Annotated in this window: 206 protein-coding genes, 1 tRNA gene, 9 pseudogenes and 1 riboswitch (1 of these 217 running past the window's edge); of the genes and pseudogenes, 74 read left to right on the top strand and 142 right to left on the bottom strand. The window is 62.4% G+C overall.

Going from position 1 to position 226088, the window contains the following annotated elements:
• From queE to ACYJP6_RS18250, 3 genes are all read left to right on the top strand, one after another.
• Positions 1-567, top strand: the 3' portion of a protein-coding gene (queE, locus tag ACYJP6_RS18260) for a 7-carboxy-7-deazaguanine synthase QueE (RefSeq protein ID WP_459476530.1). The gene continues 84 nt to the left of window position 1, outside the view; only the last 567 of its 651 coding nucleotides appear in the window; its start codon lies beyond the left edge, outside the window; it ends in the stop codon at positions 565-567.
• Between the two features lie 2 nt (positions 568-569).
• Positions 570-1244: a 7-cyano-7-deazaguanine synthase QueC gene (gene queC, locus ACYJP6_RS18255; RefSeq protein WP_459476528.1), complete on the top strand. Its 675-nt coding sequence runs from the start codon at positions 570-572 to the stop codon at positions 1242-1244.
• A gap of 59 nt (positions 1245-1303) precedes the next feature.
• Positions 1304-1379: transfer RNA gene (locus ACYJP6_RS18250), tRNA-Lys, on the top strand.
• 175 nt (positions 1380-1554) lie between these two features.
• On the opposite strand, the gene ACYJP6_RS18245 is transcribed toward ACYJP6_RS18250, so the two are convergent.
• Both ACYJP6_RS18245 and mobH read right to left on the bottom strand, forming a co-directional pair.
• Positions 1555-2433, bottom strand: a complete 879-nt coding sequence (locus ACYJP6_RS18245) for a site-specific integrase (protein ID WP_459476877.1) — start codon at positions 2431-2433, stop codon at positions 1555-1557.
• A gap of 251 nt (positions 2434-2684) precedes the next feature.
• Positions 2685-4550, bottom strand: a complete 1866-nt coding sequence (mobH, locus tag ACYJP6_RS18240) for a MobH family relaxase (RefSeq protein WP_459476526.1) — start codon at positions 4548-4550, stop codon at positions 2685-2687.
• A gap of 488 nt (positions 4551-5038) precedes the next feature.
• Here mobH and ACYJP6_RS18235 point away from each other — a divergent pair, with 488 nt between their 5' ends.
• The gene (locus tag ACYJP6_RS18235; RefSeq protein WP_459476525.1) at positions 5039-6277 is read left to right on the top strand and encodes a cation:proton antiporter; all 1239 of its coding nucleotides are present in this window, start codon (positions 5039-5041) and stop codon (positions 6275-6277) included.
• Positions 6278-6310: 33 nt separating this feature from the next.
• Here the strand turns inward: ACYJP6_RS18235 and ACYJP6_RS18230 are convergent, their stop codons facing one another.
• A complete protein-coding gene (locus tag ACYJP6_RS18230; RefSeq protein WP_459476523.1) occupies positions 6311-7567 on the bottom strand; it encodes a DUF2254 domain-containing protein in 1257 nt (418 codons plus the stop codon).
• A gap of 351 nt (positions 7568-7918) precedes the next feature.
• Between ACYJP6_RS18230 and ACYJP6_RS18225 the strand changes: the two genes are divergently transcribed.
• The 7 genes from ACYJP6_RS18225 (at position 7919) to ACYJP6_RS18195 (ending at position 15893) form a co-directional block, all read left to right on the top strand.
• Positions 7919-8176, top strand: a complete 258-nt coding sequence (locus tag ACYJP6_RS18225; protein ID WP_459476521.1) for a hypothetical protein — start codon at positions 7919-7921, stop codon at positions 8174-8176.
• A gap of 941 nt (positions 8177-9117) precedes the next feature.
• Positions 9118-9366 carry a hypothetical protein gene (locus tag ACYJP6_RS18220; protein WP_459476518.1) on the top strand — a complete coding sequence of 83 codons (249 nt, stop codon included), beginning with the start codon at positions 9118-9120 and terminating at the stop codon, positions 9364-9366.
• Between the two features lie 45 nt (positions 9367-9411).
• Positions 9412-12006 (top strand): ATP-binding protein, encoded by a 2595-nt coding sequence (locus ACYJP6_RS18215; RefSeq protein ID WP_459476516.1) that lies wholly within the window; start codon positions 9412-9414, stop codon positions 12004-12006.
• A 181-nt stretch (positions 12007-12187) separates the two neighbouring features.
• Positions 12188-14287 (top strand): PAS domain S-box protein, encoded by a 2100-nt coding sequence (locus tag ACYJP6_RS18210; protein ID WP_459476514.1) that lies wholly within the window; start codon positions 12188-12190, stop codon positions 14285-14287.
• A 93-nt stretch (positions 14288-14380) separates the two neighbouring features.
• A complete protein-coding gene (locus ACYJP6_RS18205) occupies positions 14381-14749 on the top strand; it encodes a response regulator (RefSeq protein WP_459476512.1) in 369 nt (122 codons plus the stop codon).
• A gap of 61 nt (positions 14750-14810) precedes the next feature.
• Positions 14811-15206 (top strand): response regulator, encoded by a 396-nt coding sequence (locus ACYJP6_RS18200; RefSeq protein WP_459476510.1) that lies wholly within the window; start codon positions 14811-14813, stop codon positions 15204-15206.
• A gap of 303 nt (positions 15207-15509) precedes the next feature.
• On the top strand, positions 15510-15893 hold the full coding sequence (locus tag ACYJP6_RS18195) for a DUF3742 family protein (protein ID WP_273807570.1): 384 nt from the start codon (positions 15510-15512) through the stop codon (positions 15891-15893).
• Between the two features lie 29 nt (positions 15894-15922).
• Here ACYJP6_RS18195 and ACYJP6_RS18190 read toward each other — a convergent pair whose 3' ends face one another.
• From ACYJP6_RS18190 to ACYJP6_RS18170, 5 genes are read right to left on the bottom strand one after another with little or no spacing between them, the layout of a single operon-like run.
• Positions 15923-17491, bottom strand: a complete 1569-nt coding sequence (locus ACYJP6_RS18190; RefSeq protein ID WP_459476508.1) for a conjugal transfer protein TraG N-terminal domain-containing protein — start codon at positions 17489-17491, stop codon at positions 15923-15925.
• 9 nt (positions 17492-17500) lie between these two features.
• On the bottom strand, positions 17501-17863 hold the full coding sequence (locus ACYJP6_RS18185; protein WP_459476505.1) for a hypothetical protein: 363 nt from the start codon (positions 17861-17863) through the stop codon (positions 17501-17503).
• Between the two features lie 2 nt (positions 17864-17865).
• Entirely contained in the window at positions 17866-19239 is a 1374-nt protein-coding gene (locus tag ACYJP6_RS18180; protein WP_459476503.1) for an integrating conjugative element protein, read from the bottom strand.
• A 17-nt stretch (positions 19240-19256) separates the two neighbouring features.
• Positions 19257-20204: a TIGR03756 family integrating conjugative element protein gene (locus tag ACYJP6_RS18175; protein ID WP_459476501.1), complete on the bottom strand. Its 948-nt coding sequence runs from the start codon at positions 20202-20204 to the stop codon at positions 19257-19259.
• Positions 20201-20638: a TIGR03757 family integrating conjugative element protein gene (locus ACYJP6_RS18170; protein WP_459476499.1), complete on the bottom strand. Its 438-nt coding sequence runs from the start codon at positions 20636-20638 to the stop codon at positions 20201-20203. Before ACYJP6_RS18170 ends, ACYJP6_RS18175 begins: the two co-directional genes overlap by 4 nt.
• 280 nt (positions 20639-20918) lie before the next feature.
• Between ACYJP6_RS18170 and ACYJP6_RS18165 the strand changes: the two are divergent.
• Positions 20919-21011 (top strand): annotated as a pseudogene (locus tag ACYJP6_RS18165) (DEAD/DEAH box helicase); the annotation flags it as partial.
• Between the two features lie 40 nt (positions 21012-21051).
• Here ACYJP6_RS18165 and ACYJP6_RS18160 read toward each other — a convergent pair.
• A complete protein-coding gene (locus tag ACYJP6_RS18160; RefSeq protein ID WP_027602314.1) occupies positions 21052-21333 on the bottom strand; it encodes a hypothetical protein in 282 nt (93 codons plus the stop codon).
• A 1406-nt stretch (positions 21334-22739) separates the two neighbouring features.
• Complete coding sequence (locus ACYJP6_RS18155; protein ID WP_144949569.1) at positions 22740-22973, bottom strand: hypothetical protein; 234 nt, start codon at positions 22971-22973, stop codon at positions 22740-22742.
• 233 nt (positions 22974-23206) lie between these two features.
• On the opposite strand from ACYJP6_RS18155, the gene ACYJP6_RS18150 reads away from it, so the two are divergent.
• Complete coding sequence (locus ACYJP6_RS18150) at positions 23207-23383, top strand: hypothetical protein (RefSeq protein WP_155951382.1); 177 nt, start codon at positions 23207-23209, stop codon at positions 23381-23383.
• A gap of 357 nt (positions 23384-23740) precedes the next feature.
• Positions 23741-24592, top strand: a pseudogene (locus ACYJP6_RS18145) (IS5 family transposase).
• A 264-nt stretch (positions 24593-24856) separates the two neighbouring features.
• On the opposite strand, the gene ACYJP6_RS18140 reads toward ACYJP6_RS18145, so the two are convergent.
• Positions 24857-25687, bottom strand: a complete 831-nt coding sequence (locus ACYJP6_RS18140; protein ID WP_459476496.1) for an ion transporter — start codon at positions 25685-25687, stop codon at positions 24857-24859.
• Positions 25688-26019: 332 nt separating this feature from the next.
• Between ACYJP6_RS18140 and ACYJP6_RS18135 the strand changes: the two genes are divergently transcribed.
• Positions 26020-26760, top strand: a complete 741-nt coding sequence (locus tag ACYJP6_RS18135) for a MauE/DoxX family redox-associated membrane protein (protein ID WP_459476494.1) — start codon at positions 26020-26022, stop codon at positions 26758-26760.
• 207 nt (positions 26761-26967) lie between these two features.
• Here ACYJP6_RS18135 and ACYJP6_RS18130 read toward each other — a convergent pair whose 3' ends face one another.
• Both ACYJP6_RS18130 and ACYJP6_RS18125 read right to left on the bottom strand, forming a co-directional pair.
• Positions 26968-27690, bottom strand: a complete 723-nt coding sequence (locus tag ACYJP6_RS18130) for an anti-sigma factor family protein (RefSeq protein WP_108576350.1) — start codon at positions 27688-27690, stop codon at positions 26968-26970.
• 29 nt (positions 27691-27719) lie between these two features.
• The gene (locus ACYJP6_RS18125) at positions 27720-28232 is read right to left on the bottom strand and encodes an RNA polymerase sigma factor (protein ID WP_027597937.1); all 513 of its coding nucleotides are present in this window, start codon (positions 28230-28232) and stop codon (positions 27720-27722) included.
• 130 nt (positions 28233-28362) lie between these two features.
• Here ACYJP6_RS18125 and ACYJP6_RS18120 point away from each other — a divergent pair, with 130 nt between their 5' ends.
• From ACYJP6_RS18120 to ACYJP6_RS18105, 4 genes are all read left to right on the top strand, one after another.
• Positions 28363-28716, top strand: a complete 354-nt coding sequence (locus ACYJP6_RS18120) for a DUF305 domain-containing protein (protein ID WP_051398701.1) — start codon at positions 28363-28365, stop codon at positions 28714-28716.
• A gap of 5 nt (positions 28717-28721) precedes the next feature.
• Positions 28722-30182 (top strand): YncE family protein, encoded by a 1461-nt coding sequence (locus ACYJP6_RS18115; protein WP_037007585.1) that lies wholly within the window; start codon positions 28722-28724, stop codon positions 30180-30182.
• 25 nt (positions 30183-30207) lie between these two features.
• A complete protein-coding gene (locus ACYJP6_RS18110) occupies positions 30208-30582 on the top strand; it encodes a COG4315 family predicted lipoprotein (protein ID WP_027597935.1) in 375 nt (124 codons plus the stop codon).
• A gap of 129 nt (positions 30583-30711) precedes the next feature.
• Positions 30712-31875: a TDT family transporter gene (locus tag ACYJP6_RS18105; RefSeq protein WP_027597934.1), complete on the top strand. Its 1164-nt coding sequence runs from the start codon at positions 30712-30714 to the stop codon at positions 31873-31875.
• A 165-nt stretch (positions 31876-32040) separates the two neighbouring features.
• On the opposite strand, the gene ACYJP6_RS18100 is transcribed toward ACYJP6_RS18105, so the two are convergent.
• The 5 genes from ACYJP6_RS18100 to ACYJP6_RS18080 form a co-directional block, all read right to left on the bottom strand.
• Entirely contained in the window at positions 32041-32391 is a 351-nt protein-coding gene (locus ACYJP6_RS18100) for a DUF190 domain-containing protein (protein ID WP_027597933.1), read from the bottom strand.
• 10 nt (positions 32392-32401) lie between these two features.
• Positions 32402-32785, bottom strand: coding sequence for a fluoride efflux transporter CrcB (crcB, locus tag ACYJP6_RS18095; protein ID WP_027597932.1), 384 nt, complete (start codon positions 32783-32785; stop codon positions 32402-32404).
• Positions 32786-32892: 107 nt separating this feature from the next.
• Positions 32893-32953, bottom strand: a riboswitch (Fluoride riboswitch).
• 151 nt (positions 32954-33104) lie between these two features.
• Positions 33105-34475 (bottom strand): IS3 family transposase, encoded by a 1371-nt coding sequence (locus tag ACYJP6_RS18090; RefSeq protein WP_459476489.1) that lies wholly within the window; start codon positions 34473-34475, stop codon positions 33105-33107.
• A 183-nt stretch (positions 34476-34658) separates the two neighbouring features.
• Entirely contained in the window at positions 34659-38429 is a 3771-nt protein-coding gene (locus ACYJP6_RS18085; protein WP_459476487.1) for an ATP-binding protein, read from the bottom strand.
• A gap of 233 nt (positions 38430-38662) precedes the next feature.
• On the bottom strand, positions 38663-39037 hold the full coding sequence (locus ACYJP6_RS18080; RefSeq protein WP_459476485.1) for a response regulator: 375 nt from the start codon (positions 39035-39037) through the stop codon (positions 38663-38665).
• A 426-nt stretch (positions 39038-39463) separates the two neighbouring features.
• Here ACYJP6_RS18080 and ACYJP6_RS18075 point away from each other — a divergent pair, with 426 nt between their 5' ends.
• The 3 genes and pseudogenes from ACYJP6_RS18075 to ACYJP6_RS18065 all read left to right on the top strand — a co-directional run bounded on the left by ACYJP6_RS18075 (position 39464) and on the right by ACYJP6_RS18065 (position 41837).
• Positions 39464-39799: a response regulator gene (locus ACYJP6_RS18075; protein WP_459476483.1), complete on the top strand. Its 336-nt coding sequence runs from the start codon at positions 39464-39466 to the stop codon at positions 39797-39799.
• A gap of 397 nt (positions 39800-40196) precedes the next feature.
• Positions 40197-40979, top strand: a pseudogene (locus ACYJP6_RS18070) (MCP four helix bundle domain-containing protein); the annotation flags it as partial.
• The gene (locus ACYJP6_RS18065) at positions 40974-41837 is read left to right on the top strand and encodes a methyl-accepting chemotaxis protein (protein WP_459476874.1); all 864 of its coding nucleotides are present in this window, start codon (positions 40974-40976) and stop codon (positions 41835-41837) included. The pseudogene ACYJP6_RS18070 and the gene ACYJP6_RS18065, both read left to right, overlap by 6 nt.
• A 100-nt stretch (positions 41838-41937) precedes the next feature.
• Here ACYJP6_RS18065 and ACYJP6_RS18060 read toward each other — a convergent pair whose 3' ends face one another.
• From ACYJP6_RS18060 to ACYJP6_RS18040, 5 genes and pseudogenes are all read right to left on the bottom strand, one after another.
• Positions 41938-42333: a hypothetical protein gene (locus ACYJP6_RS18060; RefSeq protein ID WP_459476872.1), complete on the bottom strand. Its 396-nt coding sequence runs from the start codon at positions 42331-42333 to the stop codon at positions 41938-41940.
• Between the two features lie 4 nt (positions 42334-42337).
• Positions 42338-42472 (bottom strand): annotated as a pseudogene (locus ACYJP6_RS18055) (biotin-dependent carboxyltransferase family protein); the annotation flags it as partial.
• Positions 42469-42657 (bottom strand): carboxyltransferase domain-containing protein, encoded by a 189-nt coding sequence (locus ACYJP6_RS18050; protein WP_459476870.1) that lies wholly within the window; start codon positions 42655-42657, stop codon positions 42469-42471. The gene ACYJP6_RS18050 and the pseudogene ACYJP6_RS18055, both read right to left, overlap by 4 nt.
• Positions 42600-42926 (bottom strand): carboxyltransferase domain-containing protein, encoded by a 327-nt coding sequence (locus tag ACYJP6_RS18045; protein WP_459476481.1) that lies wholly within the window; start codon positions 42924-42926, stop codon positions 42600-42602. Before ACYJP6_RS18045 ends, ACYJP6_RS18050 begins: the two co-directional genes overlap by 58 nt.
• Positions 42927-43152: 226 nt before the next feature.
• Positions 43153-44607 carry an efflux transporter outer membrane subunit gene (locus tag ACYJP6_RS18040; RefSeq protein WP_459476479.1) on the bottom strand — a complete coding sequence of 485 codons (1455 nt, stop codon included), beginning with the start codon at positions 44605-44607 and terminating at the stop codon, positions 43153-43155.
• Positions 44608-44703: 96 nt separating this feature from the next.
• Between ACYJP6_RS18040 and ACYJP6_RS18035 the strand changes: the two genes are divergently transcribed.
• The 5 genes from ACYJP6_RS18035 to ACYJP6_RS18015 all read left to right on the top strand — a co-directional run bounded on the left by ACYJP6_RS18035 (position 44704) and on the right by ACYJP6_RS18015 (position 51912).
• Positions 44704-45321, top strand: a complete 618-nt coding sequence (locus tag ACYJP6_RS18035) for a TetR/AcrR family transcriptional regulator (protein WP_459476477.1) — start codon at positions 44704-44706, stop codon at positions 45319-45321.
• Positions 45322-45397: 76 nt separating this feature from the next.
• A complete protein-coding gene (locus tag ACYJP6_RS18030) occupies positions 45398-46513 on the top strand; it encodes an efflux RND transporter periplasmic adaptor subunit (protein ID WP_044340888.1) in 1116 nt (371 codons plus the stop codon).
• Complete coding sequence (locus tag ACYJP6_RS18025) at positions 46510-49608, top strand: efflux RND transporter permease subunit (RefSeq protein WP_459476474.1); 3099 nt, start codon at positions 46510-46512, stop codon at positions 49606-49608. The genes ACYJP6_RS18030 and ACYJP6_RS18025 overlap by 4 nt, the downstream gene beginning before the upstream one ends.
• A 65-nt stretch (positions 49609-49673) precedes the next feature.
• On the top strand, positions 49674-50960 hold the full coding sequence (gene fabF / locus ACYJP6_RS18020; RefSeq protein WP_459476472.1) for a beta-ketoacyl-ACP synthase II: 1287 nt from the start codon (positions 49674-49676) through the stop codon (positions 50958-50960).
• 337 nt (positions 50961-51297) lie between these two features.
• On the top strand, positions 51298-51912 hold the full coding sequence (locus tag ACYJP6_RS18015; RefSeq protein WP_044340885.1) for a TetR family transcriptional regulator: 615 nt from the start codon (positions 51298-51300) through the stop codon (positions 51910-51912).
• Between the two features lie 185 nt (positions 51913-52097).
• Here ACYJP6_RS18015 and ACYJP6_RS18010 read toward each other — a convergent pair whose 3' ends face one another.
• From ACYJP6_RS18010 to ACYJP6_RS18000, 3 genes are read right to left on the bottom strand one after another with little or no spacing between them, the layout of a single operon-like run.
• Entirely contained in the window at positions 52098-53024 is a 927-nt protein-coding gene (locus ACYJP6_RS18010; RefSeq protein ID WP_044340884.1) for a sugar ABC transporter substrate-binding protein, read from the bottom strand.
• Between the two features lie 46 nt (positions 53025-53070).
• Positions 53071-53859, bottom strand: a complete 789-nt coding sequence (locus tag ACYJP6_RS18005; protein ID WP_044340883.1) for a TIM barrel protein — start codon at positions 53857-53859, stop codon at positions 53071-53073.
• A gap of 4 nt (positions 53860-53863) precedes the next feature.
• Positions 53864-54880, bottom strand: a complete 1017-nt coding sequence (locus tag ACYJP6_RS18000; RefSeq protein WP_459476469.1) for a Gfo/Idh/MocA family oxidoreductase — start codon at positions 54878-54880, stop codon at positions 53864-53866.
• A gap of 182 nt (positions 54881-55062) precedes the next feature.
• Here ACYJP6_RS18000 and ACYJP6_RS17995 point away from each other — a divergent pair, with 182 nt between their 5' ends.
• On the top strand, positions 55063-57060 hold the full coding sequence (locus ACYJP6_RS17995) for a sigma-54-dependent Fis family transcriptional regulator (protein ID WP_044340881.1): 1998 nt from the start codon (positions 55063-55065) through the stop codon (positions 57058-57060).
• 144 nt (positions 57061-57204) lie between these two features.
• Here the strand turns inward: ACYJP6_RS17995 and ACYJP6_RS17990 are convergent, their stop codons facing one another.
• The 6 genes and pseudogenes from ACYJP6_RS17990 to ACYJP6_RS17965 all read right to left on the bottom strand — a co-directional run bounded on the left by ACYJP6_RS17990 (position 57205) and on the right by ACYJP6_RS17965 (position 63107).
• Complete coding sequence (locus tag ACYJP6_RS17990; RefSeq protein ID WP_052504082.1) at positions 57205-58047, bottom strand: SDR family NAD(P)-dependent oxidoreductase; 843 nt, start codon at positions 58045-58047, stop codon at positions 57205-57207.
• Positions 58048-58231: 184 nt separating this feature from the next.
• Complete coding sequence (locus ACYJP6_RS17985) at positions 58232-59233, bottom strand: NADP-dependent oxidoreductase (RefSeq protein ID WP_044340880.1); 1002 nt, start codon at positions 59231-59233, stop codon at positions 58232-58234.
• A 51-nt stretch (positions 59234-59284) separates the two neighbouring features.
• Positions 59285-60178 carry an alpha/beta fold hydrolase gene (locus ACYJP6_RS17980; RefSeq protein ID WP_459476466.1) on the bottom strand — a complete coding sequence of 298 codons (894 nt, stop codon included), beginning with the start codon at positions 60176-60178 and terminating at the stop codon, positions 59285-59287.
• Positions 60179-60277: 99 nt separating this feature from the next.
• A pseudogene (locus ACYJP6_RS17975) lies at positions 60278-61070 on the bottom strand (SDR family NAD(P)-dependent oxidoreductase).
• A 59-nt stretch (positions 61071-61129) separates the two neighbouring features.
• Positions 61130-62221 (bottom strand): alkene reductase, encoded by a 1092-nt coding sequence (locus ACYJP6_RS17970; protein WP_044340878.1) that lies wholly within the window; start codon positions 62219-62221, stop codon positions 61130-61132.
• Between the two features lie 40 nt (positions 62222-62261).
• Complete coding sequence (locus ACYJP6_RS17965) at positions 62262-63107, bottom strand: alpha/beta fold hydrolase (RefSeq protein ID WP_044340877.1); 846 nt, start codon at positions 63105-63107, stop codon at positions 62262-62264.
• A 128-nt stretch (positions 63108-63235) separates the two neighbouring features.
• Here ACYJP6_RS17965 and ACYJP6_RS17960 point away from each other — a divergent pair, with 128 nt between their 5' ends.
• The gene (locus tag ACYJP6_RS17960; RefSeq protein WP_044340876.1) at positions 63236-63817 is read left to right on the top strand and encodes a TetR/AcrR family transcriptional regulator; all 582 of its coding nucleotides are present in this window, start codon (positions 63236-63238) and stop codon (positions 63815-63817) included.
• A 76-nt stretch (positions 63818-63893) separates the two neighbouring features.
• Here ACYJP6_RS17960 and ACYJP6_RS17955 read toward each other — a convergent pair.
• From ACYJP6_RS17955 to ACYJP6_RS17890, 14 genes and pseudogenes are all read right to left on the bottom strand, one after another.
• Positions 63894-64973, bottom strand: a pseudogene (locus ACYJP6_RS17955) (HAL/PAL/TAL family ammonia-lyase); the annotation flags it as partial.
• Positions 64974-65081: 108 nt separating this feature from the next.
• Positions 65082-65477, bottom strand: coding sequence for a hypothetical protein (locus ACYJP6_RS17950; protein WP_312381042.1), 396 nt, complete (start codon positions 65475-65477; stop codon positions 65082-65084).
• A 143-nt stretch (positions 65478-65620) separates the two neighbouring features.
• Positions 65621-66274, bottom strand: a complete 654-nt coding sequence (locus tag ACYJP6_RS17945) for a DsbA family protein (RefSeq protein WP_459476463.1) — start codon at positions 66272-66274, stop codon at positions 65621-65623.
• 32 nt (positions 66275-66306) lie between these two features.
• Entirely contained in the window at positions 66307-66618 is a 312-nt protein-coding gene (locus ACYJP6_RS17940) for a hypothetical protein (protein WP_459476461.1), read from the bottom strand.
• Positions 66615-69533 carry a conjugative transfer ATPase gene (locus tag ACYJP6_RS17935; protein ID WP_459476459.1) on the bottom strand — a complete coding sequence of 973 codons (2919 nt, stop codon included), beginning with the start codon at positions 69531-69533 and terminating at the stop codon, positions 66615-66617. Before ACYJP6_RS17935 ends, ACYJP6_RS17940 begins: the two co-directional genes overlap by 4 nt.
• 131 nt (positions 69534-69664) lie before the next feature.
• Positions 69665-70111: a TIGR03751 family conjugal transfer lipoprotein gene (locus tag ACYJP6_RS17930; RefSeq protein ID WP_459476457.1), complete on the bottom strand. Its 447-nt coding sequence runs from the start codon at positions 70109-70111 to the stop codon at positions 69665-69667.
• Positions 70089-71603, bottom strand: coding sequence for a TIGR03752 family integrating conjugative element protein (locus ACYJP6_RS17925; RefSeq protein WP_459476455.1), 1515 nt, complete (start codon positions 71601-71603; stop codon positions 70089-70091). Before ACYJP6_RS17925 ends, ACYJP6_RS17930 begins: the two co-directional genes overlap by 23 nt.
• Positions 71587-72486, bottom strand: a complete 900-nt coding sequence (locus tag ACYJP6_RS17920) for a TIGR03749 family integrating conjugative element protein (RefSeq protein ID WP_459476453.1) — start codon at positions 72484-72486, stop codon at positions 71587-71589. The genes ACYJP6_RS17925 and ACYJP6_RS17920 overlap by 17 nt, the downstream gene beginning before the upstream one ends.
• The gene (locus ACYJP6_RS17915) at positions 72483-73139 is read right to left on the bottom strand and encodes a PFL_4703 family integrating conjugative element protein (RefSeq protein WP_459476451.1); all 657 of its coding nucleotides are present in this window, start codon (positions 73137-73139) and stop codon (positions 72483-72485) included. The genes ACYJP6_RS17920 and ACYJP6_RS17915 overlap by 4 nt, the downstream gene beginning before the upstream one ends.
• The gene (locus ACYJP6_RS17910) at positions 73136-73516 is read right to left on the bottom strand and encodes a TIGR03750 family conjugal transfer protein (protein WP_027597907.1); all 381 of its coding nucleotides are present in this window, start codon (positions 73514-73516) and stop codon (positions 73136-73138) included. Before ACYJP6_RS17910 ends, ACYJP6_RS17915 begins: the two co-directional genes overlap by 4 nt.
• Before the next feature lie 15 nt (positions 73517-73531).
• Complete coding sequence (locus ACYJP6_RS17905; protein WP_263258780.1) at positions 73532-73897, bottom strand: TIGR03745 family integrating conjugative element membrane protein; 366 nt, start codon at positions 73895-73897, stop codon at positions 73532-73534.
• Positions 73898-73915: 18 nt separating this feature from the next.
• Positions 73916-74155, bottom strand: a complete 240-nt coding sequence (locus ACYJP6_RS17900) for a TIGR03758 family integrating conjugative element protein (protein WP_027597905.1) — start codon at positions 74153-74155, stop codon at positions 73916-73918.
• Positions 74152-74436: an integrative conjugative element protein, RAQPRD family gene (locus tag ACYJP6_RS17895; RefSeq protein ID WP_459476868.1), complete on the bottom strand. Its 285-nt coding sequence runs from the start codon at positions 74434-74436 to the stop codon at positions 74152-74154. Before ACYJP6_RS17895 ends, ACYJP6_RS17900 begins: the two co-directional genes overlap by 4 nt.
• A gap of 175 nt (positions 74437-74611) precedes the next feature.
• The gene (locus ACYJP6_RS17890; protein ID WP_459476448.1) at positions 74612-74941 is read right to left on the bottom strand and encodes a DUF4177 domain-containing protein; all 330 of its coding nucleotides are present in this window, start codon (positions 74939-74941) and stop codon (positions 74612-74614) included.
• A gap of 329 nt (positions 74942-75270) precedes the next feature.
• On the opposite strand from ACYJP6_RS17890, the gene ACYJP6_RS17885 reads away from it, so the two are divergent.
• A complete protein-coding gene (locus ACYJP6_RS17885; protein WP_459476446.1) occupies positions 75271-75510 on the top strand; it encodes a hypothetical protein in 240 nt (79 codons plus the stop codon).
• A 63-nt stretch (positions 75511-75573) separates the two neighbouring features.
• Here ACYJP6_RS17885 and ACYJP6_RS17880 read toward each other — a convergent pair whose 3' ends face one another.
• From ACYJP6_RS17880 to ACYJP6_RS17835, 10 genes are all read right to left on the bottom strand, one after another.
• A complete protein-coding gene (locus ACYJP6_RS17880; RefSeq protein ID WP_459476444.1) occupies positions 75574-75792 on the bottom strand; it encodes a hypothetical protein in 219 nt (72 codons plus the stop codon).
• A 29-nt stretch (positions 75793-75821) separates the two neighbouring features.
• Positions 75822-76085 (bottom strand): hypothetical protein, encoded by a 264-nt coding sequence (locus ACYJP6_RS17875; RefSeq protein ID WP_459476442.1) that lies wholly within the window; start codon positions 76083-76085, stop codon positions 75822-75824.
• Positions 76086-76240: 155 nt separating this feature from the next.
• Complete coding sequence (locus ACYJP6_RS17870) at positions 76241-77704, bottom strand: UvrD-helicase domain-containing protein (protein ID WP_459476440.1); 1464 nt, start codon at positions 77702-77704, stop codon at positions 76241-76243.
• A 108-nt stretch (positions 77705-77812) separates the two neighbouring features.
• On the bottom strand, positions 77813-78559 hold the full coding sequence (locus tag ACYJP6_RS17865) for a TIGR03747 family integrating conjugative element membrane protein (protein WP_459476438.1): 747 nt from the start codon (positions 78557-78559) through the stop codon (positions 77813-77815).
• Positions 78560-78614: 55 nt separating this feature from the next.
• Positions 78615-80771, bottom strand: coding sequence for a type IV conjugative transfer system coupling protein TraD (traD, locus tag ACYJP6_RS17860; RefSeq protein ID WP_459476436.1), 2157 nt, complete (start codon positions 80769-80771; stop codon positions 78615-78617).
• Between the two features lie 2 nt (positions 80772-80773).
• Positions 80774-81082 carry a hypothetical protein gene (locus ACYJP6_RS17855; RefSeq protein ID WP_459476434.1) on the bottom strand — a complete coding sequence of 103 codons (309 nt, stop codon included), beginning with the start codon at positions 81080-81082 and terminating at the stop codon, positions 80774-80776.
• 72 nt (positions 81083-81154) lie between these two features.
• Positions 81155-81655 carry an integrating conjugative element protein gene (locus tag ACYJP6_RS17850; RefSeq protein ID WP_459476432.1) on the bottom strand — a complete coding sequence of 167 codons (501 nt, stop codon included), beginning with the start codon at positions 81653-81655 and terminating at the stop codon, positions 81155-81157.
• The gene (locus tag ACYJP6_RS17845; RefSeq protein WP_459476430.1) at positions 81652-82230 is read right to left on the bottom strand and encodes a transglycosylase SLT domain-containing protein; all 579 of its coding nucleotides are present in this window, start codon (positions 82228-82230) and stop codon (positions 81652-81654) included. The genes ACYJP6_RS17850 and ACYJP6_RS17845 overlap by 4 nt, the downstream gene beginning before the upstream one ends.
• Positions 82215-82967, bottom strand: coding sequence for a TIGR03759 family integrating conjugative element protein (locus ACYJP6_RS17840; RefSeq protein WP_459476428.1), 753 nt, complete (start codon positions 82965-82967; stop codon positions 82215-82217). Before ACYJP6_RS17840 ends, ACYJP6_RS17845 begins: the two co-directional genes overlap by 16 nt.
• Before the next feature lie 12 nt (positions 82968-82979).
• The gene (locus tag ACYJP6_RS17835) at positions 82980-83633 is read right to left on the bottom strand and encodes a methyl-accepting chemotaxis protein (RefSeq protein WP_459476426.1); all 654 of its coding nucleotides are present in this window, start codon (positions 83631-83633) and stop codon (positions 82980-82982) included.
• A 553-nt stretch (positions 83634-84186) separates the two neighbouring features.
• On the opposite strand from ACYJP6_RS17835, the gene ACYJP6_RS17830 reads away from it, so the two are divergent.
• Complete coding sequence (locus tag ACYJP6_RS17830; protein WP_459476424.1) at positions 84187-84576, top strand: hypothetical protein; 390 nt, start codon at positions 84187-84189, stop codon at positions 84574-84576.
• 59 nt (positions 84577-84635) lie between these two features.
• On the opposite strand, the gene ACYJP6_RS17825 is transcribed toward ACYJP6_RS17830, so the two are convergent.
• Entirely contained in the window at positions 84636-84848 is a 213-nt protein-coding gene (locus tag ACYJP6_RS17825) for a DUF7740 domain-containing protein (protein WP_115946590.1), read from the bottom strand.
• Between the two features lie 107 nt (positions 84849-84955).
• Here ACYJP6_RS17825 and ACYJP6_RS17820 point away from each other — a divergent pair, with 107 nt between their 5' ends.
• The 3 genes from ACYJP6_RS17820 to ACYJP6_RS17810 all read left to right on the top strand — a co-directional run bounded on the left by ACYJP6_RS17820 (position 84956) and on the right by ACYJP6_RS17810 (position 87434).
• Positions 84956-85390 (top strand): LexA family protein, encoded by a 435-nt coding sequence (locus ACYJP6_RS17820; protein ID WP_459476422.1) that lies wholly within the window; start codon positions 84956-84958, stop codon positions 85388-85390.
• Positions 85383-86651, top strand: a complete 1269-nt coding sequence (locus ACYJP6_RS17815; RefSeq protein ID WP_459476420.1) for a Y-family DNA polymerase — start codon at positions 85383-85385, stop codon at positions 86649-86651. The genes ACYJP6_RS17820 and ACYJP6_RS17815 overlap by 8 nt, the downstream gene beginning before the upstream one ends.
• 147 nt (positions 86652-86798) lie before the next feature.
• Complete coding sequence (locus tag ACYJP6_RS17810; RefSeq protein WP_459476418.1) at positions 86799-87434, top strand: recombinase family protein; 636 nt, start codon at positions 86799-86801, stop codon at positions 87432-87434.
• A gap of 155 nt (positions 87435-87589) precedes the next feature.
• Here the strand turns inward: ACYJP6_RS17810 and ACYJP6_RS17805 are convergent, their stop codons facing one another.
• The 17 genes from ACYJP6_RS17805 to ACYJP6_RS17725 all read right to left on the bottom strand — a co-directional run bounded on the left by ACYJP6_RS17805 (position 87590) and on the right by ACYJP6_RS17725 (position 103507).
• Positions 87590-88459, bottom strand: coding sequence for an HNH endonuclease (locus ACYJP6_RS17805; protein WP_459476416.1), 870 nt, complete (start codon positions 88457-88459; stop codon positions 87590-87592).
• Positions 88456-90009, bottom strand: a complete 1554-nt coding sequence (locus ACYJP6_RS17800) for an AAA family ATPase (protein ID WP_459476414.1) — start codon at positions 90007-90009, stop codon at positions 88456-88458. The genes ACYJP6_RS17805 and ACYJP6_RS17800 overlap by 4 nt, the downstream gene beginning before the upstream one ends.
• Before the next feature lie 156 nt (positions 90010-90165).
• Positions 90166-92406, bottom strand: coding sequence for an SNF2-related protein (locus ACYJP6_RS17795; RefSeq protein ID WP_459476412.1), 2241 nt, complete (start codon positions 92404-92406; stop codon positions 90166-90168).
• A gap of 104 nt (positions 92407-92510) precedes the next feature.
• Positions 92511-93959 (bottom strand): DUF6094 domain-containing protein, encoded by a 1449-nt coding sequence (locus tag ACYJP6_RS17790; protein WP_459476410.1) that lies wholly within the window; start codon positions 93957-93959, stop codon positions 92511-92513.
• Between the two features lie 72 nt (positions 93960-94031).
• Positions 94032-94610 (bottom strand): hypothetical protein, encoded by a 579-nt coding sequence (locus ACYJP6_RS17785; RefSeq protein WP_459476408.1) that lies wholly within the window; start codon positions 94608-94610, stop codon positions 94032-94034.
• Positions 94611-94676: 66 nt separating this feature from the next.
• A complete protein-coding gene (locus tag ACYJP6_RS17780) occupies positions 94677-95042 on the bottom strand; it encodes a hypothetical protein (RefSeq protein WP_044340839.1) in 366 nt (121 codons plus the stop codon).
• A 76-nt stretch (positions 95043-95118) separates the two neighbouring features.
• On the bottom strand, positions 95119-95751 hold the full coding sequence (locus ACYJP6_RS17775; protein WP_459476406.1) for a DUF3275 family protein: 633 nt from the start codon (positions 95749-95751) through the stop codon (positions 95119-95121).
• A gap of 282 nt (positions 95752-96033) precedes the next feature.
• Positions 96034-96738, bottom strand: coding sequence for a DUF5983 family protein (locus tag ACYJP6_RS17770; RefSeq protein WP_459476404.1), 705 nt, complete (start codon positions 96736-96738; stop codon positions 96034-96036).
• Positions 96739-96818: 80 nt separating this feature from the next.
• Positions 96819-97373, bottom strand: a complete 555-nt coding sequence (locus ACYJP6_RS17765) for a hypothetical protein (protein WP_459476402.1) — start codon at positions 97371-97373, stop codon at positions 96819-96821.
• Positions 97374-97437: 64 nt separating this feature from the next.
• Entirely contained in the window at positions 97438-97869 is a 432-nt protein-coding gene (locus ACYJP6_RS17760; protein ID WP_459476400.1) for a hypothetical protein, read from the bottom strand.
• Between the two features lie 116 nt (positions 97870-97985).
• Positions 97986-98210 carry a hypothetical protein gene (locus ACYJP6_RS17755; RefSeq protein ID WP_044340834.1) on the bottom strand — a complete coding sequence of 75 codons (225 nt, stop codon included), beginning with the start codon at positions 98208-98210 and terminating at the stop codon, positions 97986-97988.
• A 51-nt stretch (positions 98211-98261) separates the two neighbouring features.
• Positions 98262-98429 (bottom strand): hypothetical protein, encoded by a 168-nt coding sequence (locus tag ACYJP6_RS17750; RefSeq protein WP_208693041.1) that lies wholly within the window; start codon positions 98427-98429, stop codon positions 98262-98264.
• Positions 98430-98571: 142 nt separating this feature from the next.
• Entirely contained in the window at positions 98572-99042 is a 471-nt protein-coding gene (locus ACYJP6_RS17745) for an STY4534 family ICE replication protein (RefSeq protein ID WP_058788560.1), read from the bottom strand.
• A 103-nt stretch (positions 99043-99145) separates the two neighbouring features.
• Positions 99146-99385 carry a hypothetical protein gene (locus tag ACYJP6_RS17740; protein WP_044340832.1) on the bottom strand — a complete coding sequence of 80 codons (240 nt, stop codon included), beginning with the start codon at positions 99383-99385 and terminating at the stop codon, positions 99146-99148.
• Between the two features lie 303 nt (positions 99386-99688).
• Positions 99689-99814 (bottom strand): hypothetical protein, encoded by a 126-nt coding sequence (locus ACYJP6_RS17735; protein ID WP_007160880.1) that lies wholly within the window; start codon positions 99812-99814, stop codon positions 99689-99691.
• Between the two features lie 256 nt (positions 99815-100070).
• Positions 100071-100490 (bottom strand): hypothetical protein, encoded by a 420-nt coding sequence (locus ACYJP6_RS17730; protein WP_459476396.1) that lies wholly within the window; start codon positions 100488-100490, stop codon positions 100071-100073.
• Positions 100491-101482: 992 nt separating this feature from the next.
• Positions 101483-103507 (bottom strand): DNA topoisomerase III, encoded by a 2025-nt coding sequence (locus tag ACYJP6_RS17725; protein ID WP_459476394.1) that lies wholly within the window; start codon positions 103505-103507, stop codon positions 101483-101485.
• A gap of 287 nt (positions 103508-103794) precedes the next feature.
• Between ACYJP6_RS17725 and ACYJP6_RS17720 the strand changes: the two genes are divergently transcribed.
• Entirely contained in the window at positions 103795-104613 is an 819-nt protein-coding gene (locus tag ACYJP6_RS17720; protein WP_459476392.1) for a 6-hydroxymethylpterin diphosphokinase MptE-like protein, read from the top strand.
• 207 nt (positions 104614-104820) lie between these two features.
• On the opposite strand, the gene ACYJP6_RS17715 is transcribed toward ACYJP6_RS17720, so the two are convergent.
• From ACYJP6_RS17715 to ACYJP6_RS17700, 4 genes are all read right to left on the bottom strand, one after another.
• Positions 104821-107475, bottom strand: coding sequence for a TrlF family AAA-like ATPase (locus ACYJP6_RS17715; RefSeq protein WP_459476390.1), 2655 nt, complete (start codon positions 107473-107475; stop codon positions 104821-104823).
• 69 nt (positions 107476-107544) lie between these two features.
• A complete protein-coding gene (locus tag ACYJP6_RS17710) occupies positions 107545-107703 on the bottom strand; it encodes a hypothetical protein (protein WP_459476387.1) in 159 nt (52 codons plus the stop codon).
• 193 nt (positions 107704-107896) lie between these two features.
• Positions 107897-108772: a glycosyltransferase gene (locus tag ACYJP6_RS17705; RefSeq protein WP_459476385.1), complete on the bottom strand. Its 876-nt coding sequence runs from the start codon at positions 108770-108772 to the stop codon at positions 107897-107899.
• A gap of 4 nt (positions 108773-108776) precedes the next feature.
• On the bottom strand, positions 108777-109694 hold the full coding sequence (locus tag ACYJP6_RS17700) for a glycosyltransferase family 2 protein (RefSeq protein ID WP_459476383.1): 918 nt from the start codon (positions 109692-109694) through the stop codon (positions 108777-108779).
• A 236-nt stretch (positions 109695-109930) separates the two neighbouring features.
• On the opposite strand from ACYJP6_RS17700, the gene ACYJP6_RS17695 reads away from it, so the two are divergent.
• Positions 109931-110059, top strand: a complete 129-nt coding sequence (locus ACYJP6_RS17695) for a hypothetical protein (protein WP_256681076.1) — start codon at positions 109931-109933, stop codon at positions 110057-110059.
• On the opposite strand, the gene pilM is transcribed toward ACYJP6_RS17695, so the two are convergent.
• From pilM to ACYJP6_RS17600, 19 genes are all read right to left on the bottom strand, one after another.
• A complete protein-coding gene (gene pilM, locus ACYJP6_RS17690; protein ID WP_459476382.1) occupies positions 110056-110493 on the bottom strand; it encodes a type IV pilus biogenesis protein PilM in 438 nt (145 codons plus the stop codon). The two genes, ACYJP6_RS17695 and pilM, sit on opposite strands and share 4 nt — an antisense overlap.
• Before the next feature lie 3 nt (positions 110494-110496).
• Positions 110497-110715 (bottom strand): hypothetical protein, encoded by a 219-nt coding sequence (locus ACYJP6_RS17685; RefSeq protein ID WP_459476380.1) that lies wholly within the window; start codon positions 110713-110715, stop codon positions 110497-110499.
• A 9-nt stretch (positions 110716-110724) separates the two neighbouring features.
• The gene (gene pilV, locus ACYJP6_RS17680; RefSeq protein ID WP_459476378.1) at positions 110725-112155 is read right to left on the bottom strand and encodes a shufflon system plasmid conjugative transfer pilus tip adhesin PilV; all 1431 of its coding nucleotides are present in this window, start codon (positions 112153-112155) and stop codon (positions 110725-110727) included.
• Positions 112152-113087, bottom strand: coding sequence for an ATPase, T2SS/T4P/T4SS family (locus ACYJP6_RS17675; protein WP_459476376.1), 936 nt, complete (start codon positions 113085-113087; stop codon positions 112152-112154). Before ACYJP6_RS17675 ends, pilV begins: the two co-directional genes overlap by 4 nt.
• 6 nt (positions 113088-113093) lie before the next feature.
• A complete protein-coding gene (locus ACYJP6_RS17670) occupies positions 113094-113618 on the bottom strand; it encodes a type 4 pilus major pilin (protein ID WP_459476374.1) in 525 nt (174 codons plus the stop codon).
• 35 nt (positions 113619-113653) lie between these two features.
• Positions 113654-114745, bottom strand: coding sequence for a type II secretion system F family protein (locus ACYJP6_RS17665; RefSeq protein WP_459476372.1), 1092 nt, complete (start codon positions 114743-114745; stop codon positions 113654-113656).
• A complete protein-coding gene (locus ACYJP6_RS17660; RefSeq protein WP_459476370.1) occupies positions 114735-116345 on the bottom strand; it encodes a GspE/PulE family protein in 1611 nt (536 codons plus the stop codon). The genes ACYJP6_RS17665 and ACYJP6_RS17660 overlap by 11 nt, the downstream gene beginning before the upstream one ends.
• 15 nt (positions 116346-116360) lie before the next feature.
• Positions 116361-117002 carry a type IV pilus biogenesis protein PilP gene (pilP, locus tag ACYJP6_RS17655; RefSeq protein ID WP_459476369.1) on the bottom strand — a complete coding sequence of 214 codons (642 nt, stop codon included), beginning with the start codon at positions 117000-117002 and terminating at the stop codon, positions 116361-116363.
• A complete protein-coding gene (gene pilO2, locus ACYJP6_RS17650; RefSeq protein ID WP_459476367.1) occupies positions 116992-118326 on the bottom strand; it encodes a type 4b pilus protein PilO2 in 1335 nt (444 codons plus the stop codon). The genes pilP and pilO2 overlap by 11 nt, the downstream gene beginning before the upstream one ends.
• A gap of 4 nt (positions 118327-118330) precedes the next feature.
• Positions 118331-120067 carry a PilN family type IVB pilus formation outer membrane protein gene (gene pilN, locus ACYJP6_RS17645; protein ID WP_459476365.1) on the bottom strand — a complete coding sequence of 579 codons (1737 nt, stop codon included), beginning with the start codon at positions 120065-120067 and terminating at the stop codon, positions 118331-118333.
• On the bottom strand, positions 120064-121275 hold the full coding sequence (gene pilL2 / locus ACYJP6_RS17640) for a PFGI-1 class ICE element type IV pilus protein PilL2 (RefSeq protein ID WP_459476364.1): 1212 nt from the start codon (positions 121273-121275) through the stop codon (positions 120064-120066). The genes pilN and pilL2 overlap by 4 nt, the downstream gene beginning before the upstream one ends.
• Before the next feature lie 102 nt (positions 121276-121377).
• Positions 121378-121644, bottom strand: coding sequence for a DUF3606 domain-containing protein (locus tag ACYJP6_RS17635; RefSeq protein WP_459476363.1), 267 nt, complete (start codon positions 121642-121644; stop codon positions 121378-121380).
• A gap of 432 nt (positions 121645-122076) precedes the next feature.
• Positions 122077-124044, bottom strand: a complete 1968-nt coding sequence (locus tag ACYJP6_RS17630) for a DEAD/DEAH box helicase (protein ID WP_459476361.1) — start codon at positions 124042-124044, stop codon at positions 122077-122079.
• Positions 124045-124130: 86 nt separating this feature from the next.
• On the bottom strand, positions 124131-125111 hold the full coding sequence (locus tag ACYJP6_RS17625) for a hypothetical protein (protein ID WP_459476359.1): 981 nt from the start codon (positions 125109-125111) through the stop codon (positions 124131-124133).
• Positions 125112-125206: 95 nt separating this feature from the next.
• The gene (locus ACYJP6_RS17620) at positions 125207-125407 is read right to left on the bottom strand and encodes a CrpP family ICE-associated protein (protein WP_184286770.1); all 201 of its coding nucleotides are present in this window, start codon (positions 125405-125407) and stop codon (positions 125207-125209) included.
• Between the two features lie 57 nt (positions 125408-125464).
• On the bottom strand, positions 125465-125914 hold the full coding sequence (locus ACYJP6_RS17615; RefSeq protein ID WP_459476357.1) for a hypothetical protein: 450 nt from the start codon (positions 125912-125914) through the stop codon (positions 125465-125467).
• Between the two features lie 242 nt (positions 125915-126156).
• On the bottom strand, positions 126157-126621 hold the full coding sequence (locus tag ACYJP6_RS17610; RefSeq protein WP_459476355.1) for a single-stranded DNA-binding protein: 465 nt from the start codon (positions 126619-126621) through the stop codon (positions 126157-126159).
• Between the two features lies 1 nt (position 126622).
• A complete protein-coding gene (locus ACYJP6_RS17605; protein WP_459476353.1) occupies positions 126623-127198 on the bottom strand; it encodes a DUF3158 family protein in 576 nt (191 codons plus the stop codon).
• A 5-nt stretch (positions 127199-127203) separates the two neighbouring features.
• A complete protein-coding gene (locus ACYJP6_RS17600) occupies positions 127204-128001 on the bottom strand; it encodes a PFL_4669 family integrating conjugative element protein (RefSeq protein ID WP_312380056.1) in 798 nt (265 codons plus the stop codon).
• 108 nt (positions 128002-128109) lie between these two features.
• Between ACYJP6_RS17600 and ACYJP6_RS17595 the strand changes: the two genes are divergently transcribed.
• Positions 128110-128427 (top strand): hypothetical protein, encoded by a 318-nt coding sequence (locus ACYJP6_RS17595; RefSeq protein ID WP_459476351.1) that lies wholly within the window; start codon positions 128110-128112, stop codon positions 128425-128427.
• A gap of 65 nt (positions 128428-128492) precedes the next feature.
• Here ACYJP6_RS17595 and ACYJP6_RS17590 read toward each other — a convergent pair whose 3' ends face one another.
• The 10 genes from ACYJP6_RS17590 to ACYJP6_RS17545 are packed head-to-tail and all read right to left on the bottom strand — an operon-like array spanning position 128493 to position 136669.
• Entirely contained in the window at positions 128493-129788 is a 1296-nt protein-coding gene (locus tag ACYJP6_RS17590; protein ID WP_459476349.1) for an STY4528 family pathogenicity island replication protein, read from the bottom strand.
• Entirely contained in the window at positions 129785-130561 is a 777-nt protein-coding gene (locus ACYJP6_RS17585) for an STY4526/YPO1902 family pathogenicity island replication protein (protein ID WP_044340811.1), read from the bottom strand. Before ACYJP6_RS17585 ends, ACYJP6_RS17590 begins: the two co-directional genes overlap by 4 nt.
• A 37-nt stretch (positions 130562-130598) precedes the next feature.
• The gene (locus ACYJP6_RS17580; protein WP_459476347.1) at positions 130599-132347 is read right to left on the bottom strand and encodes a ParB family protein; all 1749 of its coding nucleotides are present in this window, start codon (positions 132345-132347) and stop codon (positions 130599-130601) included.
• A complete protein-coding gene (locus tag ACYJP6_RS17575) occupies positions 132344-132622 on the bottom strand; it encodes an Arc family DNA-binding protein (protein WP_082066225.1) in 279 nt (92 codons plus the stop codon). Before ACYJP6_RS17575 ends, ACYJP6_RS17580 begins: the two co-directional genes overlap by 4 nt.
• On the bottom strand, positions 132619-132858 hold the full coding sequence (locus ACYJP6_RS17570; protein ID WP_459476345.1) for a hypothetical protein: 240 nt from the start codon (positions 132856-132858) through the stop codon (positions 132619-132621). Before ACYJP6_RS17570 ends, ACYJP6_RS17575 begins: the two co-directional genes overlap by 4 nt.
• Positions 132855-133244: a hypothetical protein gene (locus ACYJP6_RS17565; protein WP_459476343.1), complete on the bottom strand. Its 390-nt coding sequence runs from the start codon at positions 133242-133244 to the stop codon at positions 132855-132857. Before ACYJP6_RS17565 ends, ACYJP6_RS17570 begins: the two co-directional genes overlap by 4 nt.
• Position 133245: 1 nt before the next feature.
• The gene (locus ACYJP6_RS17560; protein WP_312380045.1) at positions 133246-133677 is read right to left on the bottom strand and encodes an FYVE zinc finger domain-containing protein; all 432 of its coding nucleotides are present in this window, start codon (positions 133675-133677) and stop codon (positions 133246-133248) included.
• The gene (gene dnaB, locus ACYJP6_RS17555; protein ID WP_459476341.1) at positions 133674-135086 is read right to left on the bottom strand and encodes a replicative DNA helicase; all 1413 of its coding nucleotides are present in this window, start codon (positions 135084-135086) and stop codon (positions 133674-133676) included. Before dnaB ends, ACYJP6_RS17560 begins: the two co-directional genes overlap by 4 nt.
• Positions 135083-135784, bottom strand: a complete 702-nt coding sequence (locus ACYJP6_RS17550) for a DUF2786 domain-containing protein (protein ID WP_093252687.1) — start codon at positions 135782-135784, stop codon at positions 135083-135085. Before ACYJP6_RS17550 ends, dnaB begins: the two co-directional genes overlap by 4 nt.
• Positions 135785-136669, bottom strand: a complete 885-nt coding sequence (locus ACYJP6_RS17545; protein ID WP_371913859.1) for a ParA family protein — start codon at positions 136667-136669, stop codon at positions 135785-135787.
• A gap of 754 nt (positions 136670-137423) precedes the next feature.
• Here ACYJP6_RS17545 and ACYJP6_RS17540 point away from each other — a divergent pair.
• Positions 137424-137933: a chemotaxis protein CheD gene (locus tag ACYJP6_RS17540; RefSeq protein ID WP_459476338.1), complete on the top strand. Its 510-nt coding sequence runs from the start codon at positions 137424-137426 to the stop codon at positions 137931-137933.
• Here the strand turns inward: ACYJP6_RS17540 and ACYJP6_RS17535 are convergent.
• Positions 137928-138239: a hypothetical protein gene (locus ACYJP6_RS17535; RefSeq protein ID WP_459476336.1), complete on the bottom strand. Its 312-nt coding sequence runs from the start codon at positions 138237-138239 to the stop codon at positions 137928-137930. The genes ACYJP6_RS17540 and ACYJP6_RS17535 overlap by 6 nt on opposite strands.
• 977 nt (positions 138240-139216) lie before the next feature.
• On the opposite strand from ACYJP6_RS17535, the gene ACYJP6_RS17530 reads away from it, so the two are divergent.
• Positions 139217-142123: a PAS domain-containing protein gene (locus ACYJP6_RS17530; protein ID WP_459476334.1), complete on the top strand. Its 2907-nt coding sequence runs from the start codon at positions 139217-139219 to the stop codon at positions 142121-142123.
• 22 nt (positions 142124-142145) lie between these two features.
• Here ACYJP6_RS17530 and ACYJP6_RS17525 read toward each other — a convergent pair whose 3' ends face one another.
• The 4 genes from ACYJP6_RS17525 to ACYJP6_RS17510 form a co-directional block, all read right to left on the bottom strand.
• Positions 142146-142544: a response regulator gene (locus tag ACYJP6_RS17525; protein WP_459476332.1), complete on the bottom strand. Its 399-nt coding sequence runs from the start codon at positions 142542-142544 to the stop codon at positions 142146-142148.
• Between the two features lie 148 nt (positions 142545-142692).
• Positions 142693-143070 carry a response regulator gene (locus ACYJP6_RS17520; RefSeq protein WP_459476331.1) on the bottom strand — a complete coding sequence of 126 codons (378 nt, stop codon included), beginning with the start codon at positions 143068-143070 and terminating at the stop codon, positions 142693-142695.
• Between the two features lie 84 nt (positions 143071-143154).
• Positions 143155-145290, bottom strand: a complete 2136-nt coding sequence (locus tag ACYJP6_RS17515; RefSeq protein ID WP_459476329.1) for a hybrid sensor histidine kinase/response regulator — start codon at positions 145288-145290, stop codon at positions 143155-143157.
• Positions 145291-147312: 2022 nt separating this feature from the next.
• Positions 147313-147561, bottom strand: a complete 249-nt coding sequence (locus tag ACYJP6_RS17510) for a hypothetical protein (protein ID WP_459476327.1) — start codon at positions 147559-147561, stop codon at positions 147313-147315.
• Positions 147562-147712: 151 nt separating this feature from the next.
• Here ACYJP6_RS17510 and ACYJP6_RS17505 point away from each other — a divergent pair, with 151 nt between their 5' ends.
• On the top strand, positions 147713-147967 hold the full coding sequence (locus ACYJP6_RS17505; protein WP_459476325.1) for a hypothetical protein: 255 nt from the start codon (positions 147713-147715) through the stop codon (positions 147965-147967).
• Between the two features lie 96 nt (positions 147968-148063).
• On the opposite strand, the gene ACYJP6_RS17500 is transcribed toward ACYJP6_RS17505, so the two are convergent.
• The 4 genes from ACYJP6_RS17500 to ACYJP6_RS17485 all read right to left on the bottom strand — a co-directional run bounded on the left by ACYJP6_RS17500 (position 148064) and on the right by ACYJP6_RS17485 (position 151849).
• Positions 148064-148378 carry a hypothetical protein gene (locus ACYJP6_RS17500; protein ID WP_459476323.1) on the bottom strand — a complete coding sequence of 105 codons (315 nt, stop codon included), beginning with the start codon at positions 148376-148378 and terminating at the stop codon, positions 148064-148066.
• Between the two features lie 679 nt (positions 148379-149057).
• Entirely contained in the window at positions 149058-150242 is a 1185-nt protein-coding gene (locus ACYJP6_RS17495) for an MFS transporter (protein WP_459476321.1), read from the bottom strand.
• 55 nt (positions 150243-150297) lie between these two features.
• Positions 150298-150711 carry a hypothetical protein gene (locus ACYJP6_RS17490; protein ID WP_459476319.1) on the bottom strand — a complete coding sequence of 138 codons (414 nt, stop codon included), beginning with the start codon at positions 150709-150711 and terminating at the stop codon, positions 150298-150300.
• A 214-nt stretch (positions 150712-150925) separates the two neighbouring features.
• Positions 150926-151849: a LysR family transcriptional regulator gene (locus ACYJP6_RS17485; protein WP_459476318.1), complete on the bottom strand. Its 924-nt coding sequence runs from the start codon at positions 151847-151849 to the stop codon at positions 150926-150928.
• Positions 151850-152061: 212 nt separating this feature from the next.
• Between ACYJP6_RS17485 and ACYJP6_RS17480 the strand changes: the two genes are divergently transcribed.
• Genes ACYJP6_RS17480 through ACYJP6_RS17465 form a run of 4 tightly spaced genes read left to right on the top strand, consistent with a single transcriptional unit; the run spans position 152062 to position 156600 of the window.
• Entirely contained in the window at positions 152062-152877 is an 816-nt protein-coding gene (locus tag ACYJP6_RS17480; protein ID WP_459476316.1) for an amidohydrolase family protein, read from the top strand.
• A 47-nt stretch (positions 152878-152924) separates the two neighbouring features.
• On the top strand, positions 152925-154247 hold the full coding sequence (locus ACYJP6_RS17475; RefSeq protein ID WP_459476314.1) for an MFS transporter: 1323 nt from the start codon (positions 152925-152927) through the stop codon (positions 154245-154247).
• Positions 154241-155212, top strand: coding sequence for an amidohydrolase family protein (locus ACYJP6_RS17470; RefSeq protein ID WP_459476312.1), 972 nt, complete (start codon positions 154241-154243; stop codon positions 155210-155212). Before ACYJP6_RS17475 ends, ACYJP6_RS17470 begins: the two co-directional genes overlap by 7 nt.
• Positions 155213-155232: 20 nt before the next feature.
• Complete coding sequence (locus tag ACYJP6_RS17465) at positions 155233-156600, top strand: MmgE/PrpD family protein (protein WP_459476310.1); 1368 nt, start codon at positions 155233-155235, stop codon at positions 156598-156600.
• Between the two features lie 186 nt (positions 156601-156786).
• Here ACYJP6_RS17465 and ACYJP6_RS17460 read toward each other — a convergent pair whose 3' ends face one another.
• On the bottom strand, positions 156787-157179 hold the full coding sequence (locus ACYJP6_RS17460; protein ID WP_459476309.1) for a RidA family protein: 393 nt from the start codon (positions 157177-157179) through the stop codon (positions 156787-156789).
• 320 nt (positions 157180-157499) lie between these two features.
• A complete protein-coding gene (locus ACYJP6_RS17455; RefSeq protein ID WP_459476307.1) occupies positions 157500-158057 on the bottom strand; it encodes a hypothetical protein in 558 nt (185 codons plus the stop codon).
• Positions 158058-158856: 799 nt separating this feature from the next.
• On the opposite strand from ACYJP6_RS17455, the gene ACYJP6_RS17450 reads away from it, so the two are divergent.
• The gene (locus ACYJP6_RS17450) at positions 158857-159255 is read left to right on the top strand and encodes a hypothetical protein (RefSeq protein WP_459476305.1); all 399 of its coding nucleotides are present in this window, start codon (positions 158857-158859) and stop codon (positions 159253-159255) included.
• 92 nt (positions 159256-159347) lie between these two features.
• On the opposite strand, the gene ACYJP6_RS17445 is transcribed toward ACYJP6_RS17450, so the two are convergent.
• The 5 genes from ACYJP6_RS17445 to ACYJP6_RS17425 are packed head-to-tail and all read right to left on the bottom strand — an operon-like array spanning position 159348 to position 165510.
• Positions 159348-161078, bottom strand: coding sequence for an acetyl/propionyl/methylcrotonyl-CoA carboxylase subunit alpha (locus ACYJP6_RS17445; RefSeq protein ID WP_459476303.1), 1731 nt, complete (start codon positions 161076-161078; stop codon positions 159348-159350).
• Positions 161075-162679 carry a 5-oxoprolinase subunit B/C family protein gene (locus tag ACYJP6_RS17440; protein WP_459476301.1) on the bottom strand — a complete coding sequence of 535 codons (1605 nt, stop codon included), beginning with the start codon at positions 162677-162679 and terminating at the stop codon, positions 161075-161077. Before ACYJP6_RS17440 ends, ACYJP6_RS17445 begins: the two co-directional genes overlap by 4 nt.
• A gap of 9 nt (positions 162680-162688) precedes the next feature.
• A complete protein-coding gene (locus ACYJP6_RS17435) occupies positions 162689-163495 on the bottom strand; it encodes a putative hydro-lyase (RefSeq protein WP_058779384.1) in 807 nt (268 codons plus the stop codon).
• Positions 163492-164262: a LamB/YcsF family protein gene (locus ACYJP6_RS17430; RefSeq protein WP_459476299.1), complete on the bottom strand. Its 771-nt coding sequence runs from the start codon at positions 164260-164262 to the stop codon at positions 163492-163494. Before ACYJP6_RS17430 ends, ACYJP6_RS17435 begins: the two co-directional genes overlap by 4 nt.
• Positions 164263-164277: 15 nt before the next feature.
• Entirely contained in the window at positions 164278-165510 is a 1233-nt protein-coding gene (locus tag ACYJP6_RS17425; protein WP_145012858.1) for an NRAMP family divalent metal transporter, read from the bottom strand.
• Positions 165511-165766: 256 nt separating this feature from the next.
• Here ACYJP6_RS17425 and ACYJP6_RS17420 point away from each other — a divergent pair, with 256 nt between their 5' ends.
• The 3 genes from ACYJP6_RS17420 to ACYJP6_RS17410 all read left to right on the top strand — a co-directional run bounded on the left by ACYJP6_RS17420 (position 165767) and on the right by ACYJP6_RS17410 (position 169895).
• Positions 165767-166435: a GntR family transcriptional regulator gene (locus tag ACYJP6_RS17420; protein WP_459476296.1), complete on the top strand. Its 669-nt coding sequence runs from the start codon at positions 165767-165769 to the stop codon at positions 166433-166435.
• 281 nt (positions 166436-166716) lie between these two features.
• Positions 166717-167931 (top strand): HD-GYP domain-containing protein, encoded by a 1215-nt coding sequence (locus ACYJP6_RS17415; protein WP_459476293.1) that lies wholly within the window; start codon positions 166717-166719, stop codon positions 167929-167931.
• A 344-nt stretch (positions 167932-168275) separates the two neighbouring features.
• The gene (locus ACYJP6_RS17410) at positions 168276-169895 is read left to right on the top strand and encodes a methyl-accepting chemotaxis protein (protein ID WP_459476291.1); all 1620 of its coding nucleotides are present in this window, start codon (positions 168276-168278) and stop codon (positions 169893-169895) included.
• Positions 169896-170021: 126 nt separating this feature from the next.
• On the opposite strand, the gene ACYJP6_RS17405 is transcribed toward ACYJP6_RS17410, so the two are convergent.
• Together ACYJP6_RS17405 and hutC are read right to left on the bottom strand one after the other, a co-directional pair.
• Complete coding sequence (locus ACYJP6_RS17405; RefSeq protein WP_459476289.1) at positions 170022-170561, bottom strand: HutD/Ves family protein; 540 nt, start codon at positions 170559-170561, stop codon at positions 170022-170024.
• Between the two features lie 38 nt (positions 170562-170599).
• Positions 170600-171340: a histidine utilization repressor gene (gene hutC, locus ACYJP6_RS17400; protein ID WP_459476287.1), complete on the bottom strand. Its 741-nt coding sequence runs from the start codon at positions 171338-171340 to the stop codon at positions 170600-170602.
• Between the two features lie 94 nt (positions 171341-171434).
• On the opposite strand from hutC, the gene ACYJP6_RS17395 reads away from it, so the two are divergent.
• Positions 171435-172793 carry a formimidoylglutamate deiminase gene (locus ACYJP6_RS17395; protein WP_459476285.1) on the top strand — a complete coding sequence of 453 codons (1359 nt, stop codon included), beginning with the start codon at positions 171435-171437 and terminating at the stop codon, positions 172791-172793.
• 39 nt (positions 172794-172832) lie between these two features.
• Here the strand turns inward: ACYJP6_RS17395 and hutG are convergent, their stop codons facing one another.
• From hutG to ACYJP6_RS17345, 10 genes and pseudogenes are all read right to left on the bottom strand, one after another.
• Positions 172833-173636 (bottom strand): N-formylglutamate deformylase, encoded by an 804-nt coding sequence (gene hutG, locus ACYJP6_RS17390; RefSeq protein ID WP_459476283.1) that lies wholly within the window; start codon positions 173634-173636, stop codon positions 172833-172835.
• Positions 173629-174834 (bottom strand): imidazolonepropionase, encoded by a 1206-nt coding sequence (gene hutI, locus ACYJP6_RS17385; RefSeq protein ID WP_459476281.1) that lies wholly within the window; start codon positions 174832-174834, stop codon positions 173629-173631. Before hutI ends, hutG begins: the two co-directional genes overlap by 8 nt.
• Positions 174831-176237, bottom strand: a complete 1407-nt coding sequence (locus ACYJP6_RS17380; protein ID WP_459476279.1) for a purine-cytosine permease family protein — start codon at positions 176235-176237, stop codon at positions 174831-174833. Before ACYJP6_RS17380 ends, hutI begins: the two co-directional genes overlap by 4 nt.
• 111 nt (positions 176238-176348) lie before the next feature.
• Positions 176349-178031 (bottom strand): urocanate hydratase, encoded by a 1683-nt coding sequence (gene hutU / locus ACYJP6_RS17375; RefSeq protein WP_459476277.1) that lies wholly within the window; start codon positions 178029-178031, stop codon positions 176349-176351.
• A 423-nt stretch (positions 178032-178454) separates the two neighbouring features.
• On the bottom strand, positions 178455-179318 hold the full coding sequence (locus ACYJP6_RS17370) for a GGDEF domain-containing protein (protein ID WP_459476275.1): 864 nt from the start codon (positions 179316-179318) through the stop codon (positions 178455-178457).
• 1128 nt (positions 179319-180446) lie between these two features.
• Complete coding sequence (locus tag ACYJP6_RS17365) at positions 180447-180929, bottom strand: GNAT family N-acetyltransferase (protein ID WP_459476272.1); 483 nt, start codon at positions 180927-180929, stop codon at positions 180447-180449.
• Positions 180930-181396: 467 nt separating this feature from the next.
• Positions 181397-181681: pseudogene (locus ACYJP6_RS17360) on the bottom strand (methyl-accepting chemotaxis protein); the annotation flags it as partial.
• Positions 181667-182401, bottom strand: a pseudogene (locus ACYJP6_RS17355) (PAS domain-containing protein); the annotation flags it as partial. The pseudogenes ACYJP6_RS17360 and ACYJP6_RS17355, both read right to left, overlap by 15 nt.
• Before the next feature lie 517 nt (positions 182402-182918).
• A complete protein-coding gene (locus tag ACYJP6_RS17350) occupies positions 182919-184907 on the bottom strand; it encodes a putative bifunctional diguanylate cyclase/phosphodiesterase (protein ID WP_459476270.1) in 1989 nt (662 codons plus the stop codon).
• Positions 184908-185101: 194 nt separating this feature from the next.
• A complete protein-coding gene (locus tag ACYJP6_RS17345) occupies positions 185102-187018 on the bottom strand; it encodes a HAMP domain-containing methyl-accepting chemotaxis protein (RefSeq protein ID WP_459476268.1) in 1917 nt (638 codons plus the stop codon).
• A gap of 515 nt (positions 187019-187533) precedes the next feature.
• On the opposite strand from ACYJP6_RS17345, the gene ACYJP6_RS17340 reads away from it, so the two are divergent.
• Together ACYJP6_RS17340 and ACYJP6_RS17335 are read left to right on the top strand one after the other, a co-directional pair.
• On the top strand, positions 187534-187752 hold the full coding sequence (locus ACYJP6_RS17340; protein ID WP_459476266.1) for a DUF1654 domain-containing protein: 219 nt from the start codon (positions 187534-187536) through the stop codon (positions 187750-187752).
• 391 nt (positions 187753-188143) lie between these two features.
• Complete coding sequence (locus ACYJP6_RS17335; RefSeq protein WP_459476866.1) at positions 188144-191188, top strand: autotransporter domain-containing protein; 3045 nt, start codon at positions 188144-188146, stop codon at positions 191186-191188.
• A 47-nt stretch (positions 191189-191235) separates the two neighbouring features.
• On the opposite strand, the gene ACYJP6_RS17330 is transcribed toward ACYJP6_RS17335, so the two are convergent.
• Positions 191236-192132 (bottom strand): LysR family transcriptional regulator, encoded by an 897-nt coding sequence (locus ACYJP6_RS17330; RefSeq protein WP_459476264.1) that lies wholly within the window; start codon positions 192130-192132, stop codon positions 191236-191238.
• Between the two features lie 104 nt (positions 192133-192236).
• Here ACYJP6_RS17330 and ACYJP6_RS17325 point away from each other — a divergent pair, with 104 nt between their 5' ends.
• From ACYJP6_RS17325 to ACYJP6_RS17290, 8 genes are all read left to right on the top strand, one after another.
• The gene (locus ACYJP6_RS17325; protein ID WP_459476262.1) at positions 192237-193763 is read left to right on the top strand and encodes an NADH-quinone oxidoreductase subunit L; all 1527 of its coding nucleotides are present in this window, start codon (positions 192237-192239) and stop codon (positions 193761-193763) included.
• Positions 193760-196207, top strand: coding sequence for a YbcC family protein (locus ACYJP6_RS17320; RefSeq protein WP_459476260.1), 2448 nt, complete (start codon positions 193760-193762; stop codon positions 196205-196207). Before ACYJP6_RS17325 ends, ACYJP6_RS17320 begins: the two co-directional genes overlap by 4 nt.
• Positions 196208-196437: 230 nt before the next feature.
• Positions 196438-196719, top strand: a complete 282-nt coding sequence (locus tag ACYJP6_RS17315; RefSeq protein WP_459476258.1) for a hypothetical protein — start codon at positions 196438-196440, stop codon at positions 196717-196719.
• Positions 196720-197017: 298 nt separating this feature from the next.
• Positions 197018-197281, top strand: coding sequence for a hypothetical protein (locus ACYJP6_RS17310; protein WP_459476256.1), 264 nt, complete (start codon positions 197018-197020; stop codon positions 197279-197281).
• Positions 197282-197585: 304 nt separating this feature from the next.
• Positions 197586-199781 carry a TonB-dependent siderophore receptor gene (locus tag ACYJP6_RS17305; protein WP_459476254.1) on the top strand — a complete coding sequence of 732 codons (2196 nt, stop codon included), beginning with the start codon at positions 197586-197588 and terminating at the stop codon, positions 199779-199781.
• A gap of 111 nt (positions 199782-199892) precedes the next feature.
• Positions 199893-201140 carry an enterochelin esterase gene (gene fes, locus ACYJP6_RS17300; protein ID WP_459476251.1) on the top strand — a complete coding sequence of 416 codons (1248 nt, stop codon included), beginning with the start codon at positions 199893-199895 and terminating at the stop codon, positions 201138-201140.
• Positions 201141-201161: 21 nt separating this feature from the next.
• Complete coding sequence (locus ACYJP6_RS17295) at positions 201162-201368, top strand: MbtH family protein (RefSeq protein WP_459476249.1); 207 nt, start codon at positions 201162-201164, stop codon at positions 201366-201368.
• An 11-nt stretch (positions 201369-201379) separates the two neighbouring features.
• On the top strand, positions 201380-205318 hold the full coding sequence (locus tag ACYJP6_RS17290) for an amino acid adenylation domain-containing protein (RefSeq protein ID WP_459476247.1): 3939 nt from the start codon (positions 201380-201382) through the stop codon (positions 205316-205318).
• Here ACYJP6_RS17290 and ACYJP6_RS17285 read toward each other — a convergent pair.
• From ACYJP6_RS17285 to fepD, 3 genes and pseudogenes are all read right to left on the bottom strand, one after another.
• Positions 205315-206040, bottom strand: a pseudogene (locus ACYJP6_RS17285) (ATP-binding cassette domain-containing protein); the annotation flags it as partial. The gene ACYJP6_RS17290 and the pseudogene ACYJP6_RS17285 sit on opposite strands and share 4 nt — an antisense overlap.
• A gap of 77 nt (positions 206041-206117) precedes the next feature.
• Positions 206118-207116: an iron-enterobactin ABC transporter permease gene (gene fepG / locus ACYJP6_RS17280; RefSeq protein ID WP_459476246.1), complete on the bottom strand. Its 999-nt coding sequence runs from the start codon at positions 207114-207116 to the stop codon at positions 206118-206120.
• On the bottom strand, positions 207113-208108 hold the full coding sequence (gene fepD, locus ACYJP6_RS17275; RefSeq protein WP_459476245.1) for a Fe(3+)-siderophore ABC transporter permease: 996 nt from the start codon (positions 208106-208108) through the stop codon (positions 207113-207115). Before fepD ends, fepG begins: the two co-directional genes overlap by 4 nt.
• 126 nt (positions 208109-208234) lie before the next feature.
• Here fepD and entS point away from each other — a divergent pair, with 126 nt between their 5' ends.
• Positions 208235-209464 carry an enterobactin transporter EntS gene (entS, locus tag ACYJP6_RS17270; protein ID WP_459476244.1) on the top strand — a complete coding sequence of 410 codons (1230 nt, stop codon included), beginning with the start codon at positions 208235-208237 and terminating at the stop codon, positions 209462-209464.
• A 165-nt stretch (positions 209465-209629) separates the two neighbouring features.
• Here entS and fepB read toward each other — a convergent pair whose 3' ends face one another.
• Positions 209630-210598, bottom strand: coding sequence for a Fe2+-enterobactin ABC transporter substrate-binding protein (fepB, locus tag ACYJP6_RS17265; protein ID WP_459476243.1), 969 nt, complete (start codon positions 210596-210598; stop codon positions 209630-209632).
• A 284-nt stretch (positions 210599-210882) separates the two neighbouring features.
• Between fepB and ACYJP6_RS17260 the strand changes: the two genes are divergently transcribed.
• Genes ACYJP6_RS17260 through dhbA form a run of 4 tightly spaced genes read left to right on the top strand, consistent with a single transcriptional unit; the run spans position 210883 to position 215327 of the window.
• A complete protein-coding gene (locus ACYJP6_RS17260; protein ID WP_459476242.1) occupies positions 210883-212070 on the top strand; it encodes an isochorismate synthase in 1188 nt (395 codons plus the stop codon).
• Positions 212067-213692 carry a (2,3-dihydroxybenzoyl)adenylate synthase gene (locus ACYJP6_RS17255; RefSeq protein WP_459476240.1) on the top strand — a complete coding sequence of 542 codons (1626 nt, stop codon included), beginning with the start codon at positions 212067-212069 and terminating at the stop codon, positions 213690-213692. The genes ACYJP6_RS17260 and ACYJP6_RS17255 overlap by 4 nt, the downstream gene beginning before the upstream one ends.
• An 8-nt stretch (positions 213693-213700) precedes the next feature.
• Positions 213701-214561, top strand: a complete 861-nt coding sequence (locus ACYJP6_RS17250) for an isochorismatase (protein WP_459476239.1) — start codon at positions 213701-213703, stop codon at positions 214559-214561.
• 10 nt (positions 214562-214571) lie between these two features.
• A complete protein-coding gene (gene dhbA / locus ACYJP6_RS17245) occupies positions 214572-215327 on the top strand; it encodes a 2,3-dihydro-2,3-dihydroxybenzoate dehydrogenase (protein WP_459476238.1) in 756 nt (251 codons plus the stop codon).
• A 533-nt stretch (positions 215328-215860) separates the two neighbouring features.
• Here the strand turns inward: dhbA and rapA are convergent.
• The gene (gene rapA / locus ACYJP6_RS17240) at positions 215861-218695 is read right to left on the bottom strand and encodes an RNA polymerase-associated protein RapA (RefSeq protein ID WP_459476237.1); all 2835 of its coding nucleotides are present in this window, start codon (positions 218693-218695) and stop codon (positions 215861-215863) included.
• A gap of 106 nt (positions 218696-218801) precedes the next feature.
• Here rapA and ACYJP6_RS17235 point away from each other — a divergent pair, with 106 nt between their 5' ends.
• The 4 genes from ACYJP6_RS17235 to ACYJP6_RS17220 all read left to right on the top strand — a co-directional run bounded on the left by ACYJP6_RS17235 (position 218802) and on the right by ACYJP6_RS17220 (position 220390).
• Entirely contained in the window at positions 218802-219068 is a 267-nt protein-coding gene (locus tag ACYJP6_RS17235) for a hypothetical protein (RefSeq protein ID WP_459476236.1), read from the top strand.
• A 3-nt stretch (positions 219069-219071) separates the two neighbouring features.
• Positions 219072-219656 carry an alpha-ketoglutarate-dependent dioxygenase AlkB family protein gene (locus ACYJP6_RS17230; RefSeq protein ID WP_459476235.1) on the top strand — a complete coding sequence of 195 codons (585 nt, stop codon included), beginning with the start codon at positions 219072-219074 and terminating at the stop codon, positions 219654-219656.
• Positions 219653-219814: a hypothetical protein gene (locus tag ACYJP6_RS17225; RefSeq protein ID WP_459476234.1), complete on the top strand. Its 162-nt coding sequence runs from the start codon at positions 219653-219655 to the stop codon at positions 219812-219814. Before ACYJP6_RS17230 ends, ACYJP6_RS17225 begins: the two co-directional genes overlap by 4 nt.
• Positions 219815-219943: 129 nt before the next feature.
• Positions 219944-220390: an Hsp20 family protein gene (locus ACYJP6_RS17220; protein WP_459476233.1), complete on the top strand. Its 447-nt coding sequence runs from the start codon at positions 219944-219946 to the stop codon at positions 220388-220390.
• Positions 220391-220469: 79 nt separating this feature from the next.
• Here ACYJP6_RS17220 and ACYJP6_RS17215 read toward each other — a convergent pair whose 3' ends face one another.
• Complete coding sequence (locus ACYJP6_RS17215) at positions 220470-221378, bottom strand: LysR family transcriptional regulator (RefSeq protein WP_459476232.1); 909 nt, start codon at positions 221376-221378, stop codon at positions 220470-220472.
• Positions 221379-221472: 94 nt separating this feature from the next.
• Between ACYJP6_RS17215 and ACYJP6_RS17210 the strand changes: the two genes are divergently transcribed.
• From ACYJP6_RS17210 to aroQ, 6 genes are read left to right on the top strand one after another with little or no spacing between them, the layout of a single operon-like run.
• Entirely contained in the window at positions 221473-222423 is a 951-nt protein-coding gene (locus ACYJP6_RS17210; RefSeq protein WP_459476231.1) for a ketopantoate reductase family protein, read from the top strand.
• A complete protein-coding gene (locus ACYJP6_RS17205) occupies positions 222420-222815 on the top strand; it encodes a VOC family protein (RefSeq protein ID WP_459476230.1) in 396 nt (131 codons plus the stop codon). Before ACYJP6_RS17210 ends, ACYJP6_RS17205 begins: the two co-directional genes overlap by 4 nt.
• An 8-nt stretch (positions 222816-222823) precedes the next feature.
• Complete coding sequence (locus tag ACYJP6_RS17200) at positions 222824-223282, top strand: MaoC family dehydratase (RefSeq protein WP_058773742.1); 459 nt, start codon at positions 222824-222826, stop codon at positions 223280-223282.
• Entirely contained in the window at positions 223279-224511 is a 1233-nt protein-coding gene (locus ACYJP6_RS17195) for a CaiB/BaiF CoA transferase family protein (protein WP_459476229.1), read from the top strand. Before ACYJP6_RS17200 ends, ACYJP6_RS17195 begins: the two co-directional genes overlap by 4 nt.
• The gene (gene aroE / locus ACYJP6_RS17190; protein ID WP_459476228.1) at positions 224508-225326 is read left to right on the top strand and encodes a shikimate dehydrogenase; all 819 of its coding nucleotides are present in this window, start codon (positions 224508-224510) and stop codon (positions 225324-225326) included. The genes ACYJP6_RS17195 and aroE overlap by 4 nt, the downstream gene beginning before the upstream one ends.
• Before the next feature lie 8 nt (positions 225327-225334).
• Positions 225335-225778, top strand: coding sequence for a type II 3-dehydroquinate dehydratase (gene aroQ, locus ACYJP6_RS17185; protein ID WP_310120130.1), 444 nt, complete (start codon positions 225335-225337; stop codon positions 225776-225778).
• Positions 225779-226088: the final 310 nt, after the last annotated feature.

Below are 226088 nucleotides of genomic sequence, written 5' to 3'. Positions count from 1 at the left end.
GTTCGCCTCACCGGCTGCCCCTTGCGCTGCCAGTACTGCGACACGGCCTATGCCTTCACCGGCGGCGAGATACACCACCTCGATGCCATCCTGGAGCAGGTCGCGAGCTATCGGCCGCGCCACATCTGCGTGACCGGCGGCGAGCCGCTGGCCCAGCCCAACTGCCTCGTGCTGCTGGAGCGCCTGTGCGACGCCGGCTACGAGGTGTCGCTGGAAACCAGCGGCGCCCTGGACGTCAGCGGCGTCGACCCGCGCGTCAGCAAGGTGGTCGATCTCAAGACCCCGGGCTCGGGCGAGGTGGGGCGTAACCTCTATGCCAACATGGCGCACCTCACGCCCAACGACCAGGTCAAGTTCGTCATCTGCTCCCGCGAGGACTACGATTGGGCGGTTTCCAAGCTGATCGAGTATCGTCTGGAGCAGCGCGCGGGCGAGGTGCTGTTCTCGCCCAGCCATGGCCAGGTCGTGCCACGCGAGCTGGCGGAGTGGATCGTCGCCGACAACCTGCCGGTACGCTTCCAACTGCAGTTGCACAAGATTCTCTGGAACGACGAGCCTGGACATTGAGCATGAGTCAGCCTAAAGCGGTCATCCTTCTTTCCGGTGGGCTGGATTCCGCCACCATCGTCGCCATGGCCAAGGCCCAGGGCTTCGCCTGCTATACGATGAGCTTCGACTATGGCCAGCGCCACAGGGCCGAGCTGCAGGCCGCCGAGCGTGTGGCGCGCCAGCTGGGTGTCGTCGAGCACAAGGTGATCGGCCTGGATCTCAACGGCATCGGCGGCTCGGCGCTCACCGATCCGGACATCGCCGTCCCGGAAACGCCAGGGGAGGGTATTCCCGTCACCTATGTGCCGGCGCGCAATACCGTGTTCCTGTCACTGGCGCTCGGCTGGGGCGAGGTGCTGGGCGCCCGGCACCTCTTCATCGGGGTCAATGCGGTGGACTACTCCGGTTATCCGGATTGCCGTCCAGAGTTCGTCGAAGCCTTCGAGCGCCTCGCCAATCTCGCCACCAAGGCCGGTGTGGAAGGGGATACCTTCAAGATCGAGGCACCGCTGCAGTTCCTCTCCAAGGCGCAGATCGTCCATGCCGGTACCCAGCTCGGCGTGGACTATGGTCTTACCGTGTCCTGCTACCAAGCCAATGCCGAAGGCGAAGCCTGCGGTCGCTGCGACAGCTGCCGCCTCCGCGCCGATGGCTTCCAGGCGGCCGGAATTCCAGACCCTACGCGCTACCAGTAAAAATTTTCATCTAGGGTGTTGATTATCCTGGGGAAATCGCTAGAATGGCGGCCACTAACGGGTCGTTAGCTCAGTCGGTAGAGCAGTTGGCTTTTAACCAATTGGTCGTAGGTTCGAATCCCACACGACCCACCATCTCCACCAGAAACCCTCCGCAAGGAGGGTTTTTGCGTTCTCGCAGCTAAACAAGCAGCCGTCTGTGGCGGAATCTAGCCTCGCGGTTTGATGATGTCAAACTGAATCAGCTGGCGCCCTGAGCCTTGCGCTGCATGGCCTCGGCGCAATTTCGTACGTCAGCTGCGCTGTGTAGCTATCCACGCCTTACTATCGCTGTAAGCGGTCTCGTCCCATTGCTGATCCATTCTGCGAGCTGATCGAACGCTTCTGGCGTGGAGGGTCCGGAGATGCTCCCTGGTTGCTGAAAGGGTAGGGGAGGGCGTGGCCTGGGTTGATCCAGTCGCTGTTCCTGGCATTGCCGCGCGCTGCAATCCACTCGAGCGATCAGGTTCCTCGGTACCTTATCGGCACGTTCTTCGAGGACATGACGCATCTGGTGTGGATCCGTCTCTATGTATTCCATCGTGGTAGCGATGCTCGAGTGGTTCAGCAGGGCCTTGGCCACGTGAATGTTGCGATCCGCTTGTCGCATTAGGTCGGACGCCAGGGTGTGCCTGAACCGATGGGGAGTCATCCGAGTCCCTACTATCGCCGTCAGCTTTCTATACATTGCCTCAATCTGATTAATATCCATAGTTTCTCGTCTGTAATGCGAGGAGAACCTATTAACGTTAAATAGCTGGTCCGTGGCTTTGAAATGCAGAGAGTCTGCCCACGCTACAATGCGGTCTATGTACTCATAAAGAGGTCCAGGAATGGGTAGGAGAAACTCTTTGTGAGTCTTGTCTCCTTCGCTTCGAACATTAATAGTTCTACGTCTTAGGCAGACGTCTCGTCTCTGTATACTTAATAAAGAATTCAGGCGAATTCCGGTATAGTGAAAGGTTTCGTAGACAGATAGCCAGAACCAAGCTGGGGTTATGCTGCTACGTTCGCCTGATACCCGTTCGATCTCTTGTAGCCTGATAAGCTGGTTGCGGCCCTGAGTAATGGCCTCATGAGGTACAGTTTTTTTCCGCTTTCTGGGTGGAACTACAGAGGTGTCAGTGAAGGGGTTTTTACGGAGCGTCAATAGGTCTTGAGAAATGGCGTATCCGAAAAGCGTTTTGAGATGACTGGCGTACGTGTTCCAGCTGCGCTTGGCTAAGCCTGAATCCAAGGCCTCCTTGCGCCAGATCAAAACATCTCGATGATGTAGCTTTTCGAGTTCGACGTCATCGCCAAATCTTCTGCTTAATGCCCGGGCTGCTGCTAGGTAGATAACTCTAGTTGCTGGCCTGAGATCGTGAGTATCATTGTATGCGCTAGCGATATCGAGGATATTCAATTTTCGCTAGCTCCCATATCCTGCAATCGCAGGCTAATGTTATCGAATGGTGGATGCGTGAAGATTGCACCAGGGTCCTTCAAAAGATAGCCTTTGAGCAGTTTGGATTTCCGCGGACCGATGACCTCGCATGTCCATATATTGAGATTGTCCGGTGTCTTGCGGTTAGTTTTGAGTTTTTCAAATCCGCGTTGAACTAGCTGCCAGGTTTCAATCCCTCTCGCCTCGGCTTCCCTCTGTAGGTGAGGATGCTCCAAGGCATAGCGCTTGAATAATCCGGGGCTGACGAGAAACGCAGTGCCATCCACTGTGTGGATCATTGCTTTGGCATCGTTGATCACCAGCGTGTGTGAAAGCACGCCCTGCCGCGCCCAAGCTATGAAAGCTTGGCCGAGATCAGCTGCGTCCTTGGCCAGAATTGCCTCTTCAGATAGGTGCTCGGCGATGCAATCAGTGAAGTTGTTTCCGGTGATGTCAGGGAGCAACTGAGAAACTGGAATTTCTGAAAATGAAGCTGCTTCACCGAAGAGCTCATCTGCTAGTGCAAGGGTCTCGTCCATGGGGTTCAAACCGGTCTGGAATGCGGGCGGCGGCAGTGTTTCGGATGAGGACACCTCTTGTGAAGATGTGACATGCGTCACGGTTTGTGGTATCGGATATGATGGCTTAGCGATATCGCTCGCAGGTGCAGGCCGCTGCTGATCTAGCTCGGTGTCTTCCGGCTGCTCAAGTGTGAAAATGCCGGTAAATGGAGCTGGTCGATCTGTAGGATCTGGCCAGATAAGCGCGGGGGATACCTTGAGTAAGGTGAAGGTGTTCTTCCAGCCGTGGCCGGTGTCGATCGTTGCCCTCCAGATAGCCTTGTCCTGAGCGTTAACCTGAATGATGGCCTGGTCCTGGATCAGGTTGAAGAATGGGGCGTTCGACGTTGGAATACCTTCTACGCCTTGGGAGAGCATCAGTGCCCGCAACTGGTCTGAGGCAGGCTTGCTGACGAGCCATAGCGCATCCTGGGTCAGCCACCCATCCGATGGCCCATCTGGCTGGTTCAGCTTGAACTTCTCTATGACCAGGGTGCGTAGCCCGTCGGCCAGCTGACGCTGGATCGTATTCTTGGGTGCCTCCATCGCGCGCTGTGGGTTCGCGCCGAGCTCCTGAGCCACACTCGCCTGGTCAGCCTGGACGATCATTTCCCCCAATACACCTGCGTGCTGGTATTGCCCGGCCAAGACGAAGATCAACGATGACCAGAGCTCGCGGTAGCCGCTGAGCCAGTCCAGCACGTGTGGCGGCAAAACCTGGAAATAGACGAGTGCTGAGGCAGCGCCATGGAGCTGATAGTCGCGGCCTTTGACGTACCGGAAGCGGTAGGGGCTTTCGATGCGGCCGTGCCAGGGATGCCAGAGCTTGCCGTCCTGAAAGACGACCTCGATGTCGACAGCAATCTTGCCCAGGTCGTGGAGCAGGGCGCCGTAGGCGACGGCAGCTGACCAGGCCTCTGCCTGTGCTGCTTGCGACTCAGGCGGTGCACCAATGGGGAGGAGGTAGTTCTGCCGGATCTTCAGGGCATAGGCGACGATCTCTAGGCCGTGATCGAGCAGGCCCCCGGGATAGGCGTGGTGGTGATTTTCAGAGGCTGGGAGCTGCTGGACCAGGTTCGCGTAGCGTTCGAGGGGGTCGCAGTAGAGCGAGGCGAATTGCACGCGCGACAGCGAAGTCCGCTGCCAGATATTCTCGATGAGCTTCTGCCGGCGGGGAAGTGCCAGTAGATCTTTACCCGCATACGGCGGTGTGAAGACCTGTTTGCCGGGGACCGGAAACGTGGAGGGTGGGGCTTTCTTCCTGAAAAAGAGATCGAACATGGCATGCTCTTGGTAGTTCTTGGGCCTGCGTTGTCGATCAGCGGCGGCGAACGGCCAATGGTAAACCGCTATCACTGCTCAGGAGGTTAGGCTGGCCGAAGGCCAGTTTCTTGCTGCCGTGGGCAACCTTATACGGTGAGTTTGGGGTTTGCCGTAGATTGTGCGGGACGTGGCGGGCAGCATTGCGGGGCAATATCAACCGAGACTTTGGTCAGGGCGCGGGCACCCACAAAATATGGTGCCTTGCTTGGATCAGAAAATATTCAGGCCAAGAGATATTTTGTCATTTCTGATGGCCCTACCGCTGCCACGAAATCCATACTTAATGCTGAGATCCCGATGCCAGTCAGATAAGGATGAACGGCCCGCGCAAGTTCTCGATAGTTTATGTTACTGTCCTCAGCTGTGACTAACGCTTCAGCACAAATGATGGATTTGGTCCAATCGCAGAGCGCTTATTTTGTTCATGACTTGGGGTTTTTAGACTAATGCTGGACACGGTTGCAGTATTTTTCAGCATCACCGCAGTGCTTGCGTTTCTCAACAGGCGTTATGTGGGGCTTCCGCCCGCCATTGGTGTCATGAGCATTGCGCTATCGCTTTCCATACTGAACATGGCGCTCGATGCCCTAGGTTTTGAAGCGCTACATAAGTTCGAGACATCATTATTGGAGTCCATCGACTTTTCTGAGCTATTAATGCAAGGCATGTTATCGCTCCTGCTGTTCGCCGGCGCACTACATGTGGACTTGTCGCAGTTGCGTACCTATCAATGGCAAGTAGCGTCGTTAGCTATCATCGGGACAGCTATTTCAACCCTGCTTGTTGGTTTTTTGCTTTGGGCGCTACTATCCCTCACCGAGTTGACCCTACCCCTTTCTTACTGTTTAGTGTTTGGCGCGCTTATCTCGCCAACAGACCCCATCGCAGTTATGGGTATTTTAAAATCTGCTGGCGCACCCGCCAGCATTGAACTAGTAATTTCAGGTGAGTCCCTATTTAATGACGGCGTGAGTGTCGTGTTGTTTTCGCTTATCCTCTCGATGATCGTCAGTGGTGACGCGCCCTCTGTACTTGGAGCTTCACAATTGCTGGTTGAGGAAGCCGGCGGCGGTGCATTGGTCGGCTTGATTTTGGGATACCTCACTTACCGAATACTAAAAAGTATAGATAGCTATCAAGAAGAAGTGCTCATCACCCTCGCAGCTGTACTCGGTAGCTACGCCCTGGCGATCCATCTGCACGTTTCGGGACCACTGGCGATGGTAGTAATGGGGCTCATTGTGGGCAATCAGGGTCGCTCATACGCAATGTCGGACCAAACTGAAAGAAATCTCGATATGTTCTGGGAGCTTATTGACGAGATCCTTAATGCAGTTCTTTTTGTACTCATTGGGTTGGAGGTGGTGTTGATTCACTTCTCGGATTCGCTTGCTGTAACAGCACTGGCCGTCATTGTGATCACCTTGCTTGCAAGGCTGCTGACTGTCGGTGTTCCCATAGCGATACTGGGTAAGCGATTTCGCTTGCCTACCGGTGCCTGGAGCGTGATGACCTGGGGCGGTCTAAGGGGAGGGATATCAGTGGCGTTAGCATTGTCTCTGCCGGCGGGTCATGCTCGGGATATTGTGGTATCGCTAACCTATAGCGTCGTAGTGTTCTCCATTCTTGTTCAGGGCATGAGTATTGGCGCGCTGGTGAAGCGCGTAATTCCCTGCAAGCGATAAGCAGCTTTTCGTAAATTAGGCCGTCACGTCTAATCATGTGTAGGCGGTTATGCACGCTCTCAGACGCGTCTTATCAGCCATAAGAGTCAAGGCAGCCTCCCCCCGCTCTTGAACGATATTCATGTGCCTGGCACACACGTCTGCGTACAACGCCGGACTGGAGTTTGCTAGGCTACCAAGCGCTTTGATGAGACGGATATTCACCTCTATCAGTGCGGCGCCGTCACGCGCAATAGGCGAGAAAAAATCGTCAAACATGTCTTCTATGGACAGTCCGTGGAGGTACACGCAACTGCGGTGCGCTTGTGTTTCATCGGGCGCGCTGTATGTGGCATATGCGTTGAATGCGCGTATCCCTCTGCCAATGACATCGATCGCCGTGCCTGGGTCGTTGACGGCGGGTGACAGCGCTCTTGACGCGACTTCAGAAAGCACAGAAAGACCGAAGCGGGGATCATGTTCAAAGGTCCTGCTTACACCAATGGTGACGACCGAAAGGATTTGCTTAATTTGAGACTCTTCCATTGGCTCTGTATCTGTCCGAACCACATGAGCCAGCACTTCGCCCTCGTTTACAAAGCTACCTGGAAGAATCTCAAGATAAATTATAAAATTCTGCTTAGTCGCAAAAGACTCCAGCGCCGGCACATCAATATGCTTCACGTAACCCACTTCACGACTGAGGATTTTTAAGCCCGGATTTAGTCGATGAGGATATGCACAACCTCCTAGATAAGGCAGTTGACCCCGTTCCTTTAAGGCTTTGATTGCAGCGGTTTCAAGCCGATCAATTGTTTCACCGACTCGACCGAGTCTAGATAAGTGATCGATCCATCGGAGCAGGGTATAAACGATCAAAATGACCACGATGATGGTTACGGCGAACAAGATAACTCTACCTTGGGCGCCGTAGGCTCCAGTACTTAGGGCGATAATGCCTACGAGGCTGAAAAGGAAAGAACCAATGAAGGTCGACAGGGCATTCTGAGTGGTTCTGTCCTCCATGACCAACGTCGTAGCCCGAGGGGTTGTGCCAGTACTTGCTGCCCCATAAGCCGTCACCATGGTGCTTAGGGAAAAGGTGGTGACAGCTAACATGCTGGAAGCAATTATGCCTAAAATTTTGTCGACCGCGTCAGCCCCTATCTTGCCCGGCAGATCTATCGGAATGTGATCTCGGAAAACAACCGCAATCAGCGCCGTTACTACGCCCAATAATGAGAAAAGCCCTGCCCTAAACCACAGACGCTTTGTTATTTTAATAAACAGCCATTGCCACCGAGCGATCATTGCGGGACTCCTTTGCTACGTGTATCTGATAGGGTTGATTAGGTTGGACAATATTGATAGCAACTAATTACCGTGCTGGAATTTTCGGCGCTCGCAAATCGCTGCCAACATGCCAGCCAAGCTCTTCAGTAGCCAAAGATTAAATGAAATAATTCCCAAAAACTTGAGGCCGGGATTAAGCATAGGATTACTCAAGGTTTTCCTAATAAGAGCATCATCGCCGACAGCGCATGATTGTCATGGAAAACAGTGCCGTCGCATCCATCCCTAGCTGCTTTTTGCGGTAGCTCGTTGCGCCCTATCCGTTCTCGACTAGCCTGAGGTAGCGTGATGTCGACTGAGGGCTAGAAGATGGATAGCTTACGTGAGCGCTTGGAAGCGCTGGATCCACCGGTGAAATCATTTTTGGATTGGCGTGCTGACGGCTGGCTGGTCTGCTTGGTGGATCCCTCGGTGCCTGCGATGGTATCCCGCGTCATCGAGTGGTCAGTCATGAAAGATATTGGCCAGACCAATATGATTATCCTGCATGCGGTCAATGAGTTGCGGCGCAAAGGGTCTCATCTCCCGCTTGAGGCCGATACGGCTCTCTTGGCAAGCCGGATGTGAGCGTTCTAGGCCCAAAAGAAAAGGCCAGAACTCCCGTGCTGGCCTTAGCTCAATGCCTTGGGGGCTGACCGAGCCCAAAGGCTGAGTATAGATCGATCAGAAAACCGCGCTACGCAGATAGCGACGTGCTGACCGGCGGAAACGTTGTTGGCATCAGGCCTATTTAGCTGTCTCTGACTTTTTAGGGTTTAGCTGCCATGGGCGAGCCTGAACCTGTTTCGCCGCCTCTAGAACTAGGCCTGCACTTCATGCCGTGATCAGTCGGGCTCCCAGCCCCATTACCAGCCTGGTGTCAGGCTGCAATCTAGGCAGGGTGACTACCGGCGCTCAGCCTCGGTAGCTACCAAAAGTCATACAAAGATGAGAGCAGTGCAATCCCAATGACTAGGTTTCCGAGCACCAGGACGGCGGTGGCTACACGGCTGTCGGGATCCCTCACCAGGCCGAGCCCTGCGTGGCTTGGGTCGAGGGGCTCCTTTCCGTGAGAGTCCCATCCTCGTCCGGCCGCTCAGCCAGGTAACGCTTTCCAAGCCCACCGATAGCTTGCTCCCTGGAGCCAGCATCAGCGCATATTTGGTCCTTGAGCGTGATGCTCAGATTAGGGTGAAGCATGTTGCCAACGCGGGGTTTTCTGTCGCCGATAGTCATAGTCGTCTCGAGATAGCATGGATTCTCAGGCGGTAAAGGCTTTGAGTAGACACAGCTTGGGCATCGGGAGTGCAGCCTTATGATTCAAAAGTGCTCAGCTTGTGAACACGATTGGCTTGGTTTCGAGACAGCTGCGGGAAGTGATCACCTTCGTCACCTAGACGTGACCTGACCGAGGGCCGTGAGTGGACGGCCGAGTTCTGATTCGACCCACAAGACTTGTAGCGCTATAATTTACGGAGGTGATGATCGCGATAACCATGATGGCCGCGCGCCACCAAACCGGTTGATAGATGCCACCGATCCTGCCTCCCTTACCTAATGATCGTGCAGTCTTTGCCGTGGCGAGCTTTGTCGTTTACAGGGATCGGGCGCTGGATTTGAAGCTACTAGAACTGCACTTTCGGCTAGCGCCCGCCTATCTGTCCGCCTTGAACGATGTGCGAGCTATTGCCGCAGAAAATCTTCGAGCGTTAACCCTGCTGCTCGATAGGCTCTACCTTGAACACCTTCGTCGCCTAGGGGCGCTCGATTTGCTGTGAAGCCGCTTTTTTCTTGATCATCCATCTCGCCCGAGAGCTATTGCCGTGCTCGATCACACGCTTCCGTATCTGCCTGACAGTGAGATGGTCACCGCCTTGCGCGAGCATGACTGGTCCGCCACTCCACTGGGGAGGCTCGAGGATTGGCCTGCGTCTTTGCAGTCCAGTGCTGCCCTAATGATCAGCACGGCCAGCCCGATGTTCATTGTGTGGGGGGATAGCCTTACCTATCTCTACAACGACGCCTGTGCGCCTATTCTCGGTTTGCGCCATCCGGCTGCCTTTGGCCATAGCTTCCGAGACGCTTGGCCTGAAGCGTGGTCCGAGTTTGCCCCCATGGTCGATCATGTCTACGCAGGCCATGCTTCTACGCGAAAAGATCTGCTTTTGCGTGTGGAGCGCATGGGCTACGCGGAGGACACTTTCTTCACCTTCTTCTGGACGCCGATCCGAGGGGGCGCCGGGGCGGTAGGTGGATTTTTATGTGGGCTCATTGAGACAACCGGACCGGTCAAGCAGCAGCAGGCTTTGGAGAACGCGAACCAGCAGCTCTGCCTGCAGATCCAGGCCGGCCAGGAGGAGCGAGATCGGCTCAAGTCACGTGATTTTCTGAACGTATTCAAGGACCGTATCCGGGATCTGGATGACCCGCTCGACATGGCGGCCATGGCCGCTCAGGTGATGGGAGCGCGGCTTGATCTTCAAGCCGCGGCCTATGCCGTCATGGATGAGGATGGCGTTTATGTCCACGTCGAGCGCGACTGGACGGCAGGCAGCGGCACGCGCTTAGCCGGCCGCTACCTCTTCGAGGAGTACGGCTCTTATGTCGAGGATCTACGCCGGGGTCACACCGTCGTTATCCACGATGTGGCATTGGATCCGCGCACTCGCGATCAGGTCACTCAGTTCTCGGCCATCAACGTCCAGAGCTTGATTAACTTTCCGATCATGGAGCGCGGCCGCTTTGTCGCCGCGTTTTTTGTCGTGTGCGCGCAGCCCCGGCAGTGGCGAGAGGAGGAGATTGCCTTCGTCAAGGATATCGCTGAATTGACGCGCTACGCCGTCGAGCGCCGGCGGGCCGAGCAGCGCCTGCAGGCGTTGAATGCGACGCTGGAACAACAGGTGGTGCACCGCACCCGCGAGCGTAACCGGGTCTGGGAAACCACCAACGACCTCATGGGCAGTGCGACCCTGGCAGGCTACCTCAAGGTCGTAAACCCGGCCTGGCAGCAGCTGCTGGGGTGGAGTGAGAGCGAGCTACTGAGTCGTCCCTTGATCGATTTTGTAGATCCCGAGGATCACCCTGGCGCGCTACAGGTATTAGAGCGTTTGGCTCAGGGCGAGACCATCACGGGCTTCGTAGACCGCGTCATCACCCGTGAGGGTGAACGGCGCACCATCATGTGGACCGCCGCGCCAGACCCTGGTACCGAGCTATTTCACTTTGTCGGCCGCGACCTGACTGACCAGCGTGAGATCGAAGAAGCCCTGCGTCAAGCGCAAAAGATGGAGGCAGTCGGCCAACTGACGGGTGGATTGGCTCACGACTTCAACAACCTGTTGGCCGGCATCTCAGGATCACTGGAACTGATGGCCGCGCGGATCAGCCAAGGCCGAGTCAATGAGCTGGATCGGTACCTCGCAACCGCCCAGGGCGCCACGAAGCGCGCCGCGGCGCTGACTCATCGCCTGCTCGCCTTTTCGCGTCGGCAGACGCTCGCCCCCAAACCGACCGATATCAATCAGCTGGTCAGCGGTATGCTTGACCTCATTCAGCGTACGGTCGGGCCCGCCATCGAGGTGCAAAGCGTCGGCACCGTCGGGCTGTGGCCGGCGCTGGTTGATGCGTCGCAGCTAGAAAATGCCCTGCTCAACCTCTGTATCAATGCGCGGGATGCCATGCCCAGCGGTGGCAAGATCACCATCGAAACGGGCAATCGCTGGATTGATCAACGCAGTGGCCAAATGCACGACATTCCGGCCGGTCAGTACCTGTCGCTGTGTGTTTCGGACAATGGCTCGGGCATGTCCAAGGCTACGATGGCCAAAGCCTTCGAACCCTTCTTTACCACCAAGCCATTGGGCATGGGGACGGGCCTGGGCCTATCGATGATCTATGGATTCGCCAAACAATCTGGAGGCCAGGTTCGCCTCTACTCTGAGGAAGGCGATGGCACCATGGTCTGCATCTACCTGCCTAGGTATGTCGGCACAGCTGATGTTGACGTCATAGCAGGTCGTCTCGGCGAGCGTGAGACCGCGCGTACGGGTGAAACCGTGTTGGTGGTAGACGATGAGCCCACGGTGCGCATGCTGGTTACAGAGGTACTGGAGGAGTTGGGCTACGTCGTGATTGAAGCCGCCGACAGTATCTCCGGACTCAAGGTGCTGGAGTCGGATGTGCGCATTGATTTGCTGGTGTCCGACGTCGGCCTACCGGGTGGCATGAATGGCCGGCAAATGGCCGATGCTGCACGGACCAGTCGACCTGATCTCAAGGTCCTGTTCATCACCGGCTTTGCCGAGAATGCGCTATTCAACAACGGCCAATTGGAACCGGGCATGTCGGTGCTGACCAAGCCCTTCGCTATGGACGTCTTGGCCGCGCGCATGCGGGAGCTCATCGGGACGCCGCCATGATGCAGATGCCGTCGAGTAAAGACAGTGGCATTGGCAACCCCTAATAATCATCTTAATCTGACCGCGTTCAGGCGATATTGCGCTTGAGCTGCCCCGTCAAGCATGCCGGTATCAGGCTTCGCAGCGCTGCCGGTTGGTGCACCTTCAACTTTAGCCGTCACTCGCTGACAAGGCGCTTTCTTTGGCTTCGGATCGAAAGGCTCTCTCTCTCGACGAATTGCGTCGGGAAAATGCTGACTTGCGCAAACGGCTTGATCGCGCCGAGCGCTCCAGTCGTCTTGTACTCGACAGCGCGCTGGACTACGCCATCGTCGTGGGTGATATGACCGGCAGGGTCACGGATTGGAGCGCCGGCGCTCACCAGATTCTGGGGTGGTCACGGGACGAGATGCTGGGAAAATCCATGCACCGTTTTTTCACCGCAGAAGACCGCGATATGGGGGTGCCAGAGCGCGAAATTGGCCTGGCGGTCAGTCAGGGAAGAGCCATTGATGATCGCTGGCACCTGCGCGCCGATGGCGAGCGCTTCTGGGCCAGTGGCTTGATGATGCCCATGTGGGACGAAGGGCATCTCGTGGGTGTAGTGAAAGTTATTCGTGACCTGACGGATCGGGTCGAAGCGGAGCAGCGCCGGCAACTGCACACGGAACAGCTGGCTCAGCAATTCCAGCAGCTCGCAGAGAGCATCCCTCAACTGGTGTGGATCTCAGACGTCCAGGGCCGCGACCTCTATTTCAACCCTCAATGGGAGACATTCTCCGGCCTTTCGACCGAGCAATTGGTCAACAATGGCTGGCACTCACTTATCGCTGAGGAAGCGCGAGAGCACATCGTTGCTGAGCGCGCACAGGCGATGGCTGACGAGCGCGACTGGGAGGCCACCTTCCAGATGCAGACCGTAGGTGAGGGGCCGCACTGGTGCCTGTGCCGTGCCTTGCCCATCCGCAACCTAGAGGGAGAAGTCATCCGCTGGTTCTCGAGCTGTACAGACGTCGATGCGATACAGAGCCGCTCCACTCGTTTCGAGCAGGACGCCGTAGCGCTACGGTCCGTCAACGTCAGCCAAGAAGTCGCACTGGATCGAACACGCCAAGATTTAAGCGATGAACGACATACCCGCGAGTCCGCCGAGGATCAGGTGCGCCAGCTTCAAAAGATGGAGGCGGTCGGCCAACTCACCGGTGGTATCGCCCACGACTTCAACAACATGCTGACCGTCATTATGGGCAGCTTGAACATGCTGCAAGCCCGGTTGCGGCGAGGTGACACCCAGGTGGATCGCTATGCGGATCTGGCTTTGGAGGGCACGACTCGCGCTGCGGAACTCACGCATCGGCTGCTGGCCTTTTCTCGTCAGCAAGTCTTGTCGCCGGAGCCGGTCGATCTCAATCGATTGGTCACCGGCCTCTCGGGCATGCTGCAGCGAACACTCGGTAGTGCCTATCAAGTGGAATTCGTCCGGCACGCCGGGCTATGGCTGACCCAGGCCGATATCGGTAGCCTGGAGCAAGCCGTCCTCAACCTGTGCGTAAATGCCCGGGACGCTATGGAAAACGGGGGGCGTATCACCGTTGAAACAGGCAACGCCTACATCGACGACGACTACGCAAGCCAGCACCACATTGAGCCGGGCGAGTATGTCCTGGTCGCTGTAACGGATACCGGGACAGGCATCGATGACGCGACGCTTGAACGAGTGTTTGAGCCCTATTTCACAACCAAAGAGGTAGGGCGAGGCACAGGCCTCGGGCTGTCGCAGGTTTATGGGTTCGTCAAACAATCCCTGGGCCACATCAAGCTCTACAGTGAGCTGGCCCATGGCACGGCGGTCAAGATCTACCTCCCGCGCTATCGTGGCGACGCCAAGCCCGTTGAGCGCTTTGACGCATCGACCGATGTCATTCCGATCGCCAAGGAAGGCGAGCTGATCCTTGTGGTGGAGGATGATCCGCGTGTGCGGGTCATTTCGGTCGAATCCTTACTTGAGCTGGGTTATCAGGTGCTTGATGCCGACAGCGGCGCGATGGCCCTCAACCTGCTCACCCAGCATCCTGAGATCTCTTTGGTGTTCACTGACGTCGTCATGCCGGAGATGACCGGGCGTCAACTGGCCGATCAGATCGGCCTGTCCCAGCCCTCCATGCGGGTGCTCTACACGACAGGCTACACCCGTAACGCGATTGTCCATCATGGGACGCTGGATCCGGGGGTCGCCCTATTACCCAAGCCTTTCACACTCAGGGACCTGGCCATCAAGGTCAGACAGGTGCTCGATAATTAACCACCTGTCAACTCGTAGCAACGCTACCGGTATCGGAGGGTCTACTGATTCCTGCCATCCAATATGTCGGCTGTTGCCTTCAAGTGATTAATTTTGCTTCCACTTCAGATTCTGGTCGTCGACGACGAGCCGCTTTTGCTATTGCTGCTGTCGGAAATCGTTGCCGACATGGGTGCCACGGCAGTGACGGCTGACCGGGCCGATAATGGCTTGTCCTACCTAGAAAAACATGCCGACGAAATCGCTCTCCTGGTCACTGACGTGCTAATGCCCGGGCGGCTCAACGGCTTCGACCTGGCGAAGATCGTAGCTGCTCGTTGGCCAGCACTGCCAGTGGTGGTCACGTCCGGCTACAGCGGTACCCAGCATCACGCCCTAGCCCCTAACGCGACCTTCATCGCCAAGCCCTGGACCTATCAGCAGATCGAAGAAGTCATTCGTGAGCGATTGCCGGCGGCGTAGTGGCTGCTGACATCGCCGACACGAGCGATAGAGTAAGCCTTCACAGCTCCTGCTAACATGGATGATTGACCTCACCCTAGAGCAGCTGATGCTGAACCTTGCGTCTTTACATGTTGTGGTGGTGGAAGACAATCTGATGCTGGGTCAGATTCTGGATGACTTTCTTGCGGACAGCAGAGCGACACTGCATCACTTCACCACCGGCGATGATGCGTTGGTTGCTGTCCTTGGCGGTTTGCGTCCTGACTTGCTGATCACCGACCACCTGATGCCCGGACAGCTCAAAGGAGCGGAGCTGGTCGAGATGCTTTTAAGCCGTTGGCCGGAAATGCCGACGATTATTACGACGGGCTATGAGTATGCGGTCAGTGCAGAGCTTCCGGCGCATGTCGTTTTTCTGCAGAAGCCTTGGCTATTCAAAGATCTCGAAGCAGCGATTCGTCAAGCGCTCAACTAGCTATCGCCATCACGGATCGCTGCTGTTGCCATACGGTATTCGACAGGACTGCGCCCTCCGCAGCCAGCTTTCGGGGGTCACTTCACCAACGGCGGAGCCCTTTCTGGTAGGGCTTTTACCCTTAAAGCCCCCTTCCATTCCCTCCTTTGCTCCAGCCCATTTACGCTCCTAACCCCTTGATTCATGTGACAGATTGCTCAAATTACCGCAGGGCTTAGCACGATAAAGCTGTTGCAGGCTAGTGAGCTGGGGCGTATAAGTGATGTCATAACGCAATCTGTTATTTTTTGAGAGAGTTGCCCCATGGCCAGTGCAGTTTTTGCCAAATTCGTAGGCAAAATTCTGGGACAATCCGCTTCGCTCTACCTGCGTGGCGAATCGCGAGTGTGCCTACTGATCGCCTCAGTTGGATTCAGCTCGGGTGCCATGACGATTGTGAAGTGGGGACTTCGTTTAGCACTAGCTGTAGTTGCACTAATAGTTGCTGCCAAAACTTTGTTCTTTGTTTTGATCGGTGTGATGGCAGTTGTTGCGGCCGCCGCTTTGATTGCCGGTCCCCATCAGGGCGAGGCAGAAGATGCGCTGAGTGCGTACGGTACTGGCAAATTCGGTGAGTGGCGTGATGGTGATGCTGGCTATGGTCACTATGATTCTTTTGGCCACAGAGACGACAACTACGGAAAATGACAGGCAGCTTGCTGCCTGTCTCACTCTCGCTACTCCCTCCCTGCCTTAGCCGCCGCAACAGCGCTATTCGCAGCTTGTTTACCCACCGTTCCGCTTTCTGCTTTGGCCGATTTACTACCCTCTGCCAGCCCGGTAATCATCCCTCCTAAGTTGGCGCCTGCCCATGAAAGGGCAGTTATCCAAAAGGCAGGGAGGATCAAGAACATAGCTCCCATCACGTAGTTCAACAGCATGTCACCCTGCATGTTGCTCAGGCCGATGATCGGGTCGAAGTTGGCGTGCGGCGCGGTGTTGTTGACCTTGTAGATCCCGGTGCCATACAGCGCGTCCATAATGGTGCTGTCGACCCACCTCGCCAATTGCAGCCAGAAGTCCACGAAGATCAGTGCGAACTGGGCAAACGTGAGTGTCATGGCCACCTTGAGGTCATAGGTTCCCAGTACCAGCACGATGGGGATGCAGATGATGAAGGCCATCTTGAGGAAGGCCATCACCATCGGTGCGGCCTGCCGGACGCTGTCCATGGCCGGGAAATAGGCGAGCGAGCCCACTGCCTGTCCCAGACCTGCCGTGACCCTCGCAGCGTCGTTGTACAGCGAGCTGCCGATCTGACCACCGTAGTCCCCGTAGACCTGCCCCTGCGTCAGCGTCTGCTTTTTTGGGGACACCAGGTCCCGAATCACTGAGTCATTCACCTCGTCCTGAGACATGAAGCTTGCCCAGTTGGCCAGCTTGGTGAGGATGTCCGGCTCCACCTGTGCCAGCAGTCGTGCTCTGAGGCCCTTGGAGCCATCCGACCACCACTGGGTGCAGGTGGGATAGCCACCGCCGCCCGTGGTCTGTGCCAGGCCCGCGTCCCGGGTAGCATCGTAGGGCCATGCCGTACGCGGGGTATGGGAGCGGAAGCCCGAGCTGCCATCGCTGTAGTAGCCGCTGGTGTTGAGGAAGTACATCGAGCCGATCCAGCTGACGTCCAGGTACTGCTTGTCGGTCAGGGTGGGCTGGGTCATGAACAGCTTGGCGCGAGCCCGGGCGTAGCAGTCGTTGGTGAAGTCGGCGACCTCCTGGGCGAGGAGGGGATTGTCGATCCGCTCAGCGTTGACCTCCATGCGCAGCTGCTGCAGATCCTGACCGCAGGGAATGCTGGCCACGGCACCGGCCGCCATGCCTTTCGACAGGGCGTGGACCACCATCCACCAGACCGGCACCTGGGCGCTCTTGCCGTTGAGGGTGCTGAACGAGGCTCCCCAGCCCGTTCCGTCCGGCTTGGGCACATCGACCTGGCATTGCTTTGACCGAGTCTGGTCGTACTGGATAGTCGAGAAGCTGACATTCGCATTCGGAAGTGGCATCAGGCCGAGCATGATGACGACCAAGGCCACGAAGAACCGATTCTCGATGCGCGCCAGGCTCAAGGCCCCCTTGTTGCCCTCGTCCTGGCCTTCGCCGCGGGCGCGGAGCCACTCCTGGATGATGATGGCAGCGAACGGCGCGGCAAACAGGCCAGTGCCGCCGATCATCTCCCAGATGCCGCTGTTGATGATCCAGCCCACCAGGGTCAGGTAGTACTCGAGGTAGTCGTTGGTATAGAGCTGCATGGCGATCTCCTACAGCACACCAGCGTTGCGCAGTTCAAATAGGCCGATGACCGCCAGGGCCAACGCCTCGCAGCGATAGATACGGCCACGCTCATCAGTCGCCGCCATCAGTCGGCGTCTCACCGGCCACCAGCAGCAGATCAGTCCGGCGTACAAGCACAGCCGCCATACCAGGAAGTGGCCACGATGCTCGGCCTGCCACTGGCGGTAGCTCTGCAGGTCGCCGAAGCCCCAGGCCGTCACAAGCACGAAGCCCAGGGCGATAGCTACCGCCAGCAGGAAGGGCCACAGCAGTGACCAGGTCAGGCCTAAACCGCGCCGACCTAAGCTGAGTACCGCTTGGGCGCGGCGAGACCAAGAGGAAGTTGTCATGGTCATTCGCCTTTCTTCGCCGGATTCTCAGTGCGATCCAGGCGATTCGGCAGGGGATCGCCTTGGAAGATACCCTTGGAGGCGTCCTTGCGGATCGAGGCGCGCTGCAGGATGGTGGTGGGCGAGTTGCCGGCCAGCTCTCGGCGCATGTCCAGCTCGGTCTTGAGGTTCTGGATCTCGGCCTGCAGATTGGCGGCGTTCTGGTCGACCTGCGTCTGGGCGACCTGGTTGGCGGCGACGTTGGGCTCCTGGCGGCCGGCGGCCAGGGTGCGGACCAGCGACAGCGCCTTCTCGATGACATCGGCCAGAGACACCTCGGACACGAGCCGCTTGGCCAGCACGTCCTGGTCCTGCTCGGTACGCAGCGACTCGATGATGCCGCGGGTGATCGGGATGGAGTTGCTGCCGGCAGCGGCCAGGTTCTCAGTCGTCATCGGCTGGGTGCCGGCGATCAGGGCATTCACCGCCTTGAGCTTGGTGTCGTAGGTCTCCTGAATCAGCGGGGTGAGACCCACCCCGGCCTGGGTCACGGTCTTCTGGCAGTTGTCGCAGGTCTGCTGCTGTTGCTCGCCCAGTACCCGAGTGGCGAAGGTTGCGGCCTCCTGTGGCGACGACCAGGTGCTGCAGACGAGGCCGCCGTTGCAGCTGCTGGTCGGAATCGAGCCGGTGGCGGTGGGCGAGCGGCCGCTCAGCAGGTTGTAACCGGCCTTGGTGACGTCGCTGACCACCTTGATGGGCTGCTGGCCACTGCCCCCAGCCTTGCTTCCGCCGACCCAGGTTACGCCCTCATTCCCACTCTTCTGCTCGACCTGGTTTATCGCGGCGACCGCATCGGTGGTGCCGGCAGCAACCGACTTCATTGCCTCCCCCTCGGCGAGCTTGTTCCAGCCGACCTGGCCGCCGGCGACATCGAGCATTTTGTCAGCGATCGCGCGACAGGTGCCCTTCGAGCGATCGAAGTCCAGGCGCGCCTGGCCAATGCCGTTGGTGATGAGGTTGTACAGCCCCGGGTTGGCGCGCTGCAGGATCAGGCCGGGTAGGGAGGCCACGGCGCCGGTGGCGTTCTGCAGCACCGAGCTCATGATGGTCTGGAAGCCCTGAGTGGCTCCGTTGAGCTGGTTCTGCAGGGTGTTGGTGAGGCTCATGTTTCCGCAGATCAGGTTGGTGTTCCAGCCACCACCAATCTGGATGCTGTCCATGTTGCCAACGCTGCCCATCGACACGGCATTGCCGCCGCCGATGCTGTAGAGCACGTCGTCGCCGATGACTCTGCCCTGGGACTGCACACGGTAGGGCTCGGCCGCCTGGATAGCGCTGCCGAGAAGAAGACCGGCCAGGCAGGTGCTGGCCAGCAGGGTGAGGCGAGTGGTGCTCATGATCGACGGCTCCCTGATCATTGAAAGTCGGTGCTGCCCAGGAAGACCTGGCCTTCACGCTTGCAGCAGCTGTAGGGGCGCCAAAGCGCCCAGGCATAGGCGCCCACGGTGTCTTGGACGTGAGGGCCCGGGTTGGGAAAGGCAGCGCAGCTCTGGCTCAGCGTGGGCGTGAGCTCCTGCCACTTGCCGGTGGTGGCATCGCCCTCGAGCAGCTCGCCAGCGGGCCAGTAGCCGTCTTCTGGCTGGGCAAGCAGCGACTGGTAGACGTGGATCTGGCCAGAGCGCGTGACCACATCCCCGGCGCGCTGGGCCATGACCGCCGCGGCCTTGTAGTCGTCGGGCTGATGCAGGAAGCCACTGCGCGGATAGACGTTGCCCCACAGGTCTCCCGATAAGGTGCCGCCCACTTCGCGCTTGCCCGGGATGAGGGCCTCCGGGTAGACGGCTTCGGGGATGCCGTACCGCCAGGCCAGGTAGTCGTAGTTGCTCAGCAAGTAGGGCATATACGCTGTACCGGCGCCCTTGCAGACGTAGCCCGAGCCGCTGGCAAACTGGCTGAAGGCGTAGCCGCCCGGGTGGCCGATGACATCGGTGTTCTTGAAGCGAGCGCTGATGGAGGTGTTGGCCTGGGTCGCGCTGTCGCCCGGGTCGTTGCCGCCGGCGGCAACGCTGCTGACCGGGCTGAAGGACGCCATCTCCGTCCACGGGTTCTCGCCGGTATTGGCGTAGCTGGACACCACGGCATCGGGTACGAAGTGCCGGACCTTGGCCGAGGTCTTAACCTTGCAGCCGTAGGGGGTGCAGAACAGCCAGTAGCAGATGCCGACCACCTTGTATTCGAGGCAGTCGGGCGAGAGCGAGGACGACACAATGGTCGCGGTGGTGACCGCTGCGGTGGCCTGCAGGCTGGTGGCCAGCGGGATCGCCAGGGCAAGGCGCCGTAGACGCTGCACAGGCTGACTCATCGTCCACTGCTCCGGTAGCGCTCAATGCTGGCCACGGCGGCCGCCACGTCGGGCTGGCCATAGATCACATACTGACGATCCACCACGACGGCCGGCAGCTTGGCCACGCCCAGGCTCCACGCATCAGCCACGTCTTGGTGCGCCTTGGCGAGGTCACGTCCCAGCTGCTGCGCGGAGGCCGAACGCATCCGCTGCTGCATGATGGCTACGGCCTGGCGCGGATCCGCCGGCAGGCCTTCGGAGAGCTTTTGCTCAAGGTGGTCCGGGGCATCCAAGAGCACAACCCGGGCGCCGGCGCTGTTGATGAGCGGATGAGCGGCGTCGGAGATGGCCAGCACGTCTGCTGTGGCGAAGGGGACGCAGGCGGTGGTCAGGGCAAAGCCCAGCAGGCAGGCTTTCGGGCCTGCTGGGACGGTAAGAGAGAAGAGGGTCATGCGCGGTACCAGGCAGAGGAGTGGCTGGTACAGGAAACGCGATCAGAAGGGCTGGGTCAGCGGGAAACCATATCTACGTCGCTGGAGGTTGAGATACCCACATCCGAACGGAAGGAGCCTGCTGCGGGTTTCCGAAGTAATTGCGACTGTCTGCGGGATTTCGCATGGACTGTTGTGGGATGGCTTTAATGGACTCGGCAAAGCTCGGGGGCTGCTATCGACCCAAAGCTGCCGTTGGCGGTCGACCCGTAGCTGACCTTCGGCGAGGGCGGTAAACGACCAGAAGCAGGTTATACGGGTGCTGTTCTTCGGCTACGCCGGCAGTTGGCAGATCACCTGCCTGCAGGTGAGGGCCGAAAAAATCGCGGTGGCCTAGATGACGAGTGGCTGACGCCTGCCTACGATCATATCCCTTACGACCATTTCCTTAGCTTGCTGATCTCCACACGGCGCGTCGCGGCGTGACCGCAGAGCTCGTTGCAGAGGTCGGCCGCGATCGCGCCCATCGAACAGATGTCCAGAATTGCGAGCAACGGACCTTCATAGCTCGTGGTCCTGTCAGTTATTACGTCGCAGACGGTGAGGATCCTATCGTCAGGATTGGTCTCGCTTCGTTCGAGCATCACCTCGAAGTTTGATGGGAAGAACGCCTCCACGTAGGAGGTAAGACTGAATTTATTTACTTGATGACTCATTTTTACCTCCACGTGCGACTTACCTAGCTTGGCAAAGGAGGGTACGTTTCGGTCAAGCGTAAGCGGATCGGATTTTCACCGAACTTTTGCCTTTGTCTTCAGACAACCGGTAATGGTGGCCACTGAACTGTGCACCGATTACCCCTTCCCATGCAGAGCATATATCGTAAACATGGGAGACAACGATGTCAGATATTCGAAGACCAAGAATTGATGCAGGAGCAGCCCCGGAAGACCTTCCGCCTACGCTTGAAGAGACTCAGGCACGGAACGCTCAGATCCGCTTAACCAAAATTGCAAAGCTCCGTCAACAAGCGCTTTCCGACCGCTCGAAGGCGGCCGATAGGAACGAGAAAGTGAATCCCTAACAATAGGGACCGTCGGTAATAGTGGCCACTGAACGAGCGTGTGTTTTCCACTTCCAAGCTTATGAGGCCATTTTCGGCCTCAATGTGAGGTGGTAAATGATCACTACGTCCAGAGTCTTCCAACGCTTCAGTTCGCCGATTGCGCCGGCCATGATAGTGAGATCGCTATTCGGGATTGACGCGGCTATCGCGGGTTCTCGTTTCGCGCAGGCTACTGAGCCTGATGCGGTTGAACCCTTGGACCCTGACCAGGCCGACCCAGCAAATCAGCCTGATTCCGATTTGGACGCTCCGGAAGATCCGGTGACGGGCGATATCGACGACCAAGAGCCAGCGCCTCGCTAGCTTAATTGCAAACCAAACAAAGCCCAGCCATTGCGCCGGGCTTTTTCTTTTCTAAAGTAAAAAATGGATCCATCTGACTGGGGCGGTGAAAATCTGGTTAGATGGGGCACGGCCGGCGGCATTGGTTTGGCCTGGGATCTTAACCAACTCTGCAAGTTCTTCTCCCGCGTCAATGCCGGTGTAACTAACGACCACGCCGAGAATGACATCCTTGATCGCTGCAGTGTTTCGGGGCTACCTCTGCTTGAACCAAGATTTCGCTAGAGAACCGGCTATTCAAACCTCAGTGAATGACCTTAAGCCTATTCAAGTCAAGCTCAAGTATGCGGACTTTTTCGAGATTCTCCGCGTAACGCTGGAACAGGATTTCTAAAACGACCCTATCAGCTGATAATTTCAGTTATTCGATGCTGATTTTTTGCCGGGTGAGATGTTCGACTTCTCTGGTGCCAACGTACAATTTTCTTGCTTCGCTCATTTTTCAACTCCATTCGTAGTTGCCGGCATACCAGCACCATAAGGAGGTTTTTACGTGCCAGTAGCAAGATGCTTTACTTTGAATATCATGCCTTAGCTCGCAAAGTCTGCCGAGTTAGCTCCTCGCCGTGTTAAATTTGCGCAAGCGAAACGATAATGAGAAAATCCCAAAATTAAGCGATGCACTTCGCATTTTAGGTCGCGACTACCGTCTCGCTAGGTCTCTTGAGGTCTTGCGTCAGATTCCAATAGAAAGCGAAACGCCTTTAAAACCGTCTCTTGTCGTTCTTGAATTTCGACAATGCATAGACCCAGCATATTGCGAAGAGCTTCGGTATCAGCTGTTCCATGACATTCATAAATTTGACGTAGTAGCTGATTAATGGCGTCTTGTTCCGCTGAGTACCGCTCGAGCAGCTCTATTCCGTGCTTTCTATCCAGCTCTTTCATGCCACGCTCCTATAGTGAAAATCGCTACGATAACCATTCATGAGAGATAGTATCTATGGCAATATCACGTTTTCGCTCATCTGATGAGCGGTGGATAACAGTCTATCTTACCAGGTGTCTTCTCATTATAGCCTTTGGTTAGATGAGCGGAAATCGAAATGGACGACCTCCGACAGGCGCTGTCTGCGTTAGACCCACCTATAAAGCATTTTATTGAGTATAGGAATAGTGGCATGCTTTTGACGCTGTTGGATATTGAAATTTACGCCAGTGTCTTCAGATTCATCACCCCTCGAACCATGCGAAGCGCAGAGGCCCTGAACCTGACAATACTTTACGCCATCAATGAATTGCGGGTTAAAGGCTCACATCTTCCACTAGATGCAGATACAGTAATTATCAAAGCCTGAGCTATACTAGCGGTCATCTAACATTGAAGCGCTAACGGCGAGCTGGAGATTACCCGCATATGCCTGGATGGCGGCATATTCTGGCAAGTCTATGGCGCAGATATATTTTCCGACACACTCCACTTATTGCCAGGCTGTATTGGGTTCGTTGACTTAAATAAGTCTGTCTATGGGCTGTGGGTTTTATTACACGATAGGCGAACTTCTTCACTGTTAGCTTTTTTCCTACCTGTCCGCTTTCGACCGATTTTAATCCAGTGATGAAGGACTGCTATTGGCCGTTAGCGTAGGGCAGCTAGGTTTTGTGTGAAAAGTCGGTGCGGTTAAAATCTCCGGTATGATTGGCTGGGGATCCGCATGGCAAAGCGCTACAAACTCTCCGACGCATGTGGGAATTGATCAAGGATCTGGTTTCTCCAGAGCAGAAAATGGGTCGCCCACGCAGCGATGATCGTCTGGTGCTGCATGGAACTCTGGGGATCCGGTGCTCGGGCGCTGCCTGGCGAGACCTGCCGGAACGATTCGGGCCGTGATCGTCGGTGTATCAGCGTTTTCGTGACTGGCGCGATGACGGTACGTTCGACCGGATATTGGAGCGCTTGCACATTCGACTCAACCAGGAAGGATTGATCGATCTGGACACCTGGAGGATCGACTGCACGGCGAAGCGCGCAACCCGAGTCTCTTCAGGTGGCGGGAAAAGGGGGATCTGGAGAACCGCTAGACCATGCTCTGGGACGCAGCCGGGGTGGCCTGACATTCAAGATTCAGATGGTTTGCGATTCCAATGGTGTGTCATTGCGCTTCACGCTTTCTTCGGGAAAAGCCAGTGATATCGCCCATGCCCAGCCGTTGCTGGATCGGGTACAAGTTCCCGGTAAGCCGGGGCAGTCGCGTAAACGCAGTCGCTGCTTACTGGCCGATAAGGGCTATGACGCAGAACAGCTGCGTCACTACCGCGACCGCTACCGAATGCAGCAGGTGATCCCGTTGCGCCCGATGCCACGCAAACCCCGGCCTGGCGTGCCTCGACTCTTTAATCGTCCAAAGTATCGCCAGCGCAATATCATCGAGCGCATGTTTGGCTGGCTAAAGGAGAATCGCCGAACCTGCACTCGCTACGACAAGCTGGCGAGAAGCTTCTCGGCCAGGGTCATGCTGGCCTGCAGCCTGCGCTGTATGCGGCAATACTTTTCATACAAAACCTAGCTCCTGCATTCCAGAGAGGCCGAGTCCTTATCTCGGAGATCTCTCATAGGCGGCTAGATCCTCTTTCGATCATGCCCACTCAACTGGTCTACCACCTGCAGCGTAGGCAATATTCCTTTCAACCTGTCGTGATCAGTTGGCGAGCAGGTTTATGCAAGGCATTTGCATTGGCGTTTGGCACATCGCAAGGCGTGGGCGCGTAACGGCACAATTGGAGTGCGGTTTGGTCAGGGCCTGTCTCACCGCCGTTAAGCACCGCTGATGTCAGGTCTCTGGAAACAGGTGGTTTCCGCAACGGTTGCAATAGGTAGAATTGGGTTCGTGAGTGGGTTTCCGACAGCGTGGGCAGTCATGAGCGATGACGCTGCCGCGCATCGCGTTGGCGAGTTCGGCGGTAAAGATGCCGGTGGGGACGGCGATGATGGAGTAGCCGGTGATCATGATCATGCCGGCCAAGGTCTGCCCTAGCGCGGTCTTGGGCACCATGTCGCCGAAGCCGACCGTCGTCAGGGTCACCACGGCCCAATAAATGCTGCGGGGAATACTGGTAAAGCCGTTGGCCGGTCCTTCTATGACATACATGAAGGTGCCAAACATGGTGACCAGCGTACAGATGGCGAGCAGAAAGACCGTGATCTTCTGGCGGCTGCTGCTTAACGCGACCATGAGAAAGTCGGCCTCGCTCAGGTAGGGCGCAAGCTTAAGTACGCGAAACACTCGGAGCATCCGCAGCACCCGAATGATCAGGAAGTATTGAGCATCCGGAAACAGCAGGGCTATGAATGCCGGCAGCACGGCCAGTAGATCGATCAGGCCATAGAAGCTGGTTACGTACTCTCTTGGCCTTGGCGACGTGACGACGCGCATCACGTATTCGATGGCAAACAGGGCGGTGAACGTCCATTCCAGGCCATACAACCAGGTGCCGTAACGCTGATGCATGGCTTGGACGCTGTCCAGCATCACGACGCTTAGGCTGGCCATGATGAGCAGCAGCAGCGCCGTGTCGAACAGCTTTCCCGCCGGGGTGTAGGTGTGAAAGATGATGATGTAGAGGCGCTCTCGCCAGGTGCCTGGGCGAGGATGTGGGGCCATAGCCATTCCTGTCTCCTTTGCAGTCATAATGGATAGTGACAAGACATGCGTTCGAATTGCGTCCTCTTCGATCCGCTTTGGTAAGGCACCTAGTCGCGTCAGGGTGGCACGATGAGGGTGTGGGTCGGTTCGTTGGCGATGTCGCGGGTACGCTTGGCGCAGAAGCCAAGCAGGCCAGCCGGCGCCAGCGCGGACGGTGCGAGGGCCCGCCTTGAGCAAGTTGGTGGATGACCGAGCCGGGTCGGTCATCCGTCGCCGGGATCCGGTTGGCTGCTTGAATTTCTCGAGATGTTGGAAGTCGTCATAGAGACTAGCCCGCACGAGAACCGACGATGAACGATCCCCGCAAACATGCCGTGCTATACCGCATGGTGATGCCTAAGCATCTATGCCCGTTTGGCCTAAAATCTTGCGATCTGCTCAAACGCGAGGGTTACAGCATCGATGACCATTGGTTGCGTACGCGCGAGCAAGTCGATGAGTTCAAACGCAAGGAAGGTGTTGATACCACGCCCCAAACCTATATCGACGGCCAGCGCATCGGCGGTTATGACGACGTTCGGCGCTTCTTCGGCAAAACGGTCGTCGATCCCAAATCAACCCGTTACCGCCCGGTATTGGCCGTATTCGCCGTGGCCTTGCTGCTGGCATTCGCCATCGCCTATGCCGCCTATGGCACGATCATCAGTGGGCGTGTCGTCGAATGGTTCCTGGCCCTCAGTATGACCTTGCTCGGTATGCTCAAACTGAGGGACGTGGAAGGCTTTTCCAACATGTTCCTGGGCTACGATCTGCTGGCGCAGCGCGTGGTGCCCTACGCTTACGTGTACCCCTATGGTGAGACCCTGGCCGGGCTGCTGATGGTGGCAGGCGCCTTGACGTGGCTGGCCGCGCCGGTGGCGCTGGTGCTTGGAACAGTGGGCGCGATCTCGGTGTTCAAGGCGGTTTACCTCGATAAGCGCGAACTCAAATGCGCATGCGTGGGAGGCGATAGCAACGTGCCGTTGGGCTTCGTTTCACTGACCGAGAATCTGGTCATGATAGGCATGGGCATCTGGATGCTGGTGCGCTAGCGAGCGGACCCGGCATTGGCCAGGCCCGCCCATGGCGGGGCGGGTGGGAAACCGTTCATCTCTTTAAGCTTTGTACGAAAAGGACCTGCGCTCGGCGACTTTTCGTACAGAGCCTAGTGGCCATAAAGGGCCTCCACTCTCGGTGAAATGACCCCCAAATGTTGGACAGGGTTGGTTTCAAGCAACGAGCACTGGTCTGAACGGGAACTAGAGAGGTGGCCTCTGCGAGATCGCCTCACGCAAGGTATCAAACGATGCTTCGCTAGGACTCACCAACGCAAAGTTGTAGCCCTGTCCTGACCAATAGTCAGCCGTAACATCGCTTTCCCTACGAGATCCGTGGCCAACGTCGCGCTGGCTGTTGGGATGCCGCACATAGAAGATCACTTGGCGCCCTTTCGTATCCCGGTAGAGCACCATCGCGGCGGCGCCGGTGTCCGTGGCCATGAGACGACCACCCACTGGGATCAAGCCGAAGCGCTCCAGGTTAGGGAGGGCGGGCGCCTGCACAAATGTCCTTTCAAGCCAATGCTGAATCGCACCGTCCTGGCCGGTTACATCGACTGGCGGCCGCCCCTCGGCGCTCGCAAATAGTCGATAAGCCTCCACGGCATCCGCCATTGGAACGTGCGCCCGCCGCAGCATCGATTCCCGTGCCTGCCACCCTAAGCCGCTACCCAGGCCTAACGTCAGCACTAGCGAAGCGAGATAAGTCATACGTCTTTTACGTCTGGCGACTATCCGGTGTCGCACGACTGCTGGCATAAGGTGTGTCGGTAAAGGCTCAAGCACGGGAGAAAAAATCAGCCGTAGCCGACGATTCTGCTCGCGGATATCAGCTACCCGTGCGGCATCTTCCGGATGGGTTGCAAGATAGCGCATCACCTCCTCGTGCCGCAGCGCATCCAACTGATTGTCGGCATAAGCCATCAACTCTTCAGGAGTAGGAGGTCGATACATCATTTCAATACTCGCAAAGCGGCGGTAGCCAAAGGACTTTCGTGGATCTGTCTCAAGGCCGCGCGTGCCCGCGCCAAACGAGACATGACGGTTCCCAGTGGAATGCCAAGCGCCTGTGATACATCGCGATAGCTCATGCCTTCCACCGCGACCAACAGCAGCAGGGCACGCTGTTCGTCATTGAGTCTCTCAAGATTCGTCAACGCTTCTTGATCCAGATAGATCGTCTCAGCCGAAGGCTCAACCGGGACCTCTTGGAATCCCAGCCACTCCAACAGACGACCATAGCGGCGCTCACGACGTCGGCCATCAACGAATTGGCGGTACAGGATGGTGAACAGCCAGGCTCGCACATCACCGGCGGGACAGCGCGTGTTCCCATGCGTAAGCGCCCGTTCTAGACAACTCTGGACCAAGTCATCGGCGCTGGCTTCGTGACGAGTAAGCGATCTTGCGAAGCGACGCAGAGACGGTAGTAGCTGAGAAAGCATGGCGTCATCAAGCATGGACATTCCCCTGGTATCGCTGACAGACGCTTGAGCTGACCTTTTATTCCCCACAATTTTTATTTTTGTAGGTATGGAATAACCCAGACCGTACAAACGTCTGCATTGGAAACTCACCAGTCTGCTGGAGCGCCACGTGTTTTCAGTCAAACACCCGTTGTTGGCAGTCACCCTTCTGGTGCTCGTGCTTCCCATTGCCTGGGCCGAACCTGATAGCAGCGCCGCCACGGCGCAGGCCGACAACCGTCAGGCCATGGATCAGATGATGGCCGCGATGCACAAGCCCAGCAGTGGCAACGTAGACCGCGACTTTGTGACCCAGATGACGGCACATCACCAGGGTGCGATCGAAATGGCACGGATCCAATTGCGGTATGGCCATAACGAACGCCTACGCCGTCTGGCCCAAGAGATCATTGTCACCCAACAACAGGAAATCGCCGTCATGCAGCAGGCGCTTTCTGAATTGCCCGCCTCTCCAACTCGGTAATCCTCATGCCTCGATTGTCGCTCACCCCGCTCGCCGCTGTGTTGTTAGTAATCTCCTGCACCGCTTCAGCCGGTCAAGTTCCGCGTGCTGCTGCACAACCGGACATCACGATTAGTTCCCAAGACCGTGTGTATACGGCGGAGCAGTTCTCCAACACGGTATCGGTGATTGATCCCAGCACGGAAAAATTGCTCGGCGTCATCACCCTAGGCGACAGCCAACCCAAGAACTTGAGTCCTTTGTACAAGGGCGAGCTACTGGTGCATGGCTTGGGATTTTCGCCAGATGGGCGAACCTTGGCCGTCGTAGCGATAGGCTCGAACTCCGTGTCCTTCATCGACACCGCCAACAACCAGGTGAAGGGTAAAACCTATCTGGGTCGCGCGCCTCATGAAGCCTTTTTCACCCCTGACGGCAAAGAGCTCTGGGTCACGGTACGGGGCGAGGACTATATCGCCGTGATCGACCCGGTGACTTTCAAAGAGAAGACGCGAATTGGCGTACCGCCAGGCCCTGGCATGCAGATCTTCTCCCCTGATGGCCGCTATGGCTACGTCTGCTCCTCGTTCACTCCGGAAACCGTAGTGGTTTCGGTTGCCGAGCATCGAATTGTTGGCCGCGTCGCTCAGGCGAGTCCCTTCTGCCCCAACATCGCTGCGTCTGCAGATGGCCAACAGGTCTGGCTCACCCTAAAAGATGTCGGTAAGACCCAGGTGTTCGCAGCCAAACCGCCGTTCAGCTTGATTAAGACGCTTGATACTGGCGCGATCACTAATCACGTCAACTTGGTTCGCAATGCCCGCGGAAGCTTCGCCTATGTAACGGTAGGCGGAGAAAATCGAGTCAAGGTCTTCCGAACCGATGATTTCAGCCAAGTCGCCAGCATTCCTGTTGGCGCTTTGCCCCACGGTCTCTGGCCGTCAGGAGATGGCACGCGGTTGTACGTGGGACTAGAGAATGCTGACAGTGTGGCCGTCATCAATACGCTGACCAATAGCGTTGAAACCACTGTACCCGTGGGGCAGGCGCCCCAGGCTTTGGTCTACGTTCCCCGCGCCGCTACCCAGGGCGCTGGGCTGGCAAATCTTAAGCCGTTAGGGAGCGCCGCCAAGAGTATTCAGATCGCCCTGGCTCCGCCGGGTCAACACGAACGTCATACCACTCAGGTGACACTTTTCGACCAGGGCTTGACTCAGGTCCTGCAGGCCTCGGTTACGGGCCTGGTGGCCAAGCAGCCCTATGTACTAGCGTTGGCTCGTCATGCAGACGGTAGCGGCGCTCTTGAGTCTCTCGCCGCTTTTCAAACCAATCCCGCCGGCGCAGCTATCGTGAATGCGGTAGGACCGATACGCCAACTGGTTCAGCAATCCCAGGCGGATGAACAGCGCTACCTCGTCATCGCACCTGGTGCAGCCGATGCGCCAGGTGCTCCCGTGCAAGTGCAAGTGCTCCAATCGAAATACTAATAACCAATAACCATCGAGGTCCAGCATGCTCAGACAAGTGTTGATTGCCACTGCCATTTTCTCCATGACAGGGCTGGCCGTGGCGGCCACGCCCGCCAAGGTTGGCGACACCACCTTGGGTAAGGTGCTTGTGGATGAAAAGGGTATGACGCTTTACACCTTCACCAAGGACAGCGAGGGTAAGTCCGCCTGCAACGGCCCGTGCGCCAAGAACTGGCCGCCGCTGATGGCACCGGCAGGGGCCAAGAGCGGTGACGGCTATACCGTAGTACAGCGTGAGGATGGTAGCCAGCAATGGGCCTATAAGGGGCAGCCACTCTATACCTGGGTAAAGGACAGCAAGCCCGGTGAAACGACCGGTGAAGGTGTCAATCAAGTCTGGCACGTCGCGAAGCCTTGATCGTGGAGCAGTCCCTGCGGACAGCGGGGACTGCTTATCCATTTAGTAGATTACTTTTTATATCATATTCAATTTTTCAGATAATCGAGCCGGGCTAGACTGTTTGCATTCCTCAGCGGAGCTCACCTCATGACATTAAAGGATGCTATAGCCCTGCGCACCGGCGGCAAGCCGCTCAGCCAGCTCAAGCAGCCGCTCGAAGTCGTTCGCCAGTTCACCCCCAACTGGTTTGCGGCAACGATGGGCACCGGTATTTTGGCAATCGCCTTAGCGAGTTTTCCCGCGTCGGTACCCGGCTTGCGTCTGATCGCCGAAGGACTGTGGCTGTTCAACATTTTGCTTTTCGTTCTATTCAGCGGCTTGTATGCCGCTCGCTGGATCTTGTTCTACAACGAAGCCAAGCAAATTTTTGCCCACTCCACCGTATCGATGTTCTTCGGCACCATTCCGATGGGGTTGGCAACAATCATCAACGGGATGCTGATCTTTGGGCTGCCACGATGGGGTGAGGTGGCTGTCACGATTGCCACCGGACTTTGGTGGGTCGATGCGGCCATGGCACTGGTTTGCGGAGTAGCGATTCCGTACCTGATGTTTACTCGTCAGCAGCACAGCATCGATCAAATGACGGCGGTATGGTTGCTACCTGTGGTAGCCGCCGAAGTGGCCGCTGCCAGTGGCGGGCTGTTGGCACCGCACCTAGCCGATGGCGGGCACCAATTCACCGTGCTGGTGACCAGCTATGTGCTTTGGGCCTATTCGGTACCTGTCGCCCTAAGTGTCCTCGTGATCCTGCTATTGCGGATGGCACTGCACAAGCTGCCTCACGAGAACATGGCTGCATCGAGCTGGTTATCGCTTGGCCCCATTGGTACAGGTGCGTTGGGTCTGCTCGTGATGGGCAGCGACGCGCCGGTCATCTTCGCTGCTCACGGTATGGCCGGAATTGGCGCCGTCGCGCAGGGGCTAGGCGTAATTGGCGGGATCCTACTATGGGGACTCGGCTTGTGGTGGATGAGCCTTGCCATACTGATCACGCTGAAGTACGCGCGCCACGGCATCCCTTTCAACCTGGGATGGTGGGGTTTTACTTTTCCACTGGGCGTCTATGCCGTCACGACGCTACGTTTGGGAAGCACGCTTGGGTCAGGTTTCCTTACCGTCTTCGGTGCCTTTTTGGTCGTCGCCTTGACTGCTCTGTGGGCGGTGGTCGCGGGACGCACCCTAGCCGGTGCCTACCGCGGGACGCTGTTCGTCTCGCCTTGCATTGCTCATCTGCAACCACGCAAATGAGGTCGATTAGGTGGCGCCTCGCTGAGCAACGCTACCAAGCTAGGACCATCAGCCCACTCTCTACGACGAGTGAGCTGATGAGTCCGCAAATGGGGCTCAGTGAAAGCCATCCCTTGATGCCGTTGGTTACCGCGGCCGCCTTAACCGATTCAAAGGTGCGTCAGCTCAGGACGAGGATGACTCTGTCTCTTGGGAAGGGCGGTGGCGTCCTACCGTGCCAATCTCGGCAGGCGTCTTGATGTAGAACAGTGCCAAGTCTTCCGATTCGAGGCGTTGAAACAGCATGTCGTGTTGAATTTGAGTCAGCGCCATCGTTACCTGGATGGGCTGATCGGCAAGCTCAAAAAAATGAGCGGAGTGGCGTTTTCCATCTTGGCCAAAGCCTTCAGCCGCCACTGACAACGTTGCGCCACTTAGGTGAAGCTCTTTAGCAAGATCCAGAAGCCAATCTCCAATCTGCTGATGTTCATGGCGACGATTTTGTTCGGTATAGAACGTAACGAGATAGTCGTTCATGCTATTGCCTTTAGCGTGGGTGCAGCAGGTTGATGGTCAAGATACCCAGGGCTGTCATGCACAGGGACCCCACGACATGAACGCTGATTGCAGTCAGCGCCATGAGCAGCCTTCCTTGCTGGATTAGCATCAGTGTCTCAGCAGAAAACGTCGAGAAGGTGGTTAAGCCGCCGCAAAATCCGGTGATCAGAAACAGCCGCCATTCAGGCGCAATCCCGGGCCAAGCAGCGAAGATGGCTACGGCCATTCCGATGATGTAGCCACCTACAAGATTCGCAACGACCGTCCCAGGCGGGAGCGACGGGAACCAGGCATTTAGCTTCAAGCCCAGTATCCAACGGAGCCAGGCACCCAAGGTCGCACCGAGTGCGATGGCTATGAGCGGCTTCAGCATGGAACGTCTCCCAAGGGGAATGGAAGACTAGGGGCCGGGGAGGGATATGGTCGGTGCATAGCGCTGTCCTCGAAAAAGACAGGGCGCACCTACGCACCCTGCCAAGGGGTTACGTAGGCATCATCAGCACGAGGCGGTTTGAGGAGGAATGCCATCTCCTTAGCGGATCATAGCAGCGCAGCAGATGACTTTGAAGATGGCTCGTTCTTGAAGCCGACATGCCTGCCACTGCTTATTGAGACCCGGAGCATGCCTGCACTCCTCAAACGCCGAGGGTCTAGAAACCGATCAACTCTGCGGTAGCTATGAGGCAAACGTCCTATTCGTCACAGGTATTCACAGCTTTCGCTATTGCCAGACGATATTCAGCTGGACTGCGCCCACCCAGTGCCAATTTGATTCGCTCCTTATTGTAGTAGTCGATATAGGCCCGAATTGCTACTGCCAGCTCCTCTACGCTTGAGAACCTGTTGCAGTGGAAAAGCTCAGATTTTAGTACTGCAAAAAAGCTTTCCATTGCCGCATTGTCGAGGCAATTGGCTCGCCTTGACATACTCTGAGTCAGTCCATGCTGACGGATCAGCTGTTGGTAGGCAGAGTATTGATAGTGCCAGCCTTGATCGGAATGGATGAGCGGTTTCTCATGAGGCCGAAGGGTCTTCAATCCGTCTTTCAACATACGTAAGACCATCTCGAACGATGGGCGCTCACTTATCTCGAAAGCCACAATTTCCTTATTGAAGAGGTCAAGAATCGGTGACAGGTATAGCCGGTTTTGATTGACACGAAACTCCGTTATGTCAGTCGCCCACCGCTGATTGGGCTGCGGTGCGGTAAAGCGGCGTTCCAGCAGGTTAGGCGCCACGCAGGACTCCGGCCCTGTGAATGGACGATAGCGACGGCGTCGCAGCGTGCACTTTAACGACATTTCGCCCATCAGCCGCTGTACTGCCTTGTGATTGATCTGCTGCCCCTGATTGCGTAGCGCCTGCGTGATGCGGCGATAGCCATAGCGACCCCGATGATGCGCGAACATCGTCCGGATGCTCTCTTTGCGGGCACCTTGTTTGTCTGGTTGGCGAGTGACCTTGAGGTGGTAGTAGAAGCTGCTTCGAGGAAGACATGCTCCCTGAAGAAGCGCATCAAGTGGATATCGTGACCGCAACTCCTGCACGATAAGTGCTTTCTGCTGATTGTCCAGGTCACTGTCCTTGAGACCCAAGCTCATGGCTTTGCGCAGAAAGGCGTTTTTGACCTGCAGATAGGCAACCTGCTTTTCTAGCTCTCGGACTGGGTTTGCGATGTGGGGCTTGAAAGCGGATGGATCTGGAACGGGAAGAAGGGGCAAGGTGTCACCTCTGCGTTTGCTGGCCAACCCCTCGATACCATACCTCTGCCACGCATCGACCCAGCGCTGCATTTGGGAGCGATTGAGACTAAATCGCTCACTAGCCCGTCGGATTGATAGGCCTTCGACGATCTGTCGCACCACCTCGATCTTGAAATCGATGCTGTGATAACGATAACGCTTTTGTAGAGCCGCTTTTCCGTGATTGGCATAGGCGCCAATCCATCCTTTTACCTGCACCACGCTGACGTCATGCACCCTAGCGAGGTGGCCGTAGCTGCAATCGCCCTTTTGGTACTGAGCGACGATCTTCAATTTGAACGCTAGAGAGTACTTGGGCATGGTACGCCTTCAAGGCAGCGTCCAACTTTCGGGGGTCATTTCATCGGCTTCAGAGAGCAAAGGGGTGTCTATGCCATTTAACGCAGCAACAGACGTCTGTCACGCCGCTCACCCTCAATGACCACCTTGGATGAAATGCCTTCTCCGGCGCCTCCAGACCCGTGGTCGCCGTATTCCATAGCATCAGGCTTGGCCCTGATTTTCCAATATATCTCTAATACGCGCGCCCAATACCTCAATTGCGAATGGCTTCTGCAATAGATGCATATCTTGGCCTAAGAAGCGCTGCACATTTGTAGCGTCCTCTGCATAACCCGTAATCAGCAGTACACCGATACCCGGCCGCTGAAGTCGAATCTCTTCAACCAGCTCTCTCCCACCCATACCGGGTAGGCCTACGTCAGATATCACCAGATCAAGTCGAGGCTCGCGTTGCACAACCTCTAAAGCGCTCTGTGCATCCTCAGCCTCAATAGCGATGTATCCCAGGTCCTGCAGGACCTCCATCACAAGCAGGCGAACACCAGGCTCATCCTCAACCACCAGCACGCGCTCGCCATACCCAGGCAACACTTTATTGCTGATTTTGGCGGTGTCGGCTGCCTCACCCTGATAGCGAGGTAGCAGCAGCGAGATCTTCGTTCCCTTGCCTAGCTCACTGTGGATGTCGATGTAGCCGCCGCTTTGCTTCACAAAGCCATACACCATAGACAGGCCCAGCCCTGTTCCTTTGCCTTGCGGCTTGGTGGTAAAGAACGGCTCGAAGACCTTCAGTAAAACCTCAGGTGAAATGCCGGTGCCGGTATCTATTACGGATAACTCGACGAACTCACCGATCAAGCGCTCAGCCGCCAGCGATAGCTGCGGGTTGCGTACGTTGCCTGTACAGACCTGAAGGATTCCGCCCTGAGGCATGGCATCCCGCGCATTGATACAGAGGTTGAGCAGGGCATTTTCCAATTGATTGACATCGCTGCAGGTCGGCCAAGCCTCGGTACTCAGATTCAAGCGCAGCAACGTATTTTCGTTCACAGTGCGCTGAATCAGGTACTCCATACCTGTCACCAGCCGATTCATATCGATGGGCTGCATATCCAGCGCCTGGCGCCGGCCGAAGCTCAGTAGCCGATGAGTCAATGCGGCCGCGCGTTGGGCAGAGGCAACAGCAATACCGATGTAGCGCTCGGCGCGCGGTTGGTGACCTTCAAGGCGCCGCTGCAGCAATTCCAAGGACCCCATGATCCCCGTGAGCAGGTTGTTGAAGTCATGAGCAATGCCGCCAGTCAGCTGGCCGATGGCTTCCATTTTTTGGCTCTGTCGAAGAGCTTCCTTTGCCTGCTCGAGCTCGACACTGCGCTCTCGCTCCGCGGTGACATCCCGGGCTACGCAGTACAACAAGCCACCTTCCGGCACAGCAGTCCAGGACAAGGTGCGATAGGTGCCGCTACGAGTACGAAACCTGTTCTCGAAATTGAAGGTGGGGGCACCAGCCGCCAATGTTGCGACTTCACTGCGCGTACGCGCTTGATCGTCGGGGTGTTCCAGCCACTCGGACGTCTTGCCGACAATTTCATCGACTCTCCAGCCCAACAGCCGCGTCCAGGCTGGGTTGATACTGACCCAGATACCCTGACTATCGGCGATACCGATCAGATCGTGACTGTAAGCCCACATCTGATCCCGCTCGCGGGTCCGCTCGCGGACGCGAATTTCCAGCACCTCATTGGCCTGACGCAGCGCATTGGCTGTCTCCCGGCGCAAACGTGCCAGACGCATCGCGCCTTCTACACGAGCGATAAGTTCGCGCGCACTGAAGGGCTTTACCAGATAATCGTCGGCGCCGGCGGCAATGCCCTCGATGGACGCTTCCTCTCCCGCTCGAGCGGACAGCAAGATGATGGGCACTTCGCTGGTACGCTCATCGGTTCGTAACGCCCTGATCACGCCAAAACCGTCCAATACCGGCATCATCACATCAGAGAGGACAAGATCCGGCAGGGACTCTTGGGCGGCATCTACGGCCGCACGACCGTCTGGAACGGCTAACACCTGATAGCCCGCTTCACGCAGTAGCCGCTCAACATAGGCGCGCATGTCGCTGTTGTCATCGGCCAGAATGATCCGCTCACCCTGTCCTACACCGTTACCTTGGCTATCACCAAGACTCGGCGATGTCAGATCATTGCCATCCGAGTCCGGAAGCCAACGAAGCGCTTCGGCTACGAAGGTATCGGCACGGGTCGCAGTAGAGACTTGCGCACGCGCAGGAACACGGCTTCCATCTGGCAAGTGACCATAGCCGAAAGGCATCAAGACTTCGAAGGTGGTTCCTACGCCGATCTGGCTTGATACCCGAACCTCACCGCCATGTAACTCGGTGAGGTCTTTAACGAGGGCCAGCCCGATACCCGTTCCTTCGTGAGTCCGCCCGATCTGGCCTTCGATACGGTGGAAGCGATCAAAGACTTTGCCGAGTTCGCTATAGGGAATACCCACACCGCTATCGATTACGCTCAGTACGGCCTTATCCGCCTTACGCTCCAAGCGAACCTTTACACCGCCTTCCAGCGTGTACTTGAACGCGTTGGAGATCAGATTTAGGACGACTTTCTCCCATAGCTCCTGATCGACCCAGACCGGCTCGCCAAGGCTTTCGCAATCAATACGAAAATCGAGCCCAGCGCGGCTCATGGCGGAGCGAAAACTGCTGGCCAGCTCTGCCGTGTAAACCGCCAGATCCACCGGTGCGAAGCTTGCCCGCATGCGTCCAGCTTCTATGCGCGAAAAGTCGAGTAGCGAGTTGACCAAACGAAGTAGGCGCTGCCCATTGCGTTGAATAAGCTCGAGCTCATGCCGTCCTACCGCCGGGCTACCCTTTGCTTCATCCGGCCTTGCCAGCATGTCTTCCAGAGGCCCCAGCATCAGGGTCAAGGGTGTGCGAAACTCGTGGCTGGCATTGGAAAAGAATGCGGTTTTCGCACGGTCTAGCTCTGCCAGTTGCTCAGCACGTCTACGCTCTTCTTCGTAGCGCTTAGCATTACTGAGCGCCGTACTCAAATGTCCCGCCGCGCGGACAAGCAGGCTTTCGTAATCGGCATCAAATCGGCGTCGAGGACTTAGACCCGAGACGAGGTAGCCATAGGGCTCTTCGCCGAGAGGACCCATGATCGGTATAACAAGAGCCTCTTCTACTGGTTCTGGCCACGGCAAACCTGCCAGCCGCCCATCGTGTTTACCGTTGAGGTCCCCGTCCAGGCAGGGTGCGGTACGAGCATCCGCAAAAGGCCAAGGCGTCTCCGTTTCATTGGCAGAGACGTGAAGCGGCGCCAATTTGTCATCTTCTGCAAGACCGGCTACCGCCACTCGCCTGAGATCGCCGGTGGCGGCATCGCGAAGATAGGCCAGGCAGAATGGAGATTCCTCAGGCAAACCGTGCAGTGCATGCACGGCGGCAATGCAAGCTTCGCCAGCGTCCCGCGTGCTTGAAGTGACCTCAGACACATGACGAAGCAGGCGCTCGCGTCGCTCCGCTAATACTCGATAGGTCGTCTCGGTGACGGCCGTAAATATGCCCTCTACCTCTCCACTCTCACCGCGCACAGGACTGTAGCTGTAGTAGAAATAGCACTCTTCCACATAGCCAAACCGATTCAGTGGAAGCAGCTGATCCTCGGACCAGGTCGCCTCACCGGTTTCCATCACGTGGTCGAACATGGGGCCGATGATGTCCCAGATCTCGGCCCAGACCTCTGCACCAGGTCGTCCTAGCGCCCAGGGATGCTTGCGACCCGGAACGGGGCTCCAGGCATCGTTATAGATCAGCGCCCTTGTCTCACCCCAGTAAAGAACGATCGGAAAGCGCGAGCCTAGACAGATGCTTACCGCCGAGCGGAGCGCTGGTGACCACGTATCGATGGGTCCAAAAGGCGTTTGCGACCAGTCTTTTTCACGCATGAGCGCAGCCATTTCGCCTGGTACGTTTAGAAAAGCCAGGCGAGAAGGAGAGGTAGGCAAGGGAGAGACCTGTGGGAATGAGGGATTCGGAGTTAGATGCTTATCACGATAAAGAGATAGATCCTAGCTTGGGACCGCAGCGTTGTCTGACCAATCAGACAAGCTGTGGCAGCTAGGCGACCGCTATCTCGTAGCATCCTTTCAGGAGATCCGTCGGAGCAAATCTCAAGAAGCTATAGCAGGGGTAGCCGCTCTTTGACAGCCGTTTCCATTTGCTGGAACGTCCAAGGCTTCGCGATGAATGCAGCATTTGTCGGCATCGGCCGATTCTGCAGGGGGGAATACCCGGAAGTGACAAGGACCGGCAAGGCTGGCCACCGATTCGCAACTGCTAGTGCGAGATCGTGGCCATTGAGTCGACCAGGCATCATGACGTCAGTAATGACCAATCCGAGCTCACTGGCATGCCCTTCCAGGTAGCTCAGACCTGCATCAGCACGATCAACCGCAACGACGTTGGCCCCAAGATCGCGTAGCAACTCAGTCATGAGCTCTAAGAGCAGCGGCTCGTCCTCTACCACGAGAACGGCAACCTGAGGGCTTGTCATGGAAAACACCAAAAATAATGGAAGCAGCCAATAGAGTGCTAGCAGGCGCTAACGTTTTCATCCAGGCGACGGGTGGAGCCGGTCACCTGAACCACTGCGATCAGCGATCTGACGGCTGATTCTAAGCTCGCTGTGGCTAGCTGAGAAGACAGCCCCAACAGCCGACGACTGCAGGCCCCACTCTCAATCACCTCCGGCGAAAATTTCCGAAATAAGCAGAAAAATCCAGCATCCAGAATAGCTACGGAGTATTGTGCGCGTCTTCAGTGCGGCAGGTGGGTTACGGCTATCCTCCTATGGCATACCTAAGGGCGATAAAAGCGAAGGCATGCTGCCCCTATAAAGGCCCTCCTATTGGCATCGGCTCAATCCCTCCAAAGTCGCGGCGGTCATATGCTTAATCTGTCGAGCTTCCGAGTCGTTGTCGTGGAAGATAACGATACCCTTAGCAGTATCCTTGAAGACTTCTTTGCAGATCGCGGAGCAAAGGCCGCCTATTTCGACAATGCGGATGATGCGTTGGTGGCTATTCTGCAAGGGGGCAAACCCGACCTGCTGATCACCGATCAACTCTTGCCGGGGCAGCTCAGAGGAACCGATTTGGTTCGGTTGCTGCTCGGTCGATGGCCTGATCTGCCAACCGTCCTGACCACTGGATACGGCTACGAAATTGGACGAGACCTACCGGCACAGGTGGTTTATTTGCAAAAGCCGTGGTTGCTTGACGCGCTCGAAAAGGCGATCGCTGACGCCTTTCGCTGACCTATCTTGGACGCGTTCCAGATGTCGACTCCCGTCGTGACATGAATCTTCCATTCTCTTTCGACCCTGAGGCAGCTTATGATTTGCTCCCCTTGGAGGGTGACCTTGGGCTGACAAGTCGAATCATCGCTGGAAGTCTGTTCATAGCCCGGCATGGCACCTTGGATCAGGTGAGGTCATGGGGTGAGATCAGGGAGCAAACGCTCTATCTGACGGGTACCCCGATCGTGGTTGGCCAACTGCTGGGGTCATCCTGACGCTTACCCGAACTCAGGCCACCTTCAAGCTGGTCCAGATCGCTGATGCCGCCGAACGGCCATCAAGTCCTGCCTAATCATGCCGTTACAGTGGCAATAGGGTTCAAACCCATCTCGTAGCCACTCAAGCAGGACATCCCATGGTCTGGTTCAACAACCTTGCGCTAGCGAAAAAACTCGCCATCGCTTTCGGCCTCTGCACCCTGATTACTCTTGGCATTGGTGCCGTGGGCATGAAGGGGATCGTGACACTTAATTCCCTGCTGGACTCGGTCCTCAACAATAACCTTCGGTCCATCACCCAGCTCAACGACGCCAAGAGCAACGTTATCGCTCACAACCGGGACCTTTTTCGCTTGATGTCGATGACCTACAGCGGCGCCTCTCAGGAGGAACGTGACCGCGTAACGACGTCCCTGCGTGGTAATCAGGGCGAGGTGGAAAAGCCATTTTCTGCGTATCGCGCAACGCCACTGGAGGGCGATGAAAAAGCGGCAGGTGATGCGTTCGAGCAGGACTGGAAAGGTTACTTGGCAGGTGTGGACGCAGCCTTAGGCCTGCTTAGAGCAAATGATGTTGCCGGGGCGTCTCGTGTGATCGACGAACAAGCCCAGCCCAGCTATCGGAAGACCATGGCGTCGTTCAAAATCATGGTCGAATCCAATCAACGCCAAGGCCGCGAAGCAGGCGCCGCCGCGATCAGCGCCTATCAAGGGGCGTTTTGGCTGCTGGGTGGCGGCTTGGCGCTTGCCGTACTCTGCGCGGTAGCACTGGGCATTGTCATTACACGTCTCATCGTCGCTCCGATCCGCGAGGCCGTCGCCAGCGCCGAACGCGTCGCCAAGGGCGACCTGACTCACCCCGTCCTCAGCAGTCGTTCCGATGAAGCTGGCCAACTGCTTCAGGCATTGGGTTCCATGCAAAGCAGCCTGAAGAGTACTGTCCAGCAGATGGATAGCGCGGCAACACAACTGGCCGCGGCAGCTGAGGAGCTTCATGCAGTTACCGAAGAGACGGCAAATGGTCAGCTTCGTCAGCATAGCGAAGTGCAGCAGGCCGCTACTGCCGTCAACGAGATGACCGCAGCCGTTGAAGAGGTGGCACGCAATGCCGCTACCACCTCTGGCGCATCGCAGCAGACGAGTCGCGAAACTCAGAATGGACGTCACCAAGTACAACAGGCGGCGCAGTCCATGACCGAAATGGCTGGCGAGATCAGCGACTCTACTCAAAAGGTGCAAACGCTTGAAGTTCAGATACGCGAAATCGGCCAGGTGTTGGATGTGATCCGCGGTATCGCAGAACAGACGAACCTGTTGGCGCTCAACGCGGCGATCGAAGCCGCACGGGCCGGCGAGCAAGGGCGGGGGTTCGCTGTGGTAGCTGATGAAGTCCGGGCGCTGGCACATCGGACGCAAGGATCAACCGGTGAGATCGAGCGCATGATGAACACCGTCAGAACCAGCGCGGAGGATGCGGTCAATGCAATGCATAAAAGCAAAGCCTTGGCAGACGACACTCAACAGCGTGCGCACCAAGCGGGCGAAGCCTTGGATCGGATCGCCGTCGGTGTAGTCGAAATCGAAGAGCGTAATTTGGTCATTGCGAGCGCGGCCGAGGAGCAAGCCCAGGTCGCAAGAGAAGTGGATCGCAATCTGGTGAACATCCAGGATCTGGCCACCCAGACAGCCACTGGCGCCCAGCAGACAGCTGCCTCTAGCCAAGAGCTTTCGCGTCTCGCTATTTCTTTCCAGGGTTTGGTGGCGCAGTTCCGTTACTGACGGCCTCCTTTAGCTATCGTCAATCGTTCAGCTGTATCTCAACGTTAAGCGCTCTGGACTGAGCGCTTTTTTTAAGTGCGCGTTCTGGCCGTTTGCTGCCCTACGGCAACGGCTGCTTTGGGTCGATTGCTGTCATTGGCTGATTTCGGCTTGGGTATTCCCAAAGTTTTGCAGCATTTTCGGAAACCGGCACTTTCTCCAGCCGGCAGACATGCCTTCCACCGAAGCCGGCGCGTAGGTTGGTGGTGCGACTGCCCAGCACCTGTTTCAGGCGGAAGCCGTCGGCTACGGCTAGATAGGCGCGGGCGCCGCTGCGACGGCGACCGAAGCTTAGCTGGTCGCCCTCTCGCAAGGTCCGCGTCTCGCCGGGTGGCCAAGGCTGGCCACTCAGCGACGCGCCCAGGTCCGCACCGGTCAGGGCACGACGCCAGCGACCATGGCAATGCAGCGTTGGCCCGAGCAGGGTGATCTCGAGCACCGGCGCGTCCGGCGGCATTGCCGAGCAGGGCGTTGGCCAGGCGGTGGGATACCTCATCCATTGGTCCGCCCACCGGCACGCCCCAATGCTGGTAGCCATGACGGCCGAGGTCCTGGAAGGTGGTGGCCAGGCCTGGGGTCAAGACTTCCAGGGTCATGGCCGTACCTCCTGCAGGCCGGCAAAGGTGGCCGCATCAATCGGCACGCAGCGAATTCGATCGCCGGCGCGCAGCCGACAGGCCTGTTCTGCCTGCGGATCGAACAGACGCCAAAGCGTACGGCCAATCAGCGACCAGCCGCCCGGGAGCGTCTTGGGATAGATGACGCTCTGCCGATTGGCCAGGCCCAGGCTGCCGGCCGGTACCTGGGTACCTGGGTACGGGGCATGCGGCGGCGTGGCAGGGCCAAGCGCTCGTCATAATGGCCAAGGTAGGGATGTCCAGATGCGAAGCCGAGCATCAGCACCGTGACCTCGGCGCCATGCAGCGCGATGAGCTCCTCTTCAGAGAGTCCGCAGTCCGCGGCCGCGGCGGCTCTATTTCCTATCGCAACGGTGCTCGGGACCCAGGCGAGAGATCTAGCCTTGACGTACGCGCGGCTGCTGAAATGCAAGACCAATCAGCCGGTACGATAACTATGTCACCCCTGCACATACCGCTCGCGTCCACCACCCCCTGCATCCCCTCAGTCTAGGTTTTCCCTTCTATCCACCGCCCCCCACGCGCGATAGAAGGGCAAAGGAAATGTAGAGCCAGAATCTAAAGCTCTGGAAACACCGAGGTCTCGCTCGATTTCACGCGTTGAATTAGATGAGACAAAGGTTTTTGCTCGCGTTGACCTACTTCTTCGTCACAAGCTGAGCGGCTGCATTCGAACGCCATCCACCCCCCAGCGCCTTAAACGTCGCGATCGTCGCTTGCGCAGCAGAGGTTTGCGCCTGAGCACGTGCGTCTGCGGTCCGCAACAAACGCTCGTCGGCCTGCAGGACCTCAATCAGGGGCACTACACCTTTTTGGTAGGCAAGCGATGACGCCTGGCGAGCCTGAGCTAGGGAGGCTTCACCAGAGGCAAGCAATGCTGCCTGCTCTTCTCGGCGGAGTTGGGCTGTGAGGGCGTTTTCAACGTCCTCGGTAGCACGCAACACCGCCAGCCGGTAAGCCGCCAGCAGTTCCGCATCGCGGCCCTTGGCCGCCTGGATCTGAGCATCAATGCGACCGAAGTCGAATAGTCGCCAACGTACGCCCAGAGCGCCCAGGGCCTGATTGGCATCGTGGCTGAACAAGTTACTGCCGGAGATTGTGGTCGCGCTGCCGATCAACGCGTTCAGGGACAACTTGGGGTAATACTCGGCAACCGCTACGCCTATCCGTGCATTTGCGGCAGCCAGTTGCCGCTCGGCTGCAATCAAATCGGGACGCCGGCGGAGCAGGTTGGTGGGACTGCCAGCTGTTTCAATACGAGGCGCCGTGGGAATAGGTGCTACCGCTGCCAGCTCAGCTCGATAGGTGCCAGGCGGCTTGGCCAACATGACGTCGAGGGCGTTCAGCCCCTGTTCTAGAGCGTATTGCAGAGCCGGTATCGTCGCCTGAACCTCAGCTAGCCCACCAGCGGTTTGGTTACGCTCTCTGTCGGTTGCCAATCCCTTGCCATTCAATAGCGTGACCATCGACAGCAGTCCCCGCTGGATATCGACCTGACGCCGAGCGATCGCCAGGCGAGTCTGCAGACCGCGGATATCGAGGTAAAGATCGGCTGTCTGGGCAGCCACGGCTAGGCGCACGGCACTCGCGCCGGCCAAGGAAGCCTGGTAGTCGGCCTGGGCGGCCTCACGGCCTCGCCGCAGCCCGCCAAACACGTCTAACTCCCAGCTTGAACCGAGATTGGCTTCATAAGATGAACCACTCCTGTCGTAGCCGGGCGATGAATTAAGCACTCGTCCAAGCGGGGTTTCCAGAGACTGATAGGCGCGACCGGCCTGGCCATCAAGATCGCCTACTGGCAATAGCGCGGCTTTGGCCGCCGTAACACCGGCGCGAGCCTGAGTAATGCGTGCGTTAACCTGGGCCAGATCGAGATTTTGCGCAAGGGCCTGTTCCACTAGGCGACTCAAGAGTGGATCGTTGAAACGGTCCCACCAGCCAGCAAGGGACTGATCGGCTTGGGGCGCCCCCACCGGCTTCTGCTGAAAAGCTGCAGGTAATGCGACTACAGGGGCCTGGTAGTCGGGTCCTACTGCGCAGCCGCTCATCAGGGTAGCGCTGGTGAGCAGAATAATCTGGAGTCTGGAACGCATGGGCTTTTATCCTGAGCAACGCCTAACGGTTAGTGTGACTAATGTGTATATTGGTCACCTTCCGTTTCCTTTTGCAACTGCCGGAACGCCTATCCCATGACTACCGAATCCGTTTCATCTGGCCTGTCCCGTGGACCGGCCGAGCACGACGTCCGTCACCAGATCATGGTGGCAGCGAAAGAGCACTTCAGCCTCTACGGGTACGAGAAAACCACCGTGTCCGAACTCGCCAAAAGCATCGGGTTTTCCAAGGCTTACATTTACAAATTCTTCGATTCGAAGCAGGCGATCGGCGAAGCTATTTGTGCGGATTGCCTCCAGAAAATTGAGGCTGAGGCCAGGGCAGCGGTTGCCTCGACCACTAAACCTCCAGAGAAGCTAAGAAGGCTTTTCCAGAGCCTTCCGACTGCAACGCTTCAGTTGTTTTCAGATGATCGGAAACTATATGAAATTGCCATCTCTGCGGCGACGGGTCGCTGGCCTGCCACGATCAGCTACGAAGCACGTGTGCAGGAGCTTCTCAAGGAGATCCTGGTGCAGGGCCGCTGGGAGGGACAGTTCGAGCGCAAGACGCCCATCGACGACGTGACACTGGCGACTTATCTCGTGTTGCGACCCTATCTGAATCCACTGATGCTCCAGTACAGCTTTGAGCATTTTGACGTCGCTCCTGCCGAGTTGGCCAACCTGGTGCTGCGGAGCCTCGCCCCCTAAATCGATTCGTGACTATTGACTAAAAAGGTCACTCGTATCACATTGCGCGCTTTGCTGGCATCCTCTCGGAGCTTCCATGTTCGCGCGCCGTCTGCTCTCCACTGCTGTGGTGGCTACAGTCCTTCCGCTGTCCTTTGCCGGCTGCAACGCCCCTTCCCAAGAAGACCCCCGTACGCAGGCGCCTTTGGTGCGAGCTGCAGTGGCGGAGCCCGCCGAGAGCGCTAGTCGTACCTTTACCGGTATCGTCGCCGCGAGGATCCAGAGCGATCTCGGCTTTCGCGTGACAGGCAAGGTCGCTGAACGGCTGGTGGACATCGGGGAAACCGTCAAGCGCGGGCAGCCGCTGCTGAAACTCGATCCCATCGATCTGCAGCTGGCCCTGCAGGCTCAGCGCGAAGCCGTGGCAGCTGCCCAGGCGCGGGCTCGGCAAGCGGCAGACGATGAGTCTCGCTATCGCGACCTGCGAGGCACAGGGGCAATTTCGGTCTCCGGCTACGATCAGATCAAGGCCACTGCGGATACGGCCAGGGCCCAGCTCAAGGCCGCCGAAGCCCAGGCCGAAGTAGCGCTCAATGCCAGCCGTTATGCCGTCTTGGTTGCCGATGCGGATGGCACCGTGGTCGACACCTTAGCCGAGCCCGGGCAGGTCGTAGCAGCAGGGCAGATCGTGGTGCGCCTGGCCCGCGCGGGCGCCCGCGAGGTCGTCGTCCAGCTACCGGAAACCTTGCGTCCGGCGCTTGGCTCACTGGCACAAGCCAGCCGTTTAGGTGGTGCTCAACAGCCGGGACCGGCACGGCTGCGGCAGTTATCGGATAGCACCGATCGCGAGACGCGTACCTTTGAGGCGCGCTATGTCCTCGAAGGGGCGCTGGCCAGTGCTCCCCTGGGCACAACGGTGACACTGCGCATCCCAGAAGACACTGTGCAGCGGGCGAACGCCTTGAAGGTGCCATTGGGCGCCCTGTACGACGAGGGCAAGGGCGCGGGGGTCTGGCGTATCCAGGGCTCGCCCGAACAGGTTGCTTGGGTACCCGTGCAGGTTCGTCAGGTGTCGGATGACACCGCTCTGGTAGACGGGCCGCTGCAGCAGGGTGACAGGGTCGTGGCCCTCGGCGTTCATCTGCTCCATGAAGGCCAACCGATCCGGTTGGCCACAGATGCCAACAGTGCCCTTGAAGGAAAGCAGCCGTGAGCGACAGCCGATTTAATCTGTCGGCGCTGGCCGTCCGCGAGCGCTCCATCACCCTGTTTCTGATCCTGCTGATTTCGATTGGTGGGGTGCTGGCCTTCTTCAAGTTGGGCCGGGCGGAAGACCCGGCCTTTACGGTTAAGGTCATGACCATCATTACGGCTTGGCCAGGTGCAACGGCGCAGGAAATGCAGGATCAGGTTGCCGAGAAGCTGGAGAAGCGCTTGCAGGAATTGCGCTGGTACGACCGCTCGGAAACCTATACCCGTCCGGGTTTGGCCTTTACCACCTTGACGCTGCTCGACAGCACGCCGCCGGCCGATGTACCGGAGGAGTTCTACCAGGCGCGCAAGAAGATCAGTGACGAAGCCAAGACCTTGCCTGCCGGAGTCATCGGGCCAATGGTCAACGATGAATACGCCGATGTCACCTTCGCGCTCTTCGCGCTCAAGGCCCGGGGCGAGCCGCAGCGGCTGCTGGCGCGCGAGGCAGAGACGCTGCGCCAGCGCCTGCTGCATGTACCGGGGGTCAAGAAGGTCAACATTCTGGGGGAGCAGAGCGAGCGTATCTATGTGGAATTTTCCCATGATCGCCTGGCGACCCTGGGCGTCTCGCCCCAGGACATCTTCGCCGCGCTCAATGCGCAAAATGTCCTGACCTCCGCGGGTTCCATCGAAACCCGCGGCCCCGAGGTGTTTGTCCGCTTGGATGGGGCTTTCGATCAGCTCGATGCCATTCGCGATACCCCGGTGATCGTCAAAGGCCGCACCTTCAAGTTGACGGACATCGCGACGGTCAAGCGTGGCTATGAAGACCCCGCGACCTTCGTCATCCGCAGCGGCGGCGAGCCAGCCCTGTTGCTTGGCATCGTCATGCGCGACGGCTGGAATGGCCTGGATCTCGGCAAGTCACTCGAAAGCGAAGTCGGCGCCATAAACGCTGAGATGCCTTTGGGCATGAGTCTGACCAAGGTGACCGATCAGGCGGTCAACATCGCCTCGTCGGTCGATGAGTTCATGGTCAAGTTTTTCGTTGCGCTGCTGGTGGTCATGGTGGTGTGTTTCGTCAGCATGGGCTGGCGGGTGGGCATCGTCGTAGCCGCGGCGGTGCCGCTGACGCTGGCCGCTGTCTTCCTGATCATGGCCGCCACGGGCAAGAATTTTGATCGCATTACCCTCGGCTCGTTGATCCTGGCCCTGGGTCTGCTGGTGGACGATGCCATCATCGCCATCGAGATGATGGTGGTGAAGATGGAGGAGGGCTATGGCCGGGTCAAGGCGTCGGCCTATGCCTGGAGCCATACCGCCGCCCCTATGCTGGCCGGCACCCTGGTGACGGCCGTGGGCTTTATGCCCAATGGCTTCGCCCGCTCAACCGCAGGCGAATACACCAGCAACATGTTCTGGATCGTCGGCATCGCGCTGATCACCTCCTGGGTCGTGGCGGTGGTGTTCACGCCCTACCTGGGCGTCAAGCTTCTGCCGGAAACCAAGACCGTCGAAGGCGGCCACACCGCCCTCTACGACACGCCACGCTACAACCGCTTTCGCCGAGTGCTCGGCCAGGTGATCGCGCGCAAGTGGTTGGTCGCGATTCTCGTAATAGCGCTGTTCGTCGGCGCCATACTAGGTATGGCTGTCGTCAAGAAGCAGTTCTTCCCCATCTCCGATCGTCCCGAGGTGATGGTGGAGGTGCAGATGCCCTATGGCACCTCGATCACCGAGACCGAGCGGGCGACGACCAAGGTCGAGGCCTGGCTCGCCCAGCAGGACGATGCCCGAATCGTGACCTCGTACATCGGGCAGGGCGCGCCGCGCTTTTTCCTCGCGATGAGCCCGGAACTGCCGGATCCGTCCTTCGCCAAGATCATCATCCGCACCGACAACCCAGAGGCCCGCGAAGCGCTCAAGCTGCGCCTGCGCGAGGCCATCGCCGCTGGACTTGCGCCCGAGGCACGACTGCGGGTCACCCAACTGGTGTTCGGTCCCTATTCGCCGTTCCCGGTCGCCTACCGGGTCAGCGGTCCCGATCCCCAGGTGCTGCGCCGGATCGCGGGCGAGGTGGAGCAGGTGATGCGTGCCAGTCCGATGATGCGCACGGTCAACACCGACTGGGGCACCCGTACGCCGGTGCTGCGCTTCAAGCTGCAGCAGGATCGCCTGCAGGCGATAGGCCTGAGCTCGAGCTCCGTGGCGCAGCAGCTGCAATTCCTGCTCAGTGGCGTGCCGGTGACGGCGGTCCGCGAAGATATCCGCACCGTCCAGGTGATTGCCCGCGCGGCGGGCGACGTGCGCCTCGATCCGGCGCGTCTGGGCGATCTCACCCTGGTCGGCGCTCAGGGCCAGCGCATTCCGCTGGCGCAAGTCGGCGACGTGGAGGTGCAGATGGAAGAGCCCATCATGCGGCGGCGCGATCGGGTGCCGACCATCACCGTGCGCGGCGACATCGCCGAAGACCTGCAACCGCCGGACGTTTCCACTGCCGTGCTCAAGCAACTACAGCCGATCATCGACCGCTTGCCGGCTGGCTATCGGATCGTGCAGGCGGGCGCCATCGAGGAATCGGGCAAGGCGATGGAGGCGATGCTGCCGATCTTCCCCCTGATGATCGCGTTGACGCTGCTCATCATCATCCTGCAGGTGCGCTCGATGGCCGCGATGATCATGGTCTTCATGACCAGCCCGTTGGGGCTGATCGGGGTCGTACCTACGCTGATCCTGTTCCAGCAACCCTTCGGCATCAACGCCTTGGTCGGGCTGATCGCGCTATCCGGCATCCTGATGCGCAACACCCTGATCCTCATCGGCCAGATCCATCAGAACGAACAGGACGGCCTGCCGCCCTTCCAGGCGGTGGTCGAGGCCACCGTCCAGCGAGCGCGCCCGGTGATCCTCACGGCGCTGGCGGCGGTGCTGGCCTTCATTCCGCTTACCCATTCGGTGTTCTGGGGCACCCTGGCCTACACCCTCATCGGCGGCACCGTCGCGGGCACCATGCTCACCCTGGTGTTCCTGCCGGCCATGTACGCCATCTGGTTTCGCATCAAGCCGCCCGCCCACCAGGACGCCGTGCCAGCCGCGCTGGCCGGGGATTCCTGAGCGGGCGCGGGCAAGACGCGAGGTCGCCCGGGGGCGCCTCGTCCATCGAGAGAAGAGGTAATGCAATGCAAGGCAACGACAGAACACGCATCGTGGTCACCGGCGTAGGTACCGTCAGTCCGCTGGGATGCGGTACGGAGGCCGTTTGGGCGCGGCTGCTGGCTGGTCGCTCTGGACTGAGCCTGTTGCCGGCCGAGGTCAGCGACGGGGTGGGCAGTCTCATCGCCGGTCAGGTTCCTGACAGCGCGGAAGATCCGGAAGCGGGCTACGACCCCCTGGTGGCCATCGCCGCCAAGGACCTGAAGAAGATGGATCGCTTCATCGAGTTTGCCCTGGTGGCGGCCAAGGAAGCGCTCGATCAGGCCGGCTGGCAGCCGACCAGCGAGGCGCAACGGGAGCGGACGGCGACCATCATCGCCTCCGGGGTCGGCGGTTTCGGCGCAATCGCCGAGGCAGTGCGGACCACCGATGCCCGCGGCCCACGCCGGCTCTCGCCGTTCACCGCGCCCTCGTTCCTCGCCAACATGGCGGCGGGTAACGTCTCCATCCAGTACGGTTTCCGTGGTCCGCTGGGGGCGCCCATTACCGCCTGCGCCGCCGGTGTCCAGGCCATCGGCGATGCCGCCCGGCTGATCCGTAGCGGCGAAGCCGATATCGCCCTCTGTGGTGGCGCCGAGGCAGCCATCAACCGCGTCAGCCTCGGCAGCTTCGCCGTCGCCCGGGCGTTGTCCACCGGCTTCAATGACCGACCGCAGGAAGCTTCTCGGCCGTTCGACAGCGATCGCGACGGCTTCGTCATGGCCGAAGGGGCCGGGCTGTTGGTGATCGAGACCCTGGAATACGCGTTGGCACGCGGCGCCCAGCCGTTGGCCGAGCTGGTGGGCTACGGCACCAGTGCCGATGCCTATCACCTCACCGCCGGCCCGGAAGACGGCAGCGGCGCCCGCCGTGCCATGGCGCAGGCCTTGCGCCAGGCCGGGATCAACGCGACCGAGGTGCAGCACATCAATGCCCATGCCACCTCCACCCAGGTGGGCGACAAGGGCGAGCTGGCGGCCATCCGGGCGGTCTTCGGTGATCACGCTCCGGTGGCCATCACCTCGACCAAGTCGAGCACCGGCCACCTGCTGGGTGCCGCGGGTGGCATCGAGGCGATCTTCACCGTGCTCGCCCTGCGCGATCAGGTGGTGCCGCCGACCTTGAACCTCCACCACCCTGATCCGGCCGCCGAGGGTCTGAACCTCGTCGCCTTGCAGGCCCGGCAGTTGCCGATCGAATATGCCCTATCCAACGGCTTCGGTTTCGGCGGGGTGAACGCCAGCGTGCTGTTCAAGCGTTGGACAGGGGCCTGATCGCTGCTGAATTCGGCAGCACGCGCAGCGCGGCCGCTGAGGCCTGCAGCGTTGCGCTAGTTTTTTTTGGACTCGCGTAGCGGTAGGAGCGGCGTTTCCCTGCGTCGTCTTCAGTTAGAAATTGAGTCCACCAGGAAGAGATGGCTCTCTTCCTGTTTTTCTTCAACGGCTGCCCTAACTAGGCCGATGGCATCTGAGCAGGTCCTAGCGCTGACGAGCACGCATCCTGTGAAGATACCGAAGGGGTAGCCTATGGACGCATACATGCGCGAATGTTTGTAAAGGGCAGGCCAAACGGTAGACTGCCGAGATAGACGCCTCTGGAGCGAGATACCTAATGCGCCGTACGAAGGAAGACGCTGAGCAAACCCGGCAGACCATCTTGGATGCAGCCGAGGCGTTGTTTCTCGACAATGGTGTATCACGCACCAGCCTCGAAATGATCGCCAGACAGTGTGGAGTCACTCGAGGAGCGGTGTACTGGCATTTCGCGGACAAGGCGCAGCTGATTCATCAGATGCTCAATCGCATCCGTATTCCACTCGATGAATTCACCCAGCAGTTGAGTGCGGATGGGGAGGACGACTGCCTGATAAGGCTGTACGAGCTGTGCGTGGAGTGCATGGAAAAATTCGTACAGCCGGGACGGGAACGGCGTGTCATGACCATCGTTATGCACCGTTGCGAGTTCACCCAGGAACTGTACGAAGTCGAGCAACGTGAGAATGCCTTGACTCGCGAATTCGTGGCGCTCGTCGAGCGCCTCTTCGACGGCCAACGGCAGCGCCTGCAGGCCGGCGTGACACCGAGAGATGCTAGCCTGCAGTTGCATAGCCTCTTTTCCGGCACGCTGGCAGGCATCCTGCGTGACCAGGACATCTTCGCACCGCTCATGGATGTACGACTGATCTTCACCCTTTACTTCAGGTCGCTGGTAAAAGACTGGCCATGACAAGGGGCCAGCGGTTGTACGAATCGGGTACTGACATCTTTCCAGCGCTAGACGAGGTGTTGTGATGCGACAGGGGCTCGTCTCCGGTCTTCGAGGGGCGTTCTTGCAGTGCGATCCCACGGTTCTGGCAGCGCCCCGTACACCTCCGGGACGCTACCAGGTTTAGGCTGGCGTGCCTCGACTCGTTATTTGAAGCGTGCTGCGTAGGTCGCCAAGTTATCGGCCGTGATCAGTTCATAGGGTACCCAGACATCCGCCTGGACCGGTTCCTTGCGGATCATCTTGAGCGCAGATTGCACCGCCTGCATTGCCTGGCCCCGCGGATCCTGGAATACCGATGCCGCCAGCAGTCCGCGCTTGATCGCCGCCTGGCCGTCGGGCAGCCCGTCCACCCCTACCACCGGAACCTTACCCATGCCCATGCCGGCCTGTTGCAGCGCCATGGCGGCGCCGATGGCCATCTCGTCGTTGTTGGCGACGATGGCATCGAAATGGGTGCCGGCGGTCAGCCAGTTGCTGGTGAGGTCCATGCCCTTGCTGCGGTCCCAGTCCGCGTTCTGCTGGGCGATCACCTTGATGTCAGGATAGGCCTTGAGCGCTTCCTTGAGACCTTCGGAGCGGCCATGGGTGGCGTTCTGGGTCAGCTCGCCCATGATCAGGGCGATATTGCCCTTGCCGTTCAGTTGCTTGGCGATGAACTGTCCCTGCAGCTGCCCGGCTTGCAGGTCATCCGAGGCCACGGCGACCACCCCGGCAGGCAGCTTGGGATCGTCCGGGCGCCGGTTCACGTAGACCAGTGGGATTTTGGCGGTGGTGGCAGCGCGGGTGATGTTGACGGTGGCCGCGGTATCCACCGGTAGCACGATCACCGCATCCACGTTCTGGGCTAGAAAGCTCTGCACCTGATTCAGTTGGCGCACGACGTCGCCCTGGGCGTCTTCGAATTGCATGCTGATCTTTTCGGCCTTACCGGCCTCTTCCAGATTACGACGCACATAGGTCATGAAGTTATCGTCGACCTTGGCAATGCTGACGCCAATGCGGTAATCGGCCAGGGCGAAAGGCATCAGAGCGAAGGCAAAGGTAGCGCAGAGTAATTTGCGAAGGATCATGGCGGTTTCCTCTTGTTGTTATTGATGTTGCAGTGGCGAGCCGGGACTACAGCGAGAAGGCCGTTCGGAAACGTTCCAGGGCGCGCTCGGTATCACCTTCCGAGGCCCAGCCTTCGAGGCCGACCACACCGCGATAGCCGAGGGTGGCGAGTGCTCGGGCGATCGCCGGGTAGTGGATTTCGCCGGTCCCTGGCTCGCAGCGTCCGGGGACATCGGCTACCTGAATCTCGCCTATGGCCGGCCCTGCACGACGAATCAGCTCGATCAAATTTCCCTCGCCGATCTGCGCATGGTAGAGGTCCAGGTTAAGCCGCAGGTATGGGCTGGCAACGGCCTCGATCAGGGCCAGAGTGTCTTCGGCACGGGCGAAGGGAACGCCGGGGTGATCCACGGCCGTGTTAAGGTTTTCCAGCAAAAAGACCTTGCCGGCGCTCGCGCCCAGACGCGCGATGTCGTCCAGGGTGGCAGCGGCTACCAGCCATTGGCCGCCGCTCACCGCCGTCAGGGGATTGACTGGCAGGCCTCGACTGTCCAGGCCGGTGCCGTGCAGGTTGAGCGAGGGACAGCCGAGGCGCTCGGCCACGGCCAGGGACTCCCGAGCGCTGGCGAGCAGAGCCGCGCGGCCCTCGGTGCTGACCAGATCGCCGGAGACGTAGCCGGTCATGGAGGTGAAGCGCGCGCCGGTGGCGGCCAGCGCATCGATGTCGTGTCGGGTCCAGTCCCAGATCTCCACAGCGAAGCCCAAGGCGTTTAGGCGGCGGACGCGCTCGACGAAGGGCAGATCGAGAAAGACCATTTCGGCGCTGACCGCCAGGATGAAGGGGGATGAGGTCATGGCATCACTCCGCGACGGCGACCGGTTGACCGGTTTTCACCGACTCGATGGCGGCCAGGGCGATGGCCAACGCGGCCCGGGCATCGGTGCCTCCTACCGGCACCGGCGTACCCTGGCGCACTGCGTCGACGAAGGCACGCAGTTCGGCCAGATAGGCCTCACGCAGTAGCTCGGCGTCGGAGCGCTGCGTGGTCTGGCTGATGCCCTCGGCGCCGTAGCAGACCAACTCGCTGGTACGGGCGTCGCCGGCGGTCAGCATGCCTGCGCTGCCAAAGACCTCGCCGCGGACGTCGTAGCCATATACCGCCTGAAAGTTCGCCTCGGCGGTGGCGATAGCGCCATTGTCGTAGCGAACGGTCACTACGGCGGTATCCACCAGCCCCTGGTCGCGGAAGTCGGGACGCACTAAGGCGTCGGCCACCGCGTACACCTGGGTCGCCCGGGCGCCCGGGTTGAAGAAATTGAGGGTGTCGAAATCGTGGATCAGGGTTTCCAGGAAGATGGTCCAGGGCTTCACCGCCGCCGGGTTGTGCAGCCCTGGATCGCGGGTGAGCGAGCGCAGCAGCTGAGGCGTGCCGATGCGTCCCTGGGTGATCAGCTCGCGAGCGGTTCGGAAGCTGGTGGCGAAGCGCCGATTGAAACCCACTTGCAGGGCAACGCCTGCTTCAGCACAGGCAGCGATGGCACGATCGGCCTCTTCCAGGGTCACGGCCATGGGTTTCTCGCAGAACACCGGCTTGCCGGCCCGGGCAGCGGACACCACTAGCTCGGCATGGCTGCGGGCAGGAGCGACGATGACAACGGCCTCAACGGCGGGATCCTCGATCAACGCCTGGGGGTCGGTGTGGATGTGGGTGACGTCCAGGATCTCGCCAAGCCTGGCAGCAGCGCCAGGCGCCGGATCGGCCAGAGCGACCAGCCGCGCGCCATGCAGGTGGCGGGCGAGGGCGTTGGCATGGAAGGTACCCATGCGACCGGTACCGATGAGGCCGAGGGAAAGGGGGGGCTTCGTCTGGGGCATGAGGCGTTCTCTTGTGGTTGTTATAGGCGTGGGCGATAAGCCCGAAAGGTAGAGAGCAACCGCCATGCCAGGGCAGGAAAGACAGCCACGCTGCGGGCTGACGGACTTGCCAGTCTGGATTTATGTCTATAAAAAAGACATGTCCAGTTGGGCATGTCCAAAGAATGGACGAGGAGCCGAACATGCAGGAGCAGGTCGCCCCAAGCGAGCTGACGCTGGAATTGCAATTCGTCAGCGAGCTGCGGCGGCCTTCGGTCGCCGAAGGTGTCCAGCGCGAGCTAGATGCCGCCTGGACGGCCTGTGTGGCAGGGGCCACTGAATTGGCCCCGGTACGGCCGGTGATACGGGCGTCCTGGCTGCGCAGCCGCGCGGCGGGCATCGTCGCGGAAGAATTCCACTACGAGTTCGTCGGGTCGCAGGAGCTGACGCGCCGGCTACAGTCGCAGCGCGAGCTGCTGGATATCGCCGCGCCGGTGATGGCCGAGCTGTTGCGCTACAACCCGAATGGGCACCTCAACCTGGCGGATGCCGAGGGCGTAACCCTTGCCGCCTGTGGGCTGGATCTCACGCCACTAGGCAGTCGTCTGTTGGAGTCGGTGCAGGGCACCAACTGCACCGGACTGGCCCTGCGCGAGCAGCGGCTGGTATTCGTCCTAGCGTGCGAGAATTTCAAGCGCGAGCTGCGCGAGCGGCGGATGCACTGCGCTTCGGCGCCGGTCCGCGACACCCAGGGAAGGCTGATCGGCGCCCTAACCCTCACCGCGGCGGTGGGCAACTTTCACTGCCATACTCTGGGCACGGTCCAGGCTGCAGCCGATGCGATCTCCCGCCAGCTGGCGCTCACCGCACTGCTGGACGAGCAGCAGCGGGTGCTGGAGGTCCTTAATGAAGGCGTCATCCTGCTCGACGACGACCGCTGCATCCGTAGCCTGAACGGCTATGCGCGCCGCCTGCTGCAGCTTGATGATCCACAGCGGGGGCAGCCCTTCGCCAGCTTCATCACCAAGGACACTGACCTCGACCTTTGGCTGGATTGTCGTTGGGAGCGCCAGGACCGCGACCTCACCTTGTTGCTACCAGATGGCAGCGGTTTACCGTGCCTGGCCTCCGCCGCGCCCATCGCCCAGGGCGGCTGGGTGCTATCGCTGCGAGAGAACCGCCGCATCCGTGAGATCACCCGCCAACTGCTGGGCACCCGAGCGCGCTATAGTTTTGCCGATATTCAAGGGCGTTCGCCAGCCTTGCAGGGCAGCCTGCGCCTCGCGCAGGCGGCAAGCCGCAGCGAAGCCACGGTGCTGGTGCTGGGGGAAAGCGGGGTAGGCAAGGAGCTGTTCGCCCAGGCTATCCACAACGCTAGCGCTCGGCGACATGGGCCCTTCGTCGCGGTGAATTGCGGCGCCATCCCCCGCGACCTGGTGCAGAGCGAGCTGTTCGGCTACGTCGAGGGAGCCTTCACTGGCGCCGCCCGCGGCGGTTCGGCGGGCAAGTTCGAGCTAGCTGATGGTGGGACCCTGTTCCTTGATGAGATCGGCGACATGCCCCTGGAGGCCCAGGTGAGCCTGCTACGCGTGCTCCAAGAAGGCGAAGTGACCCGGGTCGGTGCCAAGAAGGCCCAGGCGGTGGACGTCCGGGTCATCGCTGCGACCCATCGAGACCTAGCCCAGGCGGTGGTGAATGGCAGCTTTCGCGAGGACGTGTTCTATCGTCTCAACGTTCTCACTCTGCGAGTCCCGCCGCTGCGCGAGCGCCGCGAAGACATCCCGCTGCTTGTAGCGACCCTGCTTCAGAGCATCGGCCGGACCCTGGAGCGGCCGCCGCTGGCTATCGCGGATGAAGCTCTAGCGCTGCTGATTGCGCACGGCTGGCCCGGCAACGTGCGGGAGCTGGAGAACGTCATAGAGCGAGCAATGAACCTGGCCCAGGGCATGCACATCCAATCGGCGGACTTGCCGCCCGAACTGCTCGCTCCGATTGCGGCCGCATCAAAGATAACGGAAGGCGGCCGCCTGACGCCATTGGATCTAGGCCAGCGCGACCTCATCCGCGCGACACTAGAACAGACAGGTGGAAACCTAAGACAGACTGCTGCACGTCTAGGTATCTCGCGCGCCGGGTTGTACGTCAAGCTGGCGCGTTATGGGCTCCAGCCTGGAGAATTCCGTGGACGAGGGGAGGCTTAGGTCAAATCGAGAGCTCATAATCAACTCTTCTCGATGCAAATCTACCGTCCGCTGCAACTCCTGCTTCTGGGCTCCACCCTTACCTACCTGCCCCGCGCGCGACTGAAGGACAGAGGGAGAGCTATGGAAGCACTATCGGTCACCCTAGTGAAGCCGATCCAAAGAGCGACCACCCGATACCTGTCGTAAACACTCTTCGCCGTCGGTCCTGACATGCGCTTCCGAGTTAAGAGCACGTAGCAAGCTCAAACGACCAGAAGTGCTCCCAGCCGTATAGCGAAGCTTAGGTCGCTTGGAGGTGGCGGCCCTAACTACAGCCCTGGCAACAACATCGGGGGCATCGGCGTGCTGCAGAGCTGGGTGCAACCGGTTTGCAAGAATGGATTCGACATGTTCGTATGCTAGTAGCCTGAAGTCGGGCTCCACACAGGAGTCGTCTAGAAGGGTCTTGATGAAGCCTGGCTCAACTACCGAAACCCTGATGCCGTGACTGCGCAATTCGTGATCGAGAGCATGGGAGTAGCCCTTAACGGCATACTTACTAGCAGAATAATTGACGAAGTAAGGGAGCGGTACTCCTGACAAGGCGGGGCCGAGGTTGACGATACGCCCGTAACGCTGAGTCCGCATGACTGGGACGACTGCACGGATCATTCTAACCATGCTGAAGAAGTTTATGTCGAACAGTGCCTTGGCCTGCTCGATAGAGCTTTCTTCAGCACCTGCCGGCATTAGCTTCAATTCGGCGGTATTAACCAGTAGGTCGATACGTGCTTCAAGCTTGATCAATTCGGTGATCGCGTTTTCCACCGAGTCTTCGTCGGTGATGTCGAGATCCAGTCTCTCGAATGTAGCATACGCAGCTTCGCCACTTTCAATACAGCCGCCATATACCGTGTAGCCGGAAATCGCGAGGCGATTAGCTATCGCCGCCCCAATTTTTGACGAAACATCGGTAACTAGGGCTACGAGGCGAGCAGAAGCCATAGATTATCTCGGATAAGTACGTAGTTTAGCCCCGCCTTGGTCGGGCCCTCTGGGCGCATTTGGATAGTACTTGGGCGGTAAGTGAACTCCTCATTGATAAGGGGTGAATGTTTTTCAATCTTAGTTGGATAGAAAGCTAGCATCGGTTGGAGGCTTCGTTACGTCTAAGCTTAATTGGTACTAACTAAACAACCCTTATTCCTACTTTGCCTTTGGCACGTCCGCTCTCTACGTACGCTAATGCTTCACCTGTTTCCTCCAGCGAGAACACTCTGTCGATTACAGGTCGAATCGCGCCGCTTTCAACAATGGCTGCAAGCTTCTCAAGCTGCTCGCCGTCTGCACGCATGAAGAGGAAGGTGTAGTCGACTCCTTGGAGCTTGGCTTTCCTTCGAATATCTCGGCTAAGCAGACGTAGAATCTGCTTGAGCGGCCAGGCCAATTTGCGAGCGTCTGCAAACGCTGGAGTAGGAGGGCCAGATATAGAGATCAGTTGCCCACCAGGCTTCAGGACTTGCAAGGACTCTTTCAACTCTTCACTGCCCAGGCTATTCAGCACGACGTCGTAGTCGCGAAGCTCGTCTGCAAAGTTTTGTCGTTTGTAATCGATAACGACGTCCGCGCCTAGCGCTCTCACCCACTCAATGTTTGGAGTGCTGGTAGTAGTCGCAACGAAAGCACCTAAGTGCTTGGCCAGCTGGATGGCGATACTTCCTACCCCACCGGAGCCTGCTTGTATCAGAACCTTCTGGCCTGGTTTTAGCTTCGCTGTCTCAACCAAAACTTGCCAAGCGGTCAATGCTACAAGCGGTAGGGCTGCAGCCTCGATCATGTTGAGGTTGGATGGCTTGAGTGCTACCGAAGACGCCTTGATCGCTATGGCTTCCGCAAAGGTGCCAATTCGATCATCGTCGGGCCTAGCAAACACTTCATCTCCAGCCTTGAAAGCAGTCACCTGAGCGCCCACCTTCAAAATGGTCCCGGCGACGTCGTTCCCTAAAACCAACGGCAATTGATAGGGAAGTATCAGCTTGAACTCGCCACGTTTAATTTTGACGTCTAGCACGTTTACGCTGGTAGCATGAATTTGAATAAGTACTTCGTCGTTCTGCAGCTCCGGCAGAGCTGTCTCACCAATGCGGCCTGATGTTTTCTTTTCATAGCGATCTATGATGAAGGCTTTCATTATGAAATGTTCTCTGCGTTTTGAGTGAGAAGGAGATTGCCGTTGCCTCTCTTAGTAAAAATCCGCCGCCGGCTTTTCAAGGAAGTCTAGAGCTGTCCTAGTAAATTCAAAGTGATATTGAAAAATACCTCCATGGCCAGCGTCGCTGTAAATGACTAGCGTAGAGTCAGGGAAGCGTCTAGCGAGATCCCGACTGTTTTCCGTTGGTACCATGATGTCGTTATCGCCATTGGCGATCAGTACGGGAATCTTTAGGTTTCGAAGATCCTGTGGCGCTTGCCGCCCCCACGCCCTAATCGCTCTCAGCTGCCTGAAAAAGGCTCGCAATGTCGGTTCCTTGTCGCGGTTGGTCGTCCGCTCATTCAAGCGATCGAGGAAGTCCTGTGCGGCTTGTCGGCCGGTGCTGGATGAGGTGAAGAATAGATAATATTTGGGGTCGCGCCGCGTCAGCATTCCTTTGAGGATAAGGGGCCAGGAGACCCTTCCTACCTGGCCAATTCCTTCTCCTCCCGCCGGCCCTGTGCCGGTCAGGATGAGACGCCGGACCAGGCAGGGCGCTTGGAGCGCGACACTTTGGGCAACAAAGCCGCCGAGCGAAAAGCCGAGCAGATCCACCTGTCCCAGATCGAGGGTTCGAATGAAGGCGATCAGGTCTCTGGCCATTTCAGCAACCGTGATAGGGGCGACTCCGCCTGAAGCTCCAATTCCTCGATAGTCGATGGCGATGACTCTGCGCGAGGAAGCTAGGCCTTCGATAATGCGCGGATCGAAGTTGTCGAGGACCGCACCCCAGTGGTTCAGCAGGATCAGCGGAATGCCTTCACGTGGTCCCAGGTCACGATAAGCAAACGCGGTCCCGTCCACTTGGGCCGATTGGGTCTGGACAGTTTTGTAGGACGGCGCAGTAGTAGGGTGTTGTTCTGTAGCTATCGGTCTTGAAGTCATCAAGGCCTCCCGGGTCGGCATCCGGCAAATGCGGTAGCGGAAACCGATCAGAAAGAAGCCCCTGATCGGTCTGCGAGTAAACACGCTATCTTCTCGTACTCAGACGACTGAATCCGGTTCCGCCAGATAGCGGTTGGCAACATGCGCCTGACGGATGTCGCCCACAAGCAGCTGCCGGGCGACATCCAGTGCCGTCCAGTGAGCGGCGTCATGCAACGCCGGTATCGTGACCAGTTCCCTCCGATCGTAGCCTGCCAACCCCGCGTCGACGAGTTGTTCGACGTCCATAAGATGGGGCAGTGTGTTGATATCAATGCCCGCACGGCCCCATATCTCGGTACGTGTGCCGGCGGGAAGCAGCGCCTGCACGTAAACGCCTTTAGGCGCGAGCTCGAGGCTGAGCCCTTGGGACAAAAACAGAACGAAGGCCTTCGTTGCGCCGTAGACGGACATACCAAACTCAGGCGCTAGGCCGACCACTGATCCGACATTGACGATAGCCCCTTGGCCCGCGGCCGCGAGCCGCGGTGCGATGGCGTGTGCAAGCACGGTTAATGCGGTGACGTTTAACGTGATCAGGCGCGTTATGTCCTCGGTTGACTGTTCGTTGACCAGACAGAGCAGCGCCAGCGTTGTTGATCAGAATCTCGATAGTTGCGTCTTCACGTAGACGCTTTTCGACTTCAGCCAGATCTGCAGCGCGCGTGAGGTCTGCCTGGATGATGTCGACCTTGCTGTCTGTTTCGGCGGTGAGCCGAGCTGCCAGGGCATCCAGACGCTCATGGTCTCGAGCGACGAGCACTAGGTCGTGCCCGCGGCGAGCAAAGCGGTTTGCATAGACGGCACCGATGCCGATCGACGCGCCTGTAATAAGAACGGTGGAAGAGGTCATGGTTATCTACTCGGAGTGTTAAGAAATTTGAGCGCGGATCTCTGCGAGGTGTGTCGTGCTCAGGCGCTCGCTTCAGCGAGAGTGGCGTAGTCGGTGTAACCCTTGGATCCGCCGCCATAGAGCGTTGTGGGGTCGAGTGGCGTCAGAGGTGCATTGTTCTGCAGTCGCTCTACCAAGTCTGGATTGCTGATGAAAGGCCGGCCGAAGGCGATTAAGTCCGCCTTGCCTTGGGCGATTTGCGCGCTGGCCAGCTCGTAGTCATAGCCGTTATTGGCGAGATAGGTGTTCTTGAAGCGGCTGCGCAACGCCTCATAGTCGAATGACGCGCTGTCGCGAGGTCCGCCGGTTGCGCCCTCCACTACGTGCAGATAGGCGATGTCCAGCGCACTGAGCTGTTCAGCGATGTAGTCAAATTGGGGTTGAGGATCACTGCAGCTCATGTCATTGACCGGCGAGACCGGGGAGATACGAACACCTGTGCGACCAGCGCCTATCTCCTTTGCTACTGCTTCTGTGACGTCCAGCAGCAGGCGAGCACGGTTCTCAACGGTGCCGCCATAGGCATCGTTACGGGCGTTCGCGCCGTCCCTGATGAACTGATCCAGCAGATAGCCATTGGCGCCGTGGATTTCCACTCCATCGAAGCCTGCGCTGATCGCGTTGGCAGCCGCCTGGCGAAAATCTTCAACAATGCCAGGAAGCTCCGCTGTCTCAAGCGCCCTAGGTTGCGAGACGTCGGCAAACCCATTGTTCACGAACGTCTGCGTCTTGGCGCGAATGGCTGAAGGTGCAACGGGGCTAGCACCTTGAGGATGGAGATCCACATGTGAGATGCGTCCAACATGCCACAGCTGGACAAAGATGCGTCCCCCTTTGGCGTGTACTGCGTCGGTCACTTTTCGCCAGCCTTCGATCTGCTGCTGCGTGTAAAGACCAGGCGTGTCTTGATAGCCCTGGGCTTGCGCTGATACCTGAGTAGCCTCGGTGATCAGCAGACCTGCCGTAGCCCGCTGACTGTAGTAGAGAGCTGCATGCTCACTAGGCACCAGGTCCGTGCCGGCTCTGTTGCGAGTAAGGGGCGCCATCACGACCCGGTTTGAAAGTTCTATTGAACCTAGGGTGTAGCGCTGAAACAGGATCTGGTCGGTCATAGCAATTCCTCTCTGTAAAAAGCGGGTGAAGACAGCGAACTCACTCATTCAGAAACTGCGTCGCGTGCTTCAGAAAGCGTTCTGGATATTGAAAATGGGCTCCGTGGCCGGCGTCGGGGTAAAGGAGCAGTTGTGCGTCGGGAATGTTCTGGGCGAGATGCCAGGAATTGATCGATGGAATCATCACGTCGTTGACGCCATTGAGGATCAATGTGGGCTGCGTGATCGAGCGGAGAAAGGCGTAGGGATTGGCAGCTTGCAGCGGTCGAAGATAGGCGGCATGGGCCTCAGCTTGCGCTTGAGCAACGGCCATCGAGCTAGGGGGATCCTGGTCAAAACGCTGGTGTCGGCGGTCCCAGAATGCCAGGCCAGCTTGTCTCGCTGACGCCGAGCGACCAAAGAACAAGTAGAGGAAGTCTTCGGCTTCCGGTACCGGCTTTGGCGCCACCTCTAGGACCTTGGGCTCCATTTTCGGATCGCCGCCCCTTAGGCCTGTCCCCAGCAGGAGGAGCTTGCGAACCAGTTGGGGATGCCGCAGCGCGACCTCTTGCACCTGCAAGCCACCAATAGAAAAACCAAGTAGGTCTACCTGGGGTAGCCGCATCGCACGAATAACGGAGGCTATGTCGTCCGCCATGTCCTCAATTCGATTGCGTGGTACGCCGGTTGAAGACGCGACGCCTCGGCCGTTGAGCAGGATGACCTCACGCGTTGCAGCCAGCCCGTCGCTGAGCATGGGATCCCAGTGATCCATACCTCCACGAAAGTGCTGGATGAGCAGCAGCGGCGGTTGATCAGTGGCGGTGTTACCCCAGCGCCGGTAGGCGAAGGAATCTGCTCCAAGCTCTATGAACCGGGTCGGAGCGGTCAGGTGTGTATGGCTCACATCGGCATCCCTCAGCGAAAGAGGGCTTAATGATGTCAATCGTAATCTAAGTCGTCAATAATTTTGATGATGATCGACATCAATGTATAGTGGCCGTGCAATGAGGGTTATGTCTGAGGAGGTAAAACGTGAAGGTGTCCAAGGCGCAGGCTCAGGCGAATCGAGCGCACATTGTCGAAACCGCATCACAGCTTTTCCGCGAGAAAGGCTTTGATGGTGTTGGCATCGCCGACCTAATGGCTGCTGCTGGGTTTACCCATGGTGGGTTCTACAAGCACTTTCTCTCCAAGGCTGACCTAATGGCAGAGGCTTCTGCCTGTGGCATCGCCCAGAGCTCAATCAAGGCCGAGGGAGTAGATGCTGAAACATTCGTGAACCACTACCTGTCCCGCTCGCACCGAGACAGTCGCGGAGATGGCTGCACCATGGCCGCACTCTGCGGGGATGCAGCCCGGCAGGACGCCGCGACCAAGGCAGCTTTCGCGGCTGGCCTCGAAGCTATGCTCGCTACACTAGCTGGGCCATCAGAAGGGCCTGAAGGTATGGCTGAGGCTAGATCTCGTGCGGTGCACCTGAGCGCGGTTGCCCAGGTTGTGGGCGCTTTAATGCTGTCGCGGGCTTGTCCGGATGATTCACCCCTTGCCGACGAGATTCTGGACGTGTGTCGCGAAGCTGTTATCTCGAACCGGCAGTCGGCGGCAGGTGAGTAGGCGGCCGGGCCATGCATACAGTCTTTCGATGACGTGCAGTACTGCCGGCCGCCTATGCTTCATCCGCTTGGCGCCTTCACGCCATACCAGGTAGTACCTCAACTGCGTTGGCGATATCCGGTGCTACCCATCGATGCTGTTCGTACGGTGGTACCACGCCGGGCAAGCGCTGCCACGTTGCTGCGGTGCCTTCGCCGAAGCGACGCGCCTTCAGACACTAGAACGCCTGGGCAGCCAGCAGGTACTTGATGCCCAGGATTCGAGTGCGATTTTCAATTACTCGCAAGCGCTTGAGTGATGCGCCCGTTCCCATGCTGAGATGGTCCTCTTGGAGCGCTGATGTCATGAAGTTTTCCACTACGGCCGGTTGGGCCAACTGGCGATTTTCACCGGCATGGGAGGCTGCCACGTACTGGGCGATCATCATCGCTGAGTTCACGCCGGGATGCGGGACCAAGAACGGCGGCAGACCGCTGACCATGGGATTTACCAGGCGATCAAAGCGTCGCTCGGCAATGCCGCCGAGCTCGACCAGAGCGATGGCTAGCTGGTCGGCTGCCATTGCGACAGACTCGCCATGGGGATTGGCCTGGGATACCACGCGATAGTCATTCGGCGTGCCCAGCACCAGCGGATTGTCGGTCGCCCCCGCTAGTTCTAGGTTGATCTACTGCTCGGCATGCCTGAGTTGATCGCGACAGGCACCATGCAGCACCTGCGGGATCGATCTGATACTTAAGGCATCCTGAGTGCGTTCGCCTTGGAAGCTTGCGAGCACCTCACTGTTAGCCAGCAGGGCTCTCAGATTGGCGCCTACCTGTTGCATACCGGGGTGGGTTTAAGAGCCAGCACCTGTTCGTCGAACGCATCGAGTTGACCGCCGAGGGCCTCGAAGCTCATGGCACCGATCGGGCAGCCCACTTTACGAGGTTGTGGGCATCGGCCAGGGCAAGACAGCTCAGCCCCGTCATGCAGGGCGTGCCATTGACCAGGCTCAGGCCGTCCGTGGCACCAGTACCAGCGGCGGCTGTTGTGCGGTCTGCAGAGCATCGCTGGCGCTGAGGATGCGTCCGCCCCAACGGACTTCGCCGTAACCTAGCAGGGCCACTCCGACATGGGCCATGTGGATGAGGTATCCCACTGAGCCATCGCGAGGTCTGGCCGATATTTAAAAGCAGCGAACGGCTGCTATGGGTCGATTGCTGTCATGCGCTATTTCGGTAATTTCAGAACTCCACAACGATTTCGAAAGCCGGCGTCTGCTTCAGGTGAGATGTCTCAGCGCTGCTAATGCGCTGCCTACGGCCACCTGGTGCAGGTGTTTCTCTTCTCGCCGTCCCTGCCAATAGCCTCGGCGTTCGGCATACCGCATCGCAAGGGCGGTATCTCCTCGGCGAAGGGTAGCCAGCACCTGTTCATCCGCGATGTCACGAAAGAGGGTGAAGAGCAATCGCTCGGCCGATTCCATTGCTTCCCGCTCACTGCCGTAAGACTCCTGATGTTCATAGGCGCCCACTCGGAACAGCCACTGTTGACTGGATCCCTGGAGGACTCGTGCCAGCTTGATGGGCGGAAGTGCGCTGCCGGCTTCAAACGCGATCCTCAGCTTCGGTACTTCAGCGGTGACGCAGGGGAGGGGGATATCAGCGGGATTGCTCATCGGAATTGCCTGGCATTAGGGAGCGGTGGTGCGGGGAGTCGCGGCGTTGCATCTCGGCATCGATCATCCGCAGCAGATGGGTGAGGCGGCTGTTGAGCCGCCGTAGGGTCCGATCGGAAAGGCTGGCCAGCCAAGGGGGGACGTCATTGGCGCTGCTGCGCATCCGCATCTCCCTGACTTGCCAGCCAATCCATGGCCGATAGCATGCCGGCCTCGTCAAGCATTGCTGGAAGCCGGATCGTACGGCCGGACCGATTGTCACGGAGCTCGAAGGTCGGGGTGGCATCGATCCGCTTCTGCGCTGCGGTTGCGGTCTGCTCAGCCACTACCTGCCGCACTGTCGTATTGTCCTGGATGCACGCCTGCAGGTGCTGCAGCGATACGGCTGGTTGCAGGCCGAGTTGTTCGATCGGCACTGCCAGGCCGGCACCGTTGCCACGGCTGTGCTGGTAGACCGCTTCGACCGCCCGCCAGAACACCGGATTACCGCCCAGCCATCCCGCACACGTGACCAGCCGTGCTTCGTACTGGGCCGCATCGCCGTGCATGGGCAGCGGCAGGTGATGCCACTGCCAGTTCAGCGCTTCGTGCCGATCGATCAGCTGCTTGACCTGCGGGAAGGCTTCCTTGCAGTAAGGGCATTCCAGGTCGCCGTACTCGATCAGCGTGAAGCGGGCTTTGGCATTCCCATAGATGAACGTCGGTGGCTCAGGAGTAACTCGTGGCTCTACTGCTGCGAGCCATCCAAAGAGGTGCCATAGGACATAGAGCAACACGGCCAGCAGTATGAGTGCCATTGCTGCTGGTTGCCGAGATACAGCTCCCCTAATCATGCCGAAGCCTCATGGGCAGAAGGCTGATCGAGTTGCCGGCCCAGCACGTCGCGATGCAGCACCTCCAGCAGCGCCTGTTGTGCGTCATCCGGCTGCGGATGTTTGGCCAGCCAGTCCTTGAGCGCCGTGTCCAACTGGACCACTATCTCACGGCGATCCACCGCGCGTGATTTCACTGCCTGCAGGTTGCTGATCAAGACCGGCGCACAGATCTGCAGGGCCGTGAGCGTCTCCGGCAGATGTGGCTGCCGAAGCAAGCCGGTCAGGCTGTCGATGAGGTCCTGGGTGAATTGGTCCATCACTCTCATCGCCGGGCTCCTCGAGCCGGTGGCAGCTGGAAGGGGTAGGGTTCGATCCCTCGCAACCGGTCCAAACGGGCAGCGACGGCCAGCGCGGCGCCCAGCTCGTCGGTGCCGAGCTCTTCCATCAGCTGGGCGCGCTCCGCCTTCTCCTCAGGCTCGGTCATAGCCAGGGCCAGATAAAGACTGGGCGGTACCGCACGGAACAGTGTCTCCATCGACTTGGAGAGCACCACGCCTTCGGTATAGGCGCCGCTCTGTTTGCGCGCCGACAGCATCAGCTCCTTCTGCGCGGTACTCAGGTTGCGGAATTTGGAGATCTTCTCGACTTCATCCGGCGGCATGTTCAGGCAGATCCACCACTCGATCATGTTGAGCATCGGCGCGCCGGAAATCGGGATGTCATCGATGTTCTGAGTCGCCAACCAGAACCAGGCGCCGAGCTTTCGCCACATCTTGGTGATCTTCATCGCATAGGGCAGCAGGAGCGGGTGCTTGGTGATGATGTGGCCTTCGTCGGTCAGCTTGATCAGCGGCCGGCCCTTGTACTGGTCACGCTCAGCGATGTTGTTGATCGAGTTCAGCAGTGAGATGTAGGCGATGCCGAGCTGTGCCTGATAGCCCTCACGGGCGTAGGTGGCAAAGTCCACGACCGTCAGGTCGGCTTCGGGCCAGGGCGTGCCGGGCCGATTGAACATCTCACCATCTGCGCCCATGCAGAACATCTCCATGGCTTCGGCCATCTCCTGCAGGCGCTCCCGGCGCTGCGCTGGCAGGCGTTCGTCACGCGAAGCTTCGCTCAGTGCGTCGCGCACATCTTGGGTGAGCACCGTCTTCTCTGCCTTGGAGCAGGCTTTGGCGGCATTGATGATGGCGTGCCGGATGGCAGCGCGGTCGGCGCGTGTCATGCGCGCGTCTTCTTTCTCTTCGCCGCCGGTGATCATCAGGCGAGCCACGATCTCCATCTCGCCGAGCACGTCGCGTTGATCGTCCTCCAGGTCGGGCTTCGGGCTGCTGGCTTTGTCTGAGGCGTCGAGATCCTCGGCATCGAGCACGGCCACGTGAGCCGGATCCTCAGCCAGACGGATGGCGTCGGCGAAGGGCGCCAGGCTGACCCCGGCGCCGGGGACCAGACGGACCTTATGGACGGTCAGGCCGAGACGCTGGGCAAAGTCCGCCAGCAGCCCGAAGCTGTTACCGGCTTCGGCCACGAAGATGCGCGGCCGGTAGATGGCCAGCCACTGGATCAAGAGGTTGTTGAGCGTCGCCGATTTGCCAGCACCGGTAGGACCGAAGACGAAGCCGTGTGCATTCATCTGGCGATCGAGCTTGCTGAGCGGATCGAAGGTCAGCGGACTGCCACCGCGGTTGAATTGAGTGATGCCCGGATGTCCCGTTCCGGTTGAGCGGCCCCAGATGGGCGCCAGGTTGGCGACATGCTGAACCAGCATAAGCTGGGTGTACCACTGCAGCGCCCGCGGCTGGTTGGGATCGAAGTTGCCGGGCAGCCAGCGCAGGTAGCTGTTGAGTGCAGCCACCTCATCCTCAGGCCGCACAGGCTCGATACCGGCACTGGTCAGGGTGTTGGTCAGGTGGTTGCAGCGCTGCTCCAGCTCATGCTCGTCTTTACCCCGCACATAGAAGGCCACGCTGCCTTGGTAGAGCTTGTGCTTACGCCCGATCAGCTGGCGGGCGTCCTTGATGGCCTCACGGGTGAGGGCAGAGGCCTGGTTGTCCCCAACGGCCTTCTTGTGCAAGTTGTTGAGGTGGGCTTCGAGCGTGTCTTGGGGCGTGGCCACCAGCGTGATGGCCAGCACGGTGTCCTCGGGCATCTCATCGAAGAGGGCATGCAGGGCATCGCTAAAGCTGCGCTCGCCGGTCATGTGGCCGGTCATCGGCGCGTTACGCAGCCGATCCAGCATCACCACACGGTGGGGCTGGCCATCGAAAAACCACAGGCCCTTCTGCGCATCCGAGCGAGGCTCGCGGTACATTAGGCACTGGGAGAAATCAGTCCCACTGGCCAGGAAGGGAATGGTGCCTTCGGCCAGCAACTCGTCCTGGTCGAAGGCGCTGTTGACCACCTCGAAGAACCGCTGCTGGTCCTTGGCCGAGGTGCCCAGGTGATCCGGGCACGGATTGAACCACTGCAGGAGCCAGTGGCGAATGGCGCGCTCGTCCATGCGATGAGCCGTCACGCCGGCGTTGCGCAGGGCGCCGGTCAGCCGGCTGCAGATGTTCGCAAGGTAGGCGGCAGGTGCCTGCCCCCTGACCAGACCGTCGCCGATGCTGCGGCGGGAAACGACCATCCGGACGCGCCGATGCTGACCACGCCAGGGCAGGTGGGATACGGCCGTGTCGGTGAAAAGACCGCCAGGCTTGGCGATGGCATGCAGGTGGTGCTTCATCAGGCTCTGATAGAGCTTGGTGAATTCGGAGCCACGGGCGCGCGGCTGGATGTAGTTGGCCAGGCCGGTGAGATAGCCATCGAACTGGATCTCGTCGAAGGCATAGAACTGGATGACCCAGGGACTCTGCTCCAGCTCATCGAAGGCATCCTGCAGGGCGTTCTCCAGGGCGTCGCGGGCCTGGCGAAGCCAATTGGCTTCGCGGCCCTCGGTGCCTATCGGCACCAGGTCGAAGAAGGCGGCCAGCGACTTGCCGTCTTCCAGCAGCATGGCCTGGTGCTCGGGCAGGTATTCGACCCAAGGCAGCAGGTTGGTGAAGCTGGGATTGACGTCGTAGAGCCTGGCCACATCTGCCACGGTCGCCGGTTTTTCCTTGCCCGTCATCCAGGCACCTGGCTCCGGGATACCGTGAGCTCTCAGGCGATCCAGGTAGCGCTGGTAGGCGGCTTCCTCGTCGACCTCGAGGGCGCGGGTGGCACGGATGGATTCAGGATGAGGACCCGCTGTAGCGGGCATCGAAAGGACCGACTCAGGTTCTGGCACATGCAGCTCTGGACCCGGATCATCCATTTGATCCGATTCCACTCTGGGTTCGGCTGCAACAGTGTTAGCCGCCTTGCGGCCACGCAGGCGTTCGAAAATGCCCATCAATAGTTCTCCACCCGCTCACCGGGCATGGCGTACTGCACACGCTGGTAGAGCGGGAAAACGGTGGTATAGCCGGGGATGGGTGCCGGGTCGGAGCCGGCCAGGTGCGGGAAGACGTACATGACCAGGTCCGGATTGGGCAGGCGCTTGAACTGGCTATAGATCTCGTTCTGCGCGGTGCGCGAATAGCCGGCGTTGTCAGCCAGCGGCCGAGCCTGGGCCGTGTCCACAGGACGGCGCAGCTCTGCCCGGGCATCGACGAGTTGGCGACCCTGGCTGCTGCCGGCGGAACCGGTGGTACCGGCGTTCCAGACGTCCATCATGGTCTGGTCGCCATGGGGGAGCATTTTCTCCTTGTCGACCGCGCAGCCGCTGGCCAGCAGGGAGAGGGCCAGGACAGCCGCTATATGAAGTCGTGTGCGATTAATCGAGGGCAGCCGAGGCATGGCGAGCTCCTGTCCGATAGTCGACCTTGCGGCCCCTGAGTTCGTAGTCGATGGCCAGCTCCTGGTCGAGGTGGATGGCCACCTTCGCTCCGGGCTGCACGTAGACGGCGGCAAAGGCCTGGCCGTAGAGCTTGTTCACCCAGGTGGAGATGTCGCTGACACCCTGGTTCAGGATCTTGCCCATGGCCTCGTTGCCGGACATACCGGTCGTGCCGATGGTGCCGTTCGGGGTCTGGACATAGCTGGAGCTGGTACCGTCGTTCTTGATGAGCGAGGCGGCGCCGGCGCCGGCAGCGGTGATGAGCGCCTGGGAGCCGATGTACTGGGAGGCGTTGCTACGGCGCTCGCCGGCGATGCAGGGGATGCCGTACGGATCGCTGATCCAGCCCATGCCACCCTGAACCGCAGCGGGCTGGCCGTTGGTGGAGGCGTTCTGGTTGTTCTGGCCGTTGTTCTGTTGACCAGCGTTTTCCTGGGGCGCCGGCAGGGTACGCACGGTGCCGTCGGTGAAGACGAAGGTCATGCTGCGGATCTGGCCGCGCACGCAAGACAGCGTCCAGTCGCCCGAGGCCGTCCCGCTCACAACGGCGCCGGCGACGTCGGGCAGGTCGATGCCGTTGGCGGTCAGGTTGTCGGGGCCGATCAGGACCTTGAAGGGGTAGGGATCATTAACCGTGCCGTCAACCGGCACGCGGCCCACCAGGGCGGTCATGGACACCGAACCCATCAGCGTCGAGTTCTGCGGCAGGGTGTAGACCTTGCGGACCTTCTTACGGGACTGCTCATCACTGCCCATGCCATCGGCTGCGCGCTGAGCGCCACCTGAGGCAGCATCCAGCGTTTTCTGGCCAGCGGCGCCGAAGGCGGTCGGGAAGGCGAAGCCGCTGGCGGCCTGGCCGCTGCCGGCAGCAAGGGGCTTGCCATTGGCGTCGACTGCGGTGCCATCCTGCGGCTCGATCCAGACGAGATCCGAACCGCCTTTCTTGAACTGATTGCCTTCCCCAGGGGCGATGCCAAGTCCGATGGGCATGTCGGCGCTGGAGCCGGTACCGCTGCCCGTCTGGTTGCCCATCTGGGACAGGGTGTTGAGCTGCTTCTGCAGACCATCGAACAGACCCTGCGTCTGCTTCTGCTGGTTCTCAAGGCCCTGGTTGATGCCCGCCTGGACGCGACTATCGACCGTGGTGTTGATGTTGCTCAGCTGGGCCTTGAGACCATCGTTCTCCCGCTTGGCCTCTTCGTTGTCCCTCAGGACCTTGTTCAACTGCTCTTTGAGCTGGCGACTTTCGACGACGATGGTACGCAGGGTGTCGTTGGCCGTGTCGCCCTCGATCCCCAGCGCCTTGGCCTGTTCAGGCGTGAGCTGGGCAGATTGTGGTTGCTCGGGCGTTTGTGGCTTGCCCTTACCAAGTAGGGTCACGCCGACGTAGACAACCAGGACCAGAACCCCGAGCAGCGCATACTTGAGGAGCGGATTACTTCTGAGCTGCATGACGGGCCTCCGCGGTGACGCGAGGATCTGCGGCGCCCAGGCTGGGCAGCAGTGACTGGCCATGATCCCGGGTGACCAGGTAGAGCACCGTGGTGTCGCTGGCATCGCCCCGGGCGCCGAGGTAGGGGTGCTGGAAGGTCGCGGTCGCGAAGTCGCCCATGAGCTCACGCGGATCCAGAGCGAGACGCTGGCCGGTCTGGTTGCGCAGCTTCACGGCGGTCACCCAGTGATCGTCCAGGCGCCAGGCGCCCAGTTGGCTTGCCTCAACCGGGAGCGCCGGCAGCAGCGTCGACAGGTCCAGGCGCTTATCAACTTTGACCTGGGCGACGCCCTCCACCGGCTCCACGGTGCGCAGCGGCGCATAGAGCATCTGGGCGGCGTAGCGGGTGAGCACGACGGGGATAGGTGTTTCACGCTTGGGTGGCGCCGGCTCGTCCTCTTCCTCATCGGCCTGGCGGCTGGCCTTGGCTGCCAATTTAGGCGCAGTCGCCGCGGGCTGACCGTAGCGAGTAGGCGTGGTGTCGCCCGGAACGATCTTGATGGGCTCAAGCGCAACCTGGCCTTCCTGCGCCGGCGTTGCGGCGATGTCGACCAGCATGATCTCGCCGGTCGCTGCATTCTGCAGCTGCAGCCGGCTGGGCTCGATTGGGTCTTTGGCCCTGAGATAGATCGCGCCGCCAGTGCTCTGCACCCTGAGCTTGTCAGCGATGGCAGGAGGGACGCCGACACGCACGTTGGCATCAACGAATAGGATCCGCTCTTGGCCGACCACGAGCGGGATGGCCATGGGGACGCGTTCCCATTTGCGGATCTCGATGGCCTGGGCAAGGCTGCTGAGCAGCAGGCCGCCCAGCACCAGGGCGAGAGAGTGGCGGGATCTCATGGTGTACCTCGAGCTTTGACTTCGACGCCGGCCTCGATCCGCTGTGGCTGACCGCTGTAGCAGTCCCACTTCATGCCCCAGGGGTTCTTCTCGGGATCGACGTCGGACCTGACGACATGGAGCGGGTAGCGGGTGAGCGCCGTCTTGACCTTCTCGCCACCCAGGTACTCGTTGGCAACGACATCCAGCATGACCGTCCACTCGCTATTGCCGAGCACCTGGACGCGGCGGGTGGGGTCGTCGCCGTAGCCTGATCCGGGGATCTCCGCGACATTGCGCACGCGTTTGCGCAGCTCGCCGCTGTTGCGTTTGAGTGCTTCGTCCCCCTCCAGATAGGCCTTGCACGAAGGGGTGATGAAAGGGGTCAAGCGGGCGATGTTGTCGCTGTAGTTCTTCTCGCCGTCAGATGGCCAGCTGTTCATCTGCTGGAAGATGTAGAAGGCGTAGGAATAGACCGACTCGGGAGGGATCTCCCACCAGGGGCGTGTGCTCCCAGAGCGTAGGTCCGGCGGGACGTGCACGGTCAAATCCTTGGGGGCGCTGTACCAGCCGTAGCCATTCCAGATCGCGATGCCGCTGACCAGGCCCAGGGCAAGGCGCAGGGTGGTGATATGGGCGCGCTGCGAATCGGACAGCTTCCACGCGCGGCTCATAGCCCCACCATCCGCTTGCAGGTCCAGGCACCACTGCGGATGACCAGGCGGCGACCTGCCAACCCCCAATGCGCAAGGCGCCACTCGACTTGGCGCCAGAGCCAGGTTTCCGGGCGGCCGCGCTTCCAACGGCGCAGGATCCGTCCTGCGGATACCAGGCCCAGGGCGCCACACGCCAGGGCGGCGAAGATCGGCATGGCCGGTGTGACGAAAAACGCAAACGGGATGCCGACTGCAAATCCAAATGCAGCACAGATGCCGACCGTGGCGAACATCTCGTCCGTGGTCAGGCCGCCGACGACGACGGGTTGGGTGTTGAGGCGATTCGGCAGGAAGCGAAGGGTGCCGTCCTCATGCAGGTCTTGGGTGATGTCCATCGGCGCCGTCCTGCCTTACATGATGCCGGTGGCTTTGGTGACGATGAAGATCACCAGGCCGATGAGGACGACGCCGATGGTCACCGTCACACCCAGGTCCTTCCAGGTTTTCTTGCCCAGGTGGATCTCGTGGTAGACGGTAATGCCGTGAGCCGCGACGACGATCAGGCAGAGGGCGCACAAGGCCAGCGCGAACAGCGAGATGAGGTCAAATCCGTAGTTTTTCAGTGTCTCCAGCCAGGTAGACCCTTCGCCTCGCGAGGGGGCTTGGGCTTGAGGAAGGGCGGCTTGGCTAACTGCTGGAACTAGCACAGCGCTGGCCAAGACAAGCTGAGTTTTGGAGCGAACGCCGAGGGCGAACAGACGTTTGAGGGACAGCATGGATTTCTCCTCGAGGGGTTAATGCAAAATGAGCCAGGACAGCACGCAGTAGAGGAGCAGCCCACGAATGAGGGCGCCCTTGGCAGCGGCGGCTTTGAGGTTCTGGTTCGCCCAGCCCTTGTAGAGGCTGATGGAAAGCCAGGCGAACCAGATCGTGGTGATGGCCATGGCCACCGATAGCCAGAAGGTGTTGCTGGCCGCCGGCGTAAGGCCGCTGGCCGCCTGAAAGGCAGCGGTCTGCGCGGCGGTCATGCTCATGGCTGGGCGCCTTCGCGCTGGTACTGGCCGGAGAGCTCGGCCGCATCGCGCGGCTGGGCACGGCTTGGGGCTAGGTAGTCCTGCAGGCCCTGGCGGATCCGAGCAATGTCGGCGGCGAGACGGTTGTAATCCAGGTGATAGCGGGAACTGCCATCGCTGGGCAGGTCAGCGCTGCGGCGGGCGACCGCCTCGACGGCGTTGAGCTGGCGGATCATCACGTCGACGTTGGCTTGCTCGCTGGCGGTGCCGGCGGCGTGAGCAGGGTGCGCCAGGAGGCCGATGGCGACGACTAGGCCACTGGCGAGACCAGTGCCGGCGAGAGGCTTGCGAGGGGTAGAGGACTGTTTCACAGCGGGGCCCTGGGCAGCGGGTTGATGCCGCACAGGATGCCGAGGGCCACCGGGGAGGTCAGCGGGAAACCATTACTGCACCCAAATAGGTTGCAAACCCGCTTGGTTACTGGATCTCCGAAGGGGTGATGAGGCGCTTGAAAAACAGCAGAAAGCCGGTGGCCACGGCGTAGCCTACGCCCCACCCCTGGTTGCCCTGGGCGGTCTGCTGACCGATCTGGGCGCGGCCTTCCAGCACCGGCTGCACGCTGACCAATTCCCAGCCGTCCGCGCCCAGGGCCTGCAGGCGAGCCTGCCGTTCTGGATCTGCCAGGAAAGCAGCGACGTCAGGGGTACCGGTCTGCTGTTCGTGCTTGAACATCAGCCACCCGCGCTCTTGGACGCGGTAGGTGAGGGGGGAGAATTCAGTGTGGTATTCGAAGCGGGCAGGGGACATGGACGGCTCCAGTTCGATGGGGTGGCCATCGTCCTGTGGCCCACTGCAGCCTCACCAGGCGAAACCGTATCTGGGTCTCAAGAGGTTACGATCAGGGCGTCGAACAAACCGCTTGGCTATGCTGTCTTCAGAAAAATCACGGGAGGTCGTATGACCGACATTGCGTTTCTCCCCGACGAAGCCAAACAACGCTGGCGGGATCTTACGATACATGGCGCATGGCGCTAGCGAAAGGATCGACCTTCAATGGCCGTTTACGCTTGATCGAAGCGACTGACCTTCTGGCAGAATCAGCCTGAACTCATGTTCAGATGGCATAGGAACCAACCATGCTGCCGCAATATCACGCGCGCTTTTCGAACTACGTCGCGGGCTACTTCCCGGAAGATTTTCACGTCGACGTAGCCTTTGCCGACAACGACGAAGAGACCCTGCTTATCAGGATTGCGACGCCTGGAGGCGATTTGGCGTCTTACGAAACAACGGCGGTTCAGGTGCTTGACGTCATGGCGATGGGAGACATTGCCACTATGCTTAAGACTCGCGTCGGATACACTCATGCCTGCTGACTAGGTCGTCTGCTAACTCTCCTCGGGAGGCGTCTGTGCAGCGGCTTCAGTATATGACCGGCTTCATTCGTCCGGCAGGGTCTTGCTCACCTCATCTACCACTTCGGCTACCTCCGCTGTTAGGGCCTGAAAAATCTCTGCGTCGATCAACTTCTCCAGACGGAGCGCTGCGATCCAGCCGCTGGCTACTCCATGGCGATACACCAGATCGCGCACATCACTGGCATCGCGTATCTGATCGATTTTTTTGCGGGCAGAGGCAACCATTCGTTCGCTATTCATCGTGATTTCCACCCAGCGTTCAGACTGGATCAGTTGACCAACTTGCGTAGCAGGGCTGTCTCGCCTTCCTCGATGTCCAACAGCGCGGTGCGCGCGTCCTCCGATAAGCCACTGTGAGTCAGATGGGCAAGCTGCACCAGCGTCATTAGCGCAATATGGTTTTCTTCAAACGCCTCAGCATCTTCAGCGGCAACATCGCCCTGGCTGCGCTTGGCGCTGTATTCCAGTACGTTAGAGAGGCAGTTGGTAGCGATGTCGATCAGCGTTTGCTCAAGCTGGGTGATCGTGCTCATGGGTCAGTATCCTCATCGCCAATAGCATTGGCGCGGTGAAGGTGGGAATGTTCCAGCGAACTGCTATGAAGTCATGGACCACCCTTCTCGGACCCTAGTGCCTAATCATTTCATCGACATCTTTTCCCCACCTTTCTGGGGAGACCAAAATCTACCTAGCGAACCGGTGCTATGCTTCCATGCAGCTCCTTGTATCGCTGCATGATGTCAATCACCAACGAGTTCACTGCAAGGATCTGCATGGCCCGGGTGACCGACACGTATAGCAGGTTCAGTTCATCGTCGCGGCTAGCCCGGTCAGTCTCCGGTGCGAGCGGATCCGCGCTGAAATCGTCGTAGAGCCCCACGAAGTCCCATTCCAGACCCTTGGCCTTGTGCGCTGTGGTCAGTGTCACGGTAGCGTCCAGCTCGCTGGCCACCGCGCAGCGCCGCAGTTGCTCAATGCGCTTGGGCAGGTCGAAGTAGGCTTCGATGATCCGCACCGAGCGCTGCATCTCCGGATCCTGGGTGGCCTTGGCGATCTCCTGGTACTGCTCGAAGTCACGGTAGTCGCGCAAGAGCTTCTTCTGCTGCACCAGGTCATTGCGACCTCGGCTGAACTGGAACAGGTCCTCGAGCTCGCGCAGGGAGTAGCTGTCGATCCCGCCAATCCAGAACATGCGGTGGCCACCTTGCTTCTCCAGGCGCAGGGCGTTCTCGATCACGCCGCTTACGGTGCGATGCAGCCAAGTCCGGTGTGCGAGGTCGTCCGGTAGCGTGCGTTTGACCAAGGTGCGCTGGCCGAGCCCCTGCAGTTTCACCGTTTCGCCCTTGAACGACAGGATAACGTTGGCCACGTGGGCCACCGCCGGGCCGAAGCGAAATGACTGGGTCAGGTAGTGCTTCTCGGCATCGGCCATCCATGCCGCGCTCAGGGCATCCTGGGCACCACGAAAGCGGTAGAGCTGCTGGTGGCGATCGCCGACCATGACATGGATGGTGCGCTGCCGCTGCACCAGGTCGGCGATTACCGGGTTCACGTCCTGGCCCTCATCGAGCAGGATGGCGCCGAAGCGGTTGGACAGGTCCGGGCGGCTCATCTGGTAAAGCTTGAGGTAGCCGTCGTGGGTGATCTGCACGCCGGCGTCCTGCAGGTCGATCATGCGCTTCCAGACGCTGATGGCCATGCCCACTACCTGGGTGATCCGTCGCTCCTGCAGCGGCGTCAGGCCGCGACCGTCGTAGCGGGTGAAGTGCCGGCCGTCCAGGGCCATGTCGGCACTGGCCATGAAGGTGTTGAGGGTGTTGACCACGTCCCTGGCCAGCTCCCAGTCCTGGGTATCCAGCACCCGGGCGACCTCGGTGATGCGCAGGTTGCCGGCCTGCTTGTGTTGGTACTGGGTGCCATAGACGGCATAGGCAAGGCCGTGGGCGGTTTTGCAGGTAACGTTGCGCGGAAAGCGATTCTTCGCCGCCATCTCCACCGACTTGTTGTAGCAGAGGTAGAGCATCTTCACGTCAGCATGGGCACTGGCGTAGCCCACCAGGGTGGTGGTCTTGCCGGTGCCAGCAAAGGCCTGGATCAGCAGCTTGCGGGCGTTTGATGCGATGGCGGGGGCTTGCTCAGGGGTCCACTGCATGGGGTAACTCCAGATCGGCTGGGACAGGGATTCAATACCACCCCTGTATACTGAAGGGCGTGCGGGCGCTCCTTGTGGCCAGGTTGCGGCCGCTGAGTAGGCCGGTGGCTACAGGTATTTCTTGAACGAGGCGGTCGTGAGGTTCACCGATAGGGCCAGCAGCGCTGCACACGGCAGCAGCACCAGGAGCGGGCTCACGCTGAACGGCAAGGCGAGGTACAGCGACCAGGGCAGCAGGGCCAGCGGCAGCATGGTGCTGCGGGCCTTGTGGTAGAAGTAGCTCGACTCGCGGCCCGCACTGAACTTGCGAATGTCTCGCCGCACCAGGCCGTCGATGAAGCCGACCAGGGCGGCCATGGCGAAGAGCGGCACGGCGAGCACCAAGATCACCAGGCGCACGCAGAACACCAGCACGGTGAAGAGGGCAGACAGGCCGTAGGTCTGCACCGTGGTGATGCCCTGCGCGGCCATGTAGCGCAGATCCAGCTCGCCGCGCGGGCCGGCGGCGGCCAACTGCTGCATCCCGGTCAGCCAGTGGATCAGCCCCGTCTTCATGAACAGCCAGTCATAGAGCAGCCCTACCAGCCAAGTCGCAGTGTGCCCGGGCTCCTGGACCACAACGCTTGTTAGAAACCCTTGGGACAGCCAGGCCAGTTCGTGATCGAGCATGCCCTTGGCATGGTGCCAGCCGGCCTCTGGCCAGAGAAAGTAGAGGCAGAGCCAGTCCACCAGGATGGCGCCGCCCAGGGACAGGAACATCACGCCGATGAAGTGAAAAGGGAAGCTGAGCACCGACCCGATGAAGGTCTGCTCCTTGACCTGTTGCTGCTGAGCACGCTGGGCGACGTCGGCCATTAGCGGCATCCTCCTGGATTAGCGCTGACGCGCCGAGCGACGAGGCGGACTGTGGTCATGCCGCGTCCTCCGATTCCTGGGTCATCCTCTTGAAGTCGTCCTGCAGATCCAGAGGCAGATCATCCGCGACATGACGCTGGCCTGGGGCCTCCCACCACTCACTGCCGGTGGCCTGGCCCACCTGGTAGGCCTTGCGCATCTTCTCGGCGAGCTCCTGCAGGTCCTTGGGCATCGCTTCATCCGGATCCACCGCCGGCAGCGGCATCCGCACCTTCCACAGGTTGCCGCCCTCGATCAGCGCGTAGCACTGGCCCTTAGGTAGGCCGACGACATGGGCGGGCTCCAGCATGGGCACGCTGGTGGCGCTGAGCTGGTCATGGGTGTTGGAGGTGAAAGCGGTCTTGCCGTTGACGGCGTCGCTCGCGCTGCTCGCCGGCGTGGCGGTGAAGACCTGCACCTTGGGCAACTGGTTGGTCAGCAGCTCAGCCGTCGCCGTCTCGCGGACCCGCAACATGAAGAGGTTGTTGAAGTTGCCGATGATCTGTCCGGCCTTGGCACGGTTGCCGATCTTGGCCTCGATGTCGGACAGGGTCTGGGTGTAGGCCGTCACCTGCAGGCCGGCGCCGCCACCCTTGTTGATCATGGGAATGAACTCATCGCCGATCAGCTCATTGAATTCGTCGGCGTGCAGGTTGATGGCCACCTTGCCGCTGGCCTCCCCGGGCAATCCATCATCGATGCCGTACTTGTAGATATGGCCGGCAACCGATACCAGGTCCGAGAACATGGAGTTGCCAACCGCCGCGGCGACCTCGGTGTCGGAGAGGGCGTCCAAGCCCACATAGACCACGGCGCGTTTGCGCACCACCTGCATCCAGTCGAAGATCGGTCGCGGGTCGTTGACGTCGTGGTAGTCCGGAGCGATCAGCTCGGCCATGCGACCGGTGGTGAGTTTCTCCAGCAGCGGCAGCAGCGAGGCGACGATCTTGTCGAAGTAGGTCTTGTCGTAGCGCACGGCGCTGCGCAGGCCGTCCATGACCGGATCCATCACGCGGGTCTGGTTGAGGTACTGGTCGATCGCGATCACGCGAAACGGCCGCCCCTTCATGTTGAAGGGCACGTTCTTGTCGTTGAGTTTGCTCTCGATGAAGATGATCTTCTCCCAGGCCTTGGGGTCGTGCTCATCGAAGTATTTCTGGGCGTATTCCAGGAACAGCCCCTCGATGTTGATCACGTGCTGCTGGATCTGCAGGTAGTCCGGCCGCCGGCCGAGGGCGACCAGGGCCCGAGCGATGATGTTGACGAAGCGCCAGGCGAATTCCTTGAAGGCCGCCGAATTGCCCTCGCTGGACAGCTGGCCCGCGACGCGGGTGGCCACCTCGGAGATCCGGCCAAAGCGGCCCACGGCGTTGTAGCGCGCCGACTGGTCCGGCCAGCCCAGGTGGAAGACGTAGAACTCATTGGCCCGGCCGGCACGCTCGCACTCGACGTACATGCGCTTGAGTAGATCGGCATCGCCCTTGGGGTCGAAGACGATCACCACCTCATGCTGGCCGCGCCGCTTGCGGCGGATGTCCTGGGTGATGAAGAGCTCGGCCAGACGTGTCTTGCCTACCCGCGTGGTGCCCAGGACGATGGAGTGACCGACCCGCTCGCCCAGCGGCAGGCTGACGTCATGCTCCTCGGGCTCAATACCATGCAGCCGTGGTAGGCCGCCCACTGGGGGCAGCGGGCGGAAGGGGTTCACGGCGTTATCCCAGGCCGTGGCCTTGGCCAGCAGGGTGAGCGGGAAGGGCGCGAACTCCAGGCGCGCCTCGAGGCGCCGCGCCTTGTTGGTCCATTCCGACGGCTCGACATAGGGTGCGTACTGCGGCAGGTAGGTGTCGACGAGGCGCTGGGTGTGCTTCTGCTCCCAGCGAAAGCCCTTGCCCACGAACAGCCTCTCATTGCTGACCGGAATCTCCTTACTGGTCATGCTGTAGTACGACAGGCGCCGGATGTTGCGCCGGTAGCGCAGCACGCGCAGCGCCTGGCGCAGGCGGTAGATCCCGAAGCCAAGAAAGGCGACGGCCGTGACCAGGCCGAACAGCGGCGTCAGGGCGACGGCCCAAGGCGCGAACACGCACAGGAAGGCCATGGCCAGGCTCACCTGTACCGTGTAGAGCTCCACCGCAGGCCGGAGCAGCGTGTCCAGGGCATGATTGCGGGCCATGGTCAGCGCTCCAGCTCGCCAGCGTCTGGCAGCGGCAGGGCCGCAGCGTGCTCTTTGCGGATAGCCTCGGCTTGGCCACGCGACAGCGCGGCTTCGAAGCGCTCACAGAGGGTTATCTCATCGTCCATAGAGCGTCCGGTGATCTCGCCGCCATGAAGATCGACCAGAACCTCGACGTCACCTGCCAGGGCGGCGCGTGCTTTTTCATGGTCAGGTAGACGAATGACCATAGTCAGATAGAACGAAGCACCTGACCGTGTTGGGCCGAAGGTGACGTGATGACCGAAGCCTTCGTTCTGAGGTGGGCTCACCTCAGGAGCATCCTGTTTCAGGGCACTAGCAGCGGCTGAGTGTGGAGTCTGAGAGCTGGGCACTGGGATCTCCTATTGCTCAAGAGCGGTGGGGGTGATGAGCACGGGGTAGTGATTGAGCCCGAGGCGGGCGGCCAGGTCATCGCCGACCACGGGGCTGATGGCCAGCCCGGGGGCCCAGCTGCGGATCGCGGCGAGGCGCTGCGCGCTGGCGACATTGACCGCCAAGCCAGCGGCGCCGAGCCGCTGCAGCGTCTCGCCACGGCTGGCCAGCCACTGGCGAGACAGTTCGTCGTCACCGATCAGGAAAAAGGGCTGCAGGCCAGGTGCATTGAGTGCGCGGCCCTGGACGGTGCCGGGGGTGAGCTGCTGCGATCGCACAGGGAAACCCAGGGCCTGGGTAGGCTGGGGCAGCGGCGCTTGCTGCTGTGCCTGCACCGGCTCCGGATTCAGGCTTTGGTAGTAGGGCAGGGCCGAGACGCCGCCGCGATCTTCGACCACGGTGAGACTGGCAGCCTGGGCAGCCAGCGGCAGGGTCACGGTCAGGATGAGGAGCGGGAGCGTCTGCTTCATGGGTTCAAGGCCAGCAAGGTCACGCCGGTGACCCGGCTAAGGTGTTTGGCGAAGAGCTCGCGGTACTTGGCAGCGGGGGCGCCGCCAGCGGGACGGTGATAGCGGCCGGCGACGTTGATCCAGTCACCGCCCTGGGCACGCAGCTCGGCAAGCATCTGCGCTGCGACTTCCAAGTTCTTGTAAGGGTTGAGCGCTTCACAGGGCGAAACGCTGCGGCCGAAGCGATGGCCGTTCCAGCCCATGTTGACCTGGGCGATGCCGACGTCGACGCGCTTGGCGCCGGCGGTGCTCAGCGCGACCAGCAGCGCAGTGCAGGCATCAGCGCGGGTGGCGAAGCGATAGCCGGCGCCGGCGACATTGAGCGTCCAGGGCCAGGGGACCAGTTGTGCGCCCCTGCCGCGTAGTCGGGTACCACTCTCCTGCAGGGCGACTGAGTACAGCACCTCGGAGGGGATGCCCGCCTGATGGGCAGCCAATTGATAGGCGGGCGGCGGTGTCTCGGAAGCCTGGGCCCCGAGCGCAAGTGCCTGCAGGATCACGCCGGCGCCGAGCGCCTTGATCATTGCCGTAGCCATTGCCCATTCACCTCGCGGACAACGGCCGGCAGCTCGCCGCCCAGGCCCAGCTGGACCCAGCGGCCGGCGTCGTGGTTGAGGGTGATCTGCCGCCCGCGCACCTTGGCCGGATCGACGCCGGCGAGCACGGCCCAGCGGCGGATCCGGGCGTCGTCGTTCTGACTGCCGATCAGGTAGAGGTCGAAGGCCTGGCCCGCGCTCTGCAGCGCCTGAACCCGGTCGGTGCAGGCGGCGCAGCTATCGGTCACGAACACAGCGAGCCGCCCATTGCCGCGTACGGCTGGACTGGCCTGAGGCGCTGCCTGGCCACCGGCCTGCACCGGCTGCAGGTTCGGGTAGAGGCGATTCCAGGCGTCGCGGTAGGCCTGGTCATAGGCCAGCTCCTTCTGTACCCGCTGCGCCTCGGCACGAACCTGCAGCTCGGCATAGCGGCGCCGCTCGGTATCGGACTGGGCTTCGATGCCCAGGGCGGTGAGCGGATCCAGACCAGGTGAGTAGACGCCACGACTGCCCTGCATCAGGGTCCGGTAGCGCTGGAATTCCTGACTGCTCAGGCCCCATTCCTGGGCGATGGCACTGTCGTTACGCTGGACCGCGCTTTGGCGCTCAGCGCTACCCGTTTCGCCGGAGAAGACTTGGGGGGCGACAAGGTCTGCGGTGAGTGCCGGTGCGGATGGCGAGAGCAGGATGAGGGCGATCGCAAGGCTCGCCGGGAAGAGAGGGGACTGGGGGCGCATGAGTTGCCTCTACTACTTGACGGAAAGGGTGCGGGTCGCGCCGTCGACGCTGAACTGCGCCTGGCGGTCGTCGAGATTGGCCAGCCGCCAGCGGGTGCCGCCGACGTTGTCCCCCGGGCGCACCAGGTAGAGCTCGCTGAGCTGGGTGCTGCCGGGCGGAGCGACGGAGAGGAAACGCTCGCCGCCGCGGTATTCGATGCCGACGACGGTGAAGGGGGTAGGGGTGTCGACCGGCTTGGGCGGCTCGGGCTTACGCACGATTGCCGGCGCGCTGCGCTGCTTGGGGACGATCAGCGGCGGCGGTGCCTTGGCAGGCTCCGCCGCTTTTTTGCGCAGGTCCCCAAGGTCGTTTTGCAGGCCTTCCAGCTTGGCCTCGAGCACGACCAGGTCACCCGCCTGGGCCATCCCCTGCAAAGCGGTCTGATTGGCGCGCTGGATCTCCACCAGCATGGCCTGGGCGGTATCGATGCGCTGTGACAGTGCCTGCTGACTCGCCCTGAAGTCCGCATCCTGGACCGGCTTGCCGCCGGCGAAGCCATCCATCTGGTCCTGCATCTTGTCCAGACGTTGGGTGATGGCGTGGACCGTGTTCTGGTCAGCCGTGGCGTTCAGGTCGCGATTCACATGGGACAGCTCAACGTAGAGATACAGGCAGGCACCAGACAAGGCGGCAAAGCCGGTCGCGACGAGTGTTTGCGATAGGGAAGGGCGCTTCATAGGAGACCTCGCACAAGATGCCGTGCACGGTCGCAGAAGCACTGAAGGGGGTCAGTAGGAAACCTTATCCAGGTCTCAGGAGGTTAGGTTTCGGGGTTTAACAGCCTATAGGTCGCCCTTTGGCCAGGTGCTGAGAGCGGGCAGGTTATGATGCGCGCTTTGGCTGAGAGGACTACCAAGGTGCTAGTGATTCGGCTGGAAAAAGGTGGCGTGATCAATCTGGAGCGCCAGGTGAGTACCTCGAACGGGTACGGCATCTGGGAATACCATCGGAGCCAGAGCTCGACGATGTATAGGCCCGACTTCACCGTTTATCGTCATGTGGCGATAAAACCAGCCGATCCGCAGTCTGGGCAGCAGGTGAGCGTGGCAATCTGCCTGCCTGGTACGCCGGAGAATGAATGGAAGCCCTTCCGAGCGGGGATCGCTAGCTTCGACGGAGTCTGATTCGTCTCCCGTTGCTATCGAGATGCCTTCCCTTCTTTATGCAGGATGTTGAGCAATGCGATTTAAAGACGAACTTCGGGACATCGAACCGATCACGGCCACAGAAATGTACCGATTTGAAGGACCTATCCCGAGCTATATATACGTGGAACGTGCGCTTGCAGAGCTAGCTGAGGCTGAAGCGAAAGCCAACACCGGCTTCTTAGAAAAGCTTGGGCGAGGCGTAGGCGTCATCAGATCACAGCCCAGCTGGGAAGGCTGGAAAGGATGGGGTGCAGCACGTCAGTTGAAGTGCGCAGCTCTGGCAAGAGCGGGCTGGCACTATGACGAGAGTCACCTGCCCTATGAGCAAGCCGCTCGCGCATATGAGAAGGTACGGCAGGTTCTGCTTTCGCCTCAGTGCAACTCTGCACAGGAGCTGCTGGAGCTGCTCGAAAGCTCCTAGCTGTTCAAGATCGGTAGAGCTCTTGGCCGTCGAGATCCCCTGCCGTCGAAATGGCCATGTCATGCATCTAGGTTTCGGGCGATATGGCGGACAAGATCCAGGGGGTACTGGGCCTGAACGACGTTCAGCATCAGGTCGCGCTGCCGCTTAGGAAGAAGCTTTACGCAGCGCCTGGCCGTATCGCGGACGGCACTTTCAGTCCCGTGAATTCTTACCGTCAGCAGCAGAGCTAGCGTGCAGTAGGTCAGATCACGCTGAGTGGGCTTAGGCATGTACAAATCTCCAGTCGTCGGCGACGAGTGACGTCAGATAGACAGCATAGCGATTCCTTTGCTAACTGTATAAATACACAGTCTGACGAAAGGAGGCTCGCCTTGCCATGTCTATCGAATTTGTTGCCAATCTGGCTCCGTCTGAAACAGCCCTACCGGTCTTCCTCTTCCGTGTCCCCTGCGGGTTCCCATCCCCCGCGCAGGACCATCTCGAGTCGGTCATCTCGCTTGATGACCTGCTGAATATCAAGGCCCCGCATACCTATATCGTCCGCGCTACCGGGGACAGCATGATGGGCCTCGGCATCTTCCCGAATGACTTGCTGATCATCACGCGGGCACGTGAAGCAGTGCCAGGTGATGTTGTGGTGGCGGCGCTCAACCGTGAGCCCTTGATCAAGACGTTGCAGCGCAATGCTGCTGGCCAATACGAGCTGCACTCGGCCAACCGACACTACAAACCGATCCCGGTACGGGAAGAAGATGAATTCGAGGTCTGGGGCATCGCTACCGATTGCCTGCGGCGCCTCGGTCATGCCTGACCAGGTCTATGCCCTCATCGATTGCAACAGCTTCTACTGCAGTTGCGAGCGAGTGTTCAGGCCGGACCTGAACGGCGTGCCGGTGGTGGTCCTCAGCAACAACGATGGCTGTGTCATCGCGCGCAGCGCCGAGGCGAAGCAGCTGGGCATCAAGATGGGGACGCCATGGTTCCAGCTACGCGAATTCGCGCGTCAACACGGCGTCCAGGCGTTCAGTTCCAACTACGCTCTCTATGGTGACGTCAGTGATCGCGTGATGCGGACTATTGGAAGCATGGTGCCCGCCTACGAGATCTACAGTATTGACGAGTGCTTCGCTGATTTAACTGGTATACCAGAGCCGCTAAAAGACGTAGGCAGGGCGATCAAGGACAAGGTCTTTCAGTGGACACGGATCCCCGTTGGTGTTGGGATCGCCGACACGAAGACGTTGGCCAAGCTCGCCAATCATGCGGCCAAGCGCTGGATCGATCGTACCGGCGGGGTGGTCGATCTCCGTGACCCGGAGCTACGAGATAAGGTACTGCGGAAGCTGCCTGTCGACGAGGTCTGGGGCGTCGGCCGCCGGCTGAAGGTCAAGCTCGAAGCGATGGGTATCCAAACGGCTTGGGACCTAGCCCAGTACGATGCGTGGTCATTGCGCAAGCAATACAGCGTCGTTCTGGAGAAGACTGCCCGGGAGCTCCGGGGTGTGCGCTGTCTTGATCTCGAGGAGGTCGAGCCGCCTAAGCAGATGATCTGCAGCAGCCGGATGTTTGGCACCCGTCAGTATCAGCTTTCTGATCTGGCTGAGGCGGTGGCCAGCTACACCTCGCGAGCGGCAGAAAAGCTCAGGGCCCAGAACTCCCTGTGTCAGATCCTTCGTGTCGGCATTCAGACCGGCATGTTCAATCCCGAGCAGCCCCGCTATGCCAATAGCGTGACCCTACAGCTGCCCTATCCCACTGATGACACCCGGGTACTGATCCAGTACGCCCAGTTCGGGCTGGCCCGGATCTTCCGGGAAGGGTACGCATACTCCAAGGCCGAGATTCTCTTGGCCGATATCTGCCAGCGCGGCGAGATCACCGGTGACCTCTTCACGCCTGCGCAGCCTGCTATTGCTGATCAGCTGATGGCCACCCTGGATGCGGTGAACCGAAAGTACGGCCGTGGCACCTTGCGCGCAGCGCGGATCCGCGAAGCACCAGGATGGAGCATGCGACGCGAGTTGCTCAGCCCGGGGTTCACTACTAGGGTCGACCAGGTCTGGACGATCTAAAAATGCGCCATTGCGGTGTGCATTTAGGGTATCCCCTAAGCCATACACCCTAACCCATGCTGTTCTGTATGGTTTAGAGTGGGTCAAAGATACTAAAATGGCACGCCACTTAAACCACACACTAAAACCGTACAGACGGAAGCCGAAATGATCATTCGCGCCTATTTGCGAGCTTCGACGAAGGAGCAGGACGCCAGCCGAGCGAGGAGCCAGCTCAAGGCGTTTGCGTCAAGCCATGAAGCGAGAATCACTACGTTCTACGTTGAGAATGAATCAGGGACCACGGTCGGCCGTCCAGAGCTGCAGAGGCTGATAAATGAGGCACAGGATGGCGAGGTGTTGCTGTGTGAGTCGGTTGACCGGCTGAGCCGCCACGAGCACGACGACTGGAAGCGGCTCCGGGCTCAAATCGAGAGCGCGGGTTTGCGCATTGTGGCAGCCGACATGCCCATGACTTGGGCTGCGCTTAGGCGGATCGAAGGCGATCCAATGATGGTGTGGATGCAGAGCGCCATGACAAACATGCTGCTCGACGTGATGGCCGCATTTGCGCGGAAGGATTATGAACGCCGCCGGCATGTGCAGAGACAGGGTATCGAGAAGGCCAAGGCTGCGGGCTTGTATCGGGGGAAGGCGCCTAACAAAGTTTTACATCAGAAGATTCGCGACATGCTCGGTGGGCAATATTCTGTTCGCAAAATCGCCCATTTACTAAATTGCTCACCAAGTACAGTTATGGCAGTCAAAAAGCAGGCCATCGAAAAAGCCGTTTACCTTGAGTAAGCGATTGATAGGGCTGAGACAGCTTAATTCGTTGCATAGGTAAAGAGCTGGCTATTTTGTAGGCGTTGATTGCGATGGCTTAAACATGGCCTTGGCTAAATCTTTGTGCGCCATGCGACCTATTAGTTGCAATGGCGCTCGTTATAAAATAGGTCCTAAAGCCCTCGGCTGTGTAATTCACACCCAACCTGCTGAAACCATAAGCTTTGTGATAAAGCTTCGAATAGTGCAGCTTTCCAAGAGTTTTTTCTATCTCTACGCTCTATTCTTGCCGCTCTTTCTAAATGGATGCGTCTTTCCTGGTGTGATTCAAGATCTACTAAATATGCGGCTTGACTGGTAAGCTCGGATGAGGATTCGATTCCAAATCGCCACGCCATTTTAAATTCACGAAAATAATTGGTAAGTCTAATCGCAAGCTCGGGAGGCCAATCTCCAGGTGGGATGACGTGAAATATGGCTGCGGAGGGTATGGTCTCCACAATCTCAGCATACAGCCATGTTGTCGTATCAATAAGTTCTGGCTCGTAATAAGGGTGCAAAACCTGATCACCCGGATTTAGCGCAGCGAAGCCCTTGCCTTTGTTACAGCTAATGCAGGCGGGTGCTAAGTTTGTAGGCAAAACCGAAAATCCAGGATAAATGGACTTCGACATAAAATGATCAAGTGTTTCGGCTGGGCCGCAGGAGCAAAATGGACACTTTCCGAATGGTGCAAGTAGCATGATTTTATCATAGTATTTTCTTGCGCTACAAGTTTTGGCGGCGAATTTAGATGTGTATAGATCGACCAGCTCGCCTTTTGTCAAATCACCGACTACAATTTGCTCGTCTCTACCTCTAAGGCAGTTTTTGAACGTAAAAAGAGTATTTGAAGAGGCGTGGTTTTCGTACTCTTCAAATAATTCTAAAACATCGGCGCGTGCCGCGAGAAATTTGTTGGCCAATATAGGGTCATCTATGTCTCCAATACACGCATCAAAAACCACTGAGGCTTCAAGCTCAGGGCGTGCAAGCCTCTTCATATGGTATTTCCCCCAGTCGCATTCCGGGTGGCCAAAAGTGTGCGCAATAGAGCTTGGGCTTCTATACCTAGCTGATCTTCGTAATCGAACATAATGCTTTCAAAATTGCCACCTTCATCGACGGCGTTTTGTAGAACCTCGTGAAATCCCGATTTTGTCACTTCTAAGCCGAAAATTTCGCGTGTCAGTACACCAACGTTCTCGCCAAAGGTTTCTCTCTCAGGTCGGTCGCTTCTACCTGCGGTGCGCAAGCGTGTAAGCTTCCAAACACATGATTTTGGTACCTCCTGAACTAATACGGGAGAATGGGTCGCAATTATTGCAACACCGTTTCTGTCTTGAAGGAGCTCAGATAAGGCTCTGGTGAAGGCAGATAAAAGCGGCGGATGGAGGTGGCTCTCTGGCTCATCCATTAATACAAGCGTTTTTTCTTCGATTGTATCTACCAACTTGGTTATGGTTAGTAAGACGATTTTATGGCCTGAGCTCATTAAAGACATTTTTATAGTTGCGTTTCTTCTAAGATTTGCAGGCTCAGTATTCAACAAGCTATTCAGATCCATGTCTGCAAAGTTGCTGTCTGACTCGAGCCGGGAAATTGCGTCGCTCCATCTTTTTCTCTTGCTATCTTGACTGAAGCAAGACTCCAAGCTCTCTATATAGTCGGCAACTAGGTCGTGTTCAGATTTGGGTGGTGTAGGTGCTTCTCCCGCTCGGTGTTTTTTCATGCCAACATAAAAATAAGCAACTCCCTTGCTTCTGTCTGGCTGCTCTTTAGGTGGTATGAATGGATCGAATGCACTAAAAGAAACTGATACTACGCTGCTAAAATAATTTGGATCTAATTTTGCAGGTGCTCCCCAGCGAGATTTTGTGTAAAAATTCCATCTTTGTTTATCGCTAGGGGATGCAATAGCGCTAACCATGTTATTTAATAGAGTGGTCTTTCCTACTCCATTGCGTCCGATCAAGACATGAATGTTCGTCGATGGCTTTGATAGAGGGGTTACGTCAAATTCAAGCTTTACTTGCGCATTACGTTCGTCACCAGGATCAAAATAGTTAAAAGAAAAATCTGTTAGCTCTGCATGCCCTTGGAGAACTCTTCTAAATTGCCCATATATAACAGAGAGGCTCACTCCGCGCATCAAGGAGGAGTTAAATACATTTTCATCCTTGCATGAGTCGAGTTTTTTATTATCAAAGACTATGTCCCCAAGGGAGTCTAGTAAAAGGTTCCATTCTTTTGAGTCGAGGTGGTTTGCTAAGATTTTATAATATTTGACGTCTTGACCAAGTGAAAACCATTCATCTGGAAGACTCGCAAAGCTATTCGGTATAGAGTCAGCGGTCCATCCCGTAGGCTGATTTCTATATCCTATCTTAACTGTTCCTAATTCTAGTTTTGTGCCTTTTGAGTCGTATAGTGTTGCGGCGAAAGATGTCTTATATGAATAGTCATCCCAGTCGCTCGGTATTAAGAACATTGTATTTAAAGCTGGCGTTGTGATCCATGTTCCACGTGCTAAAACAATAAAACTAATTTTCATGTGTTTGCCTTTCTCTGCTTTATTAAGAGCTCGCGTTTGTTCGTGGAGAAAATCAGCCTACAGAAATCTCCATAGCACAGTAAAGATTAGGTGTTGCTTTGTCAGTCTATTGACTGATCGATTAAAAATAGCCCCTCCTAAGAGGGGCTTATGTCATCAGCTCACAAGCTGCCTCGCCAACGCCATCTCGACCGAATCACCATCCTGGTTCAACGCATCGAGCCCTGACTCTGGAACGTCTCCCGACGTGCTCTGAGCCACCGCGACCTTCTTGGCCATCAGCTGCAGGCAGGTGATCTGCGAGCTGCCGGCATAGCCGAAGAACAGCACCCGTACCGCCTGCTTCTGACCGATCCGCCACGACCGGCGCGCTGCCTGCTGCAGGGTGTAGACGTTGTAGCCCGTCTGCAGGAAGACGATGGTCGGGAAATCCAGCAGATCCAGACCGGTCTTCACCAGCTCCGGGTTCGTGACCAGCACGTCGACGCCGCGGTCGACCTGGTCGAGGATCCAGTCCTCGCGCCGGGCCGTGTCCACCGAAGCACGCAGTACCGCCACCTTCAGACCGGCTTGCTCGAGCAACCGCTTGAGCCGACTGGTCGTATCCCGGGTGCCGCTGTAGACGGTGTAGGCCAGCACCTTGCGGCCCAGCGCCTTCTCCTGCCGGCACAGCTCGATCAGCGCCTCCTCCTTGGGGCTGGCCTGGTCTTCGTCAAAGATCGCGTCGACCCTGGCCAACGTGTCCCGGGTCCGAGGGTGTTTCACCACCTCCGGCCGGAAACAGCAGTCTGGCCAAGCCAGCAGCACGTTGAGCACCACCCCGAGTAGGGTGGTATCTCGCCGTGCCAATGCCTGGCGCAGCTCCGCGGTCAGTTTGCCAGCCAGCTGCCGATAGGCCGCGTCCTGGTGCGCCTCCATCGGGATGTCGACGAACTCCTCCTGGTATGCCGGCAGCACATTGTTGCCGATGTCCTTGAGCTTGAGAAACACGGTAAACGGCAGTACGAAGCGGTGGATGCCTTTAGGGCCGAAGCCTGGGGCCTTCACCGTCCGTACCGAGAGCTTCTTGCCCCGGGCCGTCTTGTGCGACTGGCTGTCGCGCTCGGTGTAGATGTCCTTGAGCACGCCGTGGTCGCGCATGAACGACATGGCCGCGGGGGCCATGCTGCCGCGTGCGTTCGGTCGGTAGCCATCCTCGATCATGCGCCGGGAGAGGATCCGGAACAGGAGGTAGAACAGGTCGTCGGCGTAGCCGCCCATGAGCGTGCCCGTCAGCAGCAGCGTCTTGCGCGCTTTCGCTGCCAGCACCCCCATGGCCTGGCCCTGGGCCGAGCCGCTGTTCTTGTACTCGTGTCCCTCGTCAACCACCAGCAGATCGAAGTAACCGTCCGGGAGGTAGCGCTTGATGAACTCGGTCGGCTGGTAGCCGCCCTCGCCAAAGCCGAATTCCAGGTTGGCCATCGCCCGCTCCATGCGCTTAGCCTGGCGGTCACTGAAGACAAAGTTGCCCTTGGCGTCCATCAGGTTGATGAACTCGTGGACGTTGTCAGCCAGCATGGTGGCGAGAAACTCTTCGCCGAAGTCCGCCACCAACTTTTCGGCCCGGATGGGACCGATGGTCGGTATGCGGCACATCGACTTGAGGATCACGCTGCGCCTGTCACCGCCTGCGGCCTTGCCCGGGCGCATCAGCGTCCAGAGGGGCGCCTTGCACTTCAGGCACTGCCGGCGCCGCTCCTCGCGCTGGAAGTCCTCCAGGATGAGGTAGTTGCCTTCCTCATCCTCGAGCACGCGACCACAGTCCGTGCAGCAGGCCAGTCGCCTTCCGCCGGCAGCGCGGCGCGTACCGCACGCCAGCCGCCAGTGGAAGCCCATCCGCATCCGCACGCGGCCCAGGATGAAAAACTCCTGACGACCATCGTACGGCTCGCCCAGGGCCTGGCGGAGCTTGAGCAGCTTCACCAGGGTGTCCGGTCCGTTGAGTACCCAGACGCGCGCGCCTGGAACGGTTTCGAGGATCTCACGCCGCCACTTGTAGACAAGGTGGGGCGGCGAAACGACCAAGGTGCGGCGATAGCCTTCCGCGTGGAGTACAGCGGCCACAGCGATGGCCATCATGGTCTTTCCAGTCCCCATCTCGGCGTTGATGATGCCGGCCTGTTCGCCGCGGTCGAGTAGCAGCGCAGCGATCGCCTGGACGACATCGGCTTGCGCCGGGAAGGGGGTGCGTTTGAGACCTGCCATCACGGCCTGGCGCCCGGGGTGAGCGGCGCCGGCATAGACCGCTGGGTTGGAACGGTTGAGGGAGTCGAGCAGACCGTCGCCGAACTCGGCGATGAAGTCGGTCAGGCTAACGGTGGTGAGCAGGGCAGGTTGGCCAGCGTTTTGGTCGGTCATGTGGATCTCCTGATGTGAGAAGCGGGCACGACCGACCCCGGACGGGTATCGGCGTACCCGAGGGGTTGAGGTGATGGAGCGGTTCCGCCAGCGGGCGGTGATGGTTAGTAGTCCGAGGGCAACAGCAGCGTGGTCACGCTGCGGTCAGCTTCGGTGATGATCCAGAGCCGTGGCTCGTCGGACATTGGGGTCTCGTAGTTGGAGAACAGGCGATTGCCCAGGCGCAGGGCCTGGGCGTTGCTGTGCTTGTCCTCTTGGTCAAGCTCGCCCCAGTCCCCCTGCAGATGACGCCGCAGGTAGGTCACGGGGTTGAGCTCACCGCGCTCCACCAGCTCGCTCACGGCTGCCGTCATGACGATCCGACCAGGGTCGAAGCGTCCTGACGGTGGCCGAAGCGGTTCAGGTGCTGCCGGTGCGGGTGGCTCGTCCGCCGGCGCCGACGTAATGGTCAGAACCTGTCCCAGCGTCTGAGATCCTGGTGTCATGTCCCAGGCCCGGATCACGGGCACGAAACGATCGGTCAGGATCCGCGACTCCAGGACGTTGCCGTCTTCATCCTCGGTGAACTCGGTGCGGCTGACCTTCTCCTTGTAGGTGTCGCCCTTGAGAACCAGGACGCGCCCATTGGGAGCGGTGACCACGCCCGAGATCGCCCCGGCCGCGAGGGCCAGAGCCAGGTGCCATTGCGACAGCGCCTTGACCGGTGGGCGTGGTACTTGGCCAGCCTGGCCAAAGTGCAGGGTGAAGTCGCTCCAGAGTCCGCCCAATCGACCTGTCTCCAGAGCGAGCTGCTCAGGCTCCAGAGTGACGCGGTAGAAGTGCTCAAGCTCCGTGACGGCGGCCGGCACACCATAGGGTTCCCCGAGCCATACCTCCGGTAGCGGTTCAGCCGAGGCCTCGCCGCTGCCGATCGCACGAAAGCGCTCTCGGGTTGCCTTGACGTCAGCGGGTCTCGCCAGGTCCTGCCGGCGAATCCGGATGCCGAAGATCACCACCTGTTTGAAGGTCGGATCCGCGGCCGCGTGGATCCGCAGGCCGGTGAAGTGGTTGCAGAGCCAGCCACACAGCTCATCGTCCAGGACGTAGTGCGGCACGATCAGCACCAGGGTGCCGCCGTACTGCAGCAGCGGAAGCGAGCGCTGATAGAACAGCTTCTCCAGTCGCCGGCGGCCGCTGCCCTGATACTGGGTGGCGCCGCTGTGGTCGGCGACCAGATCGCCGTAGGGTGGGTTGAGCCAGAGCAGCCCATAGGCCTGCCGCGTGATGATGGTGTCCATCAGGTCACCCTGCAGGACGCGATCGAGCAGGTCGCGGGCGTGCTCGGCACGCTCCCGGTCGTATTCCACCGCGCAGGCCTGGACGCGCTCACGCCCGAGGGTATGGGCGGCTTCTGCCAGAGCCACACCTTCGCCGGCGCACGGATCGAGGATCCGCATGGTGCCGGTGGAGGCAGGGCTCAGGGCCTGCAGAGTACGTTCGAGGGTGACCTCATCGGTGGGGTAATAGCCGTTCTTGGCGAAGTTGCGCGCCAGGCGCGGAAACATCAGGGCCATGGGTAAAGCTCCCGTTAGTCAGCGTTAAGGAACGTTAAAAACGTTAATGAGTAAGGGCCGCTAGCGGCCCGATCAGGAGGTGGTGAGCTGACCAGCACGGATGCGCCGGACAAGGTGGTACTGCAGCTCGTCGAGCTTGAGTCGGAGTCGCCAGCCGGCCAGGTCGCCCAGGGCGCCAGGTAGGCGCTCGAGCATCTGCTCCTGCAGGAGCAGCTCCATGACCGGTCCCTGCCAGTGCGGCAGAAGCGGTAGAGGGCAGGTATCGACCACCAGCGGCCAGAGGCTGGCCAGAGGGTCTATGTTGTCGCGCACCAGGGCGTAGGCCAGGTGATTGGCGCGATCCGGTAACGCGCAGCGCCCGTCGAACAGCCAGACGTGAAGCAGGCTGCCAAACAGGGTGCCGCGCAGCTGGCGGGTCGTGCGTTTCTCTAGCCGCTCGGCGTCCGGAAAGACCGGCAGGCTGCGGCCGCTCTGGACCAGGTGGAATTGCTCGAGGCCGCCTTCGCTGCGTCCCAGGGTAAGCCTGGCCAGAAACTCCTGGACGGCGGTGTCGCGGCCCCAGGCCGAGAGAAAGATCAGCCGCCGTTCTTCATCGCAGACGCAGGCGTCCACCAGCAGATCGGGGCACTCATCGATAGGGTAGAGGGGCATCGTCAGCTCCTGAGGGAGGCAACGCGCCCAGGGGGCGGTTGCCCCGAGGTGGGTGAGAGAAGGCGCTCAGCGCGCCGCGTGGTATCGCCGGACGCCTTCGCGCCATTCGGGGTTGATGCCGTGGGTGGCCCTGGGCAAGAAGTGCAGCGGGCAACTCCAGTAGAAGGGGCCCGAGCTTTCGTCCAGGGACTTATGGCCCCATTGACCACTGTGAATGTCCAGTAGGTCGCAACCGATCAAGACGCAAGCCTCACCGGCGGCGACGCCGGGAAAGACGCCATCGCGCTTGGGGACCAGCTTCACGACCTGCCACAGCACGTTGTCGACCAGGTGATGATCGATGACCGTGCGGGTGCAGTTGTCGGTTTCGCCGTCGGCGGTGAGTTCGGCGATCAGCGCATCGCGCGTGGGATGAGAAAACAGCCAGCCCATAGGGAAGGTCCTTAAGTGATGGCCAGGCCTTCCCGCTGGGAGAGGTCCCAGCCGGGTGTGGTTTTGAAGGGTGAGGTCAGGCCGCGCGGTTCCAGGCCTGCGACTTGAAGTCCATGGTGTAGCCCAGCTGGCCGAGCCGCTGGCATTGCTGCCGGAGGCGTTGCCGGTCGACCGTAGAGTCCAGCCGCACGGTCTCGCCAAGTGGCCAGACCGTACCGAAGAGCTCCTGGTCAGCATCATCGACATCCGGCTCAGGTATCAGCTGAGTAGAGGCAGGTGATGCCGGCATCCCGAAGGGGGTGTTGTCGTCTGCAGGCGCGACCGGAGCGCTGGCGGGCCTGGCAGAACGAGAGGGTTGGGGTCGAGCCTTCGGCGGGGGCGCCGCGACAGGTTGCTCTTCATCGAGCGGATCCGGTGACTGCGCATCGATCTGCGCGTTGTCGTAAGCCGTCAGGGTATCGAGGTCCTCGAGCACCATGCTGTCCAGGCGCGCACGAATCTCGATGACCAGGCGGCCGCCGGTGCTGTAGGACGAGGCACGGATCTCGGTGATGACGAACTCGCCGCGATACTTGCCCTCGACGTGTTGCTCGAGCACAGCGTCCTTGATGACGAATTCGCCGATAGAGGTAGAGAGGCGGCCGACGTTGAAGGCGCCGTTGCGTCCCTGGATGGTGCGGATGGCCAGATGGCCGGGGATCTTGATCATGGCGGTCCTCGTGAAAAGGGGGCACGCCATGCCCGACAGGGGATGGGTACCCTGTGGGGGAAAACGGTGAGAGGTGCATCCATCGACGGAGCCGACCGCTTGCGCTACCGGATGCTCGGCAAGCTTGGGGTTGGATCAGCGCAGGGCGCCGTGGTCTTGAGATCCTGACCACCTGGGCATGGCTGACAACGTCAGCGGCATGTGGGACGAATTCTGAAAGCGGCGCCGTACCTGGTCAATAGGCCGGACAAAAGAAAGGCGCCCGAAGCCTAATAAGGGGGTTTAAAACTGAGGCAGACCTTCGAGCAGGCAGCCGTTGGGATCAAGAATAAGGATCCGGACGTCGGCCTGGCCGGCTAGACTGAGCACCCGTATGGTTTCGGGCAGGAATCCTTGGCTATCCATAGCAGCTTCAACGTCCGAAAGTGAACTAGCGCAGGCATAAGCGAGATGCTCATCCGTCCAGGGCGTACAGTGCAGCTTGAAGCCGACGGCATCGCTGTCTGGCAAGGTGAAGCACTCGAAAAGCAGCTGGTGGGTATCGGCATGCTGCACCAGGTCCTGCAGCTCATCCCATTCGTCATCAGGCAAATGGGAAGAGGTGATCTCGAAGGCGCGACTATAGAAGCCGGTTTCGAACTGGATACGCTTGAGCAGGCCTTGGGCCCGTTCCAGCGTTTCCGTGTCGCCAAGGTGGAGCTCCTGGCCATTCTCCATAGCCCGAACCGCGTAGACCACAGCACGTATCTGGCCGTTTGCCGGGTAAAGGGTGTGCTGGTCTTCCGTGACGTCACCGGGCTCCACAGCCACAGCATGGGTATCGTTGAAGATGCAGTAGTGACCTGCGACCTCTTGGTCGGCTGGATCTTTCTGCCCATCGGGTATCTGCCGGTAGCAGGGTTGGAAGTGGTCGTCGTAGGTGATCAGCAGCTCGCGGCGGATGTACAGGTCCTGGTAACCGCGGATGAAAGGGTTGGGCGTTGTCATGGGCGTTTCCTCAAAACGAGGAGCCGCCCAAAGGGTCGGCCCCTCTGGGTTGTGTAGTGGTAGCGTTCGGTTAAGAAGGGTTACAGCTGGTCTAGATCGTCAGCGAAGAACATGGCGCTGTCTTGATGCTGACAGGTGTTGCAGGTCATCTCGCAGGTGCCGTCGCAGACGGCTTCACCATCCCCAAGAGAATCTGTCACAGGGTGAGGGGAGTTCACGCCACCTTCTGCCGAGACATCAGTCGATCCACATTTTGGGCAAGTCCAGCAGATGGCAGCTTCATCATCAGGGTAGTGTGGCCAGACCGTCCGCTGAGCACTTTCGACGGCCTCAGCGAAGCCATGGGTTATGGTCATGTCGGCGATCAACTCGATGGGACTGTTGCCCCACACCAGCAGCATCGTGCCTTCGTGACCCGCGCGGTTTTCCGATAGGAAGCGCACTCGGGACAGCTCGGTCTCTGCTGCGTGTTCGGCTATCTCGTCTGCGGACCAGGTGGCCTGGATGGGAACCCATTCCTCGCCATCCCAAAGCTCGGCTGCGCGCCAACCTTGACGCTGCAGGTCGGCCAGCACGGCCACCAGGCCGGAGTGTTCGGTGATGGCTTGAGTGGCGGAAGTCGAATCATTGTTCATGTGCAGCTCCTCGGACGAAGAGCTGCCCAGAGGGTCAGCCCCTCTGGGTAATGGTCAGGTGTTGCTACAGGTCTTCGAGTGCCATGAGGCCCTGGGTGACACGCAGCAGATGGGTATGGACGCGAATGTCAGAGGGTTGCTCTGATCCGTCCTGGTAGTGAAGCTCAGCTATGAAGCGTTCACGACCCTTGTAGGCCCCGAACACATTGAAAAGCGGCGCTGATAGGGTGGGGCGGTCGAGATCGTGATCGCGGGCGTATCGGACCTGACGAAACCTCTTGAGGTACTCGGCAAACTCCGCCGCGCTCATCGACTTGTACTCGCGCAGGGTCTTGCCTGCGTCATCAATCTCATCACCGAGGTGATCGATGGACATCGAGTAGAACAACCGTGGCTTGTGGCCTAGTGCTCGGTAGAAGGTGAGGGCCTGACCGGCAGCCTCCAGGCTGACGACCGCGCACTCGACGCATCCTGAGATCACAACGTTATATGGCATGGTTCACATCCTGTTGAGGTTGCAGCATAGCAATCGATAGCTAGCTGGCAAATACCTAGGTGCGTCAGGGCCATATCCCACCAGGGAGAGAGCCCTGGTGGGTGGTGTTCAGGTGGTCAGATGCTCAGCGAATGCCGAGCCCACTTTCCCGAATGAAGAGCGTCTGCTGCAGCTTTATGGCTGCGGAAGTATTCGGCCGACTCACGGCTAAAGGGCAGGCCTTCATCGTCCAGGGTACCGAGGTAGAAACCGCGGCGGGACTGCAGGACCTGCAACGGGTAGTTGTTGCCGGCGTCGTCGTGATCAAACTTGCTGTGAGCAGGTGCGGTATCGGTTGCCATGGGGCCTCCAAAAGACAAAGGCGCCCGAGGGCGCCTATAGGGTGTGGTCAGTCAGGCCTGGACGCGATCAGCGCTGGTGGCGTTCATCTCGAACAGAAACCAGGCGTTGTCGCAGAACAGGTCGCTGCTCAGCAGCTCTTCGGCGACGTCGTCATAGGAGACTTCGGCAACGATGGGCAGGGCGGGCAGCTCGGACTTGATGGTGGCGATGACTTGCATGATGGGCTCCAAAAATTCAGCTAATGGAGATCACCATGCCCCGGTCCGGGGATGGTGCCCCCGGATGGGTGTGCGAAGAGAAAGGTGGCAAAGCCTAGGTAGAGCAGGGGCGCCCGGTGGGCGCCTGGAAGAACTGGGTGACTCAAGCGGCCGATTGGTCGCTGTCATCCCCTTGATCCGTACCTTGCTGCTCAGCCGGGGCTGCGTCGCGCGGTTTGGCTTCGTAGACGAACTCACCTTCTACTTTGATCCAGCCGATGTACAGGAGGCGACCTTTCAGGCTTGCGCCGTGTTGTCCCTGCTTCGGTCCGGAAGAGTAGGTGAAGGGATCAGCCCAGCAATCACCGATGCGGAAGGACACGAGGACCTTCTTCTCAGCGTTGACGGCTTCAATGCAACGACGAACCAGCTTTTCAGCTTCGGCGCCGACGACATTGCAGTCGATGTAGCGGTATTCCACCGCTTCTTTGCTGCCGCACAGGGCTGCTACGGTGACGGCCAAAAATGGCTTGGCGCCTCTGCCTTTAGGTTTCACTTCGCGGATGCGGTTGAGGTAACCGATACCGGTGGTGTGCAGGTCGAAGTATTGGCTTTCGTTGGCTTGGTTGCTCATGGTGTATCTCCAGTTTCAATAGGTGAAAACGGAGAACACCTTGCCCGGGAGGGGAAGAGTATTCCCCGCGTGGGTGGGTGTAGCCAGAAAGGGTGGTGCCAGGTCAGTGCATGAATTTCATCGCGGCCAGCAGGATGCCGACAGCAGCAGAAAGCATGACGCCCATGCGGATGGTGAGCTTGAGTTCCAGCTGAGCGAGCTCAGCCTTGATGTCTGCTAAGTCAGCTTTGGTAGCGAGCTGATTTTGCATATCGGACTCCAGAGCATCGATAACAGCAGTGGCTTTGTCATCCGGGACATTGATCGCAATCAACGCCTGGTACAACGCAAAGCTGCTTTTCATTGAAGGTCTCCAGGTTGTAACGGAGACCGGCCCTGACGGGTAGTCCCGTCGAGGGTGGGTGGAAGGTGCATTCATCAACCGGGGGTACCGGTCAATCGTTCGCGCTACCGAATGCTTAGCAAACTTGGGTTTGGATCAATGCGCTTGGAGCGCATTGCAGTCGTGAGATCCGAGACTGCCTGGGGCATGTTGCTGACAACGTCAGCGGCATACACCCTCAGAATGTTCAGGGCCGTATCGCTTGTCAATACCCTTGAAATGAAAAAGCCCTCCGAGGAGGGCTTTGGTAGAGCGGCGCATCAATCAGTGGTGGCCTAGCAGTTTCTGAGCCTTCTGCTTGAGGTTGGGCCAGTCAGCCCAGACCGTCAAACCAGTACACAGAGTCAGCAGGCTTCCCAGCATGAGTATCCCGAAGGCGGTCTGGCTCATGTCATTCCTCCTTGGTTAGGTAGATGCCATACAGCCAAATTACTGCACCAGTTACCAGTGCGCAAGCCGTCAACGACTTGTGGTCGCTGAGGAAAAGGCCTACGACAGCAGCTGCTACAGCGGTTGTACCGATCTTACGAAGATCCTCCGCGAGGGCAGCTTGACGCTTAGGTTTCATAGTCTTCCTTCTTCAAGGGTAAAGTCAGGAAAACTGCCCTGACGGGAGGTTTCCCGACAGGGGTGGGTAAGGTGTGAATCAGCTGGCCAGCGCGACCTCAGGGTCGACCGGGGCGATCAGCTGGTCCAAGGAGCCCGGACGCAGCACACGAGGTGCTGGAGACTGGACAGGTTCAGCGGCAGAAGCAGCAGCTTTGGGTTTGCGCGGCTTGCGCTCGCGCTTGGGCTTTTCAGGCTGGGCTTCCTGGGTGTTTTGCTTGAACCAGGTGTTGAGGTTGATCGCGTTGCGGCGAACGAACGCCGGCACGTGATCCATCTCCTCGAGCACAGCAGCCGATACGATCGGTTGCGGAAACTCGACGACACGCCGCTCAAGCGTTGCTACAGACGGCCGCGCAGTACGTGCCTGGGCTTGAGCATTACGCACGGAGCGAATGACTTCACGCAGGGCAGTACCGACGGATTCGCCAAAGCGATAGCTCAGGGTAGTAGTGGTCATGGTGTTTCTCCTGCAGGTGAGTAATGCGGAGAAACACTGATCCCGGGCGGAGGAGTGTGTCCCCGCTGGGTAGGTAAAGCAGATGTGTGAGGTGCCTCCATCAACCGGTAGAACCGGTCAACCGTTCGCGCCTCCGGAAGCTTGGCGAACTATGGGTGCGGATCGACGTGGATGACCACGTTGCAGTCTTGAGATCCAGAGCTGCCTGGGCATGTTGCTGACGACGTCAGCGGAACATGGGGCAATCATCGGAGGCGGCGGATAGGGCTGTCAAGCGGAAGGAGGGCAGAGCGAGGCAGGAGCGGAAGCGGCGATCGAGCGAGGAGGGAGGCAGGAGAAGCGCGCCAGGCGCAGCGCTGGGTCTAGCAGCAAGGCGCCTCGGCGAGAGTGAGGCTAGTAGAGCTCAAGAGAAAGATGCCACCTGTGAGCGTGAGCACCGGCGCTGGTGGTCCCTGGGCATTGACCTACCGTCCTGATGATCGTCGCATTCACCCGACCCGTTATCGTGGCTAGGGCCAGTAATCGCAAGGCACGCATCCGCGCACAAAGGGATCCCATTTTTGCGCCGGCGGGCACCGGCAGAGAGGAGGGCTACCCGAGGGGTAGCCTCGTCCACCAGGCGATGCCGAGAGGACCAGGCTACCCTTCGAATGCAGCTGAAGGGAGGAACAGTGTGGGCCAACACACCAGGTTGGCCCTAGGTCTAGTATGCACCGAACCTTCTGTGAGCCCTATGTGCCTGTAAACCCGCTTTTCACGTAGTTAGACGGCTGCGTGTCAGCTGCGGAGCAGGGAGACACAGGGAGAGCATCACGCAAAGATCTACACGCCCTACCCGATGCTTAGCGTGCTCTTGGGGGTGGAGCTTCAGGACTAGGTCGAGAAACTCCGGGGTTGCCGCTGATGACCGCCAGCGCGCGAGCGGGGTGGAACAGTTGCATTATGGGGCTCTGACCGTGACAAAGGCAAGAAAGCTCCCGGAGGCCTCAATCCTACGCGGAAGCGCTGCTGCGCTTGGCTTTTCCTGGGCCGCCCTTGCCTTTCCCTTTTGATGTTTCGATGTTCACCAGGCCCTTGCAGTCGGGGTAGCGCAGGCAGGACCAGAAGTCACCGCTCTTACCCTTTCGCTGCGCCATCTTGCCCTGACAGAGCGGGCAGGACGGGCCGTCCGGGACCTTGATTGTGAGCGTGGTCTGGCGGTATTGGGCGACCAGCTTGCCGATCCAGGCACCTTGCTTGGCGATGAAGTCATCCATTTGCATGGTACCGGCCTCGATCATGTCCAGCGCCTGCTCCCAGATGGCGGTAGTGCCCGGGTCGGCCACAGTCGGCGGCACCGCGGCGATTAGCGAGACGCCGGCGTCGGATGCCCGCACTGCCTTGCCCTTCTTGAGCAGAAACTGACGATCGATCAGCCCCTGGATGATGCTAGCCCGGGTGGCCTCGGTGCCGATGCCCGTGGTCTCCTTGAGCTTGGCGGCCAGGCGCGGGTCGGTCACCAGCTTGGCCACGGTCTTCATCGCCTTGATGAGATCGCCTTCGGTATAGGGCTTGGGTGGTTGCGTCTGCTGCGCCTTGAGCTGGGCCTGCTGCACCTGGGCGCGAGAGGCGTTCTGCAGTGGCGGCAGGATCTGCGAGCGGTCCTTCTCCTTGCTGTCCTCATCCTCCTCAGCAGCAGGCGTAGCCTGGAACAGCGTCTTCCAGCCAGCCACGACGATGCGCTTGCCCACCGCCCGCAACGCCACCTGGTTGCAGTCGAAATCAGCCACCGTCCGGTCGAACTCGTGGTGGGGCATGAACTGGGCAAGATAATGCGCGCGGATCAGGCTATAGACCGCCCGTTCCTTGTCGCTCATGGCCGCCAGGTTGGCGGGCTCCAGGGTCGGGATGATGCCGTGGTGCGCGGTGATCTTGGCGTCGTTCCAGGCCCGCGAGCGCTGCGCCGGATCAATGCTGGCCAGCACCGGGGAAACGGACGGATCCGTCCGCCGGATCGCCTCGAGCACGGCCGGTACCTCCGGCAGCATGCTGGTGGGCAGGTAACCGCAGTCGGTCCTGGGGTAGGTCGTCGCCTTGTGCGTCTCATACAGCGCCTGGGCGACGTTCAGGGTCTCCTGGGCCCCGAGGCCGAGCTTCTTGGAGCAGATCTCCTGCAGCGTGCCCAGATCGAAGGGCAGGGGCGCCACCTCCTTGACCCGCTCGGTCTCGACCGACACAGCAATGGCGGAAGATCCAGCAGTGAGGCGCGCCTGCGCCGCCTGGGCATGGCGCTGATCCAGGCAGCGCCCCTCGTCATCGGTGATGTCGCGGGCAGGCCGCCACTGCGCGGTGAACGTTTGGCCGTTGGCGGCCAGCAACACGTCCAGGCTCCAGAACGGTACCGGGACAAAGTGGGCGATCTCTCGGTCGCGGTCGACCACTAGGCGCAGGGTGGGCGTCTGCACTCGTCCTACCGACAGCACCCCGCTGTACCCGGCCTGGCGGCCAAGCAGGGTGAACAGCCGGGTGAAGTTCATCCCGATCAGCCAGTCCGCCCGGGAGCGAGCCAGCGCGGAGTGATACATGGGAAAGGTTTCGGCCCCGGGCTTGAGGCTCGCTACGGCCTGGCGGATCGAGGCGTCGTTGAGCGCCGATAGCCACAGGCGCTGGACGGGGCCGCTGTAGCCGCAGTGCTCCAACAACTCGCGGGCGATCATCTCGCCCTCGCGATCGGCGTCAGTGGCGATGACCAGTTCGGTCGCTTCCTTGAGCAGCGTCTTGACCACCTTGAACTGACTGCTGGTCTTGGGCTTGACCTCGACCTTCCAGCTCGCCGGCAGGATCGGCAGCGCGTCCAGAGACCAGGACTTCAACTGCGGATCGTATGCCTCGGGCGGCGCCTGCTCGAGGAGGTGGCCGATCCCCCAGGTGACGACCACGCCTTGGCCGCGAATGCAGCCCTCACCGCGCCCAGTGGCGCCGAGCACCCGGGCAATGTCCTTGCCCTGGCTGGGCTTCTCGCACAAAAACACACGCATGGGATTCCCCTGTCGATGGCCATCTGGCCTACAGGGCGAACGGTGGCAGGTGCGGTACTTCCGGGCAGCGCTTAACCGAATCTGGTGCAGATATGGTTACAGCTTGGAGATAGTTGTCCCGCTAACGATCATTGCCGGCGGAGGACTTGGTTTGGGACCATAGCGACCTGGGTCAATTTTCAGCGGACACCAGCTGCCAGCGTTTTCTGCTTTCCGAGCGGGATCTTCTGCAACAGCCCCCTCGCTTTCGATAACAACAAGCCCTTCCGAACGAACCCTATTCGCGCTTGGCCAAGGTCAAGTTGTCTGGCCCGCCTATGGAGATTTTCCACGTGGGAAGCGCTTTCGCGTCGCAAAAAAATGCCCATCGGGGCGCCGTCCTGATCTTGGCGTCCGGTCCTTCATCCGCCGAGCTCGACATTCATCGCTGGGCCGGCGTGCCGATCATCACCATGAATGGCGCAGTCACCAAGCTCCTCGAGGCATCCATTCGACCGCTGTACTACGTCTGCAGCGATCGCAGCTTCCAGGAGCAGCAGCCGGCTCTCTATGAGGCCGCAGTCGAGCAAGCGCATGGCCTAGCCCTTTGGCCTGAGGACATCCAGCGGCTATCCAGCCGATATGCTGGCAAGGTCTACGCGCTTCGCAAGGCACCCCGGGCAAGCTTTCGTGACTACTTCGGCCGCGATCAGGGCCAGGCCGTGCGCCTGGTCTCGCCCTTCAGCAAACGGGCGCGGGACATTGGCTTTAGCAAGGACATGGACTACGGCGTTTTCGACGTACGCACGGTTGCGTACATCTGCCTGCAGCTGGCCTATCACCTGGGCTTCGATGAGATTTACCTGGCAGGGGTCGATCTCAATGTCCAAGCACCGCGCTTCTACGAGACTGCTCCTGGGCAGTCAGCGCCGTGCGGCCTGGATCAGCACCTGCAGACGCGAATCCTGCCAGCGATGGAGCTGGCCGCTGGCGTGCTGGCCGCAGAAGGGCGACGTATCATCAACCTCTCCCAGCAGAGCTTGATACCCGGGGACGTCTTTCCGCGGGCGTGTCCGCATCAGGTACAGCGTGAGCTAAACCGTCCCCGCCGAGCACTTGCGTCTTAGGTACCCGCTGCAATCGCCAAACGCTACGACAAGTCCACGACGTTGTCCCTGCAGCAGGATCTCGAAAAGCAGAGATGCGAACCCATACAGCCTCGCAAGGTGGTGATGGATAGGCTGAATTGGAACATAAGCGGCGAACGGGCCTGCATGGCATGATCAATGGCCAATCCAGACCCTGGACGGGAAGATGGCTATCGTTTCAGGGCTCTAAAACTCGTATTTTTCTTTGCGTTGAATGAAGGCAGCTCTGCCACCTTCCAAAATCTTCGCGACTTGATCCCGGATCGCCGGCACATCGATTGATCCTTGAGCTTCTAGGGTTAGCGACCCCCGCTTTTCCTCGGCAGTGAAAACTCCGATCCATTCGGCATCACCGAAAACAGGAATGTTTGCGTTATGGGTAGCGAATAAGAACTGCCTGGAAGTTTTGGCGTCCCTCAATTCAGCGACGATCCTCTCGGCAATGAATGCGTTGTCTAGGTTGTCTTCCGGCTGATCCATGAGCAGCGGGCTAGCATTATCTAGCAACAGCATATGAAGGATAGCTGTGCATTGCTGCCCCGTGGATAGCTTGCTCAGCGGCCTAAACGCTGGCTCGGCGTCACTATGAGCGACGTTCAAGGAGATATCGACTCTATGGGCCAACTCCAGTGCTTCGAGCTCCATTATTTGAGATGGCTGCAATTTGGCAAGAGCGTCGGCCACCATCTGCGTTGTGCCCCAGTCACGGCAGACAACATCAGGGCCTTCCTTTATGGATTTGACCAAAGCTATCGGCGTGATGGACTCAGCCGCACCAATCCAACCAAGTCTTTTTTCGCCAATGCTTTCGAGCCTGCAGGCCAGAAGGTATTGAAGAATAGGAGATCTATCTGCTTCAGGAACGATTTCAATCTTGAGCTTGCCTTGAAGCCGTCGGCTCATTCTCTTCGCAGCTGTTACGAGGGCGCTAATACGTTCTGCCCGCAGATCCGAGAGCTCAGCTAAGACAGTACGGCGTTCCTGCTGGAGCTCATCGAGCCGTGTCTGGTGACCGGGCAGCTTGGAATTCAAAGGCTTAATGCGCTCTATTTCTTCCTGTATACGTTGGTATGCCACACCAATTTCTTGCCCCGTTTTACCTGCTGCGTCCGGTAAGGCACGAAGCTCTTTCTCAAGCTCTGTATCGTGCTCTTTGATTTGCTGCTCCCAGGCGTCGTGCTGTGTATTGAACAACTGCACTGCCTCGTCCGCGAGCGTCTGCAGCGCGTTAAGGTGAATGGCACAGTCCGTTGCGAGCTTTTCCAACGTGCCTCGCATGGCGATGAGAGCATCGATGTCAGGCACACCTTCCAGCGCCTTGTCATTGATAAATGAAAGGTCTGGAAAGTGGTCCCCGAACGTTGGTATTCCGTTTCGGACGTTGCAAATCGCCTTTTGGGCGCTTTTGGCGATCTCACGTTCGCGAGCGAGTAAAGAGTTTTTGGCCAGCTTTTCCTTTACCCCTAGGTCATCGAACCCTCGCAACTGTTCTTCTAGGTTAGGGAGGCGATTAACCTTCGCAGCCAGATCGTCGATGTCCCCCAGCGCCTCAGAAATACTCTCTTGGTTTGCCTTCAACCGACGCTGGACATCGGCTCGCTTGAGGTTGTAATCACCTTCTTCTGGCAGAAAGCGTTCGAGTAGTTGAATGCGGCTGGATTCGTCCTGTGCAAGCTCATAGATCTCATTTTGACCATAGATGTCGATTCCAGGCATCACATCACCGGGTGTCATGGTCGATGGCGCGCCGTTTTCGTCTCGAACAATTGGAGGTTCGCCGTAGCGCCGACTGATGGTGTATCGGCGACCGTTCTGTGAAGACGAAACCAATGTCAGTTCAACGCGGCCACCCTCAAGGCCTATATTTTCCTTGATGATCTCGGCATGCAGCCTTTGAGCTTGCTTCCCTTTGGGTTTGCAATCGAGAGCGAAACGTACACATTCGATAAGCGTTGACTTGCCTGTGCCTCGTCCTCCAATGACGGTATTCAGATGCTCGGAGAAACTGACATGCAGTCCGTCAAGGTAACCGCCGGCTACGTTCATACTGATCAGTCGGCCAATTGGGCTTTTGGCCTCAGTTGAGTTCAGTCGTATGCGTGAATCGGGATCGAGGAATGCCACCTTGAAAGCCGCGAAGGTTGGGCGGGTCATCTTGATCAGACACGTTGCATTAGGCTTCTCAAGGTCATCAGGCTTAGCGACGTCTTTTGCATTGATAACTGCGATGGGCCTCTGCCTACGATAAGCATCATCCCGCCCCAAAAGCACACGACGGTAGAAACCGCTCTCCTCACGCGCCAGGTCGTCAACGGAAAAAGGTATCTGAGCTGCCCTAAGTCTGGGGTGCTTCCAGACATGGGCCAGGCGATTTTTCAGAAGCCCGCTGTCGTGTGTGCAATGGGCAGCGTAGATAAATCCATTCATCTGCTCGATCTTGTCGATCAACTGGATGGAGCTTAATTGAGATGGAAGAATGCACTCATGAGGATCCAGCAGCTCAAGACTCCCTAGGTAGCGTTCTAGGGACTGTACCGAGGTGTCTTCAGGGAACAGGCAGACAAAATGTGTTTTGTCGCTTGCGGCAATCTCAAAGCCAGGAAAGACCACGATCCCATGTTGGGTCAGTACCTGCCGCAGAGCATCTATCGCCTCAACACTTCCATGATCAGCGATCCCAACTACCTTGATATCCAGTTCCAGACATTTCTGAAGTAGAGCCTGGTTGTAAGCGGATTCGTCTAATTGGTGATCGGCACCTCGGTATGCCGCATGGTAAGAAAACGGGTTGACCTGCAGAGCGCAGCGCCAGAACCGGGCGTAGGTGAAGTGATCATCCATGATGGTGAGCTCCTTACAGAAAAATCATATAGGGTCAACTGAGCGGTTTTTAGATCTTGGCATGCGTCGCTAGAGGCCCTTGTTCCCCAGTGTCTTCGGCTGCATGGCCGGAGTCTTTAGCTGGCGCTTCAGCTGACAGTCCTGATCGATGCTGACATCCGCGAAGGGATACCGGATGGAGAGATCCTTTCCGGTATGCATCAGGCCCGTTTTTCCGTCGATCACCATGAATTTGTCGTGGTGAATCGGGTATTCGACCAACGTGCACAGCGCTCAGGGCCTGACAAATTATCGGGTCCTAGTCTCGCTGAATACCAAGAGCCGGACGACCTCGCAAAACCTCTGGTATAACGCCATCAGCCGGGCTTGACTCGAAGCCCGCGGGTACGCTGATTCGATCAGTGGTCTAGGCCTGACAGACCTAGCGGAATTTAAGCGGGTAATAGCAGAGAAACTTGGCTACTAGCCACCACAGCTTGGGATAGCCGAGCGCGCCGCTGGCCTGCACCCACTCCCACCGCAGGCGCCACGGCGCCTTGACCTTGCGCAAGAATTTCATCCAGAAGCGCGCGCCGCGTTGTTCCAGCACCCTCACCGATAGGTCATCGGCACCAAGTGCAACGCGGGCGACCGCTTCCTCGCGCAGCGCCTGGTAGTCGAGCGCGGCCCGCATCCAGCGCGCATCGAAATGGCCCTCGGAGAAGTGGCGCAGGCCGACGTCGTAGACCACCGCCACCCCATAATGCCGGCTCACCCGTAGGGCGAAGTCGATGTCATAGAAATGGAAGGGGGGGAGGGCTTCGTTGAAGGGCAGCTCGAGGGCCACCTCGCGGCGCGCGCAGATCCAGACCCCATCGAGCGTGCAAACGGGCTGACGCGAACGCTTATCGCCTGCAGGACGAAGGTGAAAGAGGTTATCCGTGCCGTCACGATGCCGCTGGTGGAGGCGCATGCAGTTTGTCTCAGCCTTGCCGGCCGCCATCCAGCCGGAGGGGCCGCGGCTCTTGAAGCGGGCCCCGGCAACGCCGACCGCACCCAGCTGGACGTCCTCCTGGAAGTGGTCGACCACCCGGAGGCCCCAGTCCTTCTCCAAGAACTCTAGATCCTCGTGCATGAAGCACACGATGTCGTGCCGAGCCCGCTGGGCGCCTTCGTTGTAGACGGCGCACAGCCCACGGTTCGCCTGGCGGTTGTCGACGGAAATCAGCTGGTAGGGCACGCCGATCGTGGCTTCGATGCTGTGGGTAACGGCTTCCAGCAGCTCAGGCTTCACCGAGCAGATGACGATGGAGATCATGACGCTACTTCCTGGCAGGTCGGTAGGGCGTAAGCAGGCGACGAACACGGTGCAACGTGGTGCGATCCATGTCGCGTAGCGGAATCAGCCGCAGCATGCGCAGCGCTTCGAGCTTGTCGTGCCGCACGGCGTATTTCAGGGCCTTATTGACGACGGACGTATGCCCCTCGGGATAGCCGGGGTGATCCCTGTAGGGGGCGATGGCCAGCAGGTCCGCCTCGAGTAGCAGCCGGTACCGCCGGGAAAGATTGCCCCCGTGGCGGCGATAGCGCGTCACGGTTACGGGCAAGATCGCAATGGGTCGGCCCAGGGCCGCGACCTTGAGCGTCATCTGGAAGTCCTGGACGCGAATCGCCGGATCGTATCCCCCGACCTGATCGAGTACCGCCTTGCGATAGAGCGCAACCGGTGCGCCCACCACCTGGGTCTTGCGCAGGATCTCATCGAAGTCCAGCAGCTGAACGCCTGCTGCGTGCTGGTCCTTCAGCCAATTGCCGTCGCTGTCCATGAAACTGACCAGGGCGCCCACACAAGGAGTCTCAGGATGCTCTTCAAGATAGGCCGCGCGGATTCGCAAGGAGTGCGGCAGCATCACGTCGTCCAGATCCGGTGTGGCGACGTATTTTCCCTGGGCATGGGCGAGACCGGTATTTAACGCAGCGCTGACGCCAGCATTGATCTGCGTGAGCAACGTGAAGCCATAGCGTGCCTGCAGCGCAAGTAGGCGATGGGCGCTGTCGTCGGTCGATCCGTCGTCGATCACGATGACTTCGAAGTGCGGGTAGTCCTGGGCATAGATGCTTGCCAGGCCTTCCTCGAGGTAGCGGCCGGCATTGAAGCAGGGCACGATCACGGAGATCAGCGGCAGATGCCTCGGGGCATCATCATCCGGTGACGTGCGCGGGAGGGGGAGAGCTTGCATAGCGAAAGGTCCATTCTTGACGCCTTGAAATTGTACTTCGCCCGATGGACGCCACGCGACCCAAACGTCACTTTTCGAACCTGCCTGTTCTAGGGATTCACCGGTCGCTTCTCTGCCTTGCTCCAGTCCTGCCAGTCACACCCCGAAAGCTTCCATTGGTCCAGGCCTGTGGACGGTTGCCTGAATTTTCATGCTACCCAACCGGTCCAGAATGATCTCCTATCAAGGATCTCAGCATGGACACTGAAGACCATCCGACCGACATGATCGCTGTCACCGCCAGTGGCCTGATGATGGCTCTGACATTGACCGCTGGCGCCGTTCTGGCCGGCGGCGTTGCCTTGCTTGCCGAACTGTTCGTCTAGCGATAGGCCACGGCTGCGCCGGCAGGGACGGCTGCTGGGAGGGCGATACCGGTGGCGCCAGACGAGGGGCTGACAAGCTGCCCGTTTGTGGCGTAGCCCACCGCGGCGGATTCGGTGAGCTCGGCCAGCGTCGTCACCAGGCCATTGGGGGGCGCTGCGTAGTAGGCGTAGCTGGATCCGGCCTGCACATAGCCGCTCACCCCTGCCGCGTGCACCCACCAGGTGGGCAAGGCCAGCGCGGAATCCGCCGGCGCGCCTGAGAGGCCCGGGTTGTTGTAGGCGTACTCGGCCAGGGCGTTCCGGTAGATCAGCAGATTATGGGCAAGTGCAGAGACGTCGACGGTCTGACGACGATTGTCGCTGCGCTGCAACTGCTCGCTCAGCAGCCCGGCTCCGGCGAGTATTACCACCAGGATGATCCACAGCATGGGCATGGCCTAGCCCACCTTCCGGCTCAGGCGTTTTTGCTCTTGCACCAGAGTCTCGAGCTGCTCTGGATCGATCATCTCCTCGAGCAGGGCGTCGACCTGGTGTAGCAGCTCGCGGGCCTGATGGGTTCCTGGCTCGTCGAGGGCCATGTTTTCCAGCGTCTGCTGCTGGACACGCACAGCGCTGGCCAGCAGGCGCAGCGCTAGCAGGGTCGGAATGTCGTACATGCGGCTGCCTCAAAATTCACAGCAGAAGATGGTCGCATAATCGTTCTGGCCGATTGCGATATTAGGCGTGGACGCCCAGCGCTGACCGCTACCACCGGTGTCCCAGCCCACCTTGGTTCCGACTGGACAGGCATAGGTCGTTACGTCATTCGGGTCGTAACCCGGGATGGTGTAGGCGTGGCAGGTAGGCGTCTTACTGGCCTGGCGCTTCCACAACCCGCTCTGGCAGGAAAGCAAGGCGCCGCCACCGTCGCGGCTGACCAAGCCGTTGGTGGCGCAGCCCGCGTTTTCCGTCGCCGAGCCGATCAGCTGGATGTACTCACCAACGTACGTCCTGCCGTCGGAGAACAGGCTGTTCCCGCGCATTTGGCCGGACGTGTACACGTTCTTGCCGGCGTAGGCCCGTACCCAGTCGCTGTCGGTCATGTGCCAGCCACCGCCCCATTTCTCGCTGTACCAGCCGGTGTCCCCGCGGGTCCTGAACCAACCCTGGGTGTACGTCTCCCCAGACATGCTGGCTGTGACGCCCTGGACGTTGCCCCGGGCGTACATCGAGCCGGTGGTGGTATCGCCAGAGACCGCTACGTTGCCCCCGACCGTAGCGGTGCCGTTCATGGTGGCATTGCCCTGTAGGTACATCGAGCCGGCCCGAAGGTCTCCGCCAGCGGTGACCGTACCATTGAGGTTTACGTTGCCACTGGCGTTGACGTTGCGGCCAGCGTTCACATCGCCGCTAATGCTGGCGGTACCCGAGGCGGTGATATTGGCCGCATTGTTGAGGTCGTTGCCGCCCATGTTCAGGGCGGTGTTCATCCGATTCAGCTCGGGCTTTCCGGCGATAGCATTGCGGTAGAGATAGTCGTTGGCCAGGGTGCCATCCTGCAGGAACAGGGCACTGGCGGTGTGGCCCGCGCCCGGGTTCACTCCGTAGTTGCTCAGGGTCAGCGACCAGCCTCCGCGCACGCCTTGGATGATGCCGGTGTTGGCCACCGGTACGAAGCCGCCCGGGGCGCCAAGATTCTCGGCGATCTCGCGGGTGCCCATCTCATCTATGGCTTGGCCGCCGGTGGTGAGCACGATGGATTCGAGTTGGTTGGTCGCGACCCGCCGTGCCAGCACCACGAAGGTCTGGCCAAAAGCGTTGGCGTCGGTGAAGCCAGCGGGGAGGTAGTTGGTGTTGCGCAGCATCGCCGGGGTAATCTGCGCGGGCGTTGTGGTACCGGCCGCAGCGTAGACGGTGGCGAAGTTGTCCTTGAGGTACTTGGCCGCAGCGTCGGCAACCTGCTTCTGCTGGTCCGCGGCGATCTGGTAGTTCTGCGAGTCCATGCGGTTCATCATCTGGTTGATGCCGATCCCGGCCAGGATCGACAACACGATCAGGCCGAAGAGCACTTCCACAGCGATGAAGCCGGCCTGCTTTCCATTGTCTTGCATGCTCATGCCCACAGACTCCTGGTGGATTGGTTTTCGATGTCTTGGTCCAGGCTCGAAATCTCGTTTTTGCGGATCTTCTCCCGGATGGCGGGGCCGTCCGCCTCGGTTAGCAGCAGGCTGCGTACCTTGAGGATCCGGCGATCCTTCTGGGTCTCCAGCGTTTGCGCCACGACGGCGACCAGGCCCTGGGCCAGAATCTCGCGGGCGTTCTTAATCTCGTTGCTGGCAAGCGCCAGGACACGGTCAAGGGCTTGCGTTGGGCTGCCGGCGTGAAAGGTGCAGACGACGAAGACCCCGTTGATGGCCGCACGCACCGCCTGAACGGCCGTGGCGGTGTCGCGGATCTCGCCAATCAAGATCATGTCGGCGCCGGTGCGCAACGCGCGCAGCAGCGCCTCCTCATAGCCCCCGGTGCGGCGGGATACCTGCATCTGGATGCAGCGACCCTGTCCATGAAGGCCATTAAGGTTGGTTTCCGCCGGATCCTCGATCGCCAGCGCTGTACCCCCGCATTCCTGCAGGCGGGCGGCGATCAGGGACGCCGCGCTGCTGGTCTTGCCGGTACCCATCTCGCCGCAGAAGATGACCAGGCCACGCACCTGGTCATTGAGCATGGCGTTGGCCAACGGCTCGGGAAAACCGAGCAGGTGGAAGGGGCGAATCTGCGCATTGGATTTGCGGATGATGAAGACGTCATGCGCGAAGGCGTCCTTGATCTGCGTCACCCGCAGGACGATGCTGTCCTGGACCAGGGAGAATTCGGGATCGCCGTGATCGAGGAGGGTCGCCAGGCACCGCTCACGCAGTGCCTGGAGCTCGTTATTCCAAGCAGCCGGCGCGGCCTCGCGCCGGCTGCCCGAGCCGTCTAAGCCCTTCACGTCCGAGAAGTCCGGACCGAGAAAGAGGTCGACGAAGTTGGCTTGCGTGATCAGGCTCATACCGGCTCAGTAGGCGGTCCAGGCGACGATGTTGCTGTCCTTGCTGCACCCGCTCGAGGCGGTGGCGGAGTCGACCTCTCCGGTAATGGCCGTGCCGCCATTGATAGTGGTCGTCACCTTGGTGCCGCGGCTGATCTTCGTAGCCAGGGTCGCACAGGCATCCGCCGGTAGGCCGTTCTCGGTCACGGTAAAGGTCATGCCGCCGGAGACGACGGTGACCGCGCCATTCCAGCTGTTGTAGAGGTTCGAGCCCGACTGACTCATGCTCGGCAGGCCCTTGGTGGTGACCAGCTGAGAGACCAGGTTGGTGCCGGAGGTGCCGTAACCGGAACTGCTCTTGAGCTTGCGGGTGTTGGCGATCAGGGTGCCGATGTTGGACTGCTCGTTGCTGACATCGGAACTGCCGAGCAGACCCAGGCCGGACGACACGGCCAGGGCGATGCCCAAGGCGACGACGATCAGCACGAACAGGGTGCTCAGCTCCAAGAAACCACGTTGACGGCGACTGCCGGTAAAGCTCTGGGTACGCATCTGCGACTTCCTCACTGCAGGGGGGTTGGGTTGAATCAGCGGTGTACGTTTGAGGTGACGGCTTCTTGCATGCCGTAGGTGCCCAAGAGCACCAGGATCATCAGGGAGCCCATGGCTATGGCTGACAGGGTCAGCACGGACTTGCTGTAGCGTCCGACGATCTTGAGTGACTGCTCCAGCCAGCGGATGCTGAAGCGGTGGATGGCCTCGGAGAAACCCTTACGAGTGGCCAGCACGCACAAGAACTGGACGGCGGTCTTGTCCGGAAAATCGTGTCCCGCCAGGCGTAGTGCCTCACCGAAATTCTTGCCCATGCGCACGCCGTAGATGGCGGCGTGCAGGCGTTCGCGCAGCCACGGCTTCGCGCCCTGCAGCAAGGATTCCAAGGCCTCGACCTGATTGATGTTGGCCTTGAGCATCACGGAGATGTTGAGCAGGAAGGTGGAACCGTGAAGGGCTTTGTAGATCGACCACGGCGGCAGGTCCTCGAGCTTCACCCGCAGCGGGCCGGTGAAGTAGGGCAGCGTTGCGAGGATGACGATCAGCAGGGCTACCAGCGTGATGAGCGTGAGCGTGCCCCAGTCCTGGAGGAAGGTGGCGAGCAGATAGAGCACGCGCGGCGCGCCCGACCAGCTGTCCGGGTTCGAGGCTCGCGTCATGGCGGGTACCATGCGGGTCGCCACGACATGCAGCAGATACGCCATGAGGGCCCAGATGAAGCAGGGGTACAGCGTCGTGCTCACCACCAGTGAGCCAATCTTGCTGCGTGCTTCGATCATGCGGACGCAATCCAGGAACGCCTGGACCAGAGCGCCGGAGCGCTCGCCGGCGCCGATGATGGCGGCTTCCTGGTAGGGCATCCATTTCTGGCAGGCCTCGGCCAGGGACTTGCCGTTGCGCACGCCCTGGACCATGCCGGCGCTGGCCAGCGCTACCGGGTGACGCGGCTTCTTGCCACTGTCGCTGTAAATGCCTCGGACCTCGTCCAGCGCCTGATCGATCCCGACGCCGTTCTCGATCAGCGCGCAGAGGCTTTCGTAGAACTGGATCCGCTCCTTACTGCCGAATTGCTTGGCATAGAAGGTATCGGCGAAGGTGCTGACGCTGTCCAGGACCCTACTGAACATGGGGCTGCTCCAGGACATAGAGATCGAAATCCAGCGGGCCGACGATGGTCTCGGCCATGCGGGGATCGATCAGGCCGGCGGCGACCTTGCGGATGGTGTGCTGGATCTTGGTGATCCCGCCCATCTCCCGGACCCAGTAGGTTTTCGCTGCACTGGCTCCGTTCTCACGAAAGATCTGCATGAAGCGCTGGTTGGGCAGCAGCACTTCGGCGACTACGGTGCGCGAGGAGACGCCCAGGTTGCGGCAATGCGCGCAGCCTGGTCCCTGCAGTTTGACGTGCTCCGTCTCCATGACCCGCTCCAGTCGCTCGACGAGGGCCGGGTTCAACTGGTCCTGCTGGCTGGCCAGCGGCTGGGCGCAGTGACTGCACAGCACGGGCAGCAGCGACTGGTTGATGAGGCCTGACATGAGGGCAGGGTCCGTTACCAGGCTCGGGTCGGCGCCCATGTCGATGAGGCGCTGCAGGCTCGCCACCGCGTTGTTGGTGTGCAGGGTCGAGAAGACCAGGTGACCGGTCATGCCGCCACGGAAAGCGGCCTGGGCCGTGGCAAGGTCACGCACCTCGCCGTACATGAGGATGTCCGGGTCCAGGCGCATGGTGTTGGTGATAGCGCCGTCCCAGGTTTCGGCATGACCCAACGGCGACTGGTTCGCCTTGAGCGGATACTCGGGTGGATCCTCGACCGTGAGGATGTGGCGAGTGCCCTCGGTTTCGCCATGCAACGTATTGAGGGTTACCTGCAGGGTCTTCGACTTGCCAGAGCCGGTCGGGCCAGTAATGAGAATGACGCCGTACGGGAGTCTGCGCAGCCGATCGAGCAGGGCGATCTGTTCGGGGAGAAAGCCCAGCTCGTCCAGGGACTGCTTGGCTTTCTCGTCATAGAGCAGACGTAGGACCATGAGAGGTCCACCCACCAAAGGGCGCGAGGCGACACGTGCGCCAAATAGACCCAGCTGCGCCACGAAGTCGTGCTTGACCCGGGCGTCCTGGCTGATTTCTGGCTGATAGTGTTCCTCGGCGACGTCGCACATGGAGTTGTAGAGCGCCGAGCAGAGTTCGCGGCCCATGCGGCTTTGGATCTGACCGTACTCAGTCAGGAGACCATGGATGCGAAAGAGGACGTGGGTGATCTCGCGGCCCACGACGAAGTGGACGTCGGAGGCGCCGCGGGCATGAGCTTCGCCCAGTAGGCGAATGACCTCCTGCTGCCGTGAAGTGCCATCGACGGCGATGGCGACGACACCGGTCGCCGTCTCCACCTTGTACAGGGCCTGGATCTCACTGAGGGTGCTAGGCACCACCTGGTAGTCCAGGTCAGCCCGGTCCAATTGGCCCATGAAGGCCATTACGAAGGGATCGCGCAGGTGCTGACCGGAGACAAGCAGTTGGGCGCGATCAGTTGCGCGTGCGCCTTCAACTAAGGCCAGTAGCTGTCGTAGTTCCGGCTTCACCGAGCCCCAGCGGGCGCCCTCGGCGGTGAGGACGCGACGGGGTTGCAGCGGCAGCAACTCGCTGACCAGCTCACCTGCCAGACGCTGGCCAAGAGCCTTGGAAGCGTCTTCGGGCTCATCGGTTTCTATGGAAACGATCGAAGTCATCAGGAGGCCTCTAGCTTAAAGGCCCGCAGGCGTGGCGCCCGGCAGGGCAATAGGTGTCGGTGCTGCCACAGGTGTCGGGGGCAGTGAATTCATCGGTGTGACGGTGACTGGCAGCACCGAGGCTTGGCCCGTCGCCACCGTCGCTATCGGATAGCTCGGCGCCCGATTGGAGAAGCCCAGCGGGAAGCGTTTTCCGCCGCGGCTGAGCACGACGCTGTCCAGGGTCAGGCTGGCGACCCGATAGCCGCCCGGCAGGTCGGTAGATGCCGTGGAGGCATCGATCTCGAAGCCTCCGGCATAGAGCAGGGTGGCACGCAGCGCCTTGCCGCCGCCGTAGACCAGTTTCACCACCGGCAGCTGCTCGACGGTGCCGGTCTGCTCCGCCGCGCCGCTGACCCGACTGCTGGGTGCTACAACAGGTTGCGGCAGGTAGCTGGGCTGAGGCGTGGTGGCTTGAGCGCTAGTACCATTGATCTCGCGCAGTGCTTTGGCGCGCTCGCCCTGGGCCTTGAACAGGATCGTTTCGCTCTGCACTTGGGACAGCTCGCCCACTGTGATGCCGTCTGGATCAGGCGACTTCGTATCAGCAGCCAGCACGGGCCCGGCCAGCGTCAGCAGGAGGGCGCCTATCACGGCGAGGGAAAGGTCATTTGACATAAAGGTCACCAGTCACCGACCAGGCCAGCTGATCGCTTTGCAGAAGGGTCTTGATCTCGCGCAGCCGCAGGCCCTGGTTGGGTACGTCCTTGAGGACGATGGCCGGCGGCAGCGCCGTGTTGAAGGCCAGCTCGAAGTGCTTGTAGTCCGGTGGCGGCGGTGGCGGCGGTGCCGCCTGGCCGGGCAAGGCTTCCGGGGCCGGCACGACGACTGGGATCTCTTTGAGCGTTGGGGCCAGGCCCTGGCCGTGCAGCCAGGACGTCAGGTCGGCCAGCGCCGGACCGGCCTCCAACAACTCATCGTCGCCGGCTAGGGGCGGCTCGAAGGTCAGCTTGAGCGCGGCGCCATTGCCTTCGTCGAAGAAGGCCGGCTGATCGGCGAAGTGCCCGCGGGTCGCGGCCAAGAAACTGGAGGCGGTACTGTTGCCGTCCCGTCTGTAATTGGTGGAGAGCAGCACGCCGTCGCACTGCGCCGAGGTGAAGAGCCAGCCGGCGATCGATAGCGGTAGCTGGTCGATGGCGCCGTTACAGGTCGCCAGAAAGGCCGCCACACCGGGACGCCTGACCCAGGGGTGCTCCAAGGCCTGCACAGGCAGCTGCTCCCCGGAACGCTGACTCAGGGTTCTGAGCTCCTCTTGCCGCGCGGCCTCCGCAGCCTCGGCCGCTCGTCTCGCCACCTCATGCTGATGCGCTTTCCATTGTCCGTAGCCGGCTATGCCGCCGGCAACGACCAGGCCGAGCAGGGCGACCTTGATCCACTCGCTCTTGCTCATGCCAAAGGCGAGCGGACGCAGCGCGTACTCGCGCTTGAGATTGCCAGGCTGTAGCAGCGCCTCGATGTCCAGCGGCTGGCCGCCCAGCCCGAATTCCTCGGGCAGGAACATCGTGTCAAAGGTGATGGACCGACTCAGCAATTGAGCGACGCGCTTCTGGACATCGGCCATCGTGCCGACCAGGTCGGCGTTGGGAATGATCGCCCCGTCCAAGACGGCGACCAGCGCGTAGCGAGGCTCATCCGGAGAGACCCGCCAGGCGGCAAGCCAGGAGTCTCCCAACTGGCCGGCGAGGGTCGCCGCCAAGGAATACATGCCCTTCATGGCGCCGGCGCTGCGCGCGACGAAGCCAGCCTGGATGACATTACGGGCCCGGCGGATGGCAATGATGTCCATCTTGTGCAGGCGGCCGTACTGCCGGGCCTCTTTCATGTAGCTGGTAGGGCTGTCCAGCGGGTGCCAGTCCAGGCCAGACACGAAGCTTTTGCCGTGGTAGGTCAGGATCTGCACGTTCTGCGCAGGGGCGGCCGGTGGGGTACTGGCGAGGGCCATGTCGTCACCCCGTCACGATCGGGGTGATCAGCACCACCAGGACGCTATGCCCCGAGGCTCGCGTACGGCTACCGCCGAGGCCAAAGAAACTGGGATCACCGACCCCGGTCTTCGTCGCGTTCTCGTTGAGCTCTTCGAAACCGGACAAGATCAGGGTCTGGCCACTGCGCAACTTGACCTTGGGCGACAGCGACTTGGCGTCATAGTCGGGTAGCTGAACGCTAGAGCCGTTGCTCGTGAAGGTCTGGAAGGACGGCTTGCTGCTCATGTTGATCGATACCATGAGCAGCATCTCGTCGTGATCGAGCACGCGCGGCAGCAGCGTCATGTTGAAGCCGCTGGTGATGGTGCCGGGCGTCAGCGAAGTGCTCGATCCCACCGAGGCGGTAGTCGTCGTCGAGCTGGAGGCGAGGTAGCCCTGGACGTTGCCGATCTGCAGCGGTGCCGGCTGCAGGTTCAGGGTGGTGACTGAGGGCGACCGGACGTTGGAAACGCGGCCCTGCTCGGCTAGTGCCTGGACGATGGCGTTGGAGCCCGCCCAGGCGGAATTGGCGGTATCGACGATGCCGACGGAAGCCGAGGTCGCGCTGGTGCTGATGCCGGAGACGGTATTGGAGAGCGACAGGCCCCACTTGGTGTTAAGGGACTTATAGACCGCCGCCCAGTTGAGGCCCAACTGGTCAGTGTCGGTCAGCGTGACCTCGAAGACCTTGACGTTGAACAGTACCTGCTGAGTGATGGCGCGGTTGGTGGTGTTGAGGTAGGTCTCGATCCGCGAGATCACCTCAGGGCGGTCCGTGACGGTCAGGGTCCCGGTGGAGGGGGCCAAATACATCCGTCCGGCCGGGGCGACGCTGAGCATCGCCTTCACGTTGTTCTGGATGTCCTGGAGAATTGAGGACTCCAGGGTCACGGTGGTGCTCTGGTTGCTGCCCGAGTCGCCTGAGACGCCGGAGCTGGTACTGGATCCGCCCGAGTTACTCCCGCTGGTACCGGCGGCGGTGGCCATCCCGGATTTGACGGTGCTGGCGATGACCTGCTTGTCGCCAAAGGACCAGACGTCGAAGACCCGCGTCTCGAAATAGCTGATGCGCACGGCGCGCTCGACGGGTGAGTAGCGCCATCCCAAGCCCAGACGCGCGGTGACCTCATCGAGCAGGCCGGAGGCCTTGCCGCTGTACTTGAGGCCGCTGACCTGGCTGCCGCCGCCCGGGCTGGTGAAGTCGGAGGCGCGATACCCCGAACCAGTGGAGCTCGCCGCGGCGCCCATCGTCGCCGGGTTGGTGATGACCCCTGCAGGCAGAAGGCCTGCCAGGCTATCCGGGCTAGGATTGCCGATTGGCGCCGGCGCGGTGCTAGCCGGCTGTGAGCTGGGCGCGGCGGCATTGGGATTGAGTGCATCGGGCGAGACCAGCACGGCAATACCGCACTGGCTGGTGATGTACTGGGCAATCTCGGTGATACCGACGCTGCCGGACGGGCGATAGCTGAGCTCGCAGTCCAGCGCCGAGGGCATGCCACGTTTGGCCACCACCGGTTGCGTGGAGACCCAGGGCTTGTCGCTGAACACGACCGTCTCGCGCTTGGGCTGTTGCTGCTGATTACGCAGCAGGGCCGCGTATTGGCTGGCCATGGCGGCGTCGTTCTCGGCGCGCTGGGCCGATTCGTCCACCCGCTGCACCGAGCAGCTGGCGAGCAGGAGCGCCGCGGCCAGGGCGCTCAGGCGAAGGGGGCGGGTCATGACTTCTTCCTCTCGGAAACATGAACGATGCGCTGGCTGGAGTTGCCATCAACGATGAAGGAACGGCGAGCGCCGTCGTAGAGCGGAAAGACCTGGGCAACGGCTTCGGCAAAGGTGCCGCGGAAGTGAAGGGCGGCCTCGATGGGGTAGTCCAGGTCATCGGGTTCCCAGACCACCTGCCAGCCTGCGCGTTTGGCCCAGGCCTCGACGGACTGTCGCAGAGTGCTGCCAATGGGCGCATCCCAGGTCTGTGTCATGGCCGAGGCCGGTTCGGTCAGGCGAACCGAGGGCAGGGGGTAGGTGCTCGCGGCAGCGGCTGCCGCTGTAGTCGACGGCTTGGCGCTAGGGACGGCGTCGGAAGAAGCTGACTTGGCAGGAGCCGAAGCCGCTACAGCAGCAGCTTTGGCAGAGGTGCCCTTCGCCTGGGAAGCATTTGGAGATTGCCCGACATGCAATGACTTCCCAGGCGCGTTGACCGGTGCGGATGTCAGCGCCGCGCCGGCGGGCTCAGGTTTGACTACCTGTACGGACGTAGTGTTCGTGAGAGGGGCCGTAGACTTGGCCGGCGTGGTGGAAGTCTCCAGCGGTTTGGCAGCAGGTACATGGGCAACGGTCACCACCGAACTGGTGGCAGAGGATAAGGGCTTGGTGGTAGCCGTAATCGGGGTAACCACGGGCGCAGCGGCGTAGCGCTGACCCTCCGGCAGCTGATAGCCCGGGCGGAGCACGAAGCACACCGACCGCATGACTTCGTCGACCTTCACCTGCCATGCGGGGCCGGCCAGCACCTGTAGGGTGTTGCGCAGGCTCATGGGGCCGAGCTTGTACTGGGCAGCCGGAAGCGGCCGGGTGAAGAGGATGTTGACGTGTCCCTGCTCAGGGCCGCACAGACTGTATCCAGAGCGGTTGACCACGTACTGCATCGCGTCGCGAACTGTCGGCTTCATATTGGCCGGGATGTTCACGTCGATGATCTGGGTCATCAGGTCCCGCTGCTCGGTCTCCGGGGCGGTGTTGACCAGGGTGTAGCGGCCGTACCGGACCTGGGGCTCTGACACAGCGCCCTTCGGATAGAGATCGGGTTGTAGCAGCTCCGGATTACGCGAGCTGTCGGGGCCGGGTGCGCTGGGCGCAGGCTCCTGCTGGGCACAGCCTGCCAATGCGAGGGCGAAGGCGAGCGGCGAGAGGGTTGTGAGCTTCCAGATCATGTGCGGTGTGGCCCCATTTCGTAGTGGGGCTCACGGTGCCAGGCACCTGTCTGGAAAGCAGGAGATAACCGTATCTAGAGCGAAAGAGATTAAGTGCTCCGGTTATCTAGGCGAGGGGTCGTCGTAGTTGCGCTTCTGCTTTTTTGGTACTGGTGGGTTTGGTACTGGTGGGACTTCGCGCCCTTCCAGATATGCAATCATTCCTTGGATACTTGCCACTGATCCCGAACCGACTGACCTCCAGGCCCGTATCAGGTCGGCCCGGTCGCAGCCGAAGAAAGCGAGCCAATACTCCATTGCCTCCGGGGTGTTTAGGTCGACGCTGCTACGGTCCCCCGGCTGATGAGTTTTGTCGTTATTGTTTTCCATGAATAGCTCCTGTCACGCGGCGAAGTGCCACTTAATCAGCGTGCGGTTGGAGCATCAGCCTGCGCAACAGAAACGATTAGCAATGGGCAAAAAAATCCCCTGCACCTGGCAGGGGATAACTCAGTTTGAAGCCTACAGATTTGCCAACCTCTAGGGGATGAGTGTGGAGCACTCAGAAAGAGTGACCCCCGTCGTTTGCCGTTGTTCAACCGCGCTGCACTTGATCACGGATGACTTTCAGCATTTGCTCCACATACCCCGAATCGCTCAGCCGCGAAACGTCTAGCTGAAGGGTGAGGGCAGTATCACCACGCTTAGGTATCACACGCACAGCCGCACCTCGGTCCGGGCACACCACGCTCATCAAGCAATTGCAGTGAGGAAGCTCACGCTCGAGTCGGGCGACGAATGCCCGGGCTACATGCACATCATTCAAGGGCAGAGGTCTCTGGCTATTCGTTCTTGGGACTTATTGACCGCGTCTGGCTCGATGAGGTCCTGTGCGATCCGCCGCTTGTCTTGGAGCATCTGCCACAGCTGCAGATCGATGCTGTTCTCCACCAGCGGTATCTTCACCACCACCAGGCGGCGCTGGCCGTTACGGTACGCGCGGTCCTCGGCCTGGTCCTGCAGCCCCGGCGTCCAGGGTAGCCCCAGGAAAAACACGTAGTTGGCAGCGGTCAGGTTGTTGCCGGTTCCAGCCGCTGACGTCGTGCCGATGAATGCCCGGCAATCGACGTCCTGCTGGAAGCGATCGATTGCCTTCTGCCGCTTCGTGAGGCTGTCAGTGCCTACCAGGGTGACGCATCCCAGCCCTTCGGCCTCGCACAGCTGCTGCAGCGTGGCCACTGTCTCCTTGTACTCGCAGAAGAGGATCACCTTGTCCTCCGGATCCAGCTCACCCAGCAGCTCCATCACCACCGGCACCTTCACGCGCTCCAGGAGCTGGCGAAGCCGACCCAACCGCGCGAATACGGGCTGATCGGCGTTGCGGATGGCGTTGTACTCGACCTGCTGCGCCTCATCGAGCACGACTGGCACTGTCTGCCGCTGCTTGCCCTTAAGGTCGGGCAGCACGTCCTTGCGGCGGCGTAGCATCCAGTCGCCGATCTCGGCACGCAGCCCCTGGCGAAATTCAGAGCTGCCGGCGAAGCGCTCGCAGAAGTCCTTGAGCGGCAGCTGCCCGATGGGGTGGCCCGACAGGCGCAGCAGCGTATGGAGCTCCGACTCGCGATTGAGCACCGGTGTCCCGGTCAGCAGGTAGCGATTGGGCACCTTGGCGGCTATGTCGAAACCGTTGCGCGTCCAGGCGGCCGTGGGCTCTTTCAGCCGGTGGGCCTCATCAACGATCATCACCGCGAACTGATCAGCGACCGCGACGAAATCGCCCAGGCGTTCGTAATTGACGATCACCCACTGGGCATCAGCCTGATACCGCTGCCGAGCGATTCGCGCGTCCGGATAGACCGCCTGAATCTCCCGCTCCCAATTGATGACCAGGCTGGCCAGCACCACCACCAGGATCTGGTGGCCAGAAGACTGGATGCCTGCGGCGATCACCGCCTGGCGACTCTTGCCCAGCCCCATGTCATCGGCCAGCAGTGCGCTGGTGCGCTGCAGCAGGTGGCGGATCCCCGCAGGCTGGTGAGACATCAGCGAATACGGCTTGAGCTCGGCCTCAATCGCCTGCAGTGTCCAGCTGGTCTTGGCGATGTCGGGCACCGCGGCCAGGTAGACGTCCGCCGCACTGTCCTCGTCGGCTGAAGACGCGATTCGCTCCTGGGGTGGTCCTCCAATCGACATCGCGGTGACGTCACGGGCGGCGCTGACTGAGCCATCCGACAGCAGCTCCTGGAGCACGTCGAGCATCTCGAACTGCTCCTCGAGCAGCCCCAGCTCCAGGATGAGGTTACTGCGCAGCAGCTCGGCCGAAGCTGGCACCCGCCAGGCGCGACTGGTGGAGAGGAAGAGGCCCTGCATGCGCTTGGCCACGGCGACGCAGCCCGGGTGATAGTCACCGGAGAGCACCACGCCGCCACCGGACAGCGGCGCGATCCGCAGGCGCATCCCCCAGACGAAGAGATCCCGTCGGGCATCGGCCTGAGCGTCGGCGATCTTTCGGCTGAAGCCAGACCAGTCCTGGGAGAAACGACCATCGGCTAGCTTGCCCAGCTGGTGAAAGAGTACGTCCAGGTCCTCCAGCAGCCGCCGCTGGGGCAGCCGCCAGTATCCAGACAATGGATGTTCGCCGCGGCGAATGAAGGTGCCGCTCCGGGTCGTCAGCAGGCGGTTGGCCCCTTCGAGATACGGCATCTTGAGCCCGAAATCGTAGCCGTCAAATACGGCACGCTGTAGCAGTTGCGCTGTGCCAGAGGTGTTGCGCAGCACTGGTCTAGCCATGGTCAGCACTGCGGAGCACGCCTAATGGCCCCACTCTCTGAATTAGTTTGTTCCACACCAGAGGCTCAAGGCTCGCAGATTGGCCCTCACTCATCTGCAGGCCCAGAATATAACCGGTGGCAATACTCATCCGCCCGGCGCTCATCGTCATCGCGCTCGCGGTTATCGTCCCTGTCCGCTTCCCACATGGCGCTGTGACAATGCTGATGCTGCTCACGGGCAAGCGCCTCGGTGATATGGGCAAGGGCTGCTCGGACATAATCGAGGTCTGTGCCCAAGGCCACCGCTTCCGCTTCGGACGTCTTCCGCCTGATCCAGGCGTGCATGCTCTTGAGCATGGTCTGGCAGTCTTCGCGGCTGATAGGGTCCGTGCGCTGTCCCTCGTTGCGTCTCCAGTCGAGATCGATGCCGCCATGCCGCTGGAACAGCGTGAAGGTGTTACGCGCGGCAAAGAACTTCAGCACGTCGTGCGAGTACCAGGGATCGTTCTCCCGGAAAGGCTTCAATGGCGAGGGAGAAGGAGGCGAGGCCGGTAAAGGCGTTTTCGAGTGCTTGGGCAGCAGTCGCAGAGGTGTGTAGATCTGATGACGTCCCGCAAGGCTCAGGCAAAGGGCGTCGACCTGGAGCTTTCCAGTAACTCGCCAGCCGCGATCCGCCAAATCATCCAGACGCTTGATGTCGCTGGTTTCTATGCCCGGACCGTAGTAGGCCCTGAGCAGTCCTTCTGCTGCTTCCCAGCGATCACCGTAGGTCAGCCGCTCATTGATGAAATCGGCCTGGGACTGGGTGATATCGCCACCCAGGGCCTCGACGTACCACTCGACGGCTTCTTTACGGCGGCGATACTCCCGTACCTCTTTCCGGGCGTCGATCAGTAGCAGCACCGCGTATTTGGTCACCCAGACCGTCAGTAGCCAACCCCAGAGAATGGCCAGCAGGCGAAACGCCAAGCCGATGAGGGACTGCGCTTCGGCAGGGGCGAAATAGCAGTACTGCCCGTAAAGGGCTGCGGCCGCAACGACAAGGACGGTGGTGACGGATAAGCACAGGATACCCAGAGCGAACATCGCGTAGACCTTCGACAGATTGCAAGAAGGCCAAGGGTGGCGATGGGACGCAGCTGGCGAAAGGCGAAACCCTATTCAGGCCCGAACAGGTTGGCTTAGAAGTCGAAGCTCTGTTGCTGGGCCTGGGCATACCCTTGAAGCCAAGAAGAGCGAAAGGCGGGGTGCTGGTAGGGGCAGGTATGAACGCCGGCCTTGGCCAGACCTGCGGCTTCACCCGCGCGCCGGGCTGATCGGTGGGCGTTCGCTCCAGATCGACCACCTATCGACGTAACGCTAGATTGGGCTTCACTCACCATGGCAGTGTCCCGATTCATGGGTCTGATTTCACCAGCAGTGTCACGCTGAGCCGCGATCTATGAGCGAAACCCCATACGCTCGCACTCCTGTCTCAGGTGGCCCATGTAGGCGCGGCGTGCATCGCGTGGGCGTCTGGAACCCGCCTGTGTCAGCCAGTGCTCTCGCTCGACCGGATCCATAGCATTCCACCAGTCGATCGCGAGCTCTACCTCATGGGTGACGTCCTCGGGGGCATCGCCGAAATAGGCCCCTACCAATTGCTCGCGTCGAGTCATCCGATATTCGTTGAGGCTCCAGACCAGCTGTCGTACCCGGTCTTCGGGTAGGCCCAGAAAATCGTGGCAGGCATTGATGTAACCCTGGGCGCGCATTGAGACGTCCCCGATGGCACGGAGTCTACGGACCTGTCCTACTTCGTTGACCTTGACCTGGCACAGACGCTGAATAGCATCGAAATCGTGGCTGACAATCTGTAAGGCGCGCTTGAAGTGGTAGGCGTTGTCCATGTGCAGTTCCACGCTGTTCAAGTAGGCACTGCCTGCGGGTTCACGTTGGGCCGCGGTTCCTGCCTACCCTAGAGTTGAGTAGTTAGCTGGGGAGACACGAGGTGGAAGGTGACCCTCCCAGCAGCTTCACGCAGTGGCGCGACTTTTCTGCCACTGCTCGGCCTGGGGAGACAGGCCCACGCTGAGTGAGTCCTGTCTCCCGGCAGCTTCACGCGGAGGGCGGCGAAATTTTCGCGGGGGCCCTAATAGGGGATATCGTCGTCGAAGTCTTCACCGGTTGAGGCCGGAGCGCGGGCAGGTGCCGAACCGTTCGTGACCGGTCGCGCCTGGCTCTGGCCTGTACCCTGGCCCATCGTGATGGACTCGATGCGTTGGGGCAGAAACGCAATCCGGTTGGCCTGGACCTTCATCGCGGCCTGCTCGACGCCGTTGCCGTCCTTCCAGTTATCGAGGACCGCCCGGCCCTCGACCAGCACCCGCATTCCTTTCTGGTACAGACGGCTATAGCTTTCCGCGTCGCGGTGCCAGAGCTCGACGTTCGCCCAGAAGCCGCCGCGATCCTCGTAGGAACCGTCCTGCAGGCGAATGTTGTTGTCGAAATAGACGTTCAGGCGGAGCAGGTGCCGCGGATCCTGATTGTCTTTCTGGAACCGCTTGTACTCAGGTGCGGAGCCAATGTTGCCTTCCCATACTACTGCTGTGCCCATGTCAGGCCTCCTGTTGGGATGCGGCGTATTCGCCGCGGGATTGGATGATCTGTTGCAGCTGTTCGGTGTAAACGGCATCGGCCTGGGCCATCTTCTCGGCGCACTCGGCGGCCTGCCGGCCGATGGCATGGACCAGGCTGATCTGCATATTCAAAGCAATGCGCTGCAGCTCCATGGCGTGCAGGTCCTGGAGCAGTGTTTCGGTGACCAGGTCGTGGCGGCACAGGTCCGCCCAAAGCCCCACGCCCATCTTTCGTGTCCCACTCTGCTGCCAGCGCAGAAAGACTGGGCCAGCTGAGGTGTGCTGGTGGGTCATCCGGATCGGCAGGAGCGTGAAGGGGAAGCGCTGGGCCTGCGCGAGAATCCGCTCCTGGGCCAGGGTGTTCAGGTCGGCTTCAAGGGAACGGCACTGCTCGGCTAATTGGTCCAGTGCTCCCTTACCTTTAAAGGGTTTTAAAAGCCCTTTGTAGAAGGGGGCGTGTTGCAGGTTCGCGAAGACTTCCTGTTGCAGGGGCTGGAAGGCGGCCTGTTGCAGGTCTGCGGTTTTCGCGCCTTGAGTGGACTGTTGCAGTGCCATAGCGATCAGGCCTCACTCATCTCGGCGACGGGGTGAGCGCTGGCCATAGCGTCCAAATGCTCATCCTCGTCGGCGGAGTCGCCATCGAAGCCGTCGTCTCCGCCGCTGGAAATGGCCGGGGCGTCACCTGGACGCTGAATCGCCGGGGCGAACTTGCTACGGCGGGTTCCTTCCAGGACGTCCTTGGGCATTTCCAGGAAGCTGTACATCTGCTGGGCGTTGGTGGCGCGGGCATTGTTGGCGGCGATGTCGTCGCGCGACGCACCGCTGTAGCCCTTGTAGCGCTGGCCCACGCCGTACAGGCGGCGAAGCACGGCGGCGCCTTCGTCCAGCCAGGCCTCCTTTGAACCGTTATCGATCAAGCCGATGTGGGCGGCCAGGAGGATCCGGCGAACCAGCTCGTCATAGCGGGTGAGCAGATACACACCTTTAAAGGCCAGCGGCGAGTTTAGATACAGCGGCAGCTTGAGCGGCTGGATCGACAGGTTGGTGCCTACGTCGAGCTGCTTGGGCAGCATCGCCATGACCTGGTCCAGTCGCTCGTCGATCGCGGTCAGCTGCTGCTCCGACTCCTCGATTTTGTCCTCGATGATGATCAGGAAGAGATCGGAGTAGGGATCGTCCTTGGCGGCGCCGGCGGAGATGCGGTTGATGATGTTGGAGAAGCCGGACAAGCCGATCATGCCGGGCTTATTGTCGGAGCGCTGCCGGCCGAACCAGAGGCGGGAAGCGTGATGGGTATGCAGGGTGAGATTGACGCTCGATCTGAGTGAGCCCAGGTTGAGCTGGAAGGTATCAGCCATGAGAGGAATTCCTTAGTTGTGAGATGACGCTCGGGCAGGGTGCCGAGACCGGCGCTGGAGGGCAGCGGAAAACCGTATTTGGGTGCGAGGAGGTTGTTGGAGAGCTTTATGGATGCCCAGCGGAGGCGTGATCCGCTGACCACCAATTGCCGGAGTGTTGCCAGTGGCAACACCCTGGAGCTTCACGGCCGGAGTGTTGCCAGTGGCAACACTCTGGAGATTCACGGCTGGAGTGTTGCCAGTGGCAATACCCTGGAGCTTCACGGCTGGAGCATTGCCAGTGGCAACACCCTGGAGCTTCACGGCTGGAGTGTTGCCAGTGGCAACGCCCTGGAGCTTCACGGCTGGAGTGTTGCCAGTGGCAACGCCCTGGAGCTTCACGGCTGGAGCATTGCCAGTGGCAACACCCTGGAGCTTCACGGCTGAAGTGTTGCCAGTGACAACACTCACGGCCGTCGAGGTGAGGGTTTTGCGGATCAGATGATCATTAATCATTCAACGCCTCCACGCCCCATCAGCTTCCTTAGGCCTTTCAGGGCATCACGGCCAGTCTGAGCATCGGCAACAGCCCTTGGCTGGACAGGGGCTGGCTCAAAACGCGGAATTGTTGGCGCCGAAGGGGCCTGGGTTGGCATGGCTGGAGCGGCGGATTGAACTGCGGTTGGCTGCCAATCGGCGTTGAAGTCACCGGTCTGGGCCTTCTGGATGAGTTTCATCAGGTAGCCAAAGGGCTTCTCTACCCCGCCCGAGGCGCAGCGAACGCCCCATTGCTTGACCAGGGGCGCCCGGATGTCAGAGCGAACAGCCAGGATTGCGAGTTGCGCCCGCTGCTGCTGCTCCCAGGTCATCCGCTGATAGGCACTCGGCCACACAAGGTCCACGTCTGCCTGCTCGCGCAGTACAGAGCTTTTAGATACATCAGTATTTGTATTCGTATACGTACTAGATGAGTTCGGATTCCGAACTAAGGGTGAAACCCCCTGATTTGCACTCAGTTCGGAATCCGAACTGAGGCTCAAGACCTGATCAACAGTGCTTTTTTGACTGAGTTCGGAATCCGAACTCAGGTGATTCATAGCTGCCAAGACCGGCGTTCGGAATCCGAACTCTGCGGGAGGTGTCGCTGCACGTGCCGGATCTTCGAGCCCCTGGGCACGAAAGCGCTCTCTGAATACCTCCACTCGAGTGGGCAGGTCCTGGGTCTCGCTGACCAGCATCTCGTCAAAGGTCAGGCCGGCGATCTCGCGGACTGAGGTGTTGGTGTGCTCGAGACCATTAGCCACGAGTGGCAGAAAGTCGTGATCGAGTTGGATGGCCTCGGAGTAGGCCACGGGCTCGTCGTGCAGAATGTAGATATTGCCCTGGACCTGGCCGGTAATCGCGTCGCGAACACGGCGGCCAAGGCTCAGCCAGCGAGTCAGGCGCAGTACGGTCAATGCCTTGGCCACGGTCTCACGCGAAGCAGGACGGCCTGGGTTGTTGCCCAGGTAGGGGCGCAGCTGATCGTAGGTCGGGAACGCAGTAACCCCATCACCGTTCATGAGCAGGCGAAACACCTGCCAGGCATTGCGCTCTAGGGGCGAGAGCCGATCATCGAGCAGCAGTCGGCGAGGAACGGTTTCGTGAGGGTTACCACTGAAGACGATGCCGGCGAATTCCTTCGGTAGGTCTTCGCCGGTTTTTTGTTTGTAGTCGCGCTGGGCTTGGACATGGACGTTCAGGTGTGACGCTGCAACGTCCAGGGCGCGACCGAGTAGATGGGAGCCACGTGGAGCAGTGGTTTTCACCTATTGTCGCCTTCTGCCGAATCCAGTTCGATCAAGCTCATTTGCCCAAGGGCAGCGGACTGATCCTGTTCTTGCGCCTGGGGCAGAGCATTGCCGACGGCCTGCTCATCACCGAGTTGCCGATCTCGCCGCTTACGGGCGTCAGAAATCAGCAAGAGCGGCGCCCGGGCGATCTTGGGCGGGTATAGGCCTTCGTTGAGCCAGGTCTGTACGAGATTCCAGATGAGGCCGAGGGTGATCTGGTCGTGCTTGTCCTTAATGGACTCGAATGGACCGTTGAGCTCTTCAGTGATCATCATGCAGATGTCGAGCAGGGCGATGGCGTCCTTGTGATCCACCTCATGAGCGCTCATCAGGTCGAGAAAGCGATACCAGACCTGATCGGTATCGTTAAGCCCTGCCACCCGGCCGGATCGGCCGGGGACGTTCAGGAGCTGGCGCACCACGCTGATCTCGCTGGGGGCCATGCCGAAGAACTCGCGGATCATGCCGTTGGTGGCACCCAGCTGGATGGCGCGATGTACAAGGCGGGTCTCGCGCTCATCGCGTTCGCAGTTCTCCAAAAGCTTCTTGACCATGTCGAGATCGATCTGGATTTTGCACCAACGCGCAGGGGCATTTTTCAGGATGCTGTGAGCCTGCGGCTGACGTAGCAGGTTCAAGACTTCAACGTCCAGGCCAATATCTAGGCAGCGCTGGACCTGACCGTTGCGCAGGTGATGGAGGATCAGATCCATCAGCGCCTGGTTCATGGGGTTGTACTTCGTGGACATATGCGACTTCCTAATGCAGGTCCAGAAGGTGACCGGGCTACTGCCCGGCCTCGAGTTCGATCAGCCGGCGGGCGAGACGGATTACCCGGAACAGCTTCACGACGGCGGCATCGGTCATGCGGCCTTCGGTGCTGGCTGGCTTGCTATCGAAAAGGGGATCGCCGAGGAGCAACTGGCCCAGGTTGAGGGCAAACGTCGCGTTCTCTTCCGCAATGCTTGCCTTCAGCTCCTCGGCAGTCTCGGGATCACGCGACACCACGTAGCTGTACATGCCCGTCAAGGACTGCAGGAATTGCCAAGACGTTTTTCCGCGTGCGGTCAGCTCTGACTGAGGGGTAGAAAGCGTGAAGCCGAGTGCGAAATCGGTGGGCTTGAGCAGCTCTCCAGGAACGTCGCAAAGCTGGGCAATTTCGAAGACCAGCGCTCGCAGGACCTTACGCAACTCCTCAGCGGTATCAGTGTTGCGCTCGATGTACCAGACATCCGAGATGGCATGCAGGCCGCCGGCCTGGACAGGGATCGCGCGTAGAGCGTCACTGTTGAAGTCAGGCAGGGTCTCGCCGTGCTCGGCCGCGATGCGGCGCTGAACGTCCCTTACCTTCTGGCCGATGCCATCGGGCGTGACGATGTGACCGTTCAGGCGAGCGGCACGCTCCTGTTCGGAGAGCTGCTCGGGATCCGGCGGAGTGTGCTGTGGCGGAGTGGTGTCGACTGCGCCGGAGCCACCGGTACGCTCAGGTAGTGACGGTGGTTTGGAAGGGGAGGCAGCTCCCTGCTTCTGCTTGCTGGACGTTACTGGCGGCTGTTCCAGCGTGGGACTGTTGCCAGGGGCTGGAGGTATGACACCGGTTGCAGGAATCTGCGGAGCTTGACCGTCAGGTACCTGAACACCCACAAGCTGCGAGCGGCGGCTGCTGTCCTGATGGTCCAGAACTGCCTTGAGAACTTCCTCATAGCCGACATTTTGAGTCCTTCGGATTTGACCGATCAGTTCGTCCTGGATGGTCTCGAATACGAAGTTGTCAGTGGGGCCGTCGAAGCTGTTGAGGACATCCTGGTAGAGCATCTCGAAGTCAGCTTCATGACCGTTAAAGCTGATCCAAGCTTTGAGAGCAGCACTGCGCAAATTAAGCAGCTTCTCAATTTGCGGCTTACCCAGCCCTGAATAAAGCAGCCCAGGGATTGCCGGCAGTAGAGTGCGGAGCGTCTCCTGCATACGGCTGATATGGGAGTTGGAGATCGAGTAACCGTCTTCCTTCAGCAGTCGCGCTAACTCACGTTGGGAGATGTCCTTCCCTGCCTCCTGGGCATAGAGCTCTCGCGCTGCGTCAATGCTGACAGCGCGCTCGATGAACATCAGGTTGCCACGCAAATCATTCTCAGCAAGGTGCCCGGTCAGTGAGACGATCTCGCCACGGTCTGTCCAAGGACGGAACAGGCAATGGATGCGGTAGTAGCGCTCGTCCCTGGTTTCCTTCCAGAGTTCATTGAGGATGGCCAGGCGGGTGTTGCCGCCGGTTCGAATAATGAAGTGCTCTTCACCAGGCCGTCTGGTCACGGGGGGAGGTGTGTCCAATCCCCTAGCCTGGATGGATGCTTTGATCTCATCGTGCTGCGGGTTTCGGGTGGTTCGGGGGTTGCGGTTATAGGGCGCCAGTTCGTCCAGCGTCAGAACCATGGGCGTTTCCTTGATCGGATCTGCCAGACGCGCGACAGGAGCGTTTGATCCGGCAAAGCCGCCGGCCAACAGACGTTGAGTGACTGCTTCGTTGGTGGGCTTGCTCATGCGTGGATCTCCTGAGCAGCACGACTCACCGGCCGGGTGGGCTCATCATTGGCGGCCAGCAGTTGGTCGATGACGCGCTGCAGGCGAAAGACCTCATCTTCTAGCTCGAGCGTGCGGCCCATGCGGCTGATGATCTCGGCGTTCATCGAACGATGAGCCTGCTTGGCGGCCTCGGCGATCTGAGGACGGAGTCCCTTGGGAAAGCGAACGACGAACTTCTCATCCTCTGTTGCAGATTTCCGTACGGATGGCTTGCGCTTGGTTGCGGTAGTCATAGGGTCTGGTCCAATTCGTTCATAGTCTGGGCACGGCGCAGCAGGGCGCGGGCATTGAGGCCGGCGCGGCGATCGCTGGGCGTGAAAGATGTGAAAATGGGGCAGTAGCCGACTTTCAAGAACTTGACGTGGCCGCCCTTGGTACGGGCGACGATCCAGCCCTCGTCCAGAGCGAACGCCACCAGGTCCTGCAGGTTCTTGTTGGCACCACGTAGCGCATGGGCGGGCGTCGTCATATGCGGCTACCCCCTTTCACGTACCCCACTTTGAAAGGCAGGCGATGCGCCCGGGCAAGGGCATGACAACGCTCCAGGGGCTGCTGTAGGCGCTTGGACGCTGTGCGTAGGGTGTCCCCGAGCAAGGCGCGGGCTCGCAGGAGCTGTACCAGGTTCTCATCGGAAACTTCGGTTGCCGGCTTCGCCTCGGCCAGCAGGCGCAGCTCCTCGCGCTGCGCGCTGATGACGAAACTCGGGCCACCGGCGGCGCGCTCGGTCGGCTTCACTTCGACGACCTGGCCACCATTGGCCAGGAAATCGTTCAGCGCTGCATTCAGTCTTTGCCGCTCACGTTCGCGACCGGTATGAGAGGGGAGATCCTGTTCAGGGGTGTGATAGGGAAGCATGTCATTGGCCTCCCGCCCGTTGCTGGAGCTGGTTGCCCGACTGGATGGCGACGATCTCGGCCAGACCGTCGTCCTTGAACAGCAGATCCAGGGTCTTGATCAGCCCTGCCGCGTCATTGCGGGAACCGGCGACGCGGAAGACGACAGTAGTGTCGTGGAACGGACCAGGTGCCGGCTGCTCGACGAGCTGCAGGGGCTCCACATCCAGCGAATGGCAGACGCTGCAGACTATGAATTCGTCAGCAGTAAGGGGGCGACGGCACAGATGATGGCCGCAGTTGCGGCACTGGTGAGTAACCCCAGACAACATAGCTTGCGGGCTCATCGAGCAGCTCCTTGCCGGCTCCCGCCGGCGATCGATCGAGGGGAAGGGCAGGGAAGAGGGTTGGGCCTCATCGGTAGCGGGCACGAGGGCATCGGTCAGGAGATTCATGCATTCATCTCCTTCCAGGCTTGCGCGCTCAGGTTCTCGAAGCGCGTCTGCTTGGCGATGAAGGCGGCGCGGACCGTGCCGACTTCGCCGTTGCGGTGTTTGCCAACGATCAGCTCAGCGATGCCCTTGAACTCAGTTTCCGGGTGGTAGTACTCGTCGCGGTACAGGAACATGATCACGTCCGCGTCCTGCTCGATGGCGCCGGACTCACGCAGATCGGCAAGGCCTGGCCGCTTGTTCGGCCGGGACTCCAGTCCCCGGTTGAGCTGGGATAGCGCGATGACAGGGCACTTCATCTCTTTGGCGAGCGCCTTGAGCGAGCGAGAGATCTCGGCGATCTCGTTCGCGCGGTTCTCCTGGCCTTCGCAGCGCATTAGCTGCAGGTAGTCGACCAGGATCAGGGCTGGCGGGCCGAAACGGCGCGCGGCGCGACGGGCTCTGGCGCGCAGCATCGTGGGGGATAGGCCAGCTTGGTCGTCGATGACCAGGCGATCGCCAAAGCCGTTGATGGTGTTGACGGCCATATTCAGCTTCGGCCAGTCCTCATCCTCCAACTGCCCAAGCTTGAGCTTCGTGGCATCAATGTGGCCGATGATCGCCACTAGCCTCAGCATTAGCTGTTCAGCCGGCATCTCCAGGCTGTAGACCTGTACCGATTTGCCAAGCGCATGGTGGAGCGCTTTGGTGATGCAGTTGAGCAAGAAGGCGGTCTTGCCCATAGCCGGGCGGGCACCGACGATAATCAGGTCGGTGTCCTGCCACCCCGATGTGAGGGTATCGAGGTCGGTAAGACCTGAAGGAACGCCCGTCACCGGCATAGGGTTGTTGAAGCGCTCGTCAATGGTGTCGATGAGCTTGCTCAACGTTGCCGTGACGTTGCAGAACTCGGCGCCCTTGCGGTCTTGGCCAAGCGCGAACAGCCGCTGCTCTGTCTGCTCCTGCACTTCGGCGGCATTGGCACCTGGTGCTGACGCCTCGCGGCTGCTGGCAAAGCCCAGCAGGATCAGGCGGCGCAGATGCGCGCGCTGGGCGACGATCTCCGCGTAGGCGACAATGTTGGCCACCGAGGGGGTGTCCTTGGCCAAGGTCCCCAGATAGGCAAGGCCGCCTACCTCGTCGATGTCGGGCATCACCTCGGCAAGAGTCACGACATCGAAGGGCCGCGACTGTGAGGCGAGCAGGCCGATTCTCCGAAATATGAGCTGGTGGTGCCGGAAGAAGAAGTCTTCTTCCAGTAGGACGTCAGCGATCAGGTCCCAGGTGCTGTTGTCGAGCATCAGTCCGCCCAGGACGGACTGCTCGGCTTCTTGAGAGTGAGGTGGGACCAAGCCGGCCGCTACGCGCTCAGCGTCTGAGACATGCACGGAGTGATCGTGGGCGGGGGCTTCCAGGAGCTGAACGACGCTCATGGCCGACCTCCCAGCGCAACTTGGTCGCCGCGCTGGCCAACGCCGCGGTGGAGCTGTGCTTGAGTCCCCAGCTCGTAGCCCTGATAGCGCGCTCGCACATCGTGGCCTTTGGCCTCCAGGTGCTCAAGCTCCACGGTGGTCAGGTCCGGATGGTGAACGGCCAGGTAGGCATCGATGACGCGCTGGGTCTCATCTGGCTTGCCTTTGGCAAACTGGTGGACCTTGAAGCTGACCGCTTCGATCCAGCCTTCGGCGAAGACCTGGCCACGACGGCGTTTTGTGGCCAGCTTGCAGCGCGTTTGGCTGCGGACGAAGACCTTGCGCGCGGCCAGGAGCTGCTGGTGGAGCGCGGAATAGGCGTAGCTGGCCATCTCAGGCCCGACACCAATACCGACGAACTTGAAAGCCCAGCCCAGGCGCTGATCGCGAAAGGCCAGGGGGTCGCAATCGAATGCCTGGGCGCACACCAGTGCAAGCTGGTGAAGCCAATGGGCGGGCGCTTTGCGGGTGCCGGTGGCAACGACTGACTCGCTGGCCAGCACCGCCTGGACGTCAGCGTCCATGAGGTTGTGCTGCTGCATGAGCTTGCGCGCTTGACGCAGCGCGATTTCAGCTTCGTTCGGCGCGGCGCCGGCGTCCTTGGCTAGAGCGAAGCATTTGGCAACCCGCTCCAGGATCTTCTGCTTGTTGGCATCCATTCACTTGCCCTCTTTCACCAGGGCATGCACGGCAGCTTCGTCTAGGGCCGTGAAGCGATCAGTCCACTCAGGGAAGAGTTCGATGGCGAGGTCACGTATGACCTGCAGGGCCGCAGGAGCCTTACGATCCGAGGGTTGGCGGTATTCAAGACGGTGAGCTGGGATACCACGGGTCGCGGACTCTCGGTAGACGACCGCCTTAGGAATGATGGTGCTCGTTACCTGAATGTCGGGATGATCTCTGAAGGTCTGGCGGATCGTCGCATCCAGCTGGCGAGCGTCTGAGGTGAGATCAAGGCCGTTCACGACGGCCTTGATGGGCGGTATCGGCAGCCCAAGGCGAGCGTAGGGCCGAAGTCCCTCCAACATCTGGAGAGTGCCGCGGTTGAATTCGCGGGCAGACAGCATTTCGGGGGGGAGGGGGGAGACGGCGAGATCCGAAGCGAGCATCACCATCTCGAGGAGAACGGTACGGGCGCCCTGTGTATCGATCAGCACCAGGTCGAAGTCGTCCTGGAAGATGTCCTTGAGATGAGCCAGGCGAAGCCGGCCATCAGGCGCCTGCAGGAGGAGGTTGATCAGGTGGTTGTGCGGATCGTTGGAATAGATCAGCGACAGGTTATGGATATTCGTCTTGGAGACGATGCGGTCGAGGCGTGTCTCGTTGCTGGCGATCAGCTCGAAGACGCCGCAGGAGGCGGGCTCTATGAGGTCGTAGTAGGACGAGAGGGAAGGCTGGACAGGATCCAGATCGATCAGTAGGGTGCGCAGCCCTGCATCGGCACAGAACGCGCCTAGGTTGGCTACCGACGTTGTTTTTCCGGTGCCACCCTTGCCAGAAATCTTGGATGTAGTTTTCAAATTTGCAGCCTCTAATGGGTTCATTAGAGGCCGCTTGTTTTCGCTGAGAGGTGCGTCGCGCCTGGGTGTAGCGGTGGATCAAAAGCAATTGGCTTTTAACCAATTGGTCGTAGGTTCGAATCCCACACGACCCACCATCTTCACCAGGAACCCTCCGCAAGGAGGGTTTTTGCGTTTCTGAGCCTTGGAATTTTGATCGTCCAAGGCACCAGCTACCCCTGCACGGTGTACTTCTCGTCTGCCGAGAGGCGGCGGTTTCGTGGCTTATCGTCTTGGGCCCCTCGCGTTCGCGGTCTGGAGGTCCAGCACCAGTTGAGTGGGTCGCCGATCACGTCAGTCGACGGACTCAAGAACCTCCGGGGTCGACCTTGCCACCAGGTAGCCGGGGATCTACCGGCCAGCTCTGCGAAAGCTATCGTCTCCATTAGCTTTGATGACTGTTGGGATCGTTGAAGCCCTCTATGCTGGCACTGAGCGGATGGCGCCTCGAGCGTCGATTCCAACGGTAATGACTGGTCCCTTGGACTGCGCCTTGGCCCGGCCCCCGCGGCTGACGGCAAGTCATAACAAAATAGTTGTTTCGATAATAATTTATGTAATTCCTTTTAGATTTTGGAATGAGTGCTACGAATGAGCGACAGGCTAGTGATGGGGCGCCAGAGGGTGGGGGGGGGCTGCGAGCCAGCAACGACACCTATGGCGATGAGCCGACTGCTGGTGGGTGGACTGACGCCCTGGCGCGGGCCGTTCTCCCTATCCATTCACGGGCGTTCTAGCCATGGCTGCCGTGGCGGAGCTTTTCCTGCGTCCGGGTGAGTGGTGCTTCGGCAGGGGTGAGGTGCGGATCCGTACCATCCTGGGCTCCTGTGTGGCCTTCGTCTTCTGGCATCCGCGCCGGCGCCTTGGTGGCGTGACCCATGCCTTGCTGCCCACGCGCCAGCGGGCTGCCCTCGGCACCGCTGCCCACGGGCAATACGTCGATGAATTCCTGAGACTCATGCTAGGTGCGGTTGCCCGCCATGGCGGTGACCTTCCTGGCTACCAGGTCCACGTCTATGGGGGCGGCAACATGTTTCCCCAGATTCTGCGCGGGCGGGTCAGGAGTATTGGTGACGTCAATGTCGACGTGGCGTTGGCGCAGCTGGCCCAACAGGGTCTCCACCCCGTCCGTACTCACCTTCGCGGCGCCGGTCATCGCACCCTGTCCCTGGACCTCACCGACGGTCAGGTACTGGTGCGGCAGGTGGAGCTCGCCCAAGTCACGCCGCAAGAAAAGATGGCCCTATAACGGCAGCTTCTCAGGTGGGAGGTTGTCGGGGCGCCAGGGCTTGGTGAAACCCAGCCGCTCGCTGCCGTACCTTCCGCCTTCAGCAAGCTGGCGGTCTTCGTGGTAGCCAGGCTTTTCGCCGCTTGCCCTTGCCTTGGTATTGAGCGGGGTGCTCAGCGCGACCTGCAGTAGAGCGCGATACCTTCTTGCAAAGCCCTGTGCATTCCATTCTGGGTGCTTGGCAGTCCGGTGCCGGCCGGCGATAGCCGCATTTGCTTTTTTGGGATCGAGGACTAGGCTCAAGATTGTTTGTTTAATTACAAACATAGGCAGTCCAGTTTTTCCCGTCCGTTGCGGAGGTGTCCCCGATGTTCGCACACGAAAAGCTCGGTCTTATGCTGCTCTTCGGTACCTTGGGTCTGGCGATTTATCTGCTGGTTCACCACATGATCGTCACGGGATTATCCGGGAAGAAGTTGGATCAGACAAAATCCCATGACCAGCCCCACCGGCGGACGTAGCTGGAGTCGCCAGGGAAGGCAGCCTTGGATGGTCAAGGCCCAGCTGCTTCTTGAGGGAAACGGTCGCAAGGATCACCGGCAGACGCAGTAGCCTCTCGCGTGGTAGCAGTACCAGAGCGGGCTCGGCCCCTGGGCAGCACCGGGACGATGACTGGGGGAGGAGGGCAGGCGGCAGCCTGGTGTTGCGAGCCTCCAGGTAGAGGTGCTGGACTTACGTCCTCGCCGAACGCCCAAATGCCCACGGGCAGGCGGCCCTCGATGAAGTCCGCCAGGGCAGTCTGGTTGCCGTCGCACACTGCTACCCACAATGGGTCCGCGTGTCTTGAACCAGACCCGGACCAGCGCGGCAACCACGGCGGTCCGCTGTCAAGGCAGCCATTTCAGTGCCGCTGGTACCGGTTAGTTGATGCCCAAGCCGTCATGACCGATGGGAGAGCCCAGCGCCGCTCCTATGGCCTTTGCCGGTTCTGTAGCCGCCAGGGCCTGCAGTACCTGCGTAGCAATTTCTATTCGTCGATGGCAAGGCGCCTTTCCGGTCGCTCTTGAAAGGAGGGAAAGCCCTTCAGGGCCGGAAATGCCTGTTCCGACAGGCTGTGATTCGCTGCCTTTAAATCATCGGATCGCCAGCCGAACGTCCAGGCCAGGAGCGGCCAGTGGATGAGCAGGTGGCGCGGGCCTTCTCCTTTCGTATGACAGAAATGCCATCTGTCGTCTGATTCAGGTGGCGAACAGGCTCCTACCTGATAATCCGCGCCACGCCCTTTCCCTCCCTGTGCCTCCTTCATGATTATCCGAACCGACACCTCCGCGAAAACCATTATCGCGCTTACCGAAGAGAATGAGCGCCTGCGCCGCGAGCTGGAATCCGTCGAGCGCTACAAGGCGGATTCGGCCTTTCTGCGCAGCATCCTGGCCGCGTCCGCGGACTGCATCAAGGTCCTCGATCTCGAGGGTCGGCTGGCCTACATGAACGAGGGTGGCCAGGCGGTGATGGAGGTCAGCGACTTCAATGAGATCAAGGGATGCCCCTGGCCCAATTTCTGGGAGGGCGAAGGGCATGAGGAGGCGAAGAGGGCGCTGCGGGCAGCCCGTGATGGGCGGATGGGGCGCTTTCAGGGCGAGGCCAAGACCTTCAAGGGCAACACGAAATGGTGGGATGTGCAGGTCACGCCCATCCTTGATGAGGTCGGTCAGCCTCGGCGGCTACTGTCCGTATCGCGCGATATCACCCAGGCCAAGCTGAACGAGCTGGCGGTGGCTGAGCAGGAGGCGAACTACCGGAAGCTGTACAACGCTATCGCCATAGGTTTCTGCATTGTAGAAGTCCGCTGTGACGACCAGGGCGCACCGGCGGACTATCGCTTTCTCCAGGTCAACAAGGCATTCGGCGAGATCACCGGCCTGACCGATATCACCGGGCACTGGATGGGTGACCTCGCGCCCGATCAGGAGTCTCCCTGGACCGAGCGGTACGCCGAGATGTTGGCCACCGGCAAGGCCGTGCATTTCGAGCACCGGGCCAGGTCGCTCAACGACCGGCACTACGACGTTTATGCCTATCCGCTGGGGCCCCAGGCACCCAACCAGGTTGCCGTGCTGTTTTCCGATATCACCGCACGGAAGAACCGAGACGCGCAGCGCGCCGCGCTGATCGAGCTGAGTGCCCGGCAGCACGACTTCGAGCGCGCTGCCGACATCGCCTACCTCGCCGCGGAGATTACCGGGCGAACCTTGGGGGCGAGCCGCGTCGGCTACGGGGTCATCCAGCCAGGTGGAGAGACGCTGGTCATTGAGCGTGACTGGACCACCCCAGGTTTCCCCTCCGGTACCGGTCTACATTGGCTGAGCAGCTACGGCAACGCCCTAACCGGTTTGCGCGATGGCAAGACCATTGTGGTCAACGATATCGCCCATGATCCTCAAAGCCAGAAGGGTGCCTCGACCTTTGCCGCATTCGCCACCCACGCGTTGGTCAATGTTCCCCTTTTTGAAGATGGCCAGTTGGAGGCGGTGTTTTTCGTCAACAGTGATCGGCCGCGGCTCTGGTCGGCGGAGGAGCTGGACTTCATCGCGGACGTGGCTGCACTGACGCAGGCGGCTACCGGCAGGCGTCGGGCCAAGCGGAAGCTTCAGCAGTTCGCGGCTGCCCTTGAAGTGCAGGTGGCTGACCGAACCCGCGATCGTGATCGACTCTGGCGGCTCTCTGGCGATCTCATGCTGGTAGCCGACGCTGAAGGGCGCATCATCAGGTCGAATCCGGCCTGGTGCGAGATCCTAGGCTGGTTGCCAGAGGAGCTCATAGACGTGAGCTTTTTCGACCTTATTCATCCTGACGACATCGCTCATACAGAGCAGGGTGCAATAGATGTAATTGAGCACGGTATGAGATTCACTGGGTTCGAGAATCGCTATCGCCGCAAGGGCGGTGACTACCGGTGGATCTCCTGGACCGCACAGGCCGGGGAGGGCGTCATTATTGCGGTGGGACGCGATATCACCGAAGACAAGGAGCAGGCGCTCGCCTTGGCCGCTGCTGAGGACGCCTTGCGGCAGAGCCAGAAGATGGAAGCAGTGGGCCAGCTCACCGGCGGTCTGGCGCACGATTTCAACAATTTGCTGGCGGCTATTACCGGAGCCATGGAATTGCTCAGATTGCGGCTCAGCCAGGGCCGGTTGAAGGATCTGGACCGCTACATCGGCGCGGCACTGGGTGCCTCCAGCAAGGCGGCTGCCTTGACGCACCGTCTGTTAGCGTTCTCGCGCCGGCAGACCCTGGAGCCGCGTTCGACCGACGTCAATGCGCTGGTGGCGGATATGACCGACCTTATCAGTCGCACGGTGGGTCCACAGATCGACATCGTGGTCATCGCCGAGCCAGGGCTCTGGCATGCGCGTATCGATCCACCGCAGCTGGAGAACGCGCTGCTCAATCTGTGCATCAACGCGCGGGACGCCATGCCGGGTGGCGGACGCATCACCATCCAGACCAGCAATCACCACTTTGAAGATCCCGCTGCGGAGAATCTGGACCTCGCGCCGGGTGACTACCTGTCGCTCTGCGTGATGGACACCGGGACCGGTATCCCGCCCGAGCATCTGGCCCGAATCTTCGACCCCTTCTTCACGACGAAGCCGATCGGAGAGGGTACCGGCCTGGGCCTGTCGATGATCTATGGTTTCGCCAAGCAATCGGGCGGGTTGATCAGGGTCGAGTCCACCCTCGGCGAAGGGACCACCCTGTGCTTGTACGTGCCGCGGTGCAACGAACACGAATCGGCGCCAGGCGAGTGCCGCGGGGAAGCAGGGCAGCCGGAGACGAAAGGCCACGGGGAGGTGGTGCTGGTCGTGGAAGACGAGCCCGTGCTGAGGATGCTTGTGACAGATATGTTGGAGGATCTGGGCTATACCACCCTGGAGGCATCCGAGAGCTCGGGCGGGCTGGAGATCCTGGCCGCGGATGTGCGTGTCGATCTGCTGATCACGGATGTCGGCTTGCCGGGTCTTATGAACGGGCGACAACTGGCCGATGCGGGTAGAGAGATTCGTCCGGGGCTGAAGGTGCTTTTCATCACGGGCTACGCCGACAACGCCTTCCAGGATGAGGGGCTCGGGACGGACCGGGAAGTGCTGGCAAAGCCTTTCTCGGTTGACGCCTTTGCTGCGCGAGTCGATAAGCTCCTGGGCAACTGACGCCTACCTTGGCCTCAGCTGCTCAACGCAGCACCCGAACTATCGCGGATTCCAAAGCCTCTGGCAGCCAGGGCTTCTGGAGGTAGACCACATTGGCTGGGAGATCGGCCTGGATTTCATAGCCGTAACCCGTGGTGATGATGATCGGCAGGGTTGGCCAACGGCTGATCAGCAGATTGGCCAGCTCGCCGCCGGTCAGCTGCCCAGGTACCAGGTGGTCGGTGATCAGCAGATCCGGTGGTCCGGAGCCGAGCAGGGCAACCAAGGCGTCGTCCGCATTGGGAAAAGCCCTGCAGTCTGCGCCGCGGTCCTGGAGCACGTCTTCCAGGATCTGGCACAGCAAAGGGTCGTCTTCTACCACGGCCACGCGGAAGGAACTCAGATTGAGCAATTGGGGGATGCCCTCGGATGGAGGCAGCAAGGGTAGCAGGCTTGGCCTGCGACAATGGATGTTTCGGTGGACGAGCAGGTCTGGGCGCAGGTTAAACGCTAAGGATGGTCACCCAACAGACTGGTAAGGCACGACGCGACGCGAGGCGTCGCGTGCCAGGAGTGCGGCGACGAGACACCTAACGACGCATCGGCAGCTGAGCCCTTACCGCCTCTTCCACTTGCTGGAAGGACCAGGGTTTGGCCAGGAAACGCGTGTTGGCGGGCAGTTGATGGGTCTGGGCGCCGGAGAAACCGGAGGTCAGCAACACCGGAAGCGCAGGCCATCGAAGCGCGACGATGTTGGCCAGCTGATGGCCATTGATCGTCCCCGGCATAAGGATGTCAGAGACGATCAGTGACACTTCGGTGGCATGAGCTTCGAGGTACGCGAGACCCGAATCGGCCCGGTCATAGTCGGTGACCACCGCACCCATATCGGTGAGGACTTCGCATATGAGTTCGCGTACCAGAGGCTCGTCCTCAACGACAAGGATGTGCGGGGGCGTACAGGTCATGGGCGTCCATGTCGAAAGAGCAGTTTGACATCATACGTCTTGGAACCAAACGTTTGGCTTAAGTTGTCGTTGAAAGACGAATGGTTAGGCATCGATCACTTGCCGCACCTTGACCGCCAGGTCACGCAGGGTGAATGGCTTGGGCAGAAGGAAGACCCCGCGTTCCAGGGTGCCATTGTGAAGGATGGAGTTTCGGGTATAGCCGGTGGTGTACAGAATCTTCATCAGCGGCTGATGTAGAACGATGTGGTCGGCCAGCTGGCGACCGGTCATGCCGGGCATGACGATATCGGTGAGCACCAGGGCGGCTTCGGGGTGGAGCGCCAGCAGACTCAGCGCCGTCTCTCCGCTATCAGCATCGAGCGCTCGATAGCCAAGCTCGATCAGGGATTCGACGGTGAGCAGCCGGACGCGGGGATCGTCCTCGACGACGATGATCAGCTCGTTCTCCTGGGCCCGAGGTATTGCATCGAGAGGTACCTGGAGGCGCTCGACGGGCTTGGCTTCACCCAGATAGCGCGGGAGGTAGATCTTGACCGCGGTACCATGGCCGACCTCGCTGTAGATCTTGAGATGGCCATGCGACTGGGCAACGAAACCGTAGACCTGGGACAGGCCTAGGCCGGTACCGCGGCCAACGGGCTTGGTGGTGAAGTAGGGCTCGAACACACGTTCAAGGGTCCGGGCATCCATGCCGGTGCCGGTATCACTCACCGCGACCATGACGTATTCACCGGCCTGCACGCCTTCTTCGCTGGCATAGTGGTCATCCAGATAGACATTGCCGGTTTCAACGGTGATGGCACCGCCATCCTCCATGGCGTCCCGGGCGTTGACGCAAAGATTGACCACCGCCTGTTCCAGACTGTTGATGTCCACCTGCGTCAGCCACAGCCCGCCGTGGCGGACGATCTCCAACTGATAGCTGCCGCCCAGGGTGCGTTGCAGCAGACCGGAGAGACCGCTGACCAAACGATTGAGATCGACGACTTCCGGTACGAGCGGCTGCTGGCGGGAAAAGGCGAGTAACCGGTGGGTGAGCTCCGCCGCGCGAACGGTACCTTCGAGGGCCAGGTCGGCATAGCGCTGAACGTTTTGATCGCCGCGCTGCTGCTTAACCATCAGCATGTTCAGGCCGCCCATGATGACCGTTAGCATATTGTTGAAGTCGTGGGCGATACCGCCAGTGAGCTGGCCCACCGCTTCCATCTTCTGCAGCTGGCGAACCTTGTCTTCAGCCGCGCTTCGCTCTTGACGCTCGTTACTCAGATCCTGGTGGGATTGGGCTAGCGCTGCGTCCTGGCTGGCTGAAAGGGTGCGGAGGTCGGCAGCGTCCTGCTCCAGGGTGCTGGATCGTATCTGCATGGCATCCACATCGGTACAGGTGGAAAACCAGCGGATGACCTCGCCTTCGGCATTGCGAATAGGTGAGGCTCGGCAGAGGCACCAATGGTCGGTACCGCTCCGGCTGCGCATCTTGAAGGTGGCTTCCCATTCGCCTTGAGTGGCGAGGGCATGGGCGCGCTCGGCAGTGATTTGCTCACGAGTGTTCTCGTCGATGAGGCTGTGCCAGCCGTCGTTGCTGAGCTGAGCGGCGGACAGGCCGGAGAAGGCCTCCCAGCGAGGGTTGAAGTAAAGGTCGTTGCCGTTGAGATCCGATATCCAGACGAGCTGAGGGATATTTTCCGCCAACTGCTGAAACTGCTGCGCGAGCTGTTCGGTATGGCGCTGCTGTCGAGCTTCCGCTTCTACCCGCTCCGTCAGGTCGCGGATGATCTTGATCACGCCCGAGAATTGGCCGTCGTCCCAGATCGGCATCATGACGCCACTGGCCCAGAACTTTTGACCGTCGGCACGCAGATGCCAGCGATCGTCATCGGCGCGCCCTTGGCTGATGGCCTGGCCCATCTCCCGCTCAGGCACGCCCATCTCTCGATCTTCGACGGTGAAGATACGGTGCAAGGACTGGCCAAGCATTTCCTCGCGAGTCCAGCCAAGTATCTGATGGGCGCCTTCGCTCCATTCGGTAACCTTGCCCGTCGAATCTCCTACCACGATGGCGTAATCGAGAGCGCTGTCGAACACCAACTGGTTGTAACTCTGCTTGCGATCCAGCTGCCGGCGCAGATGGGCGACCTCTTGGCGAAGGGCGCCGATGCTGTCCAGGTCGTGTTCTGAAGCCAAAGGAAAAGTCTCGCGCAATAAGGGTTTGTCAGGCAATCAAGGTTACGAGGGTGCAGGCAGGCGGGATAGCGGCGCAGGTCTTGAAACAGAGCTATTCGGGTGCCATTCGTCGCTTCGCTATCAGTGCAGCGCAAGGTGACGAATGACTATTGGAAGACGGCCCATTTGAGGAACCGGGGTGGCTGAAAGCGCGAACAGCGCTATTGGCTGGCGGTGGCCACTGCTCCTGGCCAGAAGCCAGGGAAAAGGATCGGAGCGTCAGCCTGTCACCCATGATTTCACTGCATTATCTCGGGATGCCATGAGCGACCCCTGGCGCCGTCATCTCGTCGCCGATCTTGATGACATGATCTTCGGCGAGCCTCTACAAGACTCGGCGGCCAAGACCCCTCTCTGTCTAGTAGTTGCTATCACCCGATAGCCAGGTGCTCTTCACGAGCCGCCGAATCAGGACAGGGCGTCATCGAGCCGCGGTACCCTCGAGTTCCATTATCAGCGAAGTCCACATCGCGCATTGACCAAACCCGACAATAAGTCCCTTGAAAGACAGCTGGTGCGAGGGGAAGCTGACAGCCAGGCGCTCATAGGTTTCTGGGGCGGCTGTCGCGCTGCGGAAAGACAGAAAAAAAGTTCTTGCGCCAGGTTGTTCCAACAAAATATCGGTATTCGGGCTTAGAAAGGTATGGTCGAATATCAGGTCAGCATGACCGATGTATATTTTCGAAGGCATGGTACGAGTACCTAGGGTAAGGACTAATTACCAGGGGCCCTGTGTCTGGTACGACATAGCCAAGAGAGTAGGGTGAGCAGCCGTAGGGTCCAACGAGAGACCGCTCCAGGGAGGAGTATAGACGTAGGTCCTGAAAAGGCGAATCAGACGCGGATTTTCTACTGAAACGGCGGGGGCGCGCTTCTCGTCTGACTGCTTCCCTAATTGCCCATATACCTGGTTGATTGCAAGAATTAATTCCTGAATCAAAGAGCGAGTCAATCTCCGACCTCTGGTCGGAAACCTGTGCTTTCAGTTGGAGGTGTACTAACCACGATGGGAGAGTAAGGTCCATGGATTAGGCAAATCCGCCTTATCGGAGAGCTCTATGTGTAAGGGCGCTTCGTCCGTAAGCTGTATCCTGTTCTCTCTCGTGGTTGGTACCTTTGCCCTGATTGGAATTGCTGTCGTGATCTTTGATTGGTGGTGATCTTCCGTGTGGAGGCATGGTTGGCTTGAGTTTGCATTGAGCCTTGTGGGGTCGTGTCACCGATTAGCTCAGCCATTCATTCTCTCTTTTTTCTAAGCTCATTCATTGTCTGTAGGATGGCGTCTTGCAGATGGCGCGTTTTCTTTATGTGATTGCGGATGGTGGTCTCGGTGTTGTTTGGGTTGGTGGATCTGTCAATCTAATTGATGATCCATCGGTCCGCCCTTTCATCAGACTACGGATGGAGCGGGGCTAGGAGAGGTAGTCGAAAATTTCGTGTCTATCGCTACCTCTAATATCTGTCTGGATCTCGATACCTATCAAGATTTAGCGCGCCTGATAGTTTTACGGTCTCTTGCAGGCCAAGATCAGACGCTCACCGAATGGAGACTCCTCGGAATGCTGACTGGGTCTGGCGAAGAGCCCGGTCGAGCTGAAAGCAGTACGCTAGAGGGGAAATACGGACTTGGAAGACAGCTGAATCATCACTATTGTCGATTTACTCGGCGTCGATTCCATCCCTCGGAGGCCGATCAGGACCCAGGAGTCTTTTGAGCTCCAGGCGGGTGAGGGCTCGAAGTTCGAGCGGTGTGACATGGGACAGTCTTTCGGATATCCAGCTACACCAAGGGGTAGCCAATGTTCGAGACTCAAGTATGTGTACAGCCAGGACCCGTGCTCGTTTTCTGTAGCCTACTAGCTCGAGCTGTAACTGTTGATGTTGGCGCAGCGTTTTTTCGACGTCTTTCATTCAGACCCTGGGTTGGTTGTCTGATTGATTAGACAGGTTGTACGGAGTTTTGCTGTGGCAGTTCGTCGGCAGGATTGAAGGGCATGCTGGAGCGCCATACCTACGGCATTAGGGCGGCTGCCTTGGCTCATGAGGTTGATTTTCATCCAGATCGAGGAAATAGAGAAAAGCGTTTTGTACCGTCGCTTGGTTTCGTCGCTGCTGAATGACACATAAACCGAGCATTTCCTTCAGCGCGTGCGAGCGTTCTTGTCCACGGCACTCTTCAATTTGGCGTAGGAGACAGTCAATGTCGTCTTGCGCTTTTGCATGGCGCTCCATGAGGTACAGGCCATGCCGACGATTTTCTGCATTCATTCTGTACCTCCCTAGCAGAAGTTTGTAGTCCAGACAATAAAAGCCGCCCAGTCGTCGCCTCGACGTGCATGCCTCGCTTTAGCGTTGTATAGCCTAGCAGTGAGACAGCCAGCGCTGAACTTTTCGCCATCCGACTGTAAGGAAGCTAACCATGAAGGGTCTGGGTAAGGTATTGGCTTCGCTCGATCCGCCGGTAAAGCACCTTGCCGAGTGGCGAAGCGAAGGTTTGATGCTGACGCTGATAGATCCTGGAGTACCGGCAAAGGTGACGCGCTTGATTTCCAAGGCAATGCTAAGCCATGCGGGAAGTTTGAACCTGATCATCCTTCACGCCGTTAACGAGTTGCGGTTGAGGGGATCTCACGTCCCGCTGGATTCGGACATGATCCTGCTACCCTTGTCATAACTGTGCAGGCATAGTCGGGGCATTAATGCTGTTGTACCGGAGGGGGGTGAGGATTAACCCCTATACCTTGGAATCGTCAGTGGATACTTAGGGTTCTTATCTCTTATGGTCATTAGGATCAAGATTCTTGAAAAAGAGACTGGGGTCTGATGCAGCTTTGAAAAAGCTGTTGCCGGTAAGAGTACCCGCGAGCCTGGCCAGACCCTGTCGGTAGATCATATCGATCACGAGCAACAATCCGTCGGTCTGTCCGGTGGACGATACCTCCAAGTCTCGAATCGCGGCGATATAGGCGCCTGCCCGATGGAAGTGTATCTCCAGTGCCTGCAAGTCTTGTGCATTCTCTAAGTCGGCAATATAGCGCGCTAGAGCAGCTGAAAGTTGCGCTCTTTGATGACTGGAGAGCGGCATGGCACTTTCCCAGGCGATATGGACTTCAACTAATATAGCCCGCTGTTTGGCCGCTGCGCTACTTGGAAGCTTTGCTCTTCGACGTGCAACCTTATCGACCTCTCGAGCTCGATTGGGCAGAGTTGTAAGGTGCTTAGCGCTGGGGCGCTGATCAGTGTAAGGGGGAGCAGGCCCTGTGTTCTTCACCTTGGTAACGGCCTTGATTACGGGATACCGCTCGAAAGCAGCCAACAGGGGCGCCTTCTCGCAGGGGCGCCTTCTCGCGACCGATCTCGGCGGCCCCCTCTTCGGAAAGACGGGATCGGCCCAATTCCCACATAGCCTCCAAAGGCGGAGCCAGATGCCGGTGGTTGTGGATGTCGACTAACCCGGTGCCCGATGCGGCGACGATGAGTGCGAAGCCAGCTTTCTGATACGGCAAGGGAAGCTGAACCGCCCTTGTCAGAATGGCCTGCTCGATCAATCGCGCGAGCCGGCTGGTCGTGTCTCGAATGCCGCGGTAAAGAAGGTAGGCCTGGCGGCACACTTTCCAACAACGCCTATTCCTTGAGGCGCGTCGGGTCCTCATCGGCGAGAGTATGGACTCCAGGCAAAGCGCCCCCGGTCCCAGGGTGTTTCACCACATGCGACAGGAAACGCCAGCCTGGTGGGCCAGCAGCACGTTGGTCGAATCTCTCCATCATTCTTTCGCCGAATTGAAGTGACTTTCCACCGCGCGGAAGGTGAGCAGCAGCAGGCCGGCGATGCCGAGGGTGATAGGGGCGCCTACCGCGCTGGCGAGCAGGCCGGCGAGCAGGCCGCCCACGGCCTCGAAGCCGAAGCGCATGGCGATGTACAGGGCGATCACGCGGCCCCGCAGCGCCGTTGGCGCATCGCTTTGCAGCAGCATGTTGGTGCTGACGTTATTGGCCGTGATGCCGAAGCCCAGCAGAGCCAACAACACGAGGGCGAAGGGGAGCGGCAGCTTGAACGCCAGCAGGCACAGGGCCAGGGCGCAGCACAGCTCGGCGATGAAGATCACTCGCCGCAGCCGGTGCAAGGCACCGATCAGGGCGAGCATGATCGTCGCGACGAAGGCCCCGGCGCCTGCCGCGCCCCATAGCCAACCCAGCATTCTGGCGTCGCCGAGGTAGAGCGTCTTGGCCAGCACCGGGAGCAGGACGCTGTAGTTGGAGGCCAGTAGGTTGACCGCTATAACCCCCAGCATCAGCCGCCGGACCGAGAGGGTGCGGAACACGTAGCTCAGGCCTTCGCGAAACATCTCGCTGGTCGAACCACTGGCTCTGTCGGTCGCGCTGCCCTGCACCTTGGCCAGGCCCAGCAACAGGGTTGCGAAGGCAATCGCGGTGATCAGGAAGCAGATCGCCTCGCTGCTGGCAGCGATCAACGCACCAGCCAACGGCGGGCCGATGAAGCGGGCGGCATTGATCAGCATGGCATTGAGCGCCAGGGCGTTGGGCAGATCCTGGGCATCGGCCACGAAACTGCCGATCAGCGCCTGGCGAAGTGGAGTCTCTAGGGCATTCAGCAAGCCCAGGGCCAAGGCCATGGCGATCAGGATCGGCGCGTCGATCCAGCCCTGCCAGCTCAGCAGCGCGAGCAACAGGGACTGGATTGCCAACATCGACTGCGCGGCGATCAGGCAGCGGCGCTTGTCACGGCGGTCGATCCAGGCGCCAGCGATCGGCCCCACAAGTAATTGGGGGGCGAGCGTCAGGAAGGTGATCACGCCCAGCAAGGTAGCGGAGGCGGTGACGTGATAGGCCATCCAGGAGAGGGCGACCTGCTGGATCCACTTGCCCAGAGTCGATACGCCCTGGCACGCGAAATAGATCTGGAAGTCGCGATGGGCGAGGGCTCGCACTGCGGCAGGCCAACGTGAAGCGGATGGAGGTTTCGCCAAGGCCGTTCTCTCGAGGTTAGTTCGGCAGCACGCAGCCTCGATGCACGAGGGCTGTACGGGCCAATTGCGCAGCTTTGTCGCGGTTGGCAAGCGGGTCCTTTCGCTCGAACTCGACCGTTACGCGGAGGTTCAAGGAAGCTGGAGGAGCCACTGGCCCGTCACGCTGGCGCCCTTCGTCAGCGATCACCGCTATTCCAAAGTCGATGACCGTGGCAGGAAGCATGCCCGGTACTAGTAGCTCGTCGTCCGGGCGATGCTGTGCAGTGGGTACCGCGCCAGCCGGCACGCCCGCGAGCGTTAGAAAGTCGCGGCGACTGCCGCTGACGGTCCCTGGCTGCAGGGTGTCGCTCAGGTTGGCCAGCGATACCTTGGCTAGCCGATCCGCGCTGCCGTTGGGACCTGTATCTGAGGCTCTGAAGCCGATAGTCATTGGCATTCTCTTGGAGTTATTGGGTGCCACTGATCGTGATGTCGCATCGTTATTTAGAATTGCATTTCGTTTTGGTGTTTACAATGACGAATCTCACCGGAGGCGAACCCGTTCCAAAGTGCGGCCGCTGAGGGGCTCAGTAGCTGGCTTGGCGCACAAACCGCATGGCCCACCGCCGCTTCCAGGGTTCGACGGCAACCCTTTCACTACCCACTCAGTGTCCCGCGGTCACGGCTTGCAACAGCGGCAACTCGCCTGGACGCGCATAGCGCTGCTTGAGATGCTCGATGAAGTCCTGCTGCATCCGGGATCGCGGTGCATCGCGGTGTCTCAGGATGAGCGTCCGCACCGCGATGCTGGGCGTGAGCGGTCGTGCCACCAGGCCGGGCAGCCTCATGACCGAAAGCAGAAAGGGCTCGACCAAGGCAATGCCGGCGCCGAATCGGGCCAGCATCATGCCGGTCAACGCCAGGCTCACCTGGGCGCGGATATCCGGCACGACGCCGGCCTCGCTCAAGGCCTGATCGACATAGGAGCGCATCGGCGACTGGTTGAGATAGGTGATGATCGGGTAGGGCGCCAGGTCCTGGATGTGGATGCTGGTCTGCTGGGCGAGGGGATGGTCGTCCGGTAACACGCAGGCGATGCTGGAGCTGAACAGCAGCTCGGTCTCGACCTCTGCATGGACGATAGGGCCGTAGGCGATACCCAGTTCCACTTCCCGGTTGGCCACCTGCTGCAGCACTTCCGGCGAGGAGCCCGAATACAGCGCGATACGGATGGCCGGTCGCTGGACCATGAAGGACGCCACCGCTTCGGCTAGGACGCCATTGGTGACCGGAAAGCAGCCGGCCAGGGTGAGGGTCCCCTGGATGCCGCCGCTGAGGTCGCGTACCAGCCTGTCCACCGCCGACAGCCGGTCGAACACCGCCGACACATCGGGAAAGATCGCCAGGGCTTCCGGGGTCGGGGTGAGCCCGGCGCCAGAACGGACGAACAGGGCCATGCCCAGTTGGCTCTCACAGTGCTTGAGCACTGCACTGACAGCCGGTTGGCTGACGTTGAGCAGGCGCGCGGCACCCGTGACCGAGCCGGTCCGCATGATGGCGTGGAAGACCTCCAGATGTCTGAGATTCATGGTCGGGTCATAATCCTGAGTTATGGAGGTCGATCATATTCTGATTGGCCGTTTATAGGAGGAGCGGCGAAGAATGGCGTAACACGAGGACGCCGCCCATGCCCTTAGATCTCCTTCGCCCATCCCGACCCGATGTCGAGACTGCCCACTGCCCTGGACCAGCCGCGCACGAGCCGCTCGCCTGGCTGCCTGCCGATGCCTGGGACTGCCACGTGCATGTCTTCGACGCCCGCTATCCCTTCTGCCCGACGCGGCGCTTCACCCCTGGCGAGGCGCCGCTGGCGGCGCTGAGGGCGATGCGCCAACGACTGGGATTGGGCCGCTCGGTGATCGTCCAGCCCAGTGTGTACGGCACGGACAACCAGCTGCTGGTGGATACGCTGGAACGGGAGCAGGGCCGTTGCCGCGGCGTGGCGGTGATCGATCCGGAATTGCGCGAGGGTGAGCTGCTGAGGCTCCACGAGGCCGGGGTACGCGGGGTCCGACTCAATCTGCAGACCCAGGGGCAGGACGATCCCGTCCAGGCTCGGGAGCAGCTGCAACGCCTGGCCGAGCGCATTTGCGGCCTCGGCTGGCATGTCCAGGTCTATAGCCAGCTGCCGTTGTTCGCGGCCCTGCAAGACACCCTGGCGAATCTGCCATGCCGGGTGGTGCTCGACCACTTCGCCGGGGTCCGGGCGGAACAGGGTGGCGCCCAGCCGGGCTTCGCCGCGCTGCTGGCCCTGCTGCAGGACGGCAATGTCTATTTGAAGCTGTCAGCGCCTTCACGGGTGTCTCGGCTGCCTGGCCAGGAGGACCTGCGGCCCCTGGTGGCGGCAGTGGTCGCGGCCAATCCCAGGCGTCTGCTCTGGGGCTCGGACTGGCCGCACACCGGCGGCCTGCCTGGCGAGAAGCGCGAGCCGACCCAGATCGAAGCGTTTCGACCGGTGGACGATGGCGACAACCTCCAGCGCCTGGCGCATTGGCTGGCCGATCCGGGGCTGCTGCGGGCGATCTGGCAGACCAATCCGGACGCCCTCTACGGCTAACCGTCATCCCCCATTCAACGCCACACAACAACAATGAAGGTGTAACCATGGACACGCGCGACCCCGCTTCCCTCGAAGGCCAGACCATGCGGCAGATCACCTGGCGACTGCTGCCCTTCCTGATGCTGTGCTATCTGGTCTCCTACATCGACCGGATCAACGTCGGTTTCGCCGCGCTGCAGATGCGCGGCGACATTGACCTGACCGCCCACCATTTCGGTATTGGCGCGAGTCTGTTCCTCATCACCTACTGCCTGTTCGCCGTACCCGCGAATGCCGCTCTGCAACGCATCGGTGCACGCCGCTGGATCGCCACCATGATGGTGGTCTGGGGCACGGTCTCCATGGGCATGGCGCTGATCCAGGGACCGCTGTCCTTCTATGCCTTCCGCCTGGCGCTGGGCGCCGCCGAAGCCGGCTTCCTGCCCGGGGTGATCTTCTACATTTCCCAGTGGTTTCCCAAGCATTACCGGGCACGGATCTCGGCGCTCTTCCTGGTCGCCATCCCGGCCTCGAGCTTCATCGGCGCACCGCTGTCGGGCGCTTTGATGGAGCTGCACGGCTGGCACGGCCTGAGTGGCTGGCAATGGTTGTTCATCCTCGAAGGGCTGCCTGCGGTGCTGCTGGCTTTCGGCTGCCTGAAAATGCTGCCCGACCGGCCGCAGGACGCCGGCTGGCTGCTTCCCGTACGGCGCGATTGGCTGAACGAGCGGTTGGCCCTCGAGGCTCGGGAGACGACGCCGGTCGGTCGCCTCAGCATCGGACAGACCCTGCGCAACGGCTACGTGCTGGTCCTCTGCCTGATTTACTCGGGGGTGATCTCGGTAGGCATCAGCCTGTCCCTGTGGCAGCCACAGATCATCAGCGCCTTCGGTCTCACACCGCTGCAGAACGGTCTACTCAGCTCCGTGCCGTTCGGCGTCGCGACCCTGGCCATGGTGCTCTGGGGGCGTAGTTCCGACCGGCGCGACGAGCGCACCTGGCATACCGCGCTGCCGCTGGCCTTGTCTGGGTTGGCCTTGGCGGCGACACCCTTCTTCCACTCGCTGAGCGCCACCATCGTGATCCTCAGCCTGGCCTTGATCGGTACCTACGCCGCCAAAGGCCCCTTCTGGGCGATGGTCACGCAATGGTTGCCGGCCCAGACGGCCGCGACCGGCATCGCGGTGGTCAGCGCGGTGGGCAGTCTGTCGGCGTCCCTCACCACCTATCTGCTCGGGGCCATCCAGAGCGCGACCGGGAGCTTCACCCTGGCACTGACGCCACTGGTGGCACTGGCTGCCCTGGGCACTCTGGCGCTGCTGCTGGTTGGCCTGCGTGACCGAGGCCGGCGGACCGGCAAGGTAGCGGTGGAGGGTTCGCAATGCTGAAGCGGCGCGAAGTGATGAGTTTCATCGGACTCGGGGCCGGTATCTCCGTATTACCGCGCCTCGGCTGGAGCCGGGTCGCGACGACCCCTTACGCCACACCGGCTGTGGCCATACCGGCCAAGGCCTGCGACTGTCATGTGCACGTCTTCGATCCCCAGCGTTTTCCCTATGCGGAAGAGCGCGTCTATACCCCGGACGAGGCCCCGCTCCCCGCCCTGCGCGAACACCTGCAGCGCTTGCACTTCGAGCGGGTGATACTGGTCCAGCCCAGTCCCTACGGCAGCGACAACAGCTGCATGCTGGACGCCTTGCGCCAGCTCGGTCCGGAGCGGGCCCGGGGGGTGGCGGTGGTAGCCGAAGCACCGGAGCCCCGGGTCCTGCAGGCCCTGCACGCCGACGGTGTCCGTGGCTTGCGGCTGAACCTCGAGACCTTCGGCAAACAGCCCGATCCGACGCGGGTCGCGGCGGCTATGCAGGCCTTGGCGCGCGCCATTGCCGATCTGGGTTGGCATCTCCAGCTCTACACCAACCTCGCCACCGTGGCGGCCCTGGCGCCCACGCTGCAGCGCCTGCCGGTACCCGTGGTGCTGGATCACTTCGGCCACCTGGATTCGGCTGCCGGACAGCAGCAGCCAGGCTATGCCGCACTGCTGGAGCTGCTCGCCAGCGGGCGGCTCTACGTCAAGTTGTCGGCGCTATACCGGGTCTCGACCCAATCCGGCTATGCGGACGTCGCGCCCTTCGTCACCCGCCTGGCCAAGACGCGGCCCGACCGGTTGCTCTGGGCCAGTGACTGGCCCCACACCATGCCGGCACCCGGTACTCGCCGTAGTCGAGATGGGATCGAACATTTCCGCGAGGAAGACGACGGCTTCGCGCTGGATCAGGTGCTGCGGTGGGTGGGCGATCCACAGCTCCAGCGCCAGGTGCTGGTGGACAACCCCGATCAACTCTACTGGGCGTGACGGCCCTACAGGATAGCCCCATGACCTTGACCCTCGCGCTTGCCCGGCGGATCTGCGATCTGACCTGGGACGACCTCTCGGCGACCGCCCTCGCCAATGCCAAGATCGCCATCCTCGATACCCTGGGCTGCGCACTGGCGGGCGCCCATGAACCCGTGGTGGAAACCCTGCTGCGCACGCCTGGCCTTGCCACGCCGGGCGCGGCAGGCCTGTTCGGCCGGCGCGAGCGACTCGAGCCGCTGTGCGCCGCATTGATCAATGGTGCGGCCGCACATGCCCTGGACTTCGACGACGTCAACATCGCCATGGGCGGGCATCCGTCCGCGCCGCTGTTGCCGGCCTTGCTGGCCTTGAGCCAGACCCACGATTGCAGTGGCGCGGAATTGCTGCTGGCGTTCATCGCCGGTTTCGAGACCGAGACGCGCCTGGCCCGCAGCGTCAACTTCCATCACTACGACAAGGGTTGGCATCCCACCGCGACCCTCGGCGTCTTCGGCGCAGCCGCGGCCTGCGCCAAGCTGCTCGGCCTGGACGAGCAGCGCACGGCCATGGCCTTGGCCCTGTGCGTATCCCTGGCCTCGGGGGTCAAGGCCAACTTCGGCACCATGACCAAACCCTTCCATGTCGGTCACAGCGCGCGCCACGGCTTGCTGGCCGCCTTGCTGGCCGAGCGTGGTTTCACCGCCAGTAGCGACGCCCTGGAGCATCCCCAGGGCTTCTACGAGGTCTTCAACGGTCGCGGGCACTATGACGCCACTCGCGCCCTGGCCGACTGGGGGGCGCCCTTGGACATCGAGTACCCCGGTATCGGTATCAAGCTCTATCCCTGTTGCGACAGCACCCATGCGAGCCTGGATGCACTTTTCAGTCTCCAGCGCGAGGCGGGCTTCACCGCCGCCGATGTCGAGACCGTCCGGGTACGCATCCATCCGCTGCGCCTGACCCATGTGAACCGGCCCGAGTTGCGCAATGCCCTGGATGCCAAGTTCAGCGTCCAGTACTGCCTGGCTCGTGCCCTGCTGGATGGGCGCATCGTACTCGACAGCTTCACGCCCGAGGCCTACGAGGATCCCGCTGCCCAGGCACTCATGACCCGGATCGACGCCGCCCCCCATCCCGACCCAACCCAGGCCGTGGCCGGCCACTACCTGACCCGGCTGGAAGTGGACCTGCGCGATGGCCGGCAGCTGACGCTGCAGCTGGACCATCCCCATGGCCGTACCGCGGAGCAGCCAGCGCCCTTCGAATTGATCGCGACCAAGTACCAGAATTGCGCCAGCCAGGCACTCCCGGCAGAGGCCGTACGGACATTGCAGGAGCGGATAGTGAGTCTGGAAGAGGCAGGCTCGGTACGCGAATTGGCAGAGTTCTGGGCGCAGAAGGGCTGAGGACGACCGCTTGGGTGGTAGTGCGACGAACTACGGCCTTCCGCCAGCAGGCAGCGGCTCGGTCACCTCTCGGTTGAGCGGCCGCGCTGGCTGGCCTCCCAACCTGGACCGCCTCGCTGGCGAAGTCTCCGGGATAAGGCTTCTGATCGCCGAGTTCCTGAGCAACCCGCGCTGGCGCTATCGAGCCTAGCGCTGCACGGCGATGCACTTGATCTCGACGAGCAAGCCGGGGCGAGCCAGTTCGGCGACGCCCAGGCAGGTCCAGGCGCAGGTGCCGCGGGGAAAGACCTCGTCTTTCACCCGCCGGAAGACCGGCATGTGCTGCTGCAGGTCGACATGGTAGGTCGTCATCTCCACCACATCTTCGAAGCCGCAACCACCCGCCGCCAGGACGACGCGAAGGTTCTCCCAGGCGGCGAGGAACTGTTGCTCCGGGTCGTGGATGACCTCCAGCTGCGGAGTGCGCCCCACCTGGCCTGCGCAATACAGGGTCTTTCCCACCTTTACTGCGGGAACGTAGCCCGCACGCTCGACGAGCAAGGTCATGCTGGCCGGAACGATCAATTGACGGTCCGTCATTATCTCTGCGCCCAGTGGCTAAAGGACCAACGCTAGCATCAGTGGCGCAGCGATGCCTGGCTAGTCGGCATTCAGCGACGCTAGCGGCCGAGCGTACCCACAGTCTGGCGGTGCCCGTTAGCGTTCTTCGCCTGGTCAGGATTCGCGGATGCTCGCAAGCAACCGCTCCTTGCAAGGCAGTTCTCCGGCAGCGCCTGCTCGGTACATTGCCGCGACTTTGCGCACTAACGCCGCCACGAACTCGCTACCCGGAACAGCGCCCTTCCCACAAACCCTTGCCGCCGGCTGCATAGCCGTCCCTGCTGCGCTCGCGCTGGGAATCAGGCGCTCAGCAAGGCCTGGACATGGGTTCGCCAGGCCTTGTGGACCAGCCGCCCTTTGAGCAGGTCGGCGTCTATGTCCGGTAGGCAGGCAATACCGGGATTGTCCCAGTCGTGTTGGAACGCCGAGCGCGAGCGCAACAGCTGGATCTGCGCCAGCACGACCTGTTCTTCCTCGACGGTGCGGCAGGGGTCGATCCAGTCGATGCTGCGGGTCAGTCGATTCACCTTGCCGGCCATGACCAAATGACCGCGGCGATCGGAAACGGCAATGCGCTTCGGGCAGAAACTGAGCACCTTGGGTGCTGTGGGATAGCGCTCCTGGCGTATCGCCGCCAGGGCGATGGGCAGGATGTCCTCGAGCAGACCGCACTGGCCGAGCTCGACATGGCCATCGAGGTGGCGGGTGCCGCGACCGGAGTCTTCCGACACTTCCATCGACCCATGCAGGCGGATGGTGAATTGTCGCTCGAAGAGGTCTTGGCGAAGCGACGTACCGGGTACGTACGGGTTGCTGACGAAGGGCTGGCCTTCGAAGTGTTGAATGATCAGATCCATGATGCCTCCAACGTCCTGGCGTTCATCATGCCCTCGGGGGATTACGAGTTCCTTAAGGCTAGACACCAGCCTTGGCGGTTGCCAGTGGCGTTCAAGTCGCATCCTTGAACGAGGGTATCCCCAGCCGTCTTGTGGGGTAGCAAGCGGGCGGGCGGCCCGCCGCTGTAGGCCGCGTCCTCACCGATCTCAGGACCCAGCTCCGGGCGGGGGCGGACCCTGTGCTGGGGATGACTTCGCCGGTGCGCTGAGAGGCGGGCCAGACCATGCGGAATGGATTTTCGCGGCGTTTGGCCTGCGTGATTGAGCAATTGCCGAGAAAGCGGGTCTACAGCGGCGAACGGGCAGTGAAGCCGTGCAGTATCAGTGCCGAAGGCAGGATGTCATGACGATCCATCTCGATATGATTTTGCGCGTTCTCGCCGCTGGCGATTTTGGTGCTTTCCTGTTCGTCGCCTTTTCCGATAGGTGGCTGGGAGAGCACGCGAGTGATGCCGGCTAGCTTCTTCCGAGCCGATGATGGCCGCCCCCGGATAGCTGCCAGTATCCGGAGGCCTGGTGTCTGTCGAAGCAGGCGCTTTGGGTGTTTCGCTGACCGTTCTCGCGGTCGTCAGCGGATAGGAACAGGCTCGCCAGGTCTGGCCATCACTCGCTGTGGCGGGGTCGTGCTGCTCCTTGCGGCGGTGTACAGGACAGGTCCCGGCCTGCGGCAGTGCCCCTGAGCTTCGTTGCCTGAATCCTGTTCATAAGCCTCGGCCCAGGCTGTACCATTCCCCAGTTTTATCAACGATTACCGGTACTTATGACCGCTTCGCGAAGACCTTCCCGCACGCCGGGCCGCACGGCCAACCCCGATTCGCTCCGCGCCGCCCACGAACAGATCACCCGCAACAATGGCACGCTGGCCGACATCGCCAATCTCATCGAGATGGAAGGCAAGGCCAACGCCTCGCGTCGGCAACCGTTATCCCCCTCCAGCCCCTCGGCCAAAGCCGGTTCCGCTCCCGGCAACCCCCCTCGGCCAGCCCCGGTTTCGGCGAGCCGTGGCCCCGTCCTGGCGCAGCGCCTGTTCGGGATACCGGTGCTGGCGATACTGGGCTGCGCCTTGATCGTGGGCACGGCGGTGGGGATCCCCCTCGGCGTGCTCACCTACGGCACCGAGATCTATTCGGCAGTGATGGACGGCCTGGCGGCCTTCTGATCCGGGCCCCAGCTGGTGTTGGGCCCGAGCAGTTCCCCGCCGTCCTCTGGACGCCCGAGCGGAGCGCGCGCCTGGCAGCAGGCGCGGCGCTTTCAGTCCTCGATGGTCCCCAGGAGCGTACCGGCCGGATGATAGCCGCCCGGTTGCTGGGCGATCACCAGGCGGCCCGCGCAGGGCGCGGTCACCTGGGTTTCCATCTTCATCGCCTCCATCACGGCGACGACCTGGCCGGCCGCGACGGTCTCGCCCTCCGCGACGACCCAGGCATGCAGGTTGCCCGCGACGGCGGCGACCACCGCATTGGCCTGGCGCGCGGGGCTGCCTTCGTCCGCCTTGGCCAGCCCTTCGCCCGGCGCTGCCATCGCCAGGCCGCGCAGCAGGGCGCTGGGCAGGCCGAGGGCATGACGGCGGCCATCGATCTCGACGAAGGTGCGCAGCACACCGTCGTCAGCTGGCTCGCTGCGCGGCGCCAGGGCGATCTGCTCGGCGAATGCCGTCTCGATCCAGCGGGTGTGTACCGCGAAGGCTCCGCCGGTGAAGTCGGCGTGCGCCATCACCGCCTGGTGGAAGGGCAGCACCGTGGCCACGCCTTCCACGCTGAACTCGGCCAGGGCACGGCGGGCGCGGGCGATGGCCTGCTCGCGGGTGGCGCCGGTGACGATCAGCTTGGCGACCATGGAGTCGAAGTTGGGCGCCACCTGGGAGCCGGCCGCCACGCCGCTGTCCAGGCGGATGCCGGGACCGCTGGGCGCGCGGAAGGCGGTGATGGGCCCGGGGGTAGGCAGGAAGCCGCGACCGGGGTCCTCGGCGTTGATGCGGAATTCGAAGCTGTGCCCGCGCGGCGCCGGGACCTCGCTGAAGGACAGCGGCAGGCCGTCGGCGATGCGCAGTTGCTCGATTACCAGGTCCAGGCCGCTGGTTTCCTCGGTGACCGGATGCTCCACCTGCAGGCGGGTGTTGACCTCCAGGAAGGACAGGGTGCCATCCTGGCTCAGCAGGAATTCCACGGTACCGGCGCCGACGTAGCCGGCGGCGGCGCAGATGTCGCGCGCGGAGGCGTGGATGCGCTGGCGCAGGGCGTCGTCGAGGAAGGGCGCGGGCGCTTCTTCCACCAGCTTCTGGTTGCGCCGCTGCAGCGAACAGTCGCGGGTGCCCACCACTTCGACCCGGCCATGGCGGTCGGCCAGGACCTGGGCTTCGATGTGCCGCGGACGGTCGAGGAAACGCTCGACGAAGCATTCGCCACGGCCGAAGGCGGCAGTGGCCTCGCGGACCGCCGATTCGTACAGCTCGGCTACCTCGTCCAGGCGCCAGGCCACCTTGAGTCCGCGTCCACCACCGCCGAAGGCCGCCTTGATGGCGATGGGCAGGCCGTGCGCCTCGGCGAAGGCCAGCACCTCGGCGGCGCCGCTCACCGGGTCCTCGGTGCCGGCCACCAGCGGGGCACCGACGCTCAGGGCGATGCGCCGGGCCTGCACCTTGTCGCCCAGGGCGTCGATGGTGTCCGGGTTCGGACCGATCCAGGTCAGGCCGGCTGCCTGTACCGCGCGGGCGAAGTCGGCGCGCTCGGAGAGGAAGCCATAGCCGGGATGGACGGCATCGGCGCCGGCGCGGCGGGCCACGTCGAGCAGCTTGGCGATGTCCAGGTAGGTCTCGGCCGGACGCTGGCCGTCCAGGCCATAGGCCTCGTCGGCCAGGTGTACGTGCAGGGCGTCGAAGTCGGCGTCGGCATAGACGGCTACCGAGGCCACGCCATAGTCACGGCAGGCGCGGACGATGCGGACGGCGATCTCGCCGCGGTTGGCGATCAGGACTTTTTTCATGGGGTGTTCTCGGCAGCAGGGGAGGCGCTGGGGCGCAGTTCAGCGAAGGGGCCCAGCGGATTGAAGCGGATACGGGCACCGACCGGGATCTGCCCGGCCAGGTCCAGGTGGTGGCTGGCGACGGCGCCGATCACCGGATAGCCACCGGTGAGCGGATGGTCGGCGAGAAACAGCACCGGCTGGCCGTTGGGCGGTACCTGAATGGCGCCCAGGGCGGTGCCTTCGCTGGGCAGCTCGCCGGGCACCTGGCGTTCCAGGGGCGTCTCGCCGGCCAGGCGGATGCCGACCCGGTCGGACTGGGGCGTGACGCGCCAGCTCTGCATGGCCAGGGTCTCCAGGGCGGCGGCGGTGAACCAGTCGCTGCGCGGGCCGAGGACTACGTCGAGCACCACCTCCTGGTCGGCGCTGGGCAGCGCCAGGGGGGCAGTTTCGCTGCAGGACACGGCAGCGCCACCGACCATGGGATAAAAGCCCAGGCGGTCGCCAGCGGCCAGGGGCGCCGGGCCGACATTGGCCAGGGTGTCGCGCGCCAGGCTGCCCAGCACCGGGGCCACGGCGAAGCCGCCGCGCAGTGCCAGGTAGCTGCGCAGGCCGGTGGGCGGACTGCCCAGGTTCAGGCGGTCGCCGTCTTCCAGGAGGAAGGGCTGATAGGGCGCGGGCTGCAACCGCCGTCCGGCACGGGTCAGCACCTCCAGCGGCGCCGGGGCGCCGGTGACGGCGACCAGGGCCTGGCCGTGACAGACGCAGCTGAAGCCACCCAGCAGGATTTCCAGGCAGCCGCTGTCAGGCGCATTGCCCACCGCGCGATTGGCCGCGCGCAGGGCGCCGCGATCCAGGGCGCCGGAAGCGGAGACGCCCTGGCCGGTCTGGCCCGGACGGCCGAGATCCTGCAGCAGGGTACGCAGGCCGGGGCTGAGGATGTCCAGATACTCCGCGGTGATCGGCGCGGCAGGTGCCGCGACCGGTGCCTCGGGTAGGCCGCCTGCCGGCAGCGGGCCGGCATCGCGGAAGCGCACCCGGTAGCCCGGGCGCAGCAGCGCTGGCTCCGGGCGCGTCAGATCCCAGAGGTGCAGGGGCGTTACCCCCAGCAGTTGCCAACCGCCGGGGCTGGCCTGGGGATAGACGGCGGCGAAACCGCCGGCGATGGCCACCGAGCCGGCCGGTACCCGGGTACGCGGCGAGCTGCGCCGCGGCACCTGGAAGCCGGGCCCGCCGCTCAGATAGCCGAAGCCCGGGGCGAAGCCGCAGAAGGCCACCTGGTAGTCGCTGCCGGTATGGCGACGGATCACCTCGGCCACGCTCAGGCCGAGCAGCCGGGCGACATCCTCCAGGTCCTCGCCGTTGTAGTGCACCGGGATCTCGACCAATTTGCCAGCTTCACGGCCGCCGCCGTCGAGGGGCAGGGCGGCGATGTGGTCGACCAGGTCGGCCGCTTTCAGGGCGCTGGGGCGGAACTGGACCAGCAGGGTGCGGGCCGCCGGGACGATCTCCTCGATCCCGGCTAGCGGCCGCGCCTGCAGGGCGTCGAACAGGGCCAGGGTCTCGTCGAGATCGGCCAGCTCCACCAGCAGCGCATCCAGGTTGACGGGCAGAAAACGCAAGGGCTTCTCCTAGACGTGATAGGTGCGATCGGGCACGTCGGTGATGAACATGTGGCCGGGCGCATGGGTGATGGCGAAGGGCACCTTGGAAGCCATGACCGCCGCCTGGGGGGTGACGCCGCAGCCCCAGAACACCGGGATCTCGCCCGGCTCGACACGCACGGCATCGCCGAAGTCCGGCCGCGCCAGGTCGGCGATGCCCAGCCGCGCCGGCTCGCCGATATGCACCGGGGCGCCATGCACCGCCGGATAGCGGGCGGTGATGGTGGCCGCCTCGGCGACCCGCTCGGCGGGGATGGGGCGCATGGACACCACCATCTCGCCATGCAGGCGGCCGGCCGGACGGCAGGCGCGATTGGTGCGGTACATGGGCACGTTGCAGCCGTCGGTGATGTGGCGGATCTCGATGCCGGCTTCCAGCAGCCCGGTCTCGAAGGTGAAGCTGCAACCGATCAGGAAGGTCACCAGGTCCGCGTGCTCGGCCCAGGCGGCGCGGCCGTCGGCCACTTCTTCCGCCAGCACGCCGTCGCGCCAGACGCGATACAGCGGCAGGTCGGTGCGCAGGTCGGCGCCCTCGGCCAGCGGCGTGGCGTAGCTGCCGGCGTCGGTGACGTCCAGTACTGGGCAGGCCTGGGGATTGCGCTGGGCATAGAGCAGGAAGTCGTAGGCCCAGTCGCGCGGCAGGGCGATGAGATTGGCCTGGGTCATGCCGGGGGCGACGCCGGCACTGGGGGCGACCAGGCCGTCGCGGTAGCGGGCGCGGGCCTCGCGGGCGGCGGCGATGGCGGCGTCCTGGGCGGCTTTAAGCGGATTCATGGGTGGACCTCCGTGAAGGCGCGGGGGGTGACCCCGGCGAGTTCGAGATGGCGACGCAGGGCTCGGGCCATGTCCACCGCGCCGGGGCTGTCGCCGTGCACGCAGATGGATTCGGCCTCGATGGGTGTCAGGCTGCCGTCGATGGCTTCCACCACGCCGTCCTGCACCAGGCGCAGCATGCGCTGGGCGATGAGTTCGGCATCGTGCAGCACGGCGCCGGGCAGGCGCCGCGAGACCAGGGCGCCCTCGGGCGTGTAGGCGCGGTCGGCGAAGGCCTCGGCGACGCAGGTCAGGCCGGCCTCCCGGGCCCAGCCGAGCAGCGGCGAACCGGCCAGGCAGACCAGCACCAGGCCTTCGTCCAGCTGGCGCAGGGCGGCGATTACCGCCTGCGCCTGGCGCTGGTCCTGGGCGATGGTGTTGTACAGGGCACCGTGCGGCTTGACGTAGGTCACCCGCGTCCCGGCGGCGCGCGCGAGGGCTTGCAGGGCGCCGATCTGGTAGAGCACATCGGCGGTCAGCTCGTCGCTGGCGATGTCCAGGTTGCGGCGGCCGAAGCCCACCAGGTCGGGGTAGGCGACATGGGCACCCACGGCGACCCCCTTGGCGGCGGCCGCCTGCAGGGTGCGCAGGATCCCGGCCGGATCACCGGCGTGGAAGCCACAGGCGACGTTGGCGCTGGTGACGAGGTCGAGCATGGCGGCATCGTCGCCCATCCGCCACTGACCGAAGCTTTCGCCCAGGTCGCTGTTCAGATCGATGGTCGGCATAGGGTTCTCCCGAAATCAGGCGGCGTTGAGCAGGGCGAAGATGGGGCCGGCGGACTTGACCGCCATGTACCACGACAGCAGGCAGGTGAGGGCGCCGAGCACCAGCAGCCAGCGCGGGTAGTGGTAGCCCTCCATGAGGTCGGAGCGGCGCCAGCCCACGTACATGAATAGGGTCAGGCCCAGCGGCAGGATCAGGCCGTTGAAGCCACCGGCGAACACCAGCAGGGCCGCTGGCGGCTTGCCGATCGACAGGTAGATGGCCAGGGCGATCAGCACGAAGACCACGGTGCAGAGGTTGCGCGCCCGTTCGGTGATGTGCTTCGAGAACACGGTGATGAAGGTCATGGAGGTGTAGGCGGCACCGATGATGCTGCTGATGCCAGCGGCCCAGAGGATCAGGCCGAACACCCGCAGGCCGTATTCGCCGAGGCTGGCGTCGAAGGCCTGGGCTGCCGGGTTGGCGGCCTGGCCGGAGATGTCGATCACCACCCCGCTGGCGACCACCCCGAAGATGGCCAGGAACAGCACGTAGCGGGCGATGCCGGTGACCAGGATGCCACTCAGCGCGGCCTTGGACACGGCGTCGAGGTTTTCCACCCCGACGGTGCCACGGTCCAGCAGGCGGTGGGCGCCGGCATAGGTGATGTAGCCGCCCACCGTACCCCCGACGATGGTGGTGATGGAGGCGAAATCCAGCACGTCCGGGAAGATCGTCTGGCGCAGGGCCTCGCCGACGGGCGGGTGGGAGGCGAAGCAGGCGATCACGATCAGCGCCACCTTGAACACCCCGAGCACCACCATGATGCGGTCCATGGCCACCCCGGCGCGGTGCGACAGGAAGATGCCGATCGCCACCAGGGCGCTGAGGGCGCCACCCCAGGCCGGATCCAGGCCGAGCAGGGCGTTCAGGCCGAGGCCGGCGCCAGCGATGTTGCCCAGGCTGAACACCAGGCCACCGGAGATCACCAGCACCGCCAGCAGGTAGCCGCTGCCGGGCACGGCCGCGTTGGCGATGTCGGAGGCGCGCATGCGGGTCAGGGCGACGATGCGCCAGACGTTCAGCTGCACCACGAAGTCAATGAGGATGGAGGCGAGGATGCCGAAGGCGAAGGCGGCGCCCAGCTTGGCCGTGAAGGTGGCGGTCTGGGTCAGGAAGCCGGGGCCGATGGCCGAGGTCGCCATCAGGAAGATGGCGGCGATCAATGACGAGCGGCGGTCCTTGGTGAAAGCACTGGCGGTCTGGGTCACGGGGGACGTCCCTGAACTGAGGAATCAGGCCTCCAGCAAGGCAACCTCCATGCCATGAACCAGGAAAACGGGATAAATCGTTGATTGAAGATGTATTTATTGTTCAACAATATTGGTTGGATGGTCAGGCGAAATGCACCGGGATGTTACCTAAGTGCCCAAGTGTGCTACCCGATGGTGCACGGTTCCCATCGCTTGCGTACGGCGGCCCCCTCAGACACCATCAGCGCGGCCCTACCTCTATCGGAGCGATCCTGTGACCACTGCGCTGCCTGACCAACCCCGGCCCCTGGGGGAGACGGTCACCGACGAAATCCGCCGCAAACTGGTGGCCGGCGAACTCAAGCCGGGCCAGCGGCTTTCCGAGGCGGCGCTGGCGGAAAGCCTGCAGATCTCGCGCAATACCCTGCGGGAAGCCTTCCGGGTGCTGACCCAGGAGGGGCTGCTCCGGCACGAACCCAATCGTGGCGTCTTCGTCTCCGTCCCCGACATGGCCACCATCGTCGACATCTACCGGGTCCGGCGGCTGATCGAGTGTCAGGCCCTGGCCCAGGCCTATCCACGCCATCCCGGCGCCCTGCGGATGCGCGAGGCGGTGGACGCGGCCCAGCACGCCCGCGATGCCCGGGACTGGGTGGCGGTCGGTACGGCGAACATGGCCTTCCATGCGGCCATCGTCGAATTGGCCGACAGCCCGCGCCTGTCGGCCTTCTACGGGCAGCTGTCCGCGGAGCTCAGACTCGCCTTCGGGCTGCTCAAGGACCCCGAGTTCCTGCACGGGCCCTACCTGGAAATGAACGCCACCATCATCAAGCTGCTGGAAGAAGGCCAGCCCGCTGCGGCCTGCGCCGCCCTGGAAAGCTACCTGGTCCAGTCCGAACGTACCCTGCTGGCGGCCTATGGCAGGTTGAACGCCAAGCGGTAGGGGGAGGAACTGGTATCCCGGCGATTCTGCGGCACTCGTCCGCAGCAGTAGGAGATATCAAACCTTGGGCCGGGACAGCGGATTCACCGCGACGGATGAGGTCAGGGATAGCGCCCCTCGATAAGCGAAAGGGCGGTCACGATGACCTCTGGCTACCGAATTTTGCCGGCTCATCGGTGGGAAAGACCGGTGCGCTTCTAAGCGCCATGGCTTTTTGCTATCAATAGATAGTGCAATTCGCATCTCGAACAGAGCCCTCACCGCGCTCGCCGGGAAGGAAAATGGTTCTGTCCCCCTACAGCGTCCGCCTACATGTCACCCAGTTGCAGCTGGGCATGTACGTCTGCGAGCTGGATCGCCCCTGGGAAGGTACTCCCTTTCTGTTCCAGGGCTTTCCCATCCAGAACGTCCACGAGATTCGCACGCTGCAGGAAACCTGCGAGTTCGTCTGGGTCGACCGGCGCCAGAGCAGGACGGTGGAGGCGATATCCGCCGCCACGCCGATCAGCGCCCAGACCAAGATCCATGCCATCGACTACCGGGACGCGGTCCAGGTCGCCGAGCCGGTGTGGCGCGAGGCGCGGGACGTGTCGATACGGATGCTGAATGCGGTCAGGTTCGGCAAGGAACTCAATGTCGGCGAGGTACGCCGCGCGGTCGGCGAATGCGTCGAGAGCGTCCTGCAGCATCCGGCGGCGAGTCTCTGGCTGGCGCGGATCAAGGACCGTGACGAATACACGGCCGAACATTGCCTGCGGGTCTCCCTCTATGCCATCGCCTTGGGCAAGGAGCTGGGAATGTTGCCGCTGGAGCTGGAAGAGCTCGGGGTCTGCGGCATGCTGCATGACGTGGGCAAGCTGAAGGTGCCGGACGCAATCCTCAACAAGCCGGGGCGGTTGACCGAGGAAGAATTCCTCGTCATGCAGGCCCATACCACCTTCGGTTACCAATTGCTGATGGGTAACAGCGAGGTGCCTCCTGCGGCAGTGGATGTGGCCCATTCCCACCACGAGCGCATGGATGGACGGGGCTACCCCCGCCAATTGCCGGCCCAGCGGATTCCCTTCAAGGCCAAGATCATCGCCGTGGTGGATGCCTACGACGCCATCACCAGCGACCGGGCCTACAGCCAGGGACGCTCGAGCCTGGAAGCGTTGCGCATTCTGTTCGAGGCCAAGGGCACGCAATTCGACGAGGCAGTCGTCCTGGCCTTCATCCAGCTGATCGGCGTCTATCCCCCTGGCGAGATCGTCGAACTCAATACCGGCGAGGTGGGGATCATCATCGGCGTCGAGGCGAACAGCAAGCTGAAGCCGCGGGTGCTGATGGTGCTGGACGCCGAGAAGCAGCCGCGACCGGAGCGAGTCATCGACCTGGCGCTCGATCCCCTCGATGGTCTCGGCCAGCCGATACGCGTCCGCAGCGTAAAGCCGTCCGGTGCCTACGGCATCGATATCGACCGATACCGCAGCAAGGGGCTGGTCGTACCGGCCTGAGCCTGACGGCCGCCCTCGTTTCTCCAATAGTCTGACAGGCGCCCAACCTGGCCAGCGCCTCTTCTATCCGTCCAGGCCCAGGGGGAAGCTGACCAGGCGTCAGCGTCCGTTACCGCCAGGCAGCAGGCGGTAACGCGGCGCCAAGCGCGGGTGGCCATCACACCTGGCTTCGCTACCTTTTGCGCCAGCGCCTGGTCGCTCCGTCACCCCTCCGACTTCCGCCTGGTGACCCCTTTGGCAAGGCCGTGCCAGCACTCTGCCATGTCCGATTAAAGTTTTCGTATGGTGAGCCGACATCGTACATATTGTAACAATGATTATCGAAACAATACCGAGGTGGCCGCATGTTCGCACGCTTGAGCATTTCGCAACGGATCCACGCCGGCTTTGCGGCGATGGTCATCATCATCGCTGCCCTGATAGCGGTCAGCTATCTCGGTTTCACCCGGATGCAGGAGTCCACTCGCTGGAACGTCCATACCTATGACGTGCTGCGCGAGCTGGACACCACCCTGCAACAGCTGGTCGATATGGAAACGGGCATGCGCGGCTACGTGATCACCGGTCGCGACGCCTTTCTCGAACCGCTCAAGAGCGGCGCCCAGAACTTCGGGGTCCATGTCCAGCGCCTCGCCGACCTCACCGCCGACAACCCGGAACAGCAGCAGCGTATCGCCGAACTGCGCAGGCTGCAGACCGCCTGGGACCAGGAAGACCTCCAGCCGCTGCTGGCCCAACGCCGCGCCCAGGCGGAAGGGGTACCGGATATCGCCCTGGTGACGCGGATCGCCGAAGCCCGGGACAAGGCGAAGATGGATGGCATGCGGACCCTCATCGCGCGCATGGCGCAGAGCGAAAGCACCCTCCTGGCCACGCGAACCCAGGCGCTGGAAGCCGCCAACGGGCAGCTGTTGCTGATTCTCTTCGGTGGCGGCCTGGTGGCGGCCTTGCTGGCGCTGGTGACTTCCCTGTCGCTGGGACGCGGGACCCGGAACCGCCTGCAGGTGGCCATAGATGCGGCCAATGCGGTGGCAGAGGGCCGGCTGAATACCCGGATAGACACCGACAGCAACGATGAACTGCCCAAGGCCCTGGATCGCATGCAAGGCAGCCTGCGCGAGATGGTGCAGCAGATCGGCGGCGCCGCCCACCAGTTGGGTCAGGCCGTCTCCCAGATCAACGGCGCCTCCCAGCAACTGGCAGGCACCGCGACCGAGCAGTCCAACTCGGCGTCGTCCATGGCGGCCACCATCGAGCAGCTCTCGGTCAGCATCAGCCACGTGGCCGAGAGCGCCGAGGAAGCCCACCGCCTGACCACCCAGTCCGGGCAGCAGTCCAGTGAGGGCAGCGAGGTCATCCAGGCGACCTTGCACAGCATGAACAGCATTGCCCAGACCGTGCAGAAATCCGCCGAACAGATCAGCGAGCTGGGCCAGCACTCGGACCATATCTCCTCGATCGTCAGCGTCATCCAGGGCATTGCCGACCAGACCAACCTGTTGGCGCTCAACGCCGCCATCGAAGCGGCCCGGGCCGGCGAGCAGGGCCGTGGCTTCGCCGTGGTGGCCGACGAGGTCCGGCTGCTGGCCCAGCGCACCGGCAAGTCGACCCAGGAGATCTCCGGCATGATCGCGAAGATCCAGGAGGGGGTCCGCCATACCGTGAGCAACATGCAGGTCGGGGTCAACGAGGTGGAGCGGGGCGTCGACCAGGCGGCCCAGGCCGGTGACGCCATCGTCGGGATTCGCGATGGCTCCAGCAAGGTGGTGCAGGTGGTGGATCAGATTTCCTTCGCCCTGCGCGAGCAGAATGCCGCCAGCCAGGACGTGGCACGCAACGTCGAGCAAACCGCGCAGATGTCCGAGCGCAACCGGGCCGAGGTACAGAACATCCTGCAGACCAGCGAATCCCTGGCCGATCTGGCGCGGGGACTGGAACGCCAGGTGGCTCGTTTCAGCCTGTAGACGCGTAGTGCTAGCGTTCTGTAGCTAAGCGACTACCCAAGTGGCATAACGAGGGCGCTGACGTCGATCTCGATGCTCCATCGCTACCGGACGCCGAGTGAAGCAAGACTGTGCCGCCTCCGGGAATCAGTCGAGGGCTAGCAGCCGGATCACACAGAGCTGCGCGGTCCCTTGTATAGTCAACTGAGGTGGCGTTGATTGCGGTGGCAGGTACAGGGCGTCCAGCGGACCGAGGGTCACCGACTCCTGGCCGTGCAGGACCTGCACGGATCCCTCGCCGCAGAACAGGGTCAGCGTCCGAGGATCGGCGAGCTGCAGGGCGCCGGCTACCGCTATCCATTCCAGTTCGGCGTCATAGCGGTCGGCGCGATAGATCAGGTTGAGGTCGCGAATGGGCCCCTCGAGCAGCTCGCAGCTGACGCGGGCCTCGCCGGAGAAGACGTATGGCTGCCAGCGACCCAGGGCTGGCGTGGTCACTTCGTCGATCTGCAGCCGCATGCCGGCACCTGCGATCACGCTGATGATCCGCGTCAGGCCGGCGAACGGGGAAAAGGCCCCGGATTGCGTCACGTCTGCCAATGACAGGCGCCAGCCGAAGTCGGCCGCCGAGGCGGGCGTATCGCGCGCGATCTCCAGGGTGGTACCCAGACCGTTACGCCAGGGCATGCGCCGGTGCCCCGCTGCGGGAAGCCACGTGAATCCGCTCATGAGCCGAAATGCCCTTCCAGTCGATAGCGACTGCCCGGGTACAGCAGCCTGGCGCTGGTGACGGTGCGGCGGCCCGACCAGGTACGTCGACGGATCAACAGGCAGGGCTCCTCGGCGGGAATGCGCAGCAGTTGCTGCTCCTCGTGGGAGGCAAGGACCGCCTCGACCACATGCTCGCCTTCGGTCAGGGGGGCGAGACGATTGAGGTAGACGTAGGGGGTTTCGCTGCCGAAGTCCTGGTCGAGGTACTCGGGTGCCACCGCGGGATTGACGTAGCGATCCTCGATCTGCACCGGTACGTCGTTTTCATAGTGCACGATCAGCGAGTGGAACACCGGTTGGCCTTCGCGGACGCCTAGTGCCATCGAACGCTCGCCGTTGGCCGTTTCACTGCCCATCCGGATCACCTCGAGTCGATGGCGGTGGCCCCGGGACGCGATCTCGTCGGCGATGTTGTGCACCTCGAAGAGGGCGGCCTGGCCCTTGGGTTCGGCGACGAAGGTGCCAACGCCCTGCATCCGCACCAGCAGGCCGTCGCTGGTCAGCTCGCGCAAGGCGCGGTGCACCGTCATGCGGCTGAAGCCCAGCTGGGCGACCAGCTCGGCCTCGGAGGGAATCTTCTGGTGCGGCGGCCAGGCGCCCGAATGGATCTGCCGCAGGATGAGTTGCTTGACCTGCTCGTAGAAGGGCGCGGGTGCGGCCTTGGGCGCTTGGGCGGGAGTCGAGGATGACGGCATGAGGGGCCCCTTGGAGGACAGACAGCAGTTTACCGAATTCGCTTATGTCTGTATATGTATATACATGTTAGCCATAGCTAGGATGAGGTCGATTATGCCGGCTTTTTTTGCGGAAAGGGCGCTGCTACCCGAAGGGTGGGCGATGGACGTGCGCCTGGAGGTAGACGCGCAGGGCTATCTGCTCAGCGTCCAGCCCCAGAGTTCGTCGGACGGCGCTGAACGTGTGCAAGGCCCGCTGCTGCCAGGCATGCCCAATCTGCACTCCCACGCCTTCCAGCGGGCCATGGCCGGCTTGGCCGAGGTGGCGGGTGCCACGCAGGACAGTTTCTGGACCTGGCGCGACCTGATGTATCGCCTGGTGGGCCGGCTCGAGCCGGAGCAATTGGAGGTGGTGGCACGCCAGCTGTATATCGAGATGCTCAAGGCCGGCTACACCGCCGTGGCCGAATTCCACTACGTGCACCACGATCCTCAGGGCACCCCCTACGCCGATCCTGCCGAGCTGGGCGGGCGTATCGCCCAGGCGGCGCGCAGTGCGGGTATCGGCCTGACCCTGCTGCCGGTGCTCTACAGCTACAGCGGCTTCGGTGCCCAGGCGCCGACCGCGGGCCAGCGGCGCTTCCTGCATACCACCGACAGCTACCTGGAACTTTTGCCCCGCCTGGCGGGGGTGCTCGATGACCGGCAGCGCCTGGGCCTGTGCTTTCACTCGTTACGCGCCGTCAGCGGCGAGCAGCTCGCCACGGTATTGGCGGCGACGGATGCCCGCTGGCCAGTGCACATCCATATCGCCGAGCAGCAGAAGGAAGTGGACGACTGCCTGGCCTGGAGCGGGCGGCGGCCACTCGAGTGGCTGTACGACCAGGTGGCGGTGAACGAGCGCTGGTGCCTGGTCCATGCCACCCACGCGCTACCCCACGAGGTCGCCCTGATGGCGCAGAGTCGGGCCATCGCCGGCCTCTGCCCGACCACCGAGGCCAACCTGGGCGACGGGATTTTTCCGGCGACGGATTTCCTCGCCGCCGGTGGGCGCTTCGGCATCGGCTCGGACAGCCATGTGAGTGTCAGCCCGGTCGAGGAGCTGCGTTGGCTGGAGTATGGCCAGCGCCTGCGCGACCAGCAGCGCAACCGCCTGGTCGGCGCGCGCCAGCCCAATGTCGGCCACCAGCTGTTCGAGCAGGCCCTGCAGGGTGGCACCGCCGCCCTGGGCCAGCAGATTGGCGCGCTGGAGCCCGGTCGGCGTGCCGACTGGGTGGTCCTGGATGGCGCCGATCCCTACCTGTCCAGCGCACCGGCGGAGGCCGTGCTCAACCGTTGGCTGTTCGCTGGCGGTGATCGCCAGGTAAGGGACGTGATGGTCGGGGGGCGTTGGGTCGTGCAGGAGGGGCGACACCCGGACGAGGCCGCCAGTGCCAAGGATTTCGCCCAGGTACTGCGCACCCTGCTCGCTTGACGGGAGAGGTGGTCCCCGACCGAGTCGGGGACCTTGGGCTCAGCGGCCGTAGCGCTCGCGTCCCCAGCTGAGCGCCGCTTCCAGCAACTGGCGCAGGACGTCCTGGGTAGGGATGGCGCGATCTTCTCGATAGCCGAAGGGCGGCGCCTCGTCCATGTAGGTGCACTGTGTCAGCTCCAGTTGCACGGCATGGATATGCTGGTCGGGGGCGCCATAGTGGCGGGTGATGAAGCCGCCCTTGAAGCGACCGTTGAAGACGTGGGTCAGGCGTTGCTGGCCACTGGCGACCGCCTGCAGCCGGCTGGTCAGTTCCGTAGCGCAGCTGGCCCCGTCGAAGGTGCCGAAGTTGAGATCCGGCAACTGGCCGTCGAACAACCGCGGGATGCGCGAGCAGATGGAATGGGCATCCCACAGCAGCGCATAGCCGAAGGTCTCGCGCAGGCGCTGCAGCTCCGCCACCAGGGTCTGGTGATAGGGTCGCCAGATTTCCTCCAGTGCCTGTTGGCGGGCCAGGGCGTCCGGCGCCTGGCCGTCGCGGAACAGCGGGCTGCCGTCGAAGAGCACCTCGGGAAACAGCCCGGTGGTGGCGCTGCTGTAGAGGGGCACGTCATCGTCGGGTCGGTTCAGATCGATGACGTAGCGTGAATAGAGCGCCTCCAGGCGGCTGGCGCCTAATTCCTCGGCCATGGCATAGAGCCGGGGGATGTGCCAGTCGGTGTCGGCGAGGGCCTGGCCGGCGGGCACCAGGCCCTGCTCGACCGCGGCGGTGAGGCGGGTGCCGGGATGCGGCATGCTGATCAGCAGCGGCACCTGGCCGCGAGTGAACTTGAAGGTGTCAGACACGGGTGAGCTCCTTGCCGTGGCGGATGATGCGGGTGTCGAGCTGGCCGCCGAGCCAGTAGGCCAGCTCGGCGGGACGGGTGATGTCCCAGGCGATGAAGTCGGCGTACTTGCCCGCTTCCAGACTGCCGTAGCTATCCGCGAGGCCGAGCGCCCGGGCAGCGTTGAAAGTGACGCCGGCCAGGGCTTCTTCCGGGGTGAGGCCGAACAGGGTGCAGCCCAGGTTGAGCATCAGCCGCAACGACAGCACCGGCGAGGTGCCTGGATTGGCGTCGCTGGCCAGGGCGATGGGCACGCCCTGGGTACGCAGGGCGGCCACCGGAGGCAATTGCGTCTCGCGCAGGGTGAGGAAGGCGCCGGGTAGCAGGACCGCCACGGTACCGGCGGCGGCCATGGCCACCACGTCTTCCTCGACCAGGTACTCGAGGTGGTCGGCCGACAATGCGCCATAGCGGGCCGCGAGCGCCGCACCGTGCTGCACCGACAGCTGTTCGGCGTGCAACTTGACCGGCAGGCCGAGCTGGGTGGCGGTCTGGAAGACGCGCTCGACCTGGGCCGGGGAAAAGGCCAGGTGCTCGCAGAAGGCATCCACCGCATCGACTAGACCCTCGGCAGCCAGTTGCGGGAGCCAGTCGTCGCAGATGGCAGTGATGTAGTCATCGGCGCGGCCGGCGAATTCCGGCGGCAGGGCGTGGGCGGCCAGGCAGGTGGTGCGGACCGTGACCGGCAATACCTCGCCCAGTCGGCGCGCTACCCGCAGCATCTTGCGTTCGCTGGCCAGGTCCAGGCCGTAGCCGGATTTCACTTCCAGCACGGTGACGCCTTCGGCCAGCAGCGGGCGGGCGCGGCGCAGGGCGCTGGCCAGCAATTCGTCCTCGCTGGCGGCGCGGGTGGCGCGGACGCTGCTGGCGATACCGCCGCCGGCCGCGGCGATCTCGGCATAGCTGACACCCTGCAGGCGCTGCTCGAATTCGCCACTGCGATCACCGCCGAAGACCAGATGGGTGTGGCAATCGATCAGGCCGGGTGTGACCCAGGCACCCCCCAGGTCATGGCGTTCGCTGATCGCTATCGAGGGCAGCTCGGCCAGCGGGCCCACCCAGTGCAAACGCTCGCCATCGACCAGCAGGGCCGCATTTTCCAGGACGCCATAGACCCCATCGACCAGGGTGGCGGCATGGCAGTTGTACCAGAGCTTCATGGAGTGTCCTCGCGCAGGGGATAGGCCGGGGCGGTCGCGCGGCGGCGGGCCAGCAGCCAGTAGAGCAGGGCCGGTACCAGCAGGCCGATGACCCAGGAGATGTCGACCCCACCCAGGTGGGCGACCAGCGGACCGGTGTAGAGCTTGGTCGACAGGAAGGGCAGCTGGATCAGCACGCCGATGACATAGACGGTCAGGCCAGTACGGTTCCAGCGCCCGTAGCGGCCATCCGGGTCGGCCAGTGCCGCCAGGTCGTAGCGTTCCCGGGTGATGAGGTAGTAGTCGACCAGGTTGATCGCGCTCCACGGCGTGAAGAAGGTCAGCAGGAAGAGGATGAAGGACTTGAACGCCAGCAGGAAGGCGCCTTGGCCGAGCAGGGCGATAAGGGTGGCCGCCCCGACGATGGCCAAGACGAACAGCAGTCGCTGCCGCGGGCTGATCTCCACTTCGCCGCGGAAGCCGCTGATCAGGGTGGCGAGGCACATGAAGCTGCCATAGGAGTTCAGGGTGGAGATGGTGACCTTGCCGAAGGCGATGCTGAAATAGAGCAACGCGGCCGTGGCGCCGCTGCCACCCAGGCCGACGATGAAGGCGACCTCATGGCCGGCGAAGCGGCCGTTGGCCATGGCCGCGGCGAAGACCCCGAGCACCATGGCGGTCTGGGCCCCCAGCACCGAACCGGCGCCCACCGCGAGAAAGGTCTTCAGCGGCGAGGTGCGGGCGGGCAGGTAGCGCGAGTAGTCGGCCACATAGGGGCCATAGGCGATCTGACAGGAGGCGGCCAGGGACACGGCGAGCAGGAAGCCGCTCCAGCTGAACTGCCGATTCTGCAGCAGCGTCGGTACGTCGCCAACGCTGAGCACCCGGCTGAACAGGTAGCAGAAGGCGATCACCCCCAGGACGCTGGCCAGCCGCCCCAGCAGGTGGATGGCTCGATAGCCCAGCACCGTCACCAGCACGATGACCGCGGCGAAGATCAGGATGCCCAGGCTGTCGCTGACCTGGAACAACTGGCCGAGCGCCTGCCCCGAGAGCACCGTGCCGGTGGCGGTGAAGCCTAGGTACATCAGGCAGATCAGCACCAGGGGCACGGCCGCGCCCTGGACGCCGAACTGGACGCGACTGGAGATCATCTGCGGCAGCCCCAGGCGCGGGCCCTGGGCGGCGTGCAGGGCCATCACCGTGCCGCCGAGCACCTGGCCGAGCAACAGCCCCCAGAGCGACCAGAAGACATCGCCGCCCAGCACCACGGCGAGGGCGCCGGTGACGATGGCGGTGATCTGCAGATTGGCCCCCAGCCAGAGGGTGAACTGGCTGTACAGCCGGCCGTGACGTTCGTGGGGTGGGATGTAGTCGATGGAGCGCCGTTCGATCAGCGACGGCGCGGAAGCGGACTCGGACATACAGGACCTGCGCGATGATGTGCCGCCACCAGTGCCCATCGCAGGCAGCCGGGGAGGCCGGAACCCGGAAAGGCGCTGGCGGCGGCAGCAAGGCCGCCACCGCGCCACCTATTACGCCTGAGGCTTGGTGATCATCGGCAGATTCAAACCCTGCTCGTGGGCGCACTCGATGGCGATCTCGTAGCCCGCATCGGCGTGACGCATCACCCCGGTGGCCGGGTCGTTGGTCAGCACCCGGGCGATGCGTTCGGCCGCTTCGTCGGAGCCATCGCAGACGATGACCATGCCCGAGTGCTGCGAGAAGCCCATGCCCACGCCACCGCCATGATGCAGCGACACCCAGGTGGCGCCGCTGGCGGTGTTCAGCAGGGCGTTGAGCAGCGGCCAGTCGGAGACGGCGTCGGAGCCATCGCGCATGGCCTCGGTCTCGCGATTGGGGCTGGCCACCGAGCCCGAATCCAGATGGTCGCGGCCGATGACGATGGGGGCCTTGAGTTCGCCGGAACGGACCATCTCGTTGAAGGCCAGGCCGAGCCGCGCGCGCTGGCCCAGGCCGACCCAGCAGATGCGCGCCGGTAGCCCCTGGAAGGCGATGCGCTCGCGCGCCATGTCCAGCCAGTTGTGCAGGTGGGCGTCGTCGGGGATGAGTTCCTTGACCTTGGCGTCGGTGCGGTAGATGTCCTCGGCGTCACCTGACAGCGCCGCCCAGCGGAATGGCCCGATGCCCCGGCAGAACAGCGGGCGGATATAGGCCGGGACGAAACCGGGGAAGGCGAAGGCGTCGTCTACCCCGACTTCCTTGGCCATCTGGCGAATGTTGTTGCCGTAGTCGAAGGTGGGTACGCCCTGGCGCTGGAAGTCGAGCATGGCGCGCACGTGTTGGGCCATGGAAGCCTTGGCCGCCTTGACCACCGCCGCCGGCTCGCTGAGGGCGCGCGCGCGATATTCCTCCCAGGTCCAGCCGGCCGGCAGATAGCCATTGAGCGGGTCATGGGCGCTGGTCTGGTCGGTGACCATGTCCGGACGCACGCCGCGCCGCACCAGCTCGGGCAGAATCTCGGCGGCGTTGCCCTGCAGGGCGATGGAGATGGCGCGGCCTTCGCGGGTGTAGCGGTCGAGGCGGGCCAGGGCATCGTCCAGATCCTTGGCCTGCTCGTCGACGTAGCGGGTCTTGAGGCGGAAATCGATCCGGCTCTGCTGGCATTCGATGTTCAGCGAGCAGGCACCTGCCAGGGTCGCGGCCAGGGGCTGGGCACCGCCCATGCCGCCCAGGCCGGCGGTCAGCACCCAGCGCCCCTTGAGATTGCCCTCATAGTGCTGGCGCCCGGCCTCGACGAAGGTCTCGTAGGTGCCCTGGACGATGCCCTGGCTGCCGATATAGATCCAGCTGCCCGCGGTCATCTGGCCGTACATGGCCAGGCCCTTGGTGTCGAGTTCGTTGAAGTGCTCCCAGCTCGCCCAGTGCGGGACCAGGTTGGAGTTGGCGATCAGCACGCGCGGCGCGTTGCTGTGGGTCTTGAACACCCCGACCGGCTTGCCCGATTGCACCAGCAGCGTCTCGTCGTCACCCAGCGTCTTGAGGCTGGCGACGATGGCGTCGTAGCACTCCCAGTTGCGCGCGGCCCGGCCAATACCGCCATAGACGACCAGCGCCTCGGGATTCTCGGCGACCTCGGGATCGAGGTTGTTCATCAGCATGCGCAGGGGCGCTTCGGTGAACCAGCTGCGGGTGTTGAGCTGGGTGCCCCGGGGAGCGCGGATGGTCACGGAGCGATGGCGGGTGGAGTCGGTCATGGCGGGTCCTGCGGGCGGTTGAGCTAATGATAGGTCATGTATATACAAGTATAGGTAAAAACGAGTCCCAGGCAATAGGCAGGCCGCGCGATGCGTTCCCAGGCGGTGAACGGACGGCGGGAGGCCCGCCCAGGTAGAACCTTCAGCACCTTTCGCTGGGCAGTCGGTCGCGTCAATTCCGGACGTTACGCTGCGCTCTCGAAGACCCTTGGGTGACGCCCGTCGGCGCAGCCGTCCTGCGCGCCCTTTCGCGCTAGTGCTTCACGCAGAGCCAGCAAGCCAGTATCCAGCGCAGTAGCGTCGCCCTGATGGGGCGTCGGAGGAGCTAGGAGTGAGGTGTAGCGAGCTCGGGTGGGTGGCCTCGGGCCAAGGTGCCCTTGCCGAGGGTTGGAATACCGCTTTGTGCAGCGGCTTTCGCGGGCTTCAGGTTGCCGGACCCAGGGCGCCGATCAGCAGGTCGTCAGTCCCCGGCACTGCGGTTGCCGAGGTGACGTAGAAGGGTCTGCCCAAATAATAGGCGCGGCTTCGGCCCTCGCGTTTGGCGTTGTACAGTTCCTGGTCCGCCTGGGAGAGGATGGTGGACAGGTCGCTGGTCACCCGTATTTGTGTCAGGCCGGCGCTGAAACTATAGGGGCAGGGTGGATACAGCTGAGCGGAGGTCAGTAGCGCTGCCACGCTTTTTCGCACGTCTTCTTCGCTGCAGTCCTTGTAGAGAATGCCGAATTCTTCCCCGCCCAACCGGCCGAAATGGTGCTTGATGGAATCCTGCCGGATCAGCTGCGACAGGTGGATCAGGACGTCATCGCCCCGTGCATGGCCCAGCTTGTCATTGATCTTCTTGAAGTAATCGATATCCAGCATCAGGAACCAGGCGTTTTCGGACCTGGTGTCGATGCACATCTCCACCGTGGTGTGGATGGCATCCATCAGGGAGCGTCGATTCGGCGCCTTGGTCAGGAAGTCTATCTGCGACAGGTTCCTGTAGTTCTTCATCAGTTCGTAAAGCCTATTCATTGTTTTTACATAGGTTGCATTCAGACAGGTTCCTAGGACGGTGGTGGCGGCCACGTGCAGATAGAAGTGGTTTTTGAGCAGCGGATCGCCTCCAGCGCTATTTACTTGCCACATGATTGCCCATACCGCGATCAGCGCAACGAGATAGTCTCTAGTACTGACGAAGAATATGGACATGCCCAAGGCAATGAGTGTCGTCGCCACCATTCCCCACATATGCATGTGCTCGCCGAGATAGGCAATCTCCCGCTCGAAAAGTAGGGTGAGCAACACGATTTGGAGTGGTCCACTTGCTCGCCAGACAAATATGTTCCTGGTAAAAACGATTGTCGCTGAAGTTGCCAGGCACAAAGAGACCAATAGATAATCCTGGTTCGTCAGAGGCCGCGGGCCTAGCGGATTAAGCCTCCAGGTAATGGCCAGGGATACAAGCCCTGCTAGGAGTATCAAGAGCAGCGGCCACTGCATCTCTCGGCGCATGTGCTTATGGAAGGTCATGACGAGTCCTTTCGAATTGTGTGGATTAATTCACATAAAGTATCGGGCAAGTGTTTCAATACGTTGCTTAATAAAGGTAAGTAAATATTTCTTACTCTCCATAGGGTTTTGATTCGGCAACTTGTCAGATATCAGTTAAGAGTAATCTCCCTGAAAAGTTTGGCTAAAGACCAAACACTTCCGCGTGGCCTGTCTGCCCATTGCTCTTTACTTGATCGTCGGATCGGAGAGGCAGGTGAAAGGACAGGCGGGTCGCCACGATCCAGGGAAACCGCCACCGTGACTCTCTGGTATCTCGTCTGACAGGGGCGGGAGCCGACCCTCTGCGGGTCAGTGCCTGATCTGCAACTGTCGCCCCGGCTCATCCTTGGCGCCCTGCCGGGGGACGCCTTGGCAACGGTGAGCGCTGCCATGCCTCTCGAGGAGAACTCGATCTCCAGGGCGTCGACCAGGGTGCCCCTCGCCCGGAAGGCGGTGGGAGATTGCCGGACTGGCAGGCCTTTCCAGGCGATTGACCGGCGTGGATGTCAGCGCCGCGCCGGCGGGCATTCGTTGGACCCTGGCCGCTGGGGTTGTGTTCGGCACCCAGGTCACGGGGTCGCCTGGGGAGGAGGGTGCTCCTCTGGGGTGGCGGAAGGATTCGGGCCAGCCGCCGCGGCCGCCGGGTGTCGCTGCGGTCTCGATTCGGTTACGGCCCTGGCCCGATTCGGGTGGGGCGGGGATCGACGCGAGAGCGCTTGGCGAGCAGGCAAAAAAATCCCCCGCCTGGGCGGGGGACAACTCAGTTCGAAGCCTACAGATTCGCCAACCTGGAGGAGATGAGTGTGGAGCACTCAGGAGGGTTGACCGACCGGACCTGGCGGGGTTCAAGCGCAGCCTTGGCCTTGCTGGTCGGTTCTATCCTCAGTTCACATTTCGGGGGTCATCGAGAGACTCAGCGTGGGCGCAGGGGGGCCTCAGGTAGTAGATATCCCATTCTGCCTCGCCCACCTGTTCGAAGCCGTGGCGCCGATAGAAGGCATTGGCCCTGCTGCCCCGCAGGGCGCCCAGGCGGATCGGCAGGCCGAGTGCGTCGACGTCGGCGAGGATCTGCCTGAGCATCGCGCCGCCCAGGCCTCTGCCCTGATGCTCGGGCAGGAGGTACAGGTGATCCAGGTGCCAGGCGTCAGCCAGGGGGCGGACGACGCAAAAGCCCACACGCACGCCCTCGGCCTCGATGAAATGGCACAGGGCCGGATCGAAGGTGGCGAGGAAGCGCTCCCGCGCGCGTTGGGGATCGAAGCGCCCGAGGCGCTCCAGACTTTCGCGCATCGCGGCGATGCGGATGCTCACCAACAGGTCGGCATCGCTCGCAGCGGTGGGGGTGAGCACAGGGTTCAGGTGCATGGTGGCCGGGTCCAAACCTGGGAGACGTCACCCCTAGGTTCTACACGAAAAAGGCCTGTGCTCGGGGCTGTTTCGTTGAAAAAGGCCTGGATCGCCAACCCGACCTGGGTGGCCCAGCGCAATGCTTCTGCACCCTTCGTAGACTCGTGCGCGAGCCCGGTCGTGAGCGAGCCCGGTCGTGCGAGATCCCATCGAGCGCGAGTCCGATCCGCTTCCTCAGCTTTTTTCGTGGGGGCCGCCCAGGCTTCGCCTGACCTTGGCGAGGCGACTGTTCGTACAGCACCTGGCAGGGGTTGCCCCGTTCGACTCGCGGCCCTGGCCAAGGGCCGAAGCGGGTGGCCTGCCGGAACCTGGGGACGCCAGGGTGCGGGCCGCCTAGGCCAGGCGTGATGCTCGGCGCCGCAGGCGAAGGCCGACACCCGGAGGTATCGGCCCCAGGCCTCAGGGGTAGCTCGCCGTCATTGGCGGATCATGTCCGCGGCGCGCTGGGTAGCCTCGGAGGTCCTGGTCGCCAGTTTCCGTACTTCATCGGCCACCACGGCGAAGCCGCGGCCGGCTTCGCCGGCACGGGCCGCTTCGATCGCGGCGTTGAGTGCCAGCAGGTTGGTCTGGGCCGCGATGCCCTGGATGGAGCTGACGATCTCGGTGACATTGCGCAGGTTGCTCTCCATCGCCTGATGCTGGGCTTCCTGGGCCTGGCGCAGCTCGTTCTGCTCATGGCCGGCGTGGATGTCGGTCAGGGCGCCGACCACGCGCAGCGGCGTGCCGTCGCTGGCGCGGCGGGTCTGGCCGCGGGCCCTGAACCAGCGATAGGTGCCGTTCTTCAGTTTCAGGCGGTAGGTGATGTCGAAGCCGGTCTGGCCGCTGCGGTCGTTCAGGTGCGCGCCGAAGGCGTCGATGCTGCGCTGCTTGTCGTCGGGGTGCAGGCGCGAGGCCCAGCTGTCCAAGACGTCCGGAAATTCCTCGACGGTCTCGAAGCCCAGCAGGCGACGAAATTGCGGCGACCACCAGAAGGGGTTCTGTGGATTGACCGGATCACCGGCGATCACTTCCATGTCCCAGAGGCCGTCGTTGAGCATTTCCCGCGCCAGCTCGAAGCGAGTCAGGGTCACCTCCAGTTCGGCCTCGCGCAGCCGCTGGTCATGGATGTCGCGCAGCGAGCCGGCGACCCGCAGCGGGGTGCCCTGACCGTCGCGCAGAGTCTCACCGCTGGCCCGGAACCAGCGGTACTCGCCGTTCTTGGTGGCCAGCCGGTACTCGATGTCGTAAGGGGTATGGCCACTGCGATCGTTCAGGTGGCGGGCGAAGGCATCCAGGGTGCGCTTGCTGTCCTCGGGGTGCAGACGATTCGCCCAGCTGCCGAGTTCGTTGGGGAAGTCCTGCTCGTTGCGAAAGCCCAGCAGGGCGCGGAACTGATCCGACCACCAGAAGGCATTGCGTGGATTGACCGGGTCCCCGGCGATCACCTCCATGTCCCAGAGGCCCTCGCTGGTGGCGCGGTTGACCAGGTCGAAGCGCGTGGCCAGGCGCTGGACCTCGCCTTCGCGCTCCGCCAGGCGCACGGTCAGCTGTTCGATCTCTGCTTGCATTTCATGCAGCTGGGCTTCCAGGGTGTCTTGCTTGCTCAGCAGCTGGCGCACGCCACCGGCGACCCTTTGCAGGACGGCGGGGCCGGCGAGGGCGTCGAGCTGGCCGGCGGTGGCCGGCTGCTCCAGGGCAGTGGCGGTCAGCGTGAGGCCTCGCACCAGGGTGGCGTGTTGAAAGATCGACATGCGTAAGCTCCAGAGCGGGTGGCTCTTCAGATAGACAATGATCGCAGTAAGCGCCAGGTTGTCGGCTGCCGTTACCGGCTCTTTAGCCTGTTCTAGAGCCTTTTTGCGGAAATTTTCGGTCGTGGAAGTGCCGCCCGAGGGCGTGCGCCCGAGGTCATGGCCGGCGCTGCCTCGTGGCCTGACGCCTGGCGGCTTACCCGTGGCAGGGCGCCCGGGGCTAGGGCGCGCTGGTCGCGGGCACCAGGTACTCTGACGCCGGATCGGCCGCGGGTTTGCCCAGCAGATAGCCCTGGGCCAGCCGCACCCCCAGCTGGTGCAGCAGCGCCAGTTGTTCCGGGGTTTCCACGCCTTCGCACAGCACGTCCAGTTTCATGGCCTTGCCAAGCAGCAACAGCGAGGTCAGGACCTGCCCGCGCTGCTCTTCATCCGCTATCGCCAGGATCCGCCGGTCGAGCTTGATCAGTTGGAAAGGCAATTCCAGGATCGGGCCGAGGCCGGCGAAGCCGCTGCCGAAGTCATCCAGGGCCATGCGGATGCCGAGCATCTGGAGGAGGGCGAAGGACTGCCGGGTCTTGGTGTCTATGACCAACTCCACCCCTTCGGTGATTTCCAGCACCAGCCGGTTGGCCGCCAGCCGGGAGAGCCGGAGGGCGGCCGCCACCCGTTCCGGCAGCATGGGGTCGGCGAACTGCAGTGGCGACAGGTTGATGGAGACGCTCAGGTGGGCCGGCCACTGGCTGGCCGCCAGGCAGGCCTCCTTCACCACCCATTCGCCCAGGGCGATGATGAAATTACCCTGCTCGGCCAGGGGGATGAAGAGGTCCGGCGAGACCATTCCCAGGGTGGGATGCTGCCAACGCAGCAGTGCTTCGTAGCCGACCACCTGTTGTGGCTGGACGCGGTAGATGGGCTGGTAGTGAAGCAGGAATTCGCCATTGGCCAGCCCTTTGCGGATGTCGTCCGGCGTGAGCAGGTCTGCATGTTCGAGGGGCGCGCCCAGCACGGCATCGGTGCCGCCTTCGAAGACCCGGTCCCGGCCATCGCGCTTGGCGCGGTAGAGGGCACGATCCGCGCAGTCCAGCAGATCGTCGGCGCTGCTGAGGCCGGCGATGCCGCTGCGGGCGATGCCTATGCTGACGGTGAGGTAGGTCTTGTCGTCCTGCCGGCCCTGGTGGGGGATCTGCAGGGCGCGAACGCGCTGCAGGATGGTCTCGGCCACGGTGAGGGCCTCCGCCGGGGCGACTCGTTCGAGGACCACGACGAACTCTTCGCCACCGTAGCGGCCGACCAGGTCACCGGCGCCGAGGCCGACGGCCAGGGTCTTGGCCACGGTACGCAGGCACTCGTCACCGGCGAGGTGGCCATAGTGGTCGTTGTAGCGCTTGAAATGATCCACATCGATCAGCAGGACGGCGCCTTGCTCCCCCGCCAGACGCCGTTGCCAGAAGTCTTCCAGCAAGGGGCGCAGCTGCCGGCGGTTGGCCAGGCCGGTGAGGGAGTCGGTTTCCGAGAGGATCTGCAGGTCCTGGTTGGCCGAATTCAGGGAGGCCAGGCGGACCTCTTCGCGCAGCTTGTACAGGTAGGAACGGCGGCCCTCGACATTCAGCCAGTAGCTGGCCAGCAGCGAAAAGAACGCCATCACCACGGCGTTGGTGATCATCAGCCCACCGACGATGGGCGACACCGGTGCCCGGTGCACTGCATAGCCGATCACCGAGAGGGCAAAGCCATTGAACAGCAAGGCCGGCAACAGCGGGCTCTTCATGCAGGTATTGGCGAACACCAGCATCAGCGGCCAGGTGAAGATGAACAGCGTCTGGCTCAGCTCGTGGCTGGCCGGACCATTGATGACCAGGCTGTAGACCACCAGCAGCCCCAGGTAGAAGGGCAGCAGGGCCAGCGTTTCCCGCCAGCGATTGAGCACTACCTGGAGCAGGCCGACCACCACCAGGGTGAAGGGAGTGGCAATGCCGAGCATCTGGCTGGCGGCCCAGGGCAGGGCGTCCGGCCGCATCAACCACCACCAGAGCAGGAAGCTGTTGTAGCTCAGGGTACCGATGAGCAGGCAGCGGGTGAGATGGCGGCGGCGGTGCTCATGGATGTCCTGGTGGAACAGGCGTTCCAGCGCCGGCGCGAAGGCGAAGGGCCCCACGGGCAAGGCAAGGGTCTGGTCGACCAGCCGACCAAGCTCTGGAGAGGTTTTCATGGGTGGCCCGTGGTGACGGTAGGGGGAGCAATGTCCGACGTCGGATGTCGTGATAGCGATATGATGGCACCATGGACAGGGTCGTCAGCCACAAGATCCCGCCGGCATGACCGGCGGTTGAGTTGGGGAACCTGACGGTGGGTCCCTTCCGCCTGGCGGCTCCTCGCCAGGCAGGACGGGACCTGCCGGTGTCGTCACACCTTGAAGCGTGCGGTCATTTCCTGGAGTCGGACGCCGATGCGCGCCAGCTCCATGCTGGAGGAGGCGGTCTGTTCGCTGGCCGCCGCGGTCTGGTCGGAGATGTCGCGCACATTGGTCACGTTGCGGCCGATCTCTTCCCCGGCGGCGCTCTGCTGTTCCGCGGCGCAGGCGATCTGCTCGTTCATCGACTCGATGCTGCGCACCGACTGGGTGATGCGCTTGAGCATGTCTCCCGCCTCCCGCGACAGGTCGACGCTGCTGCCGGTGAGCTGGATGTTCTGCTCCAGTACTGTCGCCATCCGATCGGTGCTCTGGTTGAGCCCGGTGATGAGCTGGGCGATCTCGTCGGTGGAGCTCCGCGTCCGCTGGGCCAGGCCACGTACCTCATCGGCGACTACCGCGAAGCCGCGGCCCGCTTCGCCCGCCCGGGCGGCTTCGATGGCCGCGTTCAGGGCCAGCAGGTTGGTCTGTTCGGATACCGCCTTGATCACGTCGAGCACCCCGCCGATGCTGTCGGCGTGGTTGCGCAGTTCCGCCATGGCGGTCTTGGTCGCATCCATCTCGCTGGCCAGCAGTTCGATCTGGGTCACCGCCTTGCTCACCGCTTGGTCGCCTTGCAGTGCCTGCTGGCTCGCGTCCAGCGCGGACTTGGCCGCCTCACCGGCATTGCGCGCCACCTCATGGGTGGTCGCGGTCATTTCCTGCATCGCGGTGGCGATCTGGTCGGTCTCGACCTTCTGCGCCTGGACGCCGGCACTGGTCTGCTCGGTCACCGCCGATAGTTGCTCCGCGGCGCTCGCCACCTGGACGACCCCGTCCTTCATCTCGCCGATCAGCCCGCGCAGGTTGGTGGTCATCTGCTGCATGCTGGCCTGCAGCGCACCCAGTTCGTCCTTGCGGGTCACGTCCAGCTGGTGGGTGAAGTCGCCACTGGCGACCGTTTGCGCGAGCAGGACGGTGTCCTTCAGCGGCCGCACGATGGAGCGGGTGATCAGCCAGGCGCCGGCCAGCCCCAGGGCGATCGCGATGGCCAGCCAGACCAGCAGCAACTGGCGGGCGCCGCTGACGTCGGCTACCTGTAGCTCCTTCTGGATCGCGGTGAGCTTGTCGGAGAGTCCGAGGATGGTGGTGATGGTGCCGGAGATACCGGCCTGTGCCTGGTCGACCTTCGCCTGGCCGTCGATCAGTTGAGTGAGCCGTTGCTGATAACCGGCGATTTCGCTCACGAGTTTCTGGACGGCGGTGGCCGGAAGGCTCGTGGTGCTGGCAAGGCTCTTGGCCTTCGCCTCGACCTCGTCCAGGGCCTGGTGTGCGGCGTTTTCGGTGTCCTTGCTTGGCGCGGCCGCATAGCTGCGCAGGCTGATGCGCATCTTCTGCAGGCCGAGGAAGAGCGCGGTGACCTGCTGGCGGTCTTCGACGCGGCCGCCTTCGGCATTGGCGGTCTCGGCCAACGCCAGGAGGGCGGCATTGGCGGTCTCTGCCGTGGCGGTCGCTGCCTTCTGGGTGGCCTCACGCTCGCGCGTGGCCGTCACTACCTGGTTGTAGAGATCGCGGTAGCGCGTGAGTGCGACCTGAGCCTCGGCCAGGAGGGCTTCGTTGGTCTTGGAATTGAAGTTGGGCGTGACGCCCCGCAACTGGGCCTCGATCTTGTCGAGTGCGGCCAGCCACTTGGCAGCCTGGGCATCGTCGCCCTTGAGGATATAGACGAGGCGCTCGATGCGCATGTCCCGGGCCAGGGTGCTGAAGCCGGAGATGTCACCGATCCGCTCGCTGCGATCGCGCAGCGCGTCCGTGGCCTGCCATCCGGTATAGGCCACCAGCAGGATCATGCCGATCAGAAGCGAGAAACCCAGCGCCAGCTTGGCCCGGACGCTGATGTTGCTGAGGAAATTCCAGCCGTTGTGCTGCATAGGACTACCTGGATAGAAAGCGGGTTGACGGGGCGCACTCGCACTGGACGATCCTGTTATCGCGATAAGTGTGCAAGTACGAAGGCACCCCAGCTACGCGTCTTCAGAGGGGTGGGATTTCTCGCGACGGGCCAAGGACAGGCTTCGCGGCCACCCGATTGCCGGATGAGCGAGACCTGGTGGGCAGCTGTCGAGGCGTTGCGGTTGAGTCTGACCCCTCGATTAATAAAGTGATCTCCGTCACATCTAGCGGGAAGACCGCTGGGCTTAATCGGGGGATAAACGGTGCCCTGGCGGCTCAGGCAGGAGAGCCATCACCTAGAGCGGCTGACCGCGCATTTGGCTGGCAACCTGGAGCGGCATGACGCGAGGGACGGCCAGCCAGGCCAGCCGCATTAAAAATCAATCACCGGTCTCGCCGCGGACCTATGGCTTGCCAGCCAGCCATCCTGGCTAATACTGTATAAAAGAACAGTCTGGAGCCTGCGCCCATGGACCGCAACAGGTTGCCCGAGATGACGCCTTACGATCGGCTGACGCTGCGCGTGTCGCGGCTGGTCAACCAGGCGCGCGGCGTGATCGACAAGCACGTGCACGTGGAGCGGCTGGATGCCGCGGCGGAGGATTGGGAGCTGCTGATCGAGGCGATCGGCGAGACCGAGGGCGTCATCGTCGCCCACCGGGACGACGGCAGCATCGACCTGTTCTGGAAGGTCAGCTACGAGGACTTCTAGCTGGTAGCTGGCTGCCTGAGATCGACCACGAGCCTTTTGGCGATCCAACCGCCTGGGTGGAAGAGGGCGCTGGCCTGGCCGGGAAGCGCCTGTCGGCAACGCCCTGGCGCAGCGGACCCATCAGGCGTGGCAGGTCGTCACGGGGCTACCGGCCAGCGGTGCAATGCCCGAATGACGCCCCGCTGCGCCTTTCCCCACGCGCTGATCCTTCTGACGCCGGCTCCCCCGATGAGATGGCAGCTCAAGCCAAGCGTCGCAAAACTGCCTTGAAACAGCCGTCTCCGCGTCACACGACCACTCTAGGCTCGCCGCCCCATAGCTTGTAACAAATTGTATCCATATCGCTAAGGGGGAAGAGTGGGTGAAACGTTCAGGTAACAAACCGGTGGTGATGACGGCGGTATTCACGGCCTCCTTGCTGGCCCTGTCGGTGCAGGCCGCCAGTCGAGCGAGCAGCAATGCCACCAACGGCGTCGATCTGCTGTCGGGCTACAACAAGCTATGGACGCCGGGAGCCACCTGGAACACCGGCACCCCGACCGCCCTGGGTGCGCCCATCTTGCAGCGCAACGTGCAGTACGTGATCGACCTCTCCCATACCCGCACCCACGACCAGGAGGTGGCGGCCTACTACGACGATCGCCGCGACCAGAGCTACAGCCTGATCAGTGGGCTGGGCTCCCTGGCCAATGCCTACCTGGCCGGCTCGGGTGCCTTCACCACCATCCCGGTGTTCGACGCCTCCACCCAGACGGTGCAATACCAGGACCAGGGCAACGGCTCCGGCGACGTCAACTCCCAGCTGGGCAAGGTCGCCCAACTGGTCAAGGCGATCCGCAACGACGCCTCCACCAGTTCGGCGAAAAGCTTCTACCAGTATCCCCGGCCGTGGCGGCAGACCAGCGAGGACATCGTGGCACCCTCGCTGCATCCCGAACGCAGCCAGACCCCGCAGACCGATGGCGGCTTTCCCAGTGGCCATACCAACGCCGCCTATCTGTCCGCCATCGGCTACGGCTACGCCGTGCCCCAGCGACTGGGTGATGAACTCTTCCGCGCGTCCGAGCTGGGCAACAACCGCATCGTCGCCGGCATGCACTCACCGCTGGACGTGATCGGCGGGCGGATCACCGCCACCTATTTCGCCATCGACAACCTGGTCAACAATGCCCAACTGCGCAGCGACGCTTTTGCGCAGGCCCAGGCCTATTTCGCCCAGGTCTGTGGTGGCGACATCAATAACTGCGTGCCCAGCGTCGATCCCGCCACCGACCAGCAGTCGCAGCACGCCCAGGACAAGGCGCTGTACACGGCCCGTCTGACCTACGGCTTCGCCCCCATCGGCGCGACCAATTTGGCGCCGGTGGTGCCGGTCAACGCTGAGGTGCTTCTGGAGACGCGCTTCCCCTACCTCAGCGCCAGCCAGCGCCGTGACATTTTGGCCAGTACCGAGCTGTCCTCCGGCTATGTGGTCATCGACGAATCCAACGGCTATGGCCGGCTCAACCTGATGGCCGCCGCCGACGGCTATGGCGCCTTCAACGGCAACGTCAGCGTCACCATGGACGCCAGCCTTGGCGGCTTCAACGCCCGCGATGCCTGGCGCAACGACATCGGTGGCAGTGGCAGCCTGACCAAGAGCGGCAGCGGCGAACTCACCCTTAGCGGCTTCAACACCTACAGCGGCGGTACGCTGATCGATGGCGGTACCCTGCGCGGCTACGCTCACGCGTTCGGCAGCGGCGACATCACCGACAACGCCACCCTGGTGCTGGACCAGTCGGTCAACGACACCCTCGCCAACAACCTGCGCGGCACCGGCAGCCTGGTGAAGACCGGCGTCGGCTCCCTGAGCCTGACCGGCAACAGTGATTTCTCCGGTACCACCAGCGTCAACCAGGGCCGCCTGGCCATCAACGGCAACCTCGGCAATTCGGCGGTGACGGTCAATTCCGGTGCCACCCTCGGCGGCAACGGCAGCCTGGCCAGCCTGCGCGTGGCCCAGGGCGGTATCCTGGCGCCGGGTAACTCGGTGGGCCAGCTCAACGTCAATGGCAACGTGACCCTCGACCAGGGCGCTATCTACCAGGTCGAAACCGATGCCACCGGCCGCGCCGACCGCCTGGTCGCCAACGGCAGCATCGCGGTCAATGGCGCCACCCTGGCGCTGGTCTCCAGCCCCTACTGGCAGCCGCTGGGCAGCTATCAGTTGCTCAGCGCTGGCAATGGCCTGAGCGGCAGCTTCGGACAGATCCAGTCCGACTTCGCCTTCCTCACCCCGACCCTGAGCTACGGCGCCAACCAGGCGACCCTGAGCCTGCCGCGCAACGGCGTGGCCTTCGCCGACCTGGCCGATGGCCGCAACGCCCGCGCCGCCGCGGCCGGCCTGGATGCGGCCGGTGCCGGCAATGCGCTGTGGAATCAGGTGGCCGCGACCAATGCCGCCGGTGCTCGCTCGACCTTCCAGAGCCTGGGCAACGAACTGCACGCCACCACCAAGACGGTGCTGGTGGAAGACAGCCGCCTGGTCCGCAACGCCATGGCCGAGCGGCTGCACGAAGCCCAGAACGATGCGCCGTCCAGCGCCGGTATCCAGGGTCTGGCCGGCACCCCCGAGCGTGGCCTGGTCTGGACCCAGGCCCTCGGCGCCTGGGGGCGCAATGACGGCAGCCACGCCGCCAGTAGCCTGGACAGTCACAGCCGCGGCCTGCTGATCGGCGCGGACATCCCGCTGGACAATGGCTGGCGCGCCGGTGCCCTGGTGGGCTTCGGCCATACCGATCTCGACCTGCGCGACGAATCCGGCTCGGTGGACAGCACCGACTATCACCTGGGTCTCTATGCCGGTACCCAGTGGGATGCCCTGAGCCTCAAGCTCGGCCTGGCCTATAGCTGGCACTCGGTGGAAGCGCGCCGTGATCTCCTGATCCTCGGCAGCGACCAGCACCTGGCGCCGGATTACGACGCCGGCACCACCCAGGCCTTCGGCGAACTGGCCTACCGGATCGACGCGGGCAACCTGAGCCTTTCGCCCTTCGCCAACCTGGCCCAGGTGCACCTGCAGACCGATGGGTTCCACGAGCGCAGCGGTGCCCTGGCGCTGGACAATCCGCGGCAGACTACCGACGTGACCTTCAGCACCCTGGGCCTGCGCCTGGCCAGCAAGCCGCTGGGCGATTGGAAGGTGGTGCCCAGTGCCACCCTGGGCTGGCGCCATGCCTTCGGCGATAGCACTCCGGAGCACGAGGCGGCCTTCGCCGGGGGACCGGACTTCAAGCTGGTGGGGGCGCCCATCGCCCGGGAAGCAGCGGTGGTCCAGGGCGCGCTGGACATGGCGCTGACCGAGACGGTGTCGCTGGGCCTGGGCTACGACGGCCAACTGAGCGGTCGCAGCAAGGACCAGGACCTCAGTGCCAAGTTGAGCTGGCGCTTCTAGCGCGCCGACATCCCTGGCCTCGCTGCATTGGCGAGGCCAGGGATGCCCTAGCCTTCGGCCACAGCCTGCGCCAGCGGCTGGCCGAGCAGCTCGTCCAGGATGTTCAGCCGAAACTGGCGCTGCAGCGTCACCGCATAGAATTGCTCGGCGATCTCGGGCACCTCGGCGTACAGCTGCAGCGCCCCGCTGCGCAATTCGTCCTGCACCACCACCGCGGGCAGCAGCGCCATGTCGCCGGAATCCCGGGCGAGCAGGCGCAGCATGGCCATGTCGTCGACCTCGGCGCAGATCAGCGGCTGCAGCCCCTGGCCGGCACAATAGACCTCGAACTGGCTGCGCACGTCGCTGCTGCGCCCCGGCACGATGAGCCGGGCCTGGTGCAGATCCCGCCGCAGGTCGAAGGGGCGGCTGTCCTGGCGGGGCGGGCCGATCAGGCACACCGCCTGGCGGGCCAGCAGCCGGCATTGCCAGGTGCGCTGGCTGTCAGCGCTGACTGCCTGGTTGGTCAGCACCACGTCCAGCTTGTGCAGGGCCAGGCGCTCCAGCAAGGCCTCCACACCACCGGATTCCAGGGTGAGCACCAGGTCCTCGCGCCCGAGGAAGGGCCGCAACAGGTTTTCCTGGAAGTTGCGCGAGAGGGTCGCGACGGCGCCGATGCGCAGCGTCTGACTGGCCTGGCCGGTGTGCTGCAGGGTGGTCTGCAGCTCACTGCCGAGGGCGAAGATGGTCTCGGCGTAGTCCAGCACCAGTTGCCCGGCTTCGGTCAGGCACAGGCTGCGACCGGAGCGCAGGAACAGGGCATGCCCCAGCTGCTGCTCCAGGACACGGATCTGGGTGGAAAGGGCCGACTGGGAGACGTGCAGCGCCTCGGCGGCGCGGGTCAGGTTGCCTTCCTTGGCCACGGCCCAGAAGTAGTGCAGATGATGGAAATTCAATCGGCGCATGGGCTGTTCTTATTAAGTGAACGATCGATTCTGATCTATCTATTTTAACTGGATCAGACATTTCTTGACACTAGTGCGATCCCCATGATCGAGGAGCGCGCATCTTGTCTAGCCTGCCGGTTTCCCTGGCATCTTTGCTGCCCTGGGCCTACGTCCTGGGCTTGATCCCCGTCGCCTTCCTGCAGTCGCCACGACGATTCTGGTGGCCCGCCCGGGCGGCGGGTTATCTCGGCCTGATCCTGGCAGTGGCCGCCGGGCTGCAGGCGGCCTTAGGTGGACCGTCCGGCGACCGCCTCGGCCTGGCGATGGCCGGGCTGGTCAGCCTGCTGGCCCTGGTGATCATCGAGTATTCCCAGCGCTACCTGGAGGGCGAACCCGGGCAGCGGCGCTACGGGCTCGCCTTGTTGGCCACCCTGGCCGCCGTGGCCACGGTGGTGACCAGCGCCAACCTGTACCTGCTGGTCGGTGCCTGGATCCTCTCCAGCCTGAGCCTGCATCAGCTGCTCACCTTCTACCGCCACCGTCCCCAGGCGGTGGTGGCCGCCCACAAGAAGTTTCTCGCCAGCCGCCTGGCCGATGTCAGCCTGCTGCTGGCGACCGTGCTGCTGGTGCGGGCCAGCGGGGATAGCCAGATCGCCGGGATCCTCGCCGCGGTGGATGCCCGGCTACAGGCCGGCGGCCAGCTCGGCTGGGACCTGCAGCTGGCGGCGCTGCTGCTGGCCCTGGCGGTGATCCTCAAGTCGGCCCAGCTGCCGGTGCATGGCTGGCTGATCCAGGTGATGGAGGCGCCGACGCCGGTCTCGGCACTGCTCCACGCGGGGCTGGTCAACCTCGGCGGTTTCCTGCTGCTGCGCTTCGCCCCGCTGTTTTCCGCCGCAGTGCCGGCGCAGAGCCTGCTGGTGCTGGTCGGCGGCCTGACGGCGGTGCTCGCGGCGCTGGTGATGATGACCCGGATCAGCATCAAGGTCCGCTTGGCCTGGTCGACCTGCGCCCAGATGGGCCTGATGCTCCTCGAGTGCGGACTGGGGCTCTATGAGCTGGCGCTGGTCCACCTGCTGGCCCATTCGCTGTACAAGGCCCATGCCTTCCTGGCGGCCGGCGAGGCGGTGGCCCTGGCTCGCCGCCAGGCCCTGCAGCCACGGCTGCCGCTGCCGGGCCTGGCGAGTCTGGCCTGCGCACTGCTGCTGGCCGCCCTGGCGCTGATCCTGCTGAAGGGCCTGTGGACCCTGCTGCTGCCCGACCACGAGCTGCCCTGGGTGGCCCTGACGATCCTGGCGATCGGCCTGGCGCCCTGGTGCCTGAGGCGTGGCCAGCTGGCGCACGGCCTGCTGGTGTTCGCCCTGTTGCTGGGGGCCTACCTGCTGTGGCACCAGGCAGCCGGCTGGATTCTCCACCAGCGGCTCGCCGAGGCACCGGTGCCGCTGACCCTGCTCGCCGTCGCGCTGCTGCTCGGCCTCTACCTGCTGCAGGGGCTGCTCCTGGCCCGACCCCGCGGCGCCCTGGCCCAGCGCCTCTACCCCCTGGCCTTTGCCGGCTTCTACCTGGATGAGCACTTCACCCGCCTGACCTTTCGCCTGTGGCCGGCGCGTTCGCCGCAACCCCTTATCGTGTCCCTCGGAGACCGTTCATGACTGCGTTCGAACACCTCGCTCGCCTCGACCAGACCTCGCTGCAGGAAGCCGCGCGGCAGGCCTGTGCCCGCATCGCACCGACCTGGCCGCTGGATCGGATGATCGCGGTCAACCCGCTGTGGGAGCGCTGCGATCAACCCTGGTCGGTCGTCGCCGCGCAGCTCTGGCAGCGGGCCGGCAGCCGCCTGACCCTGAGTGCCGCGGACTATCGCCAGGCCTGGCAGGACGGCACCCTCGCCGAACGTCATCTGCAGCAGGCCCTGGCCGAGCACGACGGCTCCTGGACGCCCGCCCAGCTGCTGCAGGCGTTGCAAGCACCGGAGGAGGAGGGCCGGGGCCTGCCGCTGCTCGAAGACCTCGCCGAGCCGGGCATCCCGCTCCCGGGCTGGCCGGCGCTGATCACCCAACAGATCGGCCAGAGCTGCGCTGCCTGGTTCGATCAGGAGCAGGCCGACTGGCGCCCGGACGACCGCACCGGGCTGTACCAGGCCTGGCGGGCCAGCCTGCTGGCGGACCAGGGCTTGAGCGTGCTCAGTGCCTGTCGCGACCTGCACGCACGCATCGCAGCGCTGCCCGCCGAGCCCCAGGCGGCCCTGGAAGCCGCGGTCCGCCACCTCGGCCTGGCGGCGGAAGACTGGGCGCCCTGGTTCGATTGCCTGCTGCTGCGCAACCTCGGCTGGGCGTCCTGGTGCGCCTACCGGCGCTGGCAGGCCAACCTGCAGGGCGAGGAGGACCGGACCATGCAGGAGTTGCTGGCCATCCGCGCCGCCTGGGAATGGCTGGTGGACGATCGGCGCCGCGATGCCGGCAGCCGCTGGCAACGCTGGCGCGCGGCCTGGGCGGCCCAGCTGCAACGAGCGCCTTCGGCCAGCTGGCAGGCCCTGCAGCTGTGGCAGCGCGCCGACGAACTGGCCTGGCAGGAGCAGTTGCAGCGGACGCTCTGCCAGGGCGTCCCCGCCGGCCTGCCGGAGGCGCCCCTGGCCAAGCTGTTCTTCTGCATCGACGTCCGCTCCGAACCGCTGCGACGCGCCCTGGAGCAGGCCTGTCCGGAGCTGGAGACCGGCGGCTTCGCCGGCTTCTTCGGCCTGCCCATCGCCTTCACCCCCTTGGGCACCCAGGCCACGCGGCCGCAGTTGCCGGGTCTGCTGGCCCCCCAGCTGCAGGCCAGCGAGGGCAGTGGCGATGAGGCCCAGGATCGACAGCTGGCCGAGCTGCGCCAGGCGCGTCTGGCTCGCCAGGGACGCTGGCGGCTGTTCGAGCGGCTGCCGGCCTCAACCTTCACCCTGGTCGAGAGTGTCGGCCTGGGCTACGCCGGTGCCCTGTTGGGGCGCACCTATGGTCTGCTCGGCGGCGCCTTGCAGCCGGACCGCAACGCCTGGCGCCGCAGCGAATGGCAACGCCTGCAACCGCGCCTGCCAGCCATGGCGCTGACCCAGAAGGTCGACCTGGCCGAGCGGATTCTCAAGGCCATGGGGCTGCGTGGACCAGTACCGGCGCTGCTGGTGCTGCTTGGCCATGGCAGCCAGAGCGCCAACAACCCGCAGGCGGCCGGGCTCGACTGCGGCGCCTGCTGTGGCCAGAGCGGCGAGATCAACGCCCGGCTGCTGGCCGGGTTGCTCAACGAGACCAAGGTCCGCGTGGGCCTGCGAGCGCGCGGTCTCGACCTGCCGCCGCAGTGCCGGGTGCTCGCCGGGCTGCACAACACCACCACCGACGAGGTGCGGATCTTCGCCGACGAGGCGTTGCCGGCGGCGCTCCAGCCCAGCTGGCAACGCCTGCGCACGGCCTTGGACCTGGCGACCGCCGCGGTGCGGCGCGAACGAGCCGACGCGCTGGGCCTGGCAGCCCTGGCGGACAAGCCGGATCGACTGCTCGCCCGGCTGCGGCGGCGGGCCCGGGACTGGGCGCAAACCCGTCCCGAATGGGGGCTGGCCGGCAATGCCGCCTTCATCGCCGCACCCCGCGCCCGCACCCGTGGCGTCGACCTGCAGGGCCGTGCCTTCCTGCATGACTATGACTGGCGGCTGGACGAGGACGGCCAGCTCCTGGAATCGATCATGACCGCGCCCATGGTGGTGGCGCACTGGATCAACCTGCAGTACTTCACCTCGACCACCGACAACCTGCGCTTCGGCAGCGGCAACAAGCTGCTGCACAACGTGGTGGGCGGCCATATCGGGGTGTTCGAGGGCAACGGTGGCGACCTGCGCATCGGCCTGGCGCGGCAGTCGCTGCACGACGGCCAGCAGTGGCGACATCGCCCGCTGCGCCTGCACGTGGTGATCGAGGCACCGCGCGCCAGGCTCGACCAGGTGATCGCCAACCAGCCGGTGGTGCGCGATCTGGTGCGCCACGGCTGGCTGCATCTGCTCCGGCTCGACGCGGAACCGGCCAGCCTCGAGCGCCGTACGGCCAGCGGTTGGCAGCAACTGCCGGAGGCCTGACGGGGTGTGGACCACCGCGGCGGTTACCGCCTGGTCCTCGGTAGGCCGCCCCGGTGGACCATGGCTGCGGACAGGGTGGGGTAGGGCCGCGCCGGGCGGCGTCCCTACCTGGGCGTCCGTCGCCTTGGCGTTGGGACGGACACCTCAGGTAGCACAGCCAGTGCGGCCCGGCAGAAACCATCCTTGACCGGCGGCAGTCTCTGGGAGGTCTCTTTCATTAGGAAAACCCGATGTCGAAAGCGCTACTGTCCTCGCTCGTGCTGGTAACGGCCGCCACCCTGGCCGCCTGCGACAAGACCTCCGAAGACCACGCCCGGGATGCCCAGGCGCATAGCCACACCGCCCAGGAAAAGGTCGCCGAAGGCAAGGTCGAACGCGCCTCCCAGGAACAGGCCAAGGCCGCCGAGGATCGCTCCCAGGCCAATGCGGCCGCGGCCAGCGAAGGACGCCATACCCCGCCGGATTCCGCGGTGCCCGGCTACATCAAGTCGCCGAGCAAGGAGAATCCCTGATCCTGCACGGTAGGCTCACACCGGCCCCTTGGCGGTGGGCGGGGTAGGGAGCTGACCGTTCCTGGAAGTCCTCTTGCGGGCAGCGGCCGGAGCCGGACATCCGCCTCCTGGGCGGGCGCCGGGCAGCCGTGGGGGTGAGGGCCAGGCCCGTTGACCGAGCGGGCCCCGCTCAAGGACGCAGCGGCGCGGGCCGACGAGGGTCTTTCTCGGGCCGAGCAATGGTTGTTTACATTCATCGCCAGGCGATTAGAGTAGGGAACCCGCAGCCAGCCCTCGTTCACCCTCCCTGGAGCCGCCCATGAGCCCTTCGCGACCGATCCACTGGTATCGTGCCCGTAGCACGTTCGAAATCGTCGCCCTGGGTCTGGGGATGATCGCCCTGGTGGTGGCCCTCGATCAGGGCTTGCGCAATTCACCCTCCGAGCACCTCGCCGACTACCATGCGTGCAAGGGCGATGGCGGACTGGCGCGGATGAACGCCATCGGCGAGATCGTCTGCCGCCTGCCCAGTCCGGTGATTGGCCAGGTCGCCGCCAAGACGCCCGCCGTCTCCGGGCTCTGAGCCACCGCGCCTTCCCGTCCTACTGCTGCTTCGAGGCCGTCCAGCCGCGGCCTTGCCTCCCTGTCGACGGCGCCGTCCCGGTCCCGTCAGCGCATCCGCCCGTCACCTCCGCGAGATTCCGCCCAGCCAGGGGCTGGGACTGCCGGCTGTCCTGCAGCCGCGCCAATCGCCGACATCTCTTAACGTAACATTTGATAATGAGAGTTTTTATCATTTAAAGTGCTCGCCCCTCGCGCGCGCTTCGGCGAGGAGCAGCCTTCAAGTGCACGGCGTCGGCTGCAACGCCACGGTCACAAGGATCACCATGAACACCCAAGGAATTCTCTGCCAGCCCCTTCGCCCCCGTCATGCAGCGCTTCGGCAGCTGCTCCTGGTCGGCGCGCTGATCCCCTTTCCCCTGACGGCCCTCGCCGCGACGGTGGCCGAGCAGAACGCAACGGAACTGGACACCCTGACCATCGAAGGCAACCGTCTCTACGACATGGCGCCTTCCGAGCAGACCGGCGGCTACACCGTGGATTCGGCGACCGTGGGCACCAAGACGCCGGCGGCGCTGCGCGACATTCCTCAGTCGATCACCTCCTACACCAGCGAGTACATCAAGGATCGCAACTTCAACACCCTGGATGACCTGGCCAAGTCCACCGCCGGGCTGCGGGTGCTGACCAACGACAGCGGGCGCTCTTCCATCTATTCGCGTGGCTACGAATACGACGAGTACAACATCGACGGCCTGCCGGCACCTATGACCAGCATCTTCGGCACCGTGCCCATCCTGTCGCCCTTCGACCGGGTCGAGATCATGCGCGGCCCCTCCGGGCTGTTCAACAGCACCAGCGAGCTGGGCGGCATCGTCAACATGGTGCGCAAGCGCGGCACCGAGGAATTCCAGGGCCATATCACCGGCCGCTACGGCTCCTGGGACACCAACTACCAGGAAATCGACCTGGCCGGACCGCTCACCGAGAGCAAGAACGTCCGTGGTCGCTTCGTCGCCTCCCGGGCCGATACCAATGGCGAGGTGGATTACAACGCCAGCACCAACGAGAGCTACTACGGCGACCTGGACATCGACCTGTCGGATTCCACCCAGGTCTCCTTCGGTCTCATCCATCAGGTCAAGAACATCACGCCCAACAACGGCTTCCCCACCGATGCCCAGGGCAACCTGCTGGACTTCAGCCAGTCACGCTTTTTCGGCGCCGATTGGAACTACTTCGATGGCCAGACCACCGACGGCATCTTCGAGCTGACCCACAGATTCGACAATGGTGGCTATGGGCGCATCGCGGCGCGGGCATCGCATCGTGAGGCGGACTACCTCTACGCCTTCACCGGCGGCGCCGTGCAGGCCAATGGCAATACCAGCATCCGCACCACTACCCGCGATTTCGACCAGGACGCCTATTCACTGGATGCCAGCTACAGCCAGCCTTTCGAGACCTTCGGGCAGGTCAGTGAATTCGTCGTGGGCACCGACTACAAGCACTACGACACCGACTACAGCAACGGCAATGGCGTGCTGGGCACGGTAAACGTCAATACGTATTCGCCCAGCCGTTTCGCCAAGCCGGCCCGGGTCTATCAGACCGAGCTGACCAGCGACGAGAAGGAATTCGGTCTCTATTCCAAGCTGACCTTCCGCCCGATCGAACGCCTGGCCTTGATCGGCGGGGCGCGAGTCGGCTGGTATCGCGGCGATGCCAACACCCGGACCTTCGCCACCGCCACGGCTGCCGAGACCAACAAGCCGGCTGACCAGCAGCACAACGGCTACGTCACGCCCTATGCGGGTCTGGTTTACGATCTCGACGACAATCACTCGCTGTATGCCAGCTATTCGCGCGTCTACAAGCCGCAGACCGACTACGTCGAGGCCAATGGCGATCCCATCGATCCGCGCGAAGGCGAGCAGTACGAGGCCGGGATCAAGGGCAGCTACTTCCAGGGTGACCTCAACACCCGGCTCTCGCTGTTCCAGCTGACCGACGAGAACCGGGCGACCGCCTTGCTCAATGCCAATGGCGTCTCCACCGGCTTCTATACCAACTCCGGCAAGACCCGGGTGCGCGGGGCCGAGCTCGAGGCCAGTGGCAAGCTGACCGACCAGTGGGAGGTGCTCGCCGGCTATACCTACATGCGCACCGAGAATCTCAGCGGAGTAGCCAATACGCTGTTCGAAACCATGCCCAAGCACATGGCCTCGCTGTGGACCAAGTACACCCTGGCGGGTGGCCCGCTGACCGGCCTCAGCATCGGCGGGGGCGTCACCGCCATGAGCGATTTCTCCCAGACCACCAATAACGTCACCGTCTCCGCTCCTGGCTATGCCACGGTCGATGCCAAGTTCTCCTATCCGGTCACCAAGCAGCTCACCGCGACCCTGGACGTGAACAACCTGCTCGACAAGGATTACTGGTCCCGCGTAGGTTCGGTCTCCACCTTCAACTTCCAGGGACCGTCGCGCAGCGTGATGGTTGGGGCCCGTTACGATTTCTGATGACCCTGAGGTCCGGGCGGCGCGCCGAGCGTCCGGCCCGGACCGCGGTCTCAGACATCCTCACCGTTTCGACACCGCCGACGATCTGCCAGGACGACACACTGCAACGCGATGAACGATCCACTTTTCCAGCGTGACGACGTGGGCAGCGAGCCCTGGTGGCAGGCCGTGGCCGCTCGGGGCACGCCGCTGATCGAGCCCACCGTCGACGGCCGCTATCGCCTGACCTTTCTCTGGCGCGACCCCGCGGGGCTGGCCGAGCACTCCGACACCCGGCGAGTCTGGCTCAATATCACCGGCGTCACCGATCATCATCAACCGGGTCTGCCGCAAAGCCTCGCGCGCCTGCCGGGCACCGATGTCTGGGCCTGGGAGACCGAGCTGGACGGGCGCTGGCGCGGCAGCTATTGCCTGATTCCCACACCGGAAGCGGCACCTTTCGAGGGTGCCGCCGAGCCCGACCTGCAGGGTATCCGCCTGTGGTGGCGCAGCGTCTTCCCGCTGGCCCAGGCCGATCGGCTCAATCCCCGCCGCGCCTGGCAGGGTGGGCGGGGGCTGGCGGTATCCGGCGTGCACCTGCCGGCCGCGCCGGCGCAGCCAGCCTGGGTCGGCTTCGACGAGGACCCCGGTGAGGCGTCCCGCACCGGGGTCAGGCTGCAGCAGCACCGGTGGGACAGCGCCCGGCTGGGCAATAGCCGACCTGTCTGGCTCTTCACGACGGGTGATAGCAACCCTGAAGAACGGCCCCTGGCGATCCTGCTGGACGGACAATTCTGGGCGCAGACCATGCCCATCGGCACGCCGCTGCAGCAGCTCACCGACCGCGGCCTGCTGCCAGAGGCGGTCTACCTGCTGATCGATAACAGCGACCGCGCCTTGCGTGGCAGCGAGCTGCCCTGCAATCCGGAGTTCTGGCTGGCGGTGCAGGAGGAGTTGCTGCCGCAGGTCAGGTGCTGGGCACCCCATGCGCAGGAGCCGGCCACCACCGTCGTGGCCGGCCAGAGTTTCGGCGGGCTGGCGGCGCTCTATGCCGCCCTGCACTGGCCGCAGCGCTTTGGTTGTGCCCTGAGCCAATCCGGCTCCTTCTGGTGGCCTGAACGCGGTGCGCCAGGGCGGCTGTTCGAGGCCCTGGCGGCTGGGCAGGGTGCGGGTCAGTCGCTGCGGCTGTTCATCGAGGCCGGGTTGCGTGAGCCGGCCATCCTCGAGGCATCACGCGCCCTGGTCGAGCGCCTGCGGGCGCAGGGCCATGAACTCGACTATCGCGAGATCGACGGAGGCCATGATGCCCTCTGGTGGCGCGGCGGCCTGCTCGACGGCCTGGTCCGGCTCTGGCAACCCCTGGTGGCCGTCGGCCCCTGACACTTTCCCTTCGGAGGTCCGATGGACGCCCTCAATCCCTTCGACGACCCGGCGCAGGTGCTGGTGATTCTGCGTAACGCCCGGGGCCAGTGCAGCCTCTGGCCGGAAGCCATGGCCTGTCCCGCCGGCTGGGCGCCGGTCTTCGGACCGGCGCCCCGTGCGGCCTGCGACGATTGGCTGGCGTCCCACTGGCGCGATATCCGCCCGGTCGTTTCCTCGCTTTCCTGACTGGAGTTCCCGTGTCCCCTTCTGCCCCCGCTTCCTCTCGCGAACTGCCCCTGGTCGCCGCCCAGCCCGGCATCTGGATGGCCGACCAGCTGTCGCCCCATGCCAATGCCTTCGCCGTGGCCCACCTGGTCGAGCTGCGCGGCCCGATCCAGCCCCAGGCACTGCTGGCGGCCATCGTCCAGGGGCTGGGCGAGCTGGACAGCCTGCAGCTCAGATTCGCCGAGCGCGAGGGCGCGCTGGTGCAGTGGATCGACACCGACGCCGAGATCGCCGCGCCTGCGTGGGTAGACCTCCGCGAGGCGGCTGATGCGGAAGCGGCGGCGCGGGCGGCCATTCGCGCCGATCTCGAGGGTGACCTGCGTGCCACCCGTGGCGAGCCGCTGTGGCTCAACCGCATCTACCAGCTGGGTGACGACCACCTGTACTGGTACCAGCGCTATCACCACCTGCTGATCGATGGCTATGGCTTCGCCGCCCTGGCCAAGCGGGTGGCAGCCCTCTACAGCGCCCGTGTGCGCGGGGAAACGGCCGAGGCCTCGCCCTTCGTCTCCTTCGCCGAGGTGGTGCACGAATACCAGGACTACCAGCAGTCGGCCGTGTGCGAGCGCGATGCGGCCTTCTGGCGCGAGCGGGGCGCCACGCTGCCGCCGGCGGCGTCCCTGGCGCCCGGTGGCCTGGCCGGTCAGGTACCGACGCCGCGAGTGGTGGAGGCGCGGACGCGGGTATCCGGCGAGGTTTTCGCACGCCTGGCCGAGCAGGGCAGGGGCCAGGGCGTGACACCGGCCGATCTGGCCGTGGCCCTGGCGGCCACCTGGTTCGCCCGCCTCAGCGGGCAACCCGCCTTCAGCGCCGGCTTCATCTTCATGAGGCGCATGGGCTCGGTGGCGCTGAAGTCGGGCGGGGCGACGCTCAACGTCCTGCCGTTGGCGGTGCGGAGTTCCACGGACCAGACCCTGGCGGAGCTTGGCGCCGCGCTGGCCGCCGAACTCAAGAAAATCCGGCGCCACCAGCGCTACGACGCCGAGCAGATCGCCCGCGACCTGGGCCGGGCAGGGGATGCCGAGCCCCTGACCGGACCGGTCATCAACCTCAAGCTGTTCGACTTCACCCTGGATTTCGCCGGGGTGCCCGGCATCACCCACGAGCTCGCCTCGGGGCCGGTGCGCGACCTGGAAATCGCCCTCTACCTGGAGGCCAGCGGTGCCCTGGACATCAAGCTGCTGGGCAACGCCGAGCGCTACGCTGCCGACCTCCTGCAAGGGCACGCCGAGCGCTTCGGCCTGCTGGCCGTACAATTCGCCCGGCAGCCCGGGCTCACCCTCGGCGCGGCCGAGCTGCTGGCGCCGGCGGATCGACACTGGCTGGACGCGCTCAATGCGACCGAACGGCCGCTACCGGCGGCCACCTTGGCCAGTCTCCTGGCCGAACAGGCCGCCCGGACGCCCGAATCACCGGCGCTGGCCGACCTGGAGTACGCCTTCACCTACCGCGAAACCCGCCAGCAGGTGCTGGCCCTGGCCCAGCGCTTGAGTATGGCCGGGGTAGGGCGGGGCGACATCGTCGCCGTGGCGTTGCCGCGCTCGGTGTTCCTGTCCCTGGCGCTGCTGGCCACCGTCGAGCTGGGCGCCGCCTACCTGCCACTGGACAGCGGCTATCCCGACGAGCGCCTGCAGCTGATGCTCGACGATGCCCGCCCCCGGGTGTTGCTGACCGATGCCAGCCAGCGCGGACGCTTCCCCGGGCTGGGTGAAGACCGGATACTGATCCTCGATGCGCCCCTCGTGGGGCTGGATGAGGAGCCGAGGTTCGCGGGGCCAGGTCCCAGCGATCCGGCCTATGTGCTCTACACCTCCGGTTCCACCGGCCGCCCCAAGGGCGTGGTGGTGGGGCATGCCGCCATCGTCAACCGCCTGCTGTGGATGCAGGAAAGCTACCCCATAGGGGCAGGCGATACCGTCTTGCAGAAGACGCCAAGCAGCTTCGATGTCTCGGTCTGGGAGTTCTTCTGGCCGTTGCTGGTGGGCGCCCGGCTGTACCTGGCGCCGCCCGAGGCCCATCGCGATCCCGCGGCCCTGCAGGAACTGTTCGCCCGTGAGCGGGTGACCACGGTGCACTTCGTGCCTTCGATGCTGGCGGCCTTCGTCGCCAGCCTGGACGAGCCGGCCGCCGTCGCCCGCTGCGCCAGCCTGCGCCAGGTGTTCTGCAGCGGCGAGGCGCTGCCCACCGAACTGGCCCGCACCTGGGAGCGCCGGGTCGGCGTGCCCCTGCACAATCTCTATGGCCCTACCGAAGCCGCGGTGGATGTTTCCTATCATCCCGCCCATGGCGCCGCCCTGGCGGCCGTCAGCGGCAGCAGCGTGCCCATCGGCAAGCCGGTGTGGAACACCGGGCTGCACATCCTCGACGAGCGCCTGCGCCCGGTACCGCCCGGCGTGGCCGGTGAGCTCTACCTGAGTGGCGTACAGCTGGCCGACGGTTACCTGGGTCGCCCGGAGCTGACCGCCGCCCGCTTCATCGCCGCGCCCGCGGCCGCGGGCGAACGCCTGTATCGCACCGGCGACGTGGCGCGCTGGCTGCCCGAGGGGGTCGTCGAATACCTGGGGCGCAGCGATGACCAGGTGAAGATCCGCGGCCAGCGCATCGAACTGGCGGAGATCGATCACGCCCTGCTGGCCTTGCCGGGCGTCGCCCAGGCGGTCACCCATGCCCGGGTGCTGGGCGAGGTGGCCAATGCCGCGGGCGGGGATGCCCGGCAGCTGGTGGGCTATCTCGTCGCCCAACCTGGCGCCGGACTGGACCTGGAGCGTCTGCGCGCCCGTCTCGGCGAGCAATTGCCACCGCATCTGGTACCGGTCGCCCTGGTCGAGTTGGAGGAATTCCCCCTGGGCGCTACGGGCAAGCTGGATCGCAAGGCGCTGCCAGCACCCCAGGGCGCCACCCGCGCGGTGAGCCGGCCGGTGGCGCCCGGCCTGGAAAGCGAACTGGCCGCGGCTTTCTCCGAGGTGCTCGGGTGCGCCATCGTCGGCGCCGACGACGACTTCTTCGCCCTCGGTGGCCATTCGCTGCTGGCCATGAGCCTGGCGGCCAATTTGCGTCGGCGCCTGGCGCGGCCGGTGTCCATCGGCCAGATCATGGTGGCGTCCAGCGTCGCCCGTCTGGCGCGTCAGCTGGAGCAGGATGCCGTCCACGCGACCCGCGCCGGTTTCGAGACCCTGTTGCCGCTGCGCCAGGGCGAGGGTCCTACGCTGTTCTGCTTCCATCCGGCCTCGGGCTTCGCCTGGCAATTCAGCGTGCTGCAGCGCCACCTCGATCCGCGCTGGTCGCTGCTCGGCATCCAGTCGCCGCGCCCCGACGGCGCCCTGGCCCAGGGCGACGACCTGGAAGCCGTCATCCAGCGTCATCTGCGCACCCTGCGCGAGGTGCAGCCCCAGGGGCCCTATCATCTGTTCGGCTATTCCCTGGGCGGTACGCTGGCGCAGGGGCTGGCGGCCCGGCTGCAGGCGGCCGGGGAGGAGGTGGCCTTCCTCGGCCTGCTCGATACCTACCCGCCGGAAACCCAGAACTGGCAGGAGCGCGAAGGCCAGCGCGAGCTGGATCCCGAGGTGCTGGCCGAGGTGAATCGCGAGCGCGAGGCCTTCCTGGCCGCCCAGCAGGGCCTGGCCGATCCGGCGCTGGGCGAGGGGGCGGACCTGTTCGCCACCATCGAGGGCAACTACGCCGACTCGGTGCGGCTGCTGTCCACCGCGCGCAGCGCCCGCTTCGATGGCGAGGCGCTGATGTTCGTCGCCCGGCGCACCCTGCCGGCGGGAATGGACGTCAAGGCCACCTGGGCGCCCTGGATCACCCGGCTGCAGGCCCATGAGGTGGATTGCGCCCACGTCGACATCATCGCCCAGGCCCAGCTGGCGCAGATCGGGCCGGTGCTGAATCGGGCGCTGAAGGCGCTCTAGCTAGCCGAACGCCGCGCCAGGGGCACCACCATGGGGGTCCCGGCCACCGGGTCGTCGATGATCAGGCAGTCGAGGTCGTAGACCGCCTTGATCAGCTCGGGGGTGACCACGTCCCGCGGGCGGCCGCTGGCCAGTACCTGGCCGCCACGCATGGCCACCAGGTGGGTGGCATAGCGGCAGGCGTGGTTGAGGTCGTGCAGCACCATCACCAGGGTGTGGCCCTGCTGGCGGTTGAGGTCTTGCAGCAATTCCAGCAGGTCGATCTGGTGGGTGATGTCGAGCCAGGTGGTGGGCTCGTCGAGCAGCAGCAGTGGGGTCTCCTGGGCCAGGACCATGGCGATCCAGACCCGCTGGCGCTGGCCGCCGGACAGGGTGTCCACGGCGCGGTCGGCCAGTTCGAAGACCCCGGTGGCCTGCATGGCCTGGGTTACCGCACGCTCGTCGTCGGCACGGACCCCACCGAACAGCGACTGGTGCGGATAGCGCCCGCGTGCCACCAGGTCGCGGACGCAGATGTCGCCCGGGGCCTGGGAGCTCTGCGGCAGCAACCCCAGCCGGCGCGCGACCTCCTTGGTGCGATAGCTCTGGATCGCCTGGCCATCCAGCCAGACCTGGCCGCTGCTGGGCGCCAGCAGCCGGCTCAGGGTGCGCAGCAGGGTCGACTTGCCACAGCCATTGGGACCGATGATGACCGTCAGCTCGCCATCGGGAATGGTCAGCGAGAGGTCCTCGGCGATCAATTTGCGGCCATAGCCCAGGGTCAGGCGCTCGGCGCGCAGGCGCGAGGAGGGGGCGTCGTTCATGAGCGGCGGGACTCCCAGATGAGCAGGCCGATCAGGTAGAGCCCACCCAGGCTCACCGTGACCAGGCCCACCGGCAGGACATAGGGCAGGAACAGGCGTTGGGCGAGGAGATCCGCGCCCAGCAACAGGACCGCACCGGTGAGGGCGGCGGCGGGCAGCGCCAGCCGCTGGGTTCCGGTCAGGCGACGGGCGATCTGCGGCGCGGCCAGGGCGATGAAGGAGATGGGGCCAGCCACCGCGGTGCCGGCGGCGGTGAGCACCACGCCCAGGCCCAGCAGCGACAGCCGGGTACGTTCCACCGGCACGCCCAGGGCACAGGCGGTGTCGTCGCCCATTTCCAGCAGGAACAGCCGGCGACTCAGCGCCAGGCTGGCCGCGCCTGCCAGCAGGATGAAGACCACCGCCGGCCAGGCCTTGGCCCAGGTCAGGCCATTGAGCGAGCCGGCGCTCCACAGGCCGGCGCTGAAGGCGGCTTCCAGGGAGGCATGGACGATCAGCCAGGTGTTGAGCGCCATCAGCAGGGCACGCACGCCGATGCCGACGATGATCAGCCTCAGGGTATCCACGCCGCTGCCGCGCCAGGTGAGGACATAGACCAGGGCGGCGCTGGCCAGGCCGCCGATCAGGGCGGCGGTGGTACTCCACAGGATGCTGGCCTGGAACAGCACCAGGGCGACCAGCACGCCGCTGTAGGCGCCGGTGTTGAAGCCCATGATGTCTGGACTGCCGAGGGGGTTGCGCAGCAGCGACTGGAACAGCGCGCCACTGAGCCCCAGGGCGGCGCCGATCAGCAGCGCCAGGGCCACCCGCGGCAGGCGCCACTGGGTGACCACCAGTTCGATGCCGCGTGGCGCCTCGCCCAGCAGGGCGGCCACGACCTGGGACGGACTCAGGGCCAGGCTGCCGCTGCCCAGGGCGAACACCGCCAGCAGCAGGGCGGCGCTAGTCAAGGCGAGTAGTACCCAGAGCAGGCGCAGGCTGTCGGGGCGCCTCATGCGCGGACTCCCTGGCGCTGCCGGCGGGCCAGCCAGATCAGCAGGGGGGCTCCGAGGAAGGCGGTCACCACCGAGACGCGCAATTCGCCGGTCACCAGCAGTCGGCCGACGATGTCGGCGGTCAGCAGCAGGCTGGGGGTGAACAGCAGGACGAAGGGCAGCAGCCAGCGATGGTCCTCCCCAATCGCCCAGCGACCCAGGTGCGGCACCATGAGGCCGACGAAGGCGATGGGACCGACCGCCGCCGCGGCGGCGCCGCAGAGCAGGGTGATGGCCAGCAGGCCGAGCAATTGGGTCTGGCGCACCCGGGTGCCGAGGGCAACGGCCAGGTCGGTGCCCAGGCTCAGGGCGTTCAGGGCTGGGGCCAGCAGCAGGGCGATGATCACCCCACCCAGCACCGGCAGGCTGGCACTGCGCAGCAGGTCGAGCTGGCGCACGTCCAGGGAGCCGAACTGCCAGAATCTCAGTTGATCGTAGACCTGCGGATCGAGCAGGGCGATCCCGGAGCTGACGCCTTCGAGCATGGCGCCCAGCGCCACCCCGACCAGCACCAGGCGCATGGGATTGAAACCGCCGCCACCGGCGACGCCGGCCAGCAGTACCACCAGGCTCGCCAGGAGGGCGCCGCCGAAGGCATAGCCCAGGTATTGCTCGGGACCGCTGGCACCGAACAGGGCGATGCCCAGCACCACGGCGAAGCTAGCACCGGCATTGACGCCTAGGATGCCGGGATCGGCCAGGGGGTTGCGCGTCAGCGCCTGCATCAGGGTGCCGGCCACGCCGAGGGCGGCGCCCGCCAGCAGCCCGGCGAGGGTCCGCGGCAGCCGCGCCTCACGCACGATCAGGCAGGCGGGATCGCTGCAGCCGTGGCCCAGCGCCTGCCAGACCTCGGCCAGCGGGATAGCGGTGGAACCCAGGGCGAGGCTCGCGGCCATCACTGCCAATAGCAGCAGCCCGGCGCAGCCGAGAAGGAAAAGCGAGCGCATGGTCATCCGTGACGGCAAGCAGGAAAGGGGGTAGATGAGAACAAGGCGTATTAACACATGCTAGTCTGTATTACATGCTAACAGCCTTGCCTCGGCGGCTCGATAGCGTCTCCTGTGTTTTTCCGGTGATTCATGTCCAAGACGTCCTTCCTGCTCGACTTCGGCCTGCTCAGGTCCCACGCCGCCTTTCGCACTCTGTTCATCGCCCGCCTGGTCTCCGTGCTGTCCCTCGGCCTGCTGGCCGTGGCGGTGCCCATCCAGGTCCAGGCGCTGACCGACTCGCCGCTCAAGGTGGGGCTGGCCCTCACCATGGCCGGCATCGGCATGTTCGTCGGGCTGCTCACCGGCGGCGTGCTGGCGGACCGCCTGGAGCGTCGGCGGCTGATCCTGGCGGCGCGCTCCATCTGCGGCCTGGGCTTCATCGGCCTGGCCATCAACGCCAGCCTGCCTGAACCCTCGCTGCTCGCCATTTACCTGCTGGCACTGTGGGACGGCTTCTTCGGCGCCCTGGGCGTCACTGCGCTGCTGGCAGTGACGCCGATCCTGGTCGGGCGGGAATCCATGGTGCAGGCCGGGGCGCTGAACATGCTCAGCGTGCGGCTGGCGGCCATCGTCGCACCGCCGCTGGGGACCCTGCTGATCGCCCAGGGCAGCGTGACCTGGAACTATGGCCTGACCGCCTTCGGCACCCTCATCACCCTGCTGGTGCTGTTGCGGCTGCCGCCCTTGCCGCCGCCGGAGCAGCCCCGTGAATCGCCCTGGCAGGCGCTCGGTGGCGGGTTCGCCTTCCTGTTCGAGAACCGGCTGCTCGGCGCCGTGGCCCTGGTCGGTGCCCTGGTGACCATGGCCAATGCGGTGCGGGTGCTCTATCCGGCGCTGGGGGAGGGCTGGGGCCTGGATACCGGGCACCTGGGCTGGCTCTATGCCGCTGCGCCTCTGGGTGCCGCCCTCGGTGCCCTGACCAGTGGCCGGCTGAACCAGGCGGCGCGACCGGGGCGGACCCTGTTGATGACCGCGGTGGCCACCTTCCTGGCCGTGGCGGTCTTCGCCCTGTTGCCGAGCTTCTGGCTGGCGGCCCTGTGCCTGGTGCTGTTCGGCTACCTGGGCGCGCTCAATTCCCTGGTGCAGTACGCGCTGATCCAGCGGCTGACGCCCGATCGCCTGCTAGGGCGCATCAATGCGCTGTGGACCGCGCAGAATATTGGTGGCGAAGCCATCGGCGCGGCGCTGTTCGGCGGCCTGGCCAGCCTGGTGCTGCCGGCCCAGGCGGCGTTGGTCTTCGGCCTGGTCGCCATGCTGGTGGCCGCGCTGTGCTGGGCCCTGGCCAGCGGTCTGCGCCGGGCGGAGCGGCTAGGCGCCTGATCAGAACGTAGCGCCGTTTTTGCGTAGCGTGGAAAACCGCGCAGCGTTTTCCACTGGACTCAGGGTGATAAGGCGTGGACAAGGCTGCGCCGTTGTCCACGCTACGGGTGCTCAAGGTCTGGCGTAGTGTGGAAAACCGCGCAGCGTTTTCCACGACTGCCCGGTTCAGGGCTTGGCGTAGCGCTGTTCCAGGCGATCCAGCAGCAGGTTGGCACTGTAGGGATCCAGACGGAAGGTCTCGGCGCCCAGGGCTTCCACCCGGTTGTCCTTGACCGCCGGCAGGTGCGCCAGCAGCGGATTGCTGCGCACCGCCTCGGCTTCCTTGGCGTCCGCGGCGAACAGCAGGAAGGTCTGGCCATTGAGACCGGTGGCCACGTTCTCGCCGGCCAGTTGCAGGATGTCGTGGCGCTGGCCCTGGCTGTGACTGGTGTTCAGCCCGGCCGGCAGCTCCGCCAGCTGGAAGCCCAGGCTTTCCAACAACTGGCCTTGGGAAGAGGCCGCGGTCCAGAGGTTAGCCTGGCGCGTCGCCGGGTTGTAGACGAAGGCGGAAACCGGTAGCGGCGGCAGTTGCAACCGGCCCTTGAGGTCGCCCACGCGCCGGGCGAAGTCGTCGACCACCTTCTTCGCGGCGGCCTCGCGCCCGGTGGCCTGGCCGAGTAATTCCACCACCTGCTGCCAGCTGCGGTTGTCGTAGCCCACCACCAGCACCGGGGCGATAGCCTTCAACTGGTCGACCAGGCGCAGCGCCGAATCGTTGCCGGCGGCGCTGACCAGGATGAGGTCCGGGGCTTCCGCGGCCACCGCCTCGGCATTGGCCTCGCCGATGTACAGCCGCTTCACGCCCTGCTGCTTGGCCCGTTCGCCCCACTGGCGCAGGAAGCCCTGGTCGTCGGCGAATCTGTTGTTGGGCGAGGTGGCGCCACTGGCCACCACGGGCGCCCCTATGGCGAGCAGGGAGCCGGTGAGGGTGACGCTGGTGGAAACGATGCGTTGCGGCTGGGCGGGGAGGGTCACCTGAGTGCCGTCGACGGTGAGTTCCCGCGGCCAATCCGCCGCCTGGGCGGTGCCCAGCAGCGTCAGGAAGGAGAGAGCCAGCACGATGAGAATGCGAAAGGATGACAACAAGCTGAACATGGACGCCTTCCAGTTGTAAGATAATCACTCTCATTTTCAAAGATGCCTTCGCCGAGGGCAAGGCTGCCAGCTCGGGTGCTTAGGCCCTCGCCGTCGTCAAGGGTCGGGAAAGCGCCGAGCTAGAGCCTGCCGGTCCTCCGCTCGGCGGTATTAAGTTAGGTAATTCAATGAGTTAGACGTGACGGAGGAAATCCGTTCGTTAGCTATCGAATTGACTTTGCAGCAACCAGACGTTAGTTTCGCATCATTGATAAGCATTATCATTTGCGTAGAGGTCCGTAGCAATGACGAGCAAGAGGGCAGACGCGATCGGGCAGGTGGCCACCGATCGTCAGGAACGGGCGACATTCCTGTTCCAGTCGGGTGATCGCGTCCTCCAGGGGCGTGGCATCTGTGCCCGGATCGAGACGCCCGCGAGCGGCGGCGCCCACCGGGACAGCCTGTTCCTGCATGCCGTGGAGGACGCCTTCGCCCGTGCCCGCCAGGCCGGTATCGCCGAGCCGGTGGTCATGGGCGCCATTCCCTTCGATACCACCAAGGCCTCCTGCCTGTACGTGCCCCAGGAGCACGCCTGGACCGCGCGCCTGGCACCGGTCAGCGCCGCGACGACGGTGCCACCCCAGGTGCGCGAGGTGCGCAACCTGCCCAGTGCGGAGGGTTTCTGCTTGGCGGTCGAGGAGGCCATCGATGCCTTCCGCCGCGGCGCCTTGAGCAAGGCGGTGCTGTCGCGCATCCAGGAGATCCGCCTGGCCGAGCCCGCCGACGTGGAGACCATCCTCGCCAATTTGGCGCGGCAGAATCCTACCGGCTACCAGTTCCGCATCCCCACCGCAGAGGGCGGTGAGCTGGTCGGGGTGAGTCCCGAATTGCTGGTACGCAAGCAGGGCGCCCGCGTCCATACCAATCCCCTGGCCGGTTCGGCCAAGCGTCGCGTCGATCCCCAGGAAGACGAAAGGGTCGCCCGCGAACTGCTGGAATCGAGCAAGGATCACTACGAGCACCGCTTGGTGATCGAGGACATCCGCCAGCAGCTGGCGCCGCTGTGCAGCCGGCTGGAGGTGCCCGAAGGCCCGTCGCTGCTCAGCACCAACGCCATGTGGCACCTGTCCACCGCCATCGATGGCGAGCTCGCCGACAGCCAGACCTCGGCGTTGCAGCTCGCCTGTCGTCTGCATCCCACGCCGGCCGTCTGCGGCTATCCCACTGCCGCGGCGCGTCAGCTGATCCAGCGCATCGAACCCTTCGACCGTGGCCTGTTCACCGGTATGGTCGGCTGGTGCGATGCCCAGGGCAACGGCGAGTGGGTGGTCACCATCCGCTGCGGCACGGTCCAGGGCGATCTGCTGCGGCTGTTCGCTGGCGCCGGTATCGTCGAAGCCTCCGATCCGGCGGCGGAGTGGGCCGAGGTCACCGCCAAACTGGGCACCATGCGTGCCGCCTGTGGTTTGTTCGACGAGGAGAACCCCACGTGAGTCTGGAATTCACCCCCTGGCCGGAGGATCTGGCGGCCCGCTATCGGGCCCTCGGCTACTGGCTCGACCTGCCGATGACCGAGATCCTGGCCCGCAGTCGCGCGGCTCTGCCCGAGGCGCCAGCCATCCTCTGCGGCGAGCGGCAACTGAGCTACGCCGAGCTGGACGAACGCTCCAGCCGCCTGGCCGCCCACCTGCAGGCCGCCGGCCTGCGCCGCCACGACACGGCGCTGGTGCAACTGCCCAACGTGGCCGAGTTCTATATGGTGTTCTTTGCCCTGCTCAAGGCTGGCATCGCGCCGGTCAATGCGCTGTTCAGCCACCAGAAGCTGGAGTTGCTCGCCTACGCGCAGCAGATCCAGCCGAAGCTGTTGATCGCTTCCAGCGAACACAACCTGTTCCGTGACGATACCTTCCTCGGCGAGTTGCGGGACGTGGCGCCCGGGTTGAACGAGGTGCTGCTGGATGGCAGTGCCGATGCGCGCAGCCTGCAACAGCGCCTGGATACCCCGCGCGAAGGCTACCAACTGACGCCCACCGCCGGTGGCGAGGTGGCCTTCTTCCAGCTCTCCGGCGGCAGCACCGGCACGCCCAAGCTGATCCCGCGTACCCATAACGACTACTACTACAGCCTCAGGCGTAGCGTGGAGATCTGCCAGCTCAGTCCGGCGACGCGCTTTCTCTGCGCGCTGCCGGCCGGGCACAACTACACCCTCAGCTCGCCCGGCGCCCTGGGCGTCTTCATTGCCGGTGGCTGCGTGGTCATGGCGCGGGATCCCGAGCCGCTGCGCTGCTTCGAGCTGATCGAGCGGCACCAGGTGGACTGGGTGGCCCTGGTACCGCCGGCGGTGGCGCTCTGGCTGCAGGCGGCGGCCACACCAGCCCAGCGCGCGCGACTCGCCAGCCTGCGCGTGGTGCAGGTGGGCGGCGCCAGCTTCGCCGAGGCCCAGGCCCGCCGCGTGCCCAGCGAGCTGGGTTGCCAGTTGCAGCAGGTGTTCGGCATGGCCGAGGGGCTGGTCAACTACACCCGCCTGGACGACGAGCCCGAGCGCATCTTTACCACCCAGGGCCGGCCCATGAGTCCGGATGACGAGGTGCGCATCACCGACGAAGACGGCCACCCGGTGCCCGACGGCGAGCCGGGCCTGCTGTCCACCCGCGGTCCCTACACCTTCCGCGGCTACTACCGCAGTCCCGAGCACAACGCCCAGGTGTTCGATGCCGAAGGCTTCTACTTCTCCGGCGACGTGGTCCAGCGCGATGCCGCCGGCTACCTCAAGGTGGTCGGCCGGGTGAAGGACCAGATCAACCGCGGGGGCGAGAAGATCGCCGCCGCCGAGATCGAAGGCCTGCTGCTGCGCCATCCCGGCATCACCCATGCGGCGCTGGTGGCCATCGCCGATGAGCTGATGGGCGAGAAGAGCTGTGCCTGCCTGGTGGTCAGCGACCCGGCGCTCAAGCCGGTGGCCCTTCGCCGCTACCTACGCGAGCAGGGCGTGGCCGACTACAAGTTGCCCGACCGCTTCCAATTCCTCGACCAGCTGCCGCTCACCGCTGTCGGCAAGATCGACAAGCGTCGCCTGCGCGAGCAGCTGCAGACCCCCTCAACCGAGCGTTCCTAAGGTTTCCCATGGCTATCCCCCGTCTCGCCTCCTATCCCTTGCCCCAGCCCGAGGGCTTTCCCGCCAACAAGGTCGCCTGGAAACCCGCGGCCGACCGCGCCGTGCTGCTGATCCACGACATGCAGCGCTACTTCGTCGAGTTTTATGGCGACAACAGCCCGCTGATCGCCCAGGTGGTGGCCAATATCGCCGCGCTGCGCACCTGGGCCGATGCCCAGGGCGTGCCGGTGGTCTACACCGCCCAGCCCACCGACCAGCCGCCCGCCGATCGCGCCTTGCTCAACGACATGTGGGGGCCGGGCCTGACCCAGGCCGATCCCGCCCTGCAACAGGTGGTGGACGAACTGGCACCCAAGGACGGCGACGTGGTGCTGACCAAGTGGCGCTACAGCGCCTTCCACCGTTCCAACCTGCAGGATCTGATGACCGAGTGGCGCCGCGACCAGCTGATCGTCTGCGGCGTCTACGCCCACATCGGCTGCCTGACCACCTGCACCGACGCCTTCATGAGGGACATCCAGGCCTTCCTGATCGGCGACGCCGTGGCCGACTTCAGTGAAGACGAGCACCGCATGGCGCTGCGCTACGTGGCCACCCGCTGCGGCAGCACCCTCAGCACCGCCCAGGTCACCGGCGGTGCGGTAGCCCTGGACGAAGCCTGGCTGCGCGCCCAGGTCCAGCCGCTGCTGGACGCCGATGACGAGGAGCCGGCGCTGGACGACAACCTCACCGATTTCGGCCTGGATTCGGTACAGGTCATGACCCTGGTGGGCGAGTGGCAAAAACGTGGCCTACCGGTGACCTTCGCCGATCTCGCCGCTCAGCCGACCCTGCAGGGCTGGCTGGACCTGCTGCGCGCTCGCGCCTAGGGAGCCTCTGATGACACAACTGGATTTCACCGGCAAGCGTGTCTGGGTGACTGGCGCGGGGCAGGGCATCGGCCTGCAGGTGGCGCGGCGCTTCAAGGAAGCGGGTGCCGAGGTGATCGGCCTCGACCGGCAATTCGCCGAGAGCGACTATCCCTTCCGTACCCAACTGCTAGACGTCGCCGACGCGGCCCAGGTGGAGAGGGTCTGCCAGGCCCTGCTGGCCGAAGAGCGTCGCCTGGACGTGCTGGTCAACGGCGCCGGCGTCCTGCGCCTGGGTACCAGCGACAGCCTGAGCCTGGACGATTGGCAGGCGCTGCTGGACGTCAACGTCTCCGGACCCTTCTACCTGTTCCGCCAGCTGGTACCGCTGTTCAAGGCCCAGGGCCGGGGCGCCATCGTGAACATCGCCTCCAACGCCGCCCATGTGCCGCGGCTGCAGATGGCCGGCTACTGCACCTCCAAGGCGGCGCTGGTGTCCCTGAGCCACTGCGTGGCCCTGGAACTGGCGGGCTCGGGCGTACGCTGCAACGTGGTCTCGCCCGGTTCCACGGCGACGCCCATGCTGGCCGGCATGCTCGGCTCGCCCGAGGGCTACCAGCGGTTGGTGGACGGTCTGCCGGAGGACTTCAAGCTGGGCATCCCGCTGCGCAAGATCGCCCAGCCCGACGAAATCGCCAACACCGTGCTGTTCCTGGCCTCGGACCTGGCCAGCCATATCACCATGCAGGACATTGTGGTGGACGGCGGCGCGACCCTGGCGGCGTAAGGAATTTCCGTAGGTTGGGTTGAGCGCCAGCGAAGCCCAACGCAGCGGGTTCGACTCCGCGTGTTGGGCTTCGGCGATAGAGCCGCCTCAGCCCAACCTACGGCTAGGCTCGGCGATCTATCTGGGCCTTATCGGGCCGATAGAGCTGAATGCCTGTTCGAATAGCTCCCTCTCCCCTCGGGAGAGGGTTAGGCGAGGGATCCCTCGCTACGAAGGCTAGTGGAAAAGGCTGCGCCGTTTTCCACGCTACAGCTCTGGCCAGCCATATCAACATGCAGGACATCGTGGTGGACGGTGGCGCGACCCTGGCGGCGTAAGGGCTTTTCGTAGGTTGGGTTGAGCGCCAGCGAAGCCCAACGCCGCGGGTCCAACTTCCGGCATTGGGCTTCGACGATGAAACAGTCTCAACCCAACCTACCGCTATGCTCGGTGATCCATCGCGGCCATGGGCCGCTCCTACAGGAAGCGATGCTCTTGTAGGAGCGGCCGCATCGGCGGACCGCCATGGCCGCGATGGATTTGGCAGAGGTGCCTTACCCCGCCACCAACACCCGAATGGCTTCCAGGCGTAGCGAGGCTTTGTCCAGGTAGGTCAGGCCTTCTTCGCGCTGCTGGCGCAGGCGGTCGATCTCGTCCTGGCGGACGCTGGAGTTGACCGCGCGCAGGGCTTCCAGGCGGGCGATTTCCTCGTCCATGCCTGCCAGGTAGGCCTGGCGGGCCTTGGCGACGCGTTCCTCGTGGCGAGGCAGGGCCTTGCCTTCACCGCCACCGATCAGCTTGGCCAGGGAGTCGCGCTGGGCCTGGACGAACTTGTTGGCGCTGGTGCGCGGCACGCTTTCCAACTGGTCGTTCAGCGTCTCGAAGGCCACCCGGGCGGCCAGGTCGTTGCCGTTGGCGTCCAGCAGGCAGCGGATCGCCAGCGGCGGCAGGTAGCGACCCAACTGCAGGGCGCGCGGCGCCACCGCCTCGCTGATGTAGATCAGCTCCAGGAGCACGGTGCCCGGCTTGAGCGCCTTGTTCTTGATCAGCGCCACGGCGGTGTTACCCATGGAGCCGGACAGCACCAGGTCCATGCCGCCCTGGGCCATGGGGTGCTCCCAGGTCAGGAACTGCATGTCCTCGCGGACCAGGGCCACGTTGCGGTCGTAGGTGATGGTCACGCCCTCGTCGTCGCCGAGGGGGAAACCGGCGTCGAGCATCTTCTCGCTGGGCTTGAGGATGAGGGCGTTGTCGGAATGGTCCTCGCTGTCGATGCCGAAGGCGTTGAACAGCTCTTCCATGTACATCGGCAGGGCGAACTGGTCGTCCTGTTCGAGGATGTCTTCGACCAGTTGCTCGCCGGCGCCGGCACCCGCGGAATTGAGTTCCAGCAGGCGGTCACGGCCGTTGTGCAGTTCGGTCTCCAGCGCGGCGCGCGCCTGGACGCCTTGCTCCAGCAGCGCCTGCCAGGCGGCCTCGTCGCCACCGGCCAGTTGCTCGTCCAGCTCGGCGGCGAAGCGCGCCTGCAGGGCGCTGCCGGTCGGCGAGGTGGCCAGGAAGGCGTTCAGCGCCTGGTGGTACCACTGGAACTGGCGCTCCTGGCGGCTGCCTTCGAGGTAGGGCACGTGCAGCTGGATGGTGTGGCGCTGGCCGATCCGGTCGAGACGGCCGATGCGCTGCTCCAAGAGGTCCGGGTGGGCCGGCAGGTCGAACAGCACCAAGTGGTGGGCGAACTGGAAGTTGCGGCCTTCACTGCCGATCTCGGAGCAGATCAGCACCTGGGCGCCGAATTCCTCGTCGGCGAAGTAGGCGGCGGCGCGGTCGCGCTCGAGGATGCTCATGCCCTCGTGGAACACCGTGGCCGGGATGCCGGACTTCAGCCGCAGGGCGTCTTCCAAGTCCAGGGCGGTTTCCATGCGCGCGCAGATGACCAGCACCTTGTGCGGCTTGAGCGCCTTGAGGGTGTCGATCAGCCACTCGACGCGGCCATCGTGGCGCCACCAGCGGTCGTTGTCGTCTTCCGGGGCGAATTCGGTTTCTGGCTGCAGCGACTGGCCGGGCATCACGCCCTCGTCCAGGTAGGCATCCGGGAAGGGCAGGGCATGGGCATGCAGCTCGCGCTCGGGGAAGCCCTTGACCGCGGCGCGGGTGTTGCGGAACAGCACCCGGCCGGTGCCGTGGCGATCCAGCAGCTCGCGCACCAGGCGGGCGCGGGCGTCGGCATCACCGGCGGCCGCGGCGCTCAGCAGGGTCTCGCCTTCCTGGCCGAGGAAGCCGCCGATGGCGTCCTGGGCGGCCGGGCTCAGGGCGCCGGCGTCGAGCAGTTCCTGCACGGCTTCGGCCACTGGGCGGTAGTGCTGGGACTCCTGCTGGAAGGCGGCGAAGTCGTGGAAGCGGCTGGGGTCGAGCAGGCGCAGCCGGGCGAAGTGGCTGTCCTGGCCCAGTTGCTCGGGGGTCGCGGTCAGCAGCAGCACGCCGGGGATGACCTCGCCCAGTTGCTCGACCAGGCTGTATTCGCGGCTGGCGCCCTCGGGGTGCCAGACCAGGTGGTGGGCTTCGTCGACCACCAGCAGGTCCCAGCCGGCGGCGAAGGCGGCATCCTGGGCCTTTTCGTCGCGCACCAGCCAGTCCAGGGAGACCAGGGCGAGCTGGGCGTCCTCGAAAGGATTGCCCTCTTCGCTGGCCATAAAGCGCTCGGCGTCGAATAGCGCCACTTCCAGGTTGAAGCGGCGGCGCATCTCCACCAGCCACTGGTGCTGGAGATTTTCCGGCACCAGGATCAGCACTCGGCTGGCGCGACCGCTGAGCAGCTGGCGATGGATCACCAGGCCGGCTTCGATGGTCTTGCCCAGGCCCACTTCGTCGGCCAGCAGCACGCGCGGCGCGACCCGGTCGGCCACGCTGCGGGCGATGTGCAGCTGGTGCGGGATCGGCTGGGCGCGGGCGCCGCCGAGGCCCCAGAGGCTGGATTGCAGGAGACGGTTGCGGTGCTCGTGGGTGTGGTAGCGCAGGCCGAACCAGGGCAGGGGGTCGATCTGCCCGGCGAACAGGCGGTCGCTGGCCAGGCGGAACTGGATGAAGTTCGACAGCTGGGCCTCGGGCACGCTGCGCGCCTCGCGCTCGGCGGTGAAGCCGTGGTAGGTCAGCAGGCCGTCCTCTTCGGAGACCTCGCGCACGGTCAGCTTCCAGCCCTCGAAATGGGTCACCTCGTCGCCCGGCGCGAAGCGCACCCGGGTCAGGGGCGCATTGCGCTGGGCATACTGGCGTGTCTCTCCGGTGGCTGGATAGAGCACCGTGAGCAGGCGGCCGTCCAGGGCCAGGATGGTTCCCAGGCCCAGTTCGGCCTCGCTGTCACTGATCCAGCGTTGTCCCGGTTGATGTGACGCCATGTAGTAGCTTCTCCCCAGCTATCAAAAAGCCGGCTATTTTAGCCAGAGCGGAGTCATAAGCCCAACCTGCTGTTTGCCGCAGGCTGCGAAAATCGAGGTGCTTGTCATGATCCCTGCCATTCCGCCCCCTGGGGTGACCCCGCCGAACCAGTTGGATCCGGCGCCAGTGCGCGCGCCCGTCGCCCCGGTGGCGCCGGTGGAGCCCGCGGCCGAGACGGCGCATGCCCCGCTGGAAGACGAAGCCACCCTGGATCGCGAGGCGCGCCGGCGGCGGCGCCAGCGCGAAGCCCTGCGCCAGGGACTCGGTGCCGAGCGCGCCCAGGTGCTGGAAGAGCCCGAGCAGGTGGGCGCCCAGGTGGATCTGCGGGTCTAGTCCATGGTCGAGGTCCCGAACCTGGCCGATGCCGAGCTGCACTTCCACCCGCGGTGGCTACAGCCGGAAACCGCCGACGCCTGGCTAGGGCAGCTGGAAGCCGAAACGCCCTGGAGCCAGCCACAGGTGCGGGTGTTCAACCGCTGGCACCCGGTACCGCGGCAGGTCGCCTGGTATGCCGATCCCGGCGTGGTCTACGGCTATGCCGGCCTGGATCACGCCGCCTTGCCCTGGACGCCGTTGCTGCAGCTCATCCGTGCCCAAGTCGAGGCGGCTAGCGGCCAGGCGTTCAATGGCGTGCTGCTCAATCGCTATCGTGACGGCCAGGATTCCATGGGGTGGCACAGCGACGACGAGGCCAGTCTCGGTCGCAATCCGGTGATTGCCTCGCTGAACCTGGGCGCCGCCCGGCGCTTCGACTTTCGCCGCAAGGGCACCAGCCGCATCGGTCATTCCCTGGAGCTCGGTCATGGCAGCCTGCTGGTCATGGCCGGCGCGACCCAGCATCATTGGCAGCATCAGATCGCCAAGACCCGCAAGGCCAGCGGGGTACGGCTGAATCTCACCTTTCGTTGGATAGCCCCATGAGCGACGACAGCAACAACCTCATCGATTTCACCACCGAGCGCGGCAAGCGCCTCCACGACCTCAAGGAGCGCCGTCTGCAAGAGGTGCGCTCGGCCTTCGAGCAGGCGCTGCCGCTGACCAGTGGCAAGAAGAAAAAGCGCAAGCCGAAGAAGAAATAGGCGAACGACCGTTCGTCGGGATTCGCCCTTGAAATTTTGTGGGGGGTTCCTATCTAGGTTCATGCGGGATGCCGAAGTCGGGTCCCGCAGGCAATACCGAAACTTGCTGAACCTATCAGGAGATTCACCATGAGCAACGTACTGTCCCTAGCCCCGCTGTTCCGTCATTCCGTCGGCTTCGACCGGTTCAACGACCTGTTCGAATCCGCCCTGCGCAACGACGCTGGCAGCTCCTATCCGCCCTACAACGTCGAGAAGCACGGTGACGACCAGTATCGCATCGTCATCGCCGCCGCCGGTCTCCAGGAAGATGACTTGGAAATCGAAGTCGAGCGTGGCGTCCTGACCGTCAAGGGCGGCCGGCGCGAAAACAGCGCCGAGAGCGTAACCTTCCTGCACCAGGGCATCGCCCAGCGTGCCTTCAAGCTGTCCTTCCGCCTTGCCGACCATATCGAGGTGAAGGGCGCCGATCTCAAGCACGGCCTGCTGAGCATCGAGCTGGTACGGGTGATCCCGGAAGAAGCCAAGCCCAAGCGCATCGCCATTTCCGGCCAGCGCCCGGCCCTGGACAACTGATCGTCCAGGCGTCCTGCCCAGAGAAGCCCCAGCCCCGTGCTGGGGCTTCTTCGTTTCAGCTTGGAGAAACCCTGGAAGATCAGCGGCTCCGCCCGAACAGCTCGACGAAGACGCCGCGCAGCCAGCGGTTGCCGGCGTCCTGGTGATAGCGGGCATGCCAGTGCTGCTTGACCGCGAAGGCCTCGATGGGCACCGGACACTCGTGGAGTTCTAATCCGTAGGTCGTGGCCAGGGTGGTACCTATGTGGCGTGGCAGGGTGACGATGAGGTCGGAGTTGCCGACCACCGCGCCCACGCCGAGAAAGCCGGGTAGCTCCAGCACGATCCGGCGCTGCACCTCGGCGCGGACCAGTCCCGCCTCCAGCAACTTCTGACCGGTCCCCGCGCTGACCAGCACATGACCTTCCTTAGCGTAGGCCGCCGCCGTGACGCCGTCCTGCAGGCGCGGATGCTCGGCACTGACCAGACAGACCCAGTCCTGGGGAAACAGCACCTGCTGATAGATGCCGCCGCCCAGCCAGGGGATGAAGCCGACTGCCAGGTCCGCCTCGCCGATCTCCAGGGCCTGCTCGGTATTGCCGTCGATCCGGGCGATCTCCAGCCGCACGCCGGGCGCCACCTCGCGCAGGTGCGCCAGGATGCGCGGCAGCAGGGTGATATGGCTGGCATCGCTCAGGCACAGGCGGAACAGCCGCTGGGCAGTGGTGGGATCGAAGGCGACCTCCCAGGCGACTAGGCGGCGCAGGGATTCCAGCACCTCGCGGCAGGGGGTGATCAGCGCCTCGGCCTGGGGCGTGGGCTTCATGCCGCCGGGGGTGCGCACGAACAGCGGATCGCGCAGCTGTTGGCGCAGCTTGCCCAGCCAGAGGCTGATGGTGGGCTGGCTCTGCCCGAGTTGCTCGGCAGCCCGGGTCACGCTGCCGGTGCTGTAGAGCACCTCGAACAGCATCAGCAGCTTGGGCTCGGGAAGGCCTTCCGTCGGGTGCATTATTAGAATTTCTGATGGCCGGATTGGGCTCTTTGTATAGCTCAATAGGGCACACACGCCTAGGGTATTGGCAAAACAAGGAGTCCTATGCCCTATGAAAATCTGCGTCCTGGGTGCCGGTGCCCTCGGCAGCACCTTCGGTGCCTGGCTGAGCGAGGCGGGGCGCGACACCTGGCTGCTCAACCGACCCAACGCCCATATCCAGGCGATCCGCCACGCGGGCCTGGCGATCGAAGCCGCCGAGGGCAACCGGGTCGTCCAGGTGCAGGCCGCCGACGATGCCAACGCCGTTGGGGTGGTCGACCTGGTGGTGGTGCTGGTCAAGTCCTTCGCCACGGTGGCGGCCATGACCCAGGCGCTGGCGCTGGTCGGTCCGCATACCCTGGTGCTGTCGCTGCAGAACGGCCTCGGTCACGAAGAACTGCTGGCCGAGATCGTCGGCCGCGAGCGGGTGATCGCCGGCAAGACCTACGTCGGCGGGGTGCTGCTCGGACCGGGACGGATCCGCAGCGGGGTGGCGGGCAAGCAGACCATCATCGGCGAACTCGATGGCCAGCTCACGCCGCGGGTACAGGCGGTGGCCGACGCCTTCGCCGGCGCGGGGCTCGCCACCACGGTCAGCGGCAACATCCTCGGTACCCTCTGGGACAAGCTGCAGGTGAACGTCGCCACCGGGGCCCTCACCGGCATCACCCAGCTCACCTACGGCCAGCTCTACAGCGAGCCGCTCTTGCGCGATACCGCCTTGCAGGCGGTGGCCGAGGCCATCGCGGTGGCCCGCGCCGCTGGCGTCGAGCTGGGGCTCAAGGAGCCGGAAGCCGCCTGGCAACTGGCCCGCGAAGGGCTGCCGCCCTCGTTCAAGACCTCCATGCTGCAGAGTCTGCAGAAGGGTTCGATCACCGAAATCGACTTCATCAATGGCGCGGTGGTGCGGCTCGGCCAGCAGTACCGCGTACCGACCCCGGTCAATGCCACGCTGGTCGCCTGCATCAAGGGCATCGAGCGCGCCCTGGTCGATAGACAACAAGAGGACGCCACATCATGAGCATTCCCAAGGCCTATCTGGAACACGTGGCCATCTGGGTGAAGGACATCCACTGGCATATCCGCTTCTTCCACGAGGTGTTCGGCATGACCCTGCGCGAGGTGCACGGCACCCTGGAGGAGCCCACCCAGTACTGGACGCTGGGCGGCATGCAGTTCATGAGCAAGCCGGACTTCGCCGGCCCCGAGGGCCGTTTGGGCCACCTGGGGCTGATGTGCGAGGACGTCGACGCTGCCCTGGCCGCCGCGCGCCGTTTCGAGGGGGTTGAGGAAATGCCCCAGGGCCATAACTGGCTGCGCCTGCCCGATGGCCTGGCGCTGGAATTCATCCAGGCCGTGCCCGCCAGCGCCGTGCACGACGCCCTGGCCGTCAATGCCCGTCAAACCGAGTGACAGCGACCATGACCGTACAAGAAAAATACTTCGAGGACGCCCGCGAAGGCGATGAGGCGATCACGCCCAGCTATAAGGTCACCAAGGAACGCATCCTGGCCTATGCCGACCTCACCGGCGACCACACCCCGGTCCACGTCGACGAGGCCTATGCCAACGCCAGCCACTTCGGCGGCCTGGTCGCCCATGGCCTGATGGGGCTGTCCATCGCCGATGGACTCAAGACCCAGTGCGACTATCGCTTCCTGCCGGGGATGTCGCTGGGCTGGACCTGGGATTTCCTCTTGCCGATCCGCGTCGGCGACGAGTTGCACGTGAAGCTGCGCGTCGGGTCCATGCGACCCAGCAAGAGCAAGCCGGGCTGGGGCATCGTGGTGCTGCCCTCGGAGCTGATCAACCAGAAGGGCGAGGTCGTCCAGCGCGGCGAACACCGGCTGATGGTGCCGCGGCGGGAGGGGGCCCTATGAGCCAGCCACTACCCCTGCAAGGCCTGAGGGTCATCGACTACAGCCACTTCCTCGCCGGCCCCTACGTGGGGCGTTGCCTGGCGGCCCTGGGCGCCGAGGTGATCAAGGTCGAGCGTCCCGGCAGCGGCGATGCCGGCCGCCAGCACGCTTTCGTCCTGGACAATGGCCAGAGCGGCTACTTCCTGCAACTCAACATGGGTAAACAGGGCGTCAGCGTCAACATGAAGGACCCGCGCGGCAAGGCCTTCATGCAGCAGCTGTGCGACAGCGCCGACGTCTTCATCGAGAACTACCGGCCCGGCGCCCTGGACAAGCTCGGCCTGGGTTACCAGGAGTTGTCCGCGCGCAATCCGCGGCTGGTCTACTGCTCGATTTCCGCCTACGGCCATACCGGCCCCGACGCCCATCGCGCCGGCTTCGGCCTGATCGCCGAGGCCAAGAGCGGCATCATGCAGATGGTCGGCACGCCCGGCGAGGCGCCGCCGCTGCTGCGGATTTCCCTGGGCGACATGTACACCGGCGCCCATGCGGTGGCCGCCATCAACGCGGCGCTGCTCGGCCGGGTCACCAGCGGCCGCGGCCAGCACATCGACATGGCGCTCTACGACACCCTGGTGTCCATGCACGAATACGCCGTGCAGTGCTACACCCTGTCCGGCGGCGTGATCCTGCCGCAGCAGACCGGCCACGACATGCCCACCTCGACCCTCTACGGCGTGTTCCGCGCCCAGGACGGCGACCTGGTGATCGCCGCCCAGGTGGACGACTCCTGGAAGCGCTTCGCCGCGCTGGTCGAGCAGGACGCGGGTCAGCCGGGCTTCGGGAGCGACGTTCGCTTCCACACCTCCACCGGCCGTAATGCCCATCGCGAAGCCATCCTGCCCATCGTCAAGGCCTGGGTGGCGGCCAATCCGGTCGCGCGGCTGCTATCACTGCTCGACGAGATCGACGTGCCCTGCGCCAAGGTGCAGCGCATCGACGAGGTGATCAACGATCCGCAGATCAAGGCCCGCGGCATGATCCAGGAGCAGCAGCATCCGCGCTACGGCACCCTGCGCCTGCCCAATCTGCCGTTCCGCTTTTCCGAGTGCGATACCACCATCCATCAGGTGGCGCCGGATCTCGGCGAGCACAACGCCGCCGTGGCCCAGAGCCTCGGCTATAGCGAGGAAGAGATCGCCCGGCTGCAGGCTGACGGCGTGCTCTTCACTCAGGAGATGCCGGCATGACCGACCAGTACGCGGTGATCGGCCGCCCGATCAATCACACCAAGTCGCCCCTGATCCATGGCCTGTTCGCCGCGACCAGCGGCCAGGACCTGGAGTACGGCGCCATCGAAGGCTCGCTGGAGGATTTCGCCGGGGACGTGCAGCGCTTTCGCGCCCAGGGTGGATGGGGCATGAACATCACGGCGCCCTTCAAGCTGCAGGCCTTCCAACTGGCCACCGAGCCCAGCGAAAGGGCACGCCTGGCCAAGGCGGCCAATGCGCTGAAGTTCGAGGGTGAGCGCATTTTGGCGGAGAACTTCGATGGTATCGGTCTGCTGCGCGACATCGAGGTCAACCTCGGCCAGCCCCTGGCCGGCAAGCGGGTGCTGCTGCTGGGCGCCGGTGGTGCCGTGCGGGGCGCGCTCCTGCCGTTCCTCGCGGCCAGGCCGGCAGAGCTGGTGATGGTCAATCGTGACGAGCAGAAGGCCGTTGGAGTCGCCGAGGAAATTGGCCATCCGCTGCTGCGCGTGAGCCGCTACGAGGCGCTGGAAGAGGAGCGCTTCGACCTGGTGATCAACGCCACCTCGGCCAGTCTGGTCGGCGAGTTGCCGCCGGTGCCGGCGGGCGTCTTCGTCCAGGCCGTGCTGGCCTATGAACTGGCCTATGGCAAGGGGCTGACGCCCTTCCTGCGGCTGGCGCAGGAGCAGGGCGTGGCGCAACTGGCCGACGGGGTGGGTATGCTGGTGGAACAGGCGGCCGAAGCCTTCGCCTGGTGGCGCGGCGTGCGCCCCGAGACCCGGCCGGTCATCGACCAGCTGACCATTCCTCTGCAGTGAGCGGACCCATGAAGATCCTGATGTTGCACGGTATCAATCACAATATGTTCGGCAAGCGCGATCCCGTGCAATACGGCACCGTGACACTCGCCGAGATCGACGCCAAGCTGGCTGCCCTGGGCGCTGAGCTCGGCGTCGAGGTGGAAAGCTTCCAGACCAATCACGAAGGGGACATGGTCGAGCGCATCCATCGCGGCTTTGAGGAAGGCGTGGACGCCGTGCTGATCAACGCCGGCGCCTGGACCCACTACAGCTACGGCATCCGCGACGCCCTGGCGATCCTTACGGTGCCGGTGGTGGAGCTGCATATGTCCAACATCCATGCGCGGGAAAGCTTCCGCCACCATTCGGTGTTCGCCGAGATCGTCCTGGGGCAGATCGCCGGTTTTGGGGTGGATAGCTATCTGCTGGCACTGCGCGCGGCGGTGAGTGCGGCCCAGGCTCGGCGGTAGCGGGGCTTGGCGTTCCGCTTCCACGAAGCCCTGGCCATGCCGGGGCTTTTCCTGGGGGCGGCCCTCACCCCGGCCCTCTCCCAGAGGGAGAGGGGGCGCCACCGACAAGCTCCGGGTAGGGTGGAAAACCGCGCAGCGTTTTCCACGCGAAGTCTCTGTTCGTTGCTCAGTGTGGTCCGCCGGTGCGGTCGCTCCTACGGGCCGTCGTAGATACCATCTTTCCCACCAATCACAACAGGCCGGTTAAAGGGCCTGTCGTGGTTGATAAGGTCGCTGCGTCTTGAGCACGCCATAGGCGATCTGCAGCAGT

The organism is Pseudomonas sp. No.117 (assembly GCF_054558395.1).
This window is presented reverse-complemented; position numbering and strand designations above follow the sequence as displayed.

Coding starts and splice junctions, on each gene's coding strand:
- ACYJP6_RS18115 (WP_037007585.1), top strand. CDS start 28,722: ATGCCTCGATTGTCGCTCACCCCGCTCGCCGCTGTGTTGTTAGTAATC.
- ACYJP6_RS17430 (WP_459476299.1), bottom strand. CDS start 164,262: ATGCCGACCATCGATCTGAACAGCGACCTGGGCGAAAGCTTCGGTCAG.
- ACYJP6_RS18015 (WP_044340885.1), top strand. CDS start 51,298: ATGCGCCGTACGAAGGAAGACGCTGAGCAAACCCGGCAGACCATCTTG.
- hutI (WP_459476281.1), bottom strand. CDS start 174,834: ATGAAGCTCTGGTACAACTGCCATGCCGCCACCCTGGTCGATGGGGTC.
- ACYJP6_RS17500 (WP_459476323.1), bottom strand. CDS start 148,378: ATGCCGCTCTCCAGTCATCAAAGAGCGCAACTTTCAGCTGCTCTAGCG.
- ACYJP6_RS17790 (WP_459476410.1), bottom strand. CDS start 93,959: ATGGCCCTGATGTTTCCGCGCCTGGCGCGCAACTTCGCCAAGAACGGC.
- ACYJP6_RS18155 (WP_144949569.1), bottom strand. CDS start 22,973: ATGAAAGAGCTGGATAGAAAGCACGGAATAGAGCTGCTCGAGCGGTAC.
- fes (WP_459476251.1), top strand. CDS start 199,893: ATGAACGATCCACTTTTCCAGCGTGACGACGTGGGCAGCGAGCCCTGG.
- ACYJP6_RS17625 (WP_459476359.1), bottom strand. CDS start 125,111: ATGTTCGCTCTGGGTATCCTGTGCTTATCCGTCACCACCGTCCTTGTC.
- ACYJP6_RS17310 (WP_459476256.1), top strand. CDS start 197,018: ATGAGCCCTTCGCGACCGATCCACTGGTATCGTGCCCGTAGCACGTTC.
- ACYJP6_RS17660 (WP_459476370.1), bottom strand. CDS start 116,345: ATGACTTCGATCGTTTCCATAGAAACCGATGAGCCCGAAGACGCTTCC.
- ACYJP6_RS17600 (WP_312380056.1), bottom strand. CDS start 128,001: ATGGCTGATACCTTCCAGCTCAACCTGGGCTCACTCAGATCGAGCGTC.
- ACYJP6_RS17700 (WP_459476383.1), bottom strand. CDS start 109,694: ATGCAAGCTCTCCCCCTCCCGCGCACGTCACCGGATGATGATGCCCCG.
- ACYJP6_RS17910 (WP_027597907.1), bottom strand. CDS start 73,516: ATGGACATCACCCAAGACCTGCATGAGGACGGCACCCTTCGCTTCCTG.
- aroE (WP_459476228.1), top strand. CDS start 224,508: ATGACCGACCAGTACGCGGTGATCGGCCGCCCGATCAATCACACCAAG.
- hutU (WP_459476277.1), bottom strand. CDS start 178,031: ATGACCGACTCCACCCGCCATCGCTCCGTGACCATCCGCGCTCCCCGG.
- ACYJP6_RS17405 (WP_459476289.1), bottom strand. CDS start 170,561: ATGCCCTGGCGTAACGGTCTGGGTACCACCCTGGAGATCGCGCGCGAT.
- ACYJP6_RS17615 (WP_459476357.1), bottom strand. CDS start 125,914: ATGGACAACGCCTACCACTTCAAGCGCGCCTTACAGATTGTCAGCCAC.
- ACYJP6_RS17260 (WP_459476242.1), top strand. CDS start 210,883: ATGACGAGCAAGAGGGCAGACGCGATCGGGCAGGTGGCCACCGATCGT.
- ACYJP6_RS17665 (WP_459476372.1), bottom strand. CDS start 114,745: ATGTTCAGTAGGGTCCTGGACAGCGTCAGCACCTTCGCCGATACCTTC.
- ACYJP6_RS18150 (WP_155951382.1), top strand. CDS start 23,207: ATGCTTTTGACGCTGTTGGATATTGAAATTTACGCCAGTGTCTTCAGA.
- ACYJP6_RS18080 (WP_459476485.1), bottom strand. CDS start 39,037: ATGACAAGCCCTCAGGTTGCCGTTCTCGTGGTAGAGGACGAGCCGCTG.
- ACYJP6_RS17220 (WP_459476233.1), top strand. CDS start 219,944: ATGAGCAACGTACTGTCCCTAGCCCCGCTGTTCCGTCATTCCGTCGGC.
- ACYJP6_RS17870 (WP_459476440.1), bottom strand. CDS start 77,704: ATGCAGTGGACCCCTGAGCAAGCCCCCGCCATCGCATCAAACGCCCGC.
- entS (WP_459476244.1), top strand. CDS start 208,235: ATGTCCAAGACGTCCTTCCTGCTCGACTTCGGCCTGCTCAGGTCCCAC.
- ACYJP6_RS17885 (WP_459476446.1), top strand. CDS start 75,271: ATGCTGCCGCAATATCACGCGCGCTTTTCGAACTACGTCGCGGGCTAC.
- ACYJP6_RS17750 (WP_208693041.1), bottom strand. CDS start 98,429: ATGCAAGTCATCGCCACCATCAAGTCCGAGCTGCCCGCCCTGCCCATC.
- ACYJP6_RS17595 (WP_459476351.1), top strand. CDS start 128,110: ATGGATGCCCAGCGGAGGCGTGATCCGCTGACCACCAATTGCCGGAGT.
- ACYJP6_RS17685 (WP_459476380.1), bottom strand. CDS start 110,715: ATGTACGACATTCCGACCCTGCTAGCGCTGCGCCTGCTGGCCAGCGCT.
- ACYJP6_RS18005 (WP_044340883.1), bottom strand. CDS start 53,859: ATGACCTCATCCCCCTTCATCCTGGCGGTCAGCGCCGAAATGGTCTTT.
- ACYJP6_RS17410 (WP_459476291.1), top strand. CDS start 168,276: ATGTTCGCACGCTTGAGCATTTCGCAACGGATCCACGCCGGCTTTGCG.
- ACYJP6_RS17200 (WP_058773742.1), top strand. CDS start 222,824: ATGACCGTACAAGAAAAATACTTCGAGGACGCCCGCGAAGGCGATGAG.
- ACYJP6_RS17635 (WP_459476363.1), bottom strand. CDS start 121,644: ATGGAAAACAATAACGACAAAACTCATCAGCCGGGGGACCGTAGCAGC.
- ACYJP6_RS17840 (WP_459476428.1), bottom strand. CDS start 82,967: ATGCGCCCCCAGTCCCCTCTCTTCCCGGCGAGCCTTGCGATCGCCCTC.
- ACYJP6_RS17715 (WP_459476390.1), bottom strand. CDS start 107,475: ATGGATGATCACTTCACCTACGCCCGGTTCTGGCGCTGCGCTCTGCAG.
- ACYJP6_RS17980 (WP_459476466.1), bottom strand. CDS start 60,178: ATGACTTCAAGACCGATAGCTACAGAACAACACCCTACTACTGCGCCG.
- ACYJP6_RS17900 (WP_027597905.1), bottom strand. CDS start 74,155: ATGAGCATGACCGCCGCGCAGACCGCTGCCTTTCAGGCGGCCAGCGGC.
- ACYJP6_RS17745 (WP_058788560.1), bottom strand. CDS start 99,042: ATGAGCAACCAAGCCAACGAAAGCCAATACTTCGACCTGCACACCACC.
- ACYJP6_RS18140 (WP_459476496.1), bottom strand. CDS start 25,687: ATGGCCCCACATCCTCGCCCAGGCACCTGGCGAGAGCGCCTCTACATC.
- ACYJP6_RS17345 (WP_459476268.1), bottom strand. CDS start 187,018: ATGCAGCACAACGGCTGGAATTTCCTCAGCAACATCAGCGTCCGGGCC.
- ACYJP6_RS17215 (WP_459476232.1), bottom strand. CDS start 221,378: ATGCACCCGACGGAAGGCCTTCCCGAGCCCAAGCTGCTGATGCTGTTC.
- ACYJP6_RS17950 (WP_312381042.1), bottom strand. CDS start 65,477: ATGAGCAATCCCGCTGATATCCCCCTCCCCTGCGTCACCGCTGAAGTA.
- ACYJP6_RS17805 (WP_459476416.1), bottom strand. CDS start 88,459: ATGAAGAGGCTTGCACGCCCTGAGCTTGAAGCCTCAGTGGTTTTTGAT.
- hutC (WP_459476287.1), bottom strand. CDS start 171,340: ATGCCGTCATCCTCGACTCCCGCCCAAGCGCCCAAGGCCGCACCCGCG.
- ACYJP6_RS18060 (WP_459476872.1), bottom strand. CDS start 42,333: ATGCCGCCGGACGCGCCGGTGCTCGAGATCACCCTGCTCGGGCCAACG.
- ACYJP6_RS17445 (WP_459476303.1), bottom strand. CDS start 161,078: ATGAAAAAAGTCCTGATCGCCAACCGCGGCGAGATCGCCGTCCGCATC.
- ACYJP6_RS17755 (WP_044340834.1), bottom strand. CDS start 98,210: ATGGCAACCGATACCGCACCTGCTCACAGCAAGTTTGATCACGACGAC.
- ACYJP6_RS17210 (WP_459476231.1), top strand. CDS start 221,473: ATGAAAATCTGCGTCCTGGGTGCCGGTGCCCTCGGCAGCACCTTCGGT.
- ACYJP6_RS17455 (WP_459476307.1), bottom strand. CDS start 158,057: ATGGATCTGATCATTCAACACTTCGAAGGCCAGCCCTTCGTCAGCAAC.
- ACYJP6_RS17940 (WP_459476461.1), bottom strand. CDS start 66,618: ATGAGAGTGATGGACCAATTCACCCAGGACCTCATCGACAGCCTGACC.
- ACYJP6_RS17825 (WP_115946590.1), bottom strand. CDS start 84,848: ATGCCTAAGCCCACTCAGCGTGATCTGACCTACTGCACGCTAGCTCTG.
- ACYJP6_RS17350 (WP_459476270.1), bottom strand. CDS start 184,907: ATGAAAACCTCTCCAGAGCTTGGTCGGCTGGTCGACCAGACCCTTGCC.
- ACYJP6_RS17880 (WP_459476444.1), bottom strand. CDS start 75,792: ATGAATAGCGAACGAATGGTTGCCTCTGCCCGCAAAAAAATCGATCAG.
- ACYJP6_RS17415 (WP_459476293.1), top strand. CDS start 166,717: ATGGTTCTGTCCCCCTACAGCGTCCGCCTACATGTCACCCAGTTGCAG.
- ACYJP6_RS17305 (WP_459476254.1), top strand. CDS start 197,586: ATGAACACCCAAGGAATTCTCTGCCAGCCCCTTCGCCCCCGTCATGCA.
- ACYJP6_RS18130 (WP_108576350.1), bottom strand. CDS start 27,690: ATGGCTTATGCCGACAATCAGTTGGATGCGCTGCGGCACGAGGAGGTG.
- ACYJP6_RS17465 (WP_459476310.1), top strand. CDS start 155,233: ATGACCTTGACCCTCGCGCTTGCCCGGCGGATCTGCGATCTGACCTGG.
- ACYJP6_RS17550 (WP_093252687.1), bottom strand. CDS start 135,784: ATGGATGCCAACAAGCAGAAGATCCTGGAGCGGGTTGCCAAATGCTTC.
- ACYJP6_RS18090 (WP_459476489.1), bottom strand. CDS start 34,475: ATGCCCAAGTACTCTCTAGCGTTCAAATTGAAGATCGTCGCTCAGTAC.
- ACYJP6_RS18200 (WP_459476510.1), top strand. CDS start 14,811: ATGATTGACCTCACCCTAGAGCAGCTGATGCTGAACCTTGCGTCTTTA.
- aroQ (WP_310120130.1), top strand. CDS start 225,335: ATGAAGATCCTGATGTTGCACGGTATCAATCACAATATGTTCGGCAAG.
- crcB (WP_027597932.1), bottom strand. CDS start 32,785: ATGCTGAAGCCGCTCATAGCCATCGCACTCGGTGCGACCTTGGGTGCC.
- ACYJP6_RS17630 (WP_459476361.1), bottom strand. CDS start 124,044: ATGGCTAGACCAGTGCTGCGCAACACCTCTGGCACAGCGCAACTGCTA.
- ACYJP6_RS17235 (WP_459476236.1), top strand. CDS start 218,802: ATGATCCCTGCCATTCCGCCCCCTGGGGTGACCCCGCCGAACCAGTTG.
- ACYJP6_RS17540 (WP_459476338.1), top strand. CDS start 137,424: ATGGCTGCCGTGGCGGAGCTTTTCCTGCGTCCGGGTGAGTGGTGCTTC.
- ACYJP6_RS17205 (WP_459476230.1), top strand. CDS start 222,420: ATGAGCATTCCCAAGGCCTATCTGGAACACGTGGCCATCTGGGTGAAG.
- ACYJP6_RS17580 (WP_459476347.1), bottom strand. CDS start 132,347: ATGAGCAAGCCCACCAACGAAGCAGTCACTCAACGTCTGTTGGCCGGC.
- dnaB (WP_459476341.1), bottom strand. CDS start 135,086: ATGAGCGTCGTTCAGCTCCTGGAAGCCCCCGCCCACGATCACTCCGTG.
- ACYJP6_RS17765 (WP_459476402.1), bottom strand. CDS start 97,373: ATGAACAATGATTCGACTTCCGCCACTCAAGCCATCACCGAACACTCC.
- ACYJP6_RS17815 (WP_459476420.1), top strand. CDS start 85,383: ATGCCTGACCAGGTCTATGCCCTCATCGATTGCAACAGCTTCTACTGC.
- pilN (WP_459476365.1), bottom strand. CDS start 120,067: ATGACCCGCCCCCTTCGCCTGAGCGCCCTGGCCGCGGCGCTCCTGCTC.
- ACYJP6_RS17395 (WP_459476285.1), top strand. CDS start 171,435: ATGCCGGCTTTTTTTGCGGAAAGGGCGCTGCTACCCGAAGGGTGGGCG.
- pilP (WP_459476369.1), bottom strand. CDS start 117,002: ATGTCAAATGACCTTTCCCTCGCCGTGATAGGCGCCCTCCTGCTGACG.
- ACYJP6_RS17315 (WP_459476258.1), top strand. CDS start 196,438: ATGTCGAAAGCGCTACTGTCCTCGCTCGTGCTGGTAACGGCCGCCACC.
- ACYJP6_RS18220 (WP_459476518.1), top strand. CDS start 9,118: ATGCCACCGATCCTGCCTCCCTTACCTAATGATCGTGCAGTCTTTGCC.
- mobH (WP_459476526.1), bottom strand. CDS start 4,550: ATGTTCGATCTCTTTTTCAGGAAGAAAGCCCCACCCTCCACGTTTCCG.
- ACYJP6_RS17545 (WP_371913859.1), bottom strand. CDS start 136,669: ATGAACCCATTAGAGGCTGCAAATTTGAAAACTACATCCAAGATTTCT.
- fepD (WP_459476245.1), bottom strand. CDS start 208,108: ATGACCATGCGCTCGCTTTTCCTTCTCGGCTGCGCCGGGCTGCTGCTA.
- ACYJP6_RS18235 (WP_459476525.1), top strand. CDS start 5,039: ATGCTGGACACGGTTGCAGTATTTTTCAGCATCACCGCAGTGCTTGCG.
- ACYJP6_RS17760 (WP_459476400.1), bottom strand. CDS start 97,869: ATGCCATATAACGTTGTGATCTCAGGATGCGTCGAGTGCGCGGTCGTC.
- pilO2 (WP_459476367.1), bottom strand. CDS start 118,326: ATGGCCCTCGCCAGTACCCCACCGGCCGCCCCTGCGCAGAACGTGCAG.
- ACYJP6_RS17460 (WP_459476309.1), bottom strand. CDS start 157,179: ATGACGGACCGTCAATTGATCGTTCCGGCCAGCATGACCTTGCTCGTC.
- ACYJP6_RS17340 (WP_459476266.1), top strand. CDS start 187,534: ATGACGCCTTACGATCGGCTGACGCTGCGCGTGTCGCGGCTGGTCAAC.
- ACYJP6_RS17875 (WP_459476442.1), bottom strand. CDS start 76,085: ATGAGCACGATCACCCAGCTTGAGCAAACGCTGATCGACATCGCTACC.
- ACYJP6_RS18035 (WP_459476477.1), top strand. CDS start 44,704: ATGACTACCGAATCCGTTTCATCTGGCCTGTCCCGTGGACCGGCCGAG.
- ACYJP6_RS18010 (WP_044340884.1), bottom strand. CDS start 53,024: ATGATCCTTCGCAAATTACTCTGCGCTACCTTTGCCTTCGCTCTGATG.
- ACYJP6_RS17530 (WP_459476334.1), top strand. CDS start 139,217: ATGATTATCCGAACCGACACCTCCGCGAAAACCATTATCGCGCTTACC.
- ACYJP6_RS18190 (WP_459476508.1), bottom strand. CDS start 17,491: ATGCAGCTCTATACCAACGACTACCTCGAGTACTACCTGACCCTGGTG.
- ACYJP6_RS17850 (WP_459476432.1), bottom strand. CDS start 81,655: ATGAAGCAGACGCTCCCGCTCCTCATCCTGACCGTGACCCTGCCGCTG.
- fepB (WP_459476243.1), bottom strand. CDS start 210,598: ATGTTCAGCTTGTTGTCATCCTTTCGCATTCTCATCGTGCTGGCTCTC.
- ACYJP6_RS17890 (WP_459476448.1), bottom strand. CDS start 74,941: ATGTCCCCTGCCCGCTTCGAATACCACACTGAATTCTCCCCCCTCACC.
- ACYJP6_RS18000 (WP_459476469.1), bottom strand. CDS start 54,880: ATGCCCCAGACGAAGCCCCCCCTTTCCCTCGGCCTCATCGGTACCGGT.
- ACYJP6_RS18175 (WP_459476501.1), bottom strand. CDS start 20,204: ATGAGTCAGCCTGTGCAGCGTCTACGGCGCCTTGCCCTGGCGATCCCG.
- ACYJP6_RS18030 (WP_044340888.1), top strand. CDS start 45,398: ATGTTCGCGCGCCGTCTGCTCTCCACTGCTGTGGTGGCTACAGTCCTT.
- ACYJP6_RS17330 (WP_459476264.1), bottom strand. CDS start 192,132: ATGCGCCGATTGAATTTCCATCATCTGCACTACTTCTGGGCCGTGGCC.
- ACYJP6_RS17800 (WP_459476414.1), bottom strand. CDS start 90,009: ATGAAAATTAGTTTTATTGTTTTAGCACGTGGAACATGGATCACAACG.
- ACYJP6_RS18230 (WP_459476523.1), bottom strand. CDS start 7,567: ATGATCGCTCGGTGGCAATGGCTGTTTATTAAAATAACAAAGCGTCTG.
- ACYJP6_RS17770 (WP_459476404.1), bottom strand. CDS start 96,738: ATGACAACGCCCAACCCTTTCATCCGCGGTTACCAGGACCTGTACATC.
- ACYJP6_RS17320 (WP_459476260.1), top strand. CDS start 193,760: ATGACTGCGTTCGAACACCTCGCTCGCCTCGACCAGACCTCGCTGCAG.
- ACYJP6_RS17905 (WP_263258780.1), bottom strand. CDS start 73,897: ATGCTGTCCCTCAAACGTCTGTTCGCCCTCGGCGTTCGCTCCAAAACT.
- ACYJP6_RS17810 (WP_459476418.1), top strand. CDS start 86,799: ATGATCATTCGCGCCTATTTGCGAGCTTCGACGAAGGAGCAGGACGCC.
- ACYJP6_RS18105 (WP_027597934.1), top strand. CDS start 30,712: ATGACATTAAAGGATGCTATAGCCCTGCGCACCGGCGGCAAGCCGCTC.
- ACYJP6_RS17485 (WP_459476318.1), bottom strand. CDS start 151,849: ATGAATCTCAGACATCTGGAGGTCTTCCACGCCATCATGCGGACCGGC.
- ACYJP6_RS18135 (WP_459476494.1), top strand. CDS start 26,020: ATGAACGATCCCCGCAAACATGCCGTGCTATACCGCATGGTGATGCCT.
- ACYJP6_RS18170 (WP_459476499.1), bottom strand. CDS start 20,638: ATGACCCTCTTCTCTCTTACCGTCCCAGCAGGCCCGAAAGCCTGCCTG.
- ACYJP6_RS17585 (WP_044340811.1), bottom strand. CDS start 130,561: ATGTCCACGAAGTACAACCCCATGAACCAGGCGCTGATGGATCTGATC.
- ACYJP6_RS17675 (WP_459476376.1), bottom strand. CDS start 113,087: ATGAGCCTGATCACGCAAGCCAACTTCGTCGACCTCTTTCTCGGTCCG.
- pilM (WP_459476382.1), bottom strand. CDS start 110,493: ATGCCCATGCTGTGGATCATCCTGGTGGTAATACTCGCCGGAGCCGGG.
- ACYJP6_RS18040 (WP_459476479.1), bottom strand. CDS start 44,607: ATGCGTTCCAGACTCCAGATTATTCTGCTCACCAGCGCTACCCTGATG.
- ACYJP6_RS17935 (WP_459476459.1), bottom strand. CDS start 69,533: ATGCCCGCTACAGCGGGTCCTCATCCTGAATCCATCCGTGCCACCCGC.
- ACYJP6_RS18195 (WP_273807570.1), top strand. CDS start 15,510: ATGGCCAGTGCAGTTTTTGCCAAATTCGTAGGCAAAATTCTGGGACAA.
- ACYJP6_RS17925 (WP_459476455.1), bottom strand. CDS start 71,603: ATGCAGCTCAGAAGTAATCCGCTCCTCAAGTATGCGCTGCTCGGGGTT.
- ACYJP6_RS17510 (WP_459476327.1), bottom strand. CDS start 147,561: ATGAATGCAGAAAATCGTCGGCATGGCCTGTACCTCATGGAGCGCCAT.
- ACYJP6_RS17670 (WP_459476374.1), bottom strand. CDS start 113,618: ATGCGTACCCAGAGCTTTACCGGCAGTCGCCGTCAACGTGGTTTCTTG.
- pilV (WP_459476378.1), bottom strand. CDS start 112,155: ATGAGCATGCAAGACAATGGAAAGCAGGCCGGCTTCATCGCTGTGGAA.
- ACYJP6_RS17920 (WP_459476453.1), bottom strand. CDS start 72,486: ATGAGATCCCGCCACTCTCTCGCCCTGGTGCTGGGCGGCCTGCTGCTC.
- ACYJP6_RS17570 (WP_459476345.1), bottom strand. CDS start 132,858: ATGACGACGCCCGCCCATGCGCTACGTGGTGCCAACAAGAACCTGCAG.
- ACYJP6_RS17295 (WP_459476249.1), top strand. CDS start 201,162: ATGGACGCCCTCAATCCCTTCGACGACCCGGCGCAGGTGCTGGTGATT.
- ACYJP6_RS17785 (WP_459476408.1), bottom strand. CDS start 94,610: ATGCCCCTCTACCCTATCGATGAGTGCCCCGATCTGCTGGTGGACGCC.
- ACYJP6_RS17725 (WP_459476394.1), bottom strand. CDS start 103,507: ATGCGTGTGTTTTTGTGCGAGAAGCCCAGCCAGGGCAAGGACATTGCC.
- ACYJP6_RS17775 (WP_459476406.1), bottom strand. CDS start 95,751: ATGATCAAGATCCCCGGCCATCTGGCCATCCGCACCATCCAGGGACGC.
- ACYJP6_RS17865 (WP_459476438.1), bottom strand. CDS start 78,559: ATGGCCGACGTCGCCCAGCGTGCTCAGCAGCAACAGGTCAAGGAGCAG.
- ACYJP6_RS17250 (WP_459476239.1), top strand. CDS start 213,701: ATGGCTATCCCCCGTCTCGCCTCCTATCCCTTGCCCCAGCCCGAGGGC.
- ACYJP6_RS18225 (WP_459476521.1), top strand. CDS start 7,919: ATGGATAGCTTACGTGAGCGCTTGGAAGCGCTGGATCCACCGGTGAAA.
- ACYJP6_RS17990 (WP_052504082.1), bottom strand. CDS start 58,047: ATGGCTTCTGCTCGCCTCGTAGCCCTAGTTACCGATGTTTCGTCAAAA.
- ACYJP6_RS17995 (WP_044340881.1), top strand. CDS start 55,063: ATGCAGGAGCAGGTCGCCCCAAGCGAGCTGACGCTGGAATTGCAATTC.
- queC (WP_459476528.1), top strand. CDS start 570: ATGAGTCAGCCTAAAGCGGTCATCCTTCTTTCCGGTGGGCTGGATTCC.
- fabF (WP_459476472.1), top strand. CDS start 49,674: ATGCAAGGCAACGACAGAACACGCATCGTGGTCACCGGCGTAGGTACC.
- ACYJP6_RS17735 (WP_007160880.1), bottom strand. CDS start 99,814: ATGAGCCAGACCGCCTTCGGGATACTCATGCTGGGAAGCCTGCTGACT.
- ACYJP6_RS17930 (WP_459476457.1), bottom strand. CDS start 70,111: ATGCCTCGGCTGCCCTCGATTAATCGCACACGACTTCATATAGCGGCT.
- ACYJP6_RS18160 (WP_027602314.1), bottom strand. CDS start 21,333: ATGAGTCATCAAGTAAATAAATTCAGTCTTACCTCCTACGTGGAGGCG.
- ACYJP6_RS18085 (WP_459476487.1), bottom strand. CDS start 38,429: ATGCGTGAAAAAGACTGGTCGCAAACGCCTTTTGGACCCATCGATACG.
- ACYJP6_RS17915 (WP_459476451.1), bottom strand. CDS start 73,139: ATGAGCCGCGCGTGGAAGCTGTCCGATTCGCAGCGCGCCCATATCACC.
- ACYJP6_RS17710 (WP_459476387.1), bottom strand. CDS start 107,703: ATGGTGATCGACGGAAAAACGGGCCTGATGCATACCGGAAAGGATCTC.
- ACYJP6_RS17560 (WP_312380045.1), bottom strand. CDS start 133,677: ATGAATCTCCTGACCGATGCCCTCGTGCCCGCTACCGATGAGGCCCAA.
- pilL2 (WP_459476364.1), bottom strand. CDS start 121,275: ATGATCTGGAAGCTCACAACCCTCTCGCCGCTCGCCTTCGCCCTCGCA.
- ACYJP6_RS17475 (WP_459476314.1), top strand. CDS start 152,925: ATGGACACGCGCGACCCCGCTTCCCTCGAAGGCCAGACCATGCGGCAG.
- ACYJP6_RS17535 (WP_459476336.1), bottom strand. CDS start 138,239: ATGTTTGTAATTAAACAAACAATCTTGAGCCTAGTCCTCGATCCCAAA.
- ACYJP6_RS17730 (WP_459476396.1), bottom strand. CDS start 100,490: ATGACCACTACTACCCTGAGCTATCGCTTTGGCGAATCCGTCGGTACT.
- ACYJP6_RS18180 (WP_459476503.1), bottom strand. CDS start 19,239: ATGAGCACCACTCGCCTCACCCTGCTGGCCAGCACCTGCCTGGCCGGT.
- ACYJP6_RS17520 (WP_459476331.1), bottom strand. CDS start 143,070: ATGACCTGTACGCCCCCGCACATCCTTGTCGTTGAGGACGAGCCTCTG.
- ACYJP6_RS17780 (WP_044340839.1), bottom strand. CDS start 95,042: ATGGGCTGGCTGTTTTCTCATCCCACGCGCGATGCGCTGATCGCCGAA.
- ACYJP6_RS18065 (WP_459476874.1), top strand. CDS start 40,974: ATGCAAAGCAGCCTGAAGAGTACTGTCCAGCAGATGGATAGCGCGGCA.
- ACYJP6_RS18185 (WP_459476505.1), bottom strand. CDS start 17,863: ATGACAACTTCCTCTTGGTCTCGCCGCGCCCAAGCGGTACTCAGCTTA.
- ACYJP6_RS17830 (WP_459476424.1), top strand. CDS start 84,187: ATGCGATTTAAAGACGAACTTCGGGACATCGAACCGATCACGGCCACA.
- ACYJP6_RS17820 (WP_459476422.1), top strand. CDS start 84,956: ATGTCTATCGAATTTGTTGCCAATCTGGCTCCGTCTGAAACAGCCCTA.
- ACYJP6_RS17620 (WP_184286770.1), bottom strand. CDS start 125,407: ATGGTGAGTGAAGCCCAATCTAGCGTTACGTCGATAGGTGGTCGATCT.
- ACYJP6_RS17795 (WP_459476412.1), bottom strand. CDS start 92,406: ATGACCGACCAAAACGCTGGCCAACCTGCCCTGCTCACCACCGTTAGC.
- rapA (WP_459476237.1), bottom strand. CDS start 218,695: ATGGCGTCACATCAACCGGGACAACGCTGGATCAGTGACAGCGAGGCC.
- ACYJP6_RS18125 (WP_027597937.1), bottom strand. CDS start 28,232: ATGTCCATGCTTGATGACGCCATGCTTTCTCAGCTACTACCGTCTCTG.
- ACYJP6_RS17490 (WP_459476319.1), bottom strand. CDS start 150,711: ATGACTATCGGCTTCAGAGCCTCAGATACAGGTCCCAACGGCAGCGCG.
- dhbA (WP_459476238.1), top strand. CDS start 214,572: ATGACACAACTGGATTTCACCGGCAAGCGTGTCTGGGTGACTGGCGCG.
- ACYJP6_RS17335 (WP_459476866.1), top strand. CDS start 188,144: ATGACGGCGGTATTCACGGCCTCCTTGCTGGCCCTGTCGGTGCAGGCC.
- ACYJP6_RS17435 (WP_058779384.1), bottom strand. CDS start 163,495: ATGAATCCGCTTAAAGCCGCCCAGGACGCCGCCATCGCCGCCGCCCGC.
- ACYJP6_RS17985 (WP_044340880.1), bottom strand. CDS start 59,233: ATGAAAGCCTTCATCATAGATCGCTATGAAAAGAAAACATCAGGCCGC.
- fepG (WP_459476246.1), bottom strand. CDS start 207,116: ATGAGGCGCCCCGACAGCCTGCGCCTGCTCTGGGTACTACTCGCCTTG.
- ACYJP6_RS17695 (WP_256681076.1), top strand. CDS start 109,931: ATGGACACTGAAGACCATCCGACCGACATGATCGCTGTCACCGCCAGT.
- ACYJP6_RS17225 (WP_459476234.1), top strand. CDS start 219,653: ATGAGCGACGACAGCAACAACCTCATCGATTTCACCACCGAGCGCGGC.
- ACYJP6_RS17505 (WP_459476325.1), top strand. CDS start 147,713: ATGAAGGGTCTGGGTAAGGTATTGGCTTCGCTCGATCCGCCGGTAAAG.
- ACYJP6_RS17605 (WP_459476353.1), bottom strand. CDS start 127,198: ATGGCACTGCAACAGTCCACTCAAGGCGCGAAAACCGCAGACCTGCAA.
- ACYJP6_RS17705 (WP_459476385.1), bottom strand. CDS start 108,772: ATGATCTCCATCGTCATCTGCTCGGTGAAGCCTGAGCTGCTGGAAGCC.
- ACYJP6_RS17450 (WP_459476305.1), top strand. CDS start 158,857: ATGACCGCTTCGCGAAGACCTTCCCGCACGCCGGGCCGCACGGCCAAC.
- traD (WP_459476436.1), bottom strand. CDS start 80,771: ATGGCCCGCAATCATGCCCTGGACACGCTGCTCCGGCCTGCGGTGGAG.
- ACYJP6_RS17945 (WP_459476463.1), bottom strand. CDS start 66,274: ATGGCACTCATACTGCTGGCCGTGTTGCTCTATGTCCTATGGCACCTC.
- ACYJP6_RS17195 (WP_459476229.1), top strand. CDS start 223,279: ATGAGCCAGCCACTACCCCTGCAAGGCCTGAGGGTCATCGACTACAGC.
- ACYJP6_RS17740 (WP_044340832.1), bottom strand. CDS start 99,385: ATGAAAAGCAGCTTTGCGTTGTACCAGGCGTTGATTGCGATCAATGTC.
- ACYJP6_RS17380 (WP_459476279.1), bottom strand. CDS start 176,237: ATGTCCGAGTCCGCTTCCGCGCCGTCGCTGATCGAACGGCGCTCCATC.
- ACYJP6_RS17470 (WP_459476312.1), top strand. CDS start 154,241: ATGCTGAAGCGGCGCGAAGTGATGAGTTTCATCGGACTCGGGGCCGGT.
- ACYJP6_RS18110 (WP_027597935.1), top strand. CDS start 30,208: ATGCTCAGACAAGTGTTGATTGCCACTGCCATTTTCTCCATGACAGGG.
- ACYJP6_RS17365 (WP_459476272.1), bottom strand. CDS start 180,929: ATGCACCTGAACCCTGTGCTCACCCCCACCGCTGCGAGCGATGCCGAC.
- ACYJP6_RS18100 (WP_027597933.1), bottom strand. CDS start 32,391: ATGAACGACTATCTCGTTACGTTCTATACCGAACAAAATCGTCGCCAT.
- ACYJP6_RS17970 (WP_044340878.1), bottom strand. CDS start 62,221: ATGACCGACCAGATCCTGTTTCAGCGCTACACCCTAGGTTCAATAGAA.
- ACYJP6_RS17565 (WP_459476343.1), bottom strand. CDS start 133,244: ATGCTTCCCTATCACACCCCTGAACAGGATCTCCCCTCTCATACCGGT.
- ACYJP6_RS17845 (WP_459476430.1), bottom strand. CDS start 82,230: ATGGCTACGGCAATGATCAAGGCGCTCGGCGCCGGCGTGATCCTGCAG.
- ACYJP6_RS17230 (WP_459476235.1), top strand. CDS start 219,072: ATGGTCGAGGTCCCGAACCTGGCCGATGCCGAGCTGCACTTCCACCCG.
- ACYJP6_RS17610 (WP_459476355.1), bottom strand. CDS start 126,621: ATGGGCACAGCAGTAGTATGGGAAGGCAACATTGGCTCCGCACCTGAG.
- ACYJP6_RS17575 (WP_082066225.1), bottom strand. CDS start 132,622: ATGACTACCGCAACCAAGCGCAAGCCATCCGTACGGAAATCTGCAACA.